The following is a 230,686-nucleotide window of genomic DNA, read 5'->3' as shown; positions in this document are numbered from 1 at the left end:
ATCCGGGATGAAAAATGTCATCAACAACCTCTCCATGCGTGGCAAACTCATAACGCTTGTCGCGCCGGCATTGCTAGTTATCATCTACTTTGCGATTGAGAGCATCACCCGAAACTCCGGAGAACTCGACGACATGCGCCAGCTGCAGGCGCTGGTTCAGCTTGCGGATAGTGGTGATCCGCTGATTGAAGCTTTACAGCTGGAACGGGGCCGCTCCGCCGTAGTGCTTTCAAGGGGCGTAGACCGAGAAGCCGCACAGCAGGCAGAGCAGGCACTGCTCAACCAACGCAAAAATACGGATACACGACTGGATGATTACCAGTCTCAGACAACCCGTCTTCAACAAGAGGTCAGCTTCGGCCCTGCCATCACAGCCAGTATTGAGGCGGTTCGGGACAGCCTTAATGCTCTCGGAGAACTCCGTAGCCAGGCCGACAAACGTTCGATTGACAGCCTTGAAGCAGAGGCTCGCTATACCCAGTTGATCACCGGATTGATCAATCGGATCCCTATGGTCATTTCCAGCTCTACCGACTCCCAACTAACCCGGGATCTCAATGCATACTATGCTTTGGCAGAGGCGGCTGAGGCAGCCGGGCGTGAGAGTGCCGCAGGGGCAGCACTGATAAACCGGGGCAGCTTTGACCTTCCTGCGGCTCAGAGGATAGCTGCGTTCGGGGGGCGCCAGGAAGCCTTTATCCATGAAGCCGGCGCCATGCTGGCAGATGAATCTGAGTTACTTTTGACGCTTAAAACGCTGCCTGAGACAGATGAAAGTCTCGACCTGCAAGAAAAGCGCAATACTTTATTCCGCAGCCCTTCAGGCTTGTATGGCCTCGATGCAACAGAATGGTTTGTCAGCACCACAGAGCAACTGGGCAGACTGAACAGTTTGCGAAAAACCCTGATCGATGTTGCCTCATCTTCTGCATCTCACGGCGTAGCTGATGCACGCCAGCGCCTGATCATCTCATCCGGGATCGCTGCAGTTGCCATCGTAGTGGCAATTGTCCTGATGATGCTTATGGTCAGTGCTATCAACCGACAGATCAACGGTTTGCTCGATAGCGTCCGGTTTGCGACCGACAATAAAGACCTTACACAACAGATTCACATATCCAGCAAAGACGAGGTCGGCACCATCGGACGAGCACTCAACGAACTGTTCGGCCGTTTTGGCCACGCTCTTCAACAAATTGACAGAGGCTGCGTGCAACTTGCAACCGCAACCGAGGAGACCAGCGCCACCGCTGGAGAAAATGCGACTCAGGCCCAAAACCAGCAGGAACAAATAGAACAAATAAGCGCGGCCACCGAGGAAATGACCTCCACGTCTGAACAGATTTCCCAGAATACCCAGCAAGTCGCAGACGCCGCCAGTAACGTCATGGAAAGAAGCCGGGCGGGTGAAGAGGTGCTGCAAGGCAGCGTAAACCGCATCCGCTCTCTGGCTGACTCGGTGAAAGACGTAAACGACGTTATTGAAGAACTGGAGAAACGCAGCGGCAGCATCGTGGAAGTGATGGATGTTATCCGCAAAGTGGCTGATCAGACCAATCTGCTGGCGCTGAATGCAGCGATAGAAGCGGCGCGGGCCGGTGAACATGGCCGGGGGTTCGCGGTGGTCGCCGACGAGGTTCGTACTCTGGCCCGGCAGACGCACGAATCCACAACACAGATTGAGGATATTATTAATGGCTTTCAGGTGATTACTGAGAATGCGAGCCGCTCTATCATCGCCAGCCATAAACTTGCCAATGAAACCAGTGAGCAATCTTCAGAGCTTGAACAGACGTTTGCCGACATACTCGGAGATGTTAACAGCATCTCCGACATGGCCACACAGATCGCCGCTGCCTCTGAACAACAGGTAGCGGTAACCCGGGAGCTGGCCGTAAACATGGAAGCCGTCAGTGGAGTGGCCATGCTGACGCTAACAGGCTCCCAGGAAATTTCCCATGTAACCAGTGAGCAAGCCAGGCTTGCCCGGCAGCTTCAGGATCTTGCCAACGAGTTCAAGGTTTCAGCAGCCTGAACTCATAGCATTCCCTATAAAACGGGAGCAAAAGGCTCCCGTTTTATAGTCAGGCTTTCTGCGCAAAGGGGTCAGACCACATCGCTATCCGACTTGCGCGCCTGAATGGCGTCTTTAATCACCGCGCCACAGATAACCACCAATACACCGAGGGTCAAAGCCGGCCAAGCCAGAATATAAGTACCGTATGCCAGTTCACTCATGAGCGTGCTCCTTCAGGGATCATCGTGGATTCATCTTCATCTGTCGCATTGTCATAATCGCCAACGCGCTGCTTGATCAGATCAAAATCGAACCTTTCTTTATTAAACAAAGCCATTGCAGTGCAAACGATGGTGCTGGCGCCGTAGGCTGTCAGAGACGCGGTAAGCACCATGTAGTCACGCAGGAAACCTGTGGCGTAAACCACCATGATCGCCCCAGAAATCGCACCTACAATCAGGCCAACCGTGCGACCGAAGAAACCGAACGCCATCAGCCCGAACACGACGGCAGCGCCAACCGATGCCAGCACTTCAAAGAACAGCACAGTTGCCCCTGTCATCTCCAGAAGCTCGAAACGAGCAATGCAGAACAGTGCCATGGCTACGACGACAGACCACGTAAAGGCGGCATTGGTAACTCTGTCCCAATAGCAACTAACAATAACCGGGAACACAATGGCGCCCCAAAGTGCACCCACGAAGACCAGCATCACCAATATATCCAGAGAGAAGCTCGCGAAGATCAAGCCCGCCGCGGTTGCGACAACCATAGTGATGCGGCCTACCAGCAACATAACCTTAGGATTAGGGTTTTCTCTGGCAATATTCTTGCCGTAGATATCGGCCATAACAATCGTCGACAAGGCGGACAAATCAGAGTCTGCAGTCGAAGACAAAGCGCCAATCACCAGCACGAAAAACAGGGCCACAAAGGCAGGCGGCAGATACTCGGAAACCATCTGGGGAATCAGGTTATTCATATTTCCATTAACCGGCTCCATACCCACGGTCAGTGCCATCAACCCAATCATCCCAAGGCCGATAACAATCGCGCCATACCCTAGAGTGGCAGTAACAAATGTGCGTTTGATGTGTTTTTCTCGCACCGCAAACAGGCGCTGGGATATGGTCTGATTGCCAATGGCGTAGGCAAGTACCGCCACAAAAAAAGGCGCGCCTTGATTCATGATGGCGTCTACCGAGAAAAAATCCGCCTGCTGGCTGGTCAGATTTTCAAGGCCGTCAACCATCACAGATGGCCCGCCAATCGAAAATAGCACCGCCGGAATAATAACGACGGCGATCGCCATTAGCGCAACAAGCTGGGCAAAGTCGGTGAACACAGAGGCACGGAAACCCGAGGTGAGCGTGTAGCTAAGCACGCCGACGCCCGCAATAATTACACCCGTCTGGAATGACAAAGGTGACAGCACTGAAACCAGTGCTCCGGCTGCGGTGAAGTTCACCATCAGGCTGATCACACTACCAAGAATATTGGAGCCGGCCAGAATCAACTGGCTGGACGACCCGTGGCGGGCGTGAATCAACTCACCAAGGGTGTGGCCATTAGGAGCGAGTTCCCGAAATCGACGGCCAAACGGGTAGATGAATAGAATCATCAAAGCACCCCAAAGACCATAATGGACGGGGCCAGACACACCGTAAGTGTATCCGGAGGTAGCGGCAGCATAAAAAGACGCAGCCCATATCCAGGTTGCGGTCATACTTGCCGCGCCCATGCCGAAACCCACGTTATGGCCAGCAACCATAAAGCCGGAGGTGTCCTCTTCTTTTTTGCGAATAAGCAAAGTGAGCAGGTAGGTGCCGCCATAGAAGGCGATCAACAACATCATGATCGTCAGTACGGAAAACTGAGCAAAGCCATTCTCGTTCAAATCAGTACCTCTTTTTTTACAGCGGTGGCCGGCAGAACAGCGTCCATCCGGAAAAATCGACAGCCGGAGACACAAGCAGCTAATAAAGCTCGCAGTGCGCGGAGAATAGAAACGTGAAGAACACCGAAAGGTGTCGGCGGTAGCAAAGGTGCTAGTGCGCCAAAGCGTCAGGGTCGCTATGGAAAGCGGAAGCGGATATACAACCTGGAGATTTGCTTAGTAGTCATTGCATTTACAGCCTCTTCAGCCCTGAACCAGATTGGCAAGGCCCACTTTTCTCTTGCAGAAAAGCAGTCCGTAAAAAGCACGCAAGCAGCGCAAGGCCATAATTCAGGGGCGATTAATCTGAAATTCCCGTGAGGAAGCGCAGGAAGTTACGCGAAAATCGGGCACGAGTCCAGTATTTAGAGGTCATAATAATTTTCCGGGGCACAGAGGGCCCCGGATTAAGATCTGGATGAAATACAATCAGATAATGCGTGAAAACCGCTGGCTGGCGCCTTCTTTGCGATAAAAATCGAAAATCTGACAGATTGCCCGAATCAGCAGCCGACCTGCTGGCTCGACCTGCAGCACACGCCCATCATCACCAATCAGCTCATCGGCCATCATCGGCCTCAGACGGGTAAGTTCATCCGCAAAGTAGCGGTCAAAATCTTCCTGCCATTCAGCCGAAAATTGCTGGCGATCGAGACGGAACTGGCAGATAAGCTGGCCAATCACCCAGCGGCGAATGCGATCATCCCGCGTCAGGTTGACGCCTTTGGTGATCGCCAATTGTCCAGCGTCTATGGATGCTTCCCAGGCGGGCAGATCATGGTTGTTCTGGAAGTAGGCATCGTCGGTCTGGCCGATAGCCGACACACCCAGAGATACCAGGTCGCAGTCCGAGTGGGTGGTGTAGCCCTGGAAGTTCCTGTGCAGCCGCCCGGCACGTTGAGCCACGGCCAGGCTATCATCCGGCTTGGCAAAGTGGTCCATGCCGATGTATTCGTAACCCGCCTCAAGCAGGCGGTTGATCGTGTTATGCAAAATGCTCAGCTTCTGTTGCGGCGACGGCAGCGTGTCGTTCTTGATTCGGGTTTGCGGATAAAAACGATCCGGCAGGTGCGCATAACTGAACACAGACAGCCTGTCTGGTGACATATCAATCACTGACTCCAGAGTGTCCGCAAAGCTTTCTGGCGTCTGGTGTGGCAAGCCATAAATCAGGTCAAGGTTGATGGACCCGAAGCCTAGTTGCCGGGCTTCGCGTAACACAGCTTCGGTCATTTCCCGGGGCTGGATACGGTTGACGGCTTTCTGAACTTCCGGGTTCACATCCTGCACACCCAGGCTGATGCGGTTGAAGCCGAGCTTCCAGAGTGTGGACAAGGTATCCTGATCCACCTCACGCGGATCTATCTCCACGCTGTAATCGTGCTCATCGCCGCTTTGCAGGTTGAATAGATCAGCATAGCCCGCCATCAGCTCCTGCATCACATCGTTCGGCAAAAAGGTGGGTGTACCACCACCCCAATGCAACTGCTTTACCGGGCGGTCCGCGCCAAACAGCTTCGACTGCATGGCCGCCTCTTTCAGAAGCCGCTCAACATAGGGCATCGCCTTGTCACGCTTCTTGGTAATCACCTTGTTGCAGGCACAGTAGTAGCAAAGGTGCGCACAGAACGGCAGGTGGGTATAAAGGGAGAGCGGTCGACCGCTGGCCTTGCTGCGAGCCGCAGCCTCCATCATCTGCTCCACCGGATAGTTCTGATCAAACTCCACGGCGGTCGGATAAGAGGTATAGCGCGGCCCGCTGAGATCGTAACGTTTGATCAGTGCATCATCCCAAATGAATTCCGGAAGAGTGGATTCAGCAGCCTGAGGTGCGGAGTTGGAAGCCATAATAAAAACTCTGAGCGTTTGATTTGTGGAGCCAGCAGAAGTGCGATGCATTGTAGGCGAGGCTGGCTGAGCGCATCTTGATACGAGTCATTTTGACGAATAACAGGATTTTATCAGCTTGGCGCCTGAACTACCCTTGTGCCTATTGCGTATTCTGGCTACCTACTATGGGTTAAGCGCCCGGGCGATTCCCAGGGCAAACAGACCAACAACACGCCAGAAACCGGAGCCTAACCTCACATGCCCAACCTGATTCTGATTCTTGGTGATCAACTGACAACCGATATAAGCGCTCTGGATGGCGCCGACCCAGCGCGTGACCGAATCCTAATGGCGGAGGTACACGAGGAGGCCAGCTACACCAACCACCACAAGAAAAAACTGGTTCTGCTTTTCAGCGCCATGCGCCATTTTGCCCGGCAGCTGGAGAACGACGGCTGGCAGGTTCACTACCAGTACTATCACCCGGAAAACAGCGAACAAAGTCTGGAAGGCGTCATTTCAGGCGTTCTGGCAGGCTTCGATCCAGATAGAATTATTACGACTGAATGTGGTGAGTGGCGCCTGCACGATCAGATCACCCAGTGGCAGGAGCGCCTTGGTGTGCCGGTAGAAGTCCGCGCCGACACCCGGTTTATCGCTGACAAGAGCGAGTTCGCAGACTGGGCCAAAGGCCGCAAGCAGCTCCGTATGGAGTACTTCTACCGGGAAATGCGGCGCAAAACCGGCCTGCTGATGACGCCTGAAGACAAACCGGAGGGCGGCAGCTGGAATTTCGATGCTGATAACCGGAGCAAATGGAGTGGTAAGCCACCCGCCCCCGCGCCCTTCAGAGTAGAGCCAGATGCCATAACTCGTGACGTTATAGGCCTGGTTGAACAACATTTCCCCGAACACTTTGGCACCACCGAGGACTTTCACTTCGCCGTTACACCCGAGGATGCGCAAGAAGCCCTGGACTACTTTATCGAGTTTGCCCTGCCTTGCTTCGGCGACTATCAGGACGCCATGTCGGATAGCGAAGACTGGTTGTTCCACTCGATTCTTTCGCCCTACATCAATTGCGGCTTGTTGGATCCACTATCCGTTTGTGAAGCGGCTGCAAGAGCCTGGTACGCCGGCCAGGCCCCCATCAATGCTGTGGAAGGTTTTATTCGCCAGATCCTCGGCTGGCGCGAGTTCGTGCGGGGCATCTACTGGCTACTCATGCCGGGCTACGCCAAAGAAAACCGCCTGGGCAACAGCCGCGCCCTGCCCTGGTTTTACTGGACCGGTGACACGAAAATGCGCTGCATGCACAAAGCCATTGATGCCACCCGTCGCAATGCCTACGCCCATCACATTCAAAGGCTGATGGTCACCGGCAACTTCGCGCTGCTGGCAGGCGTCAAGCCGGAGGAGATCTGCGACTGGTATCTGGCCGTCTATGCTGATGCCTACGACTGGGTTGAGCTGCCCAATGTGCTGGGCATGGTTATGCACGCAGATGGCGGCTACCTGGGTTCAAAGCCTTATGCCGCCAGCGGCAAGTACATTCAGCGGATGTCTGACCACTGCACCAATTGCCATTACAAGGTCAGCAGGAGCACCGAGCCAGATGCCTGCCCATTCAACTCTCTCTACTGGCACTTCATTGACCGGCATCGAACAGATTTCGAGCGCAACCCTCGCATGACGATGATGTATCGCAACTGGGACAAACAGAAACCTGAAAAACGCGAGGCATTACTGCAAAGAGCGAGCTATCTGCTGGAGCACCTGGACGAACTCTGAGCAGGATGTCAGGGCGGCCCTATCTCGCAAGCCAACACCAGCGCCCAGAACTCAGAGAAGTCATTCACTACCACATCCGGTTTATCCGGGTGCTTATGGGTACCCGGAAATATGCGGTTCAACCAGGGCAAATCCCATTGCGCACCGTTAAAGAAGACAGACGTCATACCCGCTCGCTTTGCAGCAATCACATCCGTGGTACTGTCACCGACGTACCAGACACTGGGGTCAGGAGGGTAATCAAGCTTCTGCACCGCCAGCAAAAGCTGATCCGGGTGCGGCTTGCGCAAGGGCGTGTCATCGCCGCAGACATCCACATCAAACAACTCGACCCAACCTGTGTCTTCTACGGCAGCCAGTTCATGCTCGAAAAACTCCCGGTCGCGATTGGTGATGACACCCACCTGGATGTTGAGCCGCCGCAGCCCCTCGAGTACCTCCCGGACCTTTGCCTCAAAAGCTTTTACTGTGCCGTAGTGATTGCGGTAATGATGATTGAACGCTTTGTGGGCAACCTGCTTGGCCTCCTGATCATCACCGAAGAGCACTTCAAAAATGTCCGTGCGTGAAATCTTCCGGTCAGCTTTCACCCTGGGGTGAAGCTTGGCAAACTCGCGCACATAAGCAACGAGCCTGGCATCTTCCGGTGTTTTACTGTCTTCAGGCGCAACCATCCGCTCCATAAGACCGAGTTTGTGAAAATCCGGGAACATGTCATCCACCGCGTGGTACATCGCATCCAGCGTGTCTACAAGCGTCGCATGCCAGTCGAACAGGACGACTTCAGGGCGGATGAGCCGGACCACGGCAGGATGCCAATCAGGCTCTATACGAGGTTCAGGGCGAGCAGGCGACGGAAACGGGGCGGGGCGAACCTCTGCAGGAGCGCGCATGAACTTCTCCGGCTCATCGCGCTCAATCAACGCAAGCAGGTCCATCAACTCTTCAAAGCTGTCGAGCACTGCCAGAGGCGCATCACGTTTGGAGAACCAGCTGCGAATGCGGTCTGCATCCCACTGGGCGCCATTGTAGAAAACGCCGGAAATTCCTCCACGACTTGCCGTAAGCATGTCGACATAACTGTCACCGATGTACCAGGCGTTCGCATCTGCCGGCAGATGAAGCTGCTCAAGAACCCTGCTGATAACCTGCGGGTCCGGCTTGTATTCCGTAACATCATCGGCGCATACAATGGCCTCAAACAGGTTTTGCCAGCGCCCTTCATCCACGGTTTTAAGTTCTTTCTCGAGAAACTCACGGTTCCTGTTGGTGACTACGGCCAGGCGAATACCCATGGCCTTGAGCGCAGAAAGGTAGTCGTAGGCTCCTGGCTGAAACGGACGGACTTGCCCGAAATAGCGCCGATAGGCCTCATTGTAGGCCTGATGGGCAACCAGCTTTGCGGCTGTGTTGTCGCCGAAAACCGCGTTAAAAATATCCGTTCGTGACACTCGCCGCTCTGCGAGAATGCGCGGGTGCAAGCGCCGAAAAATACGAATGTAACGAACCAGCCTCACATCATCGGCAGTACGACACTTTTCTTCCGGCAGCAACTGCTCCACCAACCCAAGCTCTTCCAGTTGCGGCAGCATATCCTCCATCGCACTGAACATGGCATCGTGGGTATCGACCAGCGTTCCATGCCAATCAAATATCAGCACCGAAGGTGCAGACAGGCGCTCACTCAAGCGATCCATAAACAATCCTTTGGCGTTCCAGAAACGTATCTATAAACCCTATTCACCAGTTAAAACCATATTGGCCCAATGCACAAAAAACCACACCTGCCTGAGAAAACATGTCCGGTTTGCCAGCATCCCTTCAGCTGGCGCAAGAAATGGGCTAAAGACTGGAACAGTGTGCGCTACTGCAGCGAACGCTGTCGTCGTAACAGGGCGTCAAAACTGTGAGCACGGTGGTCTGGTTCAAACGCGATCTTCGGGTTCAGGATCACCCGCCACTGCACTATGCGGCAGAGCTGGGCGAAGCCGTAATTCCCCTCTACGTTATAGAGCCGGAGTATTGGCAACTGCCCGACACATCCCGGCGGCAATGGCTTTTTATCGAAGACTCTCTCGCGGAGCTGAACCGAGAACTGCCCGAGTTACCAGGGATTGCTTCGGATGGCGGCCAACCGGCCGCGTCGGCTTATCAGCAAAGCCGACCCCGCCAGAGCCAGCGAGATCAGCATTGGCCATACCAGCGCCCATACCTGGTAGGATGCCGGCAGCCAAACCGGCGCTTTAACCAGTCCGGCCACGTCCCACGGCATCCACCAGAAGGCAATCAGGCTCGCAGTGACCGCCGCCAGCCATCCCGCCAACAGCATCGGTGGGTTATGGCCTGTTTCGAGTTTTGCTGACAGAGTCCACAGGTAGCGCAACACCAGTAGCAAGGTAGCAATTGCTCCCGCCGTCATCAGGGGAGACAGGTAACCGGCCAGCGCGAAGTCCAGTGAGTCTTCCGCCAGGCCAGCTTTCATGGCCAGTTTCGCAAGCGCACCACTGGTGAATGGCAGACCTGCCAGGGACAATCCGGGCAAAGCAATCAATATCCAGGTAACGACCTGCCCCATGCGGCCGGCCGGCAGTGACACGCCCGCTGACAGAAACAGACTGCCCTTCGCCAGGCCATGATGCAGAGCATACAAGCCAATCACAGAAAACAGGACCGGTGCTCGTTCCGGATCGGCTAGCGCAGCTCCTAACATCAGCACCATCAGCCCCATCTGGCTGATACTGGAATAGGCCAACACAGCCTTGGGACGATGCTGCAACACGCCGAGGATGGCGGCGCCAATAGCACCGACCGCACCAGCAATTACCATCGAGGCGCCCCAACCGCTCAAGGCTACCTCGCCAAACGGCAATGTCACCAACCAACCCAGCAACCCGGCCTTTATCATCGCGCCGCTGAGCACGGCACTGGCAGGGGTAGGCGCAACCGGGTGAGCCAGAGGTAACCAGAAATGCAATAGGGGTAGCCCCGCTTTGACGCCGAAGCCGGCAATCAGCAACGCCACGATCAGATCCCTTTGAGGTGCCCGGGCCAAGGCCGTAGGAAGGTCCGTAAGCAGCTGACTATCTGCGGCCGACGCTGCAAGCAACAGACCCGCGAGAATGGACATTTCACCCAACACCGCCATCGCCATATAAACCCGTCCGGCATAGTGGGCTTCTTTTGTCCCCTCGTGCACTATCAGGCCATAACCTGCGAAGGTCATGAGCGCAAAAAAGCTGTAAAAACTGCCAATATCCACGGCCATGGTAAGGCCCAGATTGCCCGCCAGAGTCAGCCCCCAGCACACACAGAAGCGCCGCATATGAGGTAACGCCAGGTAGCCCACCGCATAGACACCGGCCACCGTCCACAAGACCGCGGTCAGCAGCAGAAACAGACGTCGCAGGTCATCCATGGCCCACAATCCGCCATTCAGCAACCAGGGCAACTCCAGTTGCCAGCCAGAGTCGCTGCTTACCGCCAGAAAAAATGCGGGCAGTGGCAGCAGCGGCAGGGCAAAACACATTGCCCTGTGCCAGTTCGCTCGCAGCGCCATCACGGGATATAACAGGGGCAAGCACACCGCCAGCACAGCGAGGCCCGGCTCAGCAACCATCATGGCGCATACTCCCGCAATACAATCAGTTCAGCCCAGGACAACGGGCTGAATGGGAGCGAAGCCAGTACACCTATCACCACGGTCACAACGGCCGTCAGCAATGGCGGCCAGAATAGCCACGGGCTGGTTTCCAGCCGCCCCCAGTGGCGCTCCTCTGGCCAGGCTCCCTTCACTTCCCGGAACCACAGCCGGTGAACAATAGGCAAAAAATATGCGGCATTGAGCAAGCTGCTTCCCACCAGCACCAGAATGACCCAGTCCATATTCACGGCCAGGGCGCCGCTACCCATGACCCACTTGGTAATGAAACCCGCCAGGGGCGGAGCTCCAATCATGCCGAACGCACCAATGGTAAAGGCCACGGAAGTCCCCGGCATGCGTTGCCCGGCACCGTCCATTTCATCAATTCGATGGATTCCCAGTGTTTCCGCGTAATTGCCGGCACAGAAAAACAGGGTAATTTTCATTATGCCCTGATGCAGTAAATGAACCAGTCCGCCAACGGCGGCTAAAGGCCCAGCCAAAGCAATGCCGAGGATAATGTAAGACACCTGGCTTATCGTCGAAAATGCCAGCCGTCGTTTCAGATCGACCTGCCATATCGCCCGGGTGGAAGCGTAGAGGATGGTGAACGCAGCCAACCAGGAAAGTGGCGCAAGCAGCCCCAGGGCAGACGAAGCCTCAACCCCGTATACATCGTAAACCACCCGCACGATTCCGAAAGCACCGGCTTTGACTACCGCCACAGCGTGCAGAAGCGCACTCACCGGGGCGGGAGCTACCATTGCCTGGGGCAACCAGCCATGCAGAGGGAACAGTGCAGCCTTTACCCCCAGCCCTGCCACCAGCAATATGAAAATCAGAACCAAAGAGCGATGAATATCCGGGTCAGCATCAACGAAATGACCACCGTCACGAAACGACAGATCACCGGCCAAACTGTGCAGCCAGGCAATAGCGAACAGCAGAACGGCACCGCCAGTGAGCGTATAAATCAGGTAAGTCCGCCCTGCCCTCAGCGCCTTTTCGGTGCCGCGATGAACCACCAGGGGATAGGTAGACAGCGTCAGCATTTCGTAAAACAGAAAGAAAGTGAACAGGTTCCCCGCCAGCGCTATCCCCATGGTACTGGCGACACACAGGCTGAAAAAACCGAAGAACCGCCTGCGGTTCGGAGAGTCTTCAAGATACCCAACTGCGTAGATGGTGGTCAGCAGCCAGAGTACCGCCGAAAGGCCCGCAAACATCATTGATAGCGCATCCGCCCTCAGCACAAAGGTCACGCCCGGCAGCATAGTGAAGCTAACGCCATAGTTCACGCCGTGAAACACACCCCAGACCATCACAATCACGACCACGAGCTTCAGCACGGCAGCGCCCAGGTTGACCGATGTCCGCCGAACATAACCCGTTTCCGGCAAGGCAAAGATCACCAGAGAGGCCGCGAGTGATATCATCAAGGCGAAAACCGGAAGCCACTGCTCAAGTGTCATGGCGCGCCCTCCTCTGCAAATGGCAACGCCATCACGGATAGCACCTGTTCTGACACGAACCCAAGCCCCAGCGCCATTAGTGCCAGAACCATCGGGATGACCTCCAGGCTTTTGGACGGATGAAAGAACTGGTCGGTTTCCGGAATTTCTGCAAACGAAGCCCGGTAAATCCGGAACAAATAAGCCGCAGACAGCAGGCCGCCTGCAAGTAATACCAACGCCCACCACCACTGGCCACTGCCCAGACTGGCTTGCAGTAACAGCCACTTGGCTGCGAATCCGCCAGATGGGGGCAAGCTCATCAACGACACCCCGGCCAGACCAAAGGAAAACAGAGAAAACGGCAGAAAGCGGCTGACACCGGCCAGGGCATCAACCCGACTGCTTCCAACCGACAGAATGAGGTTACCGGCTGCCAGGAACATGGCAGCTTTGGCAAGCGCGTGGCTGATCACCTGCAAAGTAATACCTTGCTGAGCTTGCAGAGATATTGAATCTGAGACTGAGTACGTCAGCGGAAACAATAGAAACAGGTAACCAATCTGTGCCACGGAAGAATAAGCCACCACCTGCTTCAGCTGTACTTGCTTACACGCAAGCCAACTGCCCCAGATCACCGCGGCACTGCCCATAAAACCAACAGCCTGTGCCGCCGCCTGGTTGCCAAGCGATTCGCCGAACGCTAACCACAACCGGGCCGCGATGTAGAAAGACGCTTTGACCACCAGTGCCGACAAGAGAGCGCTAACCGGGGATTTCGCGATTCCGTGGGCTGGCGGCAGCCAGCGATGGAGGGGAAACAATGCCGTTTTCAATGCAAGGCCCGTAACCATCAACGCAAGCGCCAATCCGGGTCCGGCAGAGGCCGAATGGCTATCCAGCCACAACACTACTCCGGCGATAGATAAGGTACCAAACTGCCCGTATATCAATGCCACGCCCAACAGATAGGCCAGGGATCCAAGCAGCGCCGCAAGCAGATACCGGATCGAAGCCCGCAGAGCGTTGGCATTACCACCGAGAGCAACAAGACCCACGGCCGAGAGGCTGATCAGCTCCAGGCCTACGTAGAGATTGAACAGATCACCACCCAGCCAGACCGCGTTAAGCCCGGACCAGAGAAACCAGAACAAAGGCCAGAAATACCTGTGCCAGGACTTGTGCCGGTCAATATAGACGCCTGCATGAAGACCGCAGGCACTGGCCACCGCTGCGGTAAGCAGAACAAACGTAACCGCAAGCCCATCCACGCGAAGTTCGATGCCCAGAGGGGCGCCCCAGCCCCCTAAGTCGTAATAAAACCCTCCGTTCTGCGCAACCGTCAGCCACAACCCCAGCGAAACAAACACCTGAACCAGAATACCCACCCAGGTAACCCGACGACCCCAGACAAAATCGGTTAACAGCGTTAGAACCGCCCAGGCCAACGGAGTAAACAACAAACCTGCCATCAGCCACAGCGTCATAGCGGGCCACCTTCACGGGAATCGGCCTCTCCCTCAAGGCTCGCCATACCCGACTGGTGGTAATAACGCCGTATCAGCACCACAGCCAGTGCGGTGGCGGCAATAGCCACCACAATTCCGGTTAACACCAGAGCCTGGGGCACTGGGTCGGGTCCGACATGATGCTGGGGCAGCCCCACCATAATCAGAAATACCCCGGAGCCCATAATATTGAAGGCGAGCAGCTTACGCAGCAGGTGCGACAGACGCAGCAACCCGAACAGGCCAATGCCACAGAGCACGGCCCCGGCCATTGCATACAGCAAGGATGGCGTCATGACGGATCACCCTCCTCCGGATCCTCAGCGTCGTTGACCGGCGCAGACACAAATAACGCCAACAAGACCATGGCAATGGACAGTGTCAGCACGGATTCGATCACCAGAATCAGAGGCTTGGCCATTCCGGGCGGATAGGCTAAAAAGGCATCTCCTCCGATAACACTCACAACCGCGGCCAGCAAAAACACGGAAAAACCCAGCGACAAACCCAGCCGCAACAGCAACCCCGGACGCAGAAACTCCATGGGGATTCCGCCAAGACGCATCAATACGCCGGTAGCAGCGAGCACCGCGCCGGCCTGAAACGCCCCTCCTGGGCGATCGGCGCCGGCCCATAGCAGATAGCCTGCCAGCACCATCATCAGTGGTATAAACCAGCGCTGCAGTGCATAGAGCAGAGGGTCCGAGGTGCGCAGTTCCGGGTCCTCAAGCGACGTGGTTTTAGACATGGATATCCCGGCAATGCCGGCAATTACCAGAACACCAATCTCCAACAACGTATCGTAACTGCGAAAGTTCAACAGCACGGCGGTGACCGGGTGCTCGACGCCGCTTCGGCTCATATTTTCAGACAGCAGCTGCGACAGGTTTCCCTGGCCAGGATCGCCGGCGATAACCCAGATACTGGCTCCCAAAACAGCGCTGAAAGCAATACACGCGAGAGCAATAAAACAGGTGCGCAAAGCCCGGATCATGACTGGTCACTCCCTTGCCTATGCGACCCACGCGCCTGCCTCAACGCCGTCTGACGCTTGTTACCAAGGTGGCTGACAGCATCCAGCAAGAGCACCCCGGTAAGGCCGGCTCCGATAGCCGCCTCCGCCAAAGCAATGTCGGGCGCCTGAAGTCGCACCCAGGCGACAGCCATCAACAGCCCAAAAGCAATGAACACAACGACTGCGCGAAACAAATCCCGGGACAATAAGGCCGATGCGGCTGTGGCCAACAGCGCAAACACCAGAAGTCCATCCAGCAACCAGTCAGTCATGGGAGCCTTTTGGTTCAGAGTCGTCACCTTGCTGCAAGCGAGCAGCCCGGGCGATCAGGTGAGCAGAGGTGGCGCTGGCTGCGAGGGCCACCACCCAGATCAGGAGCACTTTTACGCCGATCGCCAGTGACGCGGCATTCAGCACCAGCGCAAGAATAATAAATCCAAGCCCGAGATTATCGACCTTGGTAAGCGCATGAATCCGCAACAGAGTATCTGAAAAGCGGAACAGACCCAGAGTACCAATTGCGAAGAACAGGCATCCAGTAACCAGTAGTATTCCCTGCACCACCTGAACGAACGCCATCACGATGCCCTCCGGTCAATTTGGATAACCCGCGTAACGAAACCGACAATAGCCAGAACAGACAGCAATGCTAGAACGAGGGCTACATCCCTTAGTGCTGGGGCAACCTGGGCTTCCGCCAGAACCAGCAATAAAGCAACCCCGGTAGTGCCAAACAATTGCGACGCCAGCATACGGTCTGACGATGTCGGCCCCCGCCAGATCCGTACCAATGCCACCAGTAGCGTCAGCAGAAGAAAAACGGCAACCGCATTGAACATAAGTGTCATCTCGCGCCCTCTGAATGGCATGTTTCGTCCGGCAATGGCAAACCAAAAACACGCGCAACCTTTTGCTCCGCAGCCCTGACGTCCTCTTCAACGGAGCTTTGCGTATCCAGGCAGTGCAGCTCCAGTCGAGGTCCGTCAAGGCTGACACTCAGCGTACCAGGCATCAGTGACAAGGCATTGGCCAGCAGCCAACGTGGGCTGCCCTCGGGCAAGGTCAGATGAACCGTGAAGTAACCTGGGTCTACCGGCAACGATGGTGACAATACACGGCGAGCCACATCGATGCCGGCCACAACGGATCGGCCAAGGAAAAACAGCACAAATAGCCACAACTGCACTGGACGAATTCGGGCAGTACCCCGCGGGTAAAGCCGCATAGAAACCGCTGCGACCAGAATCGCTATGACCAGACCAAATCCGATTCCCGAGACATCGCCTTCGGTGAACGCCCACCACACCAGAAGGAGCAGGATTACTCGGCCCAAGATGGTTGCAACTGTCTTCATTGGCACCCCCTGCCGTAACCTTCTGAATTACTCTGCACTATTCTCCGGCTCAGCTTTCTCCAGGGATGGCAATACCAGAACAGCACAGGGAGAATTGACCGAAACATACTCAACAGTCGCCCTGCGCATTGGCCAATGGCCACCACCTCCCCGGGAGACCAGCAACATAAGGTCCGCGCCCAGCTGGCCGGCCATACCCACCAGTTTTTCGCCAGTGTTCCCGGCTACCACATGCAGGTTGGCACTGCGGTTCATCGGCAGATATTTCCGGGCAAGCAAATCCAGTACGTCGTGGACCTCGGCCTCTTTCTTTTCCGGGGCATCCGGGGTTACATGCGGAAAAAAACCGGCCCCTCCGGGGCTGTATACACTGGCAAGGTGAAGCTCGCCGTCTTCAGCCAGCAGAGCGATGGCGGCCTCTAGCGCGCGCTTCCCCTCTCCGTCGTCTTCCGGGTCAATTGCGATCAATAGCTTCTGGTACATATTCGCTCTCCTGCTTGGTTCCAGAGCTCGCCTCCACTTCGGGGAAGGCTCGGCCGTGGACCAGTTCGTTCATACTGTAGCCACGGTAATCTGCGCGAAGCGCCCTGAACAACGCCACGGCCATGAAAATCAAAAGAATGCAAAAAGGCAGACCCAATGAGGTTATAACATTCTGCAGGGCATCCAGACCGCCCGCCAACAACAAGGTCGCGGCAATCACACCCTGGGCAACCGCCCAGAAAATGCGCTGGCGCACCAACGATGGCTGGTCATCGCGCCGAGTCAGCATATCGATAACCAGAGAGGCAGAATCGGACGAGGTGGTGAAGAACACCACGATAATGACCACACTCAGGGCAGATGCCAGGCCGGAAAAAGGAAAGGCCTCCAGAAAGGCAAAAATCGCCACTGACGGGTCTTTATGTACCTGCTCCGCCAGCGCGATTTCTCCACCCATCTCAACATTGATCGCGGATAACCCGAAGATGCCAAACCAAACGAGCGTAAAGGCTGTGGGCGCAAACAGCACTCCGGCAACAAACTCGCGAATGGTTCGCCCCCGGGAAATCCGGGCAATGAAGATTCCTACATAAGGCGCCCAGGAAATCGTCCATGCCCAATAGAACAGGGTCCACTGCCTCTGCCAGTCCGTTTCTTTGAAGGTTTCTGTCCAGAATGCCAGCCATGGCAAGGCATCAAAATAATCCCCCACGCTTTGCACCATCCCTTCCGCAATGAACACCGTAGGCCCTGCAATGAGAACGAAGGCAAGCAAAGCCATAGCCAGCAGAATATTAAGCTGGGAAAGCCGCCTTACGCCCTTATCCAGCCCCAACGCCACCGATGTAGCGGCAATGCTGGTAATAACCGCAATCAGCGCAACCTGCACCAGACCGGAGGAAGGTGTACCAAACAGATAATTCAGGCCGCTGTTCAACTGCAGCGTCCCCAGCCCCAGGGATGTCGCTACGCCAAACAAAGTGCCGAGCACAGCAATAACATCCACCGTCCAGCCCCATGGGCCGTAGACCCGCTCCCCAAGTATCGGGTAAAACAGACTGCTGATGCGCATGGGCAAGTTGTGTCGGTAGGCAAAGTAACCGATCGCCAGGCCCGGCAAGGCAAAGATGGTCCAGGTGTGCAAGCCAAAGTGATAGAGCGCTATGGTCATAGCGTCGCTGGCAGCCCGTTCAGAGCCGGGTTGTACGCCGTCAAAAGGTGGGCTGGAGAAGTGCGATACAGGTTCTGCAACACCCCAGAACATCAGAATGGTGCCTATGCCGGCAGCGAACAGCATGGTAAACCAGGTAAGGTTGGAATAATCGGGGCGGCTGTCGTCAGCACCCAGGCGGATATCGCCATAACGGCTCACGGCCAGGCCAAGCAGAAAAATCAGTAAGGCGCTAACAGAGAGGATATAAAACCAGCCAAGATTACGAGCCACCCAACCGGTCAGCAGGCCAAAGCTGCCAGCAACAGCTTCATCAAACGGCACCGCAAGAGCAACAAACAGGGTGGCCACACCGGCCGAGGTAAAAAACACCCCCGGTATGGTCTGCAATCCCAACCGACGTTGCAGCCGCTCCAGCACATGAACCTCCGTTTCTTGTGAAAAATCCCCGAAAGGCCTTACGCTACCACATGAAACCATGTGTTGTGTGGCGGATTCAGAACATTCCCAGGGCATCGACAGAGGCAATCGAACGTGAAAATCGGTGAACTCGCAAAAGCCACGGCCATTCCCGTGGAAACCATCCGGTACTATGAAAAAATCGGTCTGCTACCCAACCCGGACCGCGACACCAACGGTTACCGCACCTACCGTAACTCACATCTGGGGCGCCTTTTGTTTATCAAGCGCTGCCGGAGTCTTGATATGGCCCAGGATGAGATACGCGAACTGATCCGGCTTTCAGAAACCCCTGAAGCAGATTGCCAGGAAGTCGATGCGCTGCTGGCCCACCACCTGAACCATGTACGCGACCGACTGAAAGAGCTGAAAAACCTTGAGAAAACCCTGCAGCAACTGCAAAAAGCCTGCTCGGATGCAGGTACAGTAAAGGAGTGTGGCATTCTGGACGGACTCAACGCCGAAATCGAGGGTCTTCAGTCCAAGAGCAGAGACCACGAGAATCACGTGCCTGGTACCCACAGACCAGGTTACGGTTAAGATCCCGGCCAAAACGGCTCACTATAATATTTGATGCGGGGTAGGCTGGGGCTATCTGGCGGTTGTTCTTGATCTGAGCGCGAAGTAATTCATTGGCTGGGCCATGTCGTCGCCGCCAGGCAGCGACTGCAAGACAGTGAACCACTGGATGACAGCCCACAATCGCCATTTTGACCCAGCACCTCTTTGTATAACGCCAAACATGCCGAAGCTATATCACTTTGTAACGTATTTGGAAGCTATGCAGTCGCGACGAGTGATCGTCTGACTCGTTAATTGCCCCCCTGTGCACGCTGAAGAATGATTTTAGCCATCGCGATAACTGGTGCATCAACCATCTGGCCATCGACCTTAAAGGCTCCGTTACTAGATTCAGCCGCGTAGATAACTTGCTGGGCCCACTCCACCTGCTCCTGAGCGGGAGCAAAACCAGATTGCACTGTAGCAACCTGTTTCGGATGAATACACAACATGCCGGAAAAACCCATATTCCGAGCCCGTTGCACGCGGGCCAACAAGGCCTCTTTGTCATCAAAGTCTGGAAATACCGTTTCAATGGGCGGCAAAAGTCCAGCTGCCCTAGAACTGACCAGAATTTGATACCGGCATTGATCCATGATGGTTTCAGCACCGGAGGTGTTGCCTTCGATACCAAGGTCATGGCAGAGGTCAAGTCCACCATAACTCAACCGGTTAACAGCAGGCGAAGCGGCAATTGAATTGATGGCAACCAAGCCTTTGGCACTTTCAATTAGGGGAACAACAGGCTTACACGCCGTCGCCACCCCGTCGATATCTTGTGCCGATTCAGCTTTCGACAGCATAATGCCGATCACCCTATCCTGCCGGCTGCACAGCGCCAGATCCTCTTCGAAAAATGTTGTGCCACGGGCGTTGATCCGAACGTAAATGCCAGGACCGTCATGCTCATTCAGAAAATCGTCCAGCGCTTGCCGTGCAGCTTCCTTGGCCTCAGCCGGCACCGCATCCTCGAGATCCACAATGATCGCTTCAGCACCGCTAGCAAAAGCCTTTGCTATCCTCTCCGGCCTAGAAGCCGGTACAAATAGCATTGTTTTAGGATTGTCGTGTGTCATTATCAGGAACCTGTTGTCGACATTCTGTTACTGGTCAAACCAGACTAGGACTTTCAAATTGCTCAATTCGGGAGACACGCCGTGTGCTAGGTTCTCCACCGGCACATTGGCGTCCGCCAAAAACTAATGCAGTATTATGAGCGCTCAAGAGGCAACGACCTATTTTGCAACTGTCCACATGGTCGCCTCTACGCTTCTCTGGATTACCCGATAGTTCAGAATGAACGCGGCAGTTCCAGCAGATGTTCGGCCACATATGACAAAATCAGGTTGGTGGAGATTGGCGCTACCTGATATAGGCGGGTTTCACGAAATTTTCGCTCGACATCATATTCAGTTGCAAAGCCAAAGCCACCATGGGTCTGTAGGCATACGTTGGCAGCTTCCCAAGACGCCTCTGCCGCTAGGTATTTGGCCATATTGGCGCTCGCACCGGCATTTCGACCACTCTCGTATTCCTCACAGGCACGCCAGCGCATAAGATCCGCCGCTTCGACGTTTATATGCGCTTTCGCGATAGGAAACTGAACACCTTGGTTTTGACCGATTGGCCGGCCAAACACCTCACGCTCACTGGCGTACTTGCGAGCTTTTTCAATAAACCAGCGACCGTCGCCAATACACTCGGCAGCGATCAACGCTCGCTCGGCATTGAGGCCATCGAGAATATAGCGAAAACCCTTGCCTTCTTCCCCAATCAAGTTTTCAGCGGGCACTTCCAGATTGTCGAAGAAGAGCTCATTGGTTTCATGGTTCACCATATTGGCAATCGGCTGCACCGTAAGACCATTACCGATGGCATGATGCAGATCAACAATAAAAATCGACATTCCTTCGGATTTACGACTTACCTCTCCCAGCGGAGTAGTGCGGGCAAGGAGGATCATCAGGTCCGAATGCTGGATCCGTGAAATCCAAACTTTTTGTCCATTGATGATGTATTTGTCGCCCTTGCGCACAGCTGTGGTTTTGATCTTTGTGGTATCTGTGCCCGTCGTAGGCTCAGTGACCGCCATGGACTGCAGGCGCAATTGCCCAACGGCAATTTTTGGCAGGTAATTCTGCTTTTGCTCTTCGCTGCCGTGGCGTAGCAAGGTAAACATGTTATACATCTGGCCGTGGACTGTACCGGAGTTACCACCGTTCCGGTTTACTTCTTCCAAAATAACCGAGGCCTCCGCCAGACCTAGTCCGGAGCCACCATATTCTTCCGGAATCATGGCCGCCAGCCAGCCAGCTTCGGTCATCGCCGTAACAAACTCTTCCGGAAACGCTTTGCGCTCGTCTACGCCGCGCCAGTATGCTGCATCGAAGTTTTGACACAAACCACGGACACCTTCCCGAATGTCTTCAAATTCTTGTAGCGCTGGATTCATCATACGTTATTCTCCTCGAATTCAATTTCAGCTTCATGGGCCGGGCCATCTTCGTTGGTAGCCCAGAGTATGGCTTTACCGACATCGCTGATCCGACCTTCAACGTTGAAAGACTTGTTCAATGTCAACGGTCTTAATCCTTTATATGACAGGCGCACCGGCTTAAGTCCCGAATTGGCATCCAGAAAAGCCTGCACCATCAATGTGGCAATTAGCGGGCCGTGTACAACCAGATCAGGGTAACCCTCTACCTCGGTGGTGTAGGGCCGATCGTAATGAATACGATGTCCATTAAAAGTAACTGCGGAATAGCGGAACAGGAGCAGCGGCGACGGTGTAATTTCCTCACTCCACTGGGCTTCATTCACCGGCTTATCCAAAGTCAGTTTCGGGGCTGCGGGCGCTTTATAAACGATGTCCTGCTCTTCACTAAGGCACAGTTGGCCGTTCTGGCGGAACTCATGCTCAACCATCACAAACAACAACTTCCCAGAGCGGCCGTTTTTTTCGACGACCGATTTGATACGGGACTGTCGCTCTGCCAGCTGCCCGGTTAACAGTGGGTGATGGAATTCAACCCTGCCACCAGCCCACATGCGAGTATTCCCTTCAGACTTCGGCAAGAATTCACCCGGCGCGATATGGCCATCCAGCCCGGTTCCGGAAGGTGGAACCGGAATCTGAAAGAAGGCCCAGTGCCAAAGAGGGCATAAAGCACTTCCTTCTTGTGGGGAAGGTCGTGCCAACATGGCGGCAATACGATCTGCATGGGAGGCATCAAGCTTATCAACGCAAGATTCCTGTTTGCCAACCCAGTCCTCAGGTATTTTTGACATTGAACTGCCTCTATCAATGCGTATTTTGCGTTTTAAAAACGAAGTTGAATGCAACCGGATCTCAAGCTCGCTCGAAAATCGCAGCGATGCCCTGCCCGCCCCCAACACACATAGTTTCCAGGCCGTAACGGCTGTTACGGCGCTTCATTTCATGCAACAGACTGGTCATGATGCGAACGCCTGTCGCACCGATGGGATGCCCGAGAGAAATGCCAGAGCCATTAACATTAAGGCGGTCGTGATCGTCCCATCCCCACTCTTTGAGTACTGACAGAACCTGACAGGCAAAGGCTTCGTTAACTTCAACCAATCCCATGTCGTTGAAGCCAAGCCCCGTTTTACGGAACAGCTTTTCAACCGCCGGAACCGGGCCGATTCCCATGAGCCCCGGGTGACAGCCCGCTGCAGACCAACCCACCATGAACCCCATAGGGTCTAGATTCAGTTCCGCCAACTTGTCTTCAGCCACAATCAGACAGGCCGCTGCTGCATCGCTTTGCTGGCTGGAGTTGCCCGCTGTCACAGTGCCATCTTTGATAATAGAGCGGAGGTTACCGAGGGTATCCATGGTGGTAGTAGGACGAATACCTTCATCCCTGAAGAACACTTCAGCCTCACCATTGCGCTGCGGAATGGAGATATGTACCACTTCATCGTTAAACCGACCTCCCTCCCACGCCGCAGCAGCACGTTGGTGACTGCGCATGGCATAAGCATCTGCGTCTTCGCGTGAAATCTGGTATTTCGTAGCCAGGTTTTCCGCCGTCTCGATCATCCCGGAGATATAGCCGAACCGATCACTCGGCTGGGAACGCTCCCGACCACGCTCAAGCCGGTCATGCATGGTGACGGACCCAGCTTTCGTACCCCAACGCATATCCGTGGAGTAGTACTCGATGTTACTCATGCTCTCAACGCCACCCGCAACAACCACATCGCAAGCACCGGACTCCACCATCATCACCGCATTAATGATGGCCTGCAGGCCGCCGCCACAGCGACGGTCCACCTGCATACCCGGCACATTCTCAGGCAAGCCGGCGTGTAATGCGGCCCAACGCCCCACACAGGGAACTTCGCTGTTAGCGTAAGATTGCGCGACGATCACATCCTCAATCAATGCAGGGTCAATCGCTGACCGCTTGATGGTTTCCTTGACCACGGTCGCGATCAGATCTTCAACTGATACAGGTCGCAGTGCCTTACCAAATGCGCCCACACCGGTACGTACAGGAGAAACTATGGCTGCTCGTCGTTGTTGCATGATGTCACCTCAAGGGTTTCGTTATTCAAGGAGAGGCTAATGACTTCTAGGTCAGTCACTCAGTGCGCTTGGGTGCACATTCAAAGGAGTGATGCTTACGTCCATATATGGAAAGAGCGGCAGAGATGTCAGCAAGTCATGGAGCTCCTGATTAGAGTCGACATCAAATACACTTACGTTGGAATATTTTCCTGTAACCCGCCACAAATGCGGCCATTTTCCCTGCCGCTGTATTTCCAGGGCACGGTGTTTTTCTTCGTCCTTGATTCGCACAAACTCGTCAGGCGCCAGGTGGGTCGGTGGATTCACTTTCATCTGTACAAGAAATAGCATAGGGTCACTCCCGAAATATTTTTGTATAACTAATGGGAAATCCGAAATTCAGCAGAGTTCCTGCGTATAGATCGGCTTAAGTTGTCCGATAAAGGTCTTTCCGTGCTCAAACCACGCTTTTCGGATATCAGAGGCAAGATATTCTTCGTACTTTTCAGAACCTTCAAACCAGCATTCCGCCACCGCATCAAACGGTCCGATATCGAGATAAGGCACGTGGGTATCTGATGGCTCCTCGTTCACCAGTCGCACCTCATATTTGTGCAATGCAGGAACGTCATGAGACATGTCGTAATGAACCTGACACTCCTCGGCAAATTTTGATGGTGTCATTCCCTCCGGTCTTACCAGAAGGTAAACAATTCTTATCATAATGAACTTCCTCGGCAGGTCTCTGACAGCATGGAGAAATCAATCTCCACTCCGGTCTGTTGCTGAACTTGGTCGAAAGTTAGCTCAGGGTTGATATACAGAGCTTTCACTTTGCTTCCGTGTTGGATCGGCTCAAACGTTCCCATATTTGTGTAGATTCGGGTCACGCAGCCAAGCCCTGTCGGCGGGTAGGTCAAGGTCCGGACAATTTTGGGCTTACCCTGCCTATCCACATGATCCATCATCACGAAAATCTGTTGAGCTCCAATGGCAAGGTCCATAGCACCACCAACAGCTGGAACTGCTTGGGGGTCGCCGGTATGCCAATTCGCAAGATCACCACTAGCGGAAACCTGGAAGGCTCCCAGCACGCAGATATCAAGATGTCCTCCGCGCATCATTGAAAAGGAGTCTGCATGGTGAAAAAACGCCGCACCAGGCAGTAGCTTGATGGGCACCTTGCCTGCATTGATCAGGTCCGAATCCTGCTCGCCCTCCGGCGCATCAATCCATCGGCCCAGCACGCCATTTTCCGTGTGCAATATGACCTCTTTGTCCTCGGTACCTAAGCGGTTAGCCACTAGGGTAGGCAAACCAATTCCCAAGTTCAGGTAAGCTCCTTCCGGTACGGCTTCGGCCACCCGACCCGCTAGCGCAACTCTCTCTTCTATATTCACGACTTCCACCTTTTATCGCCCAAATCAGAGCGACCTCCGATGTTGAAAAAATAATCCACGTAAATACCGGGAGTAACGATATTTTCCGGGTCCAGTTCGCCGGTCTGCGCTACCTCACTGACTTCTACAATTGTGATGTCTGCAGCCATGGCCATTACCGGCCCAAAATTGCGAGCTGTTTTGTTGTAAACAAGGTTACCGAATCGGTCTGCAGCCTTTGCCTTGATAAGGGCAACATCAATCTTGATGGGGTGCTCCAATACATACTGAATGCCGTCTATCTCTCGGGTTTCTTTTCCTTCAGCCAGAGCAGTGCCATACCCAGTCGGTGTAAAGAACGCACCAATACCAGCCCCCCTGGCACGCAAGCGTTCAGCTAAATTGCCTTGTGGAACCAGCTCCAGTTTCAATTCACCATTTCGATAGAGCTCTTCGAAAACGTAAGCGTTTTTCATACGAGGAAACGAACAGACAATTTTGCTGACCTTGCCCGTTTTCAGCAGAGCGGCAATACCCTCTTCGTTTTGTCCTGCGTTGTTACTCACTATCGTTAGATCTTTCGCATCACTATTTTCAATAAGCGAATCGATCAACACGTTCGGAGCTCCGGCCCCACCAAATCCCCCAATGGCAACAACATCGCCATCCTTTATCCGGGAAATCGCGTCCTCTGGACGGCTAATCTGTTTATTGATCATTGGAGACCCTTTTTGATTTCAACAAATAAATAACAAGGAATAGTAGATCGCTATATTAGTCACGAATTATTTAACAATAAGCAATCATCCAGACGTTGACGGAAGCCAAAGAACTAGACCAGGAAAAGCGATAAGTATTAAAACTAAAAAAAGAAGAGATAAAACGTAAATCATTACACCGGAAAATATCTTTTCCACGGCAATTTCAGCAGACTTTGAAACTACAAATACATTGATCCCTACCGGGGGAGTTACAATACCGATCTCTGCCAACAAGATAACAATAATACCGAACCACAGCGGATCAAACCCGAGACTTGTCACAAGCGGCAAAACCACAGGAACCGTCAAAATCAATATAGAGATAAGATCCAGAAACAACCCTAATACCAAATACATCAAAACGATCACTGCAAGTATCACATATGGAGAAACTTCTAAACTTCCAGCCCAAGAAATCATATCTCGTGTAACACCAGTAAACGTAATGAAGTAACCGAAAATGTGGGCGCAAACAATAATTAAACCAATCATGGCAGAGACAGAGCAAGTATTGAATAGCGCTTCGCCGAAACGTGAGCGAGTCAAATTACCTGATTTAGCCGCAATCAACAGTGCTCCGAAAGCACCTAAAGCTGAAGATTCAACCGGCGTGGCAATACCGCTATAGATAAGCCCAGTCACCAGTAGGAATAGAACAACAAATGGGCCAGCAACCTTTAGCGACTGTATCTTCTCGGCCATGCTGTAGTTCACGCTTTGCTCTGGCAGAGGGTTTCGCCACAATAAAACCTTGATGGTCAGTGCAATCGTCAATGCCACCAAAATGCCCGGCACGATTCCCGCAATCAGCAAATCGGCAATACTGACGCCACTCAAAAGCCCATAAAAAATCAAGGCCACACTGGGAGGGATTAGCATTGCAATGGTACCCGAAATAGCAGCAACACTGCCTGCCATACCATCGCTGTAACCCTGCTCCCGCATCGCTGGAATACTTGTTTTTGCAAGGGTCGCAGCGGCTGCAGTACTGGAACCAGAGATGGCCCCAAACGCTGCTCCAGTGACTACGGTGGCAATACCGATGCCACCACGAATATTATTAGTCCATTTTGCGATAGCCTTGAACAATGAAGAGGTAATACCACTTACCCCCATAAATTCAGCCATTAGAATGAACATGGGAATCGTGAGCAGCTCATAGGTAGTCAATGCTGAGCCGGGTGACGCTGTCAAAATACCTACAAGTACATCAGCGTTGGTAGCCAGGTAGATGCCAAGAGAGCCCGCTAATGCAAGGCTGATCGCAACTGGAACGCCAAAGGCCAGCAGGATAAAAAGTATTATGAACGGAAGATAGACTGTCATTTCTCAGCACCTACTAGTAGCAGCTGAAGGTGCTCCAAGCTGACAATTAACAACCGCAATGCAAAGGCCAGCGAACTGATAAATACAATGAAGTCGCCCGGCCACACGGGCCACGGAATCACGCCTCCCATCACCTCTCCATCCTGCCAGGCGTGATAGGCTTCAATCAGGTAAAACCAAGAGATGTAGGCGAATAGAACAACAGATATCAGACCAACTAAAAACAACACTAACCCACGCAATCGCCGATTAATGTAGGACGCAAAGTAATCCACTTTCAGATGGGTGCCGACTCTGAGCGCATAGGAAAAGGCCAAAAAATAGGAGCCTGGCAGGAGATACAACACAATGAAGTCAAACGACCAACTGAGCGGCATTGAGAGAACGTACCGCATGAATACATCCATACAAGTCACCACCATCGCCACCAGAATCATTAATGCGGCAATAGCAACCAAGAGGTTTTCTAGATGCCGTACAGGGCAATCTAAATATTTAACTGGACTGGGAGAATTGGCTAACGTGCTCAAATTGAAACCCTCTTTTTGTTATAAAGCCCGAGTCGTTGAAGAGCCAGCTACCAAGTTGCTGGCTCAAAGAGGAAGCCATCGCCCTGACGACGCACATATCCGCAATAGGGAGCGCCAAAATGAACTGGCAGCAGCAATGCAGACTCATCAGCCAACTCATTCAGCAGTTCCAAGCGAATTTCCCGCGCCTTTTCTTGCCAAATACAGTATCCGGAGTTGAACTCAGGACGCATGATCTGCAGAGGACTGTGGAAAATATCACCTGAGAAAACGCCGACTTCGCCCTTCGATTCCAGCCGGAAAACAACCTGCCCTGGACTATGGCCTTCCGCGCCATGCACTGTCAGGCAATCTGCAATTTCATCGCCAGGCCGCATCATCTTTCCAAGGCCCGCATCCATAATGGGCATCACGCTGTCGAAAAATGAGTCTCCAAAAACGTCGATGACGCCCGGCTCTTTGTTTTTACCTTCTTTGCAAAAAGTAAAATCATCAACCGGAAAGTGATAAGTCGCATTTGGAAAAGTAGGAGCCCAACGACCATCTTGCCAAGTGGTATTCCAACCGACATGATCAGCGTGCAAGTGAGTTATCACTACGTGAGTAACGTCTTCAGGAGCTGCTCCCGCCGCAACCAGCCACTCGCGAACAAGGCTGTTGAGCATGTGCATGCGCGGAATGCTTTCGCGAGGCTTGAAGTTGCCCACACCAGTATCAATAACAATAATGTCTGTGCCCGCCTGGACAACCCAAAATTGAATGGTGACGATCAGCTTCCCCATATGGGGCACCCAATGATTCGGTGCCATTTGACTTTCCAGCCGGTCAATATCCACGCGCTCTGCTTCTGGAAACAGGAAAGCTGGATCATGGGTGGGGCCGGAGTACTCGATAATATTTGTGACCTTAGCGTCACCGATTTGCCGAGTCTGAATCATTGCTGTCACCTTTAATATTGTTTCTTAAAATTATTACAGCCGAATTATTTTTAATAAATCATAGTTCTCAGCAGACCTTCAATATCTTCCAAGCGCGGTAAAACAGTCAATACATAAAAGCCAAAACCACTCTTAACGATATCTTAAACCCAAGCTACGGCAACGCATGGTAGGATAGCTGCCCGCTAACCCATTAACCAAGCATTAAAACCAACTAAACAAATGATAAATAGACCAGCACCATAACTCTGTTAGTTTTGAAACATGCCATTCATAAAAACCCAACAAAAAGGATAAAATATGAGCAAAAAAAATAGTCTTCTCATAGTGTGCGTAACAACAGCGCTGACCATAGGGTCAGTCGCTACCGCCAACGCCGAAGACAATGTAACTTTGCGATTCGCCGACTGGATGCCGGAATCCGCCTTTACGACAACCTACGGGGCCAAAGCATTCATGAAAAAAGTAGACGAACTGTCTGATGGTCGCATCAGTTTTCAATATTTTCCGGCCGAGCAACTGGGTAAAGGCTCCGAGGCCTTGACTCTGCTGCAATCAGGCGTAGCTGATATTGCCAACGTCGCACCAGCCTACCTCTCCGAGCACTTGCCTCTTTCGGCTGTGGTGGAACTCCCAGGCATGGTTACCGACTCCTGCACCGCTGCAGAAAAATTTAACGATCTGGTTCAACCTGGCGAGTCTCTTTACGAGGCAGAATACAAGAGAAAAAATATTCGACCTCTGTTTACTGCTAACCTTGGCCCCTATCGAATTCTTACCAATGGACAGAACTTATCCACACCACTGGATATTTCTGGGCTGAAGCTCCGCACTGCAGGGGGAGCCATGGCGATGACAGCTGACCGTTTAGGTGCAAATCCCATCCGCATGCAGGGCTCTGATGTATTACCGTCTCTGTCCCGAGGCACACTGGATGGCGTCTTCTGGGGCCTCATCAGTGTCGAGGACTGGAGCCTGGAAACAGCGCTGGACCAAATGGTTCCGAATTTGAGTGTTGGCAGCTTCAATGTCACATACTCTATCAGCGACCGGACTTGGGAAAAGCTTTCTCCGGAAAACAAAGAAATATTGACAAAAGCCGGTCAGTACGCCAATCAGAATCACTGCGACTATGTGAATCGCGCCGAGAAAGAGGCCATTTCTGTTTTAGAAGAAAAACACGGAATTTCACCGCTGTACTTGCCAGAAGCTGAGTTGAAGAACATTCAAGAAAAGCTAACCCAAGTACACAAGGACTGGGCGGAACCGTTAGAAAAACGCGGGCTGCCAGCAAACGCCGTAGTAGAACAAATGCTCTGATCATTCAAGACTGATCACTACGATAAACCCCCGCCCAACTGCGGGGGTTTATCGTCTAAGAGGTCTGAAAACCTCTTGTGGCTCAACCATTCGAATTCATGTAGTTTAAACTTACACTCGAACTGCTATATAACTGGATGGGGAACGATGGCGACCAAGTATGACCTAACTGATTTTCGGCTATTCATCAAAATTGCTGAGTCCGAGAGCATGTCTAGGGGTGCTGAGCAAAGCCACATGTCTGTCCCCGCCGCAAGCAACCGCATCCGTAATCTGGAAGACCAACTCGGACTGAGGCTGCTGCAAAGAAACTCCCAAGGGGTGAAGGTTACCAATGAAGGCAGGGTGTACCTGCATCATGCCCGCAAAATCACCTCACAACTGGAAGTTCTCACTGGGGACCTGCAGGAGTTCGCCCTAGGTATCACTGGGCAACTTAGGCTACTCGCCAACACCACAGCCATCACCGAGCTGCTTCCAAACATATTGGGAGATTACTTGCAGTCGCATCCCAGCGTGCATATCGAGATGAAAGAAAAAACCAGCGAGGAAATTGTTCGTACCGTCAAGGAAGGCGGCGCAGATCTTGGTATCGTGTCAGGCAATATTGTGACGGCCGGTTTACAGACTCTGCCATTTGCTGAGAGCCGCTTGATTATAATCTGCCCCAAAGGACACCCGATTTCAAAGCGCGATAGTATCAGTTTTGAAGAGTGTCTTTGCTACCCTCTTATCTCATTGTTGGAAGGCTCGGCGATCCACCAATTTCTGATGAAAGAAGCGGAGAAACTGCACATAACACTGAACATCCGAGTCCAAGTCGCGAGTTATGACGCCATCTACCGGATGGTGGTCGCCAATTTGGGCATCGCTATTGTTTCTGAGCTGGGGTTCGCCCGCCACAAGGGAACCAAAAATATAAAGCAGGTAAAACTGACTGACCACTGGGCAGAACGCAACTTCCAACTCTGTGCAGAGGATTTCGACACCCTGCCAACCTTCGCCCGTGAATTCTGCGACGACCTGAGGGCACTCAATCGTTAGGGCACATTCAGCCTCCAACTATAGCATTAACAACCGGAGTTCACTGGCCAGCCTCACTACATCGTATAGCGCCACAAGCTACCCAGTGTGTGCTAGCTTCAGCTCAATGCGAGCTCTTATCTAACCGCAGCTGGCTACAACCTTGCCATCAAACAACTTGCTGATTTCACTGCCGGTCAACCCCAACGTCTCCGCCAGGATCTCCTCGGTATGCTCACCGAGTTTTGGTGCACGGCGCACCGGGTCGCGGTTTACGCCAGTAAACTGAAGTGGGTGATCAGGCATTAGGTATGCACCAATTCCTGGCTGGTCTACCATCTGAAACATCGGGTTATCAGTGGAACAGTCAATATCTGAGTTCACAGTTTCATGGATGGTCTGATATTTACCCCAGCAAGCCCCCGCATTATCCAGTTCAGCGCTAACCTGACTGAATGGCCGCCGTTTGAACCAGGGCTTGAGGATGGCAGTAATTTCGTCTCGGCCGTGATAACGATCTCCCTCTTTACGGAAATCTAACCCCATCCGCTCCTGAAGCTCCTGAAGCTGATTTTCTGTGTCAGACACAGAAACAATAGCCTTCCACTGATTCGGGCTAACCCCCACAACCATTACCCGTTCACCATCATTACACTCGAAGGCCTGGCCAAAGGTACCAAAGATATTATTGCCGATGGCCTCACGCTCAGTCTCATTTATCATAGCTTCAGCGATATAGCCCAAATTGCCTAGCGTAGACAGAGCCACATCGGCCAAGGCAATTTTTACCAATTGGCCTTGGCGAGTACGGGAACGATGGCGCTCGGCAGCCAGCAAACCCAAAGCGATTTGCTGACCGGTGATTACATCCCAGGCTGGCATAGGGTTATTCAAGGGCGGAATCTCATCTGCCCGACCAACACCTGTGATAGAGGGGAAACCAACCTTACAGTTGACTGTGTAATCCAGCGCACTTCTCCCATGACGGTCACCGATAAGGTTCATATAGATCAGATCTTTCCGGAGTTCTTTTAAACGCTCATAGGAAAGCCAACCCTTGGCCGGGAAATTGGTGAGAAACATGCCACAATCGTCCCCCGGCAGGGTAATCAGCCGGGAGAGAATTTCTTGGCCTTCCGGTCGACGGATATCTACTGCGATGGACCGCTTGCCCTTATTCAAACTATGCCAGTAAAGACTCTCGTTGCTATTTGTCACAGGCCAGCGGCGATAGTCCATCCCGCCTCCAATGGGATCAAAACGAATGACGTCTGCCCCGAGCTGAGCCAGGGTCATGCCACCGGAGGGCGCCGCTACAAACGCGCTGCCTTCAATTACTCGGAGTCCGGACAGAATATTTTGCATATTGATCATCTCGGTATAGCCGCTGTTCGTCACCACTATAGGGACCAACTTGTATCGGCCAGTATTGTAAGTTTTCCAGGTGCTAGCGCCGGCAAGCTAAGACCAATATGCACAAGATATCGAGGCCAAGAGACAGCGTTTCCTTCTTTGAGAAGGCACACACATCCACAAGCAATTTCGTAAATTGCTTTGACCTGGAGGGTATTTTCATCAAGTACCAGACTGGCAGATTTCCGCTTGAGTTCGAAAAAAAATGCCGCCCCTTATCAACGGGCACCTCTCATAGAGCGGCATTAAGCCCCGCCTACATTGACGCCAGAAACAATTGGACCACAACAGTCGCAGCCACGGGATCATTAGACGGTGGTCGCGACACCAAAGTCCATTAGTCATTCCAAAAGAGGGGGTTATGGAATATTTAATTACTTGTTGAAGAATCGACCCATGTTGCTACGCAGTTAAGCCCTAAACCAGTTCTGCACCGATTATGCTGGACGAGATGACATTGTCGAGAAACCCGGCCGAAATTCGCGCCTACAACATTCTGTTGATACCTATCAGTATGAAAGCGAGAGAATAGCCGTACCTTTTAATCCTTGGCGCCAACACAATTGAATCCACGTTAGCTAAAAAATCTCCGCGGATTTCTGCTCGATAAAAAACCAGTTGTCTGTATCAAGCCCTAGCGCCAATCAGATTGCGGTGATTTCAACGGTGGCTTTGTACACCGCGAAGAGGTCTTAGCTGACACTAATAGCCTCCTGTAGGGCTCAACTAATCCCGTGCAATTTTCTTCTGCAAAAGACATGGTTGATATTGACCCTGTAGCAACTACAGGGCTTTTAATGTAAACCTACCTACTCAGGAGGTGTTTATGGCATGCAGTTGTTCTGGCCCGGAGCCGCAATCTCCGGCTCCCGGTTTTCGTCGCGCACTCTGGATTGCCCTGTGGGTGAACCTGGCCATGTTTTTTGTCGAAGGCGTCGCCAGTTTACAGTCCGGCTCGGTATCGCTGATGGCTGATGCCATCGATTTCTTTGGCGATAGCGCCAACTATATTCTGTCGCTTTCTGTGCTCTCAATGGGCATGCTCTGGCGTGGCCGGGCGGCCATGGTTAAAGGGATTACCATGGTGCTGTTCGGTATCGCCGTTTGGGCACGAGCCATCTGGGTTTTGGAACAAGGCATCACTCCCGAACCGCTTACCATGGGAGCGGTTGGTTTGCTGGCGCTGGTAGCAAACTCCGGCGTTGCCATTATGCTGTTCCGGTTTCGCAGTGGCGACTCAGACATGCGATCGGTTTGGCTATGCAGCCGTAATGATGCCATCAGCAACATCGCTGTCATGGCCGCCGCGCTGGGTGTTTTCGGCACTGCAAGTGCCTGGCCGGACCTTATCGTCGCCGCCATAATGGGCACTCTGGCCATCACGGCAGGAATCAGTGTGGTGCGCCATGCCCGGGTTGATATATCTGAGGCCCACACCCGAATCAGCAATGCCGGTACGGTGGAGAGCCACTGAGCCTCATGCAGGGCCAAAGACGCTAGAAGGCCAGAGAGATCATCACAGGAATGAACAACAGGGCGAAGAGTGTTGTAAGCATTACCGTGCCTGCGGCCTGTCGAGGAGAAGTGTCCAACAAAGTTGCAATGACAACGGTATTGGCTGCGATGGGAGTAATGGAGATCAGGAACATGGCTTTGTGCACCGCCGGTTCATAAATACCCAGCACCTGTGAGTCCAGCCACCAGAATGCCGTTGCAACTACCGGCCAAACGACAAACTTGCCAAAAAATGCCAGCGCGGTGAACCGCAGGTTACCCGCCAACCCACGGAAACTGGTAATGCTCATACCAATGATCATCATGCCCAGAATACTGTAGGCACCGCGCAGGTTATCGAAAAGCGGCATAAACACATCGGGAATGCCAACACCCGAAAGATTGAGGATCACCGCTGCCAGAAACGCATATACCGAAGGCAGCTTGGCGACTCGCCACAAAGACTCTTTCAGATCATATCGACCGCGCGCAGCCAGATAGAAGCCCACCGAGTTTTCAAACAGGGTGGTACCGAGCATGCAGACGATGTAGAGCCCCAGCCCTTCCTCGCCAAACAGCAACAACGCTACCGGCACCCCGAAATAGCCTGTATTGCCCGACCCCACACACAACGGAATGATGCTGGCACTGCCGTCAGTAATCACTCGCCGCGCCAGCTTAAGCTGCAGTATTCCCAAAACCGATGAAAGCCCGAACACCAAAAATGGCAGGAAGATCACCTCGGGTGAAAGCGGGGCCGCCATCACACCGGAGAACACCACCGACGGCGTAACAATATAAAGCATGATGCCCGCAATATGCTTGCCGCTGGCATCAAGGTAGCGGCCAGCCAGCCACCCGAGAGCAACCGTGACATAAAGCGGAATCAGTTTGATAAACAACGCCAGCGCAGCGGCCATGACGGCTCCGGACATTTGAATAGAAGAAAAACAGGGTGCGGAGTCTAACACCTACCCCTCTGGAGGTAACTCCCCGGCGCAGTAGAGTGATTTTCCGCAATGATTGATAATCATCAACAGCATTACGAATACATGTTTATATCCTAGTAGGGCTGTCAGGTATTCCACAACGACCAAGGAGAGAGACCAATGGCCGAGCGCTTTACCAAAAGCATGGCCAGAAACATATATCTGGGGGGAAGTACATTCTTCGTCCTGCTGTTTCTGGTCCTGACTTTTGATACCCAATCACGGGCGATGCCCGAAAGAGACAACAGGGATCAGCTTACTGAGCAGGTAGTCCGAGGCAAACATGTCTGGGAAAACAACAACTGCGTCGGCTGCCACTCCCTTATGGGTGAAGGTGCTTACTTTGCACCTGAACTTGCCAACGTATTCGACCGCCGTGGCGGGGCTGATAGCGAAGTCTTCAAGGCGTACATGAACGCCTGGATGAACGCCATGCCCACTAACGTGCCCGGTCGCCGGCAGATGCCGCAATTCAACCTGACTGACCAGGAAATCGACGATCTGTCTTCATTCCTAGAATGGACATCCAAGATCGACGATAACGGCTGGCCACCCAACATCGAAGGCTGAGGGAGCAGATATGAAATACGAATCTCAACGGGTCGCCATGCCCTACTTCATTTTTGCCCTGGTTCTGTTTGCCGGTCAGATCGTGTTTGGTCTGATTCTGGGCTTGCAGTACGTAGTGGGTGATTTCCTGTTCCCGGAAATACCCTTCAACGTAGCGCGAATGGTTCATACCAACCTGCTCATCGTCTGGCTGCTGTTCGGCTTTATGGGTGCAACCTACTACCTGGTGCCGGAAGAGGCACAGACCGAGCTATACAGCCCGCTGTTAGCGTGGATCCTGTTCTGGGTATTTGCCGTTGCCGGCACACTCACCATTCTTGGCTACCTGTTCGTTGACTACGCCACTCTGGCGGATGTCACCATGAACAGGCTCTTGCCAACCATGGGCCGGGAGTTCCTTGAACAACCTACGATTACCAAAATAGGCATACTTGTAGTGGTTCTAGGGTTCCTGTTCAACGTCATGATGACCGCACTGAAAGGCCGAAAAACCGTGGTCAACATTGTGCTGGTCACCGGCCTGATCGGTTTGGGAGTGCTCTGGCTGTTCTCCTTCTACAACCCGAGTAACCTGACCACCGACAAGTACTACTGGTGGTTCGTGGTTCACCTGTGGGTTGAAGGTGTGTGGGAACTGATCATGGGTGCCATCCTCGCCTACGTACTGATCAAGATTACCGGTGTAGACCGGGAAGTCATCGAAAAGTGGTTGTACGTGATCATCGCCATGGCACTGATTACCGGCATTATCGGCACCGGGCACCACTTCTTCTGGATCGGGCCACCCGAGTACTGGTTGTGGCTGGGCTCTGTGTTCTCAGCCCTGGAACCCTTGCCGTTCTTTATGATGGTGCTGTTCGCCTTCACCATGATTAACCGGCGCAAGCGTAATCACCCCAACAAGGCTGCAGCACTCTGGGCCATGGGGACGGCCGTGATGGCATTCCTGGGCGCGGGCGTATGGGGCTTCCTGCATACTCTGGCTCCGGTGAACTACTACACCCACGGCAGCCAGATCACTGCGGCTCATGGGCACATGGCGTTCTACGGTGCCTATGTCATGATCGTGCTCACCATCATTTCCTACGCCATGCCCATCATGCGTGGTCGGCCATACGGCAATAGCAACACCGCCCAGGTTGTGGAAATGTGGGGCTTCTGGCTGATGACCATCTCCATGGTTTTCATCACGCTGTTCCTGACCGGCGCGGGCATTCTGCAAATCTGGCTGCAGCGTATCCCTGAAAGCGGTGAAGCTCTGTCATTCATGGCCACCCAGGACAACATCGCCTTGTTCTACTGGATGCGCCTGATTGCCGGCTGCTTCTTCATGGCCGGGCTTGTTGTGTACTTCGGCAGTTTCCTGATCAAGGGACAAGCATCCCCTGCTGAGGAAGCCCGCGGCCCTGCACTGCAGGACGCGTAAACCCGCCAACAGTGAGCCCACAGGGCCGGAATCCGTTTCCGGCCCTGTCTATCCGGAAGTGATATTGTGACCGTGCAGCAAGCCAACCCAAAAGACACACTCCAGAGCAAGCGGCTGATCACACGCACTGCTTTCTTCGGGCTGTTCCTGCTGGCACCGGTTCTGAATATTTTTCGTTATGACCTGACGGAGACCCGGTTTGTTCTGCTTGGTTTCCCACTTTCATTCAATCTGAATCTCGACTGGGTGGCGCAAAGTTCTCCTATGGACGTCGCCAGCCAGATTCTGTTGTGGTTCATCCTTCCCATTCTGACACTCGTTCCCCTTGTGCTCTGGATTGCCTGGAAATGGGGCAGGATATACTGCGGCTGGCTGTGCCCACATTTTTCTGTAGTGGAAACCATTAACGATCTGATGACCCGCATTACCGGTCGCCCTACACTCTGGGAAGCCCTGAAAAAAGGTCGGCGCGGCAAGGCCATTCACTGGGCCGGCCTGACATTTGTATGTGCTCTTATTGGCTTTTCCTGGGCCCTGGCCATGCTGTCATACCTGTTGCCGCCCATTCCCCTGTACACCGACTTGGTCACTGGCAACCTGGCCTTCTACCCAGCCGTATTTCTGGCCGTGGCAACCACGGTTTTCACCCTGGATTTCCTGTTCGCCCGTCACCTGTTCTGCAAATATGGCTGCGCCTTTGGTGTTGTGCAGAGCATTGCCTGGATGACCAACGGCCGGGGACGACTGGTAACCTTTGATACAGCCCGCGCTGCGGCTTGCCGGGATTGCACCAAAGCCTGCGATGCAGCCTGCCCCATGCGATTGCCTACCCGCAGCCACAAACGCGCAAAATTCTCCTGCACCCAATGCCTGCAATGTGTAAGCGCATGCCGTGAGGTGCAAAAGAACAACCCCGAGGGCAGCCTGCTGCACTGGCAACCTGGCGAACCCAGCCGGCAGACCGTGCTGATCCCGGTGCACCAGTTACACACCAGCCACCAACCTGAGAGCAAACCCGCCAGACAGCGGGCTTAACAGGAGTTCAAAATGGAAGAGTGGGTCGGCTACAAATGGCATGAGTACATCACCCGCCAGGCTCTGGGCGAATTCCCCGAGCACGTCGTTTACCTGAAAGATGAAGCCCGCAGCCTGGGCATTCTGTTCCGCGCCTTCGGCGGCGATCCGGCGCTCAGTCTGGTAACTGCCGAACCCCGGCACTTTCGTCTGCGCCGCAAGTTTTTGCACAAACTCGCGGGCACACACCGCAAATTTGAACTGGCCTGGAGGGATGAACAGAATCTGCGTCTGCCAGAGAAAGTGGCAAAGTTCCCCTCAAAACAGCTGAACAGGGAACTGTACATCTGGCTGGCTGCACTGGCAGCCTTGCCCACCCCCGCGGACCGTGACTGGTTTACCGGCAATCAGGCACTGGTGCAGGATGTCATTGCCCGCTGGCCTGGCCTGGAACGCGTATACCAGCGCCTGGTCAAACAGGTTTTGCATTGGCGCCCTGAAGCCGAAAGTCTTTCTCCGGAGGAATCCCTGCGTGAACAGGCAATCCGGCAGGCACTGATTCACCCGGGCAGCGTTCCTGCCCTGCCCCCAGCGGGCAGTGATCCCTGGCCAGTTATCCTCTGGCTATACCCGGCTCTGGAACAGGGCAAAGCTGGCGGGAGGGTCACCGGCGATGACGAAACCCAGTCCAGCCCTGGCGGCCTGACCAAGAAAAACAAACGTAGACAAGCCGAACGAGTGGAAGCCTTCGATCGAGACCAGGGGCTGATGCTCTTTCGCCTGGAAAGCCTGTTTTCCTGGACCGATTTCATACCGGTTGACCGGGCCGGCGACGACACGGAAGAGGAAGACGCAGAAGCCGTTGCCGATGATATGGACATGATCTCTGTATCCAATGACCGCAGGGAAACCTCTTCCTCTATCAAGTTTGATCTCGACCTGCCCTCGGAAGAACATGACGACTTGCGACTTGGCCCGGGTATTCACCTCCCGGAGTGGGACTGGCGTAGCCAGAGTTATCGCGACGCCTTCTGCTGCCTGCAACCCATGCTGGCCCGGGATGCCGAACCAGCGGAACTCCCGGAAGCCCTGCGTCGGCCAGCCCAGCACCTGCAACGCCAGTTCAGTGCACTGAAGCCCCTCAAGCAATGGCAAAGGCGACAACTCGATGGTGACGAACTGGATCTGGACGCCTGCCTGGAGCGGGAAGTCCAGCATCGTCGCGGCCAGGGGGTGATCGACCAGAAGCTTTTCCGCCGTTGCCAGCAAAGCCAGCGCGACCTCGCCTGCCTGGTTCTCGCGGATGTGTCACTTTCGACTGAAACCTACATCAACAACCATCAAAGGGTGATCGATATTGCCCGTGACGGTCTGCAACTGCTCAGCGAAGCCCTGCAGGCAAGTCGAGACCCTTTCGCCCTGTTTGCGTTTTCATCAAGGCGACGTGACCACGTGCGTTTCCATCATCTAAAGAGCTTCGACGAGCCCTATAACAGCACCATACGAGGCCGCATTCAGGCTCTTGAGCCGGGTTTCTATACCCGTATGGGCGCTGCCATCCGCCAGGGCACCAAGCTGCTGCAGGCACGTCACGAGCACCAGAAAATCCTGTTGTTACTTACTGATGGCAAACCGAACGACCTGGACATCTACGAAGGCCGATACGGCGTCGAAGACACCCGCATGGCCGTCCAGGAAGCCCAAAAGGCGGGCATTACACCGTTCTGCGTAACCATTGATGACGAGGCCAGCGAGTACCTGCCCTACGTGTTCGGAAGCAGTAATTACGTGGTGATCCGTGACCCGGCACAGTTGCCGTTGCAGCTCCCCAAACTCTACCTGAACCTGACTCACTGATATGACAGAGATGACCGACTTGGCTCCTGAGCCCGAAACAGAATCCGATTCGCGCCAACTGCCTGGCGATGTCGCCGTATGGATCTTCATTTTCGCTGAACTGGCCGTGTTCGGCATTATGTTCATCGGTTTTGCCGTCGCACGCAGCCTCGACCCGGCTACCTTCCATGCCGGACGCGAAGCACTGCATCCCTTGATCGGCCTGCTGAATACCATTGCACTGATCACTGCCTCCTACCTGGTCGCAACCGCTGTTCATCAGCTCCGTAACAGACGCCGTGGCACGCAATGGCGGCTATGGCTTGCGATTGGGGTTTCCTGCATTTACACCCTGGGCAAACTGTATGAGTACGTAAATCTGTATAGCCAGGGCTACAACCTGGGTACAGATACCTTCTTCATGTTTTATTTCTTCCTGACGTTCTTTCACTTCATGCACGTTATTCTGGGCCAGGTCATCCTCATCGTGCTCGCGATTAAAGTCGGCAACGGTGACTACGATGGTTCGGATATGAATGGAATGGAGTCCGGCGCCTCATACTGGCACATGGTGGATTTGGTGTGGCTGGTGCTGTTTCCGATGATTTACGTTCTGGCCTAGGGAGGGCTGACGATGCTGATGATCTATTTTGCACTGATGATTTGTACGGCCCTGCCGGTCATCGCACTGGAGGTCGGAATCGGCCCCGAATTTCTGGCCTGGCTGGTTTTTGTATTGGTGGTTGTGAAAGCGGTTTTGCTAGTGGACCACTTTATGGAGATGAAGCATGCACCGCGCGGCTGGAGGTTGGCCGCCCAATTGTGGGCACCTGTGGTGGTGTTTGCCGTAGCGGGGTTTCATACACTTACCTGAAGTTATCGCGGGTTTCCATAAGAAAGATTGCCGGCCCTGTGCCGCCATTTCATAGCCCTTCGCACGCAAGTATCACCATGGACTAAGCAGATCCGCCCAGCACGTAGCCGGGCGGATGTTAGGTTCAAACGCCGCGCCGGCTTATGATTTATCCATATTGTCTTTCATGTCGTCGTGCATCATGCCGTCATCTTTCTTCATGTCATCGTGCATCATGCCGTCGTCTTTCTTCATGTCATCGTGCATCATGCCATCATCTTTCTTCATGTCGTCGTGCATCATGCCGTCGTCTTTCTTCATATCATCGTGCATCATGCCATCATCTTTCTTCATGTCGTCGTGCATCATGCCTTCGTCTTTCTTCATGTGGTCGTGCATCATGCCATCATCTTTCTTCATGTCGTCGGCATAAGCCAGGTTTACACCTACCCCGGCAGCAGTAATTACAACGGCAAGAAACATGCGAATCAGCGTCTTCATATCGTTCTCCCGGTATTTTTTATTAGCCAGAGGCGTTTGCCCCGAGCCCTGACACCCATCATGAACATACCGATTCGCAGAGGCTTAACGCAGCGCTAAAGAATTTATAACGAAAAGATCACGCTGGATCAGAGCCATTTAGCAGGGAACAAGGGTTTTTTATCAGACATAGCCTGAGCCAGAGAGACCATCCCCCAAAGCACAAAACCCGTGTGCAACGCAATTGCCCACACCAGAGCGAATGTCCCGAAGTAACCCACATCACTGAAGAATATCCAGCTCAAAGCAATGCCAGAACTGATCAGAACAAACCCAAGCAGAGACATGAACAGAGCGGCCCGGGTGTGAGCCCGGCGCAGTTCATTGGTTTCAGGGCTTTTAATGAACAGCCACAGCAAAACCACGAAACCGATAATCGGAATTGCCAGCAAGTTTAGCAAATACCAGATAATCGGTATAACCGCACCACTAGCGGTTTTCTTCTGGGCGCCCGAATACGGCATATACTACCTCCATTAATGAAATAACTGTTGCTTCGTCGTCTGACAATGGCTCAATCATGCCTGCGAGGCAGGCTGCCGCTGCGGGTAAACCGGCGCCTATCAAAAGGGCCGTGTGTATCAACAAACGGGTTGATGCTGCTTCTTCCAGGTCGTGATCTTTCAGGTTGCGCAAAGCGGTCGCAAGGCTTACAAGTTGCTGTGCGAGATCGCTGGTACAACCGGATTCTTCCACCACAATGGTTTGCTCCGCCGCTTCTGAGGGGTAGTCAAACCTCAGTGATACAAATCTTTGGCGGGTGCTAGGTTTCATGCCTTTGAGCAGGCTCTGGTATCCCGGGTTATAGGAAACGACCAGCATAAAACCGGGCGCTGCGGTGAGCAGTTCACCGGTGCGCTCAATCGGCAGCTCGCGGCGATCATCCGCCAATGGATGCAGCACTACCGTTGTATCCTTGCGTGCCTCTACTACTTCATCCAGATAACAAATGCCGCCTTCCCGTACAGCGCGAGTCAGCGGGCCGTCCTGCCAATAGGTGCCTTCCGGGCCAATCAGGTGTCGACCAACCAGGTCTGCAGCGGTCAGGTCGTCGTGGCAGGCTACGGTATAAACCGGTCGATTGAGTTTCTCGGCCATGTAGCGGACAAACCGGGTTTTACCGCAGCCGGTAGGCCCTTTGATCAGTACCGGCAGGCCGTTGTCGGCTGCCGCCTGGAACAGTTCTATTTCATTACCAACTGGCTGGTAAAAGGTCATTTGAGAAAGCCCCCGGTTACTGGCTTGAAGTTATAGACCGAGCACATGGGCCCGACTGGAAAAGAAAATGCCGCTGGGGTTTATCGCATCCAGTTCTGCAACCGGCTCAAGAGTGCGAGTGTTGTAAACCGTCACCCGGTTGCTGTCCCTGGACGACACCCAGACTTCCTCGCCCCTCGGGGTGAACTCCATGTGCAAAACCGCCTGGCCCGGCTCGAGCGTACGGATGATTTCGCGGGTCTGGGAATCAATTACCTGAACCACATCGTTTTTCGGATGCGCAAAGCTCACCCAGATTCGCCGGTTGTCGGGGCTGGCCATCACGAAAACCGGCTGACCCTGCACCGGAATTTTGTCTACCAGTGACCAGTCATTCATATCGGCCACCAGCACCTGATGGTGGCCTACGGCCGGCACGAACGCCCTTCCATCGGCAACCGTCCAGCCCTCAAGGTGAGGCATTTTGTATACAGGAAGCTGTTTTTCGCCCTTGCCGTAATTCGGCAGGATCTCGGTAACCCCGGCATCGGTATCCCAGAGGTCCAGCATCGAAAGACCGTCTTCGCCAAACAGGCCGGCGATGTAGTAACGCCCATCTGGAGTAATCATGGAATCGTAGGGTGCCTTACCGGCATCGAAGCGAGTTACTTCAGGCTTGTCGCCAGCAACACCGTCCGGCATATCCAGAATCCAGATCTCATTGGCATCAAACAGGCTAAACACGAATCTGTTTCCCGGTGCATCGACCAGGCCTACGGTTTTGGACTGCGCCGTTTCTCCGTTTTCCCGGATATAGGTAGCAGGAATATCAGCGACCAGTTCCAGCGTTGTGCTGTCAAAAACTTTTACCCCTCCCGGCTCGTAATTCGACACCGCGACGTAACGGCCGTCCTGAGAGATAGCTCCACCAATGCTGTTGCCAGACTGAATCACTCTCTCAACAACAGACTGTGTGAGCAGATCCACTTTGGTGAGGCCGCCATCGCGACCAAATACGAAGCCATAACGCGCATCCCGGGAGTACACAACGGAGGCATGAGACAGATCACCCAGCCCTTCAATACGACTGATCACACTGTGGCTGGTCGTGTTGATAACCAGCAAGGAACCTGTCGCACGCTCGATAATCAGGCCCAGGTCGCCGGTACCCATCAAGCCATCGCCAGAATCAGTTTCACCAAGAACCTGGCAACCACTCATTAGCGCAGCAATCAGCACCAGCATTAATAGTCGCTTCGCAGAACAGATAATCTGAACCATTCAGGGAGTCCTCCAGGCAAAAGGTCAGGGCAAGACCAGAGCGCCAGTTTTAAGTTGATGACTGATCCATTCAATTTCGGCGGGAGCCAGCAGGGGCTTCCACGGAGGCATTGCAGTACCCGGAATGCCCTCACGGATAATGGCTGCTATGGCCCCTTCGGGCAGGTGCCCAAGATTCTCGGGTCTCAGAGGCGGGCCAAGCCCTCCTTTAAGGGTCATTCCATGGCAGGAGCCACAGTCCTGCACCACAAAATTCTCGAGTTCGGCAAGGCTACGGGACTGATCCGGCTGTCCGCCGGCCAACAGTGCCGAGGGCAATAAAAACAGCATCAACCATACTGCTGTGGGACCAATCCTCCGCTTGACCTTACTCCGTGTGAAACCGTTCACAGCTCGTTTTCTCCCCTGGGCCTGTAGCGGATATTCCACATGGTGACGCCGCCCTTTAACGACATCTTTGATATTGGTTAAAAACACCCCCCGCCACAACAACTCTTTGGTTATACCCATGGTTGGGTACTCACTAGACAAATAACATACATCTGATTTTAATCAATGTTCATCAGGGTAAAGAAGAGAACCCTAACAACACTCTTAAACTCAAAGGAGAGAGCCTGATGAGAGCAACCAATCCATTCCTGAAACCACTGGCGCTTGCCGTGGCTGTCGCGTCGTTCGGCGCGATGAACGCCTATGCCGCTCCAAAGAACGCTGATCCGTCTGTAACCGCCTATGAAGGCACCGCCAGCCCCATTGATTCAAGTTCGGCACAGACAGTCCGAACACCCGGGGCCCCGGATCTGACTGACGCGGAATTTGAAACCGCAAAGCAGATCTACTTCGAACGCTGCGCTGGCTGCCACGGTGTTTTGCGTAAAGGCGCGACCGGTAAGCCTCTGACTCCGGATATCACCCAGGAGCGCGGAATTGATTACCTGAAAGCGTTCATCAGTTACGGCTCCCCCGCTGGCATGCCGAACTGGTTGACCTCTGGCGACTTCGACGAAGAAACCGTGGAGCTGATGGCCAAATATGTCATGCACGAGCCCCCCGTGCCGCCTGAATTCAGCCTGGCTGACATGAAGGACACCTGGGAAGTGATTATTCCGCCGGAAGACCGCCCAACCAAGCAAATGAACGATCTGAACCTGGAAAACATTTTCAGTGTCACCCTGCGTGACGCCGGTGAAATTGCGTTGATCGACGGCGATTCCAAAGAAGTCGTGAAAATCATTAAAACCGGCTATGCAGTGCACATCTCCCGGATGTCTGCTTCTGGCCGCTACGTAATGGTTATCGGCCGTGATGCCCTGATCAACATGGTCGACCTATGGATGGAAGAGCCGGAAACCGTCGCCAAGATCAAGGTGGGCATGGAAGCGCGCTCTGTTGAAACATCCAAGTACAAGGGCTGGGAAGACAAATACGCCATTGCAGGCACCTACTGGCCGCCTCAGTTCGTGATCATGGATGGCGACACTCTTGAGCCGAAGAAAATAGTAAGCACCCGCGGCATGACCGTCAGCAAACAGGAATATCACCCTGAGCCGCGAGTGGCTGCCATTGTGGCCTCACACGCTCACCCGGAATTCATCGTCAACGTAAAAGAGACCGGCAAGATCCTGCTGGCTAACTACGAAGACCTGGACAACATGAACATCGCCTACATTGATGCAGCAGAATATCTGCACGATGGCGGTTGGGACGCCAGCATGCGTTACTTCATGACGGCAGCCAACAACTCCAACAAGATTGCGGTTGTTGATGCCAAGGATCGTAACCTCGAGGCTCTTGTCGATGTTGGCCAAACTCCGCATCCAGGTCGTGGCGCCAACTTTATAGACCCCGAGCACGGTCCAGTCTGGGCAACCTCTCACCTGGGCGATCCAACCATCCAGATGATCGGTACCGACCCTGAAGGGCACCCCGACAAGGCCTGGAAAGTGGTACGCACCGTGAATGGCCAGGGTGGCGGCTCACTGTTCGTGAAGACCCATCCCAAGTCCACCAACCTGTGGGTAGATACCGCTCTTAACCCGGCTGAATCCGTGAGCCAGAGCATCGCTGTATTTGACATCAATAACTTTGATGCCGGCTACGAAGCGCTCCCGATTGCCGAGTGGGCCGACCTTGGTGAAGGTCCCAAACGTGTTGTGCAGCCTGAATACAACAGGGCGGGCGACGAAGTCTGGTTCTCTGTCTGGAACACACAGGACAAGAACTCCGCCATTGTCGTAGTCGATGACAAGACACGTGAGCTGAAGAAGGTGATCAAGGGCGAATACATGGTTACCCCGACCGGTAAGTTCAACACTTACAACACCCAGCACGACGTGTATTGATCCCGGCCCGGCCCGAAGGAGTAACGTGATGACACTGGATGCGGCAGACAGACAATTGATTGACAGTTACCAGCGTAACCTGCCGGTCTGTGAACGCCCCTACGAAGAAATAGCCCGAAGCCTGGGCCTGACGGAAGCAGAGGTGATTCACAGGTTGTCTGCCCTTCAGGAGAAACAGGTACTCAGCCGGGTCGGACCCGTGTTTGAACACAGCCAGGCAGGCGCAAGCCTGCTGGCTGCCGTGGCGGCGCCGGAAGCGCAAATGGATCTGGTCGCCGCCCGTATCAACCGTGCTCCGGGGGTGAATCACAATTACGCCCGAGAGCACACCTACAATCTCTGGTTTGTCATGACGGCCCCGGATCACGAACTTCTGGATGAGCACCTTGACGAACTGGAACATGAGCTTAGATTGCCCATGCTTCGCCTACCCATGGTTGAGGGCTATCACATTGACTTGGGCTTCGATATCGACTGGGAGGCCTTGTCATGAGCCAACCCTTTTCGGCCGACTATCTGCCCCGGGATTCTGCGACTTCACGTTCAACTGAAGTAAGTGCCTGGGGGCTGTTAAGGCTCAGGAAGCAACTTGAGCAGGGGCTCCCTCTGACGCCTCGCCCGTTTCAGACTCTTGCCGAGCGTACGGGCCTGTCCGAACAGGAAGTCATGGACGCCATCACGCAATGGCAGAGCGACGGCCTGATCAAGCGTTTTGGCCTGGTGGTGAAACACCGCACACTGGGCTACAACGCCAACGCCATGGTGGTCTGGAATATCCCCGATGAGCAGGTACAAGCTCTCGGCAAAGCCATGGCCGCTGTGCCATTTATCACACTTTGCTATCAACGCCCGAGGCGTCTCCCGGACTGGCCTTATAACCTGTTCTGCATGATTCACGGCACTAACCGCGAGCGCGTGCTGGCACAGCTGGCCTGTCTGATTGACGACCAGAATCTGCAGCATATTCAACACGCCGTACTGTTCAGTAATAAAGCCTACCGTCAACGCGGAGGGCGCTATGTCAGCCACGACTGAATCCCGCCGCCAGGCCCCGATTGCAGACCTGAGCCAGGTTGAGAAGGTTCTTATCAACCGTTTGCAGCACGGTTTGCCGCTGGTACGCCACCCTTTTGCGGCCGTGGCAGAGGAACTCAGCCTCAGTGAGAAACAGGTGCTGGACACGGTTAGAAAACTGCTCGCTGAAGGCGTGCTCACCCGCTTTGGCCCTATGTTCCATGCCGGTGAAATGGGCGGCGCACTGACACTGGCAGCCATGCGCATTCCAGAAGCGGATTTTGAGCGGGTTACCGAACAGGTAAACAGCTTTGACGAAGTCGCCCACAACTACCGCCGCGAGCACGACCTGAATATGTGGTTTGTTCTGGCAACCGAAACCCGGGGCGCCATTGAAAACACCATCAGCGCCATTGAAAACACCACCGGCTACCCGGTTTACAACATGCCAAAGGAGCAGGAGTTCCATGTCCACCTCCACTTCCCTGTCTGACACAGAGACACAAAACGGCTTCGTAATGACAGAACGCGACCGCGAACTGATTCTTGCCACCCAGGCAGGCCTGCCACTGGTTTCCGACCCCTGGGCCGAACTGGGCAAAAAGCTGAACATGGACGCCGACGAGGTACTTTCCCGCTTCCAGGCCCTGCAAGACGCCGGCGTGATACGCCGGGTCGCAGCCGTGCCCGATCACTACCGCCTGGGTTATCGCTACAACGGGATGACCGTGTGGGACATTGTCGACGATCGCGTCGCGGAACTGGGCGCCGCCATTGGTGAACTGCCTTTCGTGAGCCACTGCTATCGCCGGCCACGACACCTGCCCTATTGGTCTTTCAATCTGTTTGCCATGGTACACGGCACCACCCGGGAAGAAGTAGAAGACAAAGCCGCACAGATTCGTGCGGTGCTGGGCGACGCCTGCCGGCAAAACACCATTCTTTACAGCTCGGCCATTCTCAAGAAAACCGGCCTGCGGCTGCGAAAATAACGCAAGGGGAAGCACCATGTTCAGAATGACCCGCTACATAAAAAGCCTGATGAATCCGGCGCCGGTGAGAGCCATCCCCAAGCCCTCCGGCCCGGTGGTGATCTGGAACCTGATACGTCGCTGCAACCTCACCTGCAAACACTGTTATTCGATTTCTGCGGATATCGATTTCAAGGGTGAGCTGAGTACCGATGAAGTCTATACCGTGATGGACGACCTCAAAGCTTACGGCGTGCCAGTGCTGATCCTTTCGGGCGGCGAACCGCTGATGCGCCCGGATATTTTCGATATATCACGCCGCGCCAAAGACATGGGCTTCTACGTGGGCCTGTCCAGCAACGGCACTCTGATTACCGAGGACAACATCCAGCAAATTGCAGACGCCGGCTACGATTACGTTGGCATAAGCATTGACGGCCTGGAAGAAACCCACGACGAATTCCGCCAGAAAAAAGGTGCCTTCGCGGCCTCCATGAAAGCGGTAAAACTGTGCAAGGATGCCGGCATAAAAGTAGGTCTGCGTTTTACCCTCACACAGGACAACGCAGTTCAATTACCGGATATGCTCAAGCTGCTGGACGAGCATGACATTGACAAGTTCTACCTTTCACACCTGAACTACTCCGGCCGCGGCGGTCGCAATCGCAAGCGCGATGCCTGGTATGACATGACCCGTGATGCCATGAACCTGCTGTTCAACCACTGCCACGAAGAGCTGAAACGCGGTGTCGAGCGCGAATACGTGACTGGCAATAACGACGCCGACGGGCCTTTTCTGCTGCAGTGGGCAGCAGAACATTACCCGGATCAAGTGCCGGCCCTGGAGCAACGGCTGCTTAACTGGGGTGGCAACTCCTCTGGCCAGAAAGTCTCAAACATCGACAATCTGGGCGTCGTCCATCCTGATACCTTCTGGTGGGATTACAACCTGGGCAACGTGCGTGAGAAGCCCTTTTCGCGAATCTGGTCAGAAGCCAATGATGAACTGATGCAAGGCTTCCGGCAGAAACCACGGCCCGTAAAAGGCCGCTGTGCCCAGTGCCAATATCTGGCGATCTGCAACGGCAACACCCGGGTACGCGCCTACAATGTTTCCGGTGATTTCTGGGAAGAAGACCCCGGCTGTTACCTCACCAACGAGGAGATTGGCGTTCTCGAAATGCCCAGGCGTGTTGCCGCACCGGTAGTCGAAATTCCAGTCAACAATCTGTAAGGAACGCAGCATGACAAGCAGCCAGAGAAAGAAGTGCCTGGTGGAATTCCAGTTGGCGGAACAACCCTTGCGCGCCGGTGAAGTCGCCATTGTAGGCGCCGGCCCAGGCGATCCCGGTTTGCTTACACTCAGAGCCCTGATGCTGATCCAACAGGCAGACGCCATCGTTTACGACCGGTTGGTATCACCACAGATCATGGAGCTGGTGAACCCCAGCGCAGAGCGAATCCACGTAGGCAAGGCCAGCGGATGCCATTACGTAGCTCAGGAAGACACCAATGAACTTCTGGTTCAGTTAGCGGTAAAGCAGCGCCGAGTCGTGCGATTGAAGGGCGGCGACCCATACATTTTTGGTCGCGGTGGTGAAGAGGCCGAATTCCTGGTTGAAAATGATATCGACTTTCTCGTAGTGCCCGGCATTACCTCTGCCGCTGGCTGCGCCTCCTACTGCGGCATTCCGCTTACGCATCGGGATTACGCCCAAAGCGTAACCTTCGTAACCGGACACCGGAAAGCCGATCACGCTCTGGACCTCAACTGGAAAGTACTGGCAGCCCCGGGTCAGACCTGCGTGTTTTACATGGGCCTGCACAATGCACCCGCCATTGTGCGGGAGTTGATGGCACACGGTCGTTCCGGCGAATGCCCGGTGGCACTGGTAGAACGTGGTACGACCCCGCAACAACACATGGCCGTTACAACTCTGAAAAACCTGGAAGAAACCATCCATATGGAAGGTTTCCAGCCACCTACCCTGATCATTGTAGGCGAAGTAGTACAGCTGGCAGACAAGCTGGCGCAGCCGGCACAGGCAGGCTGGAACAGTGCATTAATAGGACCGGCTGCTGCCGCGGCGACGCGGCGGCCCGCATGAACGAAACAGGCTTAAATACATTACCAATGCTCCAAGCTGGAAAGTCGATGCAACAGACCCTGAAAACCCTGATGCTGACCGCAGGCCTGCTGGCCTCACCCCTGATTGCAGCCAACACCGATGCACAGACCCAAGCCCTGTATCAACAGCACTGCGCAAGCTGTCACGGCAGCGACAGGCTCGGCGGTATGGGCCCGGCCTTGCTGCCAGACAACCTCTCGCGACTGAAAAAAGATCAGGCTGAAGACGCCATCCGCAACGGCCGACCCGCAACCCAGATGCTCGGCTTTGCCGACACACTGGATGCCGAATCCATAACCGCCCTGGCTGAATATATATACCAGCCACCGGCACAAGAGCCCGTCTGGGGCAAAAGCGAAATTACCGACAGCCATCTGCTACCGCACCCGGCAGGCTCACTGCCTGACAAGCCTGCTTATGACGCGGACATGATGAACCTGTTTCTGGTGGTGGAAATCGGCGACCACCACGTTACCCTGCTTGACGGCGACAGCATGGAGCCTATTCACCGGTTTGCCAGCCGTTACGCCCTGCACGGCGGCCCCAAATACAGCCCTGACGGACGCTACGTTTATTTCGGTTCACGGGATGGCTGGATTACCAAATACGACCTCTACAACCTGAAGGTCGTTGCCGAAATCCGCGCCGGCATCAACATGCGCAACATCGCTGTCTCCGCTGATGGCGAACACGTAATGGCAGCCAACTACCTGCCACACACTCTTGTGCTTTTCGACGCGAAAGATCTGAACCTGCTGGAAATCATCCCCGTTGAAAACGGTGCCGAAGAAAGCTCACGGGTAAGCGCCGTTTACACTGCTCCACCCCGGAATAGCTTCATCGCCGCATTGAAAGACATTCCCGAAGCCTGGGAAATTACCGTTGAAAACGATAAAGCCAAAGTACGCAGAATGCAGACCGACACCTGGCTTGACGACTTCTTCTTCGACCCCGGCTACCAACACCTCATTGGCGCGGCCCGTGATGGTAAACACGGGTTAGTGATCAATATGGACACAGGAAAAACCACCGCTGATTTGCCCCTGCCCGGCATGCCGCACCTGGGTTCAGGCATCACCTGGGACTACCAGGGCACACGGGTGATGGCTACTCCGCACTTCCGCACTGGTGCCGTTTCCATCATCGACATGGACACCTGGGAGGTCATTAAAACTCTCGAAACCGCTGGTCCCGGATTCTTCATGCGCAGCCATGAAAATTCCCGCTATGCCTGGGTAGACGTATTCTTCGGCCCCAATAAAGACAAAGTCCATGTAATCGACAAAAAAACCCTGGAGATCGTAAAGACCCTTCAACCAGCCCCCGGGAAAGTAGCCGCCCATGTCGAATTCGACCGCTACGGCAAAAAACTGCTGCTAAGTATCTGGGACGAAGAAGGCGCGGTAATTGTTTACGACGCAGACACTCTGAAGGAAGAAAAACGAATCCCGATGAATAAGCCATCGGGCAAGTACAACGTGTGGAACAAGATCAACTACGAAGAAGGAACCAGCCACTGAGGCTATATCGAGAGAGTGAAAATGCCTTAATGATTTAAGTCATTTCCGAAAACAACTTTCTGTTAGGATAATTAGCACATATTTTAACGGCATCAATGCAATGACTCGCACTCTCAAACCCGACGTGTCCTCCTCCCCCTGCCTGCTGGGGGAGAAAAACCCGGATATAATCCAGCAAGACGCGGCACCTCAATCCGTGGCCTTGCTTAACGGGCTAAGCCGCGTATTCGGAATCAGACTGAGTGGGAAACAGGACACCCCGGACACAAGATTTCTCGGCGACCTCACCCGACTGTTTCATCAGCGCCGAGTCGACGCTGAAACCCAGATGGAAACACACGACACCCCCTGGGCCAACGTCTACCTGATCCAGTACGGGATAATGCGGCTGTTCCGGGAAGCGCCCAGCGGGAAAGTTGCCGTGCATCACTTTTTTACCGAAGGCGACATGGTCTGGCCGGTCTTTGGCCGCAGCCGCACAATACGCAACACCCTGTGCCTCACGGCGGTTACACCCGCTACCGTCTGGGTTGCCGATTTCAGTGCATTCCGGGCTGCCATTCAGGCCCATGGCGAAGGCCTATGGCCTCAGTTTGCAATGGCCCTGACCGAAGAGCTGGCGGAACTGACCAGTATGCGAGAGTTTCGCAAGCACACCATGTCTGCAAAAGAGCGTTATCAGCTATTGATAGAAGAATATCCAGAGCTGGTTAAGCGCGTACCCGATAACCAGCTGGCCTCATGGTTAGGCGTAGTGCCTGCGACTTTCTCCCGGCTCAAAACCGGTGCGGTAAAAAATAATTGAGAGAAGCGTACTTACACGACAGAAGTGCAGACACCGCTCACCAGCGATGCCTGCACCTAATCAACACTTAGTGTCGCATTGAGTTCTTACTGACCGTAACTATCCACATCAACTTTGGAATACACCTCATCCCAATACAGCTGGGTTAGTTCTTCATGGCTGCCTACATCGCTCACGAGACCCACCCACTTCGTCAGCAATGCACGAAAGGTCTCAACCATTTCCGCAGAAGATTCGAGCCCGTACGTATCAGCGTACTTGGTAGCAATGGCTTTAAGGTCCTGCTCGATAAACTCCCGAGTCGCTTCTACCAACGCAGCATCAGGTTCATGAATCTCAATTTCTTTTAAGTCTCTAGCTGTCGCCATATTCATCGCGGCTGCCTGAGCGTAGCCCCAACTCAGAGCACTGGCTTGAGTGGCAGAAGCATGAAGCATTGTTTTACGCTCACTGGCAGCAAGGCTATTCCAAACATCTGCATTGATGTTGTTGGCGACACCCGAAAAGACGCCTCCAGGCATGTTAGGCGTCATATCGGAGGTCACTTCCATCAATTTGACAATGGTTAGCTCCGGAGCAGAATGCACAGTGCAATCAACAACGCCCTGGCTCAGAGCTTCGTAGGTTTCGTGCTGGGGGACAGAAACCGGAGTTGCGCCAACTGCATTGGCCCATCGCGCCCATTGAGCTCCGCCGATACGCAGGCGCTTACCTTTGATATCTTCCAGCGTACTGACCGGCTTGTTGCAGATCAGAAAGTATGACGATGTCCCACCGCCACCGAGAAACAGCTGGTTTTGCTGTTTGTATTCCTTAACGCAACTCGGGCAGTTAAAGAAAACATACTCTGCCATCGCACCCGCAAAGGCCAGGCCGGCCTTCTCGGTTGGTGCATCCGTCATTTCAATCAGCATTGTAAGTTCGGTGGCCAGATTGGTGCTTGGGAACTCCGAAGGAAAGTAAGGCGTCAGAACCAGCCCACTATCGGCCATGCCGTCCCGGATTCCTGGTGGGATCTCGCTGAAACTAAGCAGAGACTGCGCATAAACTTTGGCAGTCAGATCTCCACCAGAGTGATCTTTGACATCACTAGCAAAAGCCTCTGCAGCATCGGCACCTATAGAGCCGGGCGCATAACCTGTTGCATAACTTAGCTGTCTTGCCTCGACCACACTTGTCATGGATGCAGCTGCCAGAATTGCAGGCAACAAGCCACGTCTCACGAAATTGGGACAGTTCATTATTATTCTCCTGAATGCTTTCAATATTTTTATAATCGGTTGCAGAAGTTCGCCAAGTCAGAATATCGGGAACTCTCGCCCTCCATATCATGTTGGGAGTAAACCGGAATCTTCGACATCGTCGGAATCGACGAATCTTCCAACCATCGCCACATTCTGTGTTCAATCTCGGGCCGTCCTTTAGCTGCCAGAAGAGGTTCAGCATTTTTCGTCGTTTCAGACGATGTCTGTTATCCCTCCACCGAATCATTATGGATAAGGGACCACGAGCTGCACGTGCCTCCCCCATCAAAAACAATATGCTAGAGGTTTTAAAATGACAGCAGTCACTCCCAAACCGCTGTGGCAGCCAAGCCAGGCGCGCATTGATCAGAGCCAAATCAAAGGTTTTATGGATTGGCTTGGCGAGAACAAATCGTTGCACTTTCGTGATTACAATTCCCTGTGGGAATGGTCAGTGGAGTCTCTGGAGGACTTTTGGGCAGCTTTTTGGGAATACTTTGGTATTCAGTCAACCACTCCGTACAAAAGCGTCCTGAGCAGTCACCAGATGCCAGGCGCTGTATGGTTTGAAGGTGCACGACTGAACTTTGCAGAGCAGGCTTTTCGTTTTCATCAGGAAGATTCAGATCGCGCGGCCATTGTTTCCCGTTCAGAGTTACGCCCGACCGAAACAATCTCCTGGGGCGAAATGCGCAGTCAGATCGCATCTGTTGCATACACACTCAGGCAGATGGGAGTAGAACCGGGGGATCGGGTTGTTGCCTATATGCCCAACATTCCCGAGGCCGTTGTGGCGTTTTATGCCTGCGCAAGCATCGGCGCTATCTGGTCAAGCTGCTCCCCGGACATGGGCGTGCGCAGCGTAACAGATCGTTTTCGGCAGATTGACCCGAAAATCATGCTGGCAGTAGACGGCTACCAGTATGGGGGAAAGAAGTTCGACCGGCTTGAGGTTCTTAAAAATCTCAAAATCGAACTGCCGACATTGGAAAACGTGATTCTTTTACCCTATCTCGACCCAGACGCCCGTCTCGAAAACGCGACTCTATGGGATGATTTATTAGGACACGACATTCCAATGGAGTTTGAGCACCTCCCCTTTGATCACCCCTTGTGGATAGTCTATTCGTCCGGAACTACCGGGATGCCGAAACCTATTGTCCATGGTCACGGGGGAGCCCTGCTCGAAGGTGTGCTCGGTCACGGCTTACATCTGGACCTGGGCATTCGCGATCGATACATGTGGTTCTCGACTACCGGCTGGATTATGTGGAATTGCCAGATCAGTGGCCTCTTGCTCGGCGCCACTATTTGCCTGTTCGATGGTAATCCCGGGTATCCGGACCTGGGAACACTCTGGCGGTTTGCCGAAGAAGCTGAAGTTACCTTTTTCGGAGCTGGCGCAGCATACTATCTGGGCTGCCTCAAAGCTGGCGTTGACCTCAGAAGCATTGCCGACCTGAAGCGGATTCGTTCCATTGGGTCAACTGGCTCTCCGCTACCGGAACAAGGGTACCGTTGGATTAACGACCAGTTTGATGACGTACTAATAGCGCCTATCAGCGGGGGCACTGACGTGGCGGCATTCTACGTTGGCTCCTGTCCGATCATGCCGCTTTATGAAGGTGAGATGCAGTGCCGCACATTAGGAACCGCGGTTTACGCGAAGGATGACGACGGGAATACCATAGAAGACGAAGTGGGCGAGCTGATTGTCACCAAACCCATGCCATCCATGCCTCTGTATTTTTGGGGGGACAAGGATGGTCAGCGCTACCATGAAAGCTATTTCGATGTGTTTCCACAGTGGTGGCGACATGGAGACTGGGTTCGGATAACACCTCGTGGTGGCGCCGTCATTTACGGCCGGTCAGATACGACGATCAACCGCCAGGGCATTCGAATGGGCACCAGCGAGATATATCGCGTGGTTGAAGAAGCGCCGGAGATTGTAGATAGCCTGGTGGTAGATCTGGAATACCTTGGGCGCGAACCCTACATGCCGCTGTTCGTAGTGCTGCGGCGCGGGGCGGAGTTAACGAGTTCTCTTGATCAGCGCATTCGTAACGCCATACGTACCCAGCTATCAGCCCGGCATGTGCCAAACGACATAATCGAAGTGTCTGAAATCCCCCGGACACTGACAGGCAAGAAGATGGAACTGCCGGTTAAAAAGGTCTTACAGGGCGCCTCACGGGAGAGTGTTGCCAATCCAGACGCAATGGCCAACCCCGATAGCCTTGTCTATTTTGAGCAGTTTGCCAGGCAACATAAGACTGCGATTGTTTGACCAAGCGGCCTCAGGGAGTCGCGGGCGAGCTACATAAGCCCGCGACCTGGCACAGCACACATCAAATGAGCCCGTGACGCCTCGCGATTGCAACGGCCTGTGTACGGCTGGACGCATTCAACTTGGAGTTAATGCTTCGTAAATGAGTTCGTACGGTGCTATCAGAGACAAACAGCTTTTCAGCCATGGCGCTGTTTGAATACCCTTCAGACAACAATTGCAGAACCCGGGTTTCCTTTCGCGTCAGTGAATTCAGTATTGGCTCGTCCACTTCGGGCACGATTGCTGGCGGCAGCACTATTGCTGGTCCAAACGCTTCAGTCAGACCCTCGAGATAGCTAACGAAAACCGGGTCACTCTGATGCCCGGCCGCTCTGAATGTCTGGAGGTAAATTTTGACGACCATGCCTGCTGCCGAGCCTTCGTCCACAAACAAGCGGACATACCCCTCAGCACAGCAGGTTGGCATAATATCCGCCATTACTACGATCGAGTCTTCGAATCGATTACAGCGATACAGCGCAATTGCTTTGAACAGTTTTAGTTTCAGTACGCGTCGATATAACGAACTCTCTTGCGCTTCTTTTATTTCCTGCTCAAGAGGTGAGAGGGCAGATTGCGCATCACCAACAAGAACCTCCCAGCGCAAACGAGCCATTTCTATATACTGCAGATCATTGGCAGGCATCCTGTGTTTACGTACACGCTGCCAAAGCTGTTCATTCCCGGCCCTGTCAAGCTCCTGCTTTGCCGCATCACCGCGCCCCTGCACCAGAAACAGTCGCGAGCGCTCCAGCCGCGCAGTCGCCACTACCCTCGGTAGCTTTCTGGTTCTACCCAAGTGTTCAAGCTCAGTCAGAGCCTGAAACGCCCGATCAACATCGCCGCAGTTGAATGCCAGTCTCGACAGCATAATATCGCTAATCAACATGTGGTCCGGAAGACCAGCCTCCCGCACCAGCGGACCGTATACGTGCAATAAGCGGGCAGCCAATTCCAGATTATTGGCCTCATAAACCGTATTTGCATGTAATACACCCGCCCAGGCATTCCCGCTGGTATGACTAAAATCATACGTCGAGCTTGTAGCGCCGACGGCCAGGCGAAAACGCGCAGCTGCCTGCTTCTGCCGACCTTCCTGGAGGTCAATCAAACCTTCCAGAGACTCGGAATACATGGAGTTAAATGAACTCGAGTGACTGAACTGGGCATCCCTGGCTCCGTCAATGAGCTGGCGAGCCCGGTCATAAAGCCCCATAACAGAAAAAACATTCGCTCTGGAGTTAATCGAAATAATATCTGCAAATGGGGCATAGCCAGAGAACTCCCCATCTCCGGCACGCCCTAGCTCACTGGCTTCCTCATAGCGATCCATCATGCACATCATCAGCGGCTTGAACGCCAGAATATGTGATTTAATTACCACGCTCTCTGAGGCTTCCAGATTTGTCATCGAAAGCATTTCAAGCGCCTCATCAGGGCCACGGGTAAACCCGATAGCCCAGATGTAAATCATTTCGAGAAGCTCATATTCTTTAAGCTGCTCCATTGGCAGATCACCCAGCCAGCGGGCAAGAAGCTTCATTCGCCCTTGCGACAACAACCGCCCGGCATGTGCTTCCAATAGCACCATTGCACGGCCAAACGCCCGCCCTTCAATAGCATGATCAATCGCAGGGACAACCCGCCCCGAGTTTTCGTACCAGTTTGATGCTGCAAGGTGAAGAGCGGTGACATCCTCAGGATATTGTGCGTGCAATTCAGCACGTAAAAACTCTGCGAACAAACTGTGATAACGATATGTAAGCTGCTCATGCTCTATTGGTGCAAGAAAAGCACTTCGGGTATCCAGATGGCGCAGCATTGCACCACTGTCACATCCCGGCACAAGTGCATCACAGAGAGACGGAGTCAGGTGGCGAAGAATACTTGTGCGCAGCAAGAAGTTCTTGATCCCGTCAGACTGCTGAGCCAGTACGTCGTGAGAAAGATAGTCAGCGATCGCATCATTCTCACCAGAAAAACGCTGAATAAAAGACTGAGGGTTCTTATTGCCTTCAAGTGCCAACGAGGTCAGCCAAAGCGCGGTAGCCCACCCTTCTGAACGATTGTGCACCCGAATGAGATCATCTTGCGACAACTCCAGCTGGCGCCTGTTTACCAGAAACTCGGTTGTCTCCTCGACAGAAAAACGCAGCTCGGAAACATCAATTTCCAGCAGCTGGCCCCTCGCTCTGAGGCGCCCAAGGCCCAGCTCCGGCAAATGCCTGGAACCTACAATGATCTGTCCATGAGCTGGCAAATGCTCAACTATTTCCCGGATAAGCCCAAGAACAGACTGTTCATGTATTTTCTCAAAGTCATCAATGAACAGCGCAAAAGCCGACCGGTTTTCTGATAGGCGGGCAACTATATTAAATGCCGCCTCGCTGGCGGTTTGTTTCTCAATCGCCTCACCACTGGTTAGACGATCATCACTATCGGTTAGTCGTGAGACTGAAGCATTAAGACAAAACAAAAATCGTGATACGTCATTATCAGCATCATCAATAGTGAGCCAGGCCGTCGCAACACCAGACGCATTCATCCGGGACATGCTCTGGGTCATCGCTGTAGTTTTTCCAAACCCTGCAGAAGCACGAACAACTACCAGCTTGGCCGCAGATGCAGACAATATTTTATGGCACAGCTCAGCACGCTGGACCTGAGCAGCTCTGGATGCGGGTGGGTTGAGTTTGCTCACCATGAGAACACGCTCAGGCGTGTGGGAAACGGACATAGTGCTTAACGGCTCCAGTATTAAATCGAATACCAACTACTCGCTCAGTGGGGTTCATGAGCACAGCTGTTCATTTCTGACCGCCTGGACAACAACACAAAATCCTATCACAACAGGCGAAGTTTCCTCTTTAAAACTATCGGCCTCACAACCATAACTCTCGAATTCGTCGGATACGACGATGTTGCACTGACCCGCCACGCTTATTCTTGATTTTGCCTCTTGTCAGCAGTGCAAGTATTAGCCTTGCTGCAGTCGATGCTGATGTACACGGATTCAATAAAAACAAACAGACCCTCTCCCGGGTCGTAGTGGAGACAGGCATGTACGGTACTGGACGACTTCTGTCTATGGTCACAAATTTAATGACCATAATCGGCGGGCTGGCAATTGCTCTCATGATGTTACACATCACTTTAGATATTGCCAGTCGCTATATTCTGAACTCGCCCATACCGGGCACCATCTCCATTGTTTCCTATTACTACATGGTTATCGCGGTCTTCATCCCTCTGGCATTCGCCGAACAAAAAAATGCTCACATTTCCGTAGAAGTAGTCACAACCCGCCTCCCATTGTGGATACAACACCATTTGGAACGCTTTTCCTTCCTTTTGTCTGCAATCGTTTTTTCGCTACTTACTGTCCGCACCTGGGAAGAGGCAGAAAAAAAACGGAGCTTTGGCGCTTCCGTCATCCAAGGCAACGATTCGATTCCTATCTGGATTACCTATTACGTGCTGCCCATTGGCTGTGGGCTCATGGCGCTGGTGGTTTTCTACAAATTAGTGAGCTCCTGCCTCGGAACAAAATCGGGGCTGGATGTTTCCAGAGCCCAAGCTGATGAACTGGACGCTGATGACGGGATGGGGAAATAACAATGTCAGATGTACAAATTGGGCTTTCCGGGCTCGGAATACTGGTTGCGCTTCTCGCTTTACGGGTACCGATTGGCGTGTCCTTGATAGGGGTTTCGTTCGGTGGTCTCTGGTACATGATGGGTTGGAATATTGCGTGGGGATCCCTCGGCATTATTCCTTATCAGTTCGCTTCAAACTGGGTGTTGAGCTCAGTGCCAATGTTTTTACTATTGGGCTTTGTCTGTTACCACACTCAGCTCACTCAGGGAATGTTCCGCGCCGCTCGAATGTGGCTGTCTGGCGTACCTGGAGGGCTAGCAATTGCGGCCGTATTCGGGTCCGCTGGTTTCGCTGCGGTTTCTGGATCCTCAGTAGCCTGCTCGGCGGCCATGGGCCGGATTGCTGTCCCGGAAATGATTCGCCATCGCTACCACCCGGAACTGGCCACCGGCACAGTTGCGGTGGCCGGCACTATTGGCGCCCTGATACCGCCGTCAATAATAATGATTCTCTACGGCATTATCGCTCAGCAGTCTATTACCGGGCTGTTCCTCGGTGGCATCAGTGCAGGTATTCTGACCGCGATTGGCTACGTCGTAGTAATCCTGGTGCGGGTGAAATTGAACCCTTCGCTTGCGCCAGACACCAAAGAAATCATCCCTACCGTCCAGAAAATCCGCGCTTTGAAGGACACCTGGCCAGTATTGTTGATTATGATCGGCATATTCAGCGGCTTATTCGGCGGGATATTCACAGCTACCGAAGCAGGTGCCGTCGGCGCATTTCTTTCATTGGTGGTGGCAGCGCTTAAACGCAGCCTGTCCTGGACGCGTTTTCGTAACGCCATTGTTGAAACGCTGATGACAACCGGAGCGCTCATCATCATCGCAGTAGGCGCCAGCCTGCTTACCCGCTTCCTTGCGTTGTCCGGAGCCGGTGATTATTTGTCGGAGCTGATAATAAGTCTGAACTCAGGCCATTTCATGCTGCTTCTGGCAATCGTCTTGATCTATGTGTTTCTGGGAATGTTTCTCGAACCCATCGGAGCCATGCTGCTGACCCTGCCCATCATCTTGCCAATCGTAGACAACGCTGGCTTGAGCCTGCTTTGGTTTGGTGTAGTACTGACTAAACTGTTAGAGATCGGCATGATAACACCGCCCATTGGCATGAACGTCTTTGTGATCAAAAGCGTTGTAGGCAACCTGGCTTCTACCTCCGCTATTTTCCGCGGTATATTCTGGTTCCTCGTTATGGACTTTCTGGTTCTGATATTCCTGCTCGCCGTCCCGGATTTTATTCTCTACCTTCCCTCCCTGGAATGAGCCGCCACTTCAGCGGAACCGGCCCTTGAGGCGAAGGGAAGGGGGCGCGGGTATTTTCGAAGCCACAATCAATACGCCCAAACCATTGCCATTAAAAGAACCCACGCAAGCAGGGATGCCGCCATAATGGTGTAGGTCGCAGACATCGTGAGCACGTCGTCCTGGGTGCGACCGCACATGGATCTGAGGCCCTGGTAGACCAGGGTACAAGACAACGCCATGGCTGCCAGCACAACGATCACACTGAATGCCACGGAAGGCACAAGCAACGCCAGCGACGAAAGCCACAGTGGTAGCGGTGCAATTGCAGCAAGCAAATAGGCGTTGTTGTAACTGACATCCAGCTTGTGGCTCTCCGCCACAGCATGAATCAGCCAGCCCATCACGAAAAACGTCAGTAACTCTGCCAGAAAAAGAATGGTGGTAATGAAGCGCCATTCCTTGCCTGCGAACCCGGCAATGAAGTCATCGCCATAATGGGTGCCAGCGTAGTAGAGCATCACAGGGGGCAGAAGCGACATGGGCACCACAATGAACCATGCGAGCATGGGGATGGAAAGCTGTCGGCTTTGAAGTTCGCTCCACCCCCCATTACTGGAAAACGGCAGTTTAAGCATGCTTGAAACGTTCATGATGGGCCTCCTTACTGTCAGGCGGGTGCATTTGCCTCGCATGACAGCGTTTGCAATATTATGATGACTTTTACTTATTCGTTTTAGGCGCCTTCCTCCAGACCGTCAATAAACCGGGATGACCTTGAACAAGTCACGCAACGAGCGCTCACGAAAACCTCAGGCCTTCTGGCTGTTTTTCCCGGCGGCCAGCCTGCTGGCAACCATTGCCGTTCCGCTTTCTGTGTGGGCGGTCTGGTCCGGCACGGGATTTCCGGCAGGGTTGCTCGGCGCCGGACACGGCCATGAACTGATTTTCGGTTTTGCACTTGCCTTGATTGCCGGTTATACCCTCGGGCCTCAGCTTGCCTCCGTGCTTTATCCGCTTTTTGGCCTTTGGCTGGCAGCACGGCTGAGCTGGATATTCTTTCCCGACACTCTTATCGCCCAGCTCCTTGGGCCGGCCTTTGCGCTTCTGCTTGCCTGGCATGTTGCGCCACGTTTTAACGCGGCCAAGAAGTGGCGGAACCGCATGGTCGGCCCGCTGATACTACTGATCTGCTTGCTCGCGGTCGCTTTTTGGCTCTCGGCTGAACAAGGTATCCTGAACTTTTCATGGTTACCTGGCCCATTCAAGCTTATGCATTCAGCCATCACGGGGCTGTTGCTGTTGATGACGTTTATGGGCGGGCGAATTATTGCTCCGGCTGTCGCAGGCACTCTGGAAAAGAAAGGCATTCCTCTCGAAGCCCGCGTTCAGCCGCGTATCGAAGGCATGCTGATTGTCGTGCTTGGCTGCGCGGTTTTCTTGGTGGCGTTTCCAATAGCGAATGCGGTTACCGGCAGTCTGCTGGTAATCGGATCGGGGCTGATAACTCTGCGCGCCTTGCGCTGGAAACTGTGGCTATGCCCGGAGCGACCGGATTTGCTGGTTCTGGGGGTGGGCTACCTCTGGCTCGCTGTTGGCGCGGCTGCGATTGGCCTGGCATTATTGCGTGAAACGGCACTGGCCCCGGCGCTGCATCTGATCACCATCGGCGCGCTGGGAACCCTTTCCACCAGCGTGATGCTTCGGCTGGCATGGCAAAGAAGCTATCGGAAGCCACCCGCTGCAGGAGAGGTCTTTCCGATCGCAGCGATTCTATCCGGGTCTGCCATCAGTCGTTTTTTTGCAGGCGAATCACCTTTCGCCGAACCTTCACTGTTATGGCTATCCGCAAGCCTCTGGGCGCTGGCTTATCTGTGGGTAACCGCAAGGCTCTGTATTCTCGGGCAACACGCACACAACCGCCGGAAATGAGTGGCTACCTCTCCTGCGCCACCCATGAAAATGATTACCTACTTGGTAATATGCCCACCACAAGTAACTGAAAATAAAGGCTTAAAAAACCCAACACTCTTACCAAAAGATCAGCGCTCAGCCTGACTCTATCCGCAGACGCTTTACCTTGATAAATATCATGAATGAACGGGCGCCTCACTTTGCACAATGGTGTCGAGAAGCCCTGGAGCCGCACCCAATGCGTATCAGGGCACGCTAACCGAGGGAGTATTGTTATGGCTAAAACCAACGCCGACATCGAGCACTGGGATGTCGAAAACGAAGAGTTCTGGGAACAGCAAGGCAAGCACGTTGCCTCCCGTAACCTGTGGATATCCATTCCCAGCCTGTTGATGGGGTTTGCGGTATGGCTGATGTGGGGAATGATCACTACCCAGATGAAGAACCTGGGTTTTGATTTCAGCATCGAACAGCTTTTCACTCTCTCGGCCATTGCCGGTTTATCTGGCGCGACTCTCCGGATTCCGGCCTCGTTCATGATTAAAATTGCCGGCGGGCGCAACACCATATTCCTGACCACCGCCCTGCTGATGATTCCTGCTGCCGGTACCGGCTTTGCGCTGATGAACCCGGACACGCCGTTCATCGTATTTCAGGCTCTTGCTCTGCTCTCCGGTATCGGGGGCGGTAATTTCGCCTGCTCCATGAGCAACATCAGCTCTTTTTACCCCAAGAGCAAGCAAGGCTACGGTCTGGGCATGAATGCCGGCCTGGGCAACTTCGGCGTTACCACCATGCAAATCCTGATTCCACTGGTCATGACGGTCGGCATGTTCGGGTTTATTGCAGGCGACCCCATGCAACTTCAAAGCCCCAGCGGCACGTTGATTGGCCGGATTGAAGCCGGCACAGACACCTGGATCCAGAACGCCGGCTTTATCTGGCTGGTCTTTTTGATTCCCCTGGCTTTTGCGGGCTGGTTCGGCATGAACAACCTGAAGGTCGTTACCCCGAATCCGGGCAACCCTGCCTCAGCATTCGGTAAAATTCTCGGGCTTTATGGTGTCGGTATTCTAACGTCGGTTGTTGGGGTTTGGGCCCTCACAATCATGAATATGTGGCTGGCGTTGCCACTGACCATTGTGCTGACCGTGGTGCTGCTGCGCCTGATTCCTGGCGACATCAAGCCCAACATTAAAAACCAGTTTGCCATTTTCAGTAACAAGCACACCTGGTCCATGACCGTGCTTTACATCCTTACCTTCGGCTCATTCATTGGTTTCTCGGCTGCGCTACCGCTGTCTATCGGCGTTATCTTTGGCAACATGATGGAAGTGGCTGCTGACGGCACCATTACTCGTGTCGTTAACCCGGACGCCCCGAGCGCACTCACCTGGGCATGGATGGGGCCATTCGTAGGTGCCTTGATTCGTCCGGTAGGCGGCTGGATTTCTGACAAGATGGGCGGTTCTATTGTCACCCAGATCATTTCTGTGGTGATGGTGGTGGCTTCGGTAGCAACCGGCTACGTCATGATGCTGGCTTACAACTCCACAGACCCCAACAGCTACTTCGCACTTTTCCTCATTCTGTTCATCGTGATGTTTGCTGCCAGCGGTATCGGCAACGGCTCCACCTTCCGCAGCATTGGCTTTATTTTTGATCAGCAGCAGAAGGGCCCGGTACTAGGATGGACCAGCGCCATTGCGGCCTACGGTGCCTTCATCGCGCCCAAACTTCTGGGACAGCAGATTCAGGCAGGAACACCCGAGGTGGCCATGTATGGCTTTGCAGTGTTCTACGCACTGTGCCTGGTCGTAAACTGGTGGTTCTATCTGCGCAAAGGGGCCTACATCAAAAACCCGTAAGGACCTGACAAAAGCCCTTTACCTATACCTGCAACTCGCCCGAGAGAAATCTCCGGCGAGTTTTTTCGTTCTTACAAAGGGCGTTTATCACCTTCTAGCTTTCTACCTCCCTTATCCTTCACTACTTACCTCTCTCCCGGCCGCTCCCTGCCTCGTTCCCTCTTTCCCTCTTTCCCTCTCGGACTGTAGACAGGCAACCCTTGATTGGGCTGCACTGTGACGAGCCTGTATACCGTCGGCAACAGGAATACATCCAGGCCAAGTTGAAGCGATCCAGTCACTCCCGTTGATGGAGTCAGTAGGCGTTTACATCCTGCAAGGAAAGAAAGACGTATGGTCATCAGAGTAGGTTCACAGAGCTATCAGGGAGGTGACCGACTTCTCTTCAGGAGAAAGCAAGGCACGGCGCCTGTACATGGCTTGGTTCAGAGCCGGCCAGGTATTCTGCCAAGTCCAACCAAAAAAGCCCCGCCGGGATCACGCCCGGCGGGGCTTTGGTTCAAGCTTTACTATTTTGGCATCATGCCTTGCCGGGAGCTGCCTGACGCTTGCGCTCTTCCTCTTCGATCTGAAGATCTACCGAGGACACCTCGTACTCTTCCGCAAAGCCGGACTCCGGCTCTTTCAGCCACATAACGCACAGCACCCAACTTACAAAGGCGCCTGCAGCAATAATCAAGAAAAACTGGCTGGGTGTTACGAAGGTGAAGATAGTCAGGTAAACCACTGCACCCACGTTACCGTAGGCACCTGCCATACCTGAAATCTGCCCTGTCAGACGACGCTTGATCGACGGAATAATACCGAAGGTTGCGCCTTCTGCACCCTGCACAAAGAAGGAGGTAAACACAGTGATTGCCACAGCAATGATCAGTGGCCAGCTTGAGTTGAGCAGCCCCATCAGCGCAAAACCAACCGCAATGCCGAACATATAGCTGAGCATCACGAAACGACGGTTACCCATACGATCAGAAACCATGCCTCCCATGGGGCGGGCAACCAGATTCACGAAAGCAAAAGACGCGGCAACCATACCTGCAGCAGCCGCACTCAGGCTCCAGGTTTGCTCAAAAAACATCGGCAGCATGGAGACAACGGCAAGCTCGGCACCGAAGTTGGCAAAATAGGTACTGTTCAACGCAGCAACACTGTTAAACGGATACTTGTCGTCTTCCGGAACACCTTTTTTCAGGATAGGCAGGTTTACTCGCAGAATCTGCACAATCTGATAGCACACGATCGCAACAATCACTGCGTAGCAGATCACCGCACCGGTCACGCTCAGGTAACCCATGTTCTGTATACGCCAAACCAGGATTGCCAGAACACCAATCAGGGGGATGGTCCACAGAATCAGTTTTACCATATCACCCCAAGTGCTTACTTCCAGCGCAGTCGCCTTGCGCGGCTTGCGGTGTACAGTGCCTACAGGGCCGTCGGTAACAGCGAACCAGTAGTAAACGCCGTATAACGCCATCACGATTGCGCTCTGGGCGATGGCCCAGCGCCAGCCGTCTTCACCGCCGTACATCTGCAAAGCAATGGTAGGCAAGGTCAGCGCCGCCGCTGCGGAACCAAAGTTACCCCAACCTGCGTAGAAGCCCTCGGCAAAACCAATGTCACGAGGTTTGAACCACATGGCGGTCATATGGATGCCGACCACAAAGCTGGCACCGATGGAGCTGAGCACCAAACGACTGACCAGCAGCTGGGTCATGGTGTCGCCAAAGGCGAAGGTGAGTGCCGGGATCGACATCAGAATCATCAGTATCGAGAACACCCGGCGTGGGCCAAAGCGGTCAAGGGCCATGCCCACAATGATCCGCGCAGGGATCGTCAGAGCCACGTTACAGATGGCGAACAGGCGTAAGTCGTCCGGGGTCAGCCAGTCGACGCTCTTGAGCATGCTGGAGGCCAGCGGCGCCATGTTGAACCACACGTAGAATGTGATAAAGAATGCGATCCAGGTCAGGTGCAGGGCCTTGATCTCTGGATTCTTGAAACCGAATACATCTGCGACTTTCATTTAAGCCTCCGGGGGCTTTCAGTTCTTTACAGTGACGGCACCTATCAGCAGCTGGGCAGGATAAGTAGCGGGCATTGCACACGGCGGGCAAGAAACGAGCTGACCTTGCCGAACGTCATGTAATCCAGCTCGTCCACGAAGTAGTTCAGCGAGCGGGCGATCAGGCCACCGTCCACCTCGTCACTGTGGCGAGCAATCACAAGCATTCCGGGTTTGATCTTCTTCTCCGCGGCGTAAAGCAGCATCTTTCGGGCATCACCCTCCAGAAGCAGGGTTTCCGACTTAATATCCTCTCTCTCGCAAACCACCTGTGCATCCATAAGGTGCTGCTTCAGCTCAGCGAGCTCTTCCTGAAACATGTCCTCGTTTCCGGCCGTAATGTCCCTGGGGTTTTCGGCCACAGCCACCAGGGCAATCTGCGGCTTCAGCTCGCGAAACATCGTGATGGTCTGGACCAGAGCCAGCTTTGCGTTTCTGGAGCCGTCGTAGGCAATCATAATTTTCATAGCAATCTCCGGTGGCGGTAATGCCCTGCGCAGGCAGCGCGCCTATTGATATTGGTCAGCATTAGCCCACACTCCTTACCGGCACATAATTGATACAAATCAAGACTTGCGACAGCTACCCCACCAGAGCAATCAAGTACCTACCTCCAAAGCATGATTCCCCTAGATCAACTACCACCAGGGCGCCATGTAGGAGGTACCTCCAATGCTCTCACCGGGAAAACCCGGGGTTTGGTATGGTTAAAGAGGTTGAAAATACGGGTCAGCAAACGCAGGCAAGGAGGACCAATACAGTGATTTCGCCAACCAAACCGCAGCAGTACCGTGCACTGGGTCTTTCAACGCTGGCATTCACGCTCTGTTTCGCCGTATGGACGATCTTTTCCATCATCGGCATCCGCATTGCTGAAGACCTGGGACTTTCAGACACCCAGCTTGGCCTGCTTATGGCCACCCCCATCCTCACCGGGTCCATTAGCCGTCTATTCCTTGGTATCTGGACAGACCGTTACGGCGGGCGCTGGGTGTTCGGCATCCTCATGCTCGCTACCGCATCCTGTGTTTACCTGCTCACCTTTGCCACGACCTATCCGATGCTGCTGGTTGGCGCACTGGGCGTTGGCCTTGCGGGTGGTGCTTTTATAGTGGGCGTAGCCTACACCGCCGCCTGGTTTGAGCCGGCTCGCCAGGGCACAGCTCTGGGCATCTTCGGCGCAGGTAACGTGGGTTCCGCCGTAACCAACTTCGGAGCGCCCTTTTTGCTGGTCGCGTTTGGCTGGGAGACCACCGCCCAGATCTATGCGTCTGTATTGGCGGTCATGGGCATTGTCTTTATTCTGCTGGCGAAAGAGGATCCGGTTTCTGCGGGCCGAAAAGAACACGAACAGCAGCGTTCGTTCATGGAGCAGATGGAGCCGCTGAGAGATCTGCGGGTGTGGCGCTTTGCGCTTTATTACTTTTTCGTGTTCGGAGCCTTTGTGGCTCTGGCGTTATGGCTACCACACTATCTGATCGGCGTTTACGGGCTGGACATAACAACAGCAGGCATGATCGCAGCGCTCTACACTATTCCAGCGTCTCTGTTTCGCATTCTTGGCGGTTGGATGTCTGATCGTTTCGGCGCAAGGCGCGTGATGTACTGGACGTTTATCGCATCGGTTGTCTGCACTTTCCTGCTGAGCTATCCCCCAACCGATTACGTGGTGCACGGCATCGAAGGCGATGTTCGCTTCACACTGGAAATGAGTCTGCCGGTATTTGTAACCTTGATTTTCACCCTGGGCTTTTTCATGTCACTGGGTAAAGCCGCTGTTTACAAACACATTCCCGTTTACTACCCGATGCATGTGGGTGCAGTCGGTGGCGTCGTCGGAATGATTGGCGGGCTGGGCGGGTTTATCCTGCCACTGACCTTCGGTGTTTTAAACGATCTTACCGGCATCTGGCAGAGCTGCTTTATGCTGATGTTCGTCATCGCTGCGGCCGCATTGGCCTGGATGCATTACGCCATACGCTCAGCTGAGCGAGTTGAGTGGGCTGAAAACAGAGAGCAGACCGACCTGCCGGAACTGGCATCACCGCAATTGTTCTATCCTCTGAACCGCAAACCCAACAACGAAGGCGGCACAAGCGGACCATCGCAGCAGGGCGAGTGACGGCCGCTTGTTGAAATCTCTGTAACAAGGCTGTTCCAGCGCTGGCCGGGCCATTAGAATCAGCACACCCGATTTCACCTGGAGCAGTACAGACCATGCCACCGGAAATGTCTCCCGTTGCCGGCTTCAACCAGTTGCGCCGAATAGAATCCAGCACCCTCTTTCAGGGTGCGGTCATAACCATCATCATTTTGTCTGCCCTGACAATCGGTGCGAAAACCTATGACCTGCCGCCACTGGTTGAGCAGTCTCTGAGTGTGATGGATAACGCCATCACCGTATTCTTCCTGATCGAGATTCTGTTTCGATTTGCGGTCAGCCCGGTCAAGCGGCGCTTCCTGATGGACGGCTGGAACCTGTTTGACACGCTTGTAGTGATTGGCAGCCTTATCCCTCTGGACAACTCGGAAGCCGTACTGCTGGGCCGACTGTTAAGGGTTTTCCGAGTGTTGCGTCTGGTTTCCGTGGTGCCGGAGCTGCGCTTTCTGATCAATTCTCTGCTCAAAGCCATTCCGCGCATGGGTTACATCGCGCTGCTGATGTTTATCATCTTCTACATCTACGCGGCGATGGGGTCGATGTTCTTTGCCAGCGTCGACAATGAGCTGTGGGGTGATGTCGCGATCGCGATGCTTACACTGTTCCGGGTGGCAACATTCGAGGACTGGACTGATGTAATGTACGCGACCATGGAGCAGTATCCGCTAAGCTGGATCTACTATCTGACCTTTATTTTCCTCACAGCCTTCGTGTTCCTGAATATGATGATCGGGGCGATTCTGGAGGTTATGAGCGAGGAGCAGAACGCCAAACAGGCTCAGCAAGCTCACGATGAGCGCGATGAGATTGTTCAGCAACTCCGCTCGGTTCAACGCAAACTGGACGAGCTGTCAGAAAAGATAGAGCGCTAGAGGCCCCGTTTAAGCCTTTTTAGCGACAAACTGAACGACTGCACCTTCACCATTGTGAAGTGGACCCTCGTGAATATCACGGACGAGTTCACGGGAAAGGAGAATCTCACCGGGCGCAAAAATCTGTTCCAGCTCCTGTTTGCTGAACATCATGGTTTTATCGCCCGGCCCACCTGTGCCTCGCCCTATTTGATCTTCAGTGTAACCTTCCAGAATTAAATAGCCCCCGGTTCGCAGTGCGTCTTTTGCAATTTGCAGCGAGCGCTTGCGAATATCGGTTGGAGTGTGGGCAAAAATCATGACAACCGCGGAGTAGACGTTTGATTCAGGGGTATAGGTCGCCAAATCGGCCTGCACGGTTTCCAGAGCTACGCCACGACTTTCTGCAAGCCGGGCCGACTTTTGCAATCCGACTTCAGACAAATCAACCGTGGTCACTGTGTGCCCCCGCTCTGCCAGATAAACGGCATTGCGGCCCTCACCCTCGGCAAGACAGAGCACCTTGCCCTTGTTTTCATCCAGTTCGTATTTATTCCACTGCTCCACCAGAAAAGAGTTTGGCTCTTCTCCGTATACATAGTGCTCAGTGTTAAACCGCTCGTCCCACATCGTTTGCTCCGCGTAATTGCCGGTAAAACTCCCCAAGGGCTTTTGGGCTTCAGTTTCGCCGGCTTTGATAGATTAGAAGATTAAAGGTTTGGCCATGGCAAGATGGAAAATGGCTGATACCTGCACCAGCGCCAACACTGCTGCAACAACACGAACAGGGCGCGACACAGTGACTTTCAGCGCGAAAAGCCCTGCCGCAATATAACCCAGCAACAGTACAATTTTGGCCAGAATCCAGCCCTGCTCCAGCGGGTTCCAACCGCCCACAAACAGCAGGCTAATAGCCGCCACCAACAACACAGTGTCGTTGGCATGGGGTATCCAGCGCAAAGGGCCCTGTCGCCAACCGGGCTTTCCCACTGCATCGAGCAGCAGCCGCAGGGCGAATAAGGTTATTGTCAGGTAGGCCGTGGACATGTGAAGGGTTTTCAGGATCACGTATGTACTCATAGATCATTCCAATATCATTCAAAACGATAGCGGCATTGTACGCAAAGATACCCCCAACCGGGTATGTTATTTCTGGCCACACGGGATTAACATATACCTAACATATATGTATTAGCAGGTAACAACATGCAGGCTATCCCTACATCCGCTCAGGCCGATTCCGCCAATATCAGTCAGCTTTTCGGCTACCCGTTCCGCATCTTCTTTTTGTCGATGACGCTGCTGGCACTTGTGGTGATTCCCCTTTGGGTTCTTGAGGTGACCGGTGTCATTAACCTGCCTCTGGCTATGCCCGGGCTATTCTGGCACCAACACGAGATGCTGTTCGGCTTTCTGTCTGCCGCTATCGCCGGCTTTTTGTTGACTGCTGTCTGCGTATGGACTCAAACCGAGCGCACTCACGGCTTCCAGCTAGTGCTGCTATGGGGTGTATGGCTGGCCGGGCGCCTGCTTCTGGCCTTCGGCGCTGACCTGCCTGGCTGGCTGGTTCAGGGCTTTAACCTGGCCTTCCTACCACTGGTAATGCTGGATGCCGGATGGCGTGTCTGGCACGCAAAGCAAAAGCGCCAGCTCATGATTCTGGTCGTTCTGGGCCTGTTGTGGCTGATGCAGATAGGCTTTGTAACTCGCCTGGATATGGCATTCAGCCACGGCGCACTAATTATGGCCATGGCACTTATCAGCATTGTCGGTGGGCGTATCACCCCGGCGTTCACAACCGGCTGGCTGCGGCAGCGCGGGCTGGATGCCGGCGCTGTAAAAACTGTTCCAGCGCTGGACATGGTTACGTTGTTTTCCATGATTCTACTCACCGCATCATTGGTGACAGGCTGGGAAGCCCTCACAGGCACCCTGGCAACCATAGCAGGCACCCTTATGTTGGTGCGCCTCGCCAACTGGAAAGGCTGGCTGGTTCGCAAGGAACCCCTCCTGTGGGTTCTTCACCTATCGATGCTCTGGGTGCCGGTTTCCCTGTACCTTCTCGCGGGCACTCTTTTCGCTGGCTGGCCGTCCAACGCCTGGAGCCATGCGGCAGGCGTTGGAGCTATCAGCTGTCTTATTCTGGGAGTTATTGCGCGGGTGACACTCGGCCATACCGGCAGGCCGCTGATACTACCAAAAGGGATGGTGACTGCGTTTATTGCGATTCAGTTGGCGGCAATAATCCGGGTACTTACCGCGTTCGATATTGTTCCGTGGCACCCGGGCATCGGCAGTAGCAGTTTGCTCTGGATTTTTGCCTACGGCATGTTTCTGGTGCGCTACACAAAAATACTCGCAAGCCCCAGACCAGACGGCCGCGCGGGCTGATAACCGAGATATTTTTTCGTCAGTTTTTATCAGAGCAGGTTCGTGGGGAGCCTGCTCTTTTTTTATTCAATGCCTCCACTTGAGCACCAGCCTCCACTTGCAACTGCACCGCTTAAACGTTAATTATCCACTAATGGTCAATAGCGACTCGCGAAATAACAGCTAAAGTATCAGTAAATCATTCTGTAACAGAGACGATGGCATTATGAACCCGGATCATTTTGACAAAGAAGACCTGATTAAATGCGGTCATGGCAAACTTTTCCCGGGCGCCACGCGGCTGCCCATAGATGAGATGCTGATGGTCGACCGTGTCACCCACGTAGGCACGGACGATGGCCTTTATGGCAAAGGCAGCCTGATAGCAGAGCTGGATATCAATCCTGACCTCTGGTTTTTTAAAGTCCATTTCGTTGATGACCCCGTCATGCCAGGCTGTCTTGGCCTTGATGCTATGTGGCAGCTGGTTGGTTTTTACCTGGCATGGGGCGGCAGCGAAGGCAAAGGCCGCGCACTGGGCGCCGGAGAAGTGAAATTCACCGGCCAGGTTCTTCCTACCAACAAAAAAGTGCGCTACTACCTCGACATCAAACGTGTGATCAACCGTAAACTTACGTTGGCTATTGCTGACGGACGTATGGAAGTGGATGGCAAGGAAATCTACACGGCCAAAGACCTGCGGGTTGGCGTATTCACTTCCACTGATGATTTTTAGGAGCTAGCAAGATGCGGCGTGTTGTTATCACCGGCATGGGGATTGTCTCCAGCCTTGGCACCAATCAGAAAGAAGTAACCCACTCCCTGAAGGAGTCCATACCCGGCATTGGCTTCAGTGAAGAAGCCCGTGACAATGGTTTGCGCAGCCACGTTTGTGGCCAGATTGACCTGAACCTGCCAGAGCTTATTGATCGTAAATTGCTGCGGTTTATGTGTCCGGCTGCCGCCTATGCCTATCTGGCAGCGTGCGAAGCCATTGAACAGGCAGGATTGACCAAAGAGCACCTCACAGCAAACAGCACTGGTGCCGTGTTTGGCACCGGAGGCGCGTCAACTGTTGAGCTTCTCGATGCGATCGACACCCACCGCGCCAAAGGCATTCGTCGCGTTGGGCCTTATCGCGTGCCCCGCACTATGGGCAGCTCAATCAACGCCACTATTTCAACGGCATTTGGTATCACCGGCATCAACTACGGCATCACCTCGGCCTGCGCCACCAGCGCACACGCCATTGGCCATGCTGCAGACCAGATTGCCCTGGGGCGTCAGGATGTAATGCTTGCCGGCGGCGGCGAGGACATCCACTGGACCCTGAGCCTGATGTTTGATGCCATGGGTGCGCTTTCAACCAAGTACAACGATACGCCAGAAAAGGCATCGCGCACCTACGACAAAGACCGGGATGGTTTTGTTATCTCCGGTGGCGGCGGCACTCTGGTACTGGAAGCGCTCGAGCACGCTGAGGCACGCGGAGCCACCATTCTTGCTGAACTGGTTGGTTTTGGTGCCACATCAGACGGTGCCGACATGGTCGCACCCAGTGGAGAAGGCGCCATACGTTGCATGCAGCAGGCCATGAAAAACCTGGACGGCGAAATCGGCTACATTAACACCCACGGCACCAGCACACCTGCCGGCGATGTGACGGAACTGACCGCCCTGAAAACGACCTTCGGCGACAAGATTCCGCCATTGAGTTCTACCAAGCCACTTTGCGGCCATGCCCTGGGTGCAGCAGGCGTTCATGAAGCCATCTACAGCATCATCATGCAGCGAGAGAACTTTATAGCGCCGTCAGCCAACATCGAGAACCTGGACGAAGGTGCCGAAGGTTACCCGATTGTGCGCGAAAGAATGGATAATCAGAACCTGGATCTGGTTATGAGCAACAGCTTCGGCTTTGGCGGCACCAACGCCACGCTGGTGTTCAAGAAGCACTGACAGACCCCGTCAGGATAACCTGACGGAGCGATATTCAGTCGGGGAAGTGCCCATCCAGCGCTTGAATGCCCGGCTGAATGCACTCAGCTCTGAGAAACCAAGCTGTTCGGCTATTTCTACCAGTGGCTTGGTTCTATCCTGCATGTAAGTCAGCGCCTGCTTACGGCGCACATCTTCCAGCAGACGGGCAAAGGTTAACCCTTCGCGCTTCAGTTTCTTGTGAAGCGTATACCGGCTCATGTGTAACTGCGACGCCACCACTTCAACGCCCACCTTGCCTCGGGCAAGCTGAATACTGATCAGTGAACTTACTTTGTTACTCAATGAAACCCGCACCACCTCTGGGCCCAGAGGCTCTGATGCCATCCTGCAATCCTCCTTATTGTGAATACCGACCCTGCCATTTTGGCTCACAGCGTACACATGTTAGCTGAAAATAATCAATAAGACGTTTGAGCAGGATCAAGGGAAAACGCTTTAGCCTGCGGCAGAATAGCCAACCACCGATTTACCCGGAGCCCCCATGATTATCCCGGAACTACTGGCACCTGCCGGCACCCCTGAGCATCTCGAGACCGCATTTGCCTATGGCGCTGACGCCGTCTATGCCGGCCAGCCACGCTATTCGCTGAGGGTGCGCAATAACAGCTTTAAAGACGCCAGCGCACTGGGCGCCGGCATCCAGAGAGCTCATGCTCTGGGAAAACAGTTCTATCTGGTTTCGAATATAGCGCCGCACAACGACAAAGTGCGTTCCTACCTGCGGGATCTGGAGCCCGTGCTTGAGTACAAACCGGACGCGCTGATCATGTCAGACCCGGGCCTGATCATGCTGGTGCGAGAAAAGTGGCCCGATCAGCCTATCCACCTGTCGGTGCAGGCCAACGCTGTAAACTGGGCAACCGTTGAGTTCTGGCGACGCCAGGGAATCAGCCGGGTAATTTTGTCGCGCGAACTCGCGCTGGGCGAAATCCGCGACATCCGCGAGCGGGTACCGCAAATGGAGCTGGAGGTTTTTGTTCACGGCGCATTGTGCATGGCCTACTCCGGGCGCTGCCTGCTTTCTGGCTATATGAACCACAGGGACGCCAATCAGGGCGCCTGCACCAACGCCTGCCGCTGGAATTACAAGCCGGTACAACACGGTCACGACCAGACCAACGATCTCATCGCTACCTCCGCCGATGCGGTACAGTCATTCGAACCCAAAGAAATCCTGCTGGAAGAACCCAACCGCCCGGGTAGCTTTATTCCCGCTTATGAGGATGAGCACGGCACTTACATCATGAACTCACGGGATCTTCGGGCAGTACAACATGTCGCCGAGCTCACCGCCATGGGCGTGCACTCTCTGAAAATAGAGGGGCGCACGAAAAGCACCTATTACGTGGCACGCACTACCCAGGTGTATCGCCGAGCCATCGACGAGGCCGCAAAGGGCAAGCCTTTCGACATGAGCCTGATGAACGAGCTCGAAGCACTATCCAATCGTGGCTATACCGAAGGCTTCCTGCGCCGGCATATGCCCCAGGAATACCAGACCTACGAACAGGGTTCCTCCTATCTCGGAACCCAACAAGTGGTGGGCACCATCACCAATGACGACGGCCAGTGGCTGACCATCAACGTAAAAAACAAGTTTGCTCCAGGCGACCAGCTGGAGCTTGTTACACCATCGGGCAACCTGCTGTTCTCCGTACCTGTCATGGAGAACATTAACGGCGCAGCCATGGACTGCGCTCCCGGCAGTGGCCACGTTATTCGCATTCCCCGACCACCTCAAACTCCCATCACGCTGGAGCACAGCTACCTCACTCGCATACTACCTCCCCAGGCCTGATGTTCATCTGAACCACGCGGGCTCCGTATAAACTCATACCCGGGTCATTACGCCCGTCAGACTTAGCCTCTGGCGGGTGTATTACGATATACTTGGTTCTGCCGAAATTTAATACCTGACTAATTTAGTCTGGTATTGTACAATCACGAGCCAGAAGCAATAGAACAGCCCCGCAACCCTTCCTGGTTGCAGGCAAACCAAAGGGCCCAAAAGCCCGCGAGAGAGAATACGGAGCGACGATCATGGCGACCACCGACCAAGAGGTGAACGAGCTGATCAAACGGGAATACGAGCACGGTTTCGTGACAGAAATCGAAGTCGATACGTTCGAGCCCGGTTTGAATGAAGACGTTGTCACCCGCCTTTCTGAAATCAAGAAAGAGCCGGAATTCATGCTGGAATGGCGCCTCAAAGCCTATCGTCGCTGGCTCGAAATGGAAGAACCGGATTGGGCGCATGTGGGTTACCCGAAGATCGACTACAACGCGATCTCATATTACTCGGCACCCAAGCGTAAAGAAGACATGCCCCAGAGCCTCGATGATGTCGATCCCGAGCTCCTTAAAACATACGAAAAACTGGGCATCCCCCTGCACGAGCGCGCAAAGCTTGCAGGCGTAGCTGTGGATGCGGTTTTCGATTCCGTCTCTGTGGCCACTACCTTCAAGGAGCCACTGGCAAAAGCGGGCGTTATATTCTGCTCGATTTCAGAGGCCATGCGCGATCACCCAGAACTGGTCAAAAAGTACCTGGGCACGGTTGTTCCGCACACCGACAACTATTTTGCCGGCCTTAACTCTGCGGTTTTTTCAGACGGAACCTTTGTATACGTTCCCAAGGGCGTTCGCTGCCCCATGGAGTTGTCGACTTACTTCCGCATCAACGCTGCCAATACCGGTCAGTTTGAGCGCACCCTGATCATTGCTGACGAAGGCAGCTATGTAAGCTATCTCGAAGGCTGCACCGCTCCCATGCGCGACGAAAACCAGTTGCACGCAGCCGTGGTCGAGCTGGTTGCTCTGGACGATGCACAGATCAAGTACTCCACCGTTCAGAACTGGTATCCCGGCGACGAAAACGGCAAGGGTGGCATCTATAACTTCGTTACCAAGCGCGCAGCGTGTATCGGGAAGAACTCCAAGGTTTCCTGGACCCAGGTAGAAACAGGTTCAGCTGTTACCTGGAAATACCCGAGCTGCATTCTTCGTGGTGACAACAGTGTCGGTGAGTTCTACTCAGTCGCACTCACCCACAACCATCAGCAGGCTGACACCGGCACCAAGATGATCCACCTGGGCAAAAACACGTCCAGCACCATCATCTCCAAGGGTATTTCAGCTGGCAAAAGCTCCAATGCCTATCGCGGCCTGGTCAAGTTCGGCCCTCGAGCCGAGGGTGCGCGTAACTTCACCCAGTGTGACTCGCTGCTGATTGGCGACCGCTGCGGGGCGCATACCTTCCCGTATATTGAGAGCCTGAACAAATCGGCAATCGTGGAGCACGAAGCGACCACATCCAAGGTCAGCGACGAGCAGATGTTTTTGTGCCGCCAGCGCGGTATCGACCCCGAACGTGCGGTCTCCATGATTGTTAACGGTTTCTGCAAGGAGGTTTTCAAGGAGCTTCCGATGGAGTTTGCGGTAGAGGCCGGCAAGCTTCTGGAAGTGAGCCTGGAAGGGTCTGTCGGCTAAGCCGGCAAGAACCCGACATATCCTGCAAGCAAACCGAATTCAGACAGTTTAAACAGTTTAAACAGAGAGAAGCCTACAAATGCTGAGCATCAAAAACCTGCACGCATCCGTTGAGGGAAAAGAAATCCTCAAGGGCATTAACCTCGAGATAAAAGCCGGGGAAGTACATGCCATCATGGGCCCGAACGGGTCAGGCAAAAGTACGCTTTCCCAGGTGCTCGCAGGCAACGACGCATTTGAAGTTACCTCAGGTGAAGTCACACTGAATGGCGAAAACCTGCTTGAAAAAGAAACCGAAGAGCGGGCACGTGAAGGCGTATTTCTGGCGTTTCAATACCCGGTAGAGATTCCGGGTGTCAGTAACCTGCAGTTCATGCGTACTGCCGTTAACGCCATGCGTCACCACAAAGGTGAACCGGAAATGAATGCCGCCGAATTCATGAAGCTGGCAAGAGAGGTTTCGAAACAGGTAGATCTCGACCCTGCATTCCTGAAACGTGGCGTCAACGAAGGCTTCTCCGGCGGCGAGAAAAAGCGCAACGAAATCATGCAGGCTCTGTTGTTGCAGCCGAAACTGGCCATTCTGGACGAAACCGACTCCGGTCTGGATATCGACGCACTCAAGGTGGTGTCTGACGGGGTTAACGCTTTGCGCGCCCAGGACCGCGCCATTCTGATGGTTACTCACTATCAGCGTCTGCTTGACCACATCGTACCGGATTACGTGCACGTTCTGGCCGATGGCAAGATCGTAAAATCCGGTGGCCGCGAACTGGCTCTGGAGCTGGAAGAGCGCGGTTATGGCTGGCTTGGCATCAAGGAAGACGCAACTGAAGCCAGCTCAGCCAACTAAGGAGTCCGCGGAATGAAACCAGCACCAACTCTTCTTCCCACCGCGTTCCTGCATCCGGCCGGCCAGGCGCTGCCAGAGCCCTTGCTCGCACTGCGCAAGCAGCGCGGAGCCGCTCTGGTCGACATGCCTCTGCCAACGCGTAAAACGGAAAACTGGAAATATTCCAGCAAGCACCTGAAGCTGACCGACGAGATGGCGATATCACTGCCAATTGACGGTAAAGCCGGCAGTGCTTTGGCAGTTCCAGGCTACAAGGTGGTTTTCATCAACGGCGTGATGATACCGGAAGCCAGCGAATACCCGGATCTGAACAACATTCTTATCCAGCGCTTCGGCGACCTTTCTGATGCCGAGGCCAGCGAACTGGCCGGGCAGCTGGACAGCACCCTCGACAAAAATACCGTACAGCTGGCAGGCCTGAACTCGGCTCGTTTTGAAGATGGCCTGATCATCAGGCTCAAGGCGGGTGCAGTTCTTGATCAGCCGCTGTTTATTATTCACGAGATCACGGCTGGTGCCAGCGGGTCCGCTTTTCCCCGTATTTTTGTGGATGCGGGCACCAACAGCCAGATCACACTGGTTGAAGAATATATTTCCAGCGGGCAGGACGCGGTCATGGTTAACACCGTAACCGAATTCAATCTTGCCGAGGGCGCAAACGTAACCAGCATACGCCTATGCATGGATGGCGAGAACGTACAACACGTTGGAGCCACCGGTGTCCGGCAGCAGCGCAGCTCGCGCTTCGAAAGTCACTGCGTGGGCTTCGGCGGCCCACTTCGCCGCCACGACCTGCAAGTATCACTGGAAGGCGAAGGCGCCGAGTGTAAACTTAATGGCGTGGTCGTGACTCAAGGCACGCAGCATTACGACAACCACACGAATATTGAACATGTGGCGGCTCACTGTGATAGCGAAGAAACCTATCGCAACATCGCCACGGACAAGTCTCACGCAGTATTCAATGGCAGGATTCATATTCATCAGGACGCTCAGAAGTCCAATGCGAATATGAATAATAACAACCTGCTGCTCTCGACCGGCGCGGAAATTGACACCAAGCCTGAGCTTGAAATCTATGCCGACGATGTCAAATGCGCCCATGGCGCAACCATCGGCCAGCTCGACGAGGAATCGCTCTTTTATCTGGTATCACGGGGCATTGGTCGCCGCGAAGCCAACGTATTGCTGACGATGGCCTTCATTAACGAGCTGGTAGCCCAGATCCCGCTGGAAGTTGTGAGAGATACCGTACAAGTCCGCCTGAACCACTTCTTCGACCAGTCATTCCAGGGGATCTGACCAGTATGAACGATCTGTCCATGGCAAACACAGCTACCCGCAAGGCGTTTGACGTACAAGCCATTCGCGAGGATTTCCCTATCCTGTCGCAACAGGTCAACGGGAAACCGCTGGTGTATCTGGATAACGGTGCGTCGGCGCAAAAGCCATCCGCCGTTCTGGATGCCATGGATCGCTATTACCGGGAAATGCACTCCAACGTACACCGGGGGGCCCACACCCTGGGCGACCGCGCAACCACGGCGTTTGAGGGTGCCAGGGAGACTGTCCGCAGCTTTCTCAATGCAAGCAGCACCCGGGAAATCATCTGGACCAAAGGCACCACCGAGGCCATTAACCTGGTGGCGAATGGCCTGGCACCACGCCTCAAAGCCGGTGACGAGATTCTGGTGAGCCACATGGAGCACCATGCCAACATCGTGCCCTGGCAGATGGTCGCCGAGCGTACCGGTGCCAAGGTGATACCGGTTCAGATCACGCCGGAGGGCGAACTGGATGCGGAGTCATTCAGCAGCCTGTTGAGCGACCGCACCCGTGTGCTCGCCATCACCCACGTATCCAATGTTCTGGGCACAATTAACCCGGTCGCAGACATGGTTAAGCAGGCCAGGGCCCGCGGCATCATAACCCTGCTTGACGGTGCGCAGGCGGTTCCCCACTTCCAGCCGGATGTGCAGGCACTGGATTGCGATTTCTACGTGTTCTCATCACACAAACTGTTTGGCCCAACGGGCATTGGCGTACTCTATGGCAAAGCCGCGTTGCTGGAAGCAATGCCCCCCTACCAGGGCGGTGGCGAGATGATCGAACGGGTATCGTTCGAGCGCACCACCTGGAACGTTCTGCCCTACAAATTTGAGGCAGGCACGCCTGCAATCGCCGAGGCCGTTGGCCTGGGTGCAGCTATTGAATACCTGAGCGGTTTCGACAGAGGCGCGATGGAGGCGGCTGAAAATGCCTTACTGGAACGCGCCAACCAACTGATTGAAACCGTTCCAGGCATGACCGTTATCGGCACCGCAAAGAACAAAGTGCCTGTAATGTCCTTTAAAATTGAAGGCTTGCACCCAAGTGACATAGGTACATTGCTGGATCAGCAGGGCATCGCGATCCGCACCGGCCATCACTGCGCCATGCCACTGATGGATTTCTACGGAGTTCCCGGTACAGCCCGGGCCTCCTTCGCGTTCTACAATACACTGGACGAGGTGGATCAACTATTTGCCGCCTTGAAGAAAGTCCAGCGCCTGTTTGCCTGATGGAGGAGACACCATGACAGCTGAAGTCTTCACACCGACCGTTGGCGTTACCATGACGCCCAGTGCCGTCATGCACGTGCGCAAGCAACTCGACAAAGCATCGAGTGCCAAAGGTATCCGGTTAGCAATCAAAAAAAGCGGGTGCTCTGGCTTCAAATACGAAACCCAGTGGGTTGATGAAGCCTCACCCGACGACAAAGTGTTTCACATTGATGGCGTTGATGTATTTGTGAAAGAGGAACACCTGCCCATGGTTAACGGTATCGAGATCGACTTCGTTACCCAGGGCGTGAACTCCATGTTCCAGTTCCGCAACCCAAACGCCACCGCAGAGTGCGGGTGCGGTGAGAGCTTTACCGTAAGCTGATTCCACCTCCCTCGCTGGTCCAAAAGAGGTTTAACCAGGCATGCAAGAACGTGAAGTCGTACTGACCAAACGCGAGGTGGAAGCCCGCCTTGTCCCGACCGGAACGGAAATAATGATTCCGGTAGACAGCTTTGTGACCATCACTCAGTCACTCGGCGGTACCTTTACCGTTGCAGTCAATGGCAACCTCGCCCGCATTGAAGGCCACAATGCCGACGCGCTCGGCAAGAAGCCGCTGGAAAGCAGTTTCGAAACACCGGCAGACGGGACCATCAATGAGAACCAGGTATGGGAAGCTATACGCAACTGCTATGACCCGGAGATTCCGGTCAATGTGGTAGATCTCGGGCTGATTTACGAATGCCGGATCGAAAACGGCACACCCGAAGGCAATCACGTTTTCATTCTGATGACCCTCACGGCTGCAGGCTGCGGCATGGGGCCAGTCATTACTGAAGATGTGAAAACCAAGGTAGAGCACGTGCCCAATGTGGATAAGGTAACCGTAGAGCTGACCTTTGATCCGCCCTGGAACAACGATATGCTTACCGACGAAGCCAAACTCGAACTGGGAATGTTGTAAATGGCAGCGACAGAACAGGATTTTCTGGACAACCCTCTCGGAAAAAACCCGACGCTTGAAGACGTGCTTGACGGCTTCGAGTTTCTCGACGACTGGGAGGATCGATACGCCTTTATTATTGATCTTGGTAAACAGCTACCGGCGTTTCCAGACGAGGCCCGGATCGAAGAGAGCTATGTCCACGGCTGCCAGAGCCAGGTGTGGCTGATCTCCCATTATGACGAAGCCAGCGACAAGCTCTACCTGCTAATCGACTCCGATGCAATGATCGTGCGCGGCCTTGCAGCAATGATTCTGGTCGCACTGAACGGCAAATCTCCGAGAGATCTGCTGGCAACCGATATCGACGAGCTGTTTGAGCGCCTGGATCTGTTTCGCCATATTTCTCCGACTCGCGGCAACGGCTTGCGGGCCATGGTGGGGAAAATTCGCGATATTGCTGCGACAGCAGAAACACGCTAATCAACTCAGGGGGCTTTCTAAAAAGCTCCTGTGAACTACCAGATAATAGCGATATCGTCCCGCTGAATATTTACCTGCCCGCCAACCTGTGGCATGCGACCGTTACTGAAGTCCGGATGAACGTTATTGAGTGTCACATTGATCTGACTATCACTCAGTTCTGGCGTACCACCCAAAGAATCGAAATAGCGGGCGCTGCGATAGAGATGCAGCTCATCTCCTGGTCGCAAACCTGCTGTAGCACCTGAATCCAGTGTGACCAGCTGACCATCGACCCTTGTAACCCGGGCCATAAAAGGCTGACACGCAAGAGCATCGGTGACTACCTGGGCCATATCTCCGACAACACCGGCAACCGCCTCACCATACTGTGTCTTACGAAACCCTTCGGAACCAAAGCCTGAAGAACTGCCGGGGCCGGCATTCCAGTCGGCCGCAGTTTCAAAACGCTGCTGATAGATCGGTGAACCGCTGAAACCATCCAGAACCACCACATCTACCGCGAAACGCCGCCGCATATCTGCCGCACCGATGCTCCTTTGCATCCTGTCCAGAACGGAGGAACCCCAGGCCGCAGGGTCTGCGACGCCTATATCCCGGATAACCCCGGTCACAACGAACTGAACACCCATCTCGCGGGCAAGCTGAATAACATTGGTAAGCCGGTTGTCGTTTTTCTGAATTGTGGGTGCATTCAGCAGATCAGGAAAAAGACGAGACGTGGTGGCAGAAAACACCTGGAGATTGCCCGACTCTCGCAAACCTTGCTGAAGGTGCTGCGGCAGGATTTCGCCGGCATCGTCAATGCGCCCTACCCGGGCCTGATCCGGATACAGAATCGGAAACCCGGTGACCGCCACCCGTTTTTTCAGCCGGCCGCTCTCGCCGCCCCCACAACTGGCGCTTCCTGCAGAAATATCTGCACGCACTGTTACTCGCAGCAGATTGCCGCTGCGATGCTCATCAATAACTTTTACGTTCCTCGCCCGCGCACTGGAAGCCAGACGCATGCTGGATTCGGTCAACACACCATTTTCCATAGTGTCACTGGTGCTGACCTGAGCCTCATACTGCAGAGCAAGATCACGCATGGCTGCGTTACGGGCTTCGGCACGGGCAGAGGCGAGATCGTCGTTATAGATACTGGCGTGCCCCACGCCCTCCAGAACAACCGCCTGAGCGCTGGCGGCCATCATAAGTGGCGCCAGTGCACACAAAAACAACAACCGCACAAACTGCGTTATGAACCAGCGCATTGTTCCCTACCCGTATTTTCGTTCAATTTTCCATGCATCAGAGTCAGCCGGCCGGAATCAATCAAGGTAGTACAGAGAGTCGACACTTCTGCTCTGAACATCGCCAACATTATCGTTGTAGCCAGGCATGGGTATCGGGCAAAGATCCTTAACCTGGTCATCCGCCACCTTGGACACACAGGCACGGAAGCGCGGCTCCAGCCTTAACTCCATGACCGTCTCGACAACACCATCGCTGTGTTCATTGACCGCCACCATTTTGGCGCCGCGAATGTAGCTGTCTACGTAGGTGCGGAAGGCGTCATTACGCAGAACAAAATCGTTCACCGTAGCGCTGCCGTAAATTACCGTGCCATACACCCGCTCCGCCAGATTCCGGTAGGCATCCATCTGGGAGGCTCTGCGAGCCATCAGACGCTTACGGGTATTCAGGCGATCTGCACTGACATCTTCGTAGGTACCAAAGCCGCTGACCCGCACAGTGATGGGTTCGAACTGTGCGTCAGATTGCGCTTTGTTTTTGTCGCCGTCCCGGTAGCCGCCAACGGGTGCACAGGCCGCCAGCGTAAAGGCCAGAAAAGGGATTAATATCCAGCGAATGACCATGTTCTTGTCTCCAGAGATCGTTTCAGCTAACCATTTTCAATATCCATGAAAGATTCGCGCCAGTTTTTCTAACACACTGATTGGGCGTACTTTCCATGAAATAAAAGCAAGCCCGCGCGAGAAAACGGCAAAATTCTGCCTCTGTTTACATATCGAAAACAAACCGTTACCCCTGGTGTCATGTATGGGTATGCATATTGTTTTAACCTTTCATCAACTTAATCATTCAGATAATGCATATCTTTTCACAAGGTAACCGAATGCCACAGTATCGCTTGTCCAGACTGTTTATTGCCCTGGGCCTTTCAATTGGCACCACAGCTGCTCTTGCCAGCCCCCAGGCGTTTATGTCCTCGCGCTCGTTTGCCATGGGCGGAACAGGCGTAGCCGTTGCGAATCCATCATCGGCCACCTCTTCAAACCCGGCCATGATGGCGGCGGACCACCACACCTGGTCAGACGAATTCGGCCTGACCCTGCCGTCCATCAACGCAAGGGTTGCGGATGAGGAAGAAACGATTGATCAGGTTGATGACATTCAAGACACCATTGACGACCTTGAGACCGCCATCAACTCCTCGAATACAGCCGGTGCACAACAATTAGCCGGCCAGCTGCGCGAGCAATTCGAAGGTTTTGACAAGGACACAGTGCGCGCCGATATCGGTCTGGGCCTTGCTCTAGCCGTTCCGGGAAAAAAGCTGTCCGTCGGCCTGTTCAGTAACGGCAATCTGACCGCTACGATCAGGGGTGAGTATGACGAAAGTGACGACGCCAAACTTGAGGCTATTGAAAACGGAATTTTGATCCCCGGTGCTACCGACGATCTGCAGTCGCGCGGCAGAGCTCTAGCATCCGCAGTCATTGAAGCAGGTGTCAGCTTTGGCCATGCGCTGGAGCTGAGTAACGGCGAAACCCTGCAACTGGGCATATCACCCAAATATGTCGAGCTGAGAACCTTTCAATACACGGAAACCGTTTCCGGTTTCGAAGATGATGAGTTCGACAATGACCAATATCAGACCAGCAAGAGCGGCTTCAACCTCGACATAGGTGCGGCCTATGCTTTTGGGGATGCGAAACAGTGGAATGCCGGTATCGCCATTAAAAACCTGATTCCCATGGAGCTGGATTCCGCGGCAATCCGCCCGGAGCTCGGCGAGCAGGTGAGAACACTTGAGCTCAACCCGATGGCAACACTGGGCATCGCTCACAAAAGTACCTACCACGTTGTTACAGCTGAAGTTGACCTGACAAAAAAAGAAGCCTTCGGCTTTGAAGATGATACCCAGTGGCTTGCTCTTGGTGCAGAATTCGATGCCTGGCGTTATGCCCAGCTTCGCGCCGGCGTCCGACACAACCTGGCCAGCAACGATGATAACGACGGCATTGCGGAAGAAACACAGTTTACCGTAGGCCTGGGTCTGAATCTGATGGGTGTGCGTTTTGATCTCGGCGCCCTGTACAGCAGCGCCGAGGTTGGCGCTGCTTTAGAGCTGGGCACCTCGTTTTGAGCCTGTTCTGAATCACCTGGTTTGCCTGATCCGCCCGGGAAAAGGATAATTCCCGGAAACCTCTTCGAAAGGAATCTGACCCTTCATGCAAGCCTACCTGGTTGGCGGCGCCGTACGCGATGAATTACTGGGCCTGGAAGTCAAAGACCGGGACTGGGTTGTGGTCGGCGCGACCCCAAAGCAAATGCTTGCCCAGGGCTTTACTCAGGTCGGGTCCGACTTCCCCGTATTCCTGCACCCCAAAACGCGGGAGGAATACGCCCTCGCCCGCACCGAGCGAAAACAGGGGCATGGCTACCACGGTTTCAGTGTTTACAGCGCACCAGATGTCACTCTGGAGGAAGATCTGCTGCGCCGTGACCTGACCATCAATGCCATGGCGCGCTCGGAACAGGGCGAGCTCACCGATCCGTTTGGAGGCAGAGCAGATCTGGAAGCGAGGGAACTGCGCCACGTATCCGAAGCGTTCAAAGAAGACCCGCTACGCATTATTAGAACCGCCCGCTTTGCGGCGCGCTTCCAACCCCTTGGTTTTACCGTGTGTGCAGAGACCATGGCGCTGATGCGCACTATGGTTGCCGCCGGCGAAGTAGAGCACCTCGTGCCCGAGCGGGTGTGGCAGGAAATTCAACGAGCCCTGCACGAACAATCTCCGGTTACATTTTTTCAGGTGATGCGGGACTGTGGCGCACTTGCTGTGCTGATTCCCGAACTGTCTTCCGAAGACAATTTCAGCGCTGCCCTTGAAACCCTGCAATGCGTTCATTCCGCAGAAGGTTCAACGGCAGAGCGTTTTGCAGCGCTGCTTTGCGCTCTGGATGAGCGTGATTGCACTTCGAGGGCGAAGGCACTGAAAGCCCCCAATGATTGCCAGCAACTTGCCCGGCTGGCAGCAGCTTTTCTGCCGGAAATCGGAAAGCTGGATCTGGCTCAGCCGGATGCCGGCCACTTGCTTGAATTACTTGAAAACGCGGACCTTTGGCGTCGACCGGAGCGATTTTCCAGCCTGCTCAGTGTCCTGGGGTGTGCTCTTGGGGCTGGCAGCCAGAAACGGCTGGAACCGCTTGAAAGCGCCGCCGACTCCGCCCAAGGCGTTGACCCAAAAACGCTCATGGAAAAAGGTTTTTCCGGCAAAGAGTTGGGCGAAGCAATCCGGTCGGAGCGACTGGCACGTATAGCTCAAGCAGTCTCCAGCCCAACTTCTTGAGGAACAACCATGCCCACACCTGCTCCCGTTGCTCTTATTACCGGCTCCGCTCATCGCCTTGGCGCCCGCACAGCCCAGCTTCTTCATGACCGCGGCTGGAACCTGGTTATCCACTACAGGAGTCGCAAAGAACAGGCCGACAGGCTTACCGAGACGATGAATAAGCAGCGCGAGAATTCCGCGGTTGCAGTAGGGGCTGATCTGAGCGAAATGGCAGACATCACTCGGCTGGGCTCTGAAGCGACTGCTCACTGGGGCCGGCTGGATGCGTTGGTGAACAACGCATCGGTGTTTTACCCGAACCCGACGTCCGAGGCGACCAGTGACGACTGGGACCGTATCATGCACACCAACCTCAAAGCGCCTTTCTTTCTCCTGCAGGCTTGCTTACCGGCACTGGAAGAAAGTTCGGGCAATGTTGTGAACCTGATTGATATCTACAGCGAAAAGCCACTACCGGAGCACCCGCTATATTGCGCCAGCAAAGCTGGCCTCGCTGCCCTCACCCGATCCTGGGCCAAAGATCTGGCGCCCCGGGTAAGAGTAAATGGTGTTTCTCCGGGGGCAATTCTATGGCCGGATGGCGAAGCTGCAGTTGATGCCGAATACCAAAACAAAATTCTGGACAAAACCCCCATGAAGCGCACCGGAACAGCGGATGACATAGCCCGAACCGTGGTATTTCTGATAACCGAAGCGCCATTCATTACCGGACAAATCATTTCAGTGGATGGCGGACGAAGCCTAAATATGTAGCCAGAGCACAGCCTTAGGCTCTCGTAACTAGACCCCATGCTCATCATTTTGGCCGCACAGACCATTCCGGCGTACAATAGCGCTCATCTTCTGATTCGGTGAGCGCAGGTATTATCTTTCTGCGCCCATACAGTACAACCATCTAACCGGAGAAAGACCATGCGTGATGTCGTTATTGTTGCCGCCCGACGTACGGCTATCGGAACATTTGGTGGGGGCCTTTCCAGCCTTCGCGCGGATCAACTTGGTACTGCAGTCATCAAGGCTCTGCTGGAAGAAACCGGTGTAGCCGGTGACCAGATCAATGAAGTAATACTCGGCCAGGTTCTTACCGCAGGCTCAGGCCAGAACCCGGCCCGTCAGTCGTCCATCAACGCCGGCATACCCGCTACCGTGCCCGCAATGACCATCAACAAAGTCTGCGGCTCCGGCCTGAAAGCGGTACATATGGCCGCCCAAGCCATTCGTTGCGGCGATGCCGACATCATCATAGCCGGTGGCCAGGAAAGCATGAGCCAGGCGCCACACGTTCTGCCCAACAGCCGGAATGGTCAGCGCATGGGGAACTGGACCATGATCGACACCATGATCACCGACGGCCTGTGGGATGCTTTTAACGACTACCATATGGGTATCACAGCCGAAAACATTGTTGAGAAGTACGGCATTAGCCGCGAAGAGCAAGACGCGTTCGCTGCAGCATCCCAGCAAAAAGCTGTAGACGCTCGCGAGTCCGGCCGTTTTGATGGCGAGGTTGTCCCGGTTTCCATTCCCCAGCGTAAAGGCGACCCGATTGTCGTCAGCAAGGACGAAGGCCCCCGCGACGGCGTAACCAGCGAAGGTCTCGGAAAGCTGCGGCCGGCTTTCAAGAAAGACGGTACAGTGACCGCTGGCAACGCCTCGTCCCTCAACGATGGCGCAGCTGCCGTCATGGTATGCAGTGCGGAGAAAGCCAAAGAACTTGGCCTGACACCTCTGGCCACCATCAAGGCCCACTCCAGTGCTGGCGTTGACCCCACTATTATGGGCACCGGCCCGATTCCAGCCAGCCAGCGTTGCCTCAAACTGGCGGATTGGGGTGTTGACGATCTGGACCTGGTAGAAGCCAACGAGGCCTTTGCTGCCCAGGCCATTTCTGTCAATCGTGACATGGGCTGGGATACCAGTAAGGTAAACGTTAACGGTGGCGCCATTGCCCTTGGCCATCCAATTGGCGCTTCTGGCTGCCGTGTTCTGGTTTCACTGCTGCATGAAATGGTGCGTCGCGATGCACGGAAAGGTCTCGCTACCCTGTGCATAGGTGGCGGCATGGGCGTTGCGCTGGCTGTTGAGCGCTAAATCTAAATGCTGAATGTGGTGCTGTACGAGCCGGAAATACCGCCGAACACGGGTAATATAATCCGGCTGTGCGCCAACACCGGCTGCCGGCTGCATCTGATTGAACCTCTGGGGTTTACTCTGGAGGACAAACAGATGCGGCGCGCCGGCCTGGACTACAGCGAATACGCCACGATAAAAGTGCACAAGAGTTATCAGGCGTTTCTCGACAGTGAACAACCGGTACGCCTGTTTGGCCTCACCACCAAAGGTCATCACTACTACCATCAGGTAGCCTATCAAGAGGGCGATTATCTGATGTTCGGCCCCGAAACCCGAGGCCTGCCGATGGAAGTACGTGAGAAACTACCCACAGAGCACTGCCTGAAAGTTCCCATGTGCCCCGAAAGCCGCAGTTTGAACCTGTCCAACACAGCCGCACTGGTGGTTTACGAGGCCTGGCGACAGCTCGGGTTTATCGGCTCCCACCTCGAAAACGGCTGCGAATAAGCCGATTTGTGCGCGTCATCCTGAGGGATCACCAATGGATAGCCCTCGTCCAACTCCAGGATTCTCGCGGACAGACCATAAACGTCTGCCAGCACAGCTTTAGTAAGCACCTCTGACGGACTCCCGACCATGTAACCTTGCCCCTGGTGCAGCAACATCAGTCGATCTGCAAACCTGGCCGCAAGATTAAGGTCATGGGCAACCGCCAAGACCGCAAACCCTCGTTGGCGCGCCAACCGCCGGAGTAAAGAAAACACCTGCTGTTGATGGGCCGGATCCAGGGCCGAGGTGCATTCATCCAGTAACAGCAACACTGGCCCTTCTGCATCCCATATTTGCGCCAATACGCGGGCTAGCTGAACCCGTTGTTGTTCACCGCCGGATAAGCCCGGCGCAAGACGGTGGCGCAAGTGGTTTATATCCAGTAGCTCCATCAATTCCAAAAGCACTGGCATACTTTGTGATATCGACTCGGGCGGGCGACCAAGGCGCACGACCTCCTCTACAGTCAGAGGAAAGTTCACTTCAACCCTTTGGGGCATAACAGCTCTCTGCCTCGCCAGATCGCGGCTCGACCAGCTTGCCAAAGGCCGCCCGGCAAACATTACCTGCCCCCTGGCCACCTTGTGCTCGCCTGCCAACCCCCGAAGCAGTGTGGATTTTCCCGCACCATTAGGGCCAAGCACCACAAGCAGCTCACCCGCATCCAATTGAAAGACAAGGTCGCGGACGACCGGCTTTCCAGAGAGATGAACACCCAGTCCGTCAACGTGCAAAAGCATCAGGCTATCCTCGTTCTCAATAGCAATATCAGGAAAAACGGGCCGCCTATTAACGCCATCATTAATCCTATAGGCAGCTCAGCCGGTGCCACCACGACCCTTGCCAGACAATCAGCCCCCACTAGTAAGGTTCCACCGGCAAGCGCACTGGCCGGCAATACAATCCTGTGTCCTGCGCCCAGGGTTTGCCGCACAAGGTGAGGTACAACCAGCCCGACAAAGCCAATCAGACCACTGACCGCCACCGCAGCACCCACGCCGAGCCCGGCAATCAACACAGCCGCACGCTTGGTCCAATCGGTGTTGTAGCCAAGGTGGCCGACCACCTGCTCACCTAAAAGAAAAGCATCCAGCGGTCGTGCCAGAAAAGGCGCTGCACACAGCGAAAGCAGGAGCCAGGGTGCAGCCATGGCAACATCATCCCAGGACGCATGCCCCAAACTCCCCATGGTCCAGAATGTCAGCGAACGTAGCTCTTCATCAGAGGAATAGAACGTCAACAACCCGGTACCTGCGCCAGCAATGGCATTGATAGCAATGCCCGCCAACAACAAGGTGGCCACTGATGTTTGCCCCGCCCTCCGGGCAATGCGCCAGGCCAGAAAGACAGTGCCACTACCACCAATAAATGCTGAAATGGGAAGCGCCCATACGCCAGCAAGTTCCAACCAACCTCCCAACCAGGTGCCGCCAAGTACAATTACCGCAATGGCTGCCAGAGAGGCTCCCGCTGAAACACCAATAAGTCCTGGATCCGCCAGTGGATTGCGAAATAAACCCTGCAGGATCGCGCCCGAAACAGCGAGGACGGCGCCTACCAGAAAACCAAGAACCAGGCGAGGGAGGCGCACATCCAAAAGCACCATGCTGGCAATCTCGTCCTCAAGATCACCCGTCAGTACCGCCAGGATATCGGCTACAGAAAGCGGGTAGGCTCCGCTGCTGACTGAAACCACAGAGACCGCAAAAGCGGCCCCCAGGATCATCAGCAAAGCCGGCCCTTTCGCCATGCGCCCAGCGCCATCAATGACCATTTTGGGCAACTTGCCTCGCTTGCGCCAATACTCCCGCAACCTCTTCCATGGCTTGCGGTAGCCGTGGCCCAAAGCCCAGCAACAACATGCTGTCCCCCACGTAATGCTGGCCCTGCTTCCAGGCTTCCAGTGCTGACAGTTGCGGCCAGTCGGCAATATCAAACTGACCGGGTCGAGACTCGGCGATAACGATAGCGTCGGGTTCGGATGCCAGCAGTGCCTCACGGTTGGCGGGCTTATAACCGCTTACCTCGTCCATGGCATTGCTAGCCCCAAGGGCTTCAAGAAGCGCGTCAGCGGCAGTATCACGGCCAGCAATCATGACGCCATGATTCCCGGCAGCCATCAGAAACAGCACTCGCACTGACGAGGCTCCCCCCGTCGCGGCAATGCGTTCAACTCTGTGCTGCATGTCAGCAACCATAGCTTCAGCCGGCGCGCCCTTGCCAAGAATGCGACCAACCTCCCGAATACGCGCCATGGTATCCGCCGGGGACCGGGCTACGGGCAACTGAATGACCTCCACTCCAGCCTGTTTCAACCGCTCCAGGGTTTTATCTGGCGCAGCTTCTACAGTTGTCAGAAGCACGTCCGGCCGCAACGCCAGCACGCCTTCAAAAGGCAAAGCGCGCAAGTAACCCACCCTGGGCAGCGATTGAACTTCCGTAGGGTAGTTACTGGTAGTATCCACCCCCACCAGACTATCCTGTGCGCCCAAGGCGTAAACCGTTTCGGTTATGCTGCCATCGGCACTGACGATCCGGGGCTGTTCTGCTCGCGCCAGCATCGAAAACGACAAACAAGCGACACACAGGGCCCCCAGCAGACTCACTCGCATAGTGCACTCTCCAGAGTCGCCACTTCACGCTGCCAGTCTGTAGACTCCGGCTGCCCTGGCTTACGTTTGCCAAACAAGGTGATCACTATGTCACCTTGTGCGTTATAACCCTCCAGAGATGTTACCGTGCCATCTGCCGACGGCCGACGCACAACGAACCAGTCGCGAATACCGTATGTATTGGCGTGCAGATTGAACCCTTTGTCCAGCACGTTCATCCATGGGCCAGTGCGCTTCAGGTTGCCCACCGTGCCGGTGAATATCTGGACAATTCCCGGGTTACCCACAAACACCATAATCGGGCAATGGCTGGACTTAACCTGCTCCAGTATTGCGTCCAACGGCGAATGGGTTTCCAGTGTGGTGGCTTTCAGACGAGTAACCCACTCCTTACCAACAACCTCAACGGCCGTAAGGCGATCTACGTTGTTGCGCTTGAGCATGGCATGAAAGTGGTGAACATCTTTAAGTCCGGACCAGTCATTGCGTAAGGCAGCAACATCGACGGCCTCGGCATCAGCCCGCGGCTCACGAACGGGCGCAGCCAACAATTCTGGAAACGGCCGCTCCTTATCCAGGTAATTTCCCAGAAGACGGTCCCAGGCATCCCTGTTTGTCGTACTCGTTTTATAGATCTTGTGCAGGGCTTGCCCGTGGTCACTGAAAAACTGCAGACTTTCCCTGGTGATGCTTCCAACGGATTCCGTTACCAGATAGCCGTAGGCCCACTGGTTAAGAAACACCCGTATATCGATGTCACCCACCGCCAGCCCCATGGTCCCTTTCCCAGCGACGGTGAATTTCCTGAAACTAGCAGTGACTTCATGGACCACCTGGTCGTTGCGGGTAAGAATCATCACATCGCCCACATCATCCATTGCCGACAAGAGTCCGCCAAACACTGGCTTCAAGGGCTGAACGCCGTCTTCTCGACAGAGCAGTAGTTCCAGTTCACTGACACCAAGGGCTTCAGCTGCATTGCGAATACGCAGTTTTGGCTGTTCCTCACGCAGGCGCTGCCAACGCTGGGCAAGAGACATTTCAGGTTGAGTCGCGAGTGCTTCCATCTCAATTCTCCCCGGTTGTCAGGTTGATTTCTTTCCAGCGGATTTCAGGCTGGCCACTGTTACCATCAGACCCGTAATAGTTGATGATCTGCATTGCGTATACCGGTGCTGAAGCATCTTCGGAATCACTGTCGATGAGGTATACCCGGAAGTTTGGCCATAGCTTGTGGGCACCCTGAAGGTTGTAGGCATACCAGCTACTGGCTGCAAACAGGCCACCTGTTGAGTCCGGGGCATACGCCCGTACAAGGGATTCACCAGTAGCATTATCAATCGTTGCGCTTGTGTAAGCTGACAGCTCTGCCCAGGGAATCGGGCCAAGCGCCCCGCCCTGGCCAGACCCGGACGGCCCACTGTTTGTCTTGAGGTACCACTCCCGGCCGGAAAAGCCGATCAGCACATCCCAGGTTTCAGAGGTAGCACAATCAACAGCGACACCGGTATCGAAATCGAAACAGGCATCGCCGCCATCGTATTCCGCAGGCTGCGTAAAGCTGACTGTTGAACCCGAAAGCTGGGTAGTGCCCGCAACTTGAACCTCAAACTCCAGGTTGAAGCTCTCAATGCCGCCCCCGGTTCTGGTCGGGAAATTAAAATCCAGAATTCGCATACGGGCATAGCTGTCCCCTTCAGCGGAACGAACCAGATAGCCTATATCGGGAACCTCAGAAATAACGCCTCCGTCGCCGTATACAGACCAGCCGTCGCCAAATGCATAGACCACATCATCGGAGGTCCAGCTTTCAGGGACAGAAAAAGAACTCTTCATATGATCCAGTTCCCCGTCGGCTGTCGCGCCAACAAACTTGTTCAGATCAGGATCCCCGGCCGCATCATAAAACTCAGCCTGTTCATCTCCTACCGCCCCCGCCACCCTGCCATTGCCAGAAGCCCCGGAGTTAAGCTGCACGCTGGTGCGGTTGAACGCCAGATCCCAGTCCCCATCACTGGAGACCACCTCTCCTGTGGCCAGGTTCAGGTACTGGGTCTCGGCTCTGGCGTCAATCACTAGTTGGTTATAGTCGGTACCTGACTCTCCGCCATCATCCGCTTCTCCGTCTATCTGGTTATCACTGCCACCGCCACACGCGGCCATCACCAGGCCAAGAGCGGGAGCCAGATACTTCAGTTTGTGCTGATCCATGTCATGGTTCCTTATTGTTGAATTGGATATGGCTGTCATTGACTGCCAAGAGTCATAGAGAAGCCGGTATAGAGGAATCGCCCGGCAACTGGTTGGAAATCGTCAGGATCGGAGAAGTCACGCTGGGTATCGGCAAGGTTGTCTATGCCCGCAAACAGCTTCAGCTCTGGAAGTAGCCGGTAATTGAACTTCAAATCGATTGCGCTATAAGCGGGGGATTTGCTACCCAGAGAGGCATCCACGTACTCGGAGCTTTGGTGACGAGCCCTTACAGACCATGACAAACCCCGCAGGCCAGTAAGACCATCGATAGAAGCCTGCAGCTGATGTCGGGGGCGGCGATTGAGGTCGTCCCCCGTTGCAACATCTTCCGTTTCAGTCCAGGTATACCCGGCAGAGACGCGCCAGTCTTCAGATATATCCCAGCCCACGGTGGACTCAAGCCCCCAGGTTCGGGCTTTATCAATGTTGCTGTAGTGGTAGACCTGAACATTATCCGAGCGGGCAGCCGTTGCATCCCGGTCTAAACTTGTCTGAATCAAGTCATCGATATCGTTGAAAAAACCGTTTACATCAAACCAGACCTTTTTCTCAAAATGACCGCCAATGCCAAGCTGATAACTAACAGATGATTCAGGCTCAAGCTCCGGATTACCGTTAACGATGTAGCCCAGCTGGCTGTGGTCAAAGCGATAATGGCGCTCTTTCAGGTTAGGAACGCGATAGCCCGAGCCAACGCCAACCCGAACGAAGCTGTCAAACCCCTCTCCATCCTCGAAATCGAGGCGGGCGTTGATCTTCGGGGCCAGGTGAGTACCAAAGTCTGAATCCCGTTGCCCGCGCAGGCCGGTGACCAGCTCCAGGTTGTCCAGAACAAACCAGGTATCCTGAACCCAGAGTTCATAACCCTCTCGGGAGAACTCTTCATTACCGGCGAGCTCGGAGATGCCATCCTTATACTGCTCAAGTGTTTCACGGCTCAGATCTGTGCCAACCTGGACGCTGTGGGCATCACCGATTGCTGCTTCAACATGCCCGGAAGCCTGGGAGAGGGAGCTATCTGCTTCTCGCTGGTCAAAGGTGCCTGCAACGGAAAATTTGGATGTATCATCACTCAATTGCTCGTGCAGCAACGCCCAGTGCCCACGCAACCCAGCACCGTTACCGTGATCCCCTGACAGGGTGGTTCTGAGCCGACGCACGTCTTCGTCTTTACCTTGATTAATGGTGCCCCCGGGAAGTGTACTGAAGCGGGAACCGGAGCTTTCATCAAACACTGACCCCGACCAGGTGAACTTGTTGCCCCCGTCCGGCCGCCAATCCACACGCACCGTTGCATCGTTGCGATCGTACTCGTCCCCGGGGCGCGCCCAGGTTTCCGGCTCCGGATCGATGCCATCAGAGTGCTGGGATGACCCCGACAACCGCACACCCCAGCGTTCATTACCGGCAGAAACTGCCGCGCGGCCGCTATAACGTGCTGGGTCCCATTTATCACCAGAGGGGTTTTGGTCGCCGTAGGTACCGGCATCTGCGGAGAAGGTTCCTTTGATTCCTGAATCCACACGACGGGTAATCACATTAACAACCCCACCCATGGCGGCACTGCCGTACTGTGCAGAAACGGCCCCTTTCACCACCTCAATCCGTTCGATGTCGAGTACCGCAAGCTGGCTCACATCGACGGCAGAGCCCGTGGTGGCGCTCAAAGGCATCCCATCCACCAGCACCAGCACACGGTCCGCATCAATGCCCTGCAACCACACTTCATAGCCCGGCTTGCCGTGTATTTCGCGCAATAGCAGGCCGGGTACGTTTATAAGCGCTTCTTTGAGGTTCCGTGCATGAGTGTTTTCAATCTCCTTGGCGGTAACCACCTCCGTACGCACCGGGGTATCAAGAACCGTTCGTTCACTGCGGGTTCCAGTAACGACAAGCTCATCCAGATACCCGGCAGCATGGAGAGGTGTGGAGACTGCGATCACTGCAAGTATCGAGAGCGGATACAGCCCGGCATGTGGCCGACGACAAGCGGAAAATTCCAAAGCAAATCCCCGTAAGCGTTAATACGAATACGAGTAATTCTCATTCAATAGATAACTTAAATCAAGGACTTTGCGAATGAGATTCGTTTTTATTCCTGGATGCCCATGAAAACGGTAGATTTTGGAGCGGTAGAAACGAAATAGCCCGGCGATTGCCGGGCTATTCGAAGAGCGGTTCAAAGGAAGGCAGGATCAGTGCGTCTTCTGCTCTTCCCCTGCTTCTCCAGTTGCCTCTTCCTGCTTGCGCTGGAGCGCCTGAGCATAAATGGCATCAAAGTTAACCGGTGCCAGCATCAATGCCGGGAAGCTGCCTTTGTTAACGACGCCATCGATAGCTTCGCGAGCATAAGGGAACAAAATCGTCGGGCAGTAAGCGCCCAGCATCTGGCCAAGCTGTGGCCCTTCGATGCCAGCCACGAGGAATACGCCCGCCTGCTGGATCTCAACAATATAAGCGACTTTTTCACCTATCTTCGCCGTAACCGTCAGAGAAAGTACAACCTCATACTGATTGTCACTGACTTTGTTGTGCGCGGTGTTCAAATCCAGGTTCACCTGAGGCTTCCACTGTTCCTGAAATACCACCGGCGAATTCGGCGACTCAAAAGACAGGTCCTTCACGTAGATACGCTGCAGGGCGAACTGCGCCTGGTTCTGGTTCTCACTGCCTGCGGCGGCTTGCTGATTCTCAGCCATGTTCAATCCTTTCCCTTTCGAAGAGTGGGCTCAAAGCCCATTATTATAGTTACATCTGCCGGAGCATTCTAATGCCTGGCGGCGCGCGGTTAGGTGAAACAGTGCGTCAGATCGGCGCTCAGATCAAGCTCCGTAGCTGCCCTTACTTTTTCACCAGCGGCAAGTTGCTGGCTTTCCAGTCACTGACTCCGCCGTTCAGGCGTACCACGTTAGCGTACCCTTCAGCGTTGAGCTGTTTAACTGCCATGGCGGAATGCTGGCCCATCTTGTCCGCGACGATAATCTGCTTGTCTTGATGCTTTTTCAATTCAGCGGCGCGACTTTTCAGACTATTCAGCGGGATATTGATCGAGCCAGTGATACGGCCCTCACCAAACTCTTTGCGGTCGCGTATATCAACCACTATCGCTTCGTCCCGGTTGATCAGGCTGACGGCGCCCTGAGCAGAAATCTTGGAGCCCCCGCGACGGGATTCCAGAATCAGGATGGCAACCAGAAAAGCCACAAAAAGCGACGCGAGAATGTAGTGGTTAACGACGAATTCAAACAACCGATCCATGAGGTTACCCTGACAATGAGTTTGGCGGGATTATACACAGCCTGCTCGTCAGACAGAAGGTAACCAGAAGGTAACGCGACAGGTGGCGACTGTGGCCTCTAAATGCGAAAATAGATAAGCTCGACTATTGGTTTCGTAAACTTACCAGCATTTTACTTCCGGATTGAATGATGACAGCAAAACGCAAGCCGACAGCATTGATTATTCTCGACGGCTGGGGCCATCGTGATCCCGCCGATGACAACGCCATCAGTAACGCAAAAACACCCTTCTGGGACAAGCTCTGGCAGTCCCGTCCAAAGGCGCTGATCAATACTTCAGGCATGTTCGTCGGGCTACCTCAGGGCCAGATGGGCAACTCGGAAGTCGGGCACATGAATATCGGCGCGGGGCGAGTGGTTTACCAAAGCCTCACCCGCATTGATAAAGATCTGGAAACTGGTGCATTTAACGAGAACAAAGTTCTATGCTCGGCAATCGACAAAGCCGTAAGCAATGGTGGTGCGGTTCACCTGATGGGGCTGCTATCACCTGGCGGGGTTCACTGCCACGAAGACCACGTGCTTGCCGCCGCTGAGCTTGCCGCCTCGAGAGGCGCAAAGGAAGTGTATGTGCACGCATTTCTTGATGGCCGGGACATGCCGCCCCGCAGTGCACGTCCTTCTCTGGAGAAGGCTGCGGCAAAGCTTGAAAGCCTGGGTGTCGGCCGGGTGGCATCCATTGTTGGGCGCTATTTCGCGATGGACAGGGATAACCGCTGGGACCGGGTTGAAAGCGCCTATAATCTGATGACTCTGGGCGATTCCGAATTTACAGCAACCGACCCCATCGCCGGCCTCGAACAGGCGTATGAGCGTGGCGAAAACGATGAATTTGTAAAACCGACCCGCATCCGGAATCCCGGCGAGCCTGAAGCTACAATCAACGATGGCGACGCAGTACTGTTCATGAACTTTCGCGCTGACCGCGCCAGGGAAATGACTCGCGCCTTTGTAGATGAGAGTTTCGACGGATTCGACCGCCGTAAGCACCCGCAACTGGCCGATTTTGTCATGCTTACCGAGTATGCGGCAGATATCAAAACCTCATGCGCCTACCCGCCAGAACAACTGGTCAATGGCCTTGGCGAGTATGTCGCCGGGCTTGGTAAAACCCAGCTTCGCATTTCAGAAACCGAGAAGTACGCGCACGTAACCTTCTTTTTCAATGGCGGGCTGGAAACACCCTTTGCCGGCGAAGACCGGATTCTGGTGCCCTCCCCAAAAGTAGCCACTTACGACCTGCAACCGGAGATGAGCGCGCCGGAAGTTACCGATAAACTGGTAGAAGCCATCAAGAGTGGCAAGTACGACCTTGTGGTGTGTAACTACGCCAACGGAGATATGGTCGGCCATACCGGAAAACTGGACGCAGCAGTCAAGGCGGCAGAATGCCTCGACGAGTGCGTGCGACGAGTCGTTGAGGCTCTGGATGAAGTTGGCGGCGAAGCACTTATCACCGCTGATCACGGCAACTGCGAGCAGATGGCCGATCCCGATTCGGGGCAAGCCCATACCGCCCACACTATTGGGCCTGTGCCACTGGTTTACACAGGCAATCGTAACGTAAGTCTGAAACAAGACGGCAGCCTGAGCGATGTGGCACCGTCGCTGCTGACGTTAATGGGCCTGGAACAACCGAAAGAAATGACCGGGCACAGCCTGGTCCAGATCGGTTGATTCAAAAGCAGGTCTTGCCATTGCGTCTGACTGCGCTACTGGCGCTCGCACTCATGCTTACACTGGGTGCAGCGCCGGCAGTATCCGAGCAAGAGGTTACACCAGCCCAGATTGAAGACCTCAAGGAACGCATTGAGGACATTGATGACTGGCTGGCAGATGCCGAAGACGATCGCTCCTCCCTGGAACGACAGCTGGCTGCGACCGAACGCACGATCAGCCGTTTAACCCGGGAGCGTCGAACCCTGCGCGAGCAGGTGAAAACGCAACAACGACGCCTCAACGAGCTCCAGGGAGAGGAGCGTGAGCTGACGCGAACACTGGAGCAGCAACGCGAAAGCCTCAAGCAACAGATCCGCACAGCCTGGATGGAAGGTGACGCGCCCGCTGTAAAAGTTCTGCTTAATGAAATTAATCCGGACAACATTGCCCGGACCATGACCTACTATGAATATCTCAGTCGCGATACCGTCGGACGGCTGGAAGACTTCCGCAAAAATTTACAGGAACTGAAAGCGACACAAGCTGCTGCGCAAAATACCCGCGCCGAGCTGGCAAAAACCGAGGAAGGCGTTATTGAGCGCCAGAAGAAGCTGCAAGCCTCCCGCGAGGAACGCGAGCAAACCCTGGCCGCACTTGAGCAGGACATCCGCAGCCGTCGTAACGAAAAAGTTGAGCTTGAATCGGATCGCAAGCGTTTGGAGAACCTGCTTTCGGAAGTACAGCAGGCCATTGCCAACATTCCGTCCCCCAACGAATCCCAGCCCTTCTCATCGCTCAGAAACAAACTTCCCTGGCCGGCGCAGGGAAAGGTCACCAGCGGGTTCGGCGACAAGTATGCGGATGGCAAGCTGAGAAGAAATGGCCTGATCATCCAGACCAACGAAGATGCAGAAGTAAAAGCCATTCATTACGGCCGAGTTGTGTTTGCTAACTGGCTCCGGGGCTTCGGACTTATAACAATTATTGATCATGGCGATGGCTACATGACACTCTATGGCCACAGCAGCAGCCTGTTTACCAGCCCTGGCGACTGGGTTGCCGCCGGAGAGGCCATTGCATTGGCCGGCCGCACCGGCGGCACGGACAACCCGGCGCTCTATTTTGAGGTACGCCATAACGGCAAACCGGATAACCCGGGGCGCTGGCTCGGCAAGTGAACCGTTGCAGGGCTGACAAACGCGCCCGCTGACGCCATACTGTCGGCAACAGGGAACTCCGCCCAACTTTCTGCTCAACTACCGGAATAACCACGGGATATGTGAATGAGACGGGTCCAAAGAACACACCAAGCCTTACCTTTGCGCTCTGCCATACTTGCCGCCTGTTTCATTACCTTTCCCGGACTGGCCTTCGCCCAGGACAATCCTTCAGATAGCACGAGGATTCTGGAAGGCATTCAGGATGGCGAGCGTGTTGAAATCACCCTGCCCGATCCGGAAAAGCAGTTGCCGCTGGATGACCTTCGGAAGTTCACTGAAGTTTTCAGTCGCATCAAGGCCGCCTATGTCGAAGAAGTGGACGACACACAACTGCTGGAAAGTGCCATCAAGGGCATGCTCTCGGATCTGGACCCGCACTCAACCTATCTGGCACCGCAGGATTATGAAAAGCTGGAAGAAAGCACCTCCGGTGAATTTGGTGGCCTGGGCATAGAAGTCGGCATGGAAAACGGCTTCATAAAGGTTATCGCACCCATTGACGATACACCTGCCCAGCAGGCGGGCGTTCAGGCCGGTGACCTGATCATCAAACTCGATGAGAAACCAGTGAAAGGCATGAGCCTCGAAGAAGCGGTTCAGCTGATGCGCGGGAAGCCTGGGACAATACTCACTCTTACCATTATGCGTGAAGGTGAGAACGCACCCGTAGAAATTGACGTTGAGCGCGATGTAATCAAGGTCACCAGCGTTAAGAGCCGCATGATTGAAAACGGTTACGGTTACGTTCGTCTGACCCAGTTCCAGGCGGAGACTGGAGGACAATTCACCAAAGCGCTGACAGAGCTCAGGGAAGATCATGGCGGCACTCTCGACGGGCTGGTGCTCGACCTTCGAAATAACCCGGGTGGCGTATTACAGGCTGCTGTCGCAACGGCAGACGCACTGCTGGATGAAGGGCTGATTGTCTACACCGAAGGCCGGATTCAGAGCTCGCGCCTTCGCTTCAGTGCCAAAGACGGCGACATCATGGCTGGCACACCCATTGTTGTTCTGATCAACGGAGGCTCTGCGTCTGCGTCAGAAATCCTTGCGGGCGCTCTGCAGGACCACAAACGGGCTGTCATCATGGGCACCCAGTCTTTTGGCAAGGGCAGCGTGCAGACGGTGATTCCTCTGGATGAAACCCACGCTATCAAAATGACAACAGCGCGTTATTACACCCCCGATGGTCGCTCTATACAGGCCACCGGCATCAAGCCGGATATAGAAGTGCGGCCGGCAGAACTCAAGGAACTTGATAGCCGTCCATTCTTTACCGAGGCAGATCTGAGCGGCCACCTGATTGGCCAGGATGAAGATACGGAGAATAACAACAAAGAGCAGAAGGCCGAGAACCAGGTCGTCTCCATCATCGACCGCGACTACCAACTGCGCTCAGCACTTAACCTTCTGAAAGGCCTGAACATCCTCGATCACAAGGGAGCGGACGCAACACAGTGAAATCATCCATGATCCTGGCCCTCGCGGTTCTGATGAGCCTGGTCGCCGGCGCGGCGTCTGCCGAACCGGCATCACATGATGTCCCGCCAACCATCGCCATCATCATCGATGACATGGGGCATAACCTGCACGAAGGTGAGCGCCTGGCCAAACTGGATCAACCACTGACGCTGGCGTTTCTGCCCTATCGCCGGCATACAGACGCTCTTGCTCGCCTGGCACACGGTCGTGACAAAGAGATCATGCTGCACGCCCCCATGGCCAACACCCGGAATTTCGGCCTTGGCCCTGGCGGGTTAACGCCAGACATGGATGAGCAAAGCCTGACAACTACCTTGCGCCGCGCCCTGCAATCCATCCCCTATGTACAGGGGGTAAATAATCATATGGGCAGCCTTCTGACCCAGCAGCTCAGACCCATGGACTGGGTGATGAAAGAACTGTACCGCTATCCGGTTTATTTTGTTGATAGCCGAACTATTGCGTCATCAGTTGCCGGTGAAGTTGCTGAGGCTTATCAGATCCCGACCATGACACGAGACGTGTTTCTGGACCATGAGCAAACAGAAGAGTTTGTCGACCAGCAGTTCAAAGAACTGGTCCGGCGGGCAAAGGAGAATGGCAGCGCAGTCGGCATCGGCCACCCACACACAGTGACCGTCGACTATCTTGAAAAACATCTTCCATTACTGGATGAACAAGGCATAGCCATCGCCACGATTAGCGGGCTTTGGGCTATTCGCAACAACAATCAGAGAATGTTTGCTGAAGGAGAAAAGCAAACCATACGGCCTGCTTTCGCCAAAAAGAACTAATCCCGTACTTCGATTCCCTGGGCCTTCATAAAGGCTTTGGCTTCAGGAATTGTGTGCTCACCAAAGTGAAAAATCGAGGCCGCTAGCACGGCATCTGCACCGCCCCTGGTTACACCATCCGCCAGATGCTGCAGCTCGCCCACACCGCCTGAAGCAATTACAGGAACAATCACAGCATCGGTCACAGCGCGGGTCAGGCCCAGATCAAAACCGACCTTGGTGCCATCCCTGTCCATGCTTGTCAGCAATAGCTCGCCAGCACCCATTTCTACCATCTTGCGCGCCCACTCCACCGCATCCAAACCTGTTGGTTTGCGGCCACCATGGGTAAAGATTTCCCAGCGCAGCTCTTCGCCTTCAGCACTGACCTGCTTCGCATCGATAGCCACGACAATACACTGGCTGCCAAAGCGGTCAGCTGCTTCACGCACAAACTCAGGGTTGAATACTGCAGCAGTATTGATGGCTACCTTGTCGGCGCCTGCGTTCAACAGCTTACGGATATCATCCACGGTACGAACACCACCGCCAACCGTCAACGGAATGAATACCTCCGCTGCCATACGTTCCACCGTCTCATAGGTGGTATCACGGCTTTCATGGCTTGCTGTGATATCCAGAAAAGTGATCTCATCAGCACCCTGCTCGTTATAGCGGCGGGCTACTTCTACAGGATCGCCGGCATCGCGGATGTCCACGAAGTTTACGCCTTTTACTACACGCCCTTTATCAACATCCAGACAGGGAATGATGCGCTTCGCCAGTGCCATATTACTTTATCCCTTTCAGCCCTTCAGGCTGTCACAAAATGCCTGGGCTTCTGCAACATCCAGAGTCCCCTCATAAATAGCACGACCGGTAATAGCTCCGACGATACCCTTCCTGGCGACAGGTGCCAGGCGCTTCAGATCGTCCATATTGGTTACGCCACCAGAAGCAATTACAGGAATGCCGCCTTCTTCCGCCAGGGCAGCAGTAGCTTCTACGTTAACACCTTGCATCATGCCATCGCGGTTGATATCGGTGTAAACAATCGCTTCGACACCATCGTTGGCAAAGCGCTTGGCCAGATCCGTTGCCATCACTTCTGACACTTCCGCCCAGCCATCTGTGGCTACACGGCCGTCTTTGGCATCCAGACCCACGATAATGTGACCCGGGAAACGCTTGCACATTTCCGTTACAAACTCCGGCTCTTTGACCGCCTTGGTTCCAATGATCACCCACTGAACACCCGCTTTAAGATAGGCCTCAATAGTTTCAGCGGAACGGATGCCACCGCCAATCTGTATTGGCAAATCCGGGTATTTGCGGGCAATAGCCTGCACAATTTCGCCGTTAACCGGCTCGCCTGCAAAGGCGCCGTTCAGATCCACAAGGTGCAGCCGGCGAGCACCGGCCTCCACCCATCGGGTGGCCATATCAACCGGGTCACCACCAAACACCGTGGAATCTTCCATCCGCCCCTGGCGCAACCGAACACATCGGCCGTCTTTAAGATCAATGGCAGGAATAATCAGCATGTTCCGTTCCAGTCAGTAAAGTTCTTGAGAAGCTGCAGCCCTGCCCTGGCACTTTTCTCCGGGTGGAACTGCACAGCAAAAATGTTATCCCGGGCGACAGCCGCTGCCAGGTCAACACCGTAATGGCTACGCCCTGCGATGTCTGCATTACCTTCTGCCTCAGCGTAGTAACTGTGCACAAAGTAAAACCGGTCACCGTCGGGAATATCCTGCCAAAGCGGGTGTTCCTTGGCGTAGTACACCTCATTCCAGCCCATGTGAGGCACCTTCAGGCGCTCTCCATTCTCTACCAGGTTCTCACCAAAGAAGCGCACTTCAGAAGGAAAAAGGTTGATGCCGTCGACACCACCGTTTTCTTCACTGCGGGACATAAGCGCCTGCATACCAACACAGATACCCAGAAACGGGCGGTCACAGGAGACTTCGCGGACCAGTTCATCAACCCCATGGCGACGCATCTCCGCCATGCAGTCACGGATCGCTCCGACCCCGGGCAGAATTACCCGGTCAGCTTCACGAATTTGGCTTGCGTTGTCGGTTACCAGAACTCTGGTATCCGGGGCTACATGCTCTACCGCTTTGCGGGCAGAGTGAAGGTTCCCCATGCCGTAGTCGATGATGGCAACGGTTTTCATGGTCAGTAAGGTGTCCTTAAGTCGCTAGGAGCGTCGGGTTACAGCAGGCCTTTGGTCGACGGTGTGATTCCCGTCATGCGCTCATCCATTTCAATAGCCACACGCAAGGCGCGACCAAATGCTTTGAACACGGTTTCGATCTGGTGGTGGGTGTTTTTGCCCCGAAGATTATCAATGTGCATGGTCACCATGGCATGGTTGATAAAACCGCGGAAGAACTCTTCGAACAGATCTACGTCAAATCCACCCACTGTGCTGCGGGTATAGGGCACTTCCATAATCAGGCCCGGGCGACCTGAAAGGTCAATCACGACGCGAGAAAGCGCTTCATCCAGAGGGACATAGGCATGCCCATACCGGCGAATACCTTTCTTGTCGCCTACAGCCTGCTTGAAGGCCTGACCAAGGGTAATACCGATATCTTCCACCGTGTGGTGGTCATCAATGTGCAGATCGCCTTTGGAGACGATGGTCAGATCAACCATGCCATGACGGGAAATCTGCTCCATCATGTGGTCGAGAAACGGCACCCCGGTATCGAAACTGGATTTACCGGTACCGTCGAGATTGATTTCAACGCTGATCTGGGTTTCAAGGGTATTTCGTTCTACCCGAGCCTTACGTTCGGCCATGGGGACTCCGTAGCAGATTTAGGTGGCACAACGCCGGAAAACTTGATTCCGGGATTATACCTTTTATGCCCTCAGGAGTCCCACAACCGGGTTAATCGAAACGATAGTCAGTCTTGCTGCAATGAAATCAGAAGGCCTTCTTCAGATTATTCATATACGTATCGACCAAGCTGTTGAATTCATGCTTGATAACCGGGCTGATAGCAAGCTTCAGCAAACCGGGTAGTGGCAGCGTGAGCTCGGCGCTGGTCTGGAATTTTGCGGTGGTCGCCTGGTCGCCTTTTGCCGTCAGTGTCCAGGAGCCGCGTACCACGCCATTACCTTCGCCTTTCACCGGCTCCCAGGTAATCTTACCGGCATCTTTGTCGGCGAAATACTTGCTCGCGTAGACAGACTGGATCGCGTGCTTGTCGATACCTACCTTGTCCATTTCCCAACGGTAGATGTTGTCGCCCAGATCCGTGAGTTTGTGCACTTTCGGAAAATGACTTGCGGAACGAGGCACATCGGCCAGCAACGCAAAAACCTCGTCATAGCTGCCCGGAATTTCAATCTCCCGGTTCAACTCAAGCGAAACAGTGATAGCCACAGCGAACTCCTTTTTTATTTGTACCAAACATTATAGCTGGAAAAGATTGAAAGCATTTTGGCGCAACACTACCGCATTGTCATACTCCTGCCCTGTTATTTTGTTAACCCTGCGTTATCCTTTAGCCTGTTCACACCCGGATTCGAGTTGAATCCAGAAAGCTCCGGCAACAGAAAGGAAGCCTGAATCATGAAAGCCATACGTTATGTGCTGATCGCCATCGTTGCAGTTGTTGTTCTCGCCATTGCCGCGATAGCTATTGCCATGGCCGTAATAGACCCGAACGACTACAAGCCACAGATCGAAAACGTTGTTGAGGAACACACCAACCTTGACCTCATTCTGGACGGAGATATCGGCTGGTCGTTTATTCCTCTCGGGCTGGAGCTGAATGATGTAGAAGCCACCCTCGACGGTGAACGCTTCATTGCACTCAATCAATTAGTGGCGCAAGTCGACTTCTGGTCTCTTATCGCCATGTCGCCCCAGGTCAGCACCTTTGTGCTGGACGGCCTGGATGCGAACCTGAGCATCAACGAACAGGGAGAAGGCAACTGGACGCGTATCATGCCAGAGCCCTCGACAGATGCTGCGCAACAGGATGTTGCCACCAAATCTGAAGATACGCCAGATTCGGAGGCTGAACAAGCCAGCGGCGAGGCACTTAACTTCAACGTCGACAACGTCCAGATCAGTAATGCGCAAGTGCACTACAGTGATCTGAGTACTGGCCAGGAAGTCACACTCCAGGACTTCACCGTCAACGCCAGCGACATTACCCTGGGCTCCGAATTTCCACTGGAAATCGGTTTTCGTGTTGAGACAGCCCAGCCACAATTCGCCGTAGACGGGAACATTGAGGTCCGCCTGGCGGCCAATGAAGCTTTGAACGACTTTGCTGTTTCCGGTCTGGATGCTGTGTTCGAGATGAGCGGCGAACCCTTGGGTGGCAAATCAGTAACCGCGACATTGGAAGGCTCAGCGAAAGCCAATCTTGAAAACGAAACCGCGACCCTGAGCGACTTCACCGCAACCCTTGCCAACCTGACTCTTAACACCAATCTCGATGTCAGTGGCTTCGGTGACAAACCAACTCTCGAAGGCCAGGTCGCCATTACCGAATTTTCTCTCAAGGAACTGCTCGACAATCTCGGCCAGCCCGCCATCGAGACAACCGACGAGGGCGTTCTCGAGGCTATCGCGTTTTCCACAAACATTGACGGTGCCGAAGGTAAGCCGGCGCTGTCTGATCTTGTGATCACGCTGGATGACACCACATTTAAAGGCTCGGGTAGCTATAACCTCGCAAACGGCGGCATCGTGTTTGATCTTCAGGGCGACAAGCTTAATGCTGACCGCTACCTTCCGCCGGCAGCAGAGGGAGACGCCACAGAAGCAACAACTGAAGCCCCGGCTCAAACAGCCGGCACAGGCCCTGAAGGCGACTTATTACCACTAGAGACCCTTCGCAGCCTGCTGTTGGATATCGACTTCGGGTTGGGAGAGTTGATCGTAAGCAACCTGAGCATTAATGAAATCAAGGCCAGCACAACTGCCAACAATGGCCTGCTGAAAGTGGACGAATTCAGCGGCAAGCTTTATGAAGGTGGCTTTGATGCCAACGTCACCATCGACGCACGCACCGACACCCCGAAGTGGACCGTCAACTCTGATGTGAGCAACGTTCAAACCCTCCCGCTGCTGGCAGATCTCGCAGAGGTCACCATGCTTTCCGGTGGCGCCAACCTCAAGGTTAATGCGACCACCTCAGGAAACCGCATCTCCGTTCTGCGGGATCAGGCCGATGGGCAGGTCAGTTTTAATCTTGCGGAGGGTGAGTTCCGCAATATGAACCTGACCCGTATGGCTTGTCAGGGAATTGCCCTGGTCAACGGGGACGAACTCACCACCACCGACTGGGGTGAAACAACACCGTTCAATGACATGCACGGCACTCTGGACATCAACGGCAACGTCTTCGATAACACAGATCTGGTCGCGTCTTTGGCGGGCATGCGGCTGGAAGGCAACGGAACTGTCGACTTGAAGCAGACCCTCGTGGATTACGAGCTTGGCCTGCGCATCGTAGGCGAAATCCATAGGGATAATGCATGCCGGGTAACCGAGTACGTGGAAAATGTCGTGATGCCTGTTGAGTGTCGCGGTGATTTCTCGGAAGGCGCTGCCAGCCTTTGTTCTTTTGACGGCTCCCGCTTCCGCGATACATTGAAAGACATTGCGGAAAACGCTGCACGCGCAAAGGCTCAGGAAGAAATCGATGAGGCCAAAGGCAAAGCTGAAGAAAAAGTCCGCGAAAAGCTGGAGGAACAGCTTGGCGAAGGCGCGGGCGACTCAGTAAAAGACGCCCTGAAAGGCCTGTTCAAGTGACATCAGGCAGCTTCGCCGAAAACCTTCTGACATGGTACGACCAACACGGCAGGCACAACCTGCCGTGGCACCATGACCGCAATGCCTATCGAGTGTGGGTTTCTGAAATCATGCTTCAGCAAACCCAGGTGGCAACCGTTATCCCCTACTTTCAGGCGTTCATAGAGCGCTTCCCGGATGTGCAGTCTCTGGCCGAGGCACCGGTTGATGACGTACTCAGCCACTGGTCGGGACTCGGCTATTACGCCCGGGCGCGTAATCTGCAGAAAGCCGCTCAAACCGTCATGGAGGATTTTGGCGGCACTTTCCCCGGTACCCAGGAAGAACTCGAAAGCCTCACCGGCATCGGCCGCTCTACTGCAGCTGCGATCATCGCTCAAGCATTTGGCAAGCGCGCAGCCATACTTGATGGCAATGTGAAGCGGGTATTGGCCCGCTACCATGCCGTTCCCGGGTGGCCTGGCCAAACCTCAGTGCTGAAACAGCTCTGGGAGCATGCTGAGGCACATACCCCGAATGAGCGGGTTCGAGACTATACCCAGGGCATCATGGACCTGGGTGCAATGGTTTGTACCCGCAGCCGCCCAGCATGCCACGACTGCCCTCTACACGGGGGTTGTACCGCCTACGCAAGAAAAGAAACCAACCTCTACCCCGGTTCCAAGCCTAAAAAAGCCAAGCCTGAAAAAACAACCTGGATGGTCATCCTGGAAGACCACGAAGGCCGCATTCTACTGGAACGGCGCCCGCCCAGCGGAATATGGGGCGGCCTGTGGAGCCTGCCGGAACTGGACCCAGCCTTCGGCCCAGATGAACTTCAGGAGGCCTGCGAGCAAAAGCTCGGGCTGGACTGCGACGAGCCGGAATTAATCAGCGGGTTCCGCCACACATTTTCCCACTACCACTTACACATCCAGCCCGCCAGGTTGGGCGTGACCGGGCAGAACACCCTGAGAGATGACGGCCAACAGAAATGGCTGCACAGACACGAAGCGCTGAGCCTGGGCTTGCCGGCACCGATCCGTACACTGCTCACAAACCCGGAACAAGGCACCCTGCCTGGATAACAGTGCACCCGCACGTTCAATCGGCACTATCTGTTATCATCCGGCCAATCGCACATCGCACTTATCAAGACAGGAGCGAATATGAGCCGCACAGTTTTCTGCCGCAAGCACCAGAAAGAACTTGAAGGCCTGGACTTTCCGCCCATGCCCGGCGCAAAAGGCCAGGACATCTACGACAACATTTCCAAACAGGCCTGGGAAGAGTGGCAACACCAGCAAACCATGCTGATCAACGAAAAGCACCTCAGCCTGATGGATCCGAACACTCGCAAATACCTGCAGGCGCAGATGGAGCACTACTTCAACAATGAGCCTTTCGACAAAGCCGAAGGCTACGTGCCGCCGGAGCAATAACGCCAGATTGATCAAAGCCTGACCAAGCCTGAAAAGATTCAGAAATTTTTCCGGACCGGCCTTGACTCACTACCCCGAAACCGGTTTAATAGCGCCCCGTTGCACAGCAGTATAGCAACTTGCCCGGATAGCTCAGTTGGTAGAGCAGAGGATTGAAAATCCTCGTGTCGGTGGTTCGATTCCGCCTCCGGGCACCATTAAGAATTCAGATGAAACCCGCCTTGTGCGGGTTTTGTTGTTTCTGTGCTCCACGTTTTCTCTCCCGCTACAAAGCAGTAGGCGAAAAATAGGACCCAACCCCATCTCCGGCTACCCCCAACTAGAACCAAGCCTTCCGTCGCAATAAGACAAAAAAGTGTCGCATTAGAGCAATGCTTTTTTTAATCAGCCGATGTAACGTCAAGCTACTAATAAAAAGAAAGGGGCCAACAATGGCTGATCACTATGTAGCTTTCTCTATCCCGTTTTTTCTACTGTTCATTGCCCTGGAATCACTCTTCTTCTGGCGAAAAAGCCGAACCAGGCTGCGGCTGAACGACAGCCTTACCAACATGAGCTGCGGCATTGTTACGCTGGTTTTCGAGCTTTTTACCAAAGGTGGGCTGCTCCTGTTTTTTGCCTTTCTGTCCAACAGTTTTGGCCTGATTGAATGGAGTATGAGTTCGCCCTTCACATGGATTCTGTTTTTCTTCGTTTTCGACTTTTTCTACTACTGGGGCCACCGCCTGTCTCACACTGTGAACTTTATGTGGAGCGGTCACCTGCCTCATCACCAGAGCGAAGAGTACAATTTCACTGTCGCTCTGCGGCAAGGTGCATTTCAGGACACCCTGATGTTCCCCGTATTTATTCCGATGGCTTTGGTGGGCTGTCCTGTCGAAGTATTTGCAACCGTGCTGGTGCTGAACAAGATCTTCCAGTTCTGGATACACACTCGCTCCATTGGTCGCATTCCTCCCATTGAAGGTATTATTAACACGCCCTCAGCCCATCGCGTTCACCATGCGGTTAATACCCGCTACGTCGACAGGAACTACGGCGGTGTAATCATGCTATGGGACAAGCTTTTCGGCACCTGGGCTGAGGAGAGTAGAGACGAACCCTGTATTTTTGGCGTGCGCAAACCCTATCGAAGCTGGGACCCGATATTCGCTCATGTGGATTGGTGGGCAAGACTGTGGAAAGACGCCGTGAATACCCAAAGATGGCGAGATAAAATCAAACTCTGGTTCATGCCAACGGGCTGGCGCCCTGCAGATGTTGCGGAATCCGATCCCTGGCAGCCCTATGACATCGAAAACTATAAAAAATACGACCCTGACGCGAGCTTCTGGAATAAAGCCTTCGCAGTCGCCCTATTTTTGGCAACCCTCCCCCTGATCAGTCATCTGCTGGTTGAGCAGTTCAATTTGTCTGTGTGGGAAAAGGCGGGGCTTGCTGGAGTAATACTCACATGTCTCTATACCTGCGCTTATCTGCTCCAGGGAAGCCGGAAGCCGGCATGTAATGAAGCACCTGAGAAGGCAGGTTATTAAAGCCGGGAAACAATAGAAGAACGGGCGAAGGATTTTCGTAAAACCACCTCTCAGGCAGCCTTGCGAAAGTCCTCCATCCGTACACTCTTGTCACGTCTCCGGCTGTATTTGCTTTTATCTTCAACTACACGCATCTGGTATTTCGGAGTTTTAAGGTCCCGCTGCACCGCACTATGCTTTGTGGGCTTTGCCTTTCTTTTCGCCATCGAATATCTCCTTCAGCTGATGGTTTCTACGCCCGGATTATAGCACCTGAGATTTTTTCCCGAGCGTAAGGAGTAACACCCATGCGTTGCAGGGCGTCTCGGGCACCTTCCTATTACCTCGATAACCCGGACACCCTTGCTCTCGCCAGCCTCAGGTCGCTCAGACCTACAAGCACGATACCCAGGCCAATCATGAAAAAGCCGAAAAGGTCGTGATAGCCCGGCATTTCCCCCAAGAGAACCGCTGAGGAAATCAGCCCGACCGCAGGGACCGCCGCAGAGATCAGCGACATAGTGACAGCGGGCAAAGAACGGATAGCCCCGACTTGTGCAGCGACGCACACACCGGAAGCCAGGGCGCCACTGAACAGGATATTGACGAGGAATGCGGGTTCCCAACGTATGCCGGATGTATCTTCAACAAGCAGAGAGAAGGGTATGAGAAACACAAGAGAGGACAATAACTGCCAGGGAATGAGCGAAAGAACATTGCCATGCCACTGGTGCTTGCGGACGTGAATCAAGCCCGCTGTCCAGACCAGCGTAGCCAGCACAATCAGTGATCCACCCAGCAAGGTACCTTCAGATCCCCAGTCAACATCCAGAGGATTAAAAATGGCCATCAGCCCCACCAGCCCAAGAGCTGTTCCGACAACCCTTGGAGCGGTCAGCCGCTCTCCCAGGAACATTGCCGCTGCGGGAACCACCCATATGGGTGAGGTGTAAGCCAGTATCGCGGCCCTGCCCGCGGGCATGAACTGCATGCCCAGAGTCACCAGAGTGATAAAGCCCATGTTCTGGAGAAGTCCCACTGAAAACACTACAGGAATATCCGCACGATGAGGCACCCTAAGAATGCCCATAGCCGCGGCTGTCAGAAACATGGTGATGGTTCCAATGATCATTCGCAGGGTGGTGTAAAGCAGCGGAGAGCTGTATTCCAGCCCAATCTTCATAATGGGGAAATTGATTCCCCAGGTCAGAGCGGTAAAAGCCAGGAGCAGGTACCCGTTACGCCAAGCGTAGCTGGCACCCGCTGCGGGCATGGATTGGGCGGGTTGCGACATTTTCAGTGCTCTACCTTGAGCGCACTTTCATGCCAGTTTCGCAGAGCCCTGTCAGACATCCAGACCATCGCTGCAAACAACAGAATCCCGGTCAGCGTGATCAGAATCAGCGCTGCGAACATTTTAGGAATCTGCAGGTTGTAGCCTGACTGCAGGATCATGTACGCAAGACCCGCTTTGGACCCACCTGTACCTGCGACAAATTCGGCAACAACAGCGCCTATCAGGGCCAACCCGGAACTGATCCGCAAGCCACCAAAGAAGTATGGCAGCGCACCGGGAATCCGCAGGCGCACCAGTTCCTGCCAGCGGCTGGTCCGGTACATACGGAACATACTCAGCAGGTTGGGATCAACACTGCGCAGCCCCAGGGTGGTATTGGAAATGATGGGAAAAATAGCAACAATCACTGCACAAATGGTCAGTGCCCAGGTCGTGTCGTTTACCCAGATAATAATCAAAGGCGCAATGGCCACTACGGGCGTTACCTGCAAGAGTACCGCGTAGGGGAACAGGCTGACCTCAATCCATTTGCTTTGCACAAACAACAAAGAGGCTGCGACACCCAGCACCACAGCGATTACAAAGGCCAGAAAGGTAACTTTCAAGGTCATCAGCAAAGCGTTAAACAGAGAGCTGAAGTCATTCACCAGCGACTGCACGATATCCACAGGGCTGGGCACCAGGTATTTGGGTACATCGAACGCCATGACGCTGACCTGCCATAGCAAAAGAACCAGAACCCCTACCACCAGAGGTGCAGCAATCTGGACAAACCGTTCGTTCCGTATCAGTGGAGTACTCATCAGTGACTCTCCTCCTTGTTCTCACCCATGGCACTGGCGCGCTCAAGGGCCTGCGACACCTGCCGGCAGTAACCGGCAAACTCCGTCGACATCCGAAAATCCGGGGATCGTGGATAAGGCTCATCAATCTTGATGTCATCCACAATCCGCCCCGGGCGTGCAGCCATTACAACCACCCGACTGGACAGATACACCGCCTCATATACGCTGTGAGTGACAAACACGATGGTCCAGCCGTTCTCTTTTCTGAGCTTCAGGACATCGTCGTTGAGTTTGTTTCGGGTCATCTCGTCAAGAGCACCAAACGGCTCATCCATCAACAACAGGTTGGGCTCGGTAACCATGGCCCGGGCGATGGATGCACGCATTTGCATGCCGCCGGAAAGCTCTCGGGGAAAGCTCTCATCAAAGCCTTTGAGCCCTACCATTTCGAGAGCGTCATCAACTTTCTTCTCTGCATCAGCCGAGCCACCCTTATGCTCAAGATCCAGTGGCAGCCGTACATTCTTACGTACCCGAGCCCAGGGCATCAGCGTGGCATTCTGAAAAACAAAGGCCAGCTTACGGCCCTTACTGCCTACTACATCGTAGTCTTGCTCCCACCACTTTACGGTGCCGGTAGTCACTTCACCCAAACCGGCCATGATGCGTAACAGCGTGCTTTTACCACAACCAGAAGGGCCCAGCAGGCTCACAAACTCCCCCTGCTTTACCGCAAGGCCAGCCCCTTTAAGAGCAACCGTGCCATTGCTGTAAACTTTGTTAACCCCTTCCACCTGCAGTATCGGACGTGGAGCCGCTCCCTCCGAAATACTGGCTTCGATTTCCGGTTGCGGTTCTGGAGCCGCCTTCAGCGGCGTAACCTTGTTAGCTGTCATCGTAATGTCTCCGCAGACAGCCGGGCCTGTTTCTGCCCGGCATCAGGATATGTGGTGCGTATGAGCTTAAGGCAGCACCGGTGACTCGGGCAGGAACTCCAGCGTGTAGACCTTGCTCATGTCGAGATCGGCCGATGCCAGGCCTGCCTCTACCATGAAGTCCTTGATCCTGGTCCAACGCTCTTCGGTCATTACGCCAATGCCTTTGGTTTGCGCATCGCCACCGGTGACAAGTTCATATTCCTTTATTTTTTCCAGGCCGTAAGCGAGCTGTTCCGGTGTCATTTCCGGGTTCTCTTGCCGGATCAACTCGTTGCCTTTTTCGGGGGACTCCAGGTAGCTTTTCCAACCTTCCATGCTGGCTTGTACAAAACGTTTCACCACATCGGGACGCTCCTCGATCATATCCGTGGTGGTTTCAATAGTGGTTGCGTATGGAGGGTAGCCATAATCTGAGAGAAGGAAGACATTAGGCTCTACCCCACCTTTCGCAATGGCAAAGGGTTCGGAAGACAGGTACCCCTGCTGAACAATGTTTTCGTTCGTCAAAAATGGCGCGACACTGAAGGTATAAGCGCGGACCACGTCGTCCTCAAATCCGTATTCAGCTTGCAGCCATGGCCAGAACGTTGAGTGGGCAAATGTTGCGAGGTAGATCGGCAAGCCGTCCTCTTTGATTTGCTCGATGGATTCAACGTGCGGATGTGCAATCAGTGACTGGGGATCACCCTGCATGGACGCCGCAACGGTTTTCACAGGCAAGCCTTTTTCAACGGCGTTCACGTTACCAATGGGGTAACCCATCAGCAGGTCATAACGCCCGGAAACCAGCAATTGTGTGCCGTTCACCTGAGGCCCACCCATTTTGATCTCCACATCCAGCCCGTGGTCCTCATAAATACCGGTGGCGAGGGCCTGGTAAAAGCCACCGTGTTCGGCCTGGGCATACCAGTTGGTTCCGAACACGACCTTGTCCAGCTCTTCGGCGGATACCGGCGAAAGCGCTACCAGGCCAGCCAATACCAAGGAGCCAACAGAGGCTGCTCTGAATTTATTCGTCATGGGTACTCTCCTGAGTTAGAGGGTTGCATCATATTTAATTGACCATTTGATCAAGTTTTAAAGCAACCCTCGTGCCACTCGGCGAATCACACAAAAAACACATAGTTTCAGTAGCTTGGATAGACTTCCAGCAGCATTGAATGCACCACGCTGAGCCAGTTCTCAGCCAACTGCTCTGGTTTTGTGCGCACCGAAGCCCACGCACCACCATCAGTCCCTTAGAAACAGCAAGACAAGAAAAAGAAAAGCCGCCCGAAGGCGGCAAAAGGACACAACATTCTGGATCTGAATTCAGGGCGTCAGGTTGAATAGGCAGCCAGCTCAACGGATGCCGGCTCTGGCTCTACCCAACCGGAAAGCCGGGCAACCCGGGCCCCCAGGGCACGGGCGATGGCCAGTTCGTTATCATCTACTCCGCGCGTGCCATCAAAGCCGGTCACTGTGGTGGCACCGTATGGCGATCCGCCCTTTTCCGTATGCACCAACTCCGGAACACTATGAGGCACACCCGCCAATACCATTCCGTGTTGTAAAAAGGGCAGCAACAGGGTTAATAACGTGATCTCGTTACCTGAGTGCATTCCGCCGGTGGATGTAAAGGCCGCTCCAACCTTGCCGATCAAGGCGCCCTGTCGCCAAAGGGGCGCCACCTCATCAATAAACGCGCGCAGTGGTGTACTCATCAAACCGTAACGGGTGGGCGACCCCCAGATAATACCGCGAGCCCACTCAAGGTCTGCAGCGGTCGCCTGGGGCAGTTCTCTGTATTCTTTCTGGGCGGCTATAAAATCAGGCCGCTCCATATCCACACTGAATTCAGGCTCGGTAATTGCCACTCTGCACAGGCGAACCTCGGCACCTTGCGCAACAACGCCATCAGCAATAGCCCTTGCCAAAGCCAGTGTGCTCCCGTACCGGGAGTCAACAACCACGGTTACACGGCTTGGGGTCATAACGCTTTCATACTCCGTGGTTTTGCCAAAAGGTTTCGTGCACTTTCGCGGCTTCACGCTCCAGCACCGGCCCTATGACTTCAACTTCCCGCTGACCCGATGCAAATACCTGTCGGCAAGGCAGGTCGAGGGTCGGATTTTCGGGATGATTACCTGTGATCATCTTCAACTGATGCTCGCTGAGCCCATAGACCAGCCGCCCCAAGCCGGCCCAGTAGGCAGCGCCGGCACACATGCAACACGGCTCAGCAGAAACATACATGGTGCACTTAGCCAGGTAATCCGGCCGCCAGGTCTTGCTTGCGCGGGTCATCAGCACTCGTTCTGCATGGCCTGTCATATCCTGATCAGGCAGGTAGGCATTGCCCTGCTCCATAACCACATTGCCGTCACCATCAACCAGCATGGCAGCAAAGGGATGAACGCCTTCTGCGGCGAGTGAATCGGCTGCCTCAAGCACCCTTCGCATCATAACCAGATCGGCATCATTCAGTTTTTCAAGTTCTGACATATCCTAAATCTCGATGTATACCCAGGGGCCTTACTTTTTAGGCAGGCTCCAGGGGAAGAAAATTTGCTGCGTCCATTGCACCGACTTGAAGAGCAACAGACTCACTACCGCCAGGAAGAACAGGCCGGCAAACGCCTGGGGAATCCGGAAGAAGGATGTGGAGAACTGTATGAAGTAACCCAATCCCTCTTCTGCAGCCACGAACTCCGCAACCACCGCGCCAATAATTGCCAGGGTGATCGCAACCCGCAGCCCGGTGAAAATATGGGGAATGGCATAAGGAATTCGGATCTGCCATGTCTCACGGCGAGTGGGCGCATCCAGTGAACGGCTCAGCTCTATCAGTTCCGCCGGCGTCTCGTTAATACCCGTGGCCGTAGATACAACCAGTGGGAAGAAAGTGAGCAGGCAGGTAATCAGCACTCTTGATGGATCATCAGAACCCATCAAAACGATGATCAAGGGCGCGACTGCAACAACGGGTGTGGACTGGATGACTACCAGCAACGGATAGAGCGTGCGAGTCAACAACTCTGATCGCATCATGGCAATCGCAATGGGGACGGCTACCAGAATGGAAACCAGGAACCCCATCAAGGCCACCCGAAGAGTTGCCCACAAGTGCGTCATCCAGCGGCTGAACTCCACGTTGAAGAAAGCATCAACAATGGCCGTTGGTGCCGGCAATACGTATTCCGGCAGAGAAAACACCCGGCACACCAGCTCCCACAACAGGATAAGTGCAACGAAAAACAACCAGGGCGCAGCTGCAAGCAGAAGGCGCCTGGTTTTCGGATCAGGCTGCTTCAGGCTCATAAATATGCTTCCTCAGTCGTTCTGTGAGTTCCGCGAACCGGGGCTCGGAAATGGTATGCCGGGTCCTTGGCCGGGGCAGATCGACATCCAGCATCTCCAGCAAGGTTCCAGGCCGCTTGCTCATCACCAGAACCCGATCCGCGAGCAGTACCGCTTCTGCAATCGAGTGCGTAATGAACAAAACAGTTTTGGGGTTTTCCTCCCAGATTTTGAGCAAATCAAAGCCAATCTGTTCCCGGGTCATGGCATCAAGCGCAGAGAAAGGCTCATCCATCAAAAGAATATCCGGGTTGAGCAAGAGCGCCCGGACAATACCCACGCGCTGCTGCATACCGCCCGACAACTCGTCGGGCATTTTACTGGCGAAACTTTCGAGGCCCGCCATTTCCAGCAACTCATCCGCTCGCTTCTCGTCTTCACGACTATAACGGCCATACTTGTGTTTGAGCGGAAAGAGCACATTCTTCCGGACATTCAGCCAGGGCAACAAAGTCGGCTTCTGGAACACGATGCCAACATCATCCCGCGGGCCATCGACTTGGCGACCAAACACCGAGACCTCCCCCTCGCTCGGCTTAAGCAAGCCAGAGATCATTCGCAGCAGTGTCGACTTTCCGCACCCGGACGGGCCGACGACTGCTACAAACTCATGCCGCTGGATATCCAGGTCGACACCGGTGACCGCCATCGGCGTTTCCGGGTCCGGGTCGTACCTGTGCCCGACTCCGGAGAGCCGGACAAAAGAACGGTTAGTGGCGGGTTCAGTCATACTTACAGCGCCTCAAGCAGCGTACGGTCAATGACGGTTTCCGGGGCGAGTGCATCCTCGTCCAGCTTTTCTGCCTGAGCCACACGGCTCCAGGTCAGGGCGACACGCTCTTCAGTAAGCGCTCCCAAGCCATCACGCTCACTCACTTCGTTGACCACCAGTTTCATGGAGTCACCAATCTGCGCAACGGCCACATCAACTTCCACCTCGGGCACCATGGCGTGCAGGGCTTCGGCAGCTTTCGTCGGGTCATCACTGGTGAGTTTCAGAGATTTGTCGTAAGCGCGCATGAAACGCTTGGCCACGTCCGGGCGCTCACTCAGGAATTTATCGGCAGCAACAATTGACGAAGAGTAGAGTTCAAGACCAGCATCAGACCAGGGCAGCACAACCAGTTTGTTGCCGGTTGTTTTGGCCTGTTTGTCAAAGAGGGCGATATTGGTCACCCAGGCAATAATGGCATCCGTACCGCCGTTCATCAGCATTGGCCCCAGGGCGCCCGGGTCTGCTTTCGTCAACTTAACAGCGTCTTCCGGCAGATCATTATCTTTCAGCACCAGCGGCAAGAACGCGTTGGAAGAAGTGAACGGCGAGGTGGCAACTTTCTTACCCTCAATATCCGTCACTTTACTGATGCCACTGCTCTCAAGTGTAAAGAAGGCATGGGGTGCGCGATTGAAAATACTGTAGACCGCTTTTACCGGGAGACTGTCATCCTGGGCTTTAGCAGCCATCAAGGCGCCAATATCAGCACTGCCGATGTCGGCTTGCCCGGTGGCAATCTTGGTGATGGCATCGGTAGAGCCACGACCACTTGCGATACGGACTTCCAGCCCCTCATCTGCAAAGAACCCTTCCTGAACACCAAGGTAAACCGGAGACTTATCCCCTCCTGGCAACCAATCCAGTTGGTAAACAACCTTATCGGCCGCCAATACAGACTGGCTCAACAAACCACCAGCCAATGAAGCTGCAATCAGAAACGAACGAGTGATACGTTTATGCATTTGCTTTCCCCTTCTACGGTTTACGCTCTAAGTTTTTTTGATCATTCGGTCAGGTTTTATTAGATAAAGCAAAGGCCAGGCCAGATTGCAAAACCGGACTTCAGAAACAGCTCCGTGATCAACGCTCACCCTTCAGCAGGCTTCAATTAACGGGCCAGTTTGGACCGCCAACCCCAAATGCCACTAACTCACAGAACCCACGTTCAAGCCCCATCCATCAACAAAAGATACGCCCAAAACTAGTGCGAGATTGCGCGAAACGCCCTCATTTGATGCCCCTTGAGCCCCACCCCAGAAGAGCTTGAAACCCTCAAGCACGGGACTACTCACGATTTCAAGGCTGCTGAGGCCAATTGCATCACTGGCACACTTTGTGAATTACTGACCAGATGGACAGAATTACTTGAAACCCGGAGTGACATCATGAGCATCAATAGCGAGTCAGGGGCTTCACTGCCTATTATCGATTTGTCGTTGCTGGCAGGAACCGACCATCAACGACAACAGCTGGCCCAATCACTGGCCGACGCGTGCCTGCATACTGGCTTCTTCTATGTCAGCCACCACGGTATTTCCGAAACCTTGATCAAGCGTGTATTCGAGGAATCTCAAGCCCTGTTCAGCCTGCCAGGCGCTGACAAAGAAGCCATCAACAAAAGCTTCTCCAAGGCCAACCGTGGGTACGAACCTCTGAAAGGCCAAACACTGGAGCCTGGTTCACCACCGGACCTGAAAGAGGGCTTTTACATCGGTGAAGAGCTGGACAACTCAGACCCACGGGTAGAGGCAGGTCGCTTCAATATGGGAGCCAACCAGTGGCCCCGGACCCTGGCAGACTTCCGTGGCACCATGATGGAATATTTCCAGGGGATGAATGAGCTCAGCGGCCGGATCATGGAGGCACTGGCTTTGTCACTCGGGCTGGATGAAGATTTTTTCGCGGATTTCTGCCGGCAACCACTCTCAACCCTGCGATTGCTGCACTACCCGCCCCAACCGCCGAATCCGGCTCCCGGAGAGAAGGGCTGTGGAGCCCACACTGACTTTGGCGGCATTACCGTGCTGCTACTGGATGACAAACCCGGGCTGCAGGTGTGGGATGCAAAGGCCGACGAATGGATCAATGCTGAACCGATTTCCGGCACCTTTGTTGTCAACCTTGGCGACATGATCGCTCGCTGGACCAACGACCGTTATCGCTCCACCTTGCACCGGGTGGTCAACACCTCTGGCGCAGAGCGCTACTCTGTGCCTTTTTTCTTCACCGGCAACCCGGATCACGAAGTCAGTTGCCTGCCTACTTGTCTGGATGAGGGCGACCAGCCCCATTACCCACCCACAACCGTGGAAGCTCACTTGATGGACATGTACCGGAGGACTTATGCCTGATGCACCGATCACTGCGGTACTGATTCATGGCGCCTGGGCTGGCGGCTGGGTATGGGAGACAATTACGCCCTACCTTGAAGAACGGGGGTTCCGGGTTTTGGCCCCGGACCTGCCCGGATGTGGTCCACGGCTGGGCAATCCGGCTGAAGCGTCTCTTGACCAGTGTGTGGCGGACCTTGAAAAAAAGCTTGAGAAGGTTGGAGGCCAATTGTTACTGGTTGGCCATTCCGGCGGTGGCGCCGTGGCTACACAACTCGCTGAATCCATCGCTGAACGCGTAATTGGCGTTGCTTATCTGGCAGGTATGATGTTGCCGTCAGGTACTGGCTTTGGTGAAGTGGTGGAGGAAATAATAAAGGACTTCCCTGAGGCCTCAGGCATAGGTCCTTTCCTGGACTGGGAGGCTGACGGCCAGGTGTCACGGGTACAGGCGCCTGCCATCCGGAACATTTTCCTGCAGGACGTCAGCGCTCAGGTAGCGGAGCAAGCTACCAGCCGATTTACACCCCAGGCAGAAGGTAGCCGGGCGCTAGTCCCCATCTGGAGCCAAGCTCGCTTCGGGCGGCTGCCCAGGCTCTACATCGAAGCCTTGCAAGACCGCTCGGTTATTCTACCGGTCCAACGACGTATGCAGCAGCTCGTGCCCGGTGCCAGAGTGGCCTCACTGGATACGGGCCACGTTCCACAGGTAGCCGCACCCGAGGCTGTCGCCGACGCTCTAACAGAGTTCGTATCAGGACAGGCAAACAAAAAGGGGTGACCTCAGCGGTCACCCCTTTTTTATTCAGCTAACACTCAGTCAGCATAGACGGCTTCAATGAACGAAAGATCAAACGCCTTCTCATACTCAAGATCCTCAGGCAGAGTACCCGCGGCCACCATGTCGTCAAAGAATGTCTCCCAGCGTTCAGCTGTCATCATGCCATAGCGCCCACCCTCGGCGGCATCAGAAAGCAGCATATTTTCTTCCTGCATTTTCGCGTGCGTATAGGCAAGCAGCTCATCCTGCATCTCCGGGTTATCAGCCTTGATCAGCGCATTGGCCGGCTCAGGGTTTTCGAAGTATGCCTTCCAGCCCTGCGCCGTTGCCGTCACCATTTTCTGTACGACTTCGGGGTTTTCCTCAACCATTTCGCGAGTTGTATCCAACGTAGCTGCGTATGCTTTCCAGCCATAGTTGGCCAGCAAAAGACTCTTACCTTTTACACCTGCCTGCTCCAGGAAAAAACCATCGTTGGTTACATAACCTTGCTGGATGGCCTGCTCATCTCTGATGAACGGCGCAAAGCTGTAGTCATAGGCCTGCAACTGTTCATCGGTATAACCGTATTCGGTTTTCAGCCAGGGCCAATAGGCAACACGGCCCGCCGTGGGTACCCGCATGGGCTTACCTTTCATGTCCTCTAACGAGTCATTGCCCACCCCTTCATGGACCACAAGTGATTGGGGGTCTTTCTGGAAGAAAGCCGCCACTGTGACCAGAGGAATACCCTGATTCACGGCATTAAACGACTGCAAACTGTATCCCATGATGAAATCCATGGAGCCGCCCATCAGCAATTGCACGTTGTTCACCTGAGGCCCACCCATTTTGATAGTGACATCCAGCCCCTGCTCCTCATAGAGCCCCATGGCTTTGGCTGCATAGAAGCCGCCGTGCTCAGCCTGTGCGTACCAGGTGGTAGATACAGTAACCGGGATAAGTTCTTCTGCATGGGTCAAGCCGGAGATGGCACTGAGCGACAAGGTAATACCAGCCGCCAGGGTTTTAAGTTTGTTCATAGTGATTCCTCGGTTTCCGGGCTTGATGCCCCGTAAGTGTTGGTAAGCTTCTCGTGCAAGTGCTGGCCCGCTGAAATCGGACCGTATAAGGGGGGCGCGTCTACCGCAGTGCAGCTATCGATGCAGGCTATTTCTGCAGACTTGTTCGGATGACAGAAAAAGGCGATGGAGTAGCGGTCTTTGCGGCGGTTCTCAGGGGCCACATTCACCCGGTGGGGGGTTGAGCAAAACACATGGTTGGTCCACCGATGCATAAGATCGCCCGTGTTGACCACAACGGTTCCGGGAATCGGTGTCGCCCGTAGCCATTCTCCGCCGCGAGTACGAACCTCCAGCCCGCCGACTGCATCCTGGAATAGCAGCGTAATACTTCCGTAGTCGGTATGGGCTCCTGCCCGGCTTTCACCATCTTCGGGCTCAAACCCTTCAGGCAATGGCGGGTAATGCAACAGTCGCAGGGTATGGTCGTGCTCGTTATGAGCCTCTACAAAGAAGTCAGCCGGCAGGTCGAGAGCCAAAGCAAACGCCTCCAGTACGCGACCAGCAGTCTGGGTGCACTCCGCCAGAAACCCGCTCATGACCGACTCAAATTGAGGCTGACCAACGGGCCAAAGGTTTTTAAACGCACCTGGTTCCGGGCGTTCCGGTGCCAGGTTGAAAGCCTCTTTCAGGTCGCCCGGACGCGTGGGGTCCAGCTTTTCCCGCTTGATTCCAACATAGCCCCGGTTACTCTCGGCATTTTGCCAGGCGACCTGCTGCTTGAGCTCAAGGGGCAGATTAAAAAACGCTTCGGATGTGGCGAATGCTTCCGCCAGCCTGGCTTCCGGCATGCCACAACCGGACAAGTAAAAGAAACCCCAATCCTTGCTGGCTTGACGCATCTGCGCTGCCACTGCCTCACGATCCGCTTCGGTTCCATCAAGGAACGGCGCGAAATCAATTACAGGTATTTCCTGCTCATCGCCTGCCATGTTCTCTCCTGCTGAATTCACAATTTGCTATCCATCTGGTCAATATATTTGCAACAGACGTGCCATATGAAAAACCCCTAAAAACCGCTCTTAACAGGGTATTTTCAGAGAAGATCTGCATCATTAAAGTGCAGGCGCTCCATTTTCTGACCATTTCGTCAGGCTTTTATAAAGAAAAATGAGGCATTACTATTGCATGTGAATAAGCCACAAATTCTTTGCACGGGAAAACGCCAGCAATGACAGACACTCTGCTACTGAAGAACGCCCGGGTTATCGCCACCATGGACGATGACGAGCGCGAAATTGAAAGTGGCTACATCCTTGTCCGGAATAACCGGATTGAAGCAGTGGGGCCTCAAAACGAGTGCCCGCAGGATGCTGACCGCACAATCGACCTGAGTGGCCACGTAGTCATTCCAGGCCTCATCAACACTCATCACCACATGTTCCAGTCGCTCACACGGGCCTTGCCGGCAGCTCAGAACGGCGAATTGTTTGACTGGCTGAGCGCACTCTTTCCCGTATGGCGAAACATCACTCCGGAGATGCAGCGGGCCGCGAGCCGCACGTCCATGGCCGAACTCATGCTGTCCGGCTGCACCACCGCAGCCGACCATGCCTACCTGCACGTCAATGGCATCACTCTGGATGACAGCGTGCAGGCCGCCACCGAAATGGGCATACGCTTCCACGCCGCCAGGGGCGCCATGAGCCTTGGTCAAAGCCAGGGCGGCCTGCCACCCGATGAGCTGGTGGAGTCTGACGAGCACGCCATACTGAAAGATATGCAAAGAGTGGTTGAAGCCCACCACAACTACAGCCCCGACGCGATGGTCCGGGTGGCGCTGGCCCCCTGCTCCCCGTTCACGGTGACCAAGGACCTGATGCGTGAAGCGGCCACCATGGCCAGATCATTGAAGGTAGGGTTGCACACCCATACTGCGGAGAACTGGAAGGACCTGGCATTCAGCATGGAGCGTTATGGCATGACGCCCACGGAATTCTCCGAGGATGTTGGCTGGGTGGGTGAAGACGTGTGGCACGCCCACTGCGTCCACCTTGATGAGCCGGGAATTGCCCTGTTTGCCCGCACGGGTACCGGGGTGGCTCACTGCCCCTGCTCCAATATGCGCCTGGCTTCCGGTATCGCTCCGGTGCGAAAAATGCTGGACGCCGGCGTGAAGGTTGGCCTGGGTGTGGACGGCAGCGCCTCTAATGACAGCGGAAACCTGCTCGATGAAGCCCGGCTGGCCATGCTCTCAGCACGGGTAAGAGACCAACAGCCAGGAGCTATGACGGCCCGCGAAGCCCTGCGTATCGCCACCCGCGGTGGCGCAGAGGTTCTGGGACGAGGCGATGCTCTGGGGCGGATACAGCCCGGCTACTGTGCCGACATAGTCGCTTTCCGTACTGACGACATTGCCATGGCCGGTGGCCAGAGCGACCCTATTGCCTCCCTGGTGTTCTGCACACCTCCACGGGTGCACTGGAGCACCATCAACGGCCGTGTGGTGATCGAGGAAGGTCAGCTTATTACCCGATCACTGCCCCATATTATCGAGGAGCAGAACCGAATGGCCGGGCAACTGCTTTTATAACCAACCGCGCTGTCAGGCCCGTATGGACCTGACAGCGTCTGCCGATCATCACTGGGATTTCAGTTGGTGATAGCCACGATCGAAATAGACCAGGCTGCCAACCTCATCCTGCTGTCGCACACCGACGACTTCGCAAAACAGGATGTCGTGGGTTCCCACGCTTACCCGCTTACTGATCATACAATCGAAGCTGATAAGAGCGCCCTCCAGTACCGGCGCACCGGTCACCGCCGTGCTCCAGTTGGCGGCAGCGAACCGCTGCTCCATTTCGGACTTGCCGCCAAAAATACCAGACAGGTCTGATTGGCTGTCAGCAAGGGTGTTTACGCACAGGCTCTCGCTGCTGCTGAATGCGTCGTATACAGAAGCTCCCCGGTTCAGGCAAACCAGTAAGGTCGGAGGTTCATCACACACACTGCATACTGCCGTTGCAGTAAAACCTGCGCGGCCAACGGGCCCGTCAGTAGTAACAACGTTAACGGCGGCGGCCAGAGTCGACATGGCATCGCGGAACGTCTGTTTGTCGACCTGCGGTGGCATGGCCAGAACCTCACGAAGTTGCTGTTGTGGTTTCATGGTTTTCTCCTGTCAGGACAGACGGCAGGCGTCGGCGAATTCAAGGCGCGACAACCTGTCATAAAGTTTTTCCGGATTGCCATAACCCAGATTGATCAAAAGGTTCGATTTCCAGGTGGTTCCGGCGAAAAAAGCCTCGTTCACTTTCGAAGGGTCAAAGCCGGACATGGGTCCGGTATCCAGGCCCAGCGAGCGAGCAGCCAGTATCAGATAAGCCGCCTGCATGGAGCTGTTCCGGAAAGCGGTTTCATAAGCCATTTCCGGGCTGCTGGTAAACCAGCTGCGGGCATCGCCATGGGGAAACAACTCGGGCAGGCGCTCGTAGAATTCTTCGTCGTAAGCCACGATCACCGTAACCGGCGCCGTCATGGTTTTTTCGCGGTTGCCGCTGGACAGGCACGGCTCCAACTTTTGTTTGCCGTCATCACTGCGAACGAACTCAAAGCGAGCCGGGCAGCAGTTGGCCGAGGTTGGGCCCATTTTTACCAATTCATAGAGCTGCTTCAGAGTTTCATCAGTTACCGGCCGGTTTTGCCAGCCATTGTGCGTACGGGCCTCGAAAAATAGTTGATCGAGTGCCCTGGTTTCCAGCTGCTGGCTCATAGAACCTCCTGATTTACTTTGGCTTCTGTGGGTAGGCGGTGTTTGCGCAGGTGGTTTAGCATCAGAGTGTTAAAGCGTTCCGGCTCCGTAACATTGATCGCATGCCCACCCGTCGGCAAAAGCTTCACGCTGGACAGAGGCAACCGGGCAGCCAGTGTCTGGGAACAAGTCCAGGGGACAAGAGAGTCATCCCGGGTCGCCAGAACCAGCGCATCAACCCTCACCTCGGCCAGCTCTTCCGGGGGCATTTTCCATGTCTGCAGAGCATGCATGCGGCGCAACAGGTTTTCCTGGGGAGGAAAGCCAGCAAGCTGGTGGGTAATCTCCTGGTCCAACCATTCGCTGTTCTCGGCAATCCAGACCGGCGGGTAAAGGAATAGCGGCTGGGCTTCCAGATAAGCCTCTGGCCCATTACTTAACAGAAGTTTCCGACGAACAGAGAAACATCGGCGCGAAAAGGCATTGGGTTCAGCCCAGGCATTAATCAGCAACAGACTTCCAACCCGCCCTGGTGAAAGCCGCGCCAACTCAAGGCCTATCAACCCTCCGAGTGCATGCCCAATAAAATGCACCGGGCCTGAAGCCGCAGTTTCCAGAAGCGCATCCAGCTCGGCAGCCATATCCTTTACAGTATAGAATTTCGGCACCTCGCCACCGCTGCGACCGGTACCAAACTGGTCATAGACCAGAACCCGGTAGCGCTTGGCAAGCTCTGGCACCTGAGAAGCCCAGTAGCTACCTGAGCCCCCCAGACCAGCACTAAGCACGACGGTTTCACCATCGTCGGGACCCAAGGATTCCCAGTAAAGCGCCCCCGCAGTGCCACTCATATTATTTACCTACGTGCGCGATGCTGGCGATCTCTACCAAAGCATCCGGTTTTACCAGCTCGCACTTGATGCAGTATCGGGCAGGTTTCTCACCCGGAAAATACTCAGCGTATACCTTGTTGACAGCCGCGTAGTTGTCCCAGTCCGTTACCATGATCATGTTGAACGTGACGTCATCCATGGTGCCATTCGCGGCTTCGACAACACCTTTAATTGCCTCAAGCACGTGCCGGGTTTGAGCTTCGGCATCGCCCACATGAACCACATTGTTGTCCTTGTCGAACGGCAGGGTTCCGGAAACATAAAGGATGTCGTTGGCCATGGAGCCAGGCACATAGGGCGCCAGCGGCTTGCCGCTGCCTTCAGGAATAATGGATATTTTTGGCATGATCAATCTCCGTTGTTTAAGCAGGTATGGTTTGGGATGGCGTGGTTTTAGCCGTTTCGCTCAACGAGCCAAACGTGTTACAGAAATCATCGGTACTGGACACCCAACCGAAAAAGGTCTCAATGTTGTACAGTGCAGCTTGCTGAATAAACTCTGGACCCGCCTGGTAGGTTGCGTCCGCGAGCACGACACCGAAATACTCCAGGAAGAAGCCATCACGCAGAGTGGATTCCACACAAACGTTAGTGGCAATCCCGGTGAAGACCAGATTGCGGATACCACGGCTGCGCAGGATGCTGTCAAAAGCCGTGTTGAAAAAGCCACTGTAACGGGGCTTGGGTATAACGATGTCTCCGGTCTGCGGCTGCAGTTCATCAACCAGATCATAATCCCATGTACCCTTGGCGAGCATACTGCCATTCAGTTCCGGTGCTTTGCGCATGGCCTTCAGAGCATTGGACTTGTACCAGTTTGGAGAGCCCGGCCCACCCGCCTCCACGTACTCGGAATCCCAGCCGTTCTGGAAAAAGATCACGGGAATACCGGCAGCCCTAGCCGTGGCAATGGCACGCTTGATTTGCTGGATAACCGGCCCGGTTGCAGACACATCGAAACCAGCCTTGTCCAGATAGCCTCCAATGGTGGAGTAGGCGTTTTGCATATCAACGACCACCAGCGCAGTCTCACTGGCACGCAAGTGCAAGGCTTCCGGTTTACCCGGCAGTTCAAGTGCCGTTTCGTTACTGGTGTTCAGGGCATAACCTGACTTTTCAGTCGCTATGTTGCTCATACCGCCTGCTCCAGTTCGTCATTGACATGGACGCGGCTCTTCATCAATGGCTGGATATACTTGCCAAAGTCTTCAATGCCCTGAACAAAATCATCAAAGGTGAGCATGACACCACTGACCCCATTCACAGTGGACACCTCATCCAGCATCCGGGCAACATTCTCATAGGAACCAACCAGGGTGCCCATGTTGATGTTCACCGCAGACGTGGGGTCTGACATCTGGCGAATGTTGGTATCGGATTTCGATTTTTTGTCTGCCGCACCCTGCTCCCCTAGCCAGGCTACCGCTTCTTCGTCCACACCTTCCTTATAATGTTCCCAGCGCGCACGGGCAGCTTCGTCGGTTTCATCTGCGATGATCATGAACAGAGCAACCGAGCTGACATCACGGTCGGACGTTTCCATTGCCTTCACCAGGCGGTCTACCGTCGGGGCAAAAGCAGTCGGAGTGTTTACGCCCTTGCCAAAGCAGAAGTTGTAGTCGGCATACTTCGCGGTGAACGCCATGCCGGCTTCGCTTTGACCGGCGCAGATAACCTTCATGTCTGCCTTGGGTACAGGGCTGACCCTGCAATCGTCCATCTTGAAATGCTCACCTTTGAAGTCACTGCGACCAGTGGCCCAGAGATCCCTCAAAACTTGGGCGTACTCGCCCAGATAATCGTAACGGGAGCCGAAAAATTCATCTCCTGGCCAAAGGCCCATCTGGGAGTATTCCGGTTTCTGCCATCCGGTCACCAGGTTGACCCCGAAGCGCCCGTCCGAAATAGAATCAATCGTGGAGGCCATTCGGGCCACGATGGCAGGCGGCATGGTAAGTGTTGCAGCCGTAGCAAACAGTTTGATCTTGCTGGTAACAGCCGCCAGCCCGGCCATCAGAGTGAACGACTCAAGGTTATGTTCCCAGAACTCCGTTTCGCCACCGAAGCCCCGCAGCTTGATCATCGACAATGCGAAGTCAAAACCGTAATTTTCGGCTTTCTGAGTAATCTCCTTATTCAGTTCAAAGGTTGGCATGTACTGCGGTGCATTCTTTGAGATCAACCAGCCATTGTTGCCGATAGGAATGAAGACTCCGATATTCATCTGTTCGCTCATCTGTTCCACCTCACAGTTCCGGTTTTAAGGTGCCTCATGGAACAGCACCCTTTCCGACAACCGCAGCATAATATCGGCCATAATTTGTTTTATATCTGATTTTCAGATACTTGCATGATTCAAGAAAACGCTTTCAGACCAAGCGGTCTGCTTTAGAGCACTTGGTTTGTGCAGCGCGTTCGCTTTTGGGGCAAGATCAAGGAAATGATTAAAGGTCCTATCCATGAAAGATTCCGGTGCTAGAATGATCGCCACATTCAGACAGCGGATAGTGGAGAGCCACGTGAGTGCCAGCACCAGAGGCAAGGAGCCAGCCCGACAACCCAGACGCAAGCAGCAACGGGTACCCTCTGCTGCATCGTTGAGCAGACGACTGCGCAATAGCGAAAGAAAGCGCGCTGTTATTCTTGAAGCGGCACTGGAGACTTTTTCCAAGTATGGAATACATGGAGCAAGCATCGAACAGATCGCTCTACAGGCAGATGTGTCGAAAACCAACCTGTTCTATTACTTCACTAATAAAGAAGAGCTTTACGTCAGCGTGCTGCGAAACCTTCTGGATCTATGGCTCAAGCCACTGAGAGCTTTCACGGAAGACCAGGACCCGATTGAGGCTATTCGTGACTACCTCAGGGTCAAACTGGAGTTCTCCCGAGACCACCCCGCAGAATCCCGCCTTTTCTGCATGGAGGTCATGCAGGGCGCCCCCCTGATGCTGACAGAATTGCAGCAGCCGCTTCACGATCTGGTCGAGAACAAAATTGCAGTTATTCAAACATGGATAGATCAAGGCAAGCTGTCCGCCGTGGAACCTTACCACTTGATTTTCTCACTCTGGGCAACGACTCAGCACTACGCAGACTTTCGGGTTCAGATCGAAGCTGTCGCCGGGAAGACCCTGGATGATCCTGCCTTTTTCACAGAGACCCTGAAGAGCCTTGAGACCATCATTCTCAACGGCGTAAGCCCTCGATAGATCGTCTGACCCATCTCCGATGGGGCGCCCGCCCCCATTTTGTGCTTAAAGCTCCGCCCAACCCAAAACCATGCACTCTAATCTAGACCATTTGATCCGCACGAAAGCACCCAAAAAACCTAAGACCCTGGTTTACATGTGATTTTATAAACTGGCACACATGCTGCAGCCTCTTTTCTGGAGCGAGATCCCTTTTTGTCCTGGCCAAAACCAGGCCCTTCTCGCAATAACCTGACTGAAAGGAGGGTGTCACCCATGCAGTTGCAACACGTACCAACTATTGATCTTGCCCCATACTTCGAGGGCACCCCCGAAGGTAAGCAGAAGGTTGCCAAGGAGGTCGACAGAGCCTGCAAAGATATTGGGTTCCTCGTGATAACCAACCATGGCATTCCCAAGGAGCTGGTAGACCGCGTTTACTCACTGAGCCAACAGTTTTTTAACGAACCCATGGCTGAAAAGCGCAAAGTGGACCGCCCCAGTCCGGACATGGTGCGCGGTTATAGTGCGGTCGCAGAGGAAAGCCTGTCCTACTCTATGGAAGAAGCCGCACCGGGGGATCTGAAAGAATCATTCTCCATCGGTCCGACCGACGTACCTGACGATGAATACCATCGCGGCCCCGCAGCCGGCCCCCACTTCGCACCGAATGTCTGGCCCGAAACCATCGAAGGCTTTAAAGAAGCCTACGCCGAGTATTTCGATGCGATGAGCAGCCTTGCGCGCTCACTGATGCGCATCTTCGCCCTTTCCCTGAAGCTCGACGAACATTTCTTCGACGATAAAATCGACAAAGAAATCAGCATGCTACGGACCCTAAGCTACCCCAACATGGGAACCAATATTGAGGAAGGCCAGATGCGTGCAGGCGCCCACACCGACTACGGCAGCCTGACCATCGTAAAACCGGATAACTCTCCGGGCGGCCTTCAGGTGTGCAACCAGAACGGAGACTGGGTGAGTGTGCCTTACGCTGAGGACAGCTTCGCGGTCAATATTGGCGATCTCATGATGCGCTGGACCAACGATCAATGGATTTCTACCTTGCATCGTGTCGTCAACCCGCCGCTGGAAGCAAATACTGCTCACCCTCGCCAGTCCATCGTTTTTTTCCATCAGCCCAATTACGACGCCATGATCGAATGTCTGCCCAGCTGCCTGGGTGAAAATGGCCAGGCAACCTACCCCCCAGTCAGTTCCGGCGATCACCTGAAATCCAAATTCGTTAAACAGACCACTTTTGGTGGGACCCAGGAGGTAGCCTGAAATGAGCACACTTTCTTATGTGAACATCTTTGCCGAAGACATTGAGGGCCTGAGCGTCTTCTACCGGGACCTGTTCGGCTTCAAAGAAATCCCCGAAATCCGTTCGCCCATTTTCCGTGGGCTGGACACAGGTCGCTCCTGCATCGGCTTTAACGCAATAGACGCCTACGAGTTGTTGAAACTGGATGACTACTCAGACACCAAAGGCTGCAAATTCCTTCTCAACATAGATGTCGACAGCCAGGAAGAGGTGGATGAGTTCGTGCCCAAGGCGCTGGGCGCAGGCGCCACTCTCATCAAAGAGCCCTACAAAACCTACTACAACTGGTATCAGGCCGTGCTCCTGGACCCTGAAGGTAATGTTTTTCGAATCAATTACATGATGTAGACCTGCCTTACCAACCCAAAGGAAATAACGCGATGAAAAAGCTACTACTCAGTGCCGGTTTTGCACTGGCCAGCTTCTTTGGCCTGACGAACGTTGCTAACGCCGAGGGCCTGACTCTCGACGGGCCGCCTAAGGTTGCCATGATATACATCTCCCCAACCAACGATGGTGGCTGGACCCAGGCGTTCGACGAAGCACGTCTGCGCCTCGAGGAAGAGCTGGGCATCAAAATCCAGTATGTAGAAAGCGTTCCTGAATCTGCATCAGCTATTCGCCCGGCTGTAGAGCGGTTTATCAAACGCGGTACCAATATTGTTATAGGTACCGCTTTCGGTTACTCCGACACCTTCAAGTCGTTGTCTGAAGACTATCCAGATGTTGCCTTCCTGAATGGTTCCGGTACGACCAACGGTCCCAACCTGCTGTCGTTCTATGGCCGTACCTACGAAAGTCAGTACCTCTGCGGCATGGCTGCAGGCGCTGCATCAGAAACGGGCAAACTGGGCTTTGTTGCCGCGAACCCGTTTGGACCAGTCAACTGGACCATCAACGCCTACGCCATGGGTGCCCGTGAAATGAACCCAGATGCAACCGTTTCTGTGGTCTATACCGGAGCCTGGAATGACCCCACCAAAGAGCGCTCTGCAACCAAGGCTCTGATCGACCAGGGCGCAGATGTTATCGGTCAGCATGTGGACACACCGACACCGCAACTGGTTGCTCAGGAAAACGGCGTTCTGGGTACAGGTCACCACCGTGATTTCCGCGAGTTTGCTCCGGAAGCCACCATATGTTCTTCCGTCTGGGTCTGGGATCGTTTCCTGAAAACAGAGCTGGAAAAAATCATTGCCGGAAACTGGGTACCTGAACCGCACGGTGCGCTTCTGTCCATGCAAGAAGGTGGAACGGATATCGCCTGCTGCGGCAAGAACATCGACAAGCAGGAAGAAGCCAAAATCATGGCCGCTCGTGACGAACTCCTGAAAGGTGAACTGGAAGTCTACGCAGGTCCGGTTGTCGATCTGGACGGAAATGTCCGTGCTGCCGAAGGGGAAGTCCTCCCGGACGGCGCCCTGTGGCAGATGGACTGGTTTGTTGATGGAGTTATTACCCAACAATGAGTAAACAGAACGCGATCCAGCTGAGCGGTGTCAGCAAGACCTTTGATGGTTTCAAGGCTCTTACCGACGCCGACTTTACCGCCAAGTGGGGAGAGGTTCATGCCCTTCTGGGGGAAAACGGAGCCGGCAAGTCGTCCCTGATGAACATAGTGGCCGGTTTGTATGGCCCCGAAGGCGGATCGTTGTTCATTGATGACAACCCGATAAAACTCAAAGGCCCCAAGGAAGCAGCCAAGCTCGGCATTGGTATGGTGCACCAGCATTTCAAACTGGTGATGCCCTTTACCGTTGCGGAGAACATTCTACTGAATCTGGGGCACATCCAGACGTCCGGTCTTTACCGGGAGCGCCTGCGCCGGGTGTCTGACGACATCCGTGCCATGGCGAAACGCATCGGGTTTGAAATCGACCCCGATACTCGCGTTGATCAGCTATCCATCGCTGAGCAGCAGCGGGTAGAGATTCTAAAAGTGCTACTGGCCGGAGCCAAGGTCTTGATTCTTGACGAACCGACAGCAGTACTCACTGAAGAAGAGGCCGAGCGGCTACTGACCACTGTGCAGGGCTTTGCCCGCGAGGGCGCAGCCGTCATTTTGGTGACGCATAAAATGAACGACGTTCTGCGCTACGCGGACCAGGTCACCATCATGCGCGCCGGTCAGACAGTCAAAAGCCTCAAACCGGATTCCGTGTCCGTTGACGAGCTGATCAGGCTTACCGTGGGCGAATCCACCTCTGACCAGTCGGCTACACCTGAGAAGCGCGCACCCGGGGCGCCCTACCTTCAGGTAAAAGGCCTTACCAGCACGGGCGCGCCACGTGCACTCAATAACCTGGACCTCACCCTGAATAAGGGCGAGATCTATGGGCTTGCAGGCGTCGGCGGCAATGGCCAGAGCGAACTCGCCAATGCCCTGATGGGCATCCCCGAACCGGTAGAAGGACAGATGGAGATCGCCGGAGAAGGAGACCTGGCCGGCTTCGATGCTGCCAGAAGGCGCGCCATAGGCATTGCCTCCATACCTGCCGACCGCTATGGCGCTGCACTGGCAGGTCCCCTTTCGATTGCAGACAACTTTGCTCTGGGTGACATTCATTCCGGCCGTTATGGCCCATTCTGGTACCTGAAAACCCGGGCTATCGAAGCGGACGCCGCAGAAGCGGTACGCCAGTTTGATGTTCAGGGCGTTCGGTCCCTGAAACAGAAAGCCGCCCTGCTTTCCGGCGGCAATGCCCAGAAGCTGGTTATCGCCCGGGAATTCAACCATCCACCAAAGCTGGTTCTCGCTCACAGCCCTAGCCGTGGCCTGGATGTAAAAGCCACGGAAGCCGTCCGGGACAGATTGCGGGCAGCGCGGGATGACGGTGCGGCAGTACTCCTGATTAGTGAGGACCTGGACGAAGTCATGGCCATGGCGGACCGGATCGGCGTCATGTCCGCCGGCCGAATCGTGGCCGAATTTTCACAGCCGGCTGACCGCCAGGCCATCGGACAAGCAATGGTGAACCATGTCTGATTTTGCATTACGGCGCCCCCTGCTTAACCGCAGATATGCTCTGGAAGTTCGCCAACAGATGGCGTGGCCATGGCAGGCCCTGATTCTCGGAGCATCAATGATTCTGGGCTTACTGTTGTCCGGCGCCATACTGGTTGTGGCCGGCGTACCTGCAGGTGAGCTACTGAACGAATTTGTAATCCTGACCCTGTTTGATGCCCAAAGCCTCAAGTCCGTCTTATTTCAGGCATCGCCACTCATCATGGTTGGCCTGGCTGGCTGCCTCGCGTTCCGGGCCAAGTTCTGGAACCTGGGTCTCGAAGGTCAGATGATTTTTGGTGCCATCGGAGCCACCGCAGTGACTATCTGGGACATCGGCAGTCCCGGTATGCGTCTCCCCCTGATGATGGCTGTTGCCATGGTAGGCGGGCTACTCTGGGCCGTGGCCCCGGTACTGCTCAAGCTCAAGCTGCAGGTCAACGAGATAGTCTCGACATTGATGCTGAACTACATCGCCATCAATGTCCTGCTGCACCTGATGTACGGGCCCTGGAAGGACCCGAAAGATGCCTTCCCCTATTCCCCCAAGTACGACAGCTTTGAACTCTTGCCAGAACTTGGCAGCGGCCTCAGTCTTTCGATCCCTATCGCTATAGTGATTGCGCTGATCGTACTCTGGTTCGTCAACATCTCCCGGGCCGGCCTGTACCTTCGCTTTGTGGACAAAAGCCCCAAAGTGGCCGGAGCAGTCGGGGTTCCGGTGGCAAAAACCATTTTGATTGCGGTTCTCTTCTCCGGCGCTCTGGCCGGGCTCGCAGGCCTGATGGTCGCCGCCGGGCAGGAAGGCCGTCTTACACACTCCTTTTATGTAGGCTACGGATTCTCCGGAATTCTCATCGCCTTTCTGGCACGGAATAACCCCATCGCCGCCACCTGTGCCGCACTGTTGATTGCCACTCTGTTCGTATCAGGCCGCAGCCTTCAGGTGTTCTACCAGATCCCGTTTGCCATGGTGCAACTCATACAGGCCGTGCTGGTGATCTGCGTTGCTTCTTCGGACTTCTTTATCCGTCATCGTATCCGCCGCGTTCAGGGAGGAGACTGACCATGGATCTGATTACCAGCTGGATAGGTAACATTCCTGAATTCGCCGTTCCATTTGCCCTGGCTGCTCTGGGGCTCATTATCACCGAGAAATCCGGTGTACTGGCTCTCGGTGCGGAGGGGTTAATGCTGGTGGGTGCCGTTATCGGTGTCGGTGCCGCCCTTACCGTTGACAATACCGCTGTTGCCCTGGCGATCGCCATGATTGCAGCCAGTGTGGTCTCTCTTTTATTTGCTCTTATGGTGCTGGTTATGCGCATCAATCAGGTCATTTCAGGACTGGTGCTGGTGTTTTTCTGCCAGGGGCTGACCACACTGACAGGCACACTGATGGGCTGGACCAACCAGCCGGTTTCCGGGCTGGGAGCCATAGCACTCTGGCCGCTGTCCGAGCTGCCATATGTGGGCCGCTTCTTCATACAGAATGTTGTTGTTTATCTGGTCCCGGTGATCTTCGTGGTCGCGGTCTGGGCTCTTAACAGAACAACCCCCGGCCTGCGGCTGCGAGCGGTTGGCGAGAACCCACAGGCTGCAGACGCTGCCGGCATCTCAGTGCTGGGTTATCGTTTGGCGGCGATCATGATTGGTGCCGCCCTGATCGGTCTTGCTGGCGCTTTCATCGCCGTACTCAGCAACAAGCTCTGGATATCCAACATGACCGCCGGCCGCGGCTGGATTGCTGTCGCCCTGGTTATCTTTGCCCGCTGGTCGCCCTGGAAAGCACTCGCCGGCGCCCTCCTGTTTGGCTGTATTGAAGCACTGATACCGCAACTCGCTGCATCGGGTATCAAACTGCCCCAGTACTTCGTCTTCATGGCACCCTATGCAATTACCCTTGGCGTAATGATCTGGGTGGCCGCTTCGAAGCGAGATAGCAGCAGTCAACCAGGAGCTCTCGGAACGCCCTTTATCCGGGAAGAACGCACCTGACCCACTCCTCAACCAACCCTGGAGAAAACATTGAACAAAATCCTATTTGTGACCGGTGCCACGTCGGGCTTCGGGGCGGCCATCGCACGCAGGTTCGCGCGGGACGGCTGGGACCTGGTCATCTGCGGACGGCGTACTGAACGCCTGCACATACTGGCCGACGAACTGGGTGCAATAACGCAGGTTCACCCGTTAAAACTGGATGTACAGGACGCCGACGCAGTGCGGCAGGGCATCGAATCCTTGCCAGCCAGCTTTCGTAACGTCCATACACTGGTCAACAATGCCGGGCTGGCACTGGCACCTTCGGCCATGCAGGATGTCGAGTTGGCAGACCTGCACACCATGATCAACACCAATATCACCGGCGTGGTTAACGTCACACATGCATTGCTTCCTGCCTTGATCCGGACCGGTGCCGGAGCCAACATCATCAACATAGGTTCAACCGCAGGTGAATGGCCCTACCCGGGCAGCCACGTTTACGGTGCCAGCAAAGCGTTCATCAAGCAGTTTTCATACAACCTCCGGTGCGACCTGCCCGGTACAGGCGTGCGAGTAACCGACCTGGCTCCGGGCATTGCGGAAACCGAATTTTCGATAGTGCGGAACAATGGAGATCAGGCAGCTTCCGACTCTGTGTACCAGGGAACTGTCCCCCTGTCCGCCAGCGATGTGGCTGAGCAGGTCGCTCACATAGCAAACCTGCCGGATCATATAAATATCAACAGGGTTGAAATGGTACCGGTGCGTCAAGCCTGGGGGCCCTACGCCATTCATCGCGACGCAAGCGCAGAACAACCGGGCGGAACCAGACAAAACTAATAAATTGCGGCCGGACAGTTTGTTCGGCCTTCATACTTCAGGCCTTGTCCTGACGGTGATCGTAGGTTGCGTTAAGCCGCGATGCCAGATACTCCGCACAGGTTACCGGCTCGTATTTCGGCGCCTGATCCGGTACCACGTCCCTTGGGTCAACCATAGACTCCGGGTTCACCTCCAAAAAGAAAGCAATCGCGTAACGCTCCCTGGCCGGCGGTCTGACCCTGTGAGGCGTGGAGACGTATACATCGTTGCTCCAGCGCATCAGACAATCACCGATATTACACACGAAGGCTCCGGGCACATGGGGCGCCTGAATCCAATCCCCTTGTCGGTTGAGAACCTCCAGTCCTGCCACTTCATCCGTTGCCAGTATGGTGACATTGCCATAATCCGAGTGAGTACCTGCGCCTCCATCTTCCCGGTCCGTGCTCCCCGCAGTCGGCGGGTAATGAAGCATTCGCAGCGTCGCAATCGGCAGGGTCAGGTGCTGGGTGAAGAAGTTTTCGTCCAGCCCCAGGTCTAGACTGAAGCCACGGTGAATCGTGCGCCCCAACTCCAGGCAGTGATCAAAATAGTTCAGAGCCTGCTCCCTCCAGCCCTCGATTGGCGGCCAGAAATTGACACCCCGGAAGGGTTTGCCAGCCAGCACATCCGGATGATCTTCAGGGAAGTCCGTTCCGATGTTAAAAGCCTCTTTCATATCTGCACCCGATTCCGGGTTCAGCTTCTCGTCGGCCATGGCCACATAACCCCGGTTGTGCGGCGAACGCTTGATTGACATCGCCTCCTTTTCATCCAAGGGCAGTTCGAAGACCGTCCGGGCCAAGGCAAAGGCGCCTTCGCAAACCGTTTGGGGGATACCGTGATCGGTCACGTAGAAGAAGCCTACATCCCGGCAAGCACGGCCCAGTTCCGCCGCAGTGGCCCGGCGTTTTTCCGGGTCATCGCTGCGCAGGCCGCTCAGGGAAATAATCGGTAGTGAAGACATAGGGTTGCTCCAGTGTAATTGGGTTCATCAAACCATTGCTGCGCGGGTATGTGAGAGCTTGTCGCAAGCGGCGAACAGCGCCAGCCCCTGGCGCTGTGCCTCAGTAATGACAGAAGATTGGGTGACTAGAGTCGCCTCGCCATTATCGATCAGACGAGCCCCATCCACCCACACCCCGGCCACATTTGAGCTGCTGGCAGCATAAACCAGGTTCCACAACAGGTTACCGCCTTGCTCACTCACGCTGACCGGCGTCATGTTGGCTTTGCCAAGGTCGAGCAATAACAAGTCCGCCTTCTTGCCTACCTCCAGAGAACCGATCTCATGATCCAGCCCCAGGGCTTTGGCGCCATTGATGGTGGCCATGCGCAGAATCTGGTCGGCGGGCAATGCGGTGGCATCCAGGCGGGTAGCTTTCTGAATGAGGGAGGCAAACTTCATCTCCTCAAACATGGTCAAACTGTTATTACAGACAGGGCCATCGGTACCTAGCCCCACCGTTACGCCGGCGGCCAGCATTTCGGGCACCCTCGCCACACCACTGGCCAGTTTGGCGTTACTCACCGGGCAGTGGGCAATACTGGTTCCTGTATCCGCCACACGGGCGATTTCTTCATCGTTCAGCCACACGCAATGGGCCAACAGGGTCCGCTCGCCCAGGATTCCGTAATGATCCAGCATCGCCAGTGACCGCCGACCCAGCTCCGCGGTCACCGCCCGCTCTTCCTCTTTCTGTTCACTGCAATGGGTATGAATGCCCACGCCGTACTCCCGGCTCAGCTGCGCAGCCTCCCGATAGGCGTCTTCCGTACAGTAAAACAGGTGTTCAAGCCCCATCCAGACGCGGATGCGGCCGTTCTGAGTTTCATGGTGGCTGTGGATCAACTGACGGTTTTCCTCCCGGGTGGAAAAGAAATCTTTGCCAGGCTTATCGGCAACGTAGGGTGCCAGCTGCACCCGAAGGCCGAGCTCTCCCGCGGCATCAGCACAACGGTCCATGTAGCGGAACATGTCAATAACACAGGTAGTGCCGGACTGCAGAGCTTCCAGATAACACAGACGCGCAGAGTGATAGGCGAACTCTTCTGTCATGGCCCGGTGTTCCAACTGGTACCAGGGCAGCCACTCCATCAACGGCATATTTTCAGTAATGCCTCGCATGAGGCTGGAGTGGGAGTGGCAATCGATCAGACCTGGCAATAAAGCGTGGCCTCGTGCATCGATCACTTCACAGTTCTCGGGGATGTTTACCTCCCGGTCGTCTCCTGCCTGGGTAATCACTCCATCTTGCACCACCAGGGTCCCGTCGGGAATCACCCGGTTGCGGGGATCAACAGTGAAGATCGCGGCGTGACGGATTGCAAAGCTGGACATACAGGCTCCTGCACTTTCTGACCATTTGATCAATTTTTGAAAGCAATCGTTGTGCCACGCTCCGACACTGACTTGACGGGCCTGAGCACAACAAATAGCAAGCCTTGATGCACCGGCAACGACCATTTCACTTCACCTTGCACCATAACCAATCAGCTTTCTTGACTGCCTGATCATTAATTATCTGATATTCCAACCGTTAGCCATGCCCCAGGATCGCTGGCATATATCCTGCAGAGCTGACTATGGGAATTTCCGGGCCGAGAGAACCTCCTGGATCAGACTCCTGAGTCAAGATGACATTCCTCTGTCATAACGCCTTACTGGCGTACGGTTCTCTTGAGATTCTGGAGGAATGCTATGCCTTCCACACAAAACGATGTGCTGGTGTTAAAAGGAGGCCGGGTCATCGACCCGGCTAACGGGTTCGACGGTATTGCAGACGTAGTAACCAGGGGTGACACCATTATTGCCGTGGGCCCGGATGCAGGCCAACAATACCCTGACGCGCAAATCCGGGACATGAGCAACAAAGTGGTGACCCCGGGGCTGATCGATATCCATACTCACTGCTATACGGGGCTGGGCGATTTTTGCTTGCCAACAGACCTGATGGGCGTCGATTCGGGCGTACCAATCATGGTCGACGCAGGTACCACCAGCAGCACCATTTTCGGGTTGGCCCGAAAAGGCATCATTGACCACCCGGATACCAAAACAAAGATCTTCGCACTGCTCGACCCGTCGCAGATCTATCTGGCTAACAAGACGTTCATCTGCCACTACCTGCGCATCGCCGATGATGAGCGCAATATCGATGTTGAGGCCGCCAAAAAGGTGGTGGACGAGAACCGCGATGTCATCGTTGGATTCAAAGTTCGGGCGACTATTACCGACGACCCGGACCGTTCACCATTCCTGGAAGCAGCCCATGAGATTGCTCCGGATCTGCCCATCATGATCCACCTTGGCGCCTTTCCTCACACGCCGGTGCTGGACACGGAAAAACTGCTGTACAAGCTGCGCAAGGGCGATATGATCACCCACGCCTGCCGTGGCGGCGGTGGCCAACTCGACCAGAAAGGTGAGCCGACCAAAGCCTACAAAGACGCCTACGAGCGCGGCGTACTCATGGATATCGGGCACTCCGCCGGGGACTTCCACTTCCGCACTGCGCGGAGGCTGATCGAGCGGGGTTACCTGCCAACGACCATTTCCACCGACCTCAACGTGTTCAACGTCGACGGGCCGGTGTACTCGCTGTCCACCACCATGTCCAAGATCTGGGCACTCGACGTGCCACTGGGGCAGGTCATCGCCATGACCACCATTAATCCTGCCCGAGCTATCAACCAGCAGGACCGCTATGGATCGCTGAGCGTCGGGCGGCAGGCTGAAGTCAGTGTGCTGGATATCGAAGAGGGGCCTTGCACCCTGTCTGACGGCAACGAGGAACTCATCGCCCAACGCCGGCTACGCGCAGTAGGCTGCCTTCGCAACGGCCAGTGGTATGACGCCATCCACGACCAGAAGCAGAACTCAGATTTGAAGGTGGCGGTATGAGTTGCGCTACAGCCATGCAGGAACCGGCTGTCGATCCGAAAGTTTTCTATAGCAGCCTGGTACGAACCCTTGAGCTGCGGCGGGACTCCCTCTCCGAACCGGAAAAGAGCTTTGGCGGCTACCAGCCTCTGGATCGGGCAGAGCTTCTTGAGTGGCTGAAGTTCCAGTGCTGGTACGAGCAGGAAGCCGCCGGCTTCATTGGCTCCTGGTTACGGGACACCCCGGAACCGGAGGTGTTTGTTGGCCTGTGTCAGCAGGTCGCTGATGAAGGTAAACACTACAAGCTGATATTGTCCCACTTGCAATCTCTGGGTGCTTCCATGGAGGACTGGTCACCGGAACCGGAATGGGTTGAGTGGGTCAGTGAATTCTACGCCAGTGGCGATGACACTCTGGAACGGGTGGCAGCTCATAACATTACCGGAGAACTGGGCGCTATGGACGCTTTCGATGGGCTACTGCCACGCATCCCGGACGCCACCCGGGCCATGCTGGAGAAGATCATCCCTGATGAAAAGTTCCATGTTTCTCTGGGGCGTATGGCCGTGCACCGCTATGCCACCACCCAGGACCGGCAAGCTCGTGTTGAGGCGCGGGTGCTGAAGGCATTCGAGCTGGAACAGAAGGGCAGGTTGGCTTTCGAACGCCGACTCGGCGCGATCCGTGAACAGGCAGTCAACGATTCTGCTGAACAGGCGCCTGCAAAGGGCAGCGATGCACCAACCGCCCAATGGGTGTGCCAGGTCTGTGGCTGGATCTACGACGAGACGGTGGGCGATCCGGATTCCGGCATTGCACCAGGAACACCCTTCGAGGATATTCCGGACGACTGGGTGTGCCCGGAATGTCTGGTTACCAAGGATGACTTTGTTCTGCTGTCAGTCTGAGGCAATCCGTTACAGAGAAAAGCTAACCAGGAGGGCGCTTTAACGCCCTCCTGGCCTTCCCAACTGCAGTCATACCGGCGTTGCAACACCCTTCCGGTTCGTGGCAAGCCACCGCTCACGACGAGTCAGTAGTCGTTCCGCTGCCTGGTTGCCCTGTTCGATATAGGCCGGCATATCGCCACTAAGCAGTATCTGGTTCTCGGCCAGTATTTTCCCGGCCACCATGGTCATGGACACATCACCACCCAGCACCGAGTGCACCAGATTGTGATGCAGGTTCTGTAACTTCCCTTGGGGTATGAACGGCGTCATCCGGGCTGTATCGGCAGCCACGGCAATCACATCCGCCTGCTTGTCGGCCTCCAATGAGCCGATTTCCCGTTCCATACCCAGAGCTCTTGCCCCTTCGATGGTGGCCGCTCTCAGAACATCCCAGGATTTCCAGGCTGCAGCGTCCATGGCCCGCAGCTTGGCCAGCAGCGAGGCGATTTTCATCTCCTCGAACATGTCCAGGTTGTTGTTTTCCTTCTCACCATCGGTACCGATTCCCACGGCAATGCCGGCAGCGATCATGGCTTCCACTGGAGCCGGACCACTGGCGAGTTTCATGTTGCTTGAGGGGTTGTGCGCAACGCCGATGTTGTTATCCGACAACAGCTGTAGTTCGTCATCATCGAGCCAGACGCAATGCGCGAGCAATACCTGTTCCGGCGACAGTAGCCCCAGTTTTTCCAGGGACCGGACCGGGCTCATACCGTGCCGCCGCATAGCTTCAGGAATTTCACTCTGGCTTTCGTTTGAGTGGGTGTGTAACCCGGTGCTGTAATGATTGCAAAGGTCTACCGCCCGCTGGCAGGCAGCCTCGGTTGCGTAGAACTGATGCTCCAGCCCCACCCACACGTTAACGCGACCACCTGCTCCACCATGCCATTGCGCGATCAGCGCCTCGTTGTCATCCAGTGTGTCAAAATAGTCGTAGCCTGGTGCCTCACCCACATAGGGCACCATCACCACGCGATTGCCCAGGGCTTCGGCTGCCCGGGCGGAGCCTGCCATGTACCGCCACATATCCACCGATGTCGTAGTACCCGCCAAAAGGCTTTCCGAATAGCATAACCAGGAGGCCGCTTCCGCCTCGTCGGGCTGGAGCACACGGTGCATTGGATCAATGTATTGCTGCAGCCACTCCCACACGGGCAGCTCCTCGGCGGTACCACGCAGCAGACCGGAATGGCTGTGGGTATTGATCAGTCCCGGCATCAGTATGGCTCGGCCATAATCCCTGACTTCAGCATCCGGCGCGCGCTCACACAGCGTTTGGCGATCCCCCACTGCCTCAATAGTGTCACCCATCACCAACACCGCGCCGTTCTGAATAACGGAGTTGTCCTCGGTCATAGGCAGTACGGCGTCCGCACACAGCAGGAGCCGGCGATTACTCGCAGAGGAAATAGTCATAAGGGTTCTTCCGATAATGAGGGCCCCCGGCCAACCGCTTCGTCCGGACAGCAAGAGGCCGAAAGTTGATCGATAGCGCGCCTGAGGCCGCCATAGCCGGTACAGCGGCAGAGATTACCAGCCACAGATTCAGCCAGATCCACCGGGCTGCCCTGCCGGTGCTGCCGTAAGCCGGCGACAAGTGAGACGGCAAAACCAGGTGTGCAATAGCCACACTGCAAGGCGCTCTCACTTGCCAGCGCGTCGCGGACGGAGAGGAAGTCAGGGTCCTCGCCCAGGCCCTCCACGGTTTCCACATGATGACCTGGCAACTGCCAGGCCATCACCAGGCAGGACGGCACAGCCCGACCGTCAAGCAGTACCTGACAGGCTCCACAGCGTCCCACCCGGCACCCGGCCCGGGCGGACGTGATCTGGCCAGACTCCCGCAGGATATCCAGCAAAGTCTCGGCACTCGCTGCTGCTCGGGTTATCGTTTCACCATTCAGCTTAAAACTGAGGTTTTCCTGTGCCGGCATTTCCGGCACCTGATAATGATCACTCATAGTGCCTGCTCCTGTGCAGCCATCCCCACCAGCAAGTCTCCGGGGTCTACCGGCAGCCGCCGGATCCGGACACCGGTTGCCATTTCAATCGCGGCGGTAATAGCAGGTGCCACTGCCTCGATACCCAGCTCGCCTACACCCCTTATCGGGAAAGGGTCGTCCTCTGGTGTGCTGTCCAGAACATCAACGCGCTGGACAGGAGCGTCGTGAAAGGTGGGGATAAGGTATTGGTCCAGATTATCTGCCAGGTAGCAGCCATCGCGGGTTGTCATGTCCTCGGTCAGGGCCATGCCCTGCCCCATAACAGCGGCACCCTCGATCTGCCCCAGATAACCGGGCGGGTAGATCACACGTCCGGCGGCGGTAACATGGTGAAGATCCGTCACCCGGACCCGACCGGTGAGACGATCCACGGCCACCCGGGCTACTGTAGCGATCTGCAACTGCAGATAACGGCCCACGGGCTGCTCAGCGTCCGGCGCCACCGGAAAATCCTGACTGGCGCTGGCGCTTAGCTCATCAAGGTTGACGCTCGCTGCCAGTTCCCGATAGCTCAATACCTGATGATCATTGAAATAAAGACCTCCTGGCCCGAACACCAACCTGTCTTCCGGGTGGCCGCTCAAACCGGCAGCATGTCCGCGTACAAGGTTCATCCAGCCCGGCAGAATCCTGGCCAGTACACCATGTACCAGCACGGAACTGCGGGATGCACTGGTGGGCCCGGAATCCGGCCCCCGGGAGTTTCCCAGCGCTACTTCCACATCGCTCTCCCGGCAACCCACTCCATTGCAGACGGACTGGATGATGGACTCGACAATGTTCTGGCCATAGTCCGAGAAACCGAATTCCACGCAGATATGACCTGCAGGTGACAGGCTGATACGCCCGCCACCACTGTCAGGCAAGCCATCTCCCAAACCATTACCCTGAGCGCCCATGGCCATTCCTGTGCCGGTCAGCCAGCGACCCGTGCCAGCGTCATGGCAGCACCAGAGGGGAGAAGCAACGGCCGCAGCAAGCACCTCTGCGGGTGGTGCGGTCCAGCGTACAGTCTGGTCACGGCTACCAGCATCGCCAGGGGAGCGCAGGTTGATCTGGCGAAACGCTGAGGGCTCCATACCAAGCTTGCCCGCCAATGCATCCAGCTGCGATTCCACCGCGAACGTGGCCTGATTGCCGCCAAAGCCCCGGAAAGCACCACATACACCATTGTTGGTATAAACCAGGCGACCGGACACCCGATACGCCTCTATTCGATATAACGGCGCCGTGGCGTGGTCCAGATAGTTTTCCAATACTGCAGGCCCCAGACTGGCGTAGGCGCCGGTGTCCAGAACTGCCTCTACTTTATGGGCCAGCAACCGCCCTGCCGCGTCACACCCGGTGGTCATTTTTACCGTCACCGGGTGGCGCTTGATGCCAGTCCTGCAGGATTCGAACCGGTCCAGATGGATTATCACCGGGCGGCCGGTTTTCAATGCAAGCAACCCGGCAGCCGGCTGCACGGTGAGCTCGTCCTTACCACCGAACGCCCCACCTGTGGCCGTGGACTCAACCGTAACCTGGTCATGGGCAAGACCAAGAATATCCGCCAGTTGTTCCGCATCCCGATGGCCAGACTGGCAACCTACCCGGAACAACACACCGCCGTTATCATCCGGAATGGCAACACCACCCTCAGTCTCCATAAACGCGTGCATCTGGCGAGGAGTCTGATAATGATGTTCAACAATCACGGTGCATCGGGAAAAGGCGTCTTCAAGGTCACCCCGTTCAAGGGTTTCCCGGGCCAGCAAATTGCTGCCACCGTGTTCTTCATGGGAATTATGGAGAGCCACCTGCTGCTCGGCCAATGCAGCATCACTGACCACGGGAAGAGGCTGGTAACCCACCTCTATGACATCCAGCGCTGCCCGGGCCTGCTCCGGAGTGTCCGCCGCCACAGCGGCAATCGAATCGCCTTCGTAACGCACCCGCTCATCACAAAACACCGGCTGGTCCCGGATCACTATGCCGAAGCGATTCGGTCCCGGCACATCGGCGGCACTGACCACCGCATGCACACCAGGCATTTCTCTAGCCCGGGAGATATCCACCCCGGTGATACGGGCATGGGCGTGAGCACTGCGCAGAATGGCGCCATGCAATAACCCGGGGAGATGTCGCTGGTCAGTGGTATACGCCAGACGACCTTCGATGCGCGGGGTCAGGTCCATCCGTGAGGTAGCGTTACGTACCCAGTCGCCGTCCAGAGTCACAGAACTTCCGATGGGCCCAGATGGTTTTTCAGGCTTCAAGGCTCACCTCCGCCAATCCAAACTCCAGCATCCGGCACACGGCGAGTCGTAACTGGGTGCATTGCCAGCCCAGAGCTTCCAGTTCGCTGTCGATCACTGTCGCCAGGTCGCCAAGCTCCCGAACACCTTGATCCCGGAGCATGGCTTCAGTAACCACCAGCCGGCCGGCTCCGCCTTCACCACACACCGCCAGCCGAAGCTGCTGTCCATTATGGACACAAGCCACGGTGGCCCGGGTGGGGCTAAAGCGCTCCCGATAGCCGAGCTTTTCCACAAAGAATCTCCAGTCACGGCAGTCCGGCAGAGTCACAGATCTGAGCAAATCGCCGGCCGCACGATCCAGACACCATTGGACCAGAGGCCGCCCACCCGTTCCTTTGCCAGCCAAAACGTCCACCTCAGCGTCCAGCGCAAGTGCCAGAGCGGACAAATCCCCACCAGCAAGCAAATTACCGCCAACCGTACCCAGATTGCGCACGCCGGGCCCAGCTACACGATTCAGCAAACCCACCAGCTGCGGGAGGTACACGGACGTTAAGGGGTGCCGGGCAAGCTCGTCCAGAGTGGTCAGCGCGCCAATGATGAGACCGCAGTCCGTCTCCTGAACACCAAGAAACCCCGGCCAGTCAGGATTCAGCGCCACCAGTTGCACGGGCCACTGCCGGTCGCGCTCACACGCAGGCTGCAACCAGGTGCCCCCAGCGATGTAAGGAGCCCGAAAACGTTTGGCAAAACTGACCGCCTGACGAGGCGACTCCGGGCGCATAACCCGGACCGCCAGCCTTTCGGTAACCAGGTGGTTCACAGGTTCCACTCAGTCGCTGCCCACACCGGAGACATCCGGATACCGGGCCATAATGTCGTGAATGGCTTTGGTGCCAACAAACTCAGTGGTATAGCCTTTGGTGGGATCGACTGTCTCACCGATCAGATCCAGGCTAACCAACTGCTGATAAATATCCTGCCAACGCTCGTCGGTCATGATGCCAATACCCGCTTTGAGAGCATCGCCAGACAGGACAATGCCTTGCTCATCCATTTCCCTGAGAGAATGTGCAAGTTGCTCCGGGCCCTGGTTCTCATTCAAACCGTGAATGTATTCATTCGTGGCTGTCGGGTCCTGCAGGTATTGGTACCAGCCCTCAATGGTCGCTTCTACAAACTTGCGGGCAACTTCCGGACGCTCTTCCAGGGTTTTTTGAGTGGTGACGATCATGGTCGAGTAGGATTGCCAGCCATTGTCAGACAGCATGAAAACATTCGGCTCAATGCCAGCTTTCTGCACGACAAAGGTTTCCGAGGTAACGTAGGCCTGCTGGATAACCTCGGGATCCGCAATAAACGGCCCCATCTGGAAGGTATACGGACGGACCTGTTCATCGGTATAGCCATATTTTTGCTTCAACCATGGCCAGAATGACTGGTGCGCATCCTGGGACAGCAGGATTGCCTTGCCCTTGAGATCTTCCAGGCTGTCGTTCCCGACATCCGGGTGAGTCATGATTATCTGGGGATCTTTCTGATAGAACGAGGCCAGCGCCACCACAGGTAAACCTTCCTCGACAGCATTGAGAATCTGGCCACTGGAATGAAGCATCACGAAATCGGCCTGGCCACCCAGCAGCAGCTGCATGTTGTTGACCTGAGGGCCGCCGGGTGCCATTTCCACGTCAAGCCCATAGTCCTCATAAGTGCCCTGCGAATCTGCGTGGTACCAGCCACCGTGTTCGGCCTGGGGAAACCAGTTGGTGCGGAAGGTCACCTTCTCGAGGTCATTCGCCCAAACGGAGCCTGGCGCTGCCAGTACGGCCAGCCCAGCTGCCATCACCATAGTCGCTACCCGACCGGGGCGTCGTGCCTTGGTCGCACATGTTACTGTCTTGGTCTTCATGCACTCTCTCCATACATAAGGTCATATGGGCGATCAGACATTCGGCGTCTCACCCATTCTTTATTTCCCTATAGTTTTTATTTGAGGGAGGACATCAGGCATTGGCAAAAATTTAGTTGGACGGCAGTACCGGTGTTATGGGCCCTGCCAGCGTGATCTCATCGCAGTTATTACCCGCTCCCTGGCGATCAACTACCAGGTAATCAGAGTTTGGATCCAACGGAAGCAATGGCGCGTGCCATGTTCCGGCCCTGTAGCTGAGCCCCTGGTTGCCACCGGCGAGAAACACCCGAACCAGGGACTCATCAAACTCACCAGGGGGTGCCACAACCGCCAGGAATGCACCATTGTTCATGGGAACGAAAGCCTGGCTGCCCAGGGGGTGCCGCTCCATGAGAGTAATCTTCAGAGGGCTAAGAGGCTGGCCACGAAATATAGATAAGATGCCTTGTGCATCCTTACCAAGCAGCTCCACTGTTGCCAACGCGTGGAACCGCTCGGTACGGCCCTGATTGATAGGGAAAGAGTCTGCCCCCCTGGTATCAATCACTTCACCAAAGGGCGCAAAAGCCTCTCGGGTAAGGGGTTCCGCAACGATTGTCCGGGCGTGACTCATGATACCGGCTTCCCGAACAGCCTCACCCTGCTGACACCGCCATCCGGGATCATGTTGAAACGGATATGGGTAATCGCCCCCACATCTTTCAGGTCAGTAAACTGATGGATAGCGTCTGCGGTCAGCGGCTGCTCATCCATCAACGTGTGCCAGAACATACTCTGGGTGATGAGAGACTGGGCAGTACTCTCTCCAACCTCGACACAGGCCGCCTGTATAGAACAAGCCGCAGGGAAATTACCCTTGAAGTGCGCTGTATCCACCTCGATATGTTCGGCAATTCCTTTGTGGCCCAGAGACAGAATGCACCAGTCACTGCCAGGCTCACGGCGGCGGCGGGTTTCCCAACCATCGCCCATATTGATACCCCGGCCAGGTCGCAGAAGCTTGCGGGGTTCGCCATAGTGAGCATCACTCCAAGCCACCTGGTCACCGCCATGTTCCAGCGCAAGCAGGTTCACCGGGCCGCTGGTCAGCAGAGCGGACCAGTCACAGAATGGTTTGCCGTATATGCGCAGGCGCGCCAGCCCGCCATCGGGGAATATGTGCACCCGCACATGGCTCCAAGGCTTTTCCGAGGCGATTTCGCAGAAGCGGTGGTCATTGCCTTGCAGTTCAATGGCTGGCACCAGTGTTTGCCAGTCACTGCTTTCGCCGGGCTCGCCATCCGGGCAATAACACGCCTCCAGCGAAGCCGCCGGGGGAAAGTTTCCGGTAAAGAAACTGGTATCGAAATCTACCCCCATCAAAACGCCAGGTGTCGCCAGACGGATAACGCACCAGTCGTGACCGGTGGTACGGCGACGACGGGTTTCCCATCCGTCCATCCATTTGCCGTTGTCATCAAAACGGTCGGGGTAAAACACCGGTTGGTCAGGGTTCAGCATGCGCTCCCGGGACGCAAAAAACTCATCGGTCACCTGGGTCACTTCCGCTCCCAGGCTTCCATCGGCCAGGTTCAGGCCATTACGGGTAAAGTCAGGCCCTTCAATATTGGGGGCCACGATTGCGTCTGTCATTCTTTTGCTCCGATGTCAGTCTCCTGAAAGGGATGTTCTTTTTTCCAGTGGCGGGCAATATCAATACGCCGGCACACCCATACCTGCTCGTGTTCCTGGATATAATCCAGGAACCTCTGTAAAGCCCTGAAGCGGCCTGGACGGCCAACAACCCGGCAGTGCAGGCCTATGGACATCATCTTCGGAGCATCTGCACCCTCTTCGTACAACACATCAAAAGTGTCTTTCAGGTATTGAAAGAACTGCTCTCCCGAGTTGAACCCCTGAGGTGAACTGAAGCGCATATCGTTGGTTTCCAGGCTGTAAGGCACGACCAGATGGGGTTTGTGCTCCCCGTCGCGGGTTTCAACCTTCGTCCAGAAAGGAAGATCATCACCGTAGTAATCACTGTCGTATTCCAGTCCGCCATGTTCCACAGCCAGGCGGCGGGTATTGGGACTGTCGCGGCCGGTATACCAGCCCAGCGCAGGTGCTCCGGTCAAACAGGTATGCTGCTCCAGCGCCAGCTCCATATAGCGGCGCTCTTCTGCCTCTGCCATGTCCTGATAGTGGATCCAGCGCTGGCCATGGCACGCAATCTCATGGCCATCGTCGATAAAGGCCTGTACCACCTCCGGGTTTCTGGAAAGAGCCATAGTCACCCCGAAGACCGTCAGAGGTAACTTACGCTTGCGAAACTCACGCAGAATGCGCCAGACACCAGCACGGGAGCCATACTCATAGAGGGACTCCATGCTCATGTGCCGGCCTCGATAGGCTTCGGCACCAATGATGTCAGAGAGAAATGTTTCAGAGTGCTCATCCCCGTGAAGCACACAGTTCTCTCCGCCTTCTTCGTAATTCAGAACAAACTGGACAGCTATCCGAGCGTTGCCCGGCCAACTGGCATGAGGAGGGTTTTCACCATAACCCCGCATATCTCTCGGGTAGGAGACGTTCTCATTCATTTAGGACTCTCAAGGCCGCAGCCCCGCAAGATCACATCAACCAGGAAGTCAGCCGCATGATCAAAGTCACGCTTCTCATACTCGGCCTTGTTCTCGACCATCAGGATCTGCACGTGGAAGTCGGCATAATGTTGTGTGGATGACCAGATCAGGAAAATCAACTGTACCGGGTCTACAGGCGCCATACGGCCATCGTCTATCCACGACTGCATGACCTCTGCCCTACCCCGGACCCACTCACGCATATTGGTGCGCAGGTGCTCCATAAGAAACGGAGCGCCCTGGATGATTTCCATGGCGAACAGGCGGGAAGACAAGGGGTACTTTCGGGACATCTCGACTTTGGTCCGGATAAACGTGGCCAACGCCTCGGCCGGATCATCTTCTGGCCGGATTTCAGTGAACACCTTGTTCCAGCGCGCCAGAATGTCATCAAACATGGCGCTATACATTCGCTTCTTGTTACTGAAATAGTAAAGCACGTTGGATTTTGGCAGTCCGGCCCGCTCGGCAATGCTCTGGATAGTGGCGCCCTTGTAGCCGTTTAGAGCAAATTCTTCCTCCGCAGCCACCAGGATCTTCTCCCTGTTTCGCACCCGTATCCTGCCCGGCCGGTACTTCCGGCCTTTCTCATCCTTACTCGCCTTCTCTGAAACCGAAATGTCTGCAACGGTGTTCTTGGTCATGAGCCTCTCACTTGTTATCCATTTATTCAGGAGTCCGACAGTATGATTCTGCCGGACTCCTGCTCAGGATCAAAAGTGGAATTTCACCAACGCACTGACAGAGCTCTGATCGCCGATCAGGTTGTCACCCAGACCATACTTATTCTTCCAGTACTGGTACTCGATACCGGCGTACAAGACACCCGGCGCGCCCCAGAAGTTACCCATATCCAACTTGACCTGCGGGGTGAACTGGAATTCTGATTTGTGATCAGATTCGGCAGACGACCAATCAATGTAGCCATCAATGAGGAATTTGGCCGAACCAATATCGAACGGATATCCCCAAGTGACCGTCAACTGTTTGTCATCGCTGATCTGATCATTATCAACGTAGTAAACAGAGGTATTGAAGTACATGAAGCCAGGCAGGTCCCAGGAAAAGCCAAAACCGGCGAGATAGTTGTTTACCTGGGTACCGCCACCAAACTCATATTGACCCGCAAGACTTACATCCTTGACCGGACCAAAACTAAGGTCAGAGCCTGTTAGCCAGCTCCCGCTCAGGTTGGGCGCAAACTCCCCGTAGACATTATCAACGCCTTCAACATCGCCTTGACCCTGGTCACGGTCGATGAAGAAGAAGGTGCTACCCCAGTTGTGAGCGGTGGCATTCTCAAAGGTGAAATAAGTCGCCTCATATTGAAACCCGCCGTCACCGCCGGGATCGAACTCAACACCTTCATACTGGTTGCTGTGAAGTATGGAGATACTGGATCCTCCGAAGAACTTCTCAGCGTGGGCAGCCGGGGCAAAAGATGCGGCAGCCACACAGCCGGCGATCAGTGTTTTACGAAATGCATTCATGGTTAATCCTCTCAGGTTACATTTTTCATTTTTTAGGGTTGGCTAACTGCTGATCATTATTGTTAGGACCCCGGCCGGTATGGCTGGCCGAGGGAAAGCGGGGTATTCAATCGGGTTCGTGCCGGGTTCCAGGACAACAGAACCAGCATGAGAATCGTGACTACGTATGGCAGCATGGCGAGCAACTCCGTAGAGCTTTTCCAGCCCAGGCCCTGCAGCACCAGGTGCAAAATGCTGGCCGCGCCAAAAAGGTAGGCCCCCAGAATCAACCGCTCCGGCCTCCAGGTGGCAAAGACCACCAATGCCAGAGCTATCCAGCCACGACCGGCTGTCATGTTCTCCGTCCAGAGCGGGGTGTAGGCCAGGGAAAGGTAGGCACCGGCAAGCCCGGCCATGCCGCCGCCAAACGCAACGGCCAGGTAACGCACCAGCAACACTTTGAGACCATTGGCGTTAGCTGCTTCGGGGTCCTCACCGATGGCGCGCAACAGCAAGCCACCGCGGCTATATCGAAGGAACAGCGCTACGACCGCGAAGGCTATAAAAGAGGTGTAGACCAACGCATCCTGGTCAAAGAACACTCGGCCCAATACTGGAATGTCGCTAAGCAGAGGTATGGCCACACGGCTGAAGCCATCGATGGAAGAGCCCACAAAACCTGCTCCGAGAAACGCGCTCAAGCCAGTGCCAAATATCGTCAGAGCCAGCCCTGCCGCGTACTGGTTCGCTGCCAGAGTCACCGCCATGAAAGCGAACAGCAGTGACATCGCAATTCCGGCCATAATGGCTGCAGCTACTCCCACAAGCAGGCTGCCACTGGACAGGGCTGCCGCAAACCCGGCTACGGCACCCATCAGCATCATGCCCTCCTGGCCCAGATTGAGAACGCCGGAGCGCTCGCAGATCAGTTCTCCCAGCGCCACGAGCAACAGCGGGGTACCGGCAACCACTGTCGCAGCCAGCACATTGGTCAACAGTTCCATCTCAAACCTCCTGCGGTGCAGCCGCAACGGCCGCACTCCTGGGTTGCGGGGCCGCTTTCTTCAGCCGAATCCGGTAATGGATAAAGGCGTCGCAGGTCAGCAGATAAAACAGCAGTAGCCCTTGAAACAGTGCCGTCACAGCTTTGGGCATCTGCATGGCAATCTGCAGAATCTCCCCGCCAATGAAGGTCAGCGCCAGCAATGCACTGGCAGCAACAATACCCACCGCATGCATTCGTCCAAGAAACACAACGATGATTGCGGTATAGCCGTACCCGGGAGACACCTGTGGTACCAGCTGGCCAATGGGTCCCGTTACTTCCGAGGCTCCGGCCAGGCCCGCTGTCGCACCACCAACAAGAAAGGCAAACCAGGTCAACTGGCGAACGCGAAACCCGGCGAATGCAGCCGCCCGGTGGTCCTGACCGATCACGCTTAACTGAAATCCAATGAAGCTGCGAGCAAACAGTACCCAGACCGCCACCGCAGCCAACAAACCGAAAGCAAGGCCCAGGTGTAAACGGGTGCCCTCAATCAACGCCGGCAGCAGCGCCGACTCGGCGAACATGATCGACTGCGGAAAGCCGAAACCATAAGGGTCCTTGAGCGGCCCGTGCACGACATACAACAACAGGTTCAGGGCGATGTAATTGAGCATGATGGTGGTGAGAATCTCATTGCAGTGCAGGTGGGTTTTCAGGCCCGCAGCAATAGCGGCCCAGAACATGCCACCCAGCACACCCGTCAGAAGCACCACCGGCAGCACCCAGAATCCACTCACAGCCGAGAGCTGCACAGCCATCACACTGGCGCCCAGGGCCCCCATCAGGAAATGACCTTCAGCACCGATGTTCCACAACTTGGCCTTGTAACAAACGGTCAGACCAGCAGCACACAACAGCAGAGGCGCCATTTTCAGACCCAGCTCTGCCAATCCCGGCAGATCGCTGATTGGTGTTATAAAGAAAAACTTCAGACCTTCTACCGGGTCTTTACCGATCACCAGGAACAGAATGAACCCGGTGATAACAGTCAGAACCAGTGCCAGGAGTGGTGATGCCCAGCGCATCACAGACGAAGCAACAGGGCGACGCTCAAGCAACAGCATGAGCCACCTCCGTGGATTCAAATTCCCCAGCCATCCATTGACCCAACTGCTCTATGTGCAATTCGGACGTGGGGGCGAGTGGGGACAACCGGCCATCACAAAGTGCGCCCAGGCGATTACACAGTTGGTAGAGTTCATCCAGGTCTTCGGAGATCAACAGGATTGCCGCGCCCTCATCCCGAAGCTTTACGAGAGACTCGTGGATAGCCACGGCTGACCCCACATCAACACCCCAGGTCGGGTGTGAAGCCACGAGAAGGCGAGGGTTTTGCAGGGCTTCACGGCCGATAATGTATTTTTGCAGGTTGCCGCCTGACAGGCTCCCTGCGGTACTGTTTTCACCGGTGCAACGAACGCCAAAACGGCGAATCACCTCACGGGAGAACTCTCGTACGCGGCGAGACCGTATCAGGCCACGCTCGACCAGCCCCTGCCCGGAGGCAGTCAGCAGGGCGTTATCCGCCAGAGACATATCAGGCACGGCGCCCCGCCCAAGGCGCTCCTCCGGAACAATCGCCACACCCAGCTTCCTGCGCTGATCGGGGAACAGGGTTTGAATATTCTGACCACTCAGACTGATCGTCCCGGCGTCAGCTCGAATCTCGCCGGACAAAGCTTTGAGCAGTTCATCCTGGCCATTACCGGCAACCCCGGCAATGCCGACAATCTCCCCCTTGTGCAGATCCAGGTTCACATTATCGAGACTGGTTCCGAAGGGATCCTTGCTTTTCCAGCCAAGACTTCTGACTTCCAGTAAGGTCTCGCCCGGTTCCGCAGCAGTCACCTGAGTTGAGATCGGAGTGTCGTCACCCACCATCAGACGTGCGATTTCAGAAGCGGAGATCTCTGCAGGCTGACAGTCACCACTGACCCGCCCCTGACGCAAAACCGTTGCGGTGTGGCAAAGGCTGCGAACCTCCTCCAGTTTGTGACTGATAAAAAGGATGCTGCAGCCCTCTTTCGACAATGTTCTCAACGTCGCAAAGAGTGAGGTGACTTCCTGGGGCGTAAGAACGGATGTTGGCTCATCCAGTATCAGCAGGGTGGTCTCCTGAATCAGGCAGCGAACAATTTCCACACGCTGCCGCTCACCCACCGACAAAGTGCTGATATATCGCCTTGGGTCCAACTCCATGCCATATCGCTCAGAGACTTCGCTGATGCGCTGGTTCAGCTGGCTTCGGTTACGAGCTTCATCCGGTGGCAAGCTAAGCGCAATATTCTCGGCCACCGTCAGGGTCTCGAACAGGGAGAAATGCTGAAACACCATGCCAATACCCATGCGTCGGGCCTGGGCAGGGTTATCGACATGCACGGCATGGCCATTCAAGACGATCCGCCCCTGGTCGGGCTGAACCACCCCATAGATCACTTTCATCAGGGTGCTTTTGCCAGCGCCGTTTTCGCCCAGAAGCGCGTGGATCTCCCCTGCTTCCACAGTGAGATCAATACCGTCATTCGCCCGGCACCCCGGGTATTCCTTGACGATGTTTTCAAGCTTCAGACGTATCGCCGCAGTCATACACAGCCCCATGTTCATCCAAATGTATTTGGCCTCTGAATTCATAAACTGACCAAACAATCAACATTTGAGGTACCAGCAATATGCTTGCCAAAAATTAATACTCCGCAAAAAACGACTAATTAAACCAATTGGTCAGCTTTTTGCAGAAACCCTGTCAGAAACATTGAAGCGCCGGCCTGAAGCCAAGGGCAGTGCACCCCGGAACACCGCAAATAGACTGCTAGCGGAGAGAGCTGTGATCGAATTCCTTATGAACGGTCAAATTGAAAAACTTGACCATATCGACCCAAATTTGAGCATTCTGGAATGGTTGCGCACCAAAATGCGACTTACCGGCACCAAAGAGGGATGCGCCTCAGGTGACTGTGGCGCCTGTACAGTGATTACCGGAACCCCTGATGAAAGCGGGGGGATGAGTTATCAGGCGATCAACAGCTGCATTACTTTGATGGCAAGCCTGCACGGTAAGGAACTGATCACCATCGAGGCTTTTCAACAAGAGCCGGGGCATCCTGTACAAAGCAGCATGGTCAAACACCACGGGGCCCAATGCGGCTTCTGCACACCCGGCATAGTGATGTCATTAACAGCGCTGCACGCCAACCGCAAAGAGGGAGGCACCAGTAACGACCAGATCCTTGAAGCCTTATCCGGCAACCTTTGCCGCTGCACCGGTTACCGCCCCATTGTTGAGGCCAGCCACCAGGCCATGGTCGAGGAATGGCAACCGGAATCAGGGCACCCAGCTGCGGGAATAGCCCATAAGGCCCCTGCCAGCTCCCTTACAGGCATGCACAAGAACAGCTATACACTGAGCTCGCCAGAAGGCTGCCGTTATGACTCACCGGTGAATCTTGACCAGCTCCGTGCACTACGCCGCGAGGCCCCCGCGTCACGCCTGGTGGCCGGCGGCACAGACCTGATGCTGGAGATAGCTCAGCAACTCAGCACCCTGGGCCACCTGATCAGTGTGGAACGAATACCCGAATTGCAGGGCTGCGTGCTGGATGGAAGCGAACTGGTGATCGGCGCGGCCACAACTTATCAACAACTAAGAACGCCTTTGAGCGAACACTGGCCGGCCTTCGATGCCATGCTGGAGCGACTGGGGTCACTGCAGATCCGCAACCGCGGTACCTTGGGAGGCAACATCGCCAACGCATCGCCGATTGGCGATATGCCACCGCCGCTGATCGCCCTCGGCGCCACACTGGTGCTGGATGGTCCTGATGGCGAGCGCCGCCTGCCACTGGACGAGTTTTTCCAGGGCTATAAACAGACCAGCCTCCAGCCTGGGGAGTTTGTTCACTCCGTGCGGGTGCCGGTACCTTCAGCCAATGAAGCCCTATACATCCACAAGGTGTCGAAACGCCTGGATGATGATATCTCGGCGGTTCTGGGAGCCTTCCGGCTGACGATCGACAAGGGCGTTGTCCTTGCCTGTCGTCTCGCCTTCGGTGGTATGGCCGCCGTTCCTGCGCGAGCCCTCCATGCAGAAGCGGCCCTGACCGGCCAGCCCTGGAACGAAAAATCCGTGCAAGCTGCAATAACAGCCCTGACCAGTGATTTCTCGCCTCTCAGCGATGTCCGCGCCTCCTCCGGCTATCGACTGCAGGTTGCTGGCAACCTGTTGCGACGCACTCTACTGGCGTCCACCTCCCTGTCCGGCGAACAACTGATGGTGACAGATTATGCGTAAACTCCCCCTGAACTCACCTGCTCCGGCACACAGCGCCCGTGGTCTGGCAGGGCACAGCGTCAAACACGACAGTGCCTGGAAGCACGTCAGTGGCCAGGCCCGCTATATTGATGATATGCCCACACCTGAAGGCATCCTCCATGCAGCCGTGGGCCACAGCGAACAGGCTCATGCCCGCGTAATATCGATGGATCTGGATGCGGTTCGTCAATACCCCGGGGTGGTAGCCGTGATCACGGCCAAAGACGTGCCAGGTCATCTGGACATAGGTCCGGTTTTTCCGGGCGATCTGGTTCTGGCTGACGACACCGTTGAATACATCGGGCAGCCGATATTCGCGGTAGCAGCCACCACTCACGAAGCCGCCCGTAAGGCAGCAAAGCTGGCGAGGGTCGAATACGAAATCCTGGAAGCGGTAGTCACCGTCACCCAGGCACTTAATGAGGAACTTTTTGTTCGCCCCAGCCAGACGCAACAGCGGGGGCAACCGGACCAGGCTCTGGCACAGGCGCCGAACCGCCTCAGCGGAGAACAGTTTGTCGGTGGTCAGGAGCACTTCTACCTGGAGGGCCAGGCGTCGCTGGCCGAGCCAACCGAAGACAGAGGCATGTTTGTCCATACCTCCAGTCAGCACCCTTCTGAAGTGCAAAAGCTGGTAGCAGAAGTACTGGGGCTGCCCATCCACGAAGTTCATGCAGAAGTTCGCAGAATGGGCGGAGGCTTTGGCGGCAAGGAAACCCAGGCGGCCCCCGTAGCCTGCATCGCAGCGTTGCTGGCCAACGCCACCAACCGGCCGGTGAAATACCGCCTGTCCCGCCCGGACGACATGATCCAGACTGGCAAACGACACGATTTTTACAACACCTACGACATAGGCTTCGACGACAACGGCCTGATCCTCGGGGCAGACCTCATGGTTGCCGGGCGCTGCGGCAACTCTCCGGACCTGTCCGATGCCATCGTCGACCGGGCCATGTTCCACGCCGACAACGCCTATTACCTGGACCAGGCCCGGGTAACCGGTCACCGCTGCAAGACCCACACGGTGTCCAACACAGCATTCCGGGGATTCGGCGGCCCTCAGGGCATGATGATCATCGAGCACGCCATGGACGATATTGCCCGCCATCTTGGCCAGGACCCGCTCGACATCCGCAAGCTCAACCTATACCGGCCCGGACGGGACACCACCCACTACGACCAGACAATTGAGCAGCATGTCCTTCCACAACTTCTCGATAAACTCGAAACCAGTTCCGACTACCGTCAGCGGCGCAGTGACATCACGGCCTTTAACCAGTCCAGCCCGATACTTAAGCGCGGCCTGGCCCTGACACCGGTTAAATTCGGTATATCTTTCACCGCCAAACACCTCAACCAGGCGGGTGCCCTCGTAAACATTTACACAGACGGCAGCATCGAGGTAAATCACGGCGGCACCGAAATGGGGCAAGGGCTTTACATCAAGATAGCCCAGGTTGTCGCATCAGCCTTCCAGGTCGACATTGAGCGCGTCAAGGTATCCGCAACCCGTACCGACAAGGTGCCCAATACTTCACCTACCGCTGCATCATCCGGCTCGGATCTGAACGGCATGGCGGCGCTGGACGCCTGTGAAAAAATCATGGCCGGCCTGACAGAATTTGCGGCCAGTCACTGGTCCGCAGCACAGGAAGACGTGACTTTCACCGACAACCAGGTGCAAATCAACGATCTGACGATACCTTGGGCAAAGTTTGTCCAGACGGCATACATGAACCGGGTCCCCTTATCCTCATCGGGTTTCTACGCCACTCCGAAGATCCACTACGACCCCAAGACAGGCACAGGTCATCCCTTTCTTTACTACTCGAATTGCGCAGCCTGTTCCGAAGTGGTGGTGGACACCCTGACCGGGGAGTACCGGGTAATGCGCACCGACATCCTTTTTGATGCCGGACGCTCACTGAATCCCGAGATCGATATTGGCCAGATAGAAGGCGGCTTCGTTCAGGGTATGGGCTGGCTGACGACCGAAGAACTGGTCTACAGCGACGCTGGCAAACTGCTGACCACCGGCCCCGCCACCTACAAGATTCCTGCAGTGTCGGATTGCCCTCCGGATCTGCGCGTCGCCTTGCTAGAAAACAGCCCGAACCGCGAGGCCACGGTTTTTCATTCCAAAGCCGTGGGCGAACCACCCCTGATGCTCGGCATCTCTGTATGGAGCGCCCTTCGTGACGCGGTTTCCAGCATCACCGACTATCGTTTCAGCCCAGCTCTGGATACACCTGCGACGCCAGAACGGGTTCTGACCGCGGTTACAGCCAGCCAGGCCTGGCACAACCGGCAAAAGGAGACCGCCTGATGGAGAACCGGCTTAACTGGTACCAGGCGGTCGCCCGATGTGAACACCACGGCGAACCCTATGTTCTGGTAACGGTTCTTGGAGTAACAGGCTCAGTACCCCGTGAGCCTGCGAGCAAGATGGTGGTCACCGGCGAGCAAAGCTACGACACCATTGGCGGCGGACACCTGGAATACCGTATCTGCCAGCGGGCCAGGGAGCACCTGGCCAAACAGGATTTCATCAGCGAAATGGCCAATTTCCCTCTGGGGGCCAGCCTTGGCCAATGCTGCGGCGGCAGCGTCTCGGTTCTTCTGGAGGCTCACCCGGGGTGCGAACAGGAACTGGTTATTTTTGGCGCTGGCCATGTCGCCAAGGCTCTGGTGACCATTCTTGGCGGATTACCCTGGCGCGTGACCTGGGTGGATGAGCGCGCCGACCAGTTTCCTGCAGACTGCCCGGGTAACGTTCGCATGCACCACACGGACGATCCGGCAGGCGATGCGCCCGCCCTGTGTGCGGGCAAACAAGTACTGATCCTGACCCACAATCACCAATTGGACTTCGAACTCTGCCGCACCTTGTTAACTGAAGGGAGCTGCACTGGCATTGGCCTGATCGGTTCAGACACCAAAGCAGAGCGATTCCGCCAACGGTTGGACCACAGAGGCTTCAGCGCAGCCGACATTGGCAGCATCCGCTGCCCCGTCGGACGTACCGATGTGCCTGGAAAACGGCCCATGGAAGTCGCCGTTTCCATCAGTGCCGAACTCCTGAGCCTGGCCAACTCACCTGCCCAGGACGCACCTGCTCGCCGAGGCCTGCCCTGGAAGGAACTCAAGGGGCTGATCAAAAACACCGAGACAGGAGACATACCCGAATGACCGCCGAGACAATCAACACCCTGCCCCGGGATGAAGCCGAAAGCCAACTAAGAAACTGCTGCGCCGCTGAAACCTGGGTGCAGGGTATGCTGCGAGGCCTGCCCTACTCCAACCAAGAAGCGCTACTCAGCCAGAGCCGGAAACTCTGGCCAAAACTGAGTGAACAGGATTGGCTTCAAGCGTTCACCGCTCACCCGAAGATAGGCGATATCAACAGTTTGCGCGCCAAATACGCCAGTACCCGGGCGATGGCCAGCGGCGAACAGGCCGGCGCCCGACAAGCACCTGAAGAGATTTTGCAACGCCTGAAAACCGGCAACGACGCCTATCTGGAGAAATTCGGGTTCATCTTCATCGTGTGTGCTACCGGCAAATCTGCTGCGGAAATGCTGGAGCTTCTGGAAGCACGCCTGCCGCGTACCCGAGCCCAGGAAGTAGAAACCGCGGCAGCCGAACAGGCAAAAATTACAGAACTGCGACTGGAGAAACTGCTATGAGCCAGAAGAGCCCCGTGACCACTCACATTCTTGATCTGGGAGGCGGTAAACCCGCGGCAGGAGTGAGTGTTTCTCTGTATCGAGTCACTGAACAAGGCGAAAAATGCCTCGCCAAAGGCATTACCGATGACGACGGGCGCGTGATGAGTTGGTTCGATACACCGATTGAAACCGGTCACTACCGCATCCGCTTTGCCACCGGCGCCTGGTACCAGTCCCGTGGGCTGGAAACCTTCTTCCCCGAGGTCTGCCTGGATTTCCGCGTCACTGATCCGGACAGCCACTACCATGTCCCTCTGCTGCTGAATCAGTGGGGCTTCTCAACCTACCGGGGAAGCTGATGACTACCGATCTGGATACCCAACTGCCCGAAGGCTGCGAAGCGCATCGCGGTGCGGTACTTCATTTCCTGCAAGACCCCGGGGATGACCCCGAGCCCAGACCAAACAGCCTGGAATATTTCGAGGACGGCCTGCTTATCCTGAATCAGGGCAAGGTAGTGGCAACAGGACCGGCCAACGTATGGCTACCCAAACTGCCTGCTGATGCAAAGGTTACCCACTGGCAGGACGGCCTGATTGTTCCCGGCTTTATCGACACCCACGTTCACATGCCCCAACTCGGCGTCATGGCCAGCTATGGCACCCAGCTTCTGGATTGGCTGGAAACCTACACCTTCCCTCACGAGGCGCGTTTCAGTGATGGCGACTGGGCACGAACAGAAGCCCGGCGATTCACAGACCTGCTGCTGCGACACGGCACCACATCTGCACTGGTGTTCTGTACCTCGCACCCGGAGTCGGTTAACGCTTTATTCGAGGCTGCGGAGGCCCATGGCATGGGACTCAGCGCCGGCAAGGTGATGATGGACAGGTACGCGCCGGAGAACCTGAAAGATACAACCGCCGAAAGCTACAGCGACAGCCTGGCACTGTTGCAAAAGTGGCACCGCCGCGGGCGCCAGCGCTACGCCATCACGCCTCGCTTTGCCGCAACCTCCACCCCGGAACAGCTGACTCTGGCCGGGAAGCTGGCTGCCGAACACCCGGATGCCATGGTGCAAACCCACTGGGCCGAGAATATCGGAGAGATCACCTGGGTTCGTGAGCTATTCCCCGAACGCACGAGTTACCTCGATGTATACGATCATTACGGGCTGCTTGGCGACCATACCGTGCTGGCTCACGGCATCCATATCAATGATGAAGACCGACAGCGCCTGGCAGACACAGGGAGCAGCATTGCTTTTTGCCCCACATCCAACACCTTTCTCGGTAGCGGATTGTTCGATTTCCGCGCTACCCGCGATGCAGACGTATCCGTTGGCCTCGCTTCGGATGTCGGCGGAGGCACCAGCCTTTCAATGCTTGCCACCATGGCGGAAGCCTACAAGGTATGCCGTCTCCGCGGGCAAACAATGACGCCCTGGCAAGCGTTTTACCTGGCCACACTGGGTAACGCCAGGGTTCTGCACAGGGAGGAAGAGTGCGGCAACTTCGAGCGAGGGAAGATCGCTGACTTTGTCGTACTGGATCACCGCGCCTCGCCGATGCTTACCATGAAGGAGCCCTTCATCAACAACCTTTCGGAAACGCTCTTCAATCTGATGATCCTCGGAGATGACCGTGCCGTCGCCGCAACCATCGTCGCGGGCCAGATTCGATACCAGCGGCCAGCCCTGCCCGGGCCCGGAACATCGTCCACCCATTTTCAAACGCAAGGAGCCTGACCCATGGAAGCTTATCTGAGCGAATGGCTATCCCTTCTCGTTCGCTGGTTTCACGTTATTGCCGGAGTCGCCTGGATCGGTGCCTCATTCTACTTTGTCTGGCTGGACAACCATCTCCGTGAACCGCCGGAGTGGAAAAAGAAGGAAGGCATCAAAGGTGATCTCTGGGCTATCCATGGCGGTGGCATCTATGAAATAGCCAAGTACAAACTCAGCCCCAGGGAAATGCCCAAGGAACTCCACTGGTTCAAATGGGAAGCCTACTCGACCCTCCTTAGCGGCCTGGCTCTGTTGTTCGTTGTCTACTACATGGGTTCACCGGGCTACCTGATTGATCCGTCGAAAGCCGACATCAGCATTGGCACCGCCATTGCGATCGGCCTGAGCACTATTGTCGTAGTGCTGGCCATATACGAAGCACTAATTCGCAGCCCGCTGGCAGACAACGGCAAGGCTTTTGGTCTGACTCTGTTCGCCATTCTGCTAGTGGCAGACTGGGGCCTGTTCCAGGTACTCACCGGGCGCGGTGCTTACATTCATGTGGGCGCGATCATCGGCACCATCATGGTAGCCAACGTCTTCCTCGGGATCGTCCCCTCCCAACGAGCGCTGGTAAAAGCCATCGAGAAAGGCGGTGATCCGGGCGCGAGGGTTGCCCGCCTGGCCATGCTTGCCAAGCTACGATCGACTCACAACAATTACCTGACCTTGCCGATCCTGTTGATCATGATCAGCAACCATTACCCGTTACTGTATGGCCACCCCCATGGTTGGGCCGTTCTTGCGGCCATTGGGTTCATCGCCGCGTTTGCCAGGCATTACTTCAATTTGCGCCACAGGGATATCAACCAGCCATGGATACTGGTGGTCGCCGCCCTGCTCATCGCAGCTTTGATCTGGGCTATCGCCCCGGCACCGGTTACATCCGAGGCGACCGATGGCCAGGCCGTGAGCGACGAAACAGCAAGCACCATCATCAGCACTCATTGTGTGGCCTGCCACGCCAGCGCCCCGAGCCATCCGGCATTCCAGTCGCCACCAGCAGGTTTCATGTTCGAGGAGCTGTCCCAGCTAACAAGCCACGCGGGCAAGGTTCGACAGGTTGCTGTTGACTCCCATTACATGCCGCTGGGTAATGTTACCGGCATGTCTGATGAAGAACGCCAGCAGCTTGGGCAATGGCTTATGAATAACCAACCGGAGTAAACGAGCAAACAAAAGGCCTCCAACAGGAGGCCTCTTTAGTCAGTACTTTTACTTCATGGCTATTGCTGTTTTTTCGCTTTGACCGCTTCTTCTGCCGCATCGAAATTCGCCTGGATACGTTGCAGAAGGTAGTCACGAGCGGTAATCGGCGGGTATTTCTTCTCAGGGCCCTGAATGACCTGATCCTTATTAGCCTGACAGAAGAACGCCATGCTGTAGCGAGGGCCATTGTAGTCACCCGGCTTGGGCATCCGTACCCGGTGCAGGGTGGACTTCAAGCGATCATCACTCCAACGCATCAGCATGTCACCAATATTGCAGGTAATGCGATCTTCCTTCGGAGTAACGGTAAACCATTCGCGCTCATCACCCTTGCCTTCAGCATCCTTACCCGGACTCACCTGCAACCCGCCCTGGTTCTCCTGCTGAAATACCATTGTCAGGCAGTCAAAATCAGTGTGCGCTCCCGCTCGCCAGATCGACGCATCGGGGATCGTACCTTCCGGCAGCGGCAGGTAATGCAGCAGGCGCAGTGTGCTCTGATACTCTTCCGAACTACGGTCATGGGCATGGGTAAAAAACTCCCGATCGAAACCCAGACGTTCGGCAAAGCAAGACAATACTTTCATACCCAGCAGCCAGGCTTTGTGCTCGAAATCCAGCATAACCCGATGAAACTCGGGCACTACTGTCTGGTTAGGCCAGAGGTCATCCATATGCGGCAGGGTGATCTGATAAGACTCTTTGTCGTCCGCCGTTCCGGTGGACGGCCGCACTTGTGATTTGAACTCCCAACCGGAGTTGAGTCCCTTTTTAAGAGGGAAACGCTGTTTCTCAGACTCCGGCAACGCAAAGAAGCGCTCCGACAGACCAAAAGCCTGCTTGATCAGCGCCAGGTCCAGGCCATGTTCCGAGAGCTGAAAAAAGCCGACTTCCGTCGCGGCCTTCCACAGCTGATCAGTAATTTCTTCTCGGCGCAGGTCGAAGTCTGTCAGGTCGATCACGGGGACATCACACTCAATTTCCTTACCCATACCACCGAAAGTGGTTTCCAGGTTCAGCTCTTTGAGGGCGTACTTTTCTTGCGGGTTGTTCATGGGGCCTCCGGGGCATAATGTCAGCAGATAAACAGTGTTCGGAGGCAAACTGGCATGAAAACAGGGCGATCAGGCAAACTCAGAGCCCTAGCCACCAATCACGCCTGTTGCGCATCCGATCAGCGACTGAGCAATGACCCGAAACCCCTTTTCATCAGAGGATCCCTGACAGCTTCTACTCAGGAGGGCGGGCCATCAATCGGTAACCTGCCCCATACGTCGAACGCAGCAGATTTCATGCCAGCATCCTTTGGCAGAAAAACCCTGTCATTTCCTGCCTCAACCGACTTGTCCATCATCGTTCGCACATCCGAAACGAACCAATTCGATGCAAGGGTCAAATTTTCGCCCCATTTCAGCACTCAATTTCAAAGGGTTTCTGGCCTGAAATACTGAGCTGACCATACGGTCAATAAATGGAAGGGTTCTTGCATTCGGTTCAACACCAAACACCAGCCAAAGAGTAGAAGCTGTCAGAGGCGCAGCAGATCAACGCCAGCCTCGGGACATTGCTCTCATTAAAATGAAGGAGCAAGCATTGAACTACCTCATCCAGAACGCCCATGCCGTAGCATCCGAGGCAGATCCGGAGGCCCGGGATATTCGCATTCGTGGTGGCCGCATTGCCGAAATGGGTCGCAACCTCAAGCAAACGCCAGAGGACCCGGAAACCCTGATAGACGCTTCCGGCTGTGTCATCTGGCCCGGTCTGGTGAATACCCATCACCATCTCGCCCAGTCGATCATGAAAGGGGTCCCCGAGGGGCTCAATCACAACCTTGGTGAATGGCTGAGCAGTGTGCCTTATCGCTTCTGGCCCAAGGTAACACCAGACATCATGTACCACGCCGCGCGGCTGGGCCTGTACGAGCTGATCCGGTCCGGAGCCACAACCTGTGCGGATCACCATTACCTTTATCACAGCAGCACCAGCCCCGAGCTTGAGGAGTCTGTCTGGCAGGCCGCAGAAGAACTTGGAATTCGTATGGTGCTCTGCCGGGGCAGCGCGACGGAGACAGGGTCCCACGAAGGCATGATTGAACACGGCATAGCGCCGGAGAGCATTGAACAGGTCATCGACCGTCTGGATGTGACCCGGAAGAAGCATCACCAGCCTGGGCCTGATGCCATGAAAAAGCTGGTGGTAGCACCCACCAGCCTGATTCATTCGAGTTCGCCGGAAGGGCTGAAAGCCCAGGCTCGGTGGGCCAGAGAGAACAACTTGAAAATGCATTCGCACCTGCTCGAAGTCGACTTTGATGAGAGTCAGGCCCACAGCAAATATGGCATGAGTGCTATCGATTACGCGGAGTCCTGTGAATGGCTCGGGCCGGATGTCTGGTATGCCCACCTTGTTTACAGTGACCCGCACGCCATCAGGCGCCTGGCAGCTACAGGCACCGGCATTGCCCACTGTCCCACCTCGAACTGCCGACTGGGCAGCGGCATCGCCCCGGTGATTGATATGGAAGAGGCCGGCGTGCAGATATCTCTGGGCGTCGACGGCTCTGCGTCGGCGGAATCTGGCTCAATGCTTCAGGAGCTCAACCTCGCCTGGCTGATTCACCGTGCAGTGAAAGGCCCCAAAGCCACCACCCTGGAGCAGGTTCTGCAATGGGGCAGCCGCAATGGTGCTGATATGTTGGGATTGCAAGACACGGGCAACCTGGAGGTTGGCAAAGCCGCCGATCTGGTCCTGTATGACATCGACCAGCCCCGGTTCGCCGGTGTCCACAGTCCCCTGACGGCACCATTGATGTGCGGCGAACCCGTGCAGGTGCGGGACAGCTTTGTTCAAGGCCGCCAGATCGTGAAAAATGGCCATATCAATGGGCTGGACGAAGCCGAACTGACGCGGAATGTTCAGGAAAGTGTTTCCCGGCTGCTACGCGAAGCCTGAGGATTTAAACGCAAAAAGCCGGCAGGATTCGCTCCTGCCGGCCCAACTAGCCTGTAAAGCAACCGGCCTTAATCCGACAAGGTTGCCGTCATACCTTCTACGTACCAGTCCATGCCTGCCAGTTCCCCATTCGTCATGGAAACACCTTCAGGCACCCGCACTTCACCTGATTGATCTTTCAATGGGCCGGTGAACGGATGGAGCTCGTCGTTTTTCAAGGCATCAATCACCGAATTAACCTTGTCTTTCTGCTCATCTGAAAGTCGGTCACTCAAGCCAACAACCTGAACGGTGTCCTCAGACATACCACCCCAATAATCCGCAGGCTCCCAGGTGCCATCCATCACCGATTGCACAGTCTCTATATAGTAAGGACCCCAATCATTAACAACCGACAACAGGTGCGCATCGCCACCAAAACTGCGCATATCGGAAGCCTGACCTACACCCCAGTTACCGCGTTTTCCGGCCGCGATAAGAGGCGCCGGGCTATCCGTATGCTGAACGATGACGTCTGCACCCTGATCCATCAGAGCATTCGCAGCATCAGCCTCTTTGGCAGGATCAAACCATGTATTAACCCACACAACTTTAAGCTCAATATCCGGATTCACTTCCTTGGCACCAAGATAGACAGCGTTGATATCACGGATAACTTCAGGAATCGGGAAAGACGCAATATAGCCAAGGGTATCGGTCTCTGTTACCAGGCCTGCAGCGACGCCCGTTACGTAACGGCCTTCATAGGTTACCGACAGATAGGTGCCCAGGTTCTCGCTTGTCTTGTACCCGGTAGCATGCAGGAACGTGATATCCGGATACTCTTCTGCTACCCGGGCAGTCGGATTCATGAAACCGAAAGATGTTGTAAAGATAATGTCGTTACCTGCCTGCGCAAGCCGTCTTATCGTACGCTCGGCATCCGCGCCCTCACTGACATTTTCGACGTAGGTGGTTGCAACCTTTTCCCCGAAATGTTCCTGCAGCGCAAGGCGCCCCTGATCATGCTGGTAGCTCCAGCCATGATCCCCGATAGGACCAACATAGACAAAGCCAACTTTCGTTGGGTCCTCTGCCAAAGCGGCTGTGGGCAGTGTCAGTATCGCAGCGAGCACTAGGCCAGACTTGAGTGTCATCAAACTTCTCCTTGCTGATTGCATCTCAGATAAATTCTGAAGTAAAAGGCTTCACATGATGTTTTGCAAAAAGCTGGCCAAGAGTTCAGTTTTTCGTTGCCCCTCTGATACCGGGAACAAAGAGTACATAAAGCAGACAGTTCGATGATCCGAGCCTTGCACCTGGCCCTGAAATGTAACAATTCAAACAGGTATTGCACCGTAACTGTGCCGAGGATACGAACCAGACCAGAATCGCACGCTGGATAAGAACCATTCGTTTTTGTGTGTTAGAGGAAAACCGTGCAATATCGCTGGGACTGGCTGATCACTGCATCGGACACATTCAGGTCTTGAAATACTCCGCAAAGCAAATAACGAGGTTAGATGGGAAGCGCCCGGCTATTACAGTTGTCCAGAATCCAACAGGTTCTGGACCATGTCCATCAAAATCTGGACAAGCCCCTGGCGGTGCCAGAGCTGGCAGAACGGTGTGGGCTATCACGCTGGCAATTCAATCGTATTTTTTCCCGGCAAACGGGGCTCTCACTGGGTCGTTATGTTAGGGAACTGCGCTTGAGTCGGGCGGCTGAAATGCTGCTTTTCACCAACCGGCGGATGATCGATATTGCTTTGGCCTGCGGTTTCAACTCCGACATCAGCTTCAGTCGGAGCTTCAAACAACATTTTGGTTGTGCCCCTGTCAAATACCGCCAGCGCGGCTTGCCGTGTCTGTTAAAAACCCCAATGTCCTGCCATCCGGACCTCTTGCCTCCAGAGTCACTGCGTTCGCGAGTACCCGGGATCCGGCTCGATTCCAGGCCAACATTCACCGTGGCGGGTGTTACGGACCAGGTGAACGGCCTGTTTTCAGAGAACCCTGATTTTTATGAAAAGCTACCACGGCTGTGGCAAGAGTTTACTGGCATGACCAGCGCAGACACTGACTGCACCAGAGTTGGCGTGTTAGACGTTACCCGTGGCTCTGAAGAACCTATAACCTACCTCGCCGGCGCAGAAGCTCAGGAAGTGCCAGATGCACACACGCTGAGTTGTATTACAGTGCCGGAGAGAAACTACGTCGTTATTGCGTTTCATGGTCCGCTGGCTTCCCTGGCAGACGTCCTGAAGTGGTTTTTCCGGGCCTGGCTTCCAAACTCCGGATGCGAAGCGCTCAACGCCCAGGATCTGGAAATCTACCCGCCAGGGCTAAACCCCTCTGCATCAGAAGTGTCTATGGAATATTGGATACCGGTTAAGCTTTGCCAACCAATAATTTCATGGAATGCACCAAACTGTTAAGTACCGCCCCGAAAATAAAAATACAATGATAATGATTCGCATTATTTTAGTGGCAGGCGCGTCTGTCCGACTCTGAACACAATGGGGCTTTACCATGAAAAGATCCTTTCTAAAACCTTCGATACTGGTTTTAGCGGCCAGTAGCCAGATAGCGTTTGCCAACGAGGTTACCGAGTTGGACGAATTGGCAGTTTACGGCGACACCTACCGCAATACCGCAACCAAAACTTCTCTACGCCCCGAAGAAACACCACAAAGCATATCCGTGCTGGACGAGCAGGCTCTGGAGATGCGGGATGCGGACTCTGTCGCGGCAGCGCTCCGGTACTCGCCCGGCGTCAACACAGAACTTCGCGGCGGGGCCGTTGGCCGTCTGGATCTGTTCAGCATTCGCGGTTTTATCAACTACCAGAATTACTACGACGGCATGCAGTTGCTTTACAACGACTGGAACCTTCAACCACAAATTGACCTGTTAGCGGTGGAGCAGGTTGAAGTGTTTCGTGGTCCTACCTCAACCCTGTACGGTTCCATGCCACCGGGAGGCATGATCAATCTGATCAGCAAGGAGCCTACGCTCGGGGCATCCAACAAGATTGAGCTGGCCACAGGGTCGCGCAACCTGAAAGAAGCCTCGATTGAAAGCAGCGGCCAACTGGGAGACTCGGACTTATCCTACAGCCTGGTCGGGCTGGCCCGCAGCCGCGACGGCCAGGCCGAAACCTCGGAAGAAGAGCGTTACATGGTCGCGCCATCTGTGGACTGGCAGGTCAGTGATGACACACTGATCAATTTCAACCTGTACTATCAGAAAGACCCGGAAATGGGTATTTACACATCTCTGCCCGCCTCCGGCCTGTTTCTGCCGAACCCGAACGGCGAGTTGGATACCGACGCCTTTTCTGGCGACGCTAACTGGAACCAGTTTGACAAAGAAGTTCTTCTGGCAGGCTATAAAATCAACCACAACATCAATAACAACTGGAATTTCCTGCAGAATTTTCGCTACACCGATGCCAGTGCGTTCCAAACCAATACATACAGTGACGGGCTGGCCGCTGACGGGCGAACCCTGGCACGGCAAGCCTATCTGACCGACGAAGCAACCACCGGATTTACAATCGACAACCAGATTTCCGGACGCTTCCAAACCGGCGCGGCCGAACACAATCTACTGGTGGGCTTCGATTATCTCAGCCTGGACTCAGACGTCATCTATGAAGATACGACTGGCGGTAGCGGCGCGCCGTCCATTGATCTGTTTAATCCGAATTACTACCAGATATCAAGCTCGACAATCGACATTACCGACACTTTGTATTCCTCTGACTTCAACATCGAGAAAAAACAACTGGGCGTCTATCTACAGGATCAGATCAGAATCGGCCGGTTTGTGATGATAGGTGGGGTACGTTGGGATGATTTTACCGGCACGGAAAAGGGCAAGCAGTACGGGGCACCAGTAGACTCAAAGCTCGACCAGGATAATGTTTCAACACGGGCCGGAATTATGTACCAGGCGGCAAATGGCCTGTCGCCTTACCTCAACTTCGCTGAGAGTTTCGAACCACAGACAGGACGTGACCGGAATGGCAATGAGTTTGACCCATCCACAGGCGACCAGTGGGAGCTGGGCGTTAAGTATCAGACACCGGACCAACGCACCACAGCCAACCTGGCGTTCTACCAGATCACCAAAGAAAACGTACCCACCCGTGATCCACAAGGTGGCCCTTACGACAAGATCCAGGCCGGAGCCGTTCGCTCACAGGGCCTGGAGCTGGAAGCCCTGGCTCAGCCTCTGGACAACCTCCTGCTAACCCTGAGCTACACGCTACAGGACGTAGAGATTACAAAGGACAACTCCGGCCTGAAAGGAAAAACCCCGGTATGGGTGCCGGAACACCTGCTGTCAGGCTGGGCTGACTACAGCTTTGACCAGGGCGTTCTGGATGGGCTGGTTGCCGGCATAGGTGCCCGATATATCGGAGAAGCTGAATACGACGCGACCACCAATTCCGGGCACGTGCCCGACGTTACTCTTCTGGACATTGCCCTTCGCTATGACCTGGGCAACCTGGCGCACACCCTCAAAGGCGCCGAGATCGGGTTGTCAGTGAACAACCTCACCAACGAGCGCTATTACAGCTGTTTCGACATTTCGAACTGCTGGTTTGGGGAAGAAAGGACTCTGGAGACATCCGTCTCTTACTCTTTCTGATCTCAGTTTTATTCTGCCAGTTAAACAGCATGCGTGTTTGAACTTATCAATTGCCTGGCCCACCGGTCTTGCAATTGATAAGCGTTATTATTAAGATTAATAATCAAGCAAACCGAACGCCGGAGCCCTATGAGCACAGCACTGGAGAGCCTCTATTCTGGCCCTTTGGAGAAACTCACCCCCCCCGGAGTGGGTAAACCATCCGCACAAAGCTCTATCCTGCGAGCCATAGATCTGCTTGACCCCGATAAGTTGGCCGCTCAGCTGACACGCTTTTCAACTCAATATGCCCAAAGCGATCCACGTGCGCTCGCTTCTTTATGGTCAAAGTGGCATTTCAGTGCACTGATTTCCTCGACGCTGGTCGCTAACCTGTTACTTGAGTACGACCTGCCTGTCGGGCTAGACGAAGCGAACATCGAAGTTGGCCCTGAAGGGCAAACCCGACGCCTGTGGGTTACCGACACCGGGCGACCACTGGGCTGCCAAAGTGCCTTCAGCCGCTTCAGTACACTGATCGACAGTCATCTTGTACCACTGATTACAGCATTAGCCGAGTATTCAGGCGCCTCGCCAAAAGTATTCTGGAGCAACGCAGGCAACCTGTTTGAATACTTTACCGAAGCACTGCATGCCCACCCTATGGCGAAATCCCGCTCGATTGAGCCCGCAAGGCAACTGCTTGCCAGCCGCCACCTGCCAGACGGCCGGCGTAACCCTCTGTTCCAGCCGGTAAACTACCTGTCCGCTGCAGACGGGGGTAGCTGCGAGCGTCGCCGGCGCCTTTGTTGTATCCGCTACCTTATTCCGGAGCTGGAGTACTGCAGCAATTGCCCGCTGATTCGTGAAGCCCGCCAGGCCGAGTCAGTACTTTCTTAACCCCCACATAAAATAGGCGCCCCCCAGAAGCGCGGCTACGAGCCCCGCCGGGATTTCCTGAGGGAACAACATCTGACGCCCCAGCCAATCGGCACTTATCATCAATAAAGCGCCTACCATCGCTGAACCTACAAGATGAGGCAGCGCCTTGGAGAAGCCCAGCATTCGGGCAACATGAGGCGCCAGCAAACCTGCAAAACTCAAAGGCCCGACAATCAAGGTTGCGAATGCAGTCAGTATGGCCACCACACCAAGCAGAATAAGCCTGACCTTATCCACACTCAGCCCCAGGCCCAACGCGACGTTGCGCCCAAGGGGTAACACGTCCAACCACCGGGCGACCAGCGGAGTTAACGCCACCATCATGACAGCAATCAAAAGCGCACTCAGACCCGTTGAGAAATCAACGTAATAGGTTGAACCTGACATCCATGCGATTACCTGCTGGATGCGAGGGTCACCATTGGCAAGAAAGATACTTCTCAGCGGGTCAAATAAAGCTGCAATTGCTATTCCTGTAAGAAGCAGGCGTTCGGACTGAAACCCGGTGCGCCGATTCAACAAGATCAAAACTGCCAGCGTTATAATGGCACTCACTGAGCCCGCCAGGATGAGCAGCGGCGCGGTGACATGCGCAGAAAAGTAGATAGTCACGATCAAGCCGATAGCTGTGCCAGAGCTAATCCCCAACACCTCTGGACTCGCCATCGGGTTGCCCGTCATCCGCTGAATGGTTGCACCTGCCAGAGCCAGCAGAATCCCGGCGCCCGCAGCAGCCAGAACACGTGGAAGCCGCCAGTTGGCAATGGACGCCCATTGCGCGGTGTCATTGAGTACCCAGCCTCCAGGGGATTGTGTCAAGAACAACGCTGCAACTATTGAAACCAGCAACAAGACAAAAAGCCAAAGAAACGTTCGGGAGGTGGGCTTACCGGCTGATTGTAGCGTCGTTTTATTAGCGCTTGCCGACGTGTCTTTAAGAGCCAGTCGCGGGATAAGCCAGAGTAACAGTGGTGCCCCCAACAGTCCGGTCATGGCACCGGTTGGGACCACTGAAGGCAGCTGCGCGGAATACTGGATCAATAAGAGATCAGTAGTGAGTAGAAGCAAACCTCCAAACACTGGTGCCCAAAGCAACCGTTGCATCAGGGTTCGCGCACCCATCAGCTTTACAATAACGGGTGCAGCCAGGCCTACGAAGCCCACGACACCTACCAGACTGACTGCCGATGCAGTAATAAAAACAGAAAGCCCGAGGCTGACTAACCGGAGCTTACGTATGGATATACCTAAACTGCTGGCACTGGATTCATCCAGTTCCAGCAAGGCCAGGGGCCGGGCAATGAGTCCGGCTATGACCGCTGCGACAATCAGGCGAGGCAACAAATTTAAAGTGTCGCTCCAACTATTCTGGGCAAGGGAGCCCGCAGCCCAGATCATCAGGCCGCGAAACTCCTCCTGATGAAACAGAATCAAAACCGTGCTCAGGGCCCCGATATACAAATTAACCACTAAACCTGCCAAAACCACCGCAACCGGCGCAAGGCCACGATGCCAGGATAACGAGAGCACAATCAGCAGTGATATTGCTCCCCCTGCGAGTGCCACCCATTCACCACCAAAGGTCAGGAGGCCGGGCGCAAAAAGCGTGGCCAGCAAAAGACCAAGCTGTGCGCCACTGGCAACACCCAATGTCGTTGGCGAGGCAATAGGGTTCCGCAAAACCTGTTGCATCAAGACGCCAGCCAAACCTAGTGCAGCACCAACCAGCAGGGCGATAGCCACCCGTGGCAACACGCTGAACTGGAGCACAACCGTAGACATCGCCTTGACGTCAGATGCAGCAGAAAAATCAAAACCACCCAGACTCAGCTCTGGCAACGTTTGTCTCAACAAATTGAAGCAGAGAAGGACGCAAAGGATAATGAGTGGCAAACAGATATAGGCCGGAGAGGCCGGCCTGCGTATCGAGATCATAAATTGCTCAAACCTGAATGAGTGCCGGCGTGACCAGTCACTGCCTGGTACAACTCATCGGCAAAGCGGACAGCTGAAGGAAGTGCACCAAAGCTCCAGACCGCCGGTAAGGATAGAACCCGGTCATGTCGCACGGCCGGCAGTGTTTGCCAGATCCTGTTGTTGTCAAAAACCCCCTCTGCGCTCATAGGAACCGGGTCCACTACAATCAGGTAGCCGTCGGTAGTCAGCTCCTCTATACCGACGGTGGTATAACCCCACATATTCGTTTCGCCTTTCCAGGCGTTTTGCAGCCCGAGTCGACGAATGACCATGTCATACAAGCTGCCTTTGCCATAGGCACGCACGTGACGGTCATCGATAAACTGCACCACCAACAGCGGAGGTGTATCTGCCGGCATTTCTTCTTTCAGCTGTTCAATTCGCGCACGATGTCGATCTATAACAGCCTCCGCCTCTGAGGAGCGGTTAGTCATCTCGCCCACCCGTCTCGTAGTCTCGACAAGGTTTTGCCAAAAATCGTTATCGGGATTGTAGGTAGTCAGGGTCTGAACCGGTGCTATCTGTGAAAAAGTTGGTTCAATTGCGCTGAACAGAGGAGATATCAGAATTAAATCAAGCTGCAGGGAAGCAGCCAATTCTCTGTTGGGCTGGGCACGCAGGCCAATATCCACAACCTGTTCAGGAAGTGGCGGTTCTCCAACCCAAGTCTGATAGTCCTTGATCTGAGCCGCAGCAACCGGCACCACTCCCAAGGACAAGAGAGTTTCGACCAACGTCCAATCAATGGCCGCCACTCTGGGGGGAGCAGCATTCTGAGACTGGCCCGGACTGGATACTGCAGCTCCGGCGCTCAGAGACACCAGCATAAGAGAGAAAAGCAGCAGTACCAGAAGACCCGGAACAAGAATCTTTTGATAACAAGAGTAGCGAGCGGACAACAACGAATTATCCAGAAAAGACAACATAGCTGGAAAACTGAACCTCCAGCACTTCGCCACAGACACCAATGCGAGACAGATACCCGCTTGGCCGGTTTGCATACAAAGCACTTTTAAGAGAACATAAATACGACTGATTATTATTGCATATCAGGCCAGCAATTCCAGCCACTATTCAGGAGTTTTGATGGAGTTACTCGCCATCGTTTTCCGCCAGTACCGCACCCCTTTTATAACAATCATGCTTCTAAGCCTCATCAGTGCAGGCGTTGGCATTGGCGTAATCGCGTTCATCAACCAACAGCTGATTGAATCTGCGGGGGCACCCTGGCACGTGCTGCCAACCTTTTTCGGGCTGGTTATGCTCATGCTGGCAGTAACGCTGGCAGCCCAACTGGCACTCACCACGCTGGGGCATCACTTCGTTTATGATTTGCGCGGCCGGCTGATCAAGCAGATTCTGGACACAGATATTGAAACCCTGGAACGCATCGGCAGCGCGGGCTTGCTGGCAAGCCTCTCTGTCGACATACGAAACATAACCTTTGCCTTTGTTCGTTTGCCGGAATTAGTCCAGGGTGTCGTTATTACTCTATGCGCTGCCGCATATCTTGCATGGCTTTCACCTGGCATGCTTGTCGTGACCACTTTGTGGGTCGCTGTTACGATAATTGGCGGCTGGCTGCTGGTTCAAAGGGTATATCACCACCTGGCGCAAGTCCGGGAAACCGAAGATGCGCTCTACCGTGACTATGAGTCCTTTATCGACGGGCGGAAGGAGCTTGCACTAAACCGCAGCAGAGCTCGTCAGCTATATGACGTCGACTATGAGCGCCATGCTCGCAGCTATCTCTGGCATATAATCCGATCGGATACCTTCCACCTTTCAGCGGTAAACTGGTCCAATATCATGATGGTTGGTGCGATCGGCCTGGTCTTTTTTCTGGCCAATGGTCTGGGCTGGGCCAACACCAATATCGCAGCAACCTTCTCGCTTACGCTGCTGTTTATCCGCACGCCTCTGATCCAGGCTATAGGCGCGCTGCCTACGCTACTGAACGCACAGGTTGCATTCCGCAAACTGGAAAGTCTTGAGCTGGCAGCTTACGCGCCTGAGTTTAATGTGACGTCTCCCTCTCCCGACTGGAATACCATTGAACTGCGGGGTGTTACCTACCAATACCCTGGCCAGGGCGGCCGAGGGTTCTCCGTGGGACCAATTGATATCACGTTACGACGCGGTGAACTGGTCTTCCTGATTGGGGGAAATGGAAGTGGAAAATCCACTCTGGCCCGCCTTCTCACCGGCTTGTACCGGCCCCGGAGTGGTGAAATCCTGGTAGACGGACAGCCGTTGACTACCGATCAGGACTGGCAGAACTTTCGTCAGCGATTCTCTTCTGTATTTACAGACTTCCATCAATTTGACCGACTTCTCGGCCCGGACGGTGAAAAGGCTGAATCAGAACTGTTGAGTGAGTGGCTCAAAAAACTGCAAATGAACAAAAAGCTGGAGATAGACGCCGGTCGAGTAACAAATCCCCAGCTATCGCAGGGACAACGAAAGCGACTTGCTTTGCTATTGGCTGTCGCCGAGCAGCGAGGCTTTATGCTTCTGGATGAGTGGGCTGCGGACCAGGATCCCCAATTCCGGCGGTACTTTTACCGGGAGCTACTGGGCCACTTGCATGAGATGGGCGTTACCATATTCGCAATCAGCCACGATGATCATTACTTCGAGCATGCCGATCGCTTACTGGAGATGAAAGAGGGTCTTATGCATGAGCTGACAGGCACACAGCGCGATCTTGCAACACAGGATGCCGTCACCAGGGTGAGTGAGGTTTAACCCTGCAGGAGCCCATGTGAACCGGCCGACAGCATCCTTGTGTCAAGCTACAGCTATAGCTCCCCCCTCTACGCGAGGGTGAGGTATAACGGACATATTGATGCCATAAATCGCTTCAAGAGCCTCCGGCCTCATGATTTCTTTCGGGCTACCCTGAGTTAAAAGGTGACCACTGTGCAACGCAATAAGATGGTCACAGTAGGTGGCTGCCATGTTGATATCATGCAACACCACCACCACTCCCATCTCCAGATCCCGACCCAGCTTTCGGATCAGTGCCAGCACTTCAATCTGGTGGGCAATATCCAGCGCCGATGTAGGCTCATCCAATAGCAGGTAACGGGCGTTTTGCGCAATCAACATGGCAATCCACACCCGCTGACGCTCGCCCCCGGAGAGCTCATCAACATTTCGATCAGCGAACTTGCTGGTCCCCGTCAGCTCCATGGCTCGCTCGACCTGGGCCTGATCTTCTCTGGTAAAGCGACCCAGAGCACCGTGCCAAGGGTACCTGCCGAGACGAACCAGGTCGGCGGCGGTGAACCCTTCGGTCGCGGGTAATTGTTGTGGCAGATAAGCGATCTGCTGAGCAAGGAGCCGGTCACGCCATTTAGCCAGAGGCTTACTGTTCAGCAAGACGCAACCGCTACTCGGCGTGTATTGCCGGGCCAACAACTTCAACAGCGTTGATTTTCCTGAACCGTTATGGCCAATCAGCCCTATCACTTTCCCTGGATCAATAGCCAGATCAACGGGATGCAACAACACTTTACCGTTGACCTGCCAACTGACCGATTGCAACTCGAACATAAAACCTCGGGTAAGGGGCAAACGCCTCTGACTATTAATGGCTTACCAGTGGTAACTCACACTCGCAGTCGCGCGTCTTGCTTCGCCGTAATAACACCAGTAATCACAACTGGCGACATATTCTTTATCAGCTACGTTGTTGATGTTGAGTTGCGCACGCCAATTCTTCGCAAAGTCATAGCTCGCCATGACATCAAAGACTGTGTAGGAAGGAACCTCGTAGCCATAGGTCTCATCCTTGGTTTCACCAACAAAGCGTGCCCCCGCCCCTACCTTCAAACCAGGCACGGCTTGTGAAAACGCGTAGTCCAGCCAGGCCGAGGCCATATGGCGCGGTATCAGCGCAGCTCGAACCTCATCAGCGCCAATCGCCCGGTTTTGCGTAGTGGAATCACTGTAGGTGTATGCCGCTGTCACCTGCAGGTCGTTAGTCAGGTAGGCGACCCCTTCCAGCTCAAAGCCATTGGTATTGCGCTCGCCCTCTTGCACCTGAACAGCGCCATCAGTCACCAGTGAGTTTTTCTCTTCGATCTGGTACACCGAGGTATTCAAATAACCATCAATGCTTTCTGGCGCATACTTGATGCCTGCTTCCAGCTGCTTTCCTTCCCTGGGCTTATACAAATCACCATTGGTATCGGTACCCACAATGGGCTGAAATGACTCGGTATAACTGATGTAGGGCGAAACACCATTGTTCATGACATACATGATGCCACCGGATAACGAGACCTCGTTGTCGTCGGCACGTTCTTTGGTACCGCCAGCCAGATTATCCGTTTCAGCTGTGTCATAGCGCGCGCCCGCCAAAAAGATCCACTGATCATCCAGGCGGAGCTGGTTTTGAAGATAAATACCCGTTTGCTGTTTTTTGATGGTTCGTCGCGTCAGATCGCTTTCAGCCACAGGCGTGTAGTTGCCATATTGGGGGTCGAACAGATCTACCGTCCCGAAAGGAAATGGATCCGCCTCTTTTCCTGAATTTTTCAGATCCTGGTAGTCCACTCCTACCAGTAACGTATTTTCGGTGCGATCCGTGAACCATTTACCAACCACACGGTTATCAATCGTCCAGGAGGTGATATCGCCATCACGGTATACCAGGCCTCGGGTACCTTCTCTCGGTGCACTCTGGAAGAAGATGTAGGTACTGCGTAGCAGCATGTCTAGCTTGCTGTAACGCAAATCCTGCTCAAAACGCCAGGTATCGTTAAGCTGATGCGAGAACTGATAGCCCAGTGACGTCTGCTCGCGCTCATTCACATCGTAGTCAGGCTCACCGTAATTCACCTCGGGGTCGACTTTACCGAAGGGAGTGTCCTCAATAGTGCCATAGGGCAGCTTGAAGCCATTGTAGGGCACCGCGTCGTCCTTCTGGAAACTACCCAGAAGTGTCAGCGTGGTGTCATCGCTAATGTCCCATTCAAGACTTGGAGCAAAGTAGTAACGCTTATTTTCCGAGTCATCGATATCACCTTCAGCGTCCTGGTAAAGACCGACCATGCGATAACGTACTTCACCACTGTCATTAACCGGGCCAGAGCTATCAAACCCAATCCGCTGGTGGTTATTGGTCCCACCTTCGATAACAACCTCCCCCTGACGGTCTTCTGTAGGGCGTTTGCTGATGGCGTTTATAACGCCGCCTGGAGGCGCTTCACCGTAGAGAACGGAAGCCGGCCCCTTCAACAATTCTACCTGCTCAAGCCCATAGGGTTCCGGTAGCCATTGATAGAAGCCTGCGCGGTATATACGTAAACCATCCTGATAGGTCGACTGATCATAACCCCGCACTTTAAACCAGTCGGTATCGTTATCGCTGCCATATTGGCCACTTAAAACACCTGCGCGATAGCGAAAGCTTTCGTCGAGGGACTGCACGTTGCGTTCTTCCAGTTCATCACGGGTGACGAGAGAGGCCGGACGTGGCGTTTCAACAATAGGAGCCTCCACTTTGAGTGCCGTTCCGGTTACAACAAGCGGGCTGAGTAACTCGGCCTGGTTATCGGAGGTCTGCGCCATTGCAACAGGCACGGCACCCAGACAGGCTATGGATACGGCGTACCCTATACCGTTGAGACGTAAGCGAAGTGGGAAAGTGCTGGGAAACATAGTGTGAACTCGAACGAAGTATTGACGCCTTGCAGTACCAGGCTGAATATATAGTAATGATAATCGTAATGAGTAGCATTTAAAAGCCGTTATTGATCGGAAGACTCGACCCGCACCAACGAAGCTGGACAGTAACCAGTTCAGTTTGTCCTGGTAATTGGATGGATGACCTCAACGCTCAGGTGGGCATCACCGGGCCTCTCACCGGCGGCAGTAGCGGATGGTATTGTTTACAAAATTCAACAGAAGGCGTTACATACAACCACTATCCTTCGCACCCTATCCATCTACCCCATGTATCCCAAGGACACTTACTGCATATGAATAACACAGACCTGGTTTTCCAAAGCTATGGAAGGTGCTGTAACCGCGATGAGTTCTTCGTCGATTTCTACGACCATTTCATGTCGAGCTCAGAAGCCATCAAAAACCGTTTTGTGAACACCGATATGACCGCACAACGCCACCTTCTGCGCAACGGCGTTCTGCAGCTGATTCTGACCGCACGCGGCATGCCGGACCGCAAACTCAAAGCACTTGGTGAGAGCCATAACCGTTCCAACTACAATATCCAGCCGGAGTGGTATTCACTGTGGCTGGATTCACTGATGAAAACCGTGCGCCGTCACGACCCTGAGTACACAAAGGATCTCGAAAATGCATGGAAAGAAGTTCTGACACCGGGAATTGATCTGATTCGCGGGGCCTACTAACGGCCCGCCGGGCTGATACCTCTTGATTCGGCTCATTGATTTACACACACTTGAACCCCAGCTCCCCAGCGAATAACTGCGTATATGCTCTACAAATTACTGCCTGGCTTACTTTGGCTGCAGGGATATACGGCCCATACGCTAAGACAGGATGTGGTATCGGGCCTAGCTATTGGCGTCATGCTGATTCCGCAAAGCATGGGCTACGCGGTGCTCGCCGGGTTGCCACCGGAACTCGGGTTGTACGCCTCGATTTTCCCTCCGCTGCTTTACGCCCTGCTCGGAACCTCCAACAAGATTTCCATTGGGCCGGTAGCTCTGGATGCGATCCTTATCCTCTCCGGCCTGAGCGTGCTTGCAGAACCGGGCACAGATCAGTACCTGCAACTTGCGGTTGAGCTCACACTGCTGGTTGGCTTGATTCAGTTTGCCTTCGGGCTTTTGCGCTTCGGTTTTATAGTCAACTTTCTCTCCTATCCGGTTATCGTCGGTTACACTTCCGCCGCAGCGGTTATCATCATAGGTAGCCAGCTCCAGAGCCTTGCAGGTGTTCATGTAGACAGCGCCAATGTGCTGGACCTTTCCTGGCAATTACTGACGCACATCAGCGATTGGCACGGCGTTACGCTGGGAATCTCGGTGGCGAGTCTGTTGTTTATATTCTTGTGCAAACGTTTCCTGCCAAAACTACCCAACGCACTGCTTCTGCTGGTTGGCAGCATGCTTTTATCTGGGCTGTTTCATGCGGGACTGGCCGGTGTAGAAGTCATCAACTCCGTGCCGCGAGGTTTTCCACCGCTGCAGATCCCGGATATCGATTTCGCAAAACTCGCCGAGTTGTTGCCGGTAGCCTTTACCGTGGCCCTGATGGGGTTCGTGGGCACCATGTCGATATGCAAGTCTCAGGAATCACCGAAGGACAAGCACACAGTACAGCCAAATCAGGAACTGATCGCACTTGGGCTGGCCAATGCTCTGGGTGCCATGTTTCGCAGCTTCCCGGTGTCCGCCAGTTTTTCACGCAGTGCCGCTTTCCGGGAGGCGGGCGGTTTGACTCAGGTGTCTGCAATCGTTTCTTCCGCTCTGATTGCCATCACCGTCGTTTTTCTTACGCCATTGTTCGCTGACTACCCCCTGCCTAAAGCTGTGCTGGCGGCAATCATCGTGATGTCGGTGTTGGGGCTCTTCAAGTACAAAGAAATGAAAGTTCTGTTCCGGCAGGATAGAAAGGAGTTTGTGATCCTGCTGGTCACCTTCCTCATCACACTATTACTGGGCGTTCAGCAGGGGTTACTGGTAGGTGTGGCAGTGTCGCTGTTACTGGTTATTTACAACAGCACAACACCCCACATCACAGAGTTGGGCAAGATCGACGGAGAGGATCTTTACCGCAATATTCACCGGTTCGAAAGCATCAGCGTGCGGAAAGACCTGTTGGTTTTCCGCTTCGATGCGCCACTGTATTTCGCCAATAAGGATTATTTCAAATCGCGGCTGTACGGCATGATGAAGCGACGCCCCGAAGGGTCATTGAAAGCCGTGATACTAGATGCACAAGCCGTCAGCAGCATCGACAGTACCTCGTTGATCATGCTGGAAAGCGTGATCGAAAACCTGCGGGAGCAAGGTATCCAGCTTTACCTTGTAAGCCTGATAGGCCCGGTTCGCGACACCCTCACGCACTCTGCTGCCTTACGGGAGTACGTTCTGGATGAGCATATGTTCCCCCAGATAACCGATGCTGTGCTGTACATTGACCAGGGCATCAGCTCTCGTGCGTCAATAGCCAGACAAAGCAATACCACAAAAACCCGGCGGCGCCGGACATAGTAGTTTGACTAAGCCCGGGTTTCCCGCTCAACGGCGCCCGGGCCGCCAGCCGCCAATATGGCAGCCCCGAACACACAAACCGCCATAACCATCACAATAGGCAACAGAGTTCCACCAGCCAGTGCAGTCGATAACGCGCTTATGGCACCGGCGATGGTGAACTGCGCTGCGCCAAGCATGGCCGCAGCCGTGCCACCCAAATGCGGGAAGAACTCCAGAGCGTTGGCCATGTTGTTGGGAATGATCGCCCCCATGAAGCCAACGGAGGAGATAATACAGGCGGCGACCACCCAATAGGGTGCGCCTGCCCAGGCGCTGATCACCAATAAGCTGACAGCAATAGCCTGGAGAAATACACAGGCTCTGAGTATCCGCACCGATTTATACCGGTTAAGTAAGCGCCGGTTGAGCAGATTAAGGCTTGCCATAGCGACGATATTCGCAGCGAACAGTGCAGAGAATGTGGCGTTGGAGAGCCCGAACCATTCCTGATAGATGAACGATGCGTGGGTTATAAACACGAGCATGGCACTGAAGCAAAGCGCCTGTAAACCAACAAACCGCATGGTGACGCGATGGCGAAGCACCAAACCATAGTTGGTGACCAGCGTAGCCACAGGGGTCTGACTTTTTTGCCTCGAAGGCAGCCGCCGGAAAAGAACAAAATGAAGAACAATGGCCAACAGCGCACCATAACCCGCTAACGCCAGAAAGATCGAATGCCACTCACTCAGGTACAGCAGAAGACTACCGATCGACGGTGCCGCCGCCGGGGCTATGAACATTACAAGACCAATCAGCCCGAACAGGCGTGCCGCATCCTGCCCGTGGGTCTGGTCCCGGACAATGGCCGGGACGGATACCGCACAGAAGGCTCCGCCAATGCCTTGAACAATCCGCCAACCCAGCATCTCCGGGAGCGTTTGCGCCTGTGCAATCATGAATGCCGCACAGGAGAAGACTGCAAGCCCGGTAAAAAGCACCTGCTGCCGACCATAGCGATCAGATAGCGGGCCGCCCAACAACTGGGCCAGCCCGAGGGCTCCCACATAAGCGCTGAGCGTCAGCCCGACACTTCCATGGCCAACGCCCAGCTCATCGACAATTGCCGGGAATGCCGGCAAGTATGCATCAAGCGCCAGGGGGCCCAGGGCAACGGTCATGCCGAGAAGAATGGCTAGCTGAAGATGGGATAAAGCAGATGGTTTCAAACCGGCATCCAACAAAGAGTGACCAGACAGAACATGAAAAACCTTAGATTATTAGGGTGCTTACTACACAAGAGTCTACACCATCAGCGCAAAATACACTCCCTGCTCAACGCCTGACTGACATTACGGCGCTTGTGCCTAAGGCTATTCCCTTTACTGTTTCCATAGCCGGACCGAAGCTGCGCCTGAATCTTCGCCAGCTCGCGCCGATAGCTAGCGCAGGTTTTATTCTGCTGTGCCAACATCTTTTCCTTCGACTTGTTACGCGCTGAGTCCTCTTTGCGATCAGACGAAAGCATGCCCTGCACCTGTTCACGGATCGCCGAAATACGCCGGTGCTGCTGAAGGTTCTCCGCCATTGGCACTGTCACGGGGGCAACCACTTCAACCGGCCGGTGAGGTCTGTCAGGCGGAGGGGTATCCGTGAAATGAACAACGCCAAGGGCGTCTGTCCAGGTATAGATATCGGCGCACACCGATGATGAGAAAACCAGCGTCAGCACCGCAACTGCCATCATCCCTGGCATAACAATCCACTCCCTGTGGTTAGGTTAATTGCCGGGGCAGTATAACGGTTACCACAGGATGTGTAATGCAGGGCACAATGGAGAGTGAAATACGGCTCCGGCCAGCACTTATTGGTCGAGCAACTCCACCCAGTGCTGCACGGGCACACTGGCTTTGGTCTCAAGATGCATCTGGCAGCCAATATTGGCCGTTACGATACGGTCAGGGCTGTCTACGGTCAGCGCCTTGAGCTTGTTGCTCAGCAATTTCTGGCTGAGTTCCGGCTGCAGTACCGAGTAGGTGCCCGCCGATCCACAACACAGATGCTTCTCTTTGGTGATGGCCAGATCAACTCCGGCTTTGGTGAGCACCTGTTCCACGACACCGCTTTGTTTCATGGCATGCTGCAGTGTACAGGGGCAATGAAACGCAACCTTGCCGGCGCTCTGCTGAACTTTTAAAGCTTCAAGGTCCTGCTTCAGCAGATACGCACCAAGATCTGTGCAGAGTTCACTGACTTTTTGTGCCTTCGCAGCGTACACAGGGTCGTCCTTGAGCAAGTGCCCATAATCCTGAACCATGGCGCCACAGCCAGATGCTGTCATTACCAGGGCTTCTGCTCCGGACTCGATAGCAGGCCACCAGGCATCAATGTTCTGGCGCATGCGCTCCAGGCCTTTCTCATGCTCCGAAAGATGATAGTTCACAGCGCCACAGCACCCGGCTTCCGGCGCTTCGACCATAGTAATGCCGAGCTTGTCCAATACACGAGCTGCTGCTGCGTTGGTGTTCGGTGTTGCTGATGGCTGCACACAGCCTGCCAGGGCCAGAACAACTCGATTATGGCTCGCGGCCGGCCAGGGGCTGGCCTGCTTTCTGGGTGGTACTTTGGCGCGCAGCTTACCCGGCAGCACAGGGGCGAAGGTCTGCCCAAGACGCAACATGAACCCGAACAACACACGATTGGGAAGAACCCGCGCCAGAGCCCAACGCATCCATTTGTCTTTCGGAGCCCGGGGCAGCTCTTTATCGATGAGGTTCCGGCTGATGTCCACCAGACGGCCGTATTGCACTCCAGAAGGACAGGTGGTTTCGCAGCTGCGACAGGTGAGGCAACGATCAAGATGCTCCCGGGTTTTTTCAGTCACTTCGGCGCCTTCAAGGAACATTTTCATGAGGTAAATGCGACCACGGGGGCCGTCTCGCTCATCGTTCAGCTCCTGATAGGTCGGGCAGGTTGCGGTGCAGAAGCCGCAGTGAACGCAGGCTCTGAGGATAGATTCTGCCTCCTGCCCTTCCGTTGTATTGGCAAATTGTTGAACCAGGTTTGTTTGCATGTTTTACCTGCTAAAGACTCTTGTTCGGTAGTGTCGCGATCGGGTAGATGTTTCTCTGAAACACGCTGTGGATACTTCCCTGTACGCTTGGCTACGCCATCCATGGCTTCGCACAGTTTCAGAGAAACATCTACCCAATCACTCATCTGACCTTGGCGAGCTTACATCCAGCTATACAGACGACCGGAATTAAATATTCCATCGGGATCAAACGAGCTTTTCACTCGTTGCTGGATCGTTTTAAGGGCGTTGGGTTGGCTGTGCATTACCTCACCGGTGCGATCGCCACCACGGAACAGGCTCACCTGACCGCCGGCGGCGCGAGCCTGAGTCTCCATGTCGCTGAGTTCTCCAGCTCCACGAAACCAGCGCTGGGAGCCGGCCCAGTCGATAAACCAATCACCCTCCAGGCCCGGGTTGTCGGCCGTGGAGCCAACAGAGAAGCGCCAGAGCGGTGCGTCTTTCCCAGCAAAGAATTCGTGTTGCATGTCCTGCACTGAACGCCAGAAAGCCTGGCCATCATTCATGACGTCGCCGCTCCACTTTTCAGCGGTGGCTTCAACTGCCGATTTGGCGCCAGAGAGCCGAAGATAAACCTTGCCGTCGACCCAGCAGGCTGCAGTGATCGGCTTGGGCTCTGCTGCTCGGCTATTCATGTAGTGCAGCACCTCATCCATTGCCATGTCCTGAACCAGCGTCAAACTTGCGGCCGGATGCGGCATAACTTTCAGGCTGATTTCAGTAATAACCCCGAGGGTGCCAAGAGCCCCTGCCTGAAGCCGGGAAACATCGTAACCCGCGACGTTCTTCATCACTTCGCCGCCAAAACGCAAATGCTCACCTTTCCCGTTGAGCAGGCGTATACCCAGCACCTGATCCCGCACAGACCCGGCCCAGGGCCTTGATGGGCCGGAGAGGTTGCAGGCCAGCGTCCCACCAATGGTGGATTCAGGGCCGAAATGAGGTGGTTCAAAGTGCAGCGCCTGGCCTTGCTCGGCAAGCACAGCCTCGATCTCACGCAGAGGTGTCCCGGCGCGAACCGTCATCACCAGTTCTACCGGATGATAGTCGACAATCCCGGTATGCCCGCCGACATTGAGGTCGCTGGCATCGCGGCTTGGTTCCCGACCAATGAAGGCTTTTGTGCCACCGCCGATAATATTGAGCTTCTCCCCGCCAGAGCGGGCCTGGAGCACTTGCTCCTGCAATTGTTGAGAGATATCAGCCATGGGCGGCTTCCGTATGTTCATGCTTGTGTTGTTTATGTTCGAGCGAGCGGTATTCCTGGCAGAACTTCAGCGCGGGTACACCTTTACCCGGGTTTAGAATGCCCGAAGGGTCAAAGGCTGCTTTTACATCATGAAACTGCTGCAATTCCAGATCGTTGAACTGTACGGCCATCTGGCGAATTTTTTCCACGCCTACGCCGTGCTCACCGGTAATACAGCCGCCGACATCAACACACATTTCCAGAATTGCGGCACCGAAGGCCTCGGTTCTCTCGAATTCACCCGGTACGTTCGCATCAAAAAGGATCAGCGGGTGAAGGTTGCCATCACCCGCATGAAAGACGTTTGCAACACGCAAACCGAACTCTTCAGACAATGCCTGCATGTCTGTCAGCACCTTAGCGATGTGACGACGGGGGATGGTGCCGTCCATGCAATAGTAGTCCGGAGAAATGCGGCCAACAGCGGGGAACGCGGACTTGCGGCCCAGCCAGAGCAATGCCCTCTCCTGCTCACTTTGGGAGGTACGAACCGACGTAGCACCGAGCTTTCGGAAAACCGCCTCGGCCTCGGCTATGTGTTCGTGTACTTCTTCTTCAGTGCCGTCCACTTCGCAAAGAAGCAGCGCTTTGGCTTCGCGGGGGTAACCGGCACCGGAAAAGTCATCAGCCGCTACAATGGCGTGGCCGTCCATCATCTCCAGACCGCCCGGTATAATGCCGTGGGAGATAATCCCGCCCACCGCATCGCCAGCTTTCTGAACGCTGTCAAAACCGGCCATCACGACCTGTGCGACTTCAGGCTTGGGCAATAGCTTCACCTTCACTTCGGTTACCACACCCAGCAACCCTTCAGAGCCGGTCAGCAGGGCAAGCAGATCCATGCCACAACTATCCAGCCCGCTGCTGCCGACGTTCACCACATCGCCTTCCGCGGTCACCATCTCCACACTAAGAATGTTATGCACCGTCAAACCGTATTTCAGACAGTGCACTCCACCCGAGTTTTCCGCTACGTTGCCACCAATGGTGCAGGCAATCTGGGACGAAGGATCTGGTCCGTAATAAAGGCCGTACTGAGCAGCCTCCTCACTGATGGCGAGGTTACGCACACCTGGCTGAAGGCAGGCTGTTCGTTCCAGCGGATCGATATGCAGGATACGATTGAACTTGGCCAACGAAAGTACCACGCCCTCTTTGTTGGGCATGGCTCCAGCACTGAGCCCGGTTCCTGCTCCCCGGGCAACGACCGGAATACCGTGTTCGTGACAGATGCGCATTATCCGCTGCACCTGAGTAACGGTTTCCGGCAACACCACCAGCAACGGCATTTCGCAATACATCGACATGCCATCGCATTCGTAGGGTTTTATCGTTTCGTCATCTGTAATGACGTATTCCGGATCAATAAAAGTCCGGAACTGATCAGCCAGTTCCGCCTTGCTGATCTTTGGTTTAGTTGCCATAACGCCTCTCTCAACCACGCTGGGCTTCGAAGTAGTCTAATCCGGCTTGAGCACAATCCATGTCTTGTTGTGGCGTACCAGAGCTAATCCCGATACCTCCAACAACCTCGCCATCAATAATCACAGGTAAACCGCCGCCAACGGAGCTTATGCGTCCGCCCACCTCGGTATGAATACCGAACGCCAGGCTACCCGGCACATTGACAGCGTTGTAATCATGGGTGGCTTTTTTTGCAGCAGCAGCTGTAAACGCTTTGTCCTGCGCAATGGTTACACTCGTAATTTTGCCACCATTCATACGCTCAAAAGCAACCAGGTTTCCGGATTCGTCCACAATGGCGATGCACATCGGAATGCCTATTTCCCGGGCCTTTACGGCCGCGCCTTCAATCAGCAAACGCGCTTCAGCCAAATCCAGTCTCTTTATCGTCAACATAAAACCCTTCTCCTTTTAATCAACCGTATACAAGCCCTGGCAGCCAGGTGACAACACCCGGAACCGCAATACAAACCATCAGACCGAAAGCCTGAATGGCGAGGAACACCAGGGCAGATTTGAAAATCGTTCCCATGGAAATTTCCGGCGGGCACACACCACGGATATAAAATAACGCGTAACCGAAGGGTGGACTGAGAAACGACATTTGCATATTGACCAGATACAACACCCCGAACCAGAGCACCACATCATCCCCCTCTACCGGCGGCAAACCGAAGAGCCCTTCAAACGTAAGCGCTTTCACGATTGGAATGAAGATGGGAACCGCCAGTAACAGAATACCGACCCAGTCCAGGAACATCCCCAGCACCACCAACAACACCATAAGCAAGAACAGAATACCGTAAGAGGACATGCCCGTGCCCAGGATGGCATCAGTCACAAACTGCTGGCCACCCTGCAGGATATAAAACCCGACAAATACCGAAGCCCCGAACATGATCCACAGCACCATGGCAGAAGCTTTAGCCGTGGTGATTGAAGCCTCACGCAAGCCCCCGATAGTGAACTTTCCGTGCATCAAGGCGACGACGATGGCGCCGAATGAACCTATACCTGCCGCTTCAACCGGTGTTGCAATACCACCGAACAACAAGCCAAGAACCAGACCCACGAGAATCAAGGGTGCAATAAGGCCTTTGAGTAGCGAGAGTTTCTCGCGCAAAGAAATGCGTTCCTCAACCGGAACGGGGGGCCCAAGGCTGGGGTTCAGCCAGCTGCGAATTAACACATAAGCGATATACAGGCTTGAAAGCATCAGCCCCGGAATCACCGACCCCAGGTAGAGCTCTCCCACCGATTGCTGGGCCACAACCGCATACAGAATGGCCAGAATAGACGGCGGGATAAGGATACCCAAGGTACCGCCAGCCATAATGGAACCTATGGCAATCTGATGGTCATAACCCCGTTTAAGCATGGCAGGCAGGGCAATAATGCCCATGGTTACAACGGCCGCACCGATAACCCCGACCATCGCGGCCAAAAGCGTAGAAGCCAGGATGGTTGCTGTTGCCAGACCACCGCTAAGCCCACCCATCCATTTGTAGACCACACTGAACATTTCTTCGATCAGCCCAGCACGCTCCAGCATGGATGCCATGAATATGAACAGAGGTATCGCAGCCAGATCAGAGTTGGTCATCATCGGGAAAATCCGGCTGGGCACGATGTTCAGCATCATCGAATCACCCACCAGATAAACAAACAGCACCCCCAGGCCACCCGTTACGAAGGCCAGCGGCAAGCCCATCATCAAGGCAACAAAAAGAGAGCCAAACATCAGGTACGTCAGCGGGCCAATTTCAACACTGGCAAGGCTGCCGGCAAACTTGAACAGGAATTTCTCATCGCTGAACGGGTCATAGAAGAGGATGTTGATCATCTCTACACAGATGACGAAAGCGAACCCTACTGTCGCCAGAATCATCAACCAGGTGCCGAGTTTACCTGTGAGGTTCGGACCCGGCGCAGCCGTTGTATTAGTGGTCATGCGACACGCTCCTTACCGAGGCGAACGAACAGAACAATATCCTTGATGAGCTTGGATACACCGGCGAGCAGCAGCAAAGTAGAGCCGAGTAACATCATGCCCTTGACTGGCCAGTACTGTATGCCCCAGGTTTCCACCGTGGTCTCATTCATGGCGTAGGAGTTCTCGAAAAAGGTCCAGGAGGTGATCATCAGGACCATCGCAAACAGAAAGAAAAACATGGAAGTAAATATATCCATGCCAACCCTGCCGCGCACCGGCAAAAAGTTATACACGACATCAACCCGCACATGGGCGCCATGTAGCATTGCAAACGAGCCTGCGAGCAAATACTGCATCCCCAGAAGAAGGAAGCTGGCCTCGTGCACCCAGACGGTTGGCTGATTGAACAGGTAACGCATCACCACTTCAAAAAAGTAAAAAACGACCGCATTGATCGTCCAGAAAGAAACAAACTCACCGGACTTGTCGCTGATCCAGTCAATAGAACGGGTAAACCAGTTGCCTTCAAATTGAAGAAAAACCAGAGGGTCATCTGATTCTGCCTGTAACTCAGCAGGGGTTAATTCAGGCTCTACAGGCTCAGCACCCCGGGCAGTGGCCCATCGATACCACGCCATCATGATCAGCGGCATTACCGCCAGCCACCCCCAGTACAACCAGTGCGGCATTACAAATCCGAAGCCTTCTAGGTCAGACATTTTGTTACTACCTCAGCCATAAAACAGGGAAGGAGGACGGCTCTTTTCCCGAAGCAGTCCCTGCCCTTCCCCACTAGGTTTTTATTGTTGTCAGATAACGCGGGCTTACTTGCCTTCTACGCCTTCCAGATCAGCTTCGGTCACATAACCAACTGTGTCGTTCATCATGTACTTCAGCTGCATATCAAAAATGGCACGGGCATCTTCATCTTTATTTGCCCACTTGTACCAGATCGGAATCGCTTTGCGACGGAACTCTGAAAGGTCGGTCTGGCTAAGCCGGGTCACCGTATCGCCATCTGCCTTGAACTTCTCCATGGCTTCAATGTTGCGCTTCTGAATGGTGAGGTAGTGAACCTGGGAGTAATTGCGAACTTCATCTTCAACCAGCTTCTGTAGCTTGGGATCCAGGTTGTTCCAGTTCCGCAAGTTGACAGTAAGGTCCATCAAATCCACCGGCTGATAGATAGACATAACACCTGGAGGCCCGAACATGATGTAGTCGGTAACCTGGGAGAAACCCAGTTCGTAGTTCACAGCAGGGCCAACATAGTCAGCTGCATCGATGGTGCCTTTTTCCAGAGCCGGAAAGATATCCGAGCCAGGCAGGCTGACCGTGGATACACCAAACTCCTGAAATACTTCCGCTACCATCCCGCCGGGCACGCGCATTTTCATACCTTTCAGGTCGGCCAGACTGTTAACCGCCTTCTTGGAGTGGATGATGTTGGCGTCGTGCTGGATCGGGCCTACGTAAAACAGCCCAAACTTCTTGTAGATTTCACGTGTTTTCTCAAGCATTCCCAGCGAATAGAACATGGTGTCCCACTGGTGCGGTTGGTCCGGTCCCGCAGGATAGGAAGACAGGAAGACCGATGCGGGGATTTTACCAGACCAATAGAGAGTGAACGGGTTCATGCCCTGCAACACACCGTTGCGCACGGCTTCAAAAAGGGCGTTGTTATCGGCGGCCACCGCTTTGGCAGGGAAAGGCTTGAAAATAAGCTCCCCACCGCTTTTTTCCTCGATGCTCTCACACCACTCTTCAAAGAGGTCGTAGCCGACGGTACCGGCATCCCAGACGGACTGGATTTTCCAGGTTGTCGCAGCGTATGCCTGGCCGGCCCCCATCATCATCGCGCCAGCGAAAGCGGTACCAAGAGCGGCGGTTTTCAGAAAGCTTCTGCGCGGCGAAGGTGAGCTGGTCTCACAGCTATTCGAATTGGTTTTGCTCGGTTTCATCGAAACGTCTCCACTGAAATTGTTTTTATAGAGTTCAGAGCAACACGGGCAAAAAGCCCAGTATCGAAGATGATATTCGTGCGCCATCCCGGTTTAGTCCAGCGGGCACCGCACTGGTCAGACCAGTTTTTAAATTCGCAAAAATGGACGAACCTTGCCGAATCGTCCATATTTGCAGGGCTGAAGCGTATTTTATGAGCAAGGCCAACTAACAATAATTACTGGAAACGCTGGTCAGACCAGTGCACCCCAACAGGCACCCTGATGGCAATTTCACAGGAAATCTCATACCGGCTGGAACGGATGATCCTCGATGGAGGGCTGGCGCCAGAACAAAAAATACCCTCGGAACGGCAACTTGCCGAGCGCTTACGGGTGTCTCGATCGGTTATCCGTGAGGCTCTCCATGAATTGCAGGGTCGCGGCGTTATCGAAACCCGTCACGGGAAAGGCTCCTTCGTTTCCAGCATGGTCCCGGGGTCTGGTGACATCAGTACCCAAGGCCCTCTGATGCACCTGTTCGAAGGTCACCCGCGAACACTTTATGACTTGCTCGAGGTAAGAGAGCAGCTGGAGGGGCAAGCCGCCTTTCTTGCGGCGCAGCGGGCCACCAGCCTCGATCGCCACCGGATAGCCAAAGCCTTCCGCGCTCTGGAAGAAACCGACCCTCTTAGCAATGCACGCCCGGATCATGGCTTCCACCAGGCGATTGTCGAGGCATCTCACAATCCGATTCTGGTTCACGTACTCAACAGCCTGAAAAACATGATGCTGATGACCGTACAGGCTTCGGTTGCCAACCTTAACCCGCGCGCAGAGATGCGTAAGAAGATTGTTCTCCAGCACCGGCAGCTTTACGAGGCTGTCATTTCAGGCAGGCCCGCCAGCGCCCAGAAGGTTGCCATGGCCCATGTGCGCTTCGTCAGTAAAGCCATGCGCGATATGGAAAAAGAGGGGAGCACACTCATCCGTATTCCAATTGAACAAGAGGGCCAGAACAGCCATCAGGGTACACGCGACTGAAACCAGCAAAATGCTTGCATTGAATACTCATTCCGCCACAATAAGTTGCTGGCATCAACGCTGAAAAATCGTAAAACTGTGTGGATAAGGTGTTGATTTCCACCTTCACAGTCCGTAAAACAAACGCCTTTGAATTACAGCTTCAGGAGCCACGCATGGCGGACCAAGCGCCTTTGATCTGCAGGGATATACACAAAACCTTTGCCCAGCTTGAAGTGCTCAAAGGTATTTCACTGGAGACCCGCAAAGGCGATGTTGTTTCCCTCATCGGTAGCTCCGGTTCCGGTAAAAGCACCTTCCTGCGTTGCATCAATCTGCTGGAGACTCCCACATCTGGCGACATCATCGTGCACGGCGACCCTATCCGGTTTACCAACAACCGCAAAGGCGAGCGAGTTCCTGCAGACAACAAGCAGGTGGAATTAATCCGCGCCAAGCTTTCCATGGTGTTTCAGGGCTTTAACCTCTGGTCCCACATGACGGTGCTGGAGAACATAATTGAAGCCCCGATCAACGTGCTCAAAGTGCCTAAAAAGGAAGCCATTGAACGCGCCGAGGCCTACCTGAACAAGGTCGGCATTTACGAGCGCAAGGATTACTATCCGGCACAGATGTCCGGCGGCCAGCAACAACGGGCAGCTATTGCCAGAGCCCTGGCCATGGAGCCGGAGGTCATGCTTTTCGACGAGCCCACGTCCGCGCTGGACCCGGAACTGGTTGGAGAAGTGTTAAAAGTTATGCAGAGCCTGGCCGAGGAAGGCCGCACCATGATCGTGGTAACACACGAGATGGCGTTTGCAAGGGATGTGTCGACGCAGGTGCTGTTTTTGCACCAAGGCGTTATCGAGGAGCAGGGAACACCCGAGAAGGTGTTCGACCACCCCGACTCGGAGCGCATGAAGCAGTTCCTGGCTCCCAAGTTCTGACAGGCGGTGCTATCGTAACCGGTGTTGGACTTAAAACTTCCATAAAAAATAACGCCCAAAAGGCGACCCACTGGAGAAGTGACACATGAAAAAACTGATTATTGCAGCGAGTTGTGCACTGGCAATGTTCGCCAGCGGTACCCAGGCAGAAGAGCGCAATCTTCGAATTGCTTTCGACGTGCCTTACGAGCCATTCGAATACAAAGATGAAAACGGTGAGCTGACCGGTTTTGAAGTGGATCTGGCATCGGCCATGTGTGAAGAAATGAACGCTGACTGCGAATTCGTAATCCAGGCGTGGGACGGAATGATCCCTGGTCTGGTGGCTCGTAAATTCGATCTGATCATGTCCTCCATGTCGATCACCGCCGAACGTGCAGAGCGTGTTCTCTTCTCCGAACCTTACTACAACACCCCGGGCGGCTGGTTTGGTGCTGACAGCTTTAACACCGACGTTACCGACATGGACGCCATGAAAGGTAAAACCGTGGGCGTTCAGCGTGGCACCACGATGGACACTTTTGTAACCGAAGAAATGAGCGGCGTAGTAACGATCAAGCGTTACACCACTGCAGATGACATGGTTCTTGACCTGGAAGGCCAGCGTCTGGATGCGGTATTTGTTGACTACCCGGTTGGCGAACAAACCGTTCTGACCAAAGACGGCTTCAAGGAAGTCGGCGAACCCGTCAAGCTGGGTGAAGGCGTGGGTGTTGCTATGCGCAAGCGCGACAAGGACATTGCCGACGAAGTGAACGCGGCCCTGCGTAAGCTGAAGGAAGATGGCACTTACGACGCCATCATGAAGAAATACTTCGCTTATGACGTAAAGGTCTGATCGTTCAGATCTGACACTACTAGCCTCAGGGGAAGCCATAACGGCTTCCCCTGACTACCGGACATTCCCATGTTTGATCTGAAAGGCTATGGTCCGGCCCTGTTGAACGGGGCGGTTGTTACCATCGAACTCGCCTTCCTGTCTCTTGCCCTCGCATTAGCGCTCGGGCTGATTGGCGCGGCGGCAAAGCTGTCAAACAGCCGTATCGCTGTTGGAGCTGCCACCGCCTACACCACTCTGATTCGCGGTGTGCCAGACCTGGTAATGATGCTGTTGTTCTATTATGGCGGCCAGGTAGCCGTGAACATGCTCTCGGACTACGTATGGGAAGCTTACGAAATCGACTTTTTCTTTCAGTTCGATCCGTTCATTTCCGGTGTGGTCACAATCGGGCTGATTTTCGGCGCCTACATGACAGAAACCTTCCGTGGCGCTTTTCTGGCGGTAGAGACCGGCCAGATTGAGGCGGCCCGTGCTTATGGTTTCACCAGCTGGCATACCTTCCGCCGGGTGATGGTTCCACAGATGTTGCGCCATGCGCTGCCGGGCATAGGTAACAACTGGCAGGTGCTGCTTAAAACCACAGCACTGGTTTCCATCATTGGCCTTACGGATATGGTTCGTGTGGCCGAGGAAGCGGCGAAAGCAGAGCGCATGCCGTTTCACTTTTTTATTCCCGTGGCGTTTGTTTATCTCGCCCTCACGGCAGGCTCGGAGCTTTTCATTAAGTGGCTCGATAAACGAGCGAATGCCGGCGTGATTCAGGAGAATTAATGATGCCTCCCGACTTTCTCGCCGCCTGGCTCAACAAGAACGACATTTTTACTGCCATGACCATCATGGAATACTGGGATGGCGCGGTTACGACCGTTCAACTGGTATTCCTGAGTCTGATTATCGGGCTTGTATGTGCGGTTCCGCTGGCCATACTGCGCACAGTGAGAAATCCATTTATATCAGGCCCTGTGTGGCTCTATACCTATCTATTCCGTGGCACGCCGCTGCTGATTCAGCTCTATATCATTTACTATGGCGTAGCCCAGATTCCCGGCATTCAGGAGACTTTCTGGTGGGAGATTTTCCGGGAGCCTTTCTACCCTGCCCTGCTGGCGTTTACTCTGAACACTTGCGCCTACACCACTGAGATTATTCGTGGTGCGATTATTTCGACCCCTCACGGTGAGATTGAGGCGGCTAAAGCCTATGGCATGAACTGGTTTATGCGGATGCGGCGCATTGTTCTGCCAAGTGCAGCGCGGCGGGCGGTTCAGGCGTATTCCAATGAGGTTATTTTCATGCTGCACTCGAGTGCGATTGCGAGTGTGGTAACCATTGTGGATCTGACGGGTGCGGCGCGGAATATTTACTCGCGGTTCTATGCGCCGTTTGATGCGTTTATTTTTGTGGCACTTTGCTACATGGTGCTGACGTTTATTCTGGTGTTTGCGTTCCGCAAACTTGAAAATCATTTGTTGCGGCATCAGCGGCCTGTGGGTTCCTGATTTTTCATCGATTATCAAAATTCCACTTCTGTGCAAGGTCTGGCAGAGCATCACCTTCCGGGAGACGCTACGAGCACATCCATGTGGGCTTGACTGAAGCCATCCATGGCTTCAGACACTCCCGGAAGGTGATGCTCTGCCAGCCCCCAAACTTGCCTCGGGGATTCTATGGCTGCTTATCCGGAACTTTTTGAATCCAGTCCAGACTGGCTATCACATACCCTTATACACGCCACAGCTAACCTTCCAGAAATAAAAACCACGCTTCCTGATGGCACCTGTATCAACCGCAAAAGTGCTGGTGTTTTGCACCTCACTCCACCGGCCAATCGCACAAACCCGAACCAGGAAGCATTAATTGTTTCCGCTGGCATTCATGGCAATGAAACCGCACCTATTGAAGTTCTGAACGCGCTGGTTAGCGAACTGTTGAACGAGGAGTGGCAGTTGGCGTGCCCCCTGCTGCTGATTCTGGGGAACCCACCGGCGATGGTGGCAGGACAAAGGTTTCTGGAGGTAAATCTCAACCGCTTGTTCAACGGTGCTCATGCCTACCCGGAGTATGACGAGCTGTCGGAAGCAGCGCGGGCGCAGTTTCTTGAAGAGGCTTGTCGTCAGTTTGCCATGGTGCATCCGCAGGCCTTGTCCCATTACGACTTGCATACGGCCATAAGGCCATCCAGGCGGGAGAAGTTTGCACTGTATCCGTTTGTGGCAGGCCGGCAGGTGCCGGAGGCGCAGTGCGATTTTCTGCTGGAAGCTGAGGTGGAAACACTGTTGCTTCAGCACAAGGCGGGCACTACGTTTTCGTCGTTTTCATCTTCTGTGCTGGGCGCCGAGAGCTTTACCGTAGAACTGGGCAAGGTCAGGCCTTTTGGCGAGAATGAGCTCACGCGTTTCGCGGGAATCAAGAAGGCTTTGCGACGGCGTTTTCGTGGTGAGCCATGCCCGGAAAAACAACCGCAGCCGGAATGCTTAACAGTCTTTGAGGTGGTACATGAAATTCTGAATACCGGGAAAAACTTCCGGTTTCATATTCCGGATGATGTGGCGAACTTTACCGAATATCCGCCAGGCACCGTCATCTGGGAGGATGATATCACCCGTTATAAGGTAGAAGCTTCGCCTCAGGCAATTGTGTTTCCAAACCGGGATGTGCCGGTTGGTCAGCGGGTGGGCCTGATGATCAGGCCCCGGTAAACCCGCTGGCACAGGAGGCCTCTAGGCCGGAGCGTTTTCCGGTTCTGCAACTTTCACTGTAATCAACTGAGTGCAAACTGCCGGGATGACCAATAGAGTCAGTACCGTTGAAGCCAGAAGCCCTGAGATAATGGCCCAGGCCATGGGCGGCCAGAGTGTGGAGCTGGAGAACGCCAATGGCAGCAGGCCGGCTACGGTGGTTGCGGTGGTCAGCAGGATGGGGCGGGTTCTCTGGATAACAGCTTTGCGCATGGCTTCGTGGATGCTTTCACCATTTTCCAGCTCCCTGTCCATCACGTCGAGCAAAACTATGGCGTTATTCACCACAATGCCCACCAGGGCGATGACGCCAAGCAGCGACTGAAACCCGAAAGGCGATCCCGAAAGCACCAGCCCGGGAAATATGCCAACGGTGGCTAGCGGGACGGTCAACAGGATAATGCCCACGCGCCGGAACGAGTTGAACTGAAGCAACAGGAAGAAGAGCAGCAAGAGTACGCCGATTGGTGCGGCTGTTAAGAGCGCGCCGTTGGCATCACCAGAGCCTTCGGCATCACCGCCCATTTCCAGGCGCGTGCCATCAGGCAGGGGGTTGTCTGCCAATGCAAGTTGGAGCCCATCCAGCGCCTGGCTGAAGCTGTAGTCTGTCAACAGGTTAGACGTCACCGTATTGAGCCGGATGCCGTTTCGCAAATAGCGCGCCGCAGGCTCCCAGGTAGTTTCTACAGTGGCAACAGCGGAAAGCGGAACCGCTTGCCCAAGATCGTTGTAGATGTTCACCGAAAGCAGACGTTCCAGAGGCAAGGATGTGCCTTCCTGTGACCGCAGTACGAGCGGAATCGGGTCTTTTTCCTGCCGGTACCGTTCAGCGACAACGCCGAAGCTCTGGCCGTAAAGGCTCTGGGCCACATCGGCCCGGGTAAGCCCGTACCTTGCAGCGGTGGCATCGTCTACGTTGATCGCAATGCTCGGTACGCCAATGTCCAGATCGTGCCTCACATCCACGGTGCCCTCCACCTGGCGTAAAGCGCTGAACAACTGCTCTACAGCATGAGTGCGCTCCTGATCATCCGGGTGGTAAACGCGGACTTCCACCGGTGCGATGCTGGGTGGCCCCTGCCCGAGAACACCAACGCCTACATTCAGTTCGGGCATCTGCTCATTCACATGGGTTCGAATCCAGTGAATCATTTCAGTCGTGTCTTCCAGGGTCGGCGTTGTTACCACCAACCTGCCCCTGTTCGGCGCCTGGGGCGCACGCTGGAGATTGTAGTAGAACGAAGGGCCGGTATAGCCGACAAAACGATGAATTTGCAGCGCGTTCGGCCGTGTGCGTATAGCTTGTTCCAAATCCGCAGCGGCTTCAGCCGTGCGCGATTGTTCTGTGCCTTCAGGCATGAAGAGTTCAACGATCACCTGAGGCCGGTCGGCATTGGGGAAGAACTGCTGCGCCATAAACGGCGTCACGGCCAGGCTCATCACAACTAATAAGGTTCCGGCTGCGATCAGTCGGCGGGGGTGGCGGTAAACAAGACCACCGAGGAACCTGGCCAGACCCGTCAACCGGTCAGCCTCCGCATTGCGGCGAGGCTTCAGGAACCGGGCTGCCAGCAGGGGTACCACGGAAATCGCCAGTAAATAACTGACAGATAGAGTCAGCATGATCATTACCGGGACGCCCCGGGTAAAATCTGCCGCACCACCTTTGGCAAGCAAAAGAGGCGCAAAGGCTGCAAGTGTGGTGCCGGTGGAAGCGCCAAGCGGCCCGGCGAGTTCGCTAACAGCTTTGCGCAGGGCATCCAGGCGGCGCATACCCTCATCCAGATGCCCCTGAATGTTTTCTACAATCACTATGGCGTTATCGATCAGAATACCCAGAGAAATCACCATGCCGATAACCGCAATCTGATGCAGCACGCCGCCGCCAAGGTCGTAGAGGCCAACGCTTATCAAAGCCACCATCGGAAGAATGGAAGCCACCAGCAGACCCATTCGAATACCCATGCCGGTGAACACGACGGCCACAATAATCAACACGGACAGCACAAGGCTCAAGGCCAGATTATCCAGACGGTCCGAGACCTTATCAGGCTGAAAAAACATCTCACGGATTTCGTAGGGCTCGAAATCAGGGCGGATCTGCGTAACCCGCTCTCGCACACGCTCCCCAAAACGGATCGCGTCCGTAGTACCTTCTTCCATAATCAGCGACAGCAATACAACCCGCTCACCATCAAACCAGGTCTCCGGTTGTCTTGGTTCAGCAGGGCCGCGCCACACATCCGCGGCCGCCGCCAGCGGCACCTGGGAACCATCAGGTAGTTCAATGGGGGTTGCACGAATGGCATCAATGTCGGCAAATTCGGTGTTAGGAAGCACCGATAAACGGCGCCCGTCCACGACCACAAAACCGCCAGGGGTCGTCTGATTGCGCTGTGCGAGGGTTTGCAGAATTCGCGCCGGTGAAATGCCCAATCGATACAGTGCAGCATCATCCAGAGCCAAAGTAATCTGCTCGTCGGCATCCCCTTCCAGTTCAATGCGGGACACTCCGCTAAGGTCGGCGAGGTTTTGTTTAAGCCGCTCGGCCACATCCGACAGCTCACTAACCGAAGGTGCACCCCCAATCGCCAACACAATGGCCGGGTTGTCTATCAGCCGGTCATCCAGCGCCATCTGGCCAACGTCATCCGGGAAATCCTGCTTTGCACGTTCCATTGCTTGCCGGATCCGGTCCCAGGCCGGATCCGTGTCGTAGATATCATCATTGAGACGAATCCTTACCAGCGCCACCCCTGTGCGGGCTGTGCCTTGTGAGATATCGACTTCCTCGACCTGCCGAAGCTCATCAGTCAGCGGTCTTAGCACCAGCCGCTCAACCGCATCGGCACTGGCTCCGGGGTAGTTCACCGAGATCAGCCCGGCCCGATACGGAAATGAGGGGTCTTCCTGGCGCGGCATGGTGCTGTATGCCGCGATTCCCAACAGACAAAGCATGGTAACCACCATGCCCAATAATCGCTGGAAGTTGAGCAGCCGGCGCGTCATCAACGCACCTCCACGGCATCACCGTCTGCAAGGCGGGTTATACCCGCATAAACTACCTGGTCGCCTGGCTTCAACTCACCCGCACGCACTACAACGCGCTCGCCCACCACACGTTCAACCTGTATCGGCACGCGGCGGGCCACACCGTCTTGCACCCGGAATACCATCATGCCGTCCTCGCTGCGGACAACCGACAAAAGTGGAACGGTGATGGCGGATTCAGAATTCGGAGTGATGCCCACTTCAACTGGCTCCCCCGTATCCAACGAATTAATCGGTAGACTGATCAGAACCGGGTGCAGTTCGCCACGGATTGCACCGGCCTGGGCAATCTCAACAACAGAACCAACAACCGGAGCCTCACTGCGGTTCTGCACTGACCACACAGGTAGCTCCTGTTCCAGAGACACATGTCCAAGGAGGTATGCCGGCACCCGAACCTCAACCTCCTTGCCTTCAGGTGAGGACATGCGCACAACCGGTTGGCCAGCCGCTACAAATTCGTCCCTTTCGACCAACAGAGCTTCAACACGCCCGGCAAACGGTGCTCGCAAGGTGCTTTCTTGTAACAATTGAGTTGCCTCAGCAAGTGCAGCCTGAGCGGTGGCTACGCTGGCCCTCAAGGAATCCCGGCGAGCCGCAATCTGTTCAAGGTTTTGCTCGGAAACCACACCACGCTCGTGTAACCGGCTCGAACGCTCCCACTCACGCTTGGCCTGATCGTACCCGGTGTTCAGCTCTTCCAGCTTGGCTTTTGCTGAATCCCGCGCAGGTTCCAGCGCCGGGTTGTAGGCCCGGGCAAGCACATCGCCGGCAGCGACAGTCTGGCCCAACTCTACCTCACGCTCTTTCAGAGTGCCGCTAATCTGGAACGTAAGAGTTGCCCTTTGGGTTGACCGGACAATGCCGGAGAAACGCAGGGTTATGTCCTGGGCCTCACCTCCGGTAACTTCTGAAACACGCACCGACACCCGGTGCTCGTCAGGTAAATCCGGTGCATCAGCGGCATTACAACCCGAAAGTAAAAGACCGGAGGCAGCAAGAAAAATAAAGCCGAAAGAAATACGAATTGGTGTCATAAGGTGTCCTTTCTTCCCTGCTCATGTTGATGCCGATGCCGCTTGCTGCGGAAATCCAGTTTGTTGATCGCGACATAATGTCATTCTTTGACATTATGTCAATAATCAGTTTTCATTCATGCTCTACTGGCAACCGGCCGATAGAATGCCCCGACGAGAGAACCTGATGACTGAACCGCTGAAAACACGCCGCGAACGGGAGAAGCAAGCCCGCTACGACGCCATTCTGGACGCCGCAGAGCGGGCCTTTTCGGATAAGGGTTATGAGCGGACGTCCATGGATGACATTGCACGCACCGCCAGCCTGAGCCGGGCACTGCTCTATGTTTACTTCAAGGATAAGGCCGCCATTCAGCGCGGGATTATGCTGCGGGCCGGGCAGAGCCTGTCTGAACGCTTCCGGAACGCGAGACAGACCGCCGATACGGGGCTGGCACAAATACGAGCCATGGGAGAATCCTACTACCGTTTCTACCTGGACGAACCGGACTATTTTTCGGCGCTCACCAAAGCCTCAACCGCCATGGCTGAAGCAGACGAAGCCCAGGCCATGGAAATGCTCTGCTCGAAATCCGAGCTCATGGCGTTGATGATAGAGGCCATCGAGCTGGGGCTTGAAGACGGCACCATGAGCCGCCAGCGCATCCAGAATCCGGAGCAAACAGCGCTTTACCTGCGGGGCGCCCTGCACGGCACCATTCTGCTATGCCAGTCGGAAGCCAGCGAGAGCGATGGCAACTTCCCTGCTGAGAACCTGATCCGGCACACCATGGACATGCTCACTTCATCGATCGCCGTCTCCTGATGAGGCACTGAAAAACTTCTAAAGCTGGAAGTCGTAGATTGACCCCAGCCCCAGAATACCTGTCAGCTCATCCAGTGCTTTGCGCACCTCATCTAGCAGCATGGGATCCGCCAGATCTTCCCGCTCAAGTTGATCACGGTAGTGCGCTGCAACCCAGGTCGTCAGCCGTTCATAGAGATCGTCGGTCAAAATCACACCGCGATGCATGGCCTGCAATTCGTCGTCATTCAGAACCACACGTAAGCGCAGACACGCAGGACCGCCGCCGTTGCGCATGGATTGTTTCACATCAAACACTTCCACCGCCGTGATTGGCCCGCCCGCGGCCAGCAACCTATCCAGATACTGGCTGACAGTTCCGACCTCCCGGCATTCGCCCGGAACCGCAAGCAACATGCCGTCGGGCGTATTCAGCAGCTGGCTGTTGAACAGATACGAGGCTACTGCATCCTCCAATGGCACCTCCTCACTGCTCACCCGAACCGCTTCCAGATCTGCTCCAATGAGGCGTGCACGGATCTCTGATAACACTTGCTCTTCATGCAGGAATGCCATGTCGTGATAGAACAGGGTGTTGCCGTTGCCCACCGCAATAACGTCGTTATGAAATACGCCGGCGTCAATGGCTGCAGGGTTCTGCTGGGCAAACACCCGATTCGCATCTTTTAATCCATGCAGGCGAGCGACAGCCTGAGAGGCTTCGAGGGTCTGCCGGGCCGGGTATTTTTGCGGAGCCGGGGCCTGCTCATTAAAGGCCGCCTGGCCATACACGAACAGCTCCACCCCAGGCTCACCGTAACGCCCGCAAAGCCGGGTATGGTTGGCCGCACCCTCATCGCCAAAATGGCTGACCGACGGCAGTGCCGGATGATGGGCAAAATAGCCATCATCCGCGAAGATAGACTTCAGCATTCGACCGGTCACGCTATGCTCAATGGAGCGGTGGAACTTGGCGCTCAGGTTGGCAGGGGTGAAGTGTACCCGGTGATCGGTGGTATCGGCACTGGGTGAAATCGTAGCCGCATTGGCTGTCCACATTGACGATGCAGAAGATACGGCAGCCAGAATGGACGGGCTGGATTTTGCGGCCTGCTCCAGAATCTGTGCATCCGTGCCACTGAATCCGAGGGCTCTCAGCGATGGAATATGCGGACGTTCGTGGGGCGGCAGAATGCCCTGAACATATCCGCGGTCAGCCAGGCGCTTCATCTTTGCCAACCCTTGCAGCGCCGCCTCCCGGGGGTTGGACACCGCATTCACATTGGACTTGGACGCCACGTTACCCCAGGACAGCCCCGCGTAATTGTGGGTAGGGCCTACCAGGCCATCAAAATTTGCTTCTACCGCATGCTTTTTCATGATTTGAGATTCCGTCCGGATTCAGGGTACCAAGGCTCAGGAACTGCTATTCACGAATCAAAACTCAGGCCTGGCGACAGTTTTTCCGGCACCTCGCTTTTGCCTGCCTCAAGAGACGCCATGGGCCAGGCACAATAATCTGCAGCATAGTAAGCGCTGGCTCGGTGATTACCACTGGCCCCCACGCCACCAAAAGGTGCTGCACTGCTCGCTCCGGTCAATGGGCGATTCCAGTTGACGATACCGGCCCTGGCCTCCTCAACCAAACGTTCGTAGAGCTTACGGTCGTCGGTGAGGATGCCGGCGGAAAGTCCAAAACGAGTATTGTTGGCCAGTTCAAGGGCATCATCAAAGCTCTTGTACCTATAGACTGTTAACAACGGCCCGAAGAACTCTTCATCCGGCAACTCCAGCCCTGTTACATCCACAATGCCGGGCGAAAGAAGGCCAGTATCCGGTTGCACCTGCTTCATTTCCAGCAGGGACGTCCCACCTTTCTCCAACATATTGGCCTGGGCAGCCAGAAGCTTTTCCGCCGCTTGTACTGAAATAACCGAACCCATAAATGGTTGCGGGCTGGCATCAAATTCCCCCACCTGAATGCGGGCTGACACCGCCACCAGGCGATCCAGGAACTCATCGCCTTTTTTGCCTTTGGGCACCAGTAATCTGCGGGCACAGGTGCAACGCTGCCCGGCGGAGAGAAACGCCGACTGCAGGGCGTGATGCACCGCACCGTCAATATCGGAGGCATCCTGAACAATCAGTGGGTTGTTGCCGCCCATTTCCAGGGCAAGGATTTTCTCGGGCTGACCACCAAGCTGCTGGTGCAATAGGTGACCAACCGTCGAGCTTCCGGTAAAGAAGAGGCCATCAATCAAGGGGTGGCTGGCAAGTGACTTACCGGTATCGGCAGCCCCCTGAACCAGATTGATCACGCCATCGGGCAGCCCGGCTTTTTCCCAGAGTTTAATCGTTAGCTCCGCTACCCCGGGCGTCAGCTCACTGGGTTTGAAGACAACCGTATTGCCCGCCAGCAGAGCCGGCACAATGTGACCATTCGGGAGATGGCCCGGGAAGTTATAAGGACCAAAGACAGCAACCACTCCATGAGGGCGATGCCGCAGCACCGCGCGGCCACCAGCAACATCCGATTCGGATTGCCCGGTGCGGTCGTTGTAGGCTTTCACAGAGATTCCGACCTTGCCGATCATGGCCGCCACTTCCGTACGTGACTCCCACAGGGGCTTTCCTGTCTCCAGGCCGATCTGATGGGCCAGCTCTTCCTTGTTTGATTCCAGCAGTTCGGCAAAAGCCTCAATAACCGCCTGACGCTCAGCAAAACTCTTCCGGCGCCACTTCAGAAAAGCAGCCCGAGCACCGCGCACCGCTGCGTCTACATCCGCAAGGCTGCCACCAGTGCCTTCCCAGACCGCATTGCCGGTAACGGGCTGAACCGACTCAAATACTGGGCCATGGCCCTGAAGCCAAAGCCCGCCTATAAACAACTCGCCTGTCAGGTTTGTCATATCACTAAATCTCCCGTTACTGGAATTGCATAAATTTCAACCTGCCGGCTTCACCGTGGTTTTTGCTCTGTCCTTCAGAGGCGCCAGCCGCACCGGGTCACCCGATTCAATCTGCAAGGCTTCGGCAACATCGGGCGGCAGGCTAATGGTATCTACGCCAACGCAGCTGGCAGGCACAGTTGTTACCCGGAAATTACGGAACGAGCGATTGGACACCATTACCCGTTCCGCAGCTGGCACATCAAGGTTCACCGCTTTGCGGGTGACCATGGCGTGGCGGTTTCGGCTGTCGCGAATCGTGCGGATTGTATGCACAAACGCCTCTACCACGGGGCCACCATCAAAGATGTCCACCAGGCCGTTAAAGTTAAAGCCCTCTGCCTCCAGCATCTTCAGCGCCGGAGCCGTATTGCCATGGACCCTGCCAATAACCGCTCGCGCCGAATCCGGCAGCATAGGCAAATAGATGGGGAACTTGGGCATCAACTCAGCAATAAATGCTTTATTCCCAAGCCCGGAAAGCATATCCGCTTCCATAAATTCCATATCAAAAAACTTGCTGCCCAAAGCATCCCACAGGGGGCTAAGACCTTGCTCATCGGACACGCCGCGCATTTCAGCAAATACCTTTTCCGAAAAATGTTTGCGAAACTCATCCATATACATGAAACGACAACGTGATAGCAGCAAGCCGTTGCCACCACCCTGATAGTCGTCGGAGAGCAACAGCGAACATATCTCGCTGGTATCTGTCATATCGTTGGTGAGGTGCAGCGTTGGTGTACGCACGTGAACGCCCAACTCCTTAGAAGCGTTTACAGTAACGCTGAGCCGGTAGTTATAGAACACCTCATCCAGGCCGACCCGGGCCTGAATACCACTGATACCCACAGCTTTACCGGTTTCTGTATCTTCAAGGGCAAACAGGTACAGACCAGCTTCCGGGGCGCAACGCTGGTTAAAGGTTTCCCGGGCGAGGTTGATCTTGCGCTGTAAAAGGTCTCGATCAGCTGGCAGCGTAGTCAGCCCCTTACCAGCCTTCTGAGCCATAGCATAAAGATCATCAAGATCTGATTCCTGGAGCGGGCGGATCAACAGCATGCGGCAACCCTCGGGCGGTATATGCTCATCATAGCGGCGCTACCCTCACCTCATCACCGGCTGTTTTGCCCAGCAACTCCCATACGCTCACAGGCACCTTTACGGCTTCTCTGTCTCGAGTGCCACCAAGGACCTCGGTAGCCTTGGCCAGCGTGCAACGGAACCCGGCTCCCTCTCCTCCAGAAATCAGACAGACATCTCCGTCTTCCTCGCTGCTTCCATGCAAGATTTTCGGGTAACTGGTTACCAGCGTGTGCAAGGCATCTGTACGCGCTTCAAGTACTGGCCCGCCATCGAAAATATCCAGGTAACAGCCGGCCTGAAACCCTTCCCGTTGCAAGAGTTCAAGATTGGGCACAGTCAGGGCATGGGGTTGCCCAAGAGCCGACTGGGCGGCCTCGGACAGCAAGGTGACATACACAGGATTAGGAGGCATAAGTTCAGCAATAAAGGTTTTACTGAGCAGGCCGGAATACTGGTCGGCGGTTTCAAAATCCATATTGAAAAAGTGGCGCCCCAGACTGTCCCAGAAAGGAACACTGCCATCCGAAAGCTGCACCCCCTGAATCTCTACCGCGACTCTCGAAGCGAACCAATCCCGGTGCCCGGCAATAAAAAGTATCCTGGCCCTGGATAGCAACTCAAATGCTTCCGTGTTTCGCAGTTCGGGCGTGATGGAAAATGAGCAAAGCAGCGTATGGTCGGTCAGCGCATGGCTGGGATAGAGAACATCGACCCGGCTGGAGATACCGAGTTCGTGGGAAGCGTGTATGAGCGCATCGCGGCGGTAGTTATAGAACGGCTGACTGTTCCCCGCACAGGCATTGATGCCAGCGGTTCCATGTACTCTACCGGTAGAAGTGTTTTCAAGTACAAACAGAAACCGTTGTGGCCTGGCACCAGTGGTGGTTGGTTTGCCGTCCAGAGACGCAAGCGAGAGCTCTATTTTTTCCGCAAGAGCATCACGCTGCCGGGGCAGCGTGGATGAGAGGCGGGCGGTTTCTGAACCAGCCGCGCCAGCAACCTCCAATATCTGGCCAACGTCATCAGGTACTGCCGGACGTACCAGCCACATAAATGCTCCTACGCTGTAAGTTTCTTCACCGCCGCTTCAAATCGCTCAAGCGCTTCATCAATGTCGGCGTGGGGAATAATCAGCGAAGGCGCCAGCCTGATTACGTTAGCGCCGGCGATCAGAACCATCACACCTTCATCCAGGCCTGCGTTCAGGAACTCTTTCGCCTTGCCCTGCCACTTTTCGGTCAGCACGCAGCCCAGTAACAAGCCCGCTCCGCGGACCTCACTGAAGATCCCGTAGCGCTCACCGATATCCATCATACCTTTGCGCAGATGATCAGAGCGCGCCTTAACACCCTTCAGGATATCTGGCTGACTTACAGTATCCACCACCTTCTGGGCGACGGCACAAGCCAGAGCGTTCCCGCCGTAGGTGCTACCATGTGTACCTATTCCGAGGCTGGCAGCAACTTTGGCAGTAGTCAGCATGGCGGCGACCGGAAAGCCTCCGCCGAGCCCCTTGGCACTGGTGAGAATATCCGGCACAACGCCGTACATCTGATAAGCATAGAGATGACCGGTACGACCAACGCCTGACTGAACCTCATCAAAAATCAGCAGTGCGTCGTTGTCATCACAGAGCTGCCGCAGCCCTTCCAGGAATTCCGGATCCCCTGGTACTACACCACTCTCACCCTGGATAGGTTCAACAACTACGGCACAGGTCTTATCTTTTGAAATCAGCTTTCTTACCGACTCCAGATCATTGAAGTCCGCATGATGAATGCCACCCGGTGCCGGCTCAAATCCTTCAAGGTATTTGGGTTGTCCGCCCACGCTTACGGTGAACAGGGTCCGACCGTGAAACGCGTTTTTGAAAGAGATAATCTCATGTTTCTCCGGCCCGGAATGCTCCCAGCCATACCTGCGTGCAAGCTTGAACGCGGCCTCGTTGGCCTCACCGCCGGAATTCGCAAAAAACACCCTTTCGGCAAAAGTAAGATCACAGAGAGTTTTTGCCAGCCGCAAAGCCGGCTCATTCGTCATCACATTGGACAGGTGCCAGATTTTCTCTGACTGCTCCTGCAATGCTCCAACGAGACCGGGGTGTGAATGCCCAAGACAACTCACGGCAATGCCACCCTGGAGATCTATATACTCACGACCATCCTGATCCCATATTCGGGAACCCTCGCCTCGCACCGGTATGATCGAACCGGGGGCGTAGTTAGGTACCATGACTTCATCGAAAAGTTCGCGGCTGACAGGTTCTTTGTGCATAGATCTCTCTCAGAAAAGCAGTTAAGCCTGTAAAATAGTCGAGTTGCCGTTGTGGGCAAGTACGTAGGTGTTCGGATCAACCGCTTTATAGTACGCCACTCAGGGCATAAGAACATCCGGCTCCCCGACCGCAGGCAATTCGATAAGGGAATCTACCTTGGCATTCCGGCCCATCAATGCCTTGACCAGCAACTTGTAGGAGTCCAGATCAAAAGTTATAGACTGACCTCGCAGTGACAGATCGTGAAGCGATTGCTCATCATGCAAAGTAGCAACATGCATCCAGTTATAGACCACCAGAATATCCGGTTCCTCCCTTCCCTCTCTACGCTCCACAATCGCCACCGGCCCTTTCCACGGCCAGGTTCGCAAGCGCAGCTCGTGAAAGGCAATTTGCACCCTCAGGTTATAGCGAGCGACATCCTCAATGCCCTCACAGGCACCCTTGCACCGCCCCAGCGCCCTCTGGAAACATGCGCCTTCGCGCTCCGGTTCAAGCCCAAGCAACCGATTACACACCTCGTTCTTTGCCGCAATGCCGCTCAGCGCCCGCTCTGCATCCCGCTTGCTGCGAAACAGTCCATAATAGCTGGCAAGACGATGCGGCTCTATTTTCCTCACCAGCCGTGCCTGCAAATAACCGGAGTCGTTCGGCGTCAGCTCAATACTCACCAGACTTTTTGCCGCTCGGGAACGGCGGTTAAAAAGCGGGTTGAGCGCTTTTATTTCCCGAAGCTCCAACAACAAAGCCCCAAGCTCGCCGGCGGTTTCAGTACACTCCACCCGCCGCAGGCTTTCAGAGATACGCACGCCGCGGCTGGTGTTGTGGTCCCCGGAAAAGTGCGAGGCTACACGCTGAGCAATATTGGTACTCTTTCCTACATATAAGAGCACATCGTTTTCACCATAAAACCGGTACACACCAGGGGCCCGCGGTAAATCTTTCAAGGTATCGAGAGGCAAATGCGAAGGGAGGCTTGGTCGTTGCAGCAGTTCAGCAACAGCTTTCTCTATTTGCTCTTCCCCTTTGTCAGCCAGCGCATTTTCAAAGAACGCCAGCATTGCAGAAACATCTCCCATGGCTCTGTGGCGCCGCACCTGTTCCAGCCCGTGCCGTTCAATCAGCGCATCCATATTGTGCTTGCGAAACTCCGGATACAGCCGCCGGGATAGCTTCACGGTGCACAGCACTCGCGCAGAGAAAAGCCGCCCCAGCTTGCGAAACTCCGATTTGATAAACCCGTAATCGAAGCGCGCGTTATGGGCCACGAATACGGTATCGCGGAGTTGCTCTTCGAGCTCATCGGCTATGGTTTCAAACAATGGCGCGTCGGCCACCATGTCATTCGAGATACCTGTCAATTGCTCGATAAAGGGAGAGATGCGAGTACCCGGATTCAGCAGGGTTTGCCACTCGCCCACTGTCTCGCCCGCTCGCCATAAACGGATTCCGATTTCGGTAATCCTGTCATGGGACACATTCCCACCGGTAGTCTCAATATCGAGAAATGCGAATGTAATTTTACTCAGATCGCTATTTTTGAATGCCATAAACCAATGTTAATGCCCTTAATGAGGTGCAGATACCTGTATCAAAACAAAAAGCTTCCATAGACCTTTGTCTAAACCGGGTGCAAATTTATTTGAATTGTCATGCAATGGTAACTATCTTGTCCGTGGGTCCTACAAAAATAATTGTCCAATGTGTGGAGACAACAATAATGCAAAGCAACAAATTGAGAATGGCTATTCGTGCGACGGCAGCCGTAGCAGTGTTAAGTGTAGCCGGCCAGGCAAATGCCCTGAGCCTGAACGTTGGTGACGACGTTGAAGCCAGCCTTTACGGTTATGCGCGTCTGAACATGAGCTATGATCTAGACGGCGACCGTGCAGTATCCACCCGCGCAGGTTCCTTTTCCCCTTCCGCCAACGAAGACGCTGAAGGTCACTTCGGTGCCGATGTTCAGCAGAGCCGTCTGGGCGTGAAAGTTAAGCATAGCTCAGGTGTTGCGATTACCGTTGAAGGTGACTTCCGGGGTTCAGGCAACGGTGCCGGCAGCCTTCGTATGCGCCATGCATACGGCGAATACAATGGGTTCCTGGCCGGTCGTACATGGTCTAACTACCTGAGTTTCGTTGGCAACACTCCTACCTTGGACTTCGATAGCTTGGCAGGCACAGCTGGCAGCCAGGATCGTACCGAACAGATTCGTTATACCACCGGCGCCATGTCTTTCTCTTTGGAAGATCCTAGTTCGCAAGCAATTGTTGACGGCTCTGGCCGCACATCTTCACCTGCTTTCACTGCCCGACTTGAAGATTCTGCAGGTGCAGTCTCCTATTCTGGAGCGGTCATGGCCAGCCAAGTCACATCAGACGACGGCTCAACTGATGACAGCGCTATTGGGTACGGGGTTTTCGGTGCTATCAAGTTGAAGTTGAATGACATGTTCTCTGTTCAGGGCGCGCTCAATTACACCGATGGTGCAAGCGGTTACCTGTGGCGTTCGGGCAGCAACTACTACGGCGCCAGCGCCTACATGGATGGCAACAGCATTGAAACCATCGAAGGTTACGGTGGCTCAGTCGGCGTAAGCATGAAGCTTGGCGGCGGCCGCAGCATCAACCTGGGCTATGGCATGACAACGCTGGATCTGGATGATGCAATCGCTGCAAGCTCGCTAACAAACGGAGCTGCAGAGACCAACCAGAACGTTCTCCTCAACTACATGTGGACCCCAGTTCAAAACGTAATGATGGGTATCGAATACGGCTACCTTGATCAGGAAACCGTTGCTGGCGATTCTTCAGACGCAAACCGTCTGATGTTCGCAGCCCAGTACAGCTTCTAAACCCTCCGGTTTAGTCAGTACCCATACGCCCCGGTCTTCCGGGGCGTATTTGTTTCTGGCCTTGCTATCTCTTCAAAACCCCATCACACCACTGCTGCACAACCACTTCGGAAAACGGCAAATCAACTGCCTCCCCACCACTAAACTCATGCCATTGCTGCAGAAACTTGCGCTTTACCACGGTCAACACAGGGATGCCGGCATCAAGCAGCTGAAGGAACTCAGCACGACATCCTTTACCGCTTATTTCCTGCTGGCCAAAACGATTCACTATCGCCAGTTGGGGCGGCTGCTGAAGCAGTGCACGCAGCACGCCGGTCGCTTCGGCCAGCCCATAAGGATCCAGACAACAGGATTGCGATTCTTTGCCCAGGTTTTGCGCTATGGAATATTCCCGACCCGTTTCCAGGTCCTGAAGTGCCATAGGCTTGCGCCGCAAACCCTGCCCATTCAGCGCCATAGCCAGCCCGGCAACCCTGTCACCACGACCGTTCAGGTTCGCCGCAACCGTGTGTAAAAGCGCATCAACCGGCTGATCATCGCTGTCGTAGATAATGGCGGCAAGATTAAGCTCTGAACTCATACAAGCTCCCTACAGGAAAGCCCTGCTTACAATGGCAAAGAAAAGGGGCACAGATTTCTCTGTGCCCCTTAACGCTCTTTATGTTCGCCAAGTCTAGCCTATTTCAGGCGACTCCCGGTTGCGCTGGATCAGAAACTCCAGCCTGAACCGGGAGCGAACCTGGCAGCCATTACAGCAGGAGGGTACGAATATCCCCAAGCAACTGGCCAAGCAGAGACGTAAACCGCGCCGCATCTGCTCCGTTCACCGCACGGTGGTCGTAAGATAACGACAACGGCAACATCAGCCTTGGCTGGAATTCACTGCCATCCCACACCGGTTTCATTGCCGCTTTGGAAACACCAAGAATGGCCACTTCCGGCGCATTCACAATGGGCGTGAATGCTGTACCACCGATACCACCCAGACTTGTGATGGTAAAGCAGGCACCCTGCATTTCTGCCGGCTTCAGCTTCTTGTCGCGGGCTTTCTGGGCGAGCTCCGCACTCTCCGCAGCCAGCTCCCAAAGACCTTTCTTATCCACATCGCGAATAACCGGAACCATCAAACCGTTTGGTGTATCCACAGCAATACCAATGTGAATGTACTGCTTGCGGATAACCTCTTTGCGCTCCATATCCAACGACACATTAAACTGCGGCAGCTCGGCCAACGCAGTTGCGCAGGCTTTCAGCAGGAACGGCAAAGGCGTCATCTTCACGCCCTTCTTCTCACCCGCAGCTTTCTGCGACTTACGGAACGCCTCCATATCGGTGATGTCCGCATCTTCGAACTGGGTCACATGGGGTACGTTCAACCAGCTGCGCTGCATGTTAGCAGCGGTAACTGCCATCATCCGTGACATAGCTTCTTTCTGAATGTCACCAAACTGGCTGAAGTCCGGGAGTTTAACGCCCGGAATGCCCGAGCCGGTAGCTACAGAACTTCCTTGCTGCGCCTGTCGCAGCTGGCTCTTAACATAAGCCTGCACATCATCTTTCAGGATTCGCCCTTTAGGGCCAGCACCCTTGATGCGAGTCAGGTCTGCCCCCAGCTCCCGGGCCAGCTTGCGCACCGCAGGGCCGGCATGGACCTTGGCTCCCGGCGAGGGCGGTTCATAAACCGAGCCCTGCGACTGTGGTGCAGGCTCTTTGTCCTGCTCTTTGTCCTGCTCTTTCTCGTCAGCCTTGGCTTCAGGCTCTTCAGACTTACCGGAATCGGCCTCGGGCGCGTCGTCCTGTTCATCTTGCTCGTCGCCATCGTCGCCAGCAACGGTAAGCTCAAGAAGCTTATCGCCTTCTGACAGCTTGTCACCCTCGGCCACCAGGACCTTCACGACTTTGCCGCCGAAAGGTGATGGAATTTCCATGGACGCCTTATCCGATTCGACGGTTACCAGGGCGTCATCTGCCTCGATGGTATCGCCTTCAGACACGTTGATCTCGATAACCGGTACGTTTTCCATTCCATCAAGTGGCGGAACAAGCACAGTCTCCTTCCTGGAGCCCCCGGATTTCTTCTTGGGTGCCGGCTTGCTCTCCGTCTCATCTTCTTGCTTGCTCTCCGGTTTTTCCTCAGCTTTCGGCTCCGACTCGCTACCTGAGTCTTCAGTGCCACTGTCCTCTTTACCGGCATCTCCACCAGAATCGCCACTGGCCTCCATGGTACCCACAACGTCGCCTTCCTTGACCTTGTCACCCACCTTCACGGTGAGCTTGATGATCTTGCCGGCGCCAGGGGATGGCAACTCTACAGAGGCTTTGTCAGTTTCGACGGTCAGAATCGGGTCTTCTGCTTCAACCGAGTCGCCTTCGCTTACCAAAAGCTCAATAACCTCAACTTCGTCTGCCCCGCCAAGATCCGGGACCTTGATTTCCTGCTCGCTCATAGCGGTCTCCTTAGCGGTGCGCCGGGTTCGGTGTATTGCGATCGATTCCGTACTTGCGCATGGCTTCAAGAACCTGCTCGTGCTTGACCTCACCGTCTTTCGCCAGCGCAGATAATGCCGCTACGGCAACGTGGTAACGATCAACCTCAAAGAAATCACGCAGCTTTTCACGGGTATCACTGCGGCCAAAGCCATCCGTACCCAGAGTCAGGAAAGTTTTAGGAATAAACGCCCGCAACTGTTCGGAGTGCAGTTTGACGTAGTCGGTAGACGACACCACCGGGCCAGACTGATTTTCCAGGCACTGGGTGACATAAGCCTTGCGACCTTTATTATCATCTGGGTGCATCAGATTCCAGCGCTCTACATGCTGGCCGTCACGCGCCAGTTCGTTAAAGCTGGTAACACTCCATACATCGGAGCTGACTCCCCAATCATCCTTCAGCAGCTCAGCAGCAGCATTAACTTCGTTCATAATGGCGCCGGAGCCCAACAGCTGAACCCGCAGCTTGGTTTTACCTTTACCTTTGGCTTCAACCGAGCTGAACTTGTACATGCCTTTTATAATGCCTTCTTCGCACCCCTTAGGCATCGCAGGCTGAACGTAGTTCTCGTTTTCCATAGTGAGGTAGTAGTAGACGTTTTGGTTGTCTTCATACATTTCCTTCATGCCATGGTGGATGACCACCGCCATTTCGTAGGCATAGGCCGGGTCGTATGCTTTGCAGTTAGGAATAGTGTTGGCCAAGATATGGCTGTGCCCGTCCTGGTGCTGCAAGCCCTCACCGTTCAGCGTCGTGCGCCCGGCAGTACCGCCAATCAGAAAGCCGCGGGCCTGAATATCCCCAGCGGCCCATGCCAGGTCGCCGACACGCTGAAAGCCGAACATAGAGTAAAACGCATAGAAAGGAATCAGCGGGAAGTTGTTGGTGCTGTAGGATGTTGCAGCCGCCATCCAGGCCGCCATTGAGCCACCTTCGTTGATGCCCTCCTGCAGAATCTGGCCCTTCTTGTCTTCCCGGTAATACATGATCTGTTCGCGATCCTGCGGCACATACTTCTGCCCTTCTGAGGTATAGATACCCAGTTGGCGGAACATGCCTTCCATACCGAAGGTGCGGGCCTCGTCCGGAACAATCGGCACAACCCGCTTACCTACACGCTTGTCTTTGACCAGAGCACTCAGAATGCGCACGAATGCCATAGTGGTCGAGATTTCACGGTCGTTGGAGCCTTCCAGTACTTGCTTGAAGATATCCAGATCCGGAATCTGCAGCGGCTGGCTGTCTTTACGACGCTTGGGATAGAAGCCCCCCAGATCCTGCCGGCGCTTCTTCATGTACATCAGTTCCGGGCTATCCGGTGCCGGGCGATAATACGGGACGTCATCCAGCTCTTCGTCTTTTAGCGGAATCGCAAAACGATCGCGGAATGACTTCAGGGTTTCTGTGTCCAGTTTTTTCAGTGAGTGAGCCGTGTTGGTGGCTTCACCTGCCGCGCCAAAACCGTAGCCTTTGATGGTATGAGCGAGGATAACAGTTGGTCGGCCGTTCGCTTCGGTAGCTGCCTTTTTATAGGCCGCGTACACTTTATATGGGTCGTGGCCACCACGGTTGAGCTTATTGATATCCTCATCGGTCCAGTTTTCGACCAACTTGGCAAGTTTCGGGTACTTACCAAAGAACTGCTTTCTCGTTGCAGCCGGACCAGCGTTGGTGAAACTCTGCAATTCGCCGTCGACCACTTCGTCCATGGCACGCTGCATGGTGCCGTCTTCATCTTTCTCGAACAGCGGGTCCCACATACGACCCCAAACGACTTTGATTACGTTCCAGCCAGCACCGCGGAAAGAGCCTTCCAGCTCCTGGATGATTTTGCCATTACCGCGAACAGGGCCGTCCAGCCGCTGCAGGTTGCAGTTCACCACGAATACCAGGTTATCGAGTTTTTCCCGACCGGCCTTGGAGATGCAGCCAAGCGTTTCTGGCTCGTCGGTTTCACCGTCACCTACAAAACACCACACTTTGCGATTTTCCATCTCGACCAGCTCGCGGCTATCGAGGTACTTCATTATATGCGCCTGGTAAATGGCCTGGATCGGTCCGAGCCCCATGGACACAGTCGGGAACTGCCAGTAATCCGGCATCAGCCATGGGTGCGGATAGGAAGACAAACCGCCGCCATCGACTTCTTCGCGGTATTTATCTAGCTGGGACTCTTCAAACCTACCTTCCAGGTACGAGCGGGCATAAATGCCCGGCGCCGCATGGCCCTGGAAATACACCAGATCTGATTCGCGTTTTTCATCGCCGCCGTGGAAGAAGTAGTTGAAGCCCACGTCGTACAACGTAGCTGCTGATGAAAAAGTGGAAATATGGCCACCCAGATCACCAGGGCGCTTGTTGGCGCGCACAACCATGGCCATGGCATTCCAGCGGATCAAAGAACGAATACGGCGCTCCATGAACAAGTCACCCGGCATGCGAGCTTCCTGGGCCAAAGGAATGGTGTTACGGAATGGTGTGGTAATGGAATACGGCAGTTCGGTGCCGTCGCGGCTGGCGCGCTCTGACAAGCGCTCCAGAATGTATTTCGCACGGTCTACGCCTTCGTTTTCGATCAGTGACTCGAGCGCATCAAGCCATTCACCGGTTTCAATGGGATCATCATCCTGGTACATCAAACCTCCCCCTTCACATCAAAAAGTGCGCCGAGTGCCGCGACCGGCATCCGCGTTAGCGATATCAACGAGCTGCGGAAACACAGCTTCTTTTCTTTGAACAAACTGCCGGACGGTGTTCCGGCCAATGGAAAGCCTGCATCCGTAAAGCATAGAACAGCTTTTACTGCCCTGCCCCGCAGAATGGCGCGTTTCTGCACAACAAACAGCGGGAGGCAACATTTACTAACGGCTCCTCGTAGTATTTTTACTACGCATTACCCTAAAAATCTTACAAAACGGTGAAACCACCGGACAAACCACAAAGATAATTACGATTATTTACGTAATAATGCCTGTTTTCCGGTACTCAAACAACCAGGCTCCGACCAACGTCTTAGTCCCCAAAACACTGCTTTTTTCATTACCGCGCTAAACGATGAAAACATAAAGCCGAGCGCCAACAAGACCACAAATACTTAGCAATTTCATAGCGTTAAAATAGATACGCCAAAAACAAAAAAACGAACCTCCCTGTTTTTTAATTAGACCTGAAACTAAACAGCAATTTATGTATACTCCCCTGCCCATTTTTTGACCACCGGAGCGGCGCTGATTTTGCCCTCCTGACATTTAGTACTTACAACTACAGAGGGCGAACCATGAATTCAATCGTCACGTTTCCCAACCGGATTCCCACTGCTGAATTCGAGGAGCGACGCTTCAAGGTTTATACGGACCGACAGCTAGACAAGATCGAGATCATTCAAAACCTTCCGGAAGAGACCCTGTTTGAGATGAAGGTAGTAGCCAGCGTGCTACCCTTCCGGGTAAACGAATACGTGATCAACGAGCTGATCAACTGGGACAAGGTGCCCAACGACCCTATCTATCAGTTGGTTTTTCCGCAGAAGGGGATGCTGAAAGACGAGCACTTTGAGCGCATGGCCAGAATGCACCGCGAAGGTGCCGAGAAAAAAGAGATCCAGGCCGTCGCCAAAAAAATCCGCGATGAACTGAACCCTCACCCGGCCGGCCAGATGGAAATGAATATGCCGGAACTGGAAGGCGAAGTGCTCGACGGCGTGCAACACAAATACCGCGAGACCGTGCTGTTCTTCCCTGCCCAGGGCCAAACCTGCCACTCATACTGCACTTTCTGTTTCCGCTGGGCGCAGTTCGTGGGCGACAAAGACCTGAAGATGTCCAGCACCGAAGCCGAGAAGCTTCACGGCTACCTGCAGGAGCACACGGAGGTCACCGATCTGCTGGTTACCGGCGGCGACCCCATGGTAATGAAAACGAAAAGCCTGGTTCAGTATCTTGAGCCTCTGCTGCAGCCAGAGTTTGATCACATCCAGACCATCCGCATCGGCACCAAGGCCCTGACCTTCTGGCCATACCGTTTCGTGACGGATAAAGATGCCGACGAACTGATCGACCTGTTCGCCAAACTGGTAGACGCAGGCAAGCACGTCGCGATCATGGCCCACTACAATCATTGGCAGGAAATCACCACGGACATCGCTGAAGAGGCCATCCGCCGCATCCGGGCAACCGGCGCCGAAATCCGTGCGCAAGGCCCGCTGATCAAACATGTAAACGATGACGCAGACGCCTGGGCCAAACTCTGGAAGAAAGAAGTGCAGCTGGGCATCATCCCTTACTACATGTTTGTGGAGCGCGACACCGGAGCCAAGAACTACTTTGAAGTGCCTCTTGCGGAAGCCTTTCACATCTACCGCGAAGCCATGAAAAAAGTCAGCGGCCTGGCCCGAACAGCCCGCGGCCCCAGCATGAGCGCCGGCCCCGGCAAAGTGGAAATTCAGGGCATCACGGAAGTACACGGCGAGAAGGTCTTTGTACTGCGCTTTTTGCAGGGCCGCAATCCGGACTGGGTTCAGCGCCCCTTCTTTGCCAGGTACAGCGAAACTGCAACCTGGCTGCACGAGCTTGAGCCGGCGTTCGGTGAGGAGAAGTTCTTTTTTGAGGATGAGTTTGAAGCGATGAAGAACGGGAATGGCTAAGGCCGCCGCCTGACTGCGGTATAGCTTCACAGAAAGGCCGGGTGGAAGGATTCACCTGGCTTTTTTCATTTTCAGCCCCCCCCTGCGAGCAGCATTCGAGGCCTGCCATAAAGCGCCTGAACCTGAACTAAATAGTTAAAAACAGTGAATTAGTGTTTCATTATATATCCGGGCTTCACTCACCAGACAGGCTAAAGCCAGCGCCCGCTTGGGCTCAGCCCCATCTTCCCGGATTTCCCAAAAAAGCGCTGCAATCCCGACACCCCCATATGGGGGCATGCACCCCAAAAAGCACGTGATAGCTTCATCGACTTCAACATTGGCGGTTCATAAGGAGTTTTCGGTGAAACTAATAAAACACATGGCTATCGCGGGCGCGCTGTCCTCTTCACTCTTGGTTGTTGGATGTGGTGGGTCGTCAAGTAATGACTCATCACAAGGCTCTCCGGCTAGCCTTCTGGACATTTCTGGCACAGCAGAAGCGCCGTCGGGCGCAGTCGCCCACTACGAAACGCAAAGCGCACTTCAACTGGCACTGAACTTTTTCGTGTCGCCGCTTGCTGCCGCAATTACAGGTCTTGATCCGATCAGCGGCGCTACGGTTGAACTTATCAGAGTAGACAATAACGGAGCTCAGGAGGGAGACGTACTGGCAACCACAGTTACCTCTGTCACTGGCGACTACACCCTTACGCTGCCTGAGGGAGTGAACCTCGCAGGCAACCTGGTGGTAAGGATTAACGGCAGTAATGATTCTCTTCGTGCCCAGGTCGTGGAAAAAGACGTGGATATCTCTCCGGTATCCGAGTTCGTGCTACGCAAATTCGTTAGCCAAGGTGCGGCACTGGATCAGTTGCTTGTAACCGATGTCGTAAAACTTTCTGGCCGAGTGGAAGAGTTTGATATCACGCTGGCAAATTCTGTAAACCTGGAGGCAGCGTTTTCAGCCCTGGAAAATGAAATCGGCGATTTCGTCGAAAGCGAAGTAGCCGTTGCAGCATCCACCAGTGGCAACGCTGCAGGCATTGCCGGCGACTATCGGAGTTCAGCGTTTTCGTTTGCTCTGCACGACAGCGACAACAACACCTTCGGCACCTACGCCAACGACCTCTGGGCCAGCACCTTTACGTTCGCAAATAACGGCAACGGCGACGTTACCGTAACGCACCTCAAAGAGGACTCTGCTTATGGCGACTTGTCGGGCTCCGCGCTGAACCAAAGCAACATCTATTACGAAGCAGAAACCGAGACTATTAACGAGAGCTTTGCTGCAACCTTGACCGCCAGCGGAATACTATCGATTACAGGTGAGTTTGAGGAAGATATTGAAGAAGACTACGGCTGGCGCTACCCCGCCGGCATCTACAATCTGCAACAGGTTGCAGATACCGGGTTGTTTTTCATGGTGTCAAACGAGGGCGCAGTCAGATACGAAACTACCGACACCAACAACGACGGGATCAACGACGCAATCGACCCTGACCTGAAATCAGGTGACGAAGTCTTCCGCACGCTGGAGATATTCAGCCGGCAACCGACCGCATTTACCAATAGCGACCTGTCCGGGAAGTTCGGCCGGGTGTTTCTGGAGTCCTGGCTGGCAAGCGACACCATTGAGCTTCAGACCGAAATCAACACACTTACCTTTGATGGTGCGGGTAATTTCGACTATGGCGCCGTCAACGATGGCCACCTTATAGGCCTGAGCTCATCAGGAACCTCCTATGAATCGATTACAGAAGCCGGCGAACTCAATCAGCCCATGGTAATTACCCCAGACGGTGACATCACCTCAGCCGGTGGCGAACCATCAGATGGTTTTATCAGTGACACTTTTGACTTCCTGGCGTTCGCCGAAGCCGAAGGCACCAATCAACAAGACGCTCAAACCAGCAAGACACTGCTGGTGAAGCTGCCAACAACGGCGCCAACGGTCACCGACAACAGGTATCGCATGCTGCTGACCTCGATGAAGCTGGGGGCCGGTGCCGAACTACTGATGTCATCCAGCAAGTTCAATACCTTCCTCACCATGGGTTCGGAAACAAGCGGCAACATTGACGGAGCATTCTTTGAAGTTCGCAAAACCGGCCTGGGGGGCGATATCAGCGTCTCCACTGATACCGCTGAAGCCATCGAGGTAGACGTTGCTCTTGGCGGTGCTGACATAAGCACCCTGACGGTTTCGGGTGAGGGCGGCGGCACAACCACCATGGAAGGCTTCTTCAACGAAAATGCAACCCTCGGCGTGTTTGCACTGAGCTATACAGAAACTGCAAACAGTGATCCGGATGAGCTGGGCCTGGTTGTACTGATAAAAACCAGCGACTAACGTCGCTGACGGCATGGAGCTTCTATCACGAAGCTCCATGCCGCTCTTTTTATCTCAACAGTGCCGAAAGAATTGTACTGATCAGCTGACCTTGCCGAGTTTGTCCGGTTTTATGAAATATCTGCTTCAGATAACTACGAATCGTTGACTCGCTTTTACACCGCTTTTCGGCGATATCTTTCAGGCTAAGCCCTGTCACGAGATCCTCACACACCTCCGCCTCAACCGGTGACAGAGCAAAAAACTCGGCAATTGCGCCAGCATCGGGAAATACTCGCGCATCCGAACCAATAACAGTGATCAGCACACCTGCCGTGAGCAGCTCGTTATATTCAAGAGGCCGGATAGACATTACCAGTGGTGACCCAGAATCGCGATTGATGACCAAAGTTTCAGGCCGGGCGACGCCGCCACCTATTGCGGCATCTGAGGCTCGCGTAATAGTACGAAAAAACATCTTCTGCGTGACATCAGACTGAAAGCAGAAGCGCTGAGACCGGATGGCAAGGCAACGCTCGCTCTCCAGCAATTGATCTCCGCGCTGGTTCGCAAGCACCACCATACCCCGGTTATTCAGCACAAAAGCTGCCTCGGGAATCAATTCAACTATTGCTGAAAGCGACTGCTCAGTGCTCGGATGCTGATGAAACGTTTGCGCAAGACTGACTGTTTGCCGCACGAACGGTACAAGGCGATTCATGGCCTCAAGTTCCTCTGGTAAATAAGGACCTTGAGCAACAGTTCGCTGAATGGTTAGCAGGATGATGTGTGTGTCAGAAGCATCTACCACTAACCAGGCAGAATCAAGCATGTTCTGGTCTGATTCCCAGCGTTCGTAGTCATCGCCGGGCGGGCCCTGTTCTAGTAACGGCAAGGCTGAGTTGAACACTCCTGGCTGCTGGGTGATAGCATGACTGGTGACCGCGTCGTGCGCGATCATGTTGTTATCCAGGTACCAGCCCAGAAACTCGTCCGAAAGCCCGGCGTGCCAGATGTGCTCAAGAGCTATTGGAGTTCGTCGGATGAAGGAGAGTTGGGCGGCACATCCGTTAACGGATCTGCTCAGCATAGCCAGAAAATCGTGGAAGCCAGCCTGGTGCTGCAAAGCCTCGTACAGACACTGGATCAGCTCAGGTTCGTTGGGCAAGACCCGTTGAGGTTTCGAAGATCCATGAAAAAGTTGAGATTTCAGTGGTTGAGACGCCATGAAATCCCCCGCTTATGTTATTTACATGGATGCTGGCCACCCAGCTCAACCAGTCAAACTATAGAAGAGTTTCAAAAGATGTGAAGCAAAAATAGATATATCGCTATATATTCGGCCCAGAGCGCCGGCCATGCACAAAGGCATGGCGCTGGCTCCGACATGCGGAATTAATGCATCAGCGTATACAGCTTACGCCGATAAGCACGCACATCTGGATTGTTATTACCCAGTTTCTCAAACAACTCAACCAGCGTGGTTTTAGCCACTTCGTCTTTATATTTGCTGTCCACCTGCATCAAACGAATCAGCAACTCCATGGCTTCGGCATTCTTTTCCTGCAGCACCTTGTGAAGTGCGAGCAGGTGCAGCGCGTTAGGATCTTTCGGATCCTGCTCCAGAGCCATTTCAAGATCCTTTACCGGTGGAAGTTCTGCCGATTGTTTCAGGAACTTTATCCTGGCCGCCAGCTGCTTTGCCTGGTGCTGCAGTTTCTCCTCAGGGGGCAGGCTTTCAAGCACCTGCTCAGCGGTTTGAAGATCGCCGGTTTCGGCTTTCAGCTGGGCAAGATCAATCAGCACCTTGAGGTTCTCCGGATCTTCCCTGTTCATTTCTGACAGTATTTCCATCGCGCCTTCGATATCGCCCTCTTCCCAGATGCGATGGGCTTTGTCGTAAGGAGCCTCTTCCGGCAGTTCGATATGCTTTTCCAACACCTTGCGAATTTCACTTTCTGGCAAGGCACCATTAAATCCATCAACCGCCTGGCCATCCTTCACCAGGATGATAGTTGGCAGGCTGCGCACACCCAGGCTGGATGTGAGCTGCTCCTGCTCATCCGCGTTAACCTTGGCCAGCAGGAACGCGCCATTATATTCGTTCGCCAGCTTTTCCAGCAGGGGCATAAGCTGTTTGCAGGGCGCACACCACTCCGCCCATACATCCACAAGTACGGGCGTGGAAGCAGAGGCGTCCATAACCTCCTGCTGGAAGTTTTCCATGGTGGCTTCAAATATATGGGGAGAGCTGCTCATGTCGGGCACCTGAGTTGTTCGCAACGTTGACTATTGGTTATTGCGTAGATGGGGTGCAGGGGGCTGAAATTCAAGACTGCTATCCAGGGTATTAGCAAAGCCCATGCTTGAAAATATGACTTTAGGCTTCAGTTAGTAAACAGATACTTCTCCTACCAGGAAGCTGATACGGCATGAAAAACGAAAAAGACAACGACTCCCTGACAGAGTTTGAGGAAGATGTCACTGAGTACATCGGCAAGAACGAACACAGCAAAGAGCTCGTTCTGCCCCAGCATTCCATGCCCAAGCGGATGTATGTGCTGCCGGTCTCAAACCGGCCATTTTTCCCGGCCCAGGTGCAACCGGTCGTAGTCAACCAGGAACCCTGGCAAGAAACCCTGAAGCGAGTGAGCGAAACCGACCACAAAATGCTCGGGATCTGTTTTGTGAATGATCACCAATCCGGGCAGAGCGTGCCAGAGAGCGACACGCTGGCAGAGGTTGGCTGCGCGGTGCGCATTCATCACGCACAGAACAAAGACGGAAACGTGCAGTTTATTGCGCAGGGGCTACAGCGCTTTCGCATCGTACAGTGGCTGCGCCGCAAGCCTCCGTATCTGGTCGAGGTTGAGTACCCGCAGGAGCCGGAGGAAGATGCAGATGAAACCAAGGCCTACACACTGGCTATCATCAATGCCATTAAAGAGCTGCTGCGGACCAACCCGCTGTATGGCGAGGAGGTAAAGCAGTACCTCTCACGCTTTGGTCCGGAAGACAGCTCTCCGCTGACGGACTTCGGCGCATCCATGACCAGCGCCCCCGGACAGGAACTGCAAGATGTATTGAATACAGTACCCCTGCTGAGGCGCATGGAAAAAGTACTTCTGCTGATGCGCAAAGAGTTGGAAGTGGCGCGCCTTCAGTCTGAAATCAGCGAAGAAGTAAATGAGAAGGTGCAGAAACACCAACGTGATTTTTTCCTGAAGGAGCAACTGAAGGTCATTCAGCGCGAGCTGGGCATATCGAAAGATGACAAGACGGCAGATGCCGAGCGATTTGAAAGCCGAATGGCAGAGCTGAGTCCACCCGAACCCGTACAAGAGCGCTTTGACGAAGAACTGCAAAAGCTTCAGATTCTGGAGCAGGGTTCTCCGGAGTATGGCGTTACCCGCAATTATCTGGATTGGCTAACACAGGTACCCTGGGGCCAGCACTCAGAAGATCAGTTCGATCTGGCGCAAGCTCGCAACATTCTGAACCGAGATCACGACGGGCTTGATGATGTAAAAGACCGGATAATCGAGTTCCTCGCCGAAGGTACTTTCAAAGGTGAAGTCAGTGGCTCGATATTGCTACTCGTCGGCCCACCGGGTGTAGGTAAAACTTCCATAGGCCACTCAGTGGCGGACGCTCTCGGGCGCAAGTTCTACCGGTTCAGCGTTGGCGGCATGCGGGACGAAGCTGAAATCAAAGGTCACAGACGCACCTATATCGGCGCCATGCCGGGCAAATTCGTGCAAGCGCTGAAAGACACCAAAGTAGCCAACCCGGTGATCATGCTGGATGAAATCGACAAGATTGGCGCGTCCTATCAGGGTGATCCGGCTTCTGCGCTTCTGGAAACCCTGGACCCGGAACAGAACAAAGAATTCCTGGACCACTACCTGGATGTCCGCATGGATTTGTCCAAGGTGTTGTTCATTTGCACGGCCAACCAGCTCGACACCATTCCGCGGCCGCTACTGGACCGCATGGATGTTATCCGCCTGTCGGGCTATATCGGCGAGGAAAAGCTGGCCATCGCCAAGCATCACCTGTTGCCGCGCCTTTTGAAACGGGCCGGACTGCTTAAAAAGCAGTTCAACATAACCGATGCTGCCATCCGCCAGATCATCGAAGGTTATGCCCGTGAAGCGGGCGTCCGAAACCTTGAAAAAATGCTGCATAAAGTCATGCGCAAAGGCATCGTAAAACTGCTGGAAGCCCCGGATGAACCGGTGAAGGTGGGCGTAGCCGATTTGCAGGAATATCTGGGGCAACCTGTATTCCGTAAAGAAAAAGCGCTCAAAGGCATTGGCGTTGTAACCGGGCTGGCCTGGACGTCCATGGGTGGTGCAACGTTAGGCATTGAGGCGTCCCGCATTCATTCCAGCCAACGCGGCTTCAAACTGACCGGCCAGCTTGGCGATGTCATGAAAGAATCGGCTGAAATCGCTTACAGCTATGTTTCCTCGAACCTGAAACGGTTCAAAGGCGACCCCGGTTTTTTCGATAAATCCTTCGTGCATCTTCATGTACCGGAAGGCGCAACACCCAAGGACGGCCCCAGTGCGGGTGTTACCATGGCAACGGCTTTACTCTCTATCGCTCGCAGAGAAGCCCCCCAGCAGAATACAGCGATGACCGGGGAGCTGACACTCACCGGCCAGGTTCTTCCTGTGGGCGGTATCCGCGAGAAAGTCATTGCGGCCCGCAGGCAGAAAATCAGCAATCTGATTCTGCCGGAAGCGAACAGGGGCGATTATGAGGAACTACCGGAATACCTGAAGGAAGGCCTGACGGTCAACTTTGCCAAGCACTACAATGATGTTTTTCAGGTGTGCTTTGGCAACAAGCCCCGGTCCGGGTCATCAGTGCACTGATTCGGTTAGAGAGAAAAGGCTTAACCCTTTTCTCTCTCTTTCCATCCATCATCTTTCAGAACCGGGCCTATATCCAGAACCGGAGAAGCATCTATGTCATCGGCATCCATCATATTCGCGACCCGCTGAATAGACGCGAGAATCATGTTCTGCTCCCACTCATCAAGGCTCTGGAACTTCTTGATGAAATCCTCCTGTAGCGGGTTCGGGGCACGGGAAAGTATATCTGCCCCTCCCTCGGTCAGGTGCGCGTGAACCTTACGCTTATCCTGCGTACTGCGAACGCGGTAGACCAGCGCCCGATGCTCCAGTCGATCAAGAATGGTTGTAACCGTGGCCTGGCTCAGGCTGACCTTGTCGGCAATAGTGCCAATGGTAACCTCGCCCAGATCCCGGATGGTCCGCATGATCAAAAGTTGCGGGCCGGTAAGCCCGGCATTTTTACTAAGACGCTTGGAGTGAAGATCCGTCGCCCGAATGACACGCCTGAGTGCCACCAGAACATGCTCATGATTGCTCACTGTGTTACTTGCTCCGCTGAAGCCTTCCGGCTTTTGTTTACACCACTAACTATTAGAGGTCGTGACACTTTTAATTGCAAGTAGCGATTTCCCTCTCGGCTCACCTCGCAGATGAACTCGTACCAGTTCACAGTTCCCTATCAGCATCAGCGTCGAACAGTTGCGCGACCGGGAAAGCTTGCGCAAACTGAGCTTCCCGGATCATCCTGACGTTATAAATGCTTGAGCCGGCAAATGTTAAATAATCAAAGAAGCCTTGGGCTAGCTTGACAAGGTTGGATGTGTAGTGTTTGTTTAGACTTCTGAGAACATCAAGAATAACCCTGAACCTGACAGGACAGACACAAATGACAACTTCACTGAAAAAACTCGTTACTGCCGTTAGCGCGTCCGTTGCCCTGATGGGTGCCGGACACGCAGCCGCGGAGATTCAGATTGGTATTGCAGGCCCGATGACCGGCCCGGTTGCCCAGTATGGTGATATGCAGTTCTCCGGTGCCCGTATGGCTATTGAGCAAATCAACGCTGCCGGCGGAGTGATGGGTGAACAGCTTGTCGCCGTTGAATACGACGACGTTTGCGACCCCAAGCAGGCCGTTACCGTGGCAAACCGGCTGGTTAACGATGGCGTTCAATACGTGATCGGTCACCTTTGCTCCAGCTCTACTCAGCCTGCGTCAGACATCTATGAGGACGAAGGCATTCTGATGGTCACCCCAGCCTCAACCAGCCCGGAAATCACCGAGCGCGGTTATGAACTGGTTTTCCGCACCATTGGTCTCGATAGCATGCAGGGCCCAGTGGCCGGCAACTACATTGCCAGCCAGAACCCGGAGCGCGTTGCGATCGTTCACGATAAGCAGCAGTACGGTGAAGGTATCGCTACAGCCGTTCGCGACACCCTGAAAGACAAGGGCATCGAAATTGCCATGTTTGAAGGTATTACCGCGGGCGACAAGGATTTTTCCTCCCTCGTCACCAAGCTCAAGCAGGCAGACGTTGATTACGTTTACTATGGCGGCTATCACCCTGAACTGGGGCTGATTTTGCGCCAGGCACGCCAGGCTGATCTCGATGCGAAGTTCATGGGGCCTGAAGGCGTTGGCAACAAGGATATCAACACCATTGCAGGTGAAGCCGCGGAAGGGCTTTTCGTAACCCTGCCCCCAAGCTTTGACACAAAGGCGGAAAACCAGGAGCTTGTAAAGGCTTTCGAAGCCAAAGGTGAAGACCCTTCAGGCCCGTTCGTGCTGACCTCCTACGCCGCTGTACAGCTGGTTGCTGATGGTATCGAAGCTGCCAACTCGAAAGACCCGTTCGACGTTGCTGAAGCGCTACGCAGCGGCAGCTTTGAAACACCAATCGGCACTGTGCAGTACGACAAGGCCGGCGACATGAAGTCATTCGAGTTCGTTGTGTACGAATGGCATTCAGATGGCAGCAAAACTCCGGTAAACTAAGCCAAATCGTTAATTAACGGTAATCATGAGAGCACCTTCTCACCGCGATCCGGGAGAAGGTGTTTTTCTAGGCTCCTTAGGATCCTGCCTCACGTCCGGCCCGGTTATCCCGTGTCTGATGTGTTTCAGAGAAGGGAGCGGGCCTCCGGAGTCAAACAACAATGCAAGACCTCCTGTATTTCTCTCAACAGCTCATTAACGGGCTAACGATCGGGAGCGCCTACGCCCTGATCGCCATCGGTTATACGATGGTTTACGGCATCATTGGCATGATCAACTTTGCCCATGGTGAGATCTATATGATCGGCGCTTATACCGCGCTTATCGCCATTACCGGCCTGACCGCTCTAGGCCTTGCCTGGCTCCCACTAATCCTTATTGTTGCGCTTCTGTGCGCGATGATTGTTTCCAGCTCTATGGGCTGGGCAGTAGAACGGGTCGCCTATCGTCCGGTACGCGGCAGGCACCGCCTGATCCCGTTGATCTCTGCAATCGGTATGTCCATCTTCCTGCAGAACTACGTGCATCTCGCTCAGGGCTCCCGCAATGTCGGCTTTCCGGCGTTGATTGAAGGTGGGTTCAACTTTAGCGCTGATGGCGCCTTCGAGATGTCGCTGTCTTACATGCAGATCACCATTTTTGTGACCACATTAATTTGCATGACGGCACTATCGTTGTTTATTTCCCGCTCCCGCACAGGTCGCGCCTGCCGGGCAGTTTCCCAGGATCTCGGCATGGCCAGCCTTCTGGGCATCGACACCAACCGTATTATTTCAGCCACTTTCATCATAGGTGCTGCACTGGCTGCGGTTGCCGGCTTACTTCTGGGCATGTACTACGGTTCGGTTGATCCCTTGTTTGGCTTCATCGCAGGGCTAAAAGCCTTTACAGCAGCCGTGCTTGGCGGCATCGGCAGCATCCCCGGCGCCATGCTCGGAGGCCTGATTCTCGGCGTTTCTGAAAGCATGACATCCGGCTACCTCAGCGGTGAATATAAAGACGTCGTGTCCTTTGGCTTGCTGATCCTCATTCTGCTGTTCAAACCCACGGGCCTGCTTGGCAAACCGGAGGTTGAGAAGATCTGATGGCTGCTAACAATTACAGACACGCACTGTTCTGTGCGATTGTCACGCTGATTATTTCGTTCCCTATTCTTGGGTTCAACCTGGAAGCCAAGGGCATCAACATCACGCTCACCGGAGCCACAACCTCAACCATCATTGCGGTGATCCTGGCGGCGGTAGCGGTTTTCGTGTTCCAGGCGTTCCGTGACTCGTTCATGGGCATGCTGGGCAAACTGCCGAATCTCAACCCACTGGCCGGCAAAGAGCCCATGGAGCAATCCAAACGGGTCAAACTCGAGTCCTGGGTGCTGACCGGCATAGTTGTGTTCGCACTATTCTGG

The 230,686-nt window shown here is 54.7% G+C and carries 211 protein-coding genes, 1 tRNA gene and 2 pseudogenes (1 of these 214 only partly in view); 96 read left to right on the top strand and 118 right to left on the bottom strand.

The annotated features are described in order from the left end of the window. Window positions 1-7 precede the first annotated feature (7 nt). A complete protein-coding gene (locus Q4606_RS03410) occupies window positions 8-2,035 on the top strand; it encodes a methyl-accepting chemotaxis protein (protein ID WP_303606662.1) in 2,028 nt (675 codons plus the stop codon). Window positions 2,036-2,106: 71 nt separating this feature from the next. On the opposite strand, the gene Q4606_RS03405 is transcribed toward Q4606_RS03410, so the two are convergent. The 3 genes from Q4606_RS03405 to hemN all read right to left on the bottom strand — a co-directional run bounded on the left by Q4606_RS03405 (window position 2,107) and on the right by hemN (window position 5,801). After that, window positions 2,107-2,238 (bottom strand): putative transporter small subunit, encoded by a 132-nt coding sequence (locus Q4606_RS03405; protein ID WP_303596596.1) that lies wholly within the window; start codon window positions 2,236-2,238, stop codon window positions 2,107-2,109. Further along, window positions 2,235-3,914 (bottom strand): sodium:solute symporter family protein, encoded by a 1,680-nt coding sequence (locus tag Q4606_RS03400; protein WP_303606661.1) that lies wholly within the window; start codon window positions 3,912-3,914, stop codon window positions 2,235-2,237. Before Q4606_RS03400 ends, Q4606_RS03405 begins: the two co-directional genes overlap by 4 nt. A gap of 468 nt (window positions 3,915-4,382) precedes the next feature. After that, window positions 4,383-5,801: an oxygen-independent coproporphyrinogen III oxidase gene (gene hemN / locus Q4606_RS03395; protein ID WP_303606660.1), complete on the bottom strand. Its 1,419-nt coding sequence runs from the start codon at window positions 5,799-5,801 to the stop codon at window positions 4,383-4,385. Window positions 5,802-6,041: 240 nt separating this feature from the next. On the opposite strand from hemN, the gene Q4606_RS03390 reads away from it, so the two are divergent. Then, window positions 6,042-7,574, top strand: coding sequence for a cryptochrome/photolyase family protein (locus Q4606_RS03390; RefSeq protein ID WP_303606659.1), 1,533 nt, complete (start codon window positions 6,042-6,044; stop codon window positions 7,572-7,574). A gap of 8 nt (window positions 7,575-7,582) precedes the next feature. On the opposite strand, the gene Q4606_RS03385 is transcribed toward Q4606_RS03390, so the two are convergent. Beyond that, window positions 7,583-9,271 carry an HAD family hydrolase gene (locus tag Q4606_RS03385; RefSeq protein WP_303606658.1) on the bottom strand — a complete coding sequence of 563 codons (1,689 nt, stop codon included), beginning with the start codon at window positions 9,269-9,271 and terminating at the stop codon, window positions 7,583-7,585. A 69-nt stretch (window positions 9,272-9,340) separates the two neighbouring features. Between Q4606_RS03385 and Q4606_RS03380 the strand changes: the two genes are divergently transcribed. Continuing rightward, complete coding sequence (locus tag Q4606_RS03380) at window positions 9,341-9,484, top strand: DUF2256 domain-containing protein (protein ID WP_303606657.1); 144 nt, start codon at window positions 9,341-9,343, stop codon at window positions 9,482-9,484. Then, window positions 9,481-9,666 (top strand): annotated as a pseudogene (locus tag Q4606_RS03375) (deoxyribodipyrimidine photo-lyase); the annotation flags it as partial. The gene Q4606_RS03380 and the pseudogene Q4606_RS03375, both read left to right, overlap by 4 nt. Window positions 9,667-9,678: 12 nt before the next feature. Here the strand turns inward: Q4606_RS03375 and Q4606_RS03370 are convergent. From Q4606_RS03370 to Q4606_RS03320, 11 genes are read right to left on the bottom strand one after another with little or no spacing between them, the layout of a single operon-like run. After that, window positions 9,679-11,193, bottom strand: coding sequence for a complex I subunit 5 family protein (locus Q4606_RS03370; RefSeq protein WP_303606656.1), 1,515 nt, complete (start codon window positions 11,191-11,193; stop codon window positions 9,679-9,681). Then, on the bottom strand, window positions 11,190-12,686 hold the full coding sequence (locus tag Q4606_RS03365) for a complex I subunit 5 family protein (RefSeq protein WP_303606655.1): 1,497 nt from the start codon (window positions 12,684-12,686) through the stop codon (window positions 11,190-11,192). The genes Q4606_RS03370 and Q4606_RS03365 overlap by 4 nt, the downstream gene beginning before the upstream one ends. Beyond that, on the bottom strand, window positions 12,683-14,152 hold the full coding sequence (locus Q4606_RS03360) for a complex I subunit 5 family protein (RefSeq protein ID WP_303596619.1): 1,470 nt from the start codon (window positions 14,150-14,152) through the stop codon (window positions 12,683-12,685). The genes Q4606_RS03365 and Q4606_RS03360 overlap by 4 nt, the downstream gene beginning before the upstream one ends. Beyond that, the gene (locus tag Q4606_RS03355; RefSeq protein ID WP_303596620.1) at window positions 14,149-14,469 is read right to left on the bottom strand and encodes an NADH-quinone oxidoreductase subunit K; all 321 of its coding nucleotides are present in this window, start codon (window positions 14,467-14,469) and stop codon (window positions 14,149-14,151) included. The genes Q4606_RS03360 and Q4606_RS03355 overlap by 4 nt, the downstream gene beginning before the upstream one ends. Next, the gene (locus Q4606_RS03350; protein ID WP_303606654.1) at window positions 14,466-15,167 is read right to left on the bottom strand and encodes an MnhB domain-containing protein; all 702 of its coding nucleotides are present in this window, start codon (window positions 15,165-15,167) and stop codon (window positions 14,466-14,468) included. The genes Q4606_RS03355 and Q4606_RS03350 overlap by 4 nt, the downstream gene beginning before the upstream one ends. Then, complete coding sequence (locus tag Q4606_RS03345) at window positions 15,164-15,460, bottom strand: hydrogenase subunit MbhD domain-containing protein (protein WP_303606653.1); 297 nt, start codon at window positions 15,458-15,460, stop codon at window positions 15,164-15,166. The genes Q4606_RS03350 and Q4606_RS03345 overlap by 4 nt, the downstream gene beginning before the upstream one ends. Further along, window positions 15,453-15,767, bottom strand: a complete 315-nt coding sequence (locus Q4606_RS03340) for a monovalent cation/H(+) antiporter subunit G (protein ID WP_303596623.1) — start codon at window positions 15,765-15,767, stop codon at window positions 15,453-15,455. The genes Q4606_RS03345 and Q4606_RS03340 overlap by 8 nt, the downstream gene beginning before the upstream one ends. Continuing rightward, entirely contained in the window at window positions 15,767-16,036 is a 270-nt protein-coding gene (locus Q4606_RS03335; protein WP_303596624.1) for a monovalent cation/H+ antiporter complex subunit F, read from the bottom strand. Before Q4606_RS03335 ends, Q4606_RS03340 begins: the two co-directional genes overlap by 1 nt. Further along, window positions 16,033-16,542 (bottom strand): Na+/H+ antiporter subunit E, encoded by a 510-nt coding sequence (locus tag Q4606_RS03330; RefSeq protein ID WP_303606652.1) that lies wholly within the window; start codon window positions 16,540-16,542, stop codon window positions 16,033-16,035. The genes Q4606_RS03335 and Q4606_RS03330 overlap by 4 nt, the downstream gene beginning before the upstream one ends. Window positions 16,543-16,569: 27 nt before the next feature. Then, window positions 16,570-17,025 (bottom strand): universal stress protein, encoded by a 456-nt coding sequence (locus tag Q4606_RS03325; RefSeq protein WP_303606651.1) that lies wholly within the window; start codon window positions 17,023-17,025, stop codon window positions 16,570-16,572. Continuing rightward, on the bottom strand, window positions 16,997-18,616 hold the full coding sequence (locus Q4606_RS03320) for a BCCT family transporter (protein ID WP_303606650.1): 1,620 nt from the start codon (window positions 18,614-18,616) through the stop codon (window positions 16,997-16,999). Before Q4606_RS03320 ends, Q4606_RS03325 begins: the two co-directional genes overlap by 29 nt. 114 nt (window positions 18,617-18,730) lie before the next feature. Here Q4606_RS03320 and cadR point away from each other — a divergent pair, with 114 nt between their 5' ends. Continuing rightward, window positions 18,731-19,195, top strand: a complete 465-nt coding sequence (gene cadR, locus Q4606_RS03315; RefSeq protein ID WP_303606649.1) for a Cd(II)/Pb(II)-responsive transcriptional regulator — start codon at window positions 18,731-18,733, stop codon at window positions 19,193-19,195. Window positions 19,196-19,467: 272 nt separating this feature from the next. Here cadR and Q4606_RS03310 read toward each other — a convergent pair whose 3' ends face one another. The 11 genes from Q4606_RS03310 to Q4606_RS03260 form a co-directional block, all read right to left on the bottom strand. Continuing rightward, window positions 19,468-20,292, bottom strand: a complete 825-nt coding sequence (locus Q4606_RS03310; protein ID WP_303606648.1) for a CoA ester lyase — start codon at window positions 20,290-20,292, stop codon at window positions 19,468-19,470. Window positions 20,293-20,507: 215 nt separating this feature from the next. Next, window positions 20,508-21,668 carry an acyl-CoA dehydrogenase family protein gene (locus Q4606_RS03305; protein WP_303607003.1) on the bottom strand — a complete coding sequence of 387 codons (1,161 nt, stop codon included), beginning with the start codon at window positions 21,666-21,668 and terminating at the stop codon, window positions 20,508-20,510. After that, on the bottom strand, window positions 21,668-22,504 hold the full coding sequence (locus Q4606_RS03300) for a MaoC family dehydratase N-terminal domain-containing protein (RefSeq protein WP_303606647.1): 837 nt from the start codon (window positions 22,502-22,504) through the stop codon (window positions 21,668-21,670). The genes Q4606_RS03305 and Q4606_RS03300 overlap by 1 nt, the downstream gene beginning before the upstream one ends. A gap of 61 nt (window positions 22,505-22,565) precedes the next feature. Further along, the gene (locus Q4606_RS03295; RefSeq protein WP_303606646.1) at window positions 22,566-23,768 is read right to left on the bottom strand and encodes an acetyl-CoA C-acetyltransferase; all 1,203 of its coding nucleotides are present in this window, start codon (window positions 23,766-23,768) and stop codon (window positions 22,566-22,568) included. A gap of 51 nt (window positions 23,769-23,819) precedes the next feature. Continuing rightward, the gene (gene catC / locus Q4606_RS03290) at window positions 23,820-24,101 is read right to left on the bottom strand and encodes a muconolactone Delta-isomerase (protein ID WP_303606645.1); all 282 of its coding nucleotides are present in this window, start codon (window positions 24,099-24,101) and stop codon (window positions 23,820-23,822) included. A 48-nt stretch (window positions 24,102-24,149) separates the two neighbouring features. Beyond that, window positions 24,150-24,473 (bottom strand): 4-methylmuconolactone methylisomerase, encoded by a 324-nt coding sequence (locus Q4606_RS03285; protein ID WP_303606644.1) that lies wholly within the window; start codon window positions 24,471-24,473, stop codon window positions 24,150-24,152. After that, window positions 24,470-25,150 (bottom strand): CoA-transferase, encoded by a 681-nt coding sequence (locus Q4606_RS03280; protein ID WP_303606643.1) that lies wholly within the window; start codon window positions 25,148-25,150, stop codon window positions 24,470-24,472. The genes Q4606_RS03285 and Q4606_RS03280 overlap by 4 nt, the downstream gene beginning before the upstream one ends. Next, window positions 25,147-25,848, bottom strand: a complete 702-nt coding sequence (locus Q4606_RS03275; RefSeq protein ID WP_303606642.1) for a 3-oxoacid CoA-transferase subunit A — start codon at window positions 25,846-25,848, stop codon at window positions 25,147-25,149. The genes Q4606_RS03280 and Q4606_RS03275 overlap by 4 nt, the downstream gene beginning before the upstream one ends. Window positions 25,849-25,932: 84 nt before the next feature. Beyond that, window positions 25,933-27,216 (bottom strand): TRAP transporter large permease, encoded by a 1,284-nt coding sequence (locus Q4606_RS03270; protein WP_303606641.1) that lies wholly within the window; start codon window positions 27,214-27,216, stop codon window positions 25,933-25,935. Further along, window positions 27,213-27,746, bottom strand: coding sequence for a TRAP transporter small permease (locus Q4606_RS03265; protein ID WP_303606640.1), 534 nt, complete (start codon window positions 27,744-27,746; stop codon window positions 27,213-27,215). The genes Q4606_RS03270 and Q4606_RS03265 overlap by 4 nt, the downstream gene beginning before the upstream one ends. Before the next feature lie 47 nt (window positions 27,747-27,793). Then, window positions 27,794-28,684 (bottom strand): MBL fold metallo-hydrolase, encoded by an 891-nt coding sequence (locus Q4606_RS03260; protein WP_303606639.1) that lies wholly within the window; start codon window positions 28,682-28,684, stop codon window positions 27,794-27,796. 300 nt (window positions 28,685-28,984) lie between these two features. On the opposite strand from Q4606_RS03260, the gene dctP (Q4606_RS03255) reads away from it, so the two are divergent. Continuing rightward, complete coding sequence (gene dctP / locus Q4606_RS03255; protein WP_368502300.1) at window positions 28,985-30,004, top strand: TRAP transporter substrate-binding protein DctP; 1,020 nt, start codon at window positions 28,985-28,987, stop codon at window positions 30,002-30,004. Between the two features lie 147 nt (window positions 30,005-30,151). Further along, window positions 30,152-31,048: a LysR family transcriptional regulator gene (locus tag Q4606_RS03250; RefSeq protein ID WP_303606637.1), complete on the top strand. Its 897-nt coding sequence runs from the start codon at window positions 30,152-30,154 to the stop codon at window positions 31,046-31,048. A 120-nt stretch (window positions 31,049-31,168) separates the two neighbouring features. On the opposite strand, the gene Q4606_RS03245 is transcribed toward Q4606_RS03250, so the two are convergent. Then, the gene (locus tag Q4606_RS03245; protein ID WP_303606636.1) at window positions 31,169-32,392 is read right to left on the bottom strand and encodes a CoA transferase; all 1,224 of its coding nucleotides are present in this window, start codon (window positions 32,390-32,392) and stop codon (window positions 31,169-31,171) included. A gap of 874 nt (window positions 32,393-33,266) precedes the next feature. Between Q4606_RS03245 and Q4606_RS03240 the strand changes: the two genes are divergently transcribed. Further along, the gene (locus tag Q4606_RS03240; protein ID WP_303606635.1) at window positions 33,267-33,914 is read left to right on the top strand and encodes a cation transporter; all 648 of its coding nucleotides are present in this window, start codon (window positions 33,267-33,269) and stop codon (window positions 33,912-33,914) included. Window positions 33,915-33,936: 22 nt separating this feature from the next. Here Q4606_RS03240 and Q4606_RS03235 read toward each other — a convergent pair whose 3' ends face one another. After that, a complete protein-coding gene (locus Q4606_RS03235) occupies window positions 33,937-34,854 on the bottom strand; it encodes an AEC family transporter (RefSeq protein WP_303606634.1) in 918 nt (305 codons plus the stop codon). Window positions 34,855-35,043: 189 nt separating this feature from the next. Here Q4606_RS03235 and Q4606_RS03230 point away from each other — a divergent pair, with 189 nt between their 5' ends. The 6 genes from Q4606_RS03230 (at window position 35,044) to Q4606_RS03205 (ending at window position 40,643) form a co-directional block, all read left to right on the top strand. Beyond that, window positions 35,044-35,493: a cytochrome c gene (locus tag Q4606_RS03230; protein ID WP_303596631.1), complete on the top strand. Its 450-nt coding sequence runs from the start codon at window positions 35,044-35,046 to the stop codon at window positions 35,491-35,493. Window positions 35,494-35,503: 10 nt separating this feature from the next. Continuing rightward, a complete protein-coding gene (locus Q4606_RS03225) occupies window positions 35,504-36,919 on the top strand; it encodes a cbb3-type cytochrome c oxidase subunit I (RefSeq protein WP_303606633.1) in 1,416 nt (471 codons plus the stop codon). Window positions 36,920-36,985: 66 nt separating this feature from the next. Next, window positions 36,986-37,954 (top strand): 4Fe-4S binding protein, encoded by a 969-nt coding sequence (locus Q4606_RS03220; RefSeq protein WP_303596633.1) that lies wholly within the window; start codon window positions 36,986-36,988, stop codon window positions 37,952-37,954. Between the two features lie 12 nt (window positions 37,955-37,966). Further along, the gene (locus Q4606_RS03215) at window positions 37,967-39,790 is read left to right on the top strand and encodes a nitric oxide reductase activation protein NorD (protein WP_303596634.1); all 1,824 of its coding nucleotides are present in this window, start codon (window positions 37,967-37,969) and stop codon (window positions 39,788-39,790) included. A 1-nt stretch (window position 39,791) separates the two neighbouring features. Further along, the gene (locus Q4606_RS03210; protein ID WP_303606632.1) at window positions 39,792-40,391 is read left to right on the top strand and encodes a cytochrome c oxidase subunit 3; all 600 of its coding nucleotides are present in this window, start codon (window positions 39,792-39,794) and stop codon (window positions 40,389-40,391) included. Between the two features lie 12 nt (window positions 40,392-40,403). Further along, complete coding sequence (locus tag Q4606_RS03205; protein WP_303606631.1) at window positions 40,404-40,643, top strand: cytochrome C oxidase subunit IV family protein; 240 nt, start codon at window positions 40,404-40,406, stop codon at window positions 40,641-40,643. A 141-nt stretch (window positions 40,644-40,784) separates the two neighbouring features. Here Q4606_RS03205 and Q4606_RS03200 read toward each other — a convergent pair whose 3' ends face one another. From Q4606_RS03200 to Q4606_RS03180, 5 genes are all read right to left on the bottom strand, one after another. Beyond that, the gene (locus Q4606_RS03200; protein ID WP_303596637.1) at window positions 40,785-41,123 is read right to left on the bottom strand and encodes a hypothetical protein; all 339 of its coding nucleotides are present in this window, start codon (window positions 41,121-41,123) and stop codon (window positions 40,785-40,787) included. A 128-nt stretch (window positions 41,124-41,251) separates the two neighbouring features. Beyond that, window positions 41,252-41,626 (bottom strand): hypothetical protein, encoded by a 375-nt coding sequence (locus Q4606_RS03195; protein ID WP_303596638.1) that lies wholly within the window; start codon window positions 41,624-41,626, stop codon window positions 41,252-41,254. After that, a complete protein-coding gene (locus tag Q4606_RS03190; protein ID WP_303596639.1) occupies window positions 41,592-42,380 on the bottom strand; it encodes a CbbQ/NirQ/NorQ/GpvN family protein in 789 nt (262 codons plus the stop codon). The genes Q4606_RS03195 and Q4606_RS03190 overlap by 35 nt, the downstream gene beginning before the upstream one ends. Before the next feature lie 30 nt (window positions 42,381-42,410). Then, window positions 42,411-43,580, bottom strand: a complete 1,170-nt coding sequence (locus Q4606_RS03185; protein ID WP_303607002.1) for a cytochrome D1 domain-containing protein — start codon at window positions 43,578-43,580, stop codon at window positions 42,411-42,413. Window positions 43,581-43,664: 84 nt separating this feature from the next. Next, entirely contained in the window at window positions 43,665-43,970 is a 306-nt protein-coding gene (locus tag Q4606_RS03180) for a cytochrome c (protein ID WP_303596640.1), read from the bottom strand. A 353-nt stretch (window positions 43,971-44,323) separates the two neighbouring features. On the opposite strand from Q4606_RS03180, the gene Q4606_RS03175 reads away from it, so the two are divergent. The 9 genes and pseudogenes from Q4606_RS03175 to Q4606_RS03135 all read left to right on the top strand — a co-directional run bounded on the left by Q4606_RS03175 (window position 44,324) and on the right by Q4606_RS03135 (window position 52,421). Continuing rightward, window positions 44,324-45,982, top strand: coding sequence for a nitrite reductase (locus tag Q4606_RS03175; protein ID WP_303596836.1), 1,659 nt, complete (start codon window positions 44,324-44,326; stop codon window positions 45,980-45,982). Window positions 45,983-46,010: 28 nt separating this feature from the next. Further along, window positions 46,011-46,475 carry an AsnC family transcriptional regulator gene (locus Q4606_RS03170; RefSeq protein WP_303596641.1) on the top strand — a complete coding sequence of 155 codons (465 nt, stop codon included), beginning with the start codon at window positions 46,011-46,013 and terminating at the stop codon, window positions 46,473-46,475. Next, entirely contained in the window at window positions 46,472-47,017 is a 546-nt protein-coding gene (locus Q4606_RS03165) for an AsnC family protein (protein WP_303596642.1), read from the top strand. The genes Q4606_RS03170 and Q4606_RS03165 overlap by 4 nt, the downstream gene beginning before the upstream one ends. 28 nt (window positions 47,018-47,045) lie before the next feature. Beyond that, entirely contained in the window at window positions 47,046-47,489 is a 444-nt protein-coding gene (locus Q4606_RS03160) for an Lrp/AsnC family transcriptional regulator (protein ID WP_303607001.1), read from the top strand. Between the two features lie 25 nt (window positions 47,490-47,514). Continuing rightward, window positions 47,515-47,988 carry an Lrp/AsnC family transcriptional regulator gene (locus Q4606_RS03155; protein WP_303596838.1) on the top strand — a complete coding sequence of 158 codons (474 nt, stop codon included), beginning with the start codon at window positions 47,515-47,517 and terminating at the stop codon, window positions 47,986-47,988. A 16-nt stretch (window positions 47,989-48,004) separates the two neighbouring features. Next, entirely contained in the window at window positions 48,005-49,201 is a 1,197-nt protein-coding gene (nirJ, locus tag Q4606_RS03150; protein ID WP_303606630.1) for a heme d1 biosynthesis radical SAM protein NirJ, read from the top strand. Window positions 49,202-49,277: 76 nt separating this feature from the next. Beyond that, a pseudogene (gene cobA, locus Q4606_RS03145) lies at window positions 49,278-50,075 on the top strand (uroporphyrinogen-III C-methyltransferase); the annotation flags it as partial. Between the two features lie 47 nt (window positions 50,076-50,122). Then, window positions 50,123-51,616: a nitrite reductase gene (locus tag Q4606_RS03140; protein WP_303606629.1), complete on the top strand. Its 1,494-nt coding sequence runs from the start codon at window positions 50,123-50,125 to the stop codon at window positions 51,614-51,616. Window positions 51,617-51,716: 100 nt separating this feature from the next. After that, entirely contained in the window at window positions 51,717-52,421 is a 705-nt protein-coding gene (locus tag Q4606_RS03135) for a Crp/Fnr family transcriptional regulator (RefSeq protein WP_303606628.1), read from the top strand. A gap of 86 nt (window positions 52,422-52,507) precedes the next feature. Here the strand turns inward: Q4606_RS03135 and Q4606_RS03130 are convergent, their stop codons facing one another. Continuing rightward, window positions 52,508-53,662 carry a C4-dicarboxylate TRAP transporter substrate-binding protein gene (locus Q4606_RS03130; RefSeq protein ID WP_303606627.1) on the bottom strand — a complete coding sequence of 385 codons (1,155 nt, stop codon included), beginning with the start codon at window positions 53,660-53,662 and terminating at the stop codon, window positions 52,508-52,510. A 316-nt stretch (window positions 53,663-53,978) separates the two neighbouring features. On the opposite strand from Q4606_RS03130, the gene Q4606_RS03125 reads away from it, so the two are divergent. Next, the gene (locus Q4606_RS03125) at window positions 53,979-55,955 is read left to right on the top strand and encodes an acetoacetate--CoA ligase (protein WP_303606626.1); all 1,977 of its coding nucleotides are present in this window, start codon (window positions 53,979-53,981) and stop codon (window positions 55,953-55,955) included. A gap of 61 nt (window positions 55,956-56,016) precedes the next feature. On the opposite strand, the gene Q4606_RS03120 is transcribed toward Q4606_RS03125, so the two are convergent. Then, window positions 56,017-58,734 (bottom strand): LuxR C-terminal-related transcriptional regulator, encoded by a 2,718-nt coding sequence (locus Q4606_RS03120; protein ID WP_303606625.1) that lies wholly within the window; start codon window positions 58,732-58,734, stop codon window positions 56,017-56,019. A gap of 323 nt (window positions 58,735-59,057) precedes the next feature. On the opposite strand from Q4606_RS03120, the gene Q4606_RS03115 reads away from it, so the two are divergent. Together Q4606_RS03115 and Q4606_RS03110 are read left to right on the top strand one after the other, a co-directional pair. Next, window positions 59,058-59,612: a TRAP transporter small permease gene (locus Q4606_RS03115; RefSeq protein WP_303606624.1), complete on the top strand. Its 555-nt coding sequence runs from the start codon at window positions 59,058-59,060 to the stop codon at window positions 59,610-59,612. Window positions 59,613-59,614: 2 nt separating this feature from the next. Beyond that, window positions 59,615-60,919, top strand: coding sequence for a TRAP transporter large permease (locus Q4606_RS03110; protein WP_303606623.1), 1,305 nt, complete (start codon window positions 59,615-59,617; stop codon window positions 60,917-60,919). A gap of 68 nt (window positions 60,920-60,987) precedes the next feature. Here the strand turns inward: Q4606_RS03110 and Q4606_RS03105 are convergent, their stop codons facing one another. Further along, window positions 60,988-61,551, bottom strand: coding sequence for a Yip1 family protein (locus tag Q4606_RS03105; protein ID WP_303606622.1), 564 nt, complete (start codon window positions 61,549-61,551; stop codon window positions 60,988-60,990). 124 nt (window positions 61,552-61,675) lie between these two features. Between Q4606_RS03105 and Q4606_RS03100 the strand changes: the two genes are divergently transcribed. Then, complete coding sequence (locus Q4606_RS03100) at window positions 61,676-62,830, top strand: NnrS family protein (protein WP_303606621.1); 1,155 nt, start codon at window positions 61,676-61,678, stop codon at window positions 62,828-62,830. A 257-nt stretch (window positions 62,831-63,087) separates the two neighbouring features. Continuing rightward, window positions 63,088-64,680, top strand: a complete 1,593-nt coding sequence (locus Q4606_RS03095) for an MFS transporter (RefSeq protein ID WP_303606620.1) — start codon at window positions 63,088-63,090, stop codon at window positions 64,678-64,680. A gap of 520 nt (window positions 64,681-65,200) precedes the next feature. Here the strand turns inward: Q4606_RS03095 and Q4606_RS03090 are convergent. Next, window positions 65,201-66,706, bottom strand: a complete 1,506-nt coding sequence (locus Q4606_RS03090; RefSeq protein ID WP_303596649.1) for an MFS transporter — start codon at window positions 66,704-66,706, stop codon at window positions 65,201-65,203. Window positions 66,707-66,750: 44 nt separating this feature from the next. Beyond that, window positions 66,751-67,212 carry a universal stress protein gene (locus Q4606_RS03085; protein WP_303596650.1) on the bottom strand — a complete coding sequence of 154 codons (462 nt, stop codon included), beginning with the start codon at window positions 67,210-67,212 and terminating at the stop codon, window positions 66,751-66,753. A 296-nt stretch (window positions 67,213-67,508) separates the two neighbouring features. Here Q4606_RS03085 and Q4606_RS03080 point away from each other — a divergent pair, with 296 nt between their 5' ends. Continuing rightward, window positions 67,509-68,867, top strand: coding sequence for a nitrate/nitrite transporter (locus Q4606_RS03080; RefSeq protein WP_303607000.1), 1,359 nt, complete (start codon window positions 67,509-67,511; stop codon window positions 68,865-68,867). A gap of 95 nt (window positions 68,868-68,962) precedes the next feature. Beyond that, on the top strand, window positions 68,963-69,778 hold the full coding sequence (locus Q4606_RS03075; protein ID WP_303596651.1) for an ion transporter: 816 nt from the start codon (window positions 68,963-68,965) through the stop codon (window positions 69,776-69,778). A 9-nt stretch (window positions 69,779-69,787) separates the two neighbouring features. Here the strand turns inward: Q4606_RS03075 and Q4606_RS03070 are convergent, their stop codons facing one another. After that, window positions 69,788-70,387 carry a cyclopropane-fatty-acyl-phospholipid synthase family protein gene (locus Q4606_RS03070; RefSeq protein ID WP_303606619.1) on the bottom strand — a complete coding sequence of 200 codons (600 nt, stop codon included), beginning with the start codon at window positions 70,385-70,387 and terminating at the stop codon, window positions 69,788-69,790. Between the two features lie 72 nt (window positions 70,388-70,459). Further along, the gene (locus Q4606_RS03065; RefSeq protein ID WP_303606618.1) at window positions 70,460-70,837 is read right to left on the bottom strand and encodes a SirB2 family protein; all 378 of its coding nucleotides are present in this window, start codon (window positions 70,835-70,837) and stop codon (window positions 70,460-70,462) included. A gap of 126 nt (window positions 70,838-70,963) precedes the next feature. Between Q4606_RS03065 and Q4606_RS03060 the strand changes: the two genes are divergently transcribed. From Q4606_RS03060 to fabB, 3 genes are all read left to right on the top strand, one after another. After that, window positions 70,964-72,148 carry an NnrS family protein gene (locus Q4606_RS03060; RefSeq protein ID WP_303606617.1) on the top strand — a complete coding sequence of 395 codons (1,185 nt, stop codon included), beginning with the start codon at window positions 70,964-70,966 and terminating at the stop codon, window positions 72,146-72,148. Window positions 72,149-72,353: 205 nt separating this feature from the next. Next, entirely contained in the window at window positions 72,354-72,863 is a 510-nt protein-coding gene (gene fabA / locus Q4606_RS03055; RefSeq protein ID WP_303596655.1) for a bifunctional 3-hydroxydecanoyl-ACP dehydratase/trans-2-decenoyl-ACP isomerase, read from the top strand. An 11-nt stretch (window positions 72,864-72,874) separates the two neighbouring features. Further along, a complete protein-coding gene (fabB, locus tag Q4606_RS03050) occupies window positions 72,875-74,086 on the top strand; it encodes a beta-ketoacyl-ACP synthase I (RefSeq protein ID WP_303596656.1) in 1,212 nt (403 codons plus the stop codon). Between the two features lie 9 nt (window positions 74,087-74,095). Here fabB and Q4606_RS03045 read toward each other — a convergent pair whose 3' ends face one another. Beyond that, on the bottom strand, window positions 74,096-74,452 hold the full coding sequence (locus Q4606_RS03045; RefSeq protein ID WP_303596657.1) for a helix-turn-helix transcriptional regulator: 357 nt from the start codon (window positions 74,450-74,452) through the stop codon (window positions 74,096-74,098). A 157-nt stretch (window positions 74,453-74,609) separates the two neighbouring features. Between Q4606_RS03045 and yegQ the strand changes: the two genes are divergently transcribed. The 8 genes from yegQ to Q4606_RS03005 all read left to right on the top strand — a co-directional run bounded on the left by yegQ (window position 74,610) and on the right by Q4606_RS03005 (window position 82,443). Beyond that, entirely contained in the window at window positions 74,610-75,926 is a 1,317-nt protein-coding gene (gene yegQ / locus Q4606_RS03040; RefSeq protein WP_303606616.1) for a tRNA 5-hydroxyuridine modification protein YegQ, read from the top strand. A 242-nt stretch (window positions 75,927-76,168) separates the two neighbouring features. Beyond that, entirely contained in the window at window positions 76,169-77,617 is a 1,449-nt protein-coding gene (gene sufB / locus Q4606_RS03035) for a Fe-S cluster assembly protein SufB (protein WP_303606615.1), read from the top strand. A 79-nt stretch (window positions 77,618-77,696) separates the two neighbouring features. Beyond that, the gene (gene sufC / locus Q4606_RS03030; RefSeq protein WP_303596660.1) at window positions 77,697-78,470 is read left to right on the top strand and encodes a Fe-S cluster assembly ATPase SufC; all 774 of its coding nucleotides are present in this window, start codon (window positions 77,697-77,699) and stop codon (window positions 78,468-78,470) included. Between the two features lie 12 nt (window positions 78,471-78,482). Next, on the top strand, window positions 78,483-79,772 hold the full coding sequence (gene sufD, locus Q4606_RS03025; protein WP_303606614.1) for a Fe-S cluster assembly protein SufD: 1,290 nt from the start codon (window positions 78,483-78,485) through the stop codon (window positions 79,770-79,772). 5 nt (window positions 79,773-79,777) lie between these two features. Next, complete coding sequence (locus Q4606_RS03020; protein ID WP_303596662.1) at window positions 79,778-81,031, top strand: aminotransferase class V-fold PLP-dependent enzyme; 1,254 nt, start codon at window positions 79,778-79,780, stop codon at window positions 81,029-81,031. Between the two features lie 13 nt (window positions 81,032-81,044). Beyond that, on the top strand, window positions 81,045-81,398 hold the full coding sequence (locus Q4606_RS03015) for an iron-sulfur cluster assembly accessory protein (RefSeq protein WP_303606613.1): 354 nt from the start codon (window positions 81,045-81,047) through the stop codon (window positions 81,396-81,398). Between the two features lie 40 nt (window positions 81,399-81,438). Then, window positions 81,439-81,981, top strand: coding sequence for a putative Fe-S cluster assembly protein SufT (sufT, locus tag Q4606_RS03010; protein WP_303596664.1), 543 nt, complete (start codon window positions 81,439-81,441; stop codon window positions 81,979-81,981). Beyond that, window positions 81,982-82,443: a SufE family protein gene (locus tag Q4606_RS03005; RefSeq protein ID WP_303606612.1), complete on the top strand. Its 462-nt coding sequence runs from the start codon at window positions 81,982-81,984 to the stop codon at window positions 82,441-82,443. Window positions 82,444-82,478: 35 nt separating this feature from the next. Here Q4606_RS03005 and Q4606_RS03000 read toward each other — a convergent pair whose 3' ends face one another. Both Q4606_RS03000 and Q4606_RS02995 read right to left on the bottom strand, forming a co-directional pair. Beyond that, window positions 82,479-83,699 (bottom strand): flagellar assembly protein T N-terminal domain-containing protein, encoded by a 1,221-nt coding sequence (locus Q4606_RS03000; protein WP_303606611.1) that lies wholly within the window; start codon window positions 83,697-83,699, stop codon window positions 82,479-82,481. Between the two features lie 57 nt (window positions 83,700-83,756). After that, entirely contained in the window at window positions 83,757-84,305 is a 549-nt protein-coding gene (locus Q4606_RS02995) for an LPP20 family lipoprotein (protein WP_303596667.1), read from the bottom strand. 260 nt (window positions 84,306-84,565) lie between these two features. On the opposite strand from Q4606_RS02995, the gene Q4606_RS02990 reads away from it, so the two are divergent. The 5 genes from Q4606_RS02990 (at window position 84,566) to trmL (ending at window position 89,609) form a co-directional block, all read left to right on the top strand. Beyond that, on the top strand, window positions 84,566-85,819 hold the full coding sequence (locus Q4606_RS02990; protein WP_303606610.1) for a conjugal transfer protein TraF: 1,254 nt from the start codon (window positions 84,566-84,568) through the stop codon (window positions 85,817-85,819). An 85-nt stretch (window positions 85,820-85,904) separates the two neighbouring features. Then, complete coding sequence (locus tag Q4606_RS02985) at window positions 85,905-87,026, top strand: multifunctional CCA tRNA nucleotidyl transferase/2'3'-cyclic phosphodiesterase/2'nucleotidase/phosphatase (protein WP_303606609.1); 1,122 nt, start codon at window positions 85,905-85,907, stop codon at window positions 87,024-87,026. 9 nt (window positions 87,027-87,035) lie between these two features. Beyond that, window positions 87,036-87,782 carry a pteridine reductase gene (locus Q4606_RS02980; protein WP_303606608.1) on the top strand — a complete coding sequence of 249 codons (747 nt, stop codon included), beginning with the start codon at window positions 87,036-87,038 and terminating at the stop codon, window positions 87,780-87,782. A gap of 159 nt (window positions 87,783-87,941) precedes the next feature. After that, on the top strand, window positions 87,942-89,120 hold the full coding sequence (locus Q4606_RS02975; protein ID WP_303596671.1) for an acetyl-CoA C-acetyltransferase: 1,179 nt from the start codon (window positions 87,942-87,944) through the stop codon (window positions 89,118-89,120). Window positions 89,121-89,126: 6 nt separating this feature from the next. Next, window positions 89,127-89,609: a tRNA (uridine(34)/cytosine(34)/5-carboxymethylaminomethyluridine(34)-2'-O)-methyltransferase TrmL gene (gene trmL, locus Q4606_RS02970; RefSeq protein ID WP_303596672.1), complete on the top strand. Its 483-nt coding sequence runs from the start codon at window positions 89,127-89,129 to the stop codon at window positions 89,607-89,609. Here trmL and Q4606_RS02965 read toward each other — a convergent pair. From Q4606_RS02965 to Q4606_RS02930, 8 genes are all read right to left on the bottom strand, one after another. Then, window positions 89,549-90,391 (bottom strand): heme ABC transporter ATP-binding protein, encoded by an 843-nt coding sequence (locus Q4606_RS02965; RefSeq protein WP_303596673.1) that lies wholly within the window; start codon window positions 90,389-90,391, stop codon window positions 89,549-89,551. The two genes, trmL and Q4606_RS02965, sit on opposite strands and share 61 nt — an antisense overlap. Further along, complete coding sequence (locus Q4606_RS02960; RefSeq protein WP_303606999.1) at window positions 90,391-91,425, bottom strand: iron ABC transporter permease; 1,035 nt, start codon at window positions 91,423-91,425, stop codon at window positions 90,391-90,393. Before Q4606_RS02960 ends, Q4606_RS02965 begins: the two co-directional genes overlap by 1 nt. Further along, window positions 91,415-92,263, bottom strand: a complete 849-nt coding sequence (locus Q4606_RS02955; RefSeq protein WP_303606607.1) for a hemin ABC transporter substrate-binding protein — start codon at window positions 92,261-92,263, stop codon at window positions 91,415-91,417. The genes Q4606_RS02960 and Q4606_RS02955 overlap by 11 nt, the downstream gene beginning before the upstream one ends. Then, window positions 92,254-93,330, bottom strand: a complete 1,077-nt coding sequence (locus Q4606_RS02950; protein WP_303606606.1) for a hemin-degrading factor — start codon at window positions 93,328-93,330, stop codon at window positions 92,254-92,256. The genes Q4606_RS02955 and Q4606_RS02950 overlap by 10 nt, the downstream gene beginning before the upstream one ends. Before the next feature lies 1 nt (window position 93,331). Then, entirely contained in the window at window positions 93,332-94,474 is a 1,143-nt protein-coding gene (locus tag Q4606_RS02945) for an HmuY family protein (protein ID WP_303606605.1), read from the bottom strand. Between the two features lie 35 nt (window positions 94,475-94,509). After that, a complete protein-coding gene (locus Q4606_RS02940; RefSeq protein ID WP_303606604.1) occupies window positions 94,510-96,519 on the bottom strand; it encodes a TonB-dependent siderophore receptor in 2,010 nt (669 codons plus the stop codon). A 192-nt stretch (window positions 96,520-96,711) separates the two neighbouring features. Next, on the bottom strand, window positions 96,712-97,215 hold the full coding sequence (gene secB, locus Q4606_RS02935) for a protein-export chaperone SecB (protein WP_303596678.1): 504 nt from the start codon (window positions 97,213-97,215) through the stop codon (window positions 96,712-96,714). 142 nt (window positions 97,216-97,357) lie between these two features. Next, a complete protein-coding gene (locus tag Q4606_RS02930) occupies window positions 97,358-97,774 on the bottom strand; it encodes a rhodanese-like domain-containing protein (protein WP_303596679.1) in 417 nt (138 codons plus the stop codon). 170 nt (window positions 97,775-97,944) lie between these two features. Between Q4606_RS02930 and gpmI the strand changes: the two genes are divergently transcribed. The 4 genes from gpmI to Q4606_RS02910 all read left to right on the top strand — a co-directional run bounded on the left by gpmI (window position 97,945) and on the right by Q4606_RS02910 (window position 102,970). Continuing rightward, complete coding sequence (gene gpmI, locus Q4606_RS02925; protein WP_303606603.1) at window positions 97,945-99,492, top strand: 2,3-bisphosphoglycerate-independent phosphoglycerate mutase; 1,548 nt, start codon at window positions 97,945-97,947, stop codon at window positions 99,490-99,492. Between the two features lie 20 nt (window positions 99,493-99,512). Then, complete coding sequence (locus tag Q4606_RS02920) at window positions 99,513-100,652, top strand: murein hydrolase activator EnvC (protein WP_303596681.1); 1,140 nt, start codon at window positions 99,513-99,515, stop codon at window positions 100,650-100,652. 105 nt (window positions 100,653-100,757) lie between these two features. Continuing rightward, window positions 100,758-102,155: a S41 family peptidase gene (locus tag Q4606_RS02915; protein WP_303606602.1), complete on the top strand. Its 1,398-nt coding sequence runs from the start codon at window positions 100,758-100,760 to the stop codon at window positions 102,153-102,155. A gap of 32 nt (window positions 102,156-102,187) precedes the next feature. Continuing rightward, on the top strand, window positions 102,188-102,970 hold the full coding sequence (locus Q4606_RS02910; RefSeq protein ID WP_303596841.1) for a divergent polysaccharide deacetylase family protein: 783 nt from the start codon (window positions 102,188-102,190) through the stop codon (window positions 102,968-102,970). Here the strand turns inward: Q4606_RS02910 and hisF are convergent. From hisF to Q4606_RS02885, 5 genes are all read right to left on the bottom strand, one after another. Next, window positions 102,967-103,740, bottom strand: coding sequence for an imidazole glycerol phosphate synthase subunit HisF (gene hisF, locus Q4606_RS02905; protein ID WP_303606601.1), 774 nt, complete (start codon window positions 103,738-103,740; stop codon window positions 102,967-102,969). The genes Q4606_RS02910 and hisF overlap by 4 nt on opposite strands. 15 nt (window positions 103,741-103,755) lie before the next feature. Further along, window positions 103,756-104,493 (bottom strand): 1-(5-phosphoribosyl)-5-[(5-phosphoribosylamino)methylideneamino]imidazole-4-carboxamide isomerase, encoded by a 738-nt coding sequence (gene hisA / locus Q4606_RS02900; RefSeq protein WP_303606600.1) that lies wholly within the window; start codon window positions 104,491-104,493, stop codon window positions 103,756-103,758. Continuing rightward, window positions 104,487-105,128, bottom strand: a complete 642-nt coding sequence (gene hisH / locus Q4606_RS02895; RefSeq protein WP_303606599.1) for an imidazole glycerol phosphate synthase subunit HisH — start codon at window positions 105,126-105,128, stop codon at window positions 104,487-104,489. The genes hisA and hisH overlap by 7 nt, the downstream gene beginning before the upstream one ends. Window positions 105,129-105,166: 38 nt before the next feature. Then, window positions 105,167-105,760 carry an imidazoleglycerol-phosphate dehydratase HisB gene (gene hisB, locus Q4606_RS02890; protein ID WP_303596686.1) on the bottom strand — a complete coding sequence of 198 codons (594 nt, stop codon included), beginning with the start codon at window positions 105,758-105,760 and terminating at the stop codon, window positions 105,167-105,169. A 127-nt stretch (window positions 105,761-105,887) separates the two neighbouring features. Further along, window positions 105,888-106,349: an SRPBCC family protein gene (locus Q4606_RS02885; protein ID WP_303596687.1), complete on the bottom strand. Its 462-nt coding sequence runs from the start codon at window positions 106,347-106,349 to the stop codon at window positions 105,888-105,890. Window positions 106,350-106,538: 189 nt separating this feature from the next. On the opposite strand from Q4606_RS02885, the gene Q4606_RS02880 reads away from it, so the two are divergent. The 5 genes from Q4606_RS02880 to Q4606_RS02860 all read left to right on the top strand — a co-directional run bounded on the left by Q4606_RS02880 (window position 106,539) and on the right by Q4606_RS02860 (window position 111,693). Further along, window positions 106,539-108,737, top strand: coding sequence for an AsmA family protein (locus Q4606_RS02880; protein WP_303606598.1), 2,199 nt, complete (start codon window positions 106,539-106,541; stop codon window positions 108,735-108,737). Next, window positions 108,734-109,804, top strand: a complete 1,071-nt coding sequence (gene mutY / locus Q4606_RS02875; protein WP_303606597.1) for an A/G-specific adenine glycosylase — start codon at window positions 108,734-108,736, stop codon at window positions 109,802-109,804. Before Q4606_RS02880 ends, mutY begins: the two co-directional genes overlap by 4 nt. Before the next feature lie 81 nt (window positions 109,805-109,885). Then, on the top strand, window positions 109,886-110,158 hold the full coding sequence (locus Q4606_RS02870) for an oxidative damage protection protein (protein ID WP_303606596.1): 273 nt from the start codon (window positions 109,886-109,888) through the stop codon (window positions 110,156-110,158). Window positions 110,159-110,279: 121 nt separating this feature from the next. Further along, window positions 110,280-110,355, top strand: a tRNA-Phe gene (locus tag Q4606_RS02865). A 234-nt stretch (window positions 110,356-110,589) separates the two neighbouring features. Continuing rightward, entirely contained in the window at window positions 110,590-111,693 is a 1,104-nt protein-coding gene (locus tag Q4606_RS02860; protein ID WP_303606595.1) for a sterol desaturase family protein, read from the top strand. 50 nt (window positions 111,694-111,743) lie between these two features. On the opposite strand, the gene Q4606_RS02855 is transcribed toward Q4606_RS02860, so the two are convergent. From Q4606_RS02855 to Q4606_RS02810, 10 genes are all read right to left on the bottom strand, one after another. After that, window positions 111,744-111,899, bottom strand: coding sequence for a hypothetical protein (locus Q4606_RS02855; protein ID WP_303596692.1), 156 nt, complete (start codon window positions 111,897-111,899; stop codon window positions 111,744-111,746). Window positions 111,900-112,012: 113 nt separating this feature from the next. Further along, window positions 112,013-112,966, bottom strand: coding sequence for a DMT family transporter (locus tag Q4606_RS02850; protein WP_303606594.1), 954 nt, complete (start codon window positions 112,964-112,966; stop codon window positions 112,013-112,015). Between the two features lie 2 nt (window positions 112,967-112,968). Continuing rightward, window positions 112,969-113,772 (bottom strand): ABC transporter permease, encoded by an 804-nt coding sequence (locus Q4606_RS02845; RefSeq protein WP_303596694.1) that lies wholly within the window; start codon window positions 113,770-113,772, stop codon window positions 112,969-112,971. After that, complete coding sequence (locus Q4606_RS02840; protein ID WP_303606593.1) at window positions 113,772-114,650, bottom strand: ABC transporter ATP-binding protein; 879 nt, start codon at window positions 114,648-114,650, stop codon at window positions 113,772-113,774. Before Q4606_RS02840 ends, Q4606_RS02845 begins: the two co-directional genes overlap by 1 nt. A gap of 66 nt (window positions 114,651-114,716) precedes the next feature. Beyond that, on the bottom strand, window positions 114,717-115,712 hold the full coding sequence (locus Q4606_RS02835; protein WP_303606592.1) for an ABC transporter substrate-binding protein: 996 nt from the start codon (window positions 115,710-115,712) through the stop codon (window positions 114,717-114,719). A 299-nt stretch (window positions 115,713-116,011) separates the two neighbouring features. Further along, the gene (gene wrbA / locus Q4606_RS02830) at window positions 116,012-116,665 is read right to left on the bottom strand and encodes an NAD(P)H:quinone oxidoreductase (RefSeq protein WP_303606591.1); all 654 of its coding nucleotides are present in this window, start codon (window positions 116,663-116,665) and stop codon (window positions 116,012-116,014) included. Window positions 116,666-116,672: 7 nt separating this feature from the next. Next, window positions 116,673-117,137 carry a nucleoside deaminase gene (locus Q4606_RS02825; RefSeq protein ID WP_303596842.1) on the bottom strand — a complete coding sequence of 155 codons (465 nt, stop codon included), beginning with the start codon at window positions 117,135-117,137 and terminating at the stop codon, window positions 116,673-116,675. A 69-nt stretch (window positions 117,138-117,206) separates the two neighbouring features. Further along, window positions 117,207-117,992: an ABC transporter permease gene (locus Q4606_RS02820; protein WP_303596698.1), complete on the bottom strand. Its 786-nt coding sequence runs from the start codon at window positions 117,990-117,992 to the stop codon at window positions 117,207-117,209. Further along, window positions 117,973-118,761: an ABC transporter ATP-binding protein gene (locus tag Q4606_RS02815; RefSeq protein WP_303596699.1), complete on the bottom strand. Its 789-nt coding sequence runs from the start codon at window positions 118,759-118,761 to the stop codon at window positions 117,973-117,975. Before Q4606_RS02815 ends, Q4606_RS02820 begins: the two co-directional genes overlap by 20 nt. 2 nt (window positions 118,762-118,763) lie before the next feature. After that, the gene (locus tag Q4606_RS02810; RefSeq protein WP_303596700.1) at window positions 118,764-119,768 is read right to left on the bottom strand and encodes an ABC transporter substrate-binding protein; all 1,005 of its coding nucleotides are present in this window, start codon (window positions 119,766-119,768) and stop codon (window positions 118,764-118,766) included. 423 nt (window positions 119,769-120,191) lie between these two features. On the opposite strand from Q4606_RS02810, the gene Q4606_RS02805 reads away from it, so the two are divergent. Together Q4606_RS02805 and Q4606_RS02800 are read left to right on the top strand one after the other, a co-directional pair. Further along, the gene (locus Q4606_RS02805) at window positions 120,192-121,157 is read left to right on the top strand and encodes an isopenicillin N synthase family oxygenase (protein ID WP_303606590.1); all 966 of its coding nucleotides are present in this window, start codon (window positions 120,192-120,194) and stop codon (window positions 121,155-121,157) included. Next, entirely contained in the window at window positions 121,150-121,917 is a 768-nt protein-coding gene (locus Q4606_RS02800; protein ID WP_303596702.1) for an alpha/beta fold hydrolase, read from the top strand. Before Q4606_RS02805 ends, Q4606_RS02800 begins: the two co-directional genes overlap by 8 nt. Window positions 121,918-121,952: 35 nt before the next feature. Here Q4606_RS02800 and Q4606_RS02795 read toward each other — a convergent pair whose 3' ends face one another. After that, on the bottom strand, window positions 121,953-122,939 hold the full coding sequence (locus Q4606_RS02795) for an ABC transporter substrate-binding protein (protein ID WP_303606589.1): 987 nt from the start codon (window positions 122,937-122,939) through the stop codon (window positions 121,953-121,955). Next, window positions 122,936-123,910 carry an isopenicillin N synthase family oxygenase gene (locus Q4606_RS02790; protein ID WP_303606588.1) on the bottom strand — a complete coding sequence of 325 codons (975 nt, stop codon included), beginning with the start codon at window positions 123,908-123,910 and terminating at the stop codon, window positions 122,936-122,938. The genes Q4606_RS02795 and Q4606_RS02790 overlap by 4 nt, the downstream gene beginning before the upstream one ends. A gap of 239 nt (window positions 123,911-124,149) precedes the next feature. Here Q4606_RS02790 and Q4606_RS02785 point away from each other — a divergent pair, with 239 nt between their 5' ends. Beyond that, a complete protein-coding gene (locus Q4606_RS02785) occupies window positions 124,150-125,511 on the top strand; it encodes an 8-oxoguanine deaminase (protein ID WP_303606587.1) in 1,362 nt (453 codons plus the stop codon). Between the two features lie 48 nt (window positions 125,512-125,559). Here Q4606_RS02785 and rutF read toward each other — a convergent pair whose 3' ends face one another. Genes rutF through rutA form a run of 6 tightly spaced genes read right to left on the bottom strand, consistent with a single transcriptional unit; the run spans window position 125,560 to window position 129,786 of the window. Then, on the bottom strand, window positions 125,560-126,051 hold the full coding sequence (rutF, locus tag Q4606_RS02780) for an NADH-dependent FMN reductase RutF (RefSeq protein WP_303596843.1): 492 nt from the start codon (window positions 126,049-126,051) through the stop codon (window positions 125,560-125,562). 48 nt (window positions 126,052-126,099) lie between these two features. Beyond that, window positions 126,100-126,690, bottom strand: a complete 591-nt coding sequence (locus Q4606_RS02775) for a malonic semialdehyde reductase (RefSeq protein WP_303606586.1) — start codon at window positions 126,688-126,690, stop codon at window positions 126,100-126,102. Continuing rightward, window positions 126,687-127,520: a pyrimidine utilization protein D gene (rutD, locus tag Q4606_RS02770; protein ID WP_303606585.1), complete on the bottom strand. Its 834-nt coding sequence runs from the start codon at window positions 127,518-127,520 to the stop codon at window positions 126,687-126,689. The genes Q4606_RS02775 and rutD overlap by 4 nt, the downstream gene beginning before the upstream one ends. Before the next feature lies 1 nt (window position 127,521). Further along, window positions 127,522-127,908 carry a pyrimidine utilization protein C gene (rutC, locus tag Q4606_RS02765; RefSeq protein WP_303606584.1) on the bottom strand — a complete coding sequence of 129 codons (387 nt, stop codon included), beginning with the start codon at window positions 127,906-127,908 and terminating at the stop codon, window positions 127,522-127,524. Window positions 127,909-127,924: 16 nt separating this feature from the next. Continuing rightward, complete coding sequence (gene rutB, locus Q4606_RS02760) at window positions 127,925-128,698, bottom strand: pyrimidine utilization protein B (protein ID WP_303606583.1); 774 nt, start codon at window positions 128,696-128,698, stop codon at window positions 127,925-127,927. After that, a complete protein-coding gene (rutA, locus tag Q4606_RS02755) occupies window positions 128,695-129,786 on the bottom strand; it encodes a pyrimidine utilization protein A (protein ID WP_303596844.1) in 1,092 nt (363 codons plus the stop codon). Before rutA ends, rutB begins: the two co-directional genes overlap by 4 nt. Before the next feature lie 373 nt (window positions 129,787-130,159). Here rutA and rutR point away from each other — a divergent pair, with 373 nt between their 5' ends. The 8 genes from rutR (at window position 130,160) to Q4606_RS02715 (ending at window position 137,904) form a co-directional block, all read left to right on the top strand. Beyond that, complete coding sequence (rutR, locus tag Q4606_RS02750; RefSeq protein ID WP_368502306.1) at window positions 130,160-130,774, top strand: HTH-type transcriptional regulator RutR; 615 nt, start codon at window positions 130,160-130,162, stop codon at window positions 130,772-130,774. 255 nt (window positions 130,775-131,029) lie between these two features. Next, window positions 131,030-132,040, top strand: coding sequence for an isopenicillin N synthase family oxygenase (locus Q4606_RS02745; RefSeq protein ID WP_303596711.1), 1,011 nt, complete (start codon window positions 131,030-131,032; stop codon window positions 132,038-132,040). 1 nt (window position 132,041) lies between these two features. After that, on the top strand, window positions 132,042-132,428 hold the full coding sequence (locus Q4606_RS02740) for a VOC family protein (RefSeq protein ID WP_303596712.1): 387 nt from the start codon (window positions 132,042-132,044) through the stop codon (window positions 132,426-132,428). Between the two features lie 32 nt (window positions 132,429-132,460). Next, window positions 132,461-133,549, top strand: coding sequence for a BMP family ABC transporter substrate-binding protein (locus Q4606_RS02735; RefSeq protein WP_303596713.1), 1,089 nt, complete (start codon window positions 132,461-132,463; stop codon window positions 133,547-133,549). Further along, on the top strand, window positions 133,546-135,066 hold the full coding sequence (locus tag Q4606_RS02730) for an ABC transporter ATP-binding protein (protein ID WP_303606581.1): 1,521 nt from the start codon (window positions 133,546-133,548) through the stop codon (window positions 135,064-135,066). The genes Q4606_RS02735 and Q4606_RS02730 overlap by 4 nt, the downstream gene beginning before the upstream one ends. Next, complete coding sequence (locus Q4606_RS02725; protein ID WP_303596715.1) at window positions 135,059-136,150, top strand: ABC transporter permease; 1,092 nt, start codon at window positions 135,059-135,061, stop codon at window positions 136,148-136,150. The genes Q4606_RS02730 and Q4606_RS02725 overlap by 8 nt, the downstream gene beginning before the upstream one ends. Window positions 136,151-136,152: 2 nt before the next feature. Continuing rightward, complete coding sequence (locus Q4606_RS02720) at window positions 136,153-137,079, top strand: ABC transporter permease (protein WP_303596716.1); 927 nt, start codon at window positions 136,153-136,155, stop codon at window positions 137,077-137,079. A 30-nt stretch (window positions 137,080-137,109) separates the two neighbouring features. Further along, window positions 137,110-137,904 (top strand): SDR family NAD(P)-dependent oxidoreductase, encoded by a 795-nt coding sequence (locus Q4606_RS02715; protein ID WP_303606580.1) that lies wholly within the window; start codon window positions 137,110-137,112, stop codon window positions 137,902-137,904. Window positions 137,905-137,941: 37 nt separating this feature from the next. On the opposite strand, the gene Q4606_RS02710 is transcribed toward Q4606_RS02715, so the two are convergent. Together Q4606_RS02710 and Q4606_RS02705 are read right to left on the bottom strand one after the other, a co-directional pair. Continuing rightward, the gene (locus Q4606_RS02710; RefSeq protein ID WP_303606579.1) at window positions 137,942-138,892 is read right to left on the bottom strand and encodes an isopenicillin N synthase family oxygenase; all 951 of its coding nucleotides are present in this window, start codon (window positions 138,890-138,892) and stop codon (window positions 137,942-137,944) included. A 27-nt stretch (window positions 138,893-138,919) separates the two neighbouring features. After that, window positions 138,920-140,266, bottom strand: a complete 1,347-nt coding sequence (locus tag Q4606_RS02705) for an amidohydrolase (protein WP_303606578.1) — start codon at window positions 140,264-140,266, stop codon at window positions 138,920-138,922. A 360-nt stretch (window positions 140,267-140,626) separates the two neighbouring features. Here Q4606_RS02705 and Q4606_RS02700 point away from each other — a divergent pair, with 360 nt between their 5' ends. Continuing rightward, a complete protein-coding gene (locus Q4606_RS02700) occupies window positions 140,627-141,829 on the top strand; it encodes an amidohydrolase/deacetylase family metallohydrolase (RefSeq protein WP_303606577.1) in 1,203 nt (400 codons plus the stop codon). A 734-nt stretch (window positions 141,830-142,563) separates the two neighbouring features. After that, entirely contained in the window at window positions 142,564-142,716 is a 153-nt protein-coding gene (locus tag Q4606_RS02695; RefSeq protein WP_303596845.1) for a rubredoxin, read from the top strand. A 69-nt stretch (window positions 142,717-142,785) separates the two neighbouring features. Here Q4606_RS02695 and Q4606_RS02690 read toward each other — a convergent pair whose 3' ends face one another. The 13 genes from Q4606_RS02690 to Q4606_RS02630 form a co-directional block, all read right to left on the bottom strand. Continuing rightward, window positions 142,786-144,174, bottom strand: a complete 1,389-nt coding sequence (locus tag Q4606_RS02690) for an amidohydrolase (protein ID WP_303606576.1) — start codon at window positions 144,172-144,174, stop codon at window positions 142,786-142,788. Then, entirely contained in the window at window positions 144,171-144,719 is a 549-nt protein-coding gene (locus Q4606_RS02685) for a (2Fe-2S)-binding protein (protein WP_303596722.1), read from the bottom strand. Before Q4606_RS02685 ends, Q4606_RS02690 begins: the two co-directional genes overlap by 4 nt. After that, window positions 144,716-147,019: a xanthine dehydrogenase family protein molybdopterin-binding subunit gene (locus tag Q4606_RS02680; RefSeq protein WP_303606575.1), complete on the bottom strand. Its 2,304-nt coding sequence runs from the start codon at window positions 147,017-147,019 to the stop codon at window positions 144,716-144,718. The genes Q4606_RS02685 and Q4606_RS02680 overlap by 4 nt, the downstream gene beginning before the upstream one ends. Further along, window positions 147,009-147,824: an FAD binding domain-containing protein gene (locus Q4606_RS02675; RefSeq protein ID WP_303606574.1), complete on the bottom strand. Its 816-nt coding sequence runs from the start codon at window positions 147,822-147,824 to the stop codon at window positions 147,009-147,011. Before Q4606_RS02675 ends, Q4606_RS02680 begins: the two co-directional genes overlap by 11 nt. Before the next feature lie 9 nt (window positions 147,825-147,833). Then, the gene (locus Q4606_RS02670) at window positions 147,834-148,910 is read right to left on the bottom strand and encodes an ABC transporter substrate-binding protein (RefSeq protein ID WP_303606573.1); all 1,077 of its coding nucleotides are present in this window, start codon (window positions 148,908-148,910) and stop codon (window positions 147,834-147,836) included. 112 nt (window positions 148,911-149,022) lie between these two features. Beyond that, the gene (locus tag Q4606_RS02665) at window positions 149,023-149,526 is read right to left on the bottom strand and encodes an ureidoglycolate lyase (RefSeq protein WP_303606572.1); all 504 of its coding nucleotides are present in this window, start codon (window positions 149,524-149,526) and stop codon (window positions 149,023-149,025) included. Further along, window positions 149,523-150,545, bottom strand: a complete 1,023-nt coding sequence (gene alc / locus Q4606_RS02660; RefSeq protein WP_303606571.1) for an allantoicase — start codon at window positions 150,543-150,545, stop codon at window positions 149,523-149,525. The genes Q4606_RS02665 and alc overlap by 4 nt, the downstream gene beginning before the upstream one ends. Further along, window positions 150,542-151,492, bottom strand: a complete 951-nt coding sequence (puuE, locus tag Q4606_RS02655; RefSeq protein ID WP_303596728.1) for an allantoinase PuuE — start codon at window positions 151,490-151,492, stop codon at window positions 150,542-150,544. Before puuE ends, alc begins: the two co-directional genes overlap by 4 nt. Next, complete coding sequence (locus Q4606_RS02650; protein ID WP_303596729.1) at window positions 151,489-152,178, bottom strand: TetR/AcrR family transcriptional regulator; 690 nt, start codon at window positions 152,176-152,178, stop codon at window positions 151,489-151,491. The genes puuE and Q4606_RS02650 overlap by 4 nt, the downstream gene beginning before the upstream one ends. A 69-nt stretch (window positions 152,179-152,247) precedes the next feature. Beyond that, window positions 152,248-153,024, bottom strand: a complete 777-nt coding sequence (locus tag Q4606_RS02645) for an outer membrane protein OmpK (RefSeq protein ID WP_303596730.1) — start codon at window positions 153,022-153,024, stop codon at window positions 152,248-152,250. A 62-nt stretch (window positions 153,025-153,086) separates the two neighbouring features. Beyond that, window positions 153,087-154,007, bottom strand: a complete 921-nt coding sequence (locus Q4606_RS02640; protein ID WP_303596731.1) for an ABC transporter permease — start codon at window positions 154,005-154,007, stop codon at window positions 153,087-153,089. A gap of 1 nt (window position 154,008) precedes the next feature. Further along, window positions 154,009-155,115 carry an ABC transporter permease gene (locus Q4606_RS02635; RefSeq protein WP_303596732.1) on the bottom strand — a complete coding sequence of 369 codons (1,107 nt, stop codon included), beginning with the start codon at window positions 155,113-155,115 and terminating at the stop codon, window positions 154,009-154,011. After that, window positions 155,102-156,637, bottom strand: a complete 1,536-nt coding sequence (locus Q4606_RS02630; protein ID WP_303606570.1) for an ABC transporter ATP-binding protein — start codon at window positions 156,635-156,637, stop codon at window positions 155,102-155,104. Before Q4606_RS02630 ends, Q4606_RS02635 begins: the two co-directional genes overlap by 14 nt. A gap of 238 nt (window positions 156,638-156,875) precedes the next feature. On the opposite strand from Q4606_RS02630, the gene xdhA reads away from it, so the two are divergent. From xdhA to Q4606_RS02595, 7 genes are read left to right on the top strand one after another with little or no spacing between them, the layout of a single operon-like run. Then, window positions 156,876-158,339, top strand: coding sequence for a xanthine dehydrogenase small subunit (xdhA, locus tag Q4606_RS02625; RefSeq protein ID WP_303606569.1), 1,464 nt, complete (start codon window positions 156,876-156,878; stop codon window positions 158,337-158,339). Beyond that, window positions 158,332-160,686, top strand: coding sequence for a xanthine dehydrogenase molybdopterin binding subunit (xdhB, locus tag Q4606_RS02620; protein WP_303606568.1), 2,355 nt, complete (start codon window positions 158,332-158,334; stop codon window positions 160,684-160,686). The genes xdhA and xdhB overlap by 8 nt, the downstream gene beginning before the upstream one ends. Then, window positions 160,686-161,549, top strand: coding sequence for a xanthine dehydrogenase accessory protein XdhC (gene xdhC / locus Q4606_RS02615; RefSeq protein WP_303606567.1), 864 nt, complete (start codon window positions 160,686-160,688; stop codon window positions 161,547-161,549). The genes xdhB and xdhC overlap by 1 nt, the downstream gene beginning before the upstream one ends. Then, window positions 161,546-162,046, top strand: coding sequence for a 2-oxo-4-hydroxy-4-carboxy-5-ureidoimidazoline decarboxylase (uraD, locus tag Q4606_RS02610; RefSeq protein WP_303596737.1), 501 nt, complete (start codon window positions 161,546-161,548; stop codon window positions 162,044-162,046). Before xdhC ends, uraD begins: the two co-directional genes overlap by 4 nt. Beyond that, window positions 162,043-162,387: a hydroxyisourate hydrolase gene (gene uraH, locus Q4606_RS02605; RefSeq protein WP_303596738.1), complete on the top strand. Its 345-nt coding sequence runs from the start codon at window positions 162,043-162,045 to the stop codon at window positions 162,385-162,387. The genes uraD and uraH overlap by 4 nt, the downstream gene beginning before the upstream one ends. Before the next feature lie 23 nt (window positions 162,388-162,410). Next, a complete protein-coding gene (gene guaD / locus Q4606_RS02600; protein WP_303606998.1) occupies window positions 162,411-163,775 on the top strand; it encodes a guanine deaminase in 1,365 nt (454 codons plus the stop codon). 3 nt (window positions 163,776-163,778) lie between these two features. Next, a complete protein-coding gene (locus Q4606_RS02595) occupies window positions 163,779-164,981 on the top strand; it encodes a urate hydroxylase PuuD (protein WP_303606566.1) in 1,203 nt (400 codons plus the stop codon). 59 nt (window positions 164,982-165,040) lie between these two features. On the opposite strand, the gene Q4606_RS02590 is transcribed toward Q4606_RS02595, so the two are convergent. Next, window positions 165,041-166,078, bottom strand: a complete 1,038-nt coding sequence (locus tag Q4606_RS02590; RefSeq protein ID WP_303606565.1) for an isopenicillin N synthase family oxygenase — start codon at window positions 166,076-166,078, stop codon at window positions 165,041-165,043. A gap of 538 nt (window positions 166,079-166,616) precedes the next feature. Here Q4606_RS02590 and Q4606_RS02585 point away from each other — a divergent pair. Then, window positions 166,617-167,978 carry an amidohydrolase family protein gene (locus tag Q4606_RS02585; RefSeq protein ID WP_303606564.1) on the top strand — a complete coding sequence of 454 codons (1,362 nt, stop codon included), beginning with the start codon at window positions 166,617-166,619 and terminating at the stop codon, window positions 167,976-167,978. 68 nt (window positions 167,979-168,046) lie between these two features. On the opposite strand, the gene Q4606_RS02580 is transcribed toward Q4606_RS02585, so the two are convergent. Then, on the bottom strand, window positions 168,047-169,114 hold the full coding sequence (locus Q4606_RS02580) for a BMP family ABC transporter substrate-binding protein (protein WP_303606563.1): 1,068 nt from the start codon (window positions 169,112-169,114) through the stop codon (window positions 168,047-168,049). Window positions 169,115-169,504: 390 nt separating this feature from the next. Here Q4606_RS02580 and Q4606_RS02575 point away from each other — a divergent pair, with 390 nt between their 5' ends. The 3 genes from Q4606_RS02575 (at window position 169,505) to fhuF (ending at window position 173,495) form a co-directional block, all read left to right on the top strand. Further along, a complete protein-coding gene (locus Q4606_RS02575) occupies window positions 169,505-170,395 on the top strand; it encodes a helix-turn-helix domain-containing protein (protein WP_303606562.1) in 891 nt (296 codons plus the stop codon). 94 nt (window positions 170,396-170,489) lie between these two features. Then, window positions 170,490-172,616, top strand: a complete 2,127-nt coding sequence (locus Q4606_RS02570; RefSeq protein WP_303606561.1) for a TonB-dependent siderophore receptor — start codon at window positions 170,490-170,492, stop codon at window positions 172,614-172,616. 129 nt (window positions 172,617-172,745) lie between these two features. Next, on the top strand, window positions 172,746-173,495 hold the full coding sequence (gene fhuF, locus Q4606_RS02565) for a siderophore-iron reductase FhuF (protein WP_303606560.1): 750 nt from the start codon (window positions 172,746-172,748) through the stop codon (window positions 173,493-173,495). Here fhuF and fhuB read toward each other — a convergent pair. Together fhuB and Q4606_RS02555 are read right to left on the bottom strand one after the other, a co-directional pair. Continuing rightward, a complete protein-coding gene (gene fhuB / locus Q4606_RS02560) occupies window positions 173,481-175,472 on the bottom strand; it encodes a Fe(3+)-hydroxamate ABC transporter permease FhuB (RefSeq protein WP_303606559.1) in 1,992 nt (663 codons plus the stop codon). The two genes, fhuF and fhuB, sit on opposite strands and share 15 nt — an antisense overlap. Further along, complete coding sequence (locus Q4606_RS02555) at window positions 175,469-176,515, bottom strand: iron-siderophore ABC transporter substrate-binding protein (RefSeq protein WP_303606558.1); 1,047 nt, start codon at window positions 176,513-176,515, stop codon at window positions 175,469-175,471. The genes fhuB and Q4606_RS02555 overlap by 4 nt, the downstream gene beginning before the upstream one ends. Window positions 176,516-176,600: 85 nt before the next feature. Here Q4606_RS02555 and Q4606_RS02550 point away from each other — a divergent pair, with 85 nt between their 5' ends. Further along, on the top strand, window positions 176,601-178,262 hold the full coding sequence (locus Q4606_RS02550) for a multidrug ABC transporter permease/ATP-binding protein (RefSeq protein ID WP_303596748.1): 1,662 nt from the start codon (window positions 176,601-176,603) through the stop codon (window positions 178,260-178,262). Between the two features lie 42 nt (window positions 178,263-178,304). Here the strand turns inward: Q4606_RS02550 and Q4606_RS02545 are convergent, their stop codons facing one another. After that, on the bottom strand, window positions 178,305-179,072 hold the full coding sequence (locus tag Q4606_RS02545) for an ABC transporter ATP-binding protein (protein WP_303596749.1): 768 nt from the start codon (window positions 179,070-179,072) through the stop codon (window positions 178,305-178,307). Between the two features lie 42 nt (window positions 179,073-179,114). Further along, a complete protein-coding gene (locus Q4606_RS02540; protein WP_303606557.1) occupies window positions 179,115-181,184 on the bottom strand; it encodes a TonB-dependent siderophore receptor in 2,070 nt (689 codons plus the stop codon). Between the two features lie 320 nt (window positions 181,185-181,504). Here Q4606_RS02540 and Q4606_RS02535 point away from each other — a divergent pair, with 320 nt between their 5' ends. Together Q4606_RS02535 and Q4606_RS02530 are read left to right on the top strand one after the other, a co-directional pair. After that, window positions 181,505-181,897, top strand: a complete 393-nt coding sequence (locus tag Q4606_RS02535) for a globin (protein WP_303596751.1) — start codon at window positions 181,505-181,507, stop codon at window positions 181,895-181,897. Window positions 181,898-181,981: 84 nt separating this feature from the next. Then, on the top strand, window positions 181,982-183,727 hold the full coding sequence (locus Q4606_RS02530) for a SulP family inorganic anion transporter (RefSeq protein WP_303596752.1): 1,746 nt from the start codon (window positions 181,982-181,984) through the stop codon (window positions 183,725-183,727). Between the two features lie 8 nt (window positions 183,728-183,735). Here Q4606_RS02530 and Q4606_RS02525 read toward each other — a convergent pair whose 3' ends face one another. From Q4606_RS02525 to dctP (Q4606_RS02485), 9 genes are all read right to left on the bottom strand, one after another. Beyond that, window positions 183,736-184,938: a multidrug effflux MFS transporter gene (locus tag Q4606_RS02525; protein ID WP_303596753.1), complete on the bottom strand. Its 1,203-nt coding sequence runs from the start codon at window positions 184,936-184,938 to the stop codon at window positions 183,736-183,738. 83 nt (window positions 184,939-185,021) lie between these two features. Next, on the bottom strand, window positions 185,022-185,465 hold the full coding sequence (locus tag Q4606_RS02520; RefSeq protein ID WP_303606556.1) for a DUF4124 domain-containing protein: 444 nt from the start codon (window positions 185,463-185,465) through the stop codon (window positions 185,022-185,024). A 108-nt stretch (window positions 185,466-185,573) separates the two neighbouring features. Continuing rightward, complete coding sequence (gene glcF / locus Q4606_RS02515; protein ID WP_303596755.1) at window positions 185,574-186,782, bottom strand: glycolate oxidase subunit GlcF; 1,209 nt, start codon at window positions 186,780-186,782, stop codon at window positions 185,574-185,576. A 161-nt stretch (window positions 186,783-186,943) separates the two neighbouring features. After that, window positions 186,944-188,011: a glycolate oxidase subunit GlcE gene (glcE, locus tag Q4606_RS02510; RefSeq protein WP_303606555.1), complete on the bottom strand. Its 1,068-nt coding sequence runs from the start codon at window positions 188,009-188,011 to the stop codon at window positions 186,944-186,946. Continuing rightward, on the bottom strand, window positions 188,004-189,476 hold the full coding sequence (locus Q4606_RS02505) for an FAD-linked oxidase C-terminal domain-containing protein (protein WP_303606554.1): 1,473 nt from the start codon (window positions 189,474-189,476) through the stop codon (window positions 188,004-188,006). The genes glcE and Q4606_RS02505 overlap by 8 nt, the downstream gene beginning before the upstream one ends. 10 nt (window positions 189,477-189,486) lie before the next feature. Next, the gene (locus Q4606_RS02500; protein WP_303606553.1) at window positions 189,487-189,912 is read right to left on the bottom strand and encodes a heme-binding protein; all 426 of its coding nucleotides are present in this window, start codon (window positions 189,910-189,912) and stop codon (window positions 189,487-189,489) included. A 19-nt stretch (window positions 189,913-189,931) separates the two neighbouring features. Further along, window positions 189,932-191,467 (bottom strand): TRAP transporter large permease subunit, encoded by a 1,536-nt coding sequence (locus Q4606_RS02495; RefSeq protein ID WP_303606552.1) that lies wholly within the window; start codon window positions 191,465-191,467, stop codon window positions 189,932-189,934. Further along, window positions 191,464-192,168 (bottom strand): TRAP transporter small permease subunit, encoded by a 705-nt coding sequence (locus Q4606_RS02490; protein WP_303596760.1) that lies wholly within the window; start codon window positions 192,166-192,168, stop codon window positions 191,464-191,466. The genes Q4606_RS02495 and Q4606_RS02490 overlap by 4 nt, the downstream gene beginning before the upstream one ends. Window positions 192,169-192,273: 105 nt before the next feature. Continuing rightward, window positions 192,274-193,305: a TRAP transporter substrate-binding protein DctP gene (gene dctP, locus Q4606_RS02485; RefSeq protein WP_303596847.1), complete on the bottom strand. Its 1,032-nt coding sequence runs from the start codon at window positions 193,303-193,305 to the stop codon at window positions 192,274-192,276. Between the two features lie 369 nt (window positions 193,306-193,674). Between dctP (Q4606_RS02485) and Q4606_RS02480 the strand changes: the two genes are divergently transcribed. The 6 genes from Q4606_RS02480 to astE all read left to right on the top strand — a co-directional run bounded on the left by Q4606_RS02480 (window position 193,675) and on the right by astE (window position 198,899). Continuing rightward, window positions 193,675-194,433 carry an FCD domain-containing protein gene (locus tag Q4606_RS02480; RefSeq protein WP_303606551.1) on the top strand — a complete coding sequence of 253 codons (759 nt, stop codon included), beginning with the start codon at window positions 193,675-193,677 and terminating at the stop codon, window positions 194,431-194,433. Window positions 194,434-194,588: 155 nt separating this feature from the next. Next, window positions 194,589-195,359 carry an ABC transporter ATP-binding protein gene (locus Q4606_RS02475; RefSeq protein ID WP_303596762.1) on the top strand — a complete coding sequence of 257 codons (771 nt, stop codon included), beginning with the start codon at window positions 194,589-194,591 and terminating at the stop codon, window positions 195,357-195,359. A gap of 85 nt (window positions 195,360-195,444) precedes the next feature. Further along, window positions 195,445-196,197: a transporter substrate-binding domain-containing protein gene (locus Q4606_RS02470; protein ID WP_303596763.1), complete on the top strand. Its 753-nt coding sequence runs from the start codon at window positions 195,445-195,447 to the stop codon at window positions 196,195-196,197. A 69-nt stretch (window positions 196,198-196,266) separates the two neighbouring features. Next, window positions 196,267-196,971 carry an ABC transporter permease gene (locus Q4606_RS02465; RefSeq protein WP_303606550.1) on the top strand — a complete coding sequence of 235 codons (705 nt, stop codon included), beginning with the start codon at window positions 196,267-196,269 and terminating at the stop codon, window positions 196,969-196,971. Next, window positions 196,971-197,699: an ABC transporter permease gene (locus tag Q4606_RS02460; RefSeq protein WP_303596765.1), complete on the top strand. Its 729-nt coding sequence runs from the start codon at window positions 196,971-196,973 to the stop codon at window positions 197,697-197,699. The genes Q4606_RS02465 and Q4606_RS02460 overlap by 1 nt, the downstream gene beginning before the upstream one ends. A 168-nt stretch (window positions 197,700-197,867) precedes the next feature. After that, window positions 197,868-198,899: a succinylglutamate desuccinylase gene (astE, locus tag Q4606_RS02455; RefSeq protein ID WP_303606549.1), complete on the top strand. Its 1,032-nt coding sequence runs from the start codon at window positions 197,868-197,870 to the stop codon at window positions 198,897-198,899. Between the two features lie 21 nt (window positions 198,900-198,920). Here astE and Q4606_RS02450 read toward each other — a convergent pair whose 3' ends face one another. Continuing rightward, window positions 198,921-201,947 carry an efflux RND transporter permease subunit gene (locus Q4606_RS02450; RefSeq protein ID WP_303606548.1) on the bottom strand — a complete coding sequence of 1,009 codons (3,027 nt, stop codon included), beginning with the start codon at window positions 201,945-201,947 and terminating at the stop codon, window positions 198,921-198,923. Next, the gene (locus Q4606_RS02445; RefSeq protein WP_303596768.1) at window positions 201,947-203,026 is read right to left on the bottom strand and encodes an efflux RND transporter periplasmic adaptor subunit; all 1,080 of its coding nucleotides are present in this window, start codon (window positions 203,024-203,026) and stop codon (window positions 201,947-201,949) included. Before Q4606_RS02445 ends, Q4606_RS02450 begins: the two co-directional genes overlap by 1 nt. A gap of 166 nt (window positions 203,027-203,192) precedes the next feature. Here Q4606_RS02445 and Q4606_RS02440 point away from each other — a divergent pair, with 166 nt between their 5' ends. Next, the gene (locus tag Q4606_RS02440) at window positions 203,193-203,831 is read left to right on the top strand and encodes a TetR/AcrR family transcriptional regulator (protein ID WP_303596769.1); all 639 of its coding nucleotides are present in this window, start codon (window positions 203,193-203,195) and stop codon (window positions 203,829-203,831) included. An 18-nt stretch (window positions 203,832-203,849) separates the two neighbouring features. Here the strand turns inward: Q4606_RS02440 and astB are convergent, their stop codons facing one another. The 6 genes from astB to Q4606_RS02410 all read right to left on the bottom strand — a co-directional run bounded on the left by astB (window position 203,850) and on the right by Q4606_RS02410 (window position 211,669). After that, window positions 203,850-205,190: an N-succinylarginine dihydrolase gene (astB, locus tag Q4606_RS02435; protein WP_303596770.1), complete on the bottom strand. Its 1,341-nt coding sequence runs from the start codon at window positions 205,188-205,190 to the stop codon at window positions 203,850-203,852. 50 nt (window positions 205,191-205,240) lie between these two features. Further along, window positions 205,241-206,719 carry a succinylglutamate-semialdehyde dehydrogenase gene (gene astD, locus Q4606_RS02430; protein WP_303606547.1) on the bottom strand — a complete coding sequence of 493 codons (1,479 nt, stop codon included), beginning with the start codon at window positions 206,717-206,719 and terminating at the stop codon, window positions 205,241-205,243. Window positions 206,720-206,755: 36 nt separating this feature from the next. Continuing rightward, entirely contained in the window at window positions 206,756-207,820 is a 1,065-nt protein-coding gene (gene astA, locus Q4606_RS02425; RefSeq protein ID WP_303606546.1) for an arginine N-succinyltransferase, read from the bottom strand. Window positions 207,821-207,848: 28 nt separating this feature from the next. After that, a complete protein-coding gene (locus Q4606_RS02420; RefSeq protein ID WP_303606545.1) occupies window positions 207,849-208,895 on the bottom strand; it encodes an arginine N-succinyltransferase in 1,047 nt (348 codons plus the stop codon). An 8-nt stretch (window positions 208,896-208,903) separates the two neighbouring features. Beyond that, entirely contained in the window at window positions 208,904-210,118 is a 1,215-nt protein-coding gene (locus Q4606_RS02415; RefSeq protein WP_303606544.1) for an aspartate aminotransferase family protein, read from the bottom strand. Window positions 210,119-210,217: 99 nt separating this feature from the next. Further along, window positions 210,218-211,669, bottom strand: coding sequence for an exonuclease domain-containing protein (locus Q4606_RS02410; RefSeq protein WP_303606543.1), 1,452 nt, complete (start codon window positions 211,667-211,669; stop codon window positions 210,218-210,220). Between the two features lie 170 nt (window positions 211,670-211,839). Between Q4606_RS02410 and Q4606_RS02405 the strand changes: the two genes are divergently transcribed. Beyond that, window positions 211,840-212,970: a DcaP family trimeric outer membrane transporter gene (locus tag Q4606_RS02405; RefSeq protein ID WP_303596776.1), complete on the top strand. Its 1,131-nt coding sequence runs from the start codon at window positions 211,840-211,842 to the stop codon at window positions 212,968-212,970. Window positions 212,971-213,034: 64 nt separating this feature from the next. Here Q4606_RS02405 and Q4606_RS02400 read toward each other — a convergent pair whose 3' ends face one another. The 3 genes from Q4606_RS02400 to aceE form a co-directional block, all read right to left on the bottom strand. Then, window positions 213,035-213,553 (bottom strand): DUF2478 domain-containing protein, encoded by a 519-nt coding sequence (locus tag Q4606_RS02400; RefSeq protein ID WP_303606542.1) that lies wholly within the window; start codon window positions 213,551-213,553, stop codon window positions 213,035-213,037. 169 nt (window positions 213,554-213,722) lie between these two features. Continuing rightward, complete coding sequence (gene aceF / locus Q4606_RS02395) at window positions 213,723-215,420, bottom strand: dihydrolipoyllysine-residue acetyltransferase (protein ID WP_303606541.1); 1,698 nt, start codon at window positions 215,418-215,420, stop codon at window positions 213,723-213,725. A 10-nt stretch (window positions 215,421-215,430) separates the two neighbouring features. Then, window positions 215,431-218,100 carry a pyruvate dehydrogenase (acetyl-transferring), homodimeric type gene (aceE, locus tag Q4606_RS02390; RefSeq protein WP_303596779.1) on the bottom strand — a complete coding sequence of 890 codons (2,670 nt, stop codon included), beginning with the start codon at window positions 218,098-218,100 and terminating at the stop codon, window positions 215,431-215,433. Between the two features lie 641 nt (window positions 218,101-218,741). Between aceE and Q4606_RS02385 the strand changes: the two genes are divergently transcribed. Continuing rightward, window positions 218,742-220,106, top strand: coding sequence for a KamA family radical SAM protein (locus Q4606_RS02385; RefSeq protein ID WP_303606540.1), 1,365 nt, complete (start codon window positions 218,742-218,744; stop codon window positions 220,104-220,106). A gap of 343 nt (window positions 220,107-220,449) precedes the next feature. Next, entirely contained in the window at window positions 220,450-222,438 is a 1,989-nt protein-coding gene (locus tag Q4606_RS02380; protein ID WP_303606539.1) for a hypothetical protein, read from the top strand. A 49-nt stretch (window positions 222,439-222,487) separates the two neighbouring features. On the opposite strand, the gene Q4606_RS02375 is transcribed toward Q4606_RS02380, so the two are convergent. Then, window positions 222,488-223,645 carry a helix-turn-helix transcriptional regulator gene (locus tag Q4606_RS02375; RefSeq protein WP_303606538.1) on the bottom strand — a complete coding sequence of 386 codons (1,158 nt, stop codon included), beginning with the start codon at window positions 223,643-223,645 and terminating at the stop codon, window positions 222,488-222,490. 167 nt (window positions 223,646-223,812) lie between these two features. Then, on the bottom strand, window positions 223,813-224,676 hold the full coding sequence (gene trxA / locus Q4606_RS02370) for a thioredoxin (RefSeq protein WP_303596783.1): 864 nt from the start codon (window positions 224,674-224,676) through the stop codon (window positions 223,813-223,815). 173 nt (window positions 224,677-224,849) lie between these two features. Between trxA and lon the strand changes: the two genes are divergently transcribed. Next, on the top strand, window positions 224,850-227,300 hold the full coding sequence (gene lon, locus Q4606_RS02365; protein ID WP_303606537.1) for an endopeptidase La: 2,451 nt from the start codon (window positions 224,850-224,852) through the stop codon (window positions 227,298-227,300). Window positions 227,301-227,320: 20 nt separating this feature from the next. Here the strand turns inward: lon and Q4606_RS02360 are convergent, their stop codons facing one another. Then, the gene (locus Q4606_RS02360; RefSeq protein ID WP_303596785.1) at window positions 227,321-227,821 is read right to left on the bottom strand and encodes a MarR family winged helix-turn-helix transcriptional regulator; all 501 of its coding nucleotides are present in this window, start codon (window positions 227,819-227,821) and stop codon (window positions 227,321-227,323) included. Between the two features lie 347 nt (window positions 227,822-228,168). Between Q4606_RS02360 and Q4606_RS02355 the strand changes: the two genes are divergently transcribed. The 3 genes from Q4606_RS02355 to Q4606_RS02345 form a co-directional block, all read left to right on the top strand. Next, a complete protein-coding gene (locus tag Q4606_RS02355) occupies window positions 228,169-229,281 on the top strand; it encodes a branched-chain amino acid ABC transporter substrate-binding protein (protein WP_303596786.1) in 1,113 nt (370 codons plus the stop codon). 161 nt (window positions 229,282-229,442) lie between these two features. Then, on the top strand, window positions 229,443-230,366 hold the full coding sequence (gene livH / locus Q4606_RS02350) for a high-affinity branched-chain amino acid ABC transporter permease LivH (RefSeq protein ID WP_303596787.1): 924 nt from the start codon (window positions 229,443-229,445) through the stop codon (window positions 230,364-230,366). Then, on the top strand, window positions 230,366-230,686 hold the 5' end (the start) of the coding sequence (locus tag Q4606_RS02345) for a high-affinity branched-chain amino acid ABC transporter permease LivM (protein WP_303606536.1). The gene runs 951 nt beyond the window's last position; 321 of the gene's 1,272 nt are visible here — the first part of the coding sequence; its start codon is at window positions 230,366-230,368; its stop codon lies beyond the right edge, outside the window. Before livH ends, Q4606_RS02345 begins: the two co-directional genes overlap by 1 nt.

The sequence above is a fragment of the Marinobacter sp. 1_MG-2023 genome, assembly GCF_030549045.1.
GTDB lineage: Bacteria > Pseudomonadota > Gammaproteobacteria > Pseudomonadales > Oleiphilaceae > Marinobacter.
Note: the sequence above shows the minus strand (reverse complement) of the source record. Positions and strands in the feature narration are given on the sequence as shown.

What these genes read in the sequence shown, in the direction of transcription:
- uraD (WP_303596737.1), top strand. Translation starts at nt 161,546, where the DNA reads ATGACCGCCGAGACAATCAACACCCTGCCCCGGGATGAAGCCGAAAGC.
- Q4606_RS02445 (WP_303596768.1), bottom strand. Translation starts at nt 203,026, where the DNA reads ATGACACCAATTCGTATTTCTTTCGGCTTTATTTTTCTTGCTGCCTCC.
- Q4606_RS03235 (WP_303606634.1), bottom strand. Translation starts at nt 34,854, where the DNA reads ATGGCCGCTGCGCTGGCGTTGTTTATCAAACTGATTCCGCTTTATGTC.
- Q4606_RS02440 (WP_303596769.1), top strand. Translation starts at nt 203,193, where the DNA reads ATGACTGAACCGCTGAAAACACGCCGCGAACGGGAGAAGCAAGCCCGC.
- Q4606_RS03275 (WP_303606642.1), bottom strand. Translation starts at nt 25,848, where the DNA reads ATGATCAATAAACAGATTAGCCGTCCAGAGGACGCGATTTCCCGGATA.
- Q4606_RS02535 (WP_303596751.1), top strand. Translation starts at nt 181,505, where the DNA reads ATGAATAACACAGACCTGGTTTTCCAAAGCTATGGAAGGTGCTGTAAC.
- Q4606_RS02950 (WP_303606606.1), bottom strand. Translation starts at nt 93,330, where the DNA reads ATGGAAGCACTCGCGACTCAACCTGAAATGTCTCTTGCCCAGCGTTGG.
- nirJ (WP_303606630.1), top strand. Translation starts at nt 48,005, where the DNA reads ATGTTCAGAATGACCCGCTACATAAAAAGCCTGATGAATCCGGCGCCG.
- wrbA (WP_303606591.1), bottom strand. Translation starts at nt 116,665, where the DNA reads ATGACCCCAAGCCGTGTAACCGTGGTTGTTGACTCCCGGTACGGGAGC.
- Q4606_RS03045 (WP_303596657.1), bottom strand. Translation starts at nt 74,452, where the DNA reads ATGGCATCAGAGCCTCTGGGCCCAGAGGTGGTGCGGGTTTCATTGAGT.
- Q4606_RS02415 (WP_303606544.1), bottom strand. Translation starts at nt 210,118, where the DNA reads ATGCACAAAGAACCTGTCAGCCGCGAACTTTTCGATGAAGTCATGGTA.
- Q4606_RS02855 (WP_303596692.1), bottom strand. Translation starts at nt 111,899, where the DNA reads ATGGCGAAAAGAAAGGCAAAGCCCACAAAGCATAGTGCGGTGCAGCGG.
- Q4606_RS02490 (WP_303596760.1), bottom strand. Translation starts at nt 192,168, where the DNA reads ATGTCTGACCTAGAAGGCTTCGGATTTGTAATGCCGCACTGGTTGTAC.
- fabB (WP_303596656.1), top strand. Translation starts at nt 72,875, where the DNA reads ATGCGGCGTGTTGTTATCACCGGCATGGGGATTGTCTCCAGCCTTGGC.
- dctP (WP_368502300.1), top strand. Translation starts at nt 28,985, where the DNA reads ATGAGCAAAAAAAATAGTCTTCTCATAGTGTGCGTAACAACAGCGCTG.
- Q4606_RS03135 (WP_303606628.1), top strand. Translation starts at nt 51,717, where the DNA reads ATGACTCGCACTCTCAAACCCGACGTGTCCTCCTCCCCCTGCCTGCTG.
- Q4606_RS02545 (WP_303596749.1), bottom strand. Translation starts at nt 179,072, where the DNA reads ATGTTCGAGTTGCAATCGGTCAGTTGGCAGGTCAACGGTAAAGTGTTG.
- Q4606_RS02475 (WP_303596762.1), top strand. Translation starts at nt 194,589, where the DNA reads ATGGCGGACCAAGCGCCTTTGATCTGCAGGGATATACACAAAACCTTT.
- Q4606_RS03385 (WP_303606658.1), bottom strand. Translation starts at nt 9,271, where the DNA reads ATGGATCGCTTGAGTGAGCGCCTGTCTGCACCTTCGGTGCTGATATTT.
- Q4606_RS02740 (WP_303596712.1), top strand. Translation starts at nt 132,042, where the DNA reads ATGAGCACACTTTCTTATGTGAACATCTTTGCCGAAGACATTGAGGGC.
- aceE (WP_303596779.1), bottom strand. Translation starts at nt 218,100, where the DNA reads ATGTACCAGGATGATGATCCCATTGAAACCGGTGAATGGCTTGATGCG.
- sufT (WP_303596664.1), top strand. Translation starts at nt 81,439, where the DNA reads ATGCAAGAACGTGAAGTCGTACTGACCAAACGCGAGGTGGAAGCCCGC.
- Q4606_RS02725 (WP_303596715.1), top strand. Translation starts at nt 135,059, where the DNA reads ATGTCTGATTTTGCATTACGGCGCCCCCTGCTTAACCGCAGATATGCT.
- Q4606_RS03330 (WP_303606652.1), bottom strand. Translation starts at nt 16,542, where the DNA reads ATGAAGACAGTTGCAACCATCTTGGGCCGAGTAATCCTGCTCCTTCTG.
- hisB (WP_303596686.1), bottom strand. Translation starts at nt 105,760, where the DNA reads ATGGCCGAACGTAAGGCTCGGGTAGAACGAAATACCCTTGAAACCCAG.
- xdhC (WP_303606567.1), top strand. Translation starts at nt 160,686, where the DNA reads ATGGAGAACCGGCTTAACTGGTACCAGGCGGTCGCCCGATGTGAACAC.
- dctP (WP_303596847.1), bottom strand. Translation starts at nt 193,305, where the DNA reads ATGATGATGGGGGCCGGCCAGGCATACGCTGCGACAACCTGGAAAATC.
- Q4606_RS02630 (WP_303606570.1), bottom strand. Translation starts at nt 156,637, where the DNA reads ATGACTGCGGCGATACGTCTGAAGCTTGAAAACATCGTCAAGGAATAC.
- Q4606_RS02400 (WP_303606542.1), bottom strand. Translation starts at nt 213,553, where the DNA reads ATGAGTTCAGAGCTTAATCTTGCCGCCATTATCTACGACAGCGATGAT.
- Q4606_RS03295 (WP_303606646.1), bottom strand. Translation starts at nt 23,768, where the DNA reads ATGCAACAACGACGAGCAGCCATAGTTTCTCCTGTACGTACCGGTGTG.
- trmL (WP_303596672.1), top strand. Translation starts at nt 89,127, where the DNA reads ATGCTGAATGTGGTGCTGTACGAGCCGGAAATACCGCCGAACACGGGT.
- Q4606_RS03130 (WP_303606627.1), bottom strand. Translation starts at nt 53,662, where the DNA reads ATGAACTGTCCCAATTTCGTGAGACGTGGCTTGTTGCCTGCAATTCTG.
- astE (WP_303606549.1), top strand. Translation starts at nt 197,868, where the DNA reads ATGGCTGCTTATCCGGAACTTTTTGAATCCAGTCCAGACTGGCTATCA.
- hemN (WP_303606660.1), bottom strand. Translation starts at nt 5,801, where the DNA reads ATGGCTTCCAACTCCGCACCTCAGGCTGCTGAATCCACTCTTCCGGAA.
- Q4606_RS03170 (WP_303596641.1), top strand. Translation starts at nt 46,011, where the DNA reads ATGACACTGGATGCGGCAGACAGACAATTGATTGACAGTTACCAGCGT.
- Q4606_RS03310 (WP_303606648.1), bottom strand. Translation starts at nt 20,292, where the DNA reads ATGACACACGACAATCCTAAAACAATGCTATTTGTACCGGCTTCTAGG.
- Q4606_RS03390 (WP_303606659.1), top strand. Translation starts at nt 6,042, where the DNA reads ATGCCCAACCTGATTCTGATTCTTGGTGATCAACTGACAACCGATATA.
- Q4606_RS02870 (WP_303606596.1), top strand. Translation starts at nt 109,886, where the DNA reads ATGAGCCGCACAGTTTTCTGCCGCAAGCACCAGAAAGAACTTGAAGGC.
- Q4606_RS03240 (WP_303606635.1), top strand. Translation starts at nt 33,267, where the DNA reads ATGGCATGCAGTTGTTCTGGCCCGGAGCCGCAATCTCCGGCTCCCGGT.
- Q4606_RS02505 (WP_303606554.1), bottom strand. Translation starts at nt 189,476, where the DNA reads ATGGCAACTAAACCAAAGATCAGCAAGGCGGAACTGGCTGATCAGTTC.
- Q4606_RS03095 (WP_303606620.1), top strand. Translation starts at nt 63,088, where the DNA reads ATGGCTAAAACCAACGCCGACATCGAGCACTGGGATGTCGAAAACGAA.
- Q4606_RS03110 (WP_303606623.1), top strand. Translation starts at nt 59,615, where the DNA reads ATGTCAGATGTACAAATTGGGCTTTCCGGGCTCGGAATACTGGTTGCG.
- Q4606_RS02795 (WP_303606589.1), bottom strand. Translation starts at nt 122,939, where the DNA reads ATGAACAAACTTAAAACCCTGGCGGCTGGTATTACCTTGTCGCTCAGT.
- Q4606_RS03270 (WP_303606641.1), bottom strand. Translation starts at nt 27,216, where the DNA reads ATGACAGTCTATCTTCCGTTCATAATACTTTTTATCCTGCTGGCCTTT.
- catC (WP_303606645.1), bottom strand. Translation starts at nt 24,101, where the DNA reads ATGCTATTTCTTGTACAGATGAAAGTGAATCCACCGACCCACCTGGCG.
- Q4606_RS03165 (WP_303596642.1), top strand. Translation starts at nt 46,472, where the DNA reads ATGAGCCAACCCTTTTCGGCCGACTATCTGCCCCGGGATTCTGCGACT.
- Q4606_RS03065 (WP_303606618.1), bottom strand. Translation starts at nt 70,837, where the DNA reads ATGAGTACATACGTGATCCTGAAAACCCTTCACATGTCCACGGCCTAC.
- Q4606_RS03405 (WP_303596596.1), bottom strand. Translation starts at nt 2,238, where the DNA reads ATGAGTGAACTGGCATACGGTACTTATATTCTGGCTTGGCCGGCTTTG.
- Q4606_RS03175 (WP_303596836.1), top strand. Translation starts at nt 44,324, where the DNA reads ATGAACGCCTATGCCGCTCCAAAGAACGCTGATCCGTCTGTAACCGCC.
- Q4606_RS02835 (WP_303606592.1), bottom strand. Translation starts at nt 115,712, where the DNA reads ATGACGAATAAATTCAGAGCAGCCTCTGTTGGCTCCTTGGTATTGGCT.
- Q4606_RS02980 (WP_303606608.1), top strand. Translation starts at nt 87,036, where the DNA reads ATGCCCACACCTGCTCCCGTTGCTCTTATTACCGGCTCCGCTCATCGC.
- astD (WP_303606547.1), bottom strand. Translation starts at nt 206,719, where the DNA reads ATGACAAACCTGACAGGCGAGTTGTTTATAGGCGGGCTTTGGCTTCAG.
- Q4606_RS02815 (WP_303596699.1), bottom strand. Translation starts at nt 118,761, where the DNA reads ATGACTGAACCCGCCACTAACCGTTCTTTTGTCCGGCTCTCCGGAGTC.
- Q4606_RS02690 (WP_303606576.1), bottom strand. Translation starts at nt 144,174, where the DNA reads ATGACTATTTCCTCTGCGAGTAATCGCCGGCTCCTGCTGTGTGCGGAC.
- rutB (WP_303606583.1), bottom strand. Translation starts at nt 128,698, where the DNA reads ATGAGCAACATAGCGACTGAAAAGTCAGGTTATGCCCTGAACACCAGT.
- Q4606_RS03230 (WP_303596631.1), top strand. Translation starts at nt 35,044, where the DNA reads ATGGCCGAGCGCTTTACCAAAAGCATGGCCAGAAACATATATCTGGGG.
- Q4606_RS03015 (WP_303606613.1), top strand. Translation starts at nt 81,045, where the DNA reads ATGACAGCTGAAGTCTTCACACCGACCGTTGGCGTTACCATGACGCCC.
- Q4606_RS02670 (WP_303606573.1), bottom strand. Translation starts at nt 148,910, where the DNA reads ATGAAGACCAAGACAGTAACATGTGCGACCAAGGCACGACGCCCCGGT.
- Q4606_RS02460 (WP_303596765.1), top strand. Translation starts at nt 196,971, where the DNA reads ATGATGCCTCCCGACTTTCTCGCCGCCTGGCTCAACAAGAACGACATT.
- Q4606_RS03360 (WP_303596619.1), bottom strand. Translation starts at nt 14,152, where the DNA reads ATGACGCTGTGGCTGATGGCAGGTTTGTTGTTTACTCCGTTGGCCTGG.
- uraH (WP_303596738.1), top strand. Translation starts at nt 162,043, where the DNA reads ATGAGCCAGAAGAGCCCCGTGACCACTCACATTCTTGATCTGGGAGGC.
- Q4606_RS02850 (WP_303606594.1), bottom strand. Translation starts at nt 112,966, where the DNA reads ATGTCGCAACCCGCCCAATCCATGCCCGCAGCGGGTGCCAGCTACGCT.
- Q4606_RS02590 (WP_303606565.1), bottom strand. Translation starts at nt 166,078, where the DNA reads ATGAACAACCCGCAAGAAAAGTACGCCCTCAAAGAGCTGAACCTGGAA.
- Q4606_RS02470 (WP_303596763.1), top strand. Translation starts at nt 195,445, where the DNA reads ATGAAAAAACTGATTATTGCAGCGAGTTGTGCACTGGCAATGTTCGCC.
- Q4606_RS03285 (WP_303606644.1), bottom strand. Translation starts at nt 24,473, where the DNA reads ATGATAAGAATTGTTTACCTTCTGGTAAGACCGGAGGGAATGACACCA.
- Q4606_RS02995 (WP_303596667.1), bottom strand. Translation starts at nt 84,305, where the DNA reads ATGGTCATTCGCTGGATATTAATCCCTTTTCTGGCCTTTACGCTGGCG.
- lon (WP_303606537.1), top strand. Translation starts at nt 224,850, where the DNA reads ATGAAAAACGAAAAAGACAACGACTCCCTGACAGAGTTTGAGGAAGAT.
- Q4606_RS03070 (WP_303606619.1), bottom strand. Translation starts at nt 70,387, where the DNA reads ATGTGGGACGAGCGGTTTAACACTGAGCACTATGTATACGGAGAAGAG.
- Q4606_RS02635 (WP_303596732.1), bottom strand. Translation starts at nt 155,115, where the DNA reads ATGCTGTTGCTTGAGCGTCGCCCTGTTGCTTCGTCTGTGATGCGCTGG.
- Q4606_RS03355 (WP_303596620.1), bottom strand. Translation starts at nt 14,469, where the DNA reads ATGACGCCATCCTTGCTGTATGCAATGGCCGGGGCCGTGCTCTGTGGC.
- Q4606_RS02930 (WP_303596679.1), bottom strand. Translation starts at nt 97,774, where the DNA reads ATGGATCGGTTGTTTGAATTCGTCGTTAACCACTACATTCTCGCGTCG.
- hisA (WP_303606600.1), bottom strand. Translation starts at nt 104,493, where the DNA reads ATGCTGATTATTCCTGCCATTGATCTTAAAGACGGCCGATGTGTTCGG.
- Q4606_RS03215 (WP_303596634.1), top strand. Translation starts at nt 37,967, where the DNA reads ATGGAAGAGTGGGTCGGCTACAAATGGCATGAGTACATCACCCGCCAG.
- Q4606_RS02785 (WP_303606587.1), top strand. Translation starts at nt 124,150, where the DNA reads ATGACAGACACTCTGCTACTGAAGAACGCCCGGGTTATCGCCACCATG.
- Q4606_RS02825 (WP_303596842.1), bottom strand. Translation starts at nt 117,137, where the DNA reads ATGATGCGAAGGGTGCTTGAGGCAGCCGATTCACTCGCCGCAGAAGGC.
- sufD (WP_303606614.1), top strand. Translation starts at nt 78,483, where the DNA reads ATGAAACCAGCACCAACTCTTCTTCCCACCGCGTTCCTGCATCCGGCC.
- Q4606_RS02410 (WP_303606543.1), bottom strand. Translation starts at nt 211,669, where the DNA reads ATGGCATTCAAAAATAGCGATCTGAGTAAAATTACATTCGCATTTCTC.
- glcF (WP_303596755.1), bottom strand. Translation starts at nt 186,782, where the DNA reads ATGCAAACAAACCTGGTTCAACAATTTGCCAATACAACGGAAGGGCAG.
- Q4606_RS02405 (WP_303596776.1), top strand. Translation starts at nt 211,840, where the DNA reads ATGCAAAGCAACAAATTGAGAATGGCTATTCGTGCGACGGCAGCCGTA.
- Q4606_RS02385 (WP_303606540.1), top strand. Translation starts at nt 218,742, where the DNA reads ATGAATTCAATCGTCACGTTTCCCAACCGGATTCCCACTGCTGAATTC.
- Q4606_RS02520 (WP_303606556.1), bottom strand. Translation starts at nt 185,465, where the DNA reads ATGCCAGGGATGATGGCAGTTGCGGTGCTGACGCTGGTTTTCTCATCA.
- Q4606_RS03155 (WP_303596838.1), top strand. Translation starts at nt 47,515, where the DNA reads ATGACAGAACGCGACCGCGAACTGATTCTTGCCACCCAGGCAGGCCTG.
- Q4606_RS02800 (WP_303596702.1), top strand. Translation starts at nt 121,150, where the DNA reads ATGCCTGATGCACCGATCACTGCGGTACTGATTCATGGCGCCTGGGCT.
- rutC (WP_303606584.1), bottom strand. Translation starts at nt 127,908, where the DNA reads ATGCCAAAAATATCCATTATTCCTGAAGGCAGCGGCAAGCCGCTGGCG.
- Q4606_RS02645 (WP_303596730.1), bottom strand. Translation starts at nt 153,024, where the DNA reads ATGAATGCATTTCGTAAAACACTGATCGCCGGCTGTGTGGCTGCCGCA.
- Q4606_RS02820 (WP_303596698.1), bottom strand. Translation starts at nt 117,992, where the DNA reads ATGAGCCTGAAGCAGCCTGATCCGAAAACCAGGCGCCTTCTGCTTGCA.
- Q4606_RS03205 (WP_303606631.1), top strand. Translation starts at nt 40,404, where the DNA reads ATGCTGATGATCTATTTTGCACTGATGATTTGTACGGCCCTGCCGGTC.
- Q4606_RS02650 (WP_303596729.1), bottom strand. Translation starts at nt 152,178, where the DNA reads ATGACCAAGAACACCGTTGCAGACATTTCGGTTTCAGAGAAGGCGAGT.
- Q4606_RS02550 (WP_303596748.1), top strand. Translation starts at nt 176,601, where the DNA reads ATGGAGTTACTCGCCATCGTTTTCCGCCAGTACCGCACCCCTTTTATA.
- glcE (WP_303606555.1), bottom strand. Translation starts at nt 188,011, where the DNA reads ATGGCTGATATCTCTCAACAATTGCAGGAGCAAGTGCTCCAGGCCCGC.
- Q4606_RS03125 (WP_303606626.1), top strand. Translation starts at nt 53,979, where the DNA reads ATGACAGCAGTCACTCCCAAACCGCTGTGGCAGCCAAGCCAGGCGCGC.
- Q4606_RS03075 (WP_303596651.1), top strand. Translation starts at nt 68,963, where the DNA reads ATGCCACCGGAAATGTCTCCCGTTGCCGGCTTCAACCAGTTGCGCCGA.
- Q4606_RS02570 (WP_303606561.1), top strand. Translation starts at nt 170,490, where the DNA reads ATGAAAAGATCCTTTCTAAAACCTTCGATACTGGTTTTAGCGGCCAGT.
- trxA (WP_303596783.1), bottom strand. Translation starts at nt 224,676, where the DNA reads ATGAGCAGCTCTCCCCATATATTTGAAGCCACCATGGAAAACTTCCAG.
- Q4606_RS02840 (WP_303606593.1), bottom strand. Translation starts at nt 114,650, where the DNA reads ATGACAGCTAACAAGGTTACGCCGCTGAAGGCGGCTCCAGAACCGCAA.
- Q4606_RS03140 (WP_303606629.1), top strand. Translation starts at nt 50,123, where the DNA reads ATGCAACAGACCCTGAAAACCCTGATGCTGACCGCAGGCCTGCTGGCC.
- Q4606_RS03090 (WP_303596649.1), bottom strand. Translation starts at nt 66,706, where the DNA reads ATGAAAGTCGCAGATGTATTCGGTTTCAAGAATCCAGAGATCAAGGCC.
- rutF (WP_303596843.1), bottom strand. Translation starts at nt 126,051, where the DNA reads ATGCCACCGCAGGTCGACAAACAGACGTTCCGCGATGCCATGTCGACT.
- Q4606_RS02790 (WP_303606588.1), bottom strand. Translation starts at nt 123,910, where the DNA reads ATGGCAGGCGATGAGCAGGAAATACCTGTAATTGATTTCGCGCCGTTC.
- Q4606_RS02745 (WP_303596711.1), top strand. Translation starts at nt 131,030, where the DNA reads ATGCAGTTGCAACACGTACCAACTATTGATCTTGCCCCATACTTCGAG.
- Q4606_RS03195 (WP_303596638.1), bottom strand. Translation starts at nt 41,626, where the DNA reads ATGCCGTATTCGGGCGCCCAGAAGAAAACCGCTAGTGGTGCGGTTATA.
- Q4606_RS03085 (WP_303596650.1), bottom strand. Translation starts at nt 67,212, where the DNA reads ATGAAAATTATGATTGCCTACGACGGCTCCAGAAACGCAAAGCTGGCT.
- fabA (WP_303596655.1), top strand. Translation starts at nt 72,354, where the DNA reads ATGAACCCGGATCATTTTGACAAAGAAGACCTGATTAAATGCGGTCAT.
- Q4606_RS03260 (WP_303606639.1), bottom strand. Translation starts at nt 28,684, where the DNA reads ATGATTCAGACTCGGCAAATCGGTGACGCTAAGGTCACAAATATTATC.
- Q4606_RS03000 (WP_303606611.1), bottom strand. Translation starts at nt 83,699, where the DNA reads ATGCGCTGGTTCATAACGCAGTTTGTGCGGTTGTTGTTTTTGTGTGCA.
- gpmI (WP_303606603.1), top strand. Translation starts at nt 97,945, where the DNA reads ATGACAGCAAAACGCAAGCCGACAGCATTGATTATTCTCGACGGCTGG.
- Q4606_RS02735 (WP_303596713.1), top strand. Translation starts at nt 132,461, where the DNA reads ATGAAAAAGCTACTACTCAGTGCCGGTTTTGCACTGGCCAGCTTCTTT.
- Q4606_RS02500 (WP_303606553.1), bottom strand. Translation starts at nt 189,912, where the DNA reads ATGTTGACGATAAAGAGACTGGATTTGGCTGAAGCGCGTTTGCTGATT.
- Q4606_RS02705 (WP_303606578.1), bottom strand. Translation starts at nt 140,266, where the DNA reads ATGTCCAGCTTTGCAATCCGTCACGCCGCGATCTTCACTGTTGATCCC.
- Q4606_RS03225 (WP_303606633.1), top strand. Translation starts at nt 35,504, where the DNA reads ATGAAATACGAATCTCAACGGGTCGCCATGCCCTACTTCATTTTTGCC.
- Q4606_RS02860 (WP_303606595.1), top strand. Translation starts at nt 110,590, where the DNA reads ATGGCTGATCACTATGTAGCTTTCTCTATCCCGTTTTTTCTACTGTTC.
- Q4606_RS02710 (WP_303606579.1), bottom strand. Translation starts at nt 138,892, where the DNA reads ATGTCTTCACTACCGATTATTTCCCTGAGCGGCCTGCGCAGCGATGAC.
- Q4606_RS03350 (WP_303606654.1), bottom strand. Translation starts at nt 15,167, where the DNA reads ATGATCCGGGCTTTGCGCACCTGTTTTATTGCTCTCGCGTGTATTGCT.
- Q4606_RS02480 (WP_303606551.1), top strand. Translation starts at nt 193,675, where the DNA reads ATGGCAATTTCACAGGAAATCTCATACCGGCTGGAACGGATGATCCTC.
- Q4606_RS02965 (WP_303596673.1), bottom strand. Translation starts at nt 90,391, where the DNA reads ATGCTTTTGCACGTTGACGGACTGGGTGTTCATCTCTCTGGAAAGCCG.
- Q4606_RS03185 (WP_303607002.1), bottom strand. Translation starts at nt 43,580, where the DNA reads ATGAGTGGTTGCCAGGTTCTTGGTGAAACTGATTCTGGCGATGGCTTG.
- rutD (WP_303606585.1), bottom strand. Translation starts at nt 127,520, where the DNA reads ATGAGTGGCACTGCGGGGGCGCTTTACTGGGAATCCTTGGGTCCCGAC.
- Q4606_RS02420 (WP_303606545.1), bottom strand. Translation starts at nt 208,895, where the DNA reads ATGTGGCTGGTACGTCCGGCAGTACCTGATGACGTTGGCCAGATATTG.
- rutA (WP_303596844.1), bottom strand. Translation starts at nt 129,786, where the DNA reads ATGAATATCGGAGTCTTCATTCCTATCGGCAACAATGGCTGGTTGATC.
- Q4606_RS03190 (WP_303596639.1), bottom strand. Translation starts at nt 42,380, where the DNA reads ATGACCTTTTACCAGCCAGTTGGTAATGAAATAGAACTGTTCCAGGCG.
- astA (WP_303606546.1), bottom strand. Translation starts at nt 207,820, where the DNA reads ATGCTGTTGATCCGCCCGCTCCAGGAATCAGATCTTGATGATCTTTAT.
- Q4606_RS03105 (WP_303606622.1), bottom strand. Translation starts at nt 61,551, where the DNA reads ATGAACGTTTCAAGCATGCTTAAACTGCCGTTTTCCAGTAATGGGGGG.
- hisH (WP_303606599.1), bottom strand. Translation starts at nt 105,128, where the DNA reads ATGAAAACCGTTGCCATCATCGACTACGGCATGGGGAACCTTCACTCT.
- Q4606_RS02810 (WP_303596700.1), bottom strand. Translation starts at nt 119,768, where the DNA reads ATGCATAAACGTATCACTCGTTCGTTTCTGATTGCAGCTTCATTGGCT.
- livH (WP_303596787.1), top strand. Translation starts at nt 229,443, where the DNA reads ATGCAAGACCTCCTGTATTTCTCTCAACAGCTCATTAACGGGCTAACG.
- Q4606_RS03120 (WP_303606625.1), bottom strand. Translation starts at nt 58,734, where the DNA reads ATGTCCGTTTCCCACACGCCTGAGCGTGTTCTCATGGTGAGCAAACTC.
- Q4606_RS02495 (WP_303606552.1), bottom strand. Translation starts at nt 191,467, where the DNA reads ATGACCACTAATACAACGGCTGCGCCGGGTCCGAACCTCACAGGTAAA.
- Q4606_RS02910 (WP_303596841.1), top strand. Translation starts at nt 102,188, where the DNA reads ATGAGCCTGGTCGCCGGCGCGGCGTCTGCCGAACCGGCATCACATGAT.
- Q4606_RS02685 (WP_303596722.1), bottom strand. Translation starts at nt 144,719, where the DNA reads ATGAGTGATCATTATCAGGTGCCGGAAATGCCGGCACAGGAAAACCTC.
- secB (WP_303596678.1), bottom strand. Translation starts at nt 97,215, where the DNA reads ATGGCTGAGAATCAGCAAGCCGCCGCAGGCAGTGAGAACCAGAACCAG.
- aceF (WP_303606541.1), bottom strand. Translation starts at nt 215,420, where the DNA reads ATGAGCGAGCAGGAAATCAAGGTCCCGGATCTTGGCGGGGCAGACGAA.
- Q4606_RS02580 (WP_303606563.1), bottom strand. Translation starts at nt 169,114, where the DNA reads ATGACACTCAAGTCTGGCCTAGTGCTCGCTGCGATACTGACACTGCCC.
- Q4606_RS02955 (WP_303606607.1), bottom strand. Translation starts at nt 92,263, where the DNA reads ATGCGAGTGAGTCTGCTGGGGGCCCTGTGTGTCGCTTGTTTGTCGTTT.
- Q4606_RS03180 (WP_303596640.1), bottom strand. Translation starts at nt 43,970, where the DNA reads ATGCTGTTTTTATTGCCCTCGGCACTGTTGGCCGGCGGACAGCCGGAT.
- Q4606_RS02530 (WP_303596752.1), top strand. Translation starts at nt 181,982, where the DNA reads ATGCTCTACAAATTACTGCCTGGCTTACTTTGGCTGCAGGGATATACG.
- Q4606_RS02805 (WP_303606590.1), top strand. Translation starts at nt 120,192, where the DNA reads ATGAGCATCAATAGCGAGTCAGGGGCTTCACTGCCTATTATCGATTTG.
- Q4606_RS03115 (WP_303606624.1), top strand. Translation starts at nt 59,058, where the DNA reads ATGTACGGTACTGGACGACTTCTGTCTATGGTCACAAATTTAATGACC.
- fhuF (WP_303606560.1), top strand. Translation starts at nt 172,746, where the DNA reads ATGAGCACAGCACTGGAGAGCCTCTATTCTGGCCCTTTGGAGAAACTC.
- Q4606_RS03250 (WP_303606637.1), top strand. Translation starts at nt 30,152, where the DNA reads ATGGCGACCAAGTATGACCTAACTGATTTTCGGCTATTCATCAAAATT.
- Q4606_RS02595 (WP_303606566.1), top strand. Translation starts at nt 163,779, where the DNA reads ATGGAAGCTTATCTGAGCGAATGGCTATCCCTTCTCGTTCGCTGGTTT.
- puuE (WP_303596728.1), bottom strand. Translation starts at nt 151,492, where the DNA reads ATGAATGAGAACGTCTCCTACCCGAGAGATATGCGGGGTTATGGTGAA.
- Q4606_RS02985 (WP_303606609.1), top strand. Translation starts at nt 85,905, where the DNA reads ATGCAAGCCTACCTGGTTGGCGGCGCCGTACGCGATGAATTACTGGGC.
- Q4606_RS02915 (WP_303606602.1), top strand. Translation starts at nt 100,758, where the DNA reads ATGAGACGGGTCCAAAGAACACACCAAGCCTTACCTTTGCGCTCTGCC.
- Q4606_RS03365 (WP_303606655.1), bottom strand. Translation starts at nt 12,686, where the DNA reads ATGACACTTGAGCAGTGGCTTCCGGTTTTCGCCTTGATGATATCACTC.
- Q4606_RS03410 (WP_303606662.1), top strand. Translation starts at nt 8, where the DNA reads ATGAAAAATGTCATCAACAACCTCTCCATGCGTGGCAAACTCATAACG.
- Q4606_RS02665 (WP_303606572.1), bottom strand. Translation starts at nt 149,526, where the DNA reads ATGAGTCACGCCCGGACAATCGTTGCGGAACCCCTTACCCGAGAGGCT.
- Q4606_RS02355 (WP_303596786.1), top strand. Translation starts at nt 228,169, where the DNA reads ATGACAACTTCACTGAAAAAACTCGTTACTGCCGTTAGCGCGTCCGTT.
- yegQ (WP_303606616.1), top strand. Translation starts at nt 74,610, where the DNA reads ATGATTATCCCGGAACTACTGGCACCTGCCGGCACCCCTGAGCATCTC.
- Q4606_RS03305 (WP_303607003.1), bottom strand. Translation starts at nt 21,668, where the DNA reads ATGAATCCAGCGCTACAAGAATTTGAAGACATTCGGGAAGGTGTCCGT.
- Q4606_RS02960 (WP_303606999.1), bottom strand. Translation starts at nt 91,425, where the DNA reads ATGGTCATTGATGGCGCTGGGCGCATGGCGAAAGGGCCGGCTTTGCTG.
- Q4606_RS02555 (WP_303606558.1), bottom strand. Translation starts at nt 176,515, where the DNA reads ATGCAAACCGGCCAAGCGGGTATCTGTCTCGCATTGGTGTCTGTGGCG.
- alc (WP_303606571.1), bottom strand. Translation starts at nt 150,545, where the DNA reads ATGACAGACGCAATCGTGGCCCCCAATATTGAAGGGCCTGACTTTACC.
- xdhB (WP_303606568.1), top strand. Translation starts at nt 158,332, where the DNA reads ATGCGTAAACTCCCCCTGAACTCACCTGCTCCGGCACACAGCGCCCGT.
- Q4606_RS02375 (WP_303606538.1), bottom strand. Translation starts at nt 223,645, where the DNA reads ATGGCGTCTCAACCACTGAAATCTCAACTTTTTCATGGATCTTCGAAA.
- Q4606_RS03245 (WP_303606636.1), bottom strand. Translation starts at nt 32,392, where the DNA reads ATGCAAAATATTCTGTCCGGACTCCGAGTAATTGAAGGCAGCGCGTTT.
- Q4606_RS02700 (WP_303606577.1), top strand. Translation starts at nt 140,627, where the DNA reads ATGCCTTCCACACAAAACGATGTGCTGGTGTTAAAAGGAGGCCGGGTC.
- Q4606_RS02540 (WP_303606557.1), bottom strand. Translation starts at nt 181,184, where the DNA reads ATGTTTCCCAGCACTTTCCCACTTCGCTTACGTCTCAACGGTATAGGG.
- Q4606_RS03300 (WP_303606647.1), bottom strand. Translation starts at nt 22,504, where the DNA reads ATGTCAAAAATACCTGAGGACTGGGTTGGCAAACAGGAATCTTGCGTT.
- Q4606_RS03005 (WP_303606612.1), top strand. Translation starts at nt 81,982, where the DNA reads ATGGCAGCGACAGAACAGGATTTTCTGGACAACCCTCTCGGAAAAAAC.
- Q4606_RS03200 (WP_303596637.1), bottom strand. Translation starts at nt 41,123, where the DNA reads ATGAAGACGCTGATTCGCATGTTTCTTGCCGTTGTAATTACTGCTGCC.
- Q4606_RS03370 (WP_303606656.1), bottom strand. Translation starts at nt 11,193, where the DNA reads ATGATGGTTGCTGAGCCGGGCCTCGCTGTGCTGGCGGTGTGCTTGCCC.
- astB (WP_303596770.1), bottom strand. Translation starts at nt 205,190, where the DNA reads ATGAAAAAGCATGCGGTAGAAGCAAATTTTGATGGCCTGGTAGGCCCT.
- Q4606_RS02640 (WP_303596731.1), bottom strand. Translation starts at nt 154,007, where the DNA reads ATGGAACTGTTGACCAATGTGCTGGCTGCGACAGTGGTTGCCGGTACC.
- Q4606_RS03345 (WP_303606653.1), bottom strand. Translation starts at nt 15,460, where the DNA reads ATGACTGACTGGTTGCTGGATGGACTTCTGGTGTTTGCGCTGTTGGCC.
- Q4606_RS03210 (WP_303606632.1), top strand. Translation starts at nt 39,792, where the DNA reads ATGACAGAGATGACCGACTTGGCTCCTGAGCCCGAAACAGAATCCGAT.
- Q4606_RS02945 (WP_303606605.1), bottom strand. Translation starts at nt 94,474, where the DNA reads ATGGATCAGCACAAACTGAAGTATCTGGCTCCCGCTCTTGGCCTGGTG.
- Q4606_RS03325 (WP_303606651.1), bottom strand. Translation starts at nt 17,025, where the DNA reads ATGTACCAGAAGCTATTGATCGCAATTGACCCGGAAGACGACGGAGAG.
- Q4606_RS03060 (WP_303606617.1), top strand. Translation starts at nt 70,964, where the DNA reads ATGCAGGCTATCCCTACATCCGCTCAGGCCGATTCCGCCAATATCAGT.
- Q4606_RS02465 (WP_303606550.1), top strand. Translation starts at nt 196,267, where the DNA reads ATGTTTGATCTGAAAGGCTATGGTCCGGCCCTGTTGAACGGGGCGGTT.
- sufC (WP_303596660.1), top strand. Translation starts at nt 77,697, where the DNA reads ATGCTGAGCATCAAAAACCTGCACGCATCCGTTGAGGGAAAAGAAATC.
- Q4606_RS02720 (WP_303596716.1), top strand. Translation starts at nt 136,153, where the DNA reads ATGGATCTGATTACCAGCTGGATAGGTAACATTCCTGAATTCGCCGTT.
- Q4606_RS03020 (WP_303596662.1), top strand. Translation starts at nt 79,778, where the DNA reads ATGAACGATCTGTCCATGGCAAACACAGCTACCCGCAAGGCGTTTGAC.
- Q4606_RS02775 (WP_303606586.1), bottom strand. Translation starts at nt 126,690, where the DNA reads ATGAGCCAGCAGCTGGAAACCAGGGCACTCGATCAACTATTTTTCGAG.
- Q4606_RS02990 (WP_303606610.1), top strand. Translation starts at nt 84,566, where the DNA reads ATGCCACAGTATCGCTTGTCCAGACTGTTTATTGCCCTGGGCCTTTCA.
- Q4606_RS02880 (WP_303606598.1), top strand. Translation starts at nt 106,539, where the DNA reads ATGAAAGCCATACGTTATGTGCTGATCGCCATCGTTGCAGTTGTTGTT.
- Q4606_RS02975 (WP_303596671.1), top strand. Translation starts at nt 87,942, where the DNA reads ATGCGTGATGTCGTTATTGTTGCCGCCCGACGTACGGCTATCGGAACA.
- hisF (WP_303606601.1), bottom strand. Translation starts at nt 103,740, where the DNA reads ATGGCACTGGCGAAGCGCATCATTCCCTGTCTGGATGTTGATAAAGGG.
- sufB (WP_303606615.1), top strand. Translation starts at nt 76,169, where the DNA reads ATGGCGACCACCGACCAAGAGGTGAACGAGCTGATCAAACGGGAATAC.
- fhuB (WP_303606559.1), bottom strand. Translation starts at nt 175,472, where the DNA reads ATGATCTCGATACGCAGGCCGGCCTCTCCGGCCTATATCTGTTTGCCA.
- Q4606_RS02730 (WP_303606581.1), top strand. Translation starts at nt 133,546, where the DNA reads ATGAGTAAACAGAACGCGATCCAGCTGAGCGGTGTCAGCAAGACCTTT.
- Q4606_RS02450 (WP_303606548.1), bottom strand. Translation starts at nt 201,947, where the DNA reads ATGACGCGCCGGCTGCTCAACTTCCAGCGATTATTGGGCATGGTGGTT.
- Q4606_RS02845 (WP_303596694.1), bottom strand. Translation starts at nt 113,772, where the DNA reads ATGAGTACTCCACTGATACGGAACGAACGGTTTGTCCAGATTGCTGCA.
- Q4606_RS03380 (WP_303606657.1), top strand. Translation starts at nt 9,341, where the DNA reads ATGCACAAAAAACCACACCTGCCTGAGAAAACATGTCCGGTTTGCCAG.
- Q4606_RS03335 (WP_303596624.1), bottom strand. Translation starts at nt 16,036, where the DNA reads ATGACACTTATGTTCAATGCGGTTGCCGTTTTTCTTCTGCTGACGCTA.
- Q4606_RS03340 (WP_303596623.1), bottom strand. Translation starts at nt 15,767, where the DNA reads ATGGCGTTCGTTCAGGTGGTGCAGGGAATACTACTGGTTACTGGATGC.